Genomic DNA, 198463 nt, shown 5'->3' on the forward strand with positions numbered 1-198463 from the left:
AAACACTTCAACATCATTTTCATGAATATGCAACGTACATTTTTGGAATAATAAAAAACCACCAAAATTCATAAAAGAACTTTGATGGTCGTCTATAAACATGCATTTTTCTTTGATGCTGTTTTTTAATTTTATTGGTCACCGCGGTTAGATCTTAATATGAGCAATAAGAAATAACTAATCATTCCAAAGAGCAGTGTAATGAACAATGCGTGGAATAGAGCAATAATAAGATTTACATTAGTAATGACTGATAAAGCACCGGTAACGACTTGCAGAATAATAAAAATAAAGCTTGCAGTATAACCGTATGTGATTGTACGAATGTTAGGATAATTTTTCACTGCATGGATGTAAACAAACATAACAGTCATAAATGCAATGAATGCTAAGATGCGATGCGCTAATTGCACCCAGTCATGCATATCATGTGGGACTAAATCATTGAATGGTAATGGCCATGCCCCATAAGCTAAGCTAGAGTCGGTATGCCGAACTAAGGCACCTGTGTAAATGGCTACATATATCACACCCGCCATTAACCACGTTAAACGTTGCAGCGGTTTACGAATATGCACAATATTCGCTTCATACTTTTGATCTAAATTAAAAATAATTAACGTTAACACAAATACCGATGAGAAACTGATCAAAGATATTCCAAAATGTAGTGCTAATATATAATCATTTTGTTGCCACATCACTGCGGCAGCCCCGATTAATGCTTGTATTAATAAGAAACCAACACTAATTTTACATAATGGTTTTACTTCTTTTATATGCCCGATATGCTTCCAAGATGTAATCACAAGCCAAAGAACGATGAGTAGTGAGAGTCCAGACACAGCGCGATGACTCAGCTCAATAATCGTTTCTATCGGGAGGTTTTCAGGTAAAAAAGCACCGTGACAAAGTGGCCAGTCTGAACCGCAACCATCAGCAGAACCGGTTTTTGTAACAAGTGCACCACCAAGCTGAACCCATACCATCATTAAAGTAGCTAAGACCGAAAGCCACTTTAGGTTTCGCTTTCTAAACACTGCTCAACACCCCGTTATTCATAAAGTTGTAAAAAATGACGTAAATTTTACATTTAGGTTTATTATATCAAAAAACACACTTATAAATGTGACTTAATCATGACTTTCAAAGAATGTCGATAAAGTGTCACATTTTTTTTGTGATTCATCTAGTAAAGTATTTCACTTTAATATATCATTGTATTATATGAAATTTTTAAGGGGGGTAAATGATGTCTAAATCCGAGTTAACCGTTCAATCTAAAGGACGAGTAACTTTACAAGAATTAAAGCAGATTATCAAGTTAGGCCTTGTTCAAGGTAACCTGATACCTGCGTTTGCTGGGGCTTGGCTCGCCATTATATTTACGCACCATGCTTTTTTAGCATCCATTCCACAAATTGTTACAATGATGCTTGGTTCGACGTTGGTTATGGGTGGCGCATGTGCACTTAATAATTATTACGATCAAGATATCGACCGTATCATGCCTAGTAAACAAAATCGTCCTACTGTCAACGATCGGATTTCTAATCATCATCTTTTAATTTTAAGTTTAGGAATGATTGTGGTAGGAGAAATCCTACTTTTCATGCTTAACATTCCGTCAGGTGTGATTGGTTTAGCTGGTGTCATCGGCTACGTTTCATTCTATTCGATTTGGTCAAAGCGTCATACGACATGGAATACAGTGATTGGAAGTTTTCCTGGAGCTGTACCACCATTAATCGGGTGGGCTGCTATAGATGGCCAGCTCTCCATATTAGCGTGGGCGTTATTTTTAGTTGTTTTTTGTTGGCAACCGATTCACTTTTATGCATTAGCAATTAAGAGGAAAGATGAATATGCAATGGCCAATATTCCGATGTTACCTTCAGTGAAAGGGTTTCAACGCACACGTTTAGGAATGTTTATGTGGCTAGTTGGATTATTGCCAATTCCTTTTTTAATGATGCAACTTGGCATAGTGTTTGTTGTTCTTGCCACTCTATTAAATATAGGATGGATTTATTTAGGATTAACTAGTTTTAAAGCGACTGCTGTTGAAAACAAATGGGCAACAAAAATGTTTATTTATTCGTTAAACTATTTAGTTGTATTTTTTGCATTAGTCGTTGTGATGACTTTAATCAATATGATTTAAATGAAAAACGAGTGAGGGTTAATGATGAGCATACCAATTTTACCTACGATTAGTACTATGTGTATTGTAATTAGCGCAATCTTTGTCGCTATTGGTTGGAGATTGATTTGGAAAAAAGAAATTGAAAAACATAAAAAAGCGATGTTATTCGCCGCAATCTTTGCTGTTGTATTCTTTACAATTTATGCAAGTCGCACAATTTTTATAGGTAATACAGCGTTTGGTGGACCTGATTCAATTAAAGTGTACTATACGATATTTTTATTCTGTCACATCACATTAGCGACAGTTGGTGCAGTACTTGGTCTCATTCAAATTATTACAGGTTTAAAAGATAAATATCATGTGCATCGTAAAATTGGACCATCAGCTTCTTTAGTATGGTTCTTCACAGCGATTACAGGTGTCGCAGTGTACATCTTATTATATGTTTTATATCCTGGTGGCGAAACGACGTCATTAATAAAAGCGACATTTGGTCTATAATTATGTTAGGTTGTAACTGATGGTACGATATCACGTTACAACCCTTTTTTATATGAATTATTTTGACTTTTGTAGAAAAAATGGGAAAATATTGTAAAATCACATGCGTTGAAGGAGGTGCCTATGAAAAGTATCGTGTTCAAAGTGATAGGTGTTATGTTACTTATCGCATTTTTAGTTTATTTATTTTACTCACCGAAACTTGAGTTCGACGTTTTAGAAAACCCTAATCAGTCTAAAGATGTGGTTAAACGTAGCAATACGCCTAAACCTAAATCAAATGAAGGAGAAAATCCTAAGTTAAAGAGTGGGGTAGGTACGCTCGTAGGCACAACAATGGATAAAGTAACAAAAAAATATGGGCAAGCGGATCGTACGTACTCATTTGATCATGATTTTAAAAATTATATTTTTCACAGAAAACATATGTATCTTATCATTACAGCGAAAAATAATAAGGTGAAATCTGTATATGTCACAGGCGAAGGTTCTAAATCTCAAACAGGACCGATTGACATTCATTCACGTGCTGACCATTTATATAACAACTTCTCATTTAATACGGAACCTCAATTTAGTCTCAATGGACGCCAATATCACTATGAACTTTCTGATAAAGATATTAAAACACAAGCATTAATTCAATTTGGTGATATTTATGCGCAAGTATTTATAGATCAACAAACAAATCGTGTGATTGGGTTGCGTTTTTTAGACAAAGAAGCATTGGTCGCGATGAACCCATATAAGCAAAATGAGACAGATGTTTTAACAGAGGATGAAGTGAATCAAAAAGAAGCGCATAAAAATCCGGACCAAGATGTTAACCAACGTTTAACTTTGTATGAATTAACGAATGAGATGCGCCAGTTATATCATCAAAAGCCATTGAAAGTTGAAGGTAAGCTTGAAAGTGTAGCGAATGTTAATTTGTTTAACACATTATCCACAGACAATCGCTCATTTACAGAATCGAGTTTAATGAATGTATTAGATCAGACGGATTTACATTATCATAGTGTTTCACAAAATGTGGCGTACAATTTCAATGATATTCCGACGCTTACACATAGTTGGATGAATTCAGATGCCCATCGTTCGAGAATGCTAAATGAAAAATATACGACAATGGGCGGCGAAATCGATCGTCAATATTTCATACTCATTTTTCTAGAGGAGGATGATGCGCATGTTTAACGACGCATTGATGACAATTTTAGATCGCACGGATGAACTTGGTGATATGATTAGAGACTCTGAGTTGGCACATCAATATCAGTTGGCGCATCAATGTTTAAAAGATGATGAAGCTGCACAACGCTTGTATCAATCATTTTTAGTGGAACGTCAAAGGTACAATGAGGTACAACGTTTTGGACGTTATCATCCAGATTATCAAAGTGTGATGGTATGTACGAGACAGGCTAAAAGAGCTTATGAAATGCATCCAACTGTTATTGCTTTTAAAAAAGCGGAGACAGCGTTACAGCAATTAATTGATGAAGTTATAACGATTTTAGCTACGAGTATTTCAGAACATGTCAAAGTGGACGCGGGTACGCCGTTGTTTGATAAGCTTGCTCATGGTTGTGCCACTGGTGATGCTTGTCGATGTCAATCGCAGTAAAATGAAAAGCGCCTTTCAAAGCACAAGTTAATGTGTCATTTGAAAGGCGTTTTTACATAGTCAAAAAGACTTGATGATTGCATATGAATCTTCTTTTATTAATGTAAGTTAATTAGAAGTATCATTTTTTCGTATAAAAAACTGATGTGCTATTGTAGGGCGGTCGGTAACGATGGTATGCACACCTTTTTCAACTAATTCATCCATTAAATCCAATCGATTCACCCCATAATAACCTGGAAAAATATTTTTAGAATTTAACCAATTGATTAATTTAACAGAAATAAGTGAAATTCCTCGATGGGACAAGGGCATTTGAAAAGTGTGCGCTTGCCCTTTATATAAATAAGGGAATCCTAAAAATAGCTTTATGATTCCCTCGGTCACTTCAGCTTGACTTGCTCCAGTCGCAATTTTATTATGATGAAGTTGGTTAAAACGTTCAATTTGTTTTTTATGAAAACTTGTAACTAAAACGCGTTGTTGTGCATGGTGCTCCATAATCACTTCATAAAGGCGTTCCGCTGCAATTTGGCCTACAAATGACTTTGGATCATCTTTAATATCAATATTAATTAATTGGTTGGGGTACTGTTTTAATAACTTAGCCAAAGTTATAATTTTAGCTTTAGGATGACCCTTATAAGGTTTGGTGCCATCCATATCTTTAAAATGATACCCCGCATCTAGTCTTAAAAGTTCTTCGAGTGTGTGTTGACATACAAGACCAGACCCATTGGTTGTACGATCAACATCCGGGTCATGAAATACGACAACATGCTCGTCTTTAGTGAGCCGGATATCAATTTCAAAACCAGTGAGCCCTAATTGCTGACTATGGTCAAAAGCAAGTTGTGTATGTTCTGGACGTTCATACATACCGCCTCTATGGCTTAACAGATATGGAGGATTGTGTTGGAAATAAGGGGCAATCTTATAAGGGGAACACGCATTATTGAGTATGACTTCTTGTTTATCCTTCTTTATAAAGTATCTTACGTGATTGATGGCTTTTATGAATGAACGCGTCGTTTTTGTCATAGCTCACTTCTCCTTATAAGAAATTTATCTTTTCGTTTTGAATACAGACATGGTACGATATAAGCGTGAAAGTGCGAGGTGATAATATGGAAATCGTACAACGTGAAAAATTAATCATTTACTTAAAAAATATGAAACACGAGCGACACATTAGAAAATACGGACATATCGTAGCGACAAGTAAAACACATAAGTATGTTGCTATGTATGTTGATCAAAAACAAGTGGATGTCGTCATTCAAAAATTAATGAAACTCAAATATGTCACTGACATCATGGGTTCACCTTATAAAACGATAAAAAAAGTGTATGAAAAGGAAAAGTATGAATTCTAGTTATTCCAATGGGGGTAACCAATGCTGTAATCTTAAAACACTTTTTAGATAATTAAAATAAAGCTCAAGTTCTGGATACGCTTCAGGTTCATGTACATCTACGCCAACCATCTCTATTTGATAAGGTTCAATGAATGATTGAATAAGTTCGAATTTGCGATTAGATTCAGGATATGGATAGTTTAACGCGTTTAACATGATATATATACCTTGAAAGTATCTGCCTTCTGTAGGCTTCATAATCATTGCGACCGAAGAGCGTTTAGCTTCAGATTTCGGTGTATGAAAAAAGACAATGCGTTCAATTCTAGGGTGATTATAAGCGATTAAGGTTTTAAATTCGTATAAGTCAGTGAGTCCATTCCCAAGGACTATAAATGATTGTTTCATGATGTTCCTCCTTTATGGGCATTATATTAAAAATGAAAAAAGATTGGAAGTGTCAAATGATGCGTGTCATTGCAGGGAAACATAAAAGTAAACAACTCAATACGCTTGAAGGGCGTAATACGCGACCAACCATGGATAAAGTGAAAGAGGGTATATTTAACAGTTTGCACGATGTTCAAGGTATAGGGTTAGATTTGTTTGCTGGAAGTGGTGGCTTAGGAATTGAGGCACTTTCACGTGGTATGGATAAAATGATTTTCGTCGATCAAAATTATGGTGCGATTAAAATTATTCGTCAAAATATTAGTAAGTTACATTTAGAATCACAAACGGAAGTTTATAAAAATAATGCTGACCGTGCATTAAAAGCATTAAGTAAACGTGACATCCAATTTGATATCATTTTCCTAGATCCACCTTATGAAAAAGGGTTAATTGATAAAGCTTTAGAGCGTATAAAGGCATTTGATTTATTAAAAAATAATGGTATTATCGTGTGTGAGTTTAGTCATCGTGAATCTATAAAAATAGACGGCTTCAAAGAAATCAAACGATATCACTATGGTTTAACAGATACTTGTTTATTAGAAAAAGGAGACAGTCATGGCTAATACAAAAGCAGTTATACCCGGGAGTTTCGACCCTATCACGTACGGACACATCGATATAATTGAGCGTAGTGCAGAACGTTTTGAGGAATTACATATTTGTGTGCTGCGCAATAGTAATAAACAAGGAACATTCACCTCTGAGGAACGTATTGCACTGATTGAAGCATCTGTATCACATTTAGATAACGTCTATGTCCATTCATATGGCGGTTTGCTTGTAGACTTTTGTGATGCGATTGGTGCGACGACAATTATACGTGGTTTACGTGCAGTGAGTGATTTTGAATATGAGTTGCGTTTAACGTCAATGAATCGTAAATTAAATCCAAAAGTTGAAACGTTATATATGATGACGTCAACTGATTATTCATTTATTAGTTCAAGTGTTGTTAAAGAAGTGGCACAATATGATGCGAATATTTCAGAATTTGTACCAAAACCAGTTGAAGAAGCATTAATAAAAAAGTTTCAACATCATCACAATTAAATATTGAAATGTTATCACATACAATGGTAAAGCGCTGAGATGTCATCAGCGCTTTTGTAATGTCAATATTTTCAAAGTGATTAAATTATGTGTGGTATATCGTGACGGGAGTGTTGAAATCCGTACATTGTTGGTTTGTGAGAAGGTTGTATATTTCAGTGGCTTTGATCTCTTGCTTGAAATAATGTGCATTCTTTTTATTAACATTCGTGACAATGTGTTTATCTGGATGTTGTTGTTTTAATTGTTTTAAATATGCTTGACCTTTAAGTGTCATCCCTAAAACTCTGATTGCGTTTACAGAGGTATCGACATCTGCACGTGTAACGTTTAATAATACATTCATTAATATGCGTTGAATATGAGTATACGTATAACGTTTAGTTTTTAATCGAGACATTAAAGCGTCATAATTGTCCACTTGTCGGATTTCTCGTTTAAGTCGATGTTCGAAACCTTCGCTCATGGTGTAAATTGAGGCGAGTGTATTGGTATCATGTTGAAGAATGGCAAATTTTATCAATTGAAAAAGCATGGTTGTATCCGTATAGGGATGCTGAAACAAGTTGAGATTCGATTCAGGCACACATGTCTTCCACTTGGTACTTTGATTCATTAATTCTCGGCGTATCGCTGAGCCACTCGCAAACGTACCATGATGAATATGATTTTGATGATGACTGGCATGCATACGTGGTATCGTATAAGGTCGGATAGTACTTTGCTGGATTGAAAGTTGCTTTAAATACGACAATGCAAGGATATTGTTAGGACTGTCGAGTGTCGAATCATTTAAAAGTTCGCGCACGATTCTAGGATAACTTTTACCTTGTTTAATTTGATGCGTAAATAATGGGTTTTCTTCTAATTGAAGCAATTTGTCACACAGCGTTTGCAATGTGTCAATGTCGCCACTTTCACTCCCAAATGATAAGGCGTTAACATTTAAATACTTTGCAATTTTAATTCCCATTTCTGCAAAGCGATCACTTGAGGATAAACTGCCTATCAAAGGTAATTCAACTACAAGGTCAACGCCATGCAAAGCCATCTTTGTGCGTGTAAACTTTGAAAACATTGAAGGCATTCCACGCATCATGAAATGACCACTCATGATTGCAATCGAAACGTCAGCATTTGTTATCTTTTTAGATTGTTGCGCATGATAAAGATGGCCGTTATGAAAGGGATTATACTCTGTAATGAAGGCAACACTTTTCATTTGCTTTCTTTCCTTTCGTGTCTCATTATGAGTATTGTAACAGAACTAAAGATGTTAAGAAAAAATCTTGACAACTTTAGCGTCAAAAGTTAAAATAAATTTTGTGCTTGTTAGAGGTGAAGCCATATGAAATGGTCAATAACACAATTAAGAAAATACCAAGGACAACCTTTTAAATTTAATCAAACTGTTGAATTTAACGATTTAGCTGGAACTTTAGATATAATTGATATCTCGCCAGTTCACATTGAAGGTGAATTAATCGTAAAGTCAAATGAAGTCGTTGCTACGATGCATTTAACGGGTACGTATACGATGGCATGTGCTCGTACACTTAAGCCTGTAGAGGTTCCATTTGATACGACGTCGACGGAAGTGTTTGATTTAGATGGTTTATACGAAGATGAGGACGATGAACATTATCATCTTGCGACGGATGGCATCATCAATCTTCGTGCAATCGCGGAAGAGATTGTGATGTTAGAAAAACCTATGCGTGTCGTTGCTGATGACAGTGAGGACATGTTAACAGGTGGCCAAGGTTGGGAAGTTGTTGACGAAACACAAATTTTGGATAACGACCCTTCACAAGATGAGTCGCATAAGAAAGTCGATCCAAGGCTTCAAAAATTACAACAGTTCTACGATGATAGTGATCGCGCACACTAACATCCATGCGTCATATGTAATGAATAAAAGGGAGGATTAATCATGGCAGTACCAAAAAGAAGAACTTCTAAAACAAGAAAAAACAAACGCCGTACGCATTTTAAATTAGCAGTACCAGGTATGCAAGAATGCCCAAACTGTGGTGAATTAAAATTATCACACCGTGTATGTCCAGCATGTGGTTCATACAAAGGTGAAGAAGTCGTTTCTAAATAATCGAAATGATGTGTATCGCTTTGACATATTGGTCGAAGCGATTTTTTTATGTCTTATCAGTACGTGACAGTATGATCGAAGTAGGATGCGTTAATGAACCTATGATAAAATGAAGACAAAAGATGAAGAGTTGAGGAATGAATATGGAGCAAATTACGTCCAATCAAAATGCAAAAGTGAAACTATTTCAAAAACTGAAGAAAAAGCGCGAACGCGATAAACAAGGGTTAGCAGTATTAGAAGGCTATCATTTAGTAGAAGAAGCGATTCAAAATAACATTAAAATTGAACATCTATTTGTTTTAGACGTACAACGTGTTGATGAGACGATAATTCATGCGAGTACGCACGTTTATGAAATTAATATGAAAGTTGCTGAGACGCTTGCGGGTACTGTCACTCCTCAAGGTATTTTTGCGATTATTAAAAAACCTGAGTCTCAAATCAAAGATGCACGACAAGTGTTGATTCTTGATCGCTTACAAGACCCTGGGAATGTAGGGACGCTAATTCGAACTGCTGATGCAGCGGGCCTAGATGCTGTTATTCTTTCTAAGGGCACTGCAGATGTATATTCGGATAAAGTATTACGTGCAAGTCAAGGGAGTGTCTTTCATATTCCAGTGATGGTTGTAGATGACGTAGTAGCATTTATTCATCAATTTAATGGACCTGTTTATGGAACAGCTCTAGTTGATGCGGTCTCTTATCACAGTTTAGAGAAGCAACAAAATACTTTTGCACTGGTTTTGGGTAACGAAGGTGAAGGTATAAGTGATGAAATTCTAAAAGCTACGACACAAAACGTTACTATACCCATCTATGGGCGTGCAGAAAGTTTAAACGTAGCGATCGCAGCCGGGATTTTAATGTTTCATTTAAAGGGTTGACCCTAAAAATACTCCTGTATATAATTGAAGTATTGAAATGAATATTTTGCTTACAAAAAGACGGAAACGATACGGGGCAATTGTATAGGGAAGGTTGACATTAACTGAAAGTCACCTCAATTGTGTAACGTTTTTTTCACCTTTTTAGCTACTTAAAGAAATTTAAGTCGGGCTTATGACCCGTTACCCACATAAATTCAGAGTGTATGTAGAAGACTACATAAAACTGGGTGGTACCACGGAAAGACTTCGTCCCAAGTATAGGACGGGGTCTTTTTATTTTTTAAGGAGGATTATTATGTCACACACAGATGAAATGGTGCAAATCAAAACCGAAGCACTTGGAGCGATACAACATGCCGATAGTGAAAAAGTGTTACAAGATGTGAAGGTCAAATATTTAGGTAAAAAGGGTCTTGTTACAGGATTAATGAAAAATATGAAGGATTTACCTAAAGAAGAAAAGCCAGCATATGGACAACAGGTTAATGATGTGCGTCAAGCTATTACTCAGGCTATTGACGAAAGACAAGCTTATTTAGCTGAAGAAAGTTTAAATCAACAACTTGCTGAAGAATCAATAGACGTTACATTACCAGGTCGCCAAATTGCGAATGGAGCAACACATCCGCTGACGCGTACGATTGAAGAAATTGAAGATTTGTTTTTAGGGTTAGGTTATGAAATCGTCACTGGTTATGAAGTAGAACAAGATTATTATAATTTTGAAGCATTGAACTTGCCTAAATCACATCCAGCACGCGACATGCAAGATAGTTTTTACATTACAGAAGACATATTAATGCGTACACATACCTCACCTGTGCAAGCACGTACGATGGAAAAAAGAAAAGGTAAAGGGCCAGTCAAAATTATTTGTCCGGGTAAAGTGTATCGTCGTGATTCTGATGATGCTACACATAGTCATCAATTCACACAAATTGAAGGACTTGTTGTGGATGAAAACATTAAGATGAGTGATTTAAAAGGAACATTAGAACTATTAGCTAAATCCTTATTTGGTGCAGATCGTGAAATTCGATTACGTCCAAGTTATTTCCCATTTACTGAACCATCTGTTGAAGTTGACGTATCATGTTTTAAATGTAAAGGAAAAGGTTGTAATGTTTGTAAACAAACAGGTTGGATTGAAATTTTAGGTGCAGGTATGGTTCATCCTAACGTACTTGAAATGGCAGGTTTTGATTCAAAACGTTACTCAGGATTTGCCTTTGGTATGGGACCAGACCGTATCGCTATGTTGAAATATGGCATCGAAGATATTCGTCATTTCTACACAAATGACGTACGTTTCTTAGACCAATTTAAAGCAGTGGAAGATAGAGGTGAAACAACATGTTAATTTCAAAAGAGTGGTTAGAATCCTATGTAGATGTTGATGTATCGATTGAAGATTTAGCTGAACGCATTACACGTTCTGGTATTGAGGTTGATGATATAGTAGATTTCACTGCAAATATTAAAAATTTAGTAGTAGGCTATGTCGAAGCAATACAAAAGCATCCTGATGCTGATAAATTAAATGTATGTCAAGTGAATATCGGCGAAACAGAACCTGTTCAAATCGTTTGTGGTGCGCCTAACGTTGGTGCTGGACAAACAGTCATTGTGGCTAAAGTGGGTGGTCGACTACCAGGTGGCGTGAAAATTAAACGCGCGAAATTACGTGGTCAAGTATCTGAAGGGATGATTTGTTCGTTACAAGAAATTGGCCTAGCGAGCAATGTTGTGCCTAAGGCTTTTGAAGAAGGAATTTATAACTTTTCTACTCAAGTTGAACCTGGAACGGATGCGTTAAAAGCCCTTTATTTAGATGACCAATTAATGGAATTTGACCTTACACCTAACCGTTCTGATGCATTAAGTATGATTGGAACCGCATATGAAGTGGGCGCTTTATATCATCAACCAGTTCAAAAACCAGATACGTCAATCAAGGTAGAAACAGGTCATGCACAAGATGAATTGACAGTTAAAATCCTTAATGATGATAAAGTTCCGTATTATAGTGCACGTATTGTTAAAAACGTTCGAATTGCGCCTTCTCCAGAATGGATGCAAGCGCGTTTAATGAAAGCAGGCATTCGACCAATTAATAACGTTGTAGATATTTCAAATTATGTGTTACTTGAATATGGTCAACCATTGCATATGTTTGATCAAGACCAAATTGGTTCAAATGAAATTGTAGTACGTCAAGCGCGTGAAGGCGAAACAATGACTACTTTAGATGATCAAGAACGTCAATTACAGGAAAATGACATTGTAATCACCAATGGTGAACAGCCGATTGCATTAGGTGGTGTTATGGGTGGCGATTTCTCGGAAGTGACAGACCAAACTACAAATGTTGTAGTAGAAGGGGCTTTATTTGATCCTGTAGCGATACGTCATACGTCACGCCGTTTAAATTTAAGAAGTGAATCTTCAAGCCGCTTTGAAAAAGGATTGGCAACAGAATTTGTCAATGAAGCTGTAGACCGTGCCTGTCATCTTTTAGAAGTATTAGCTGGTGGATCAGTGATGCAAGGCCGTGTATCTCAAGGATACTTAGGTTCCTTTACGCATACTATTGACATTACTGTAGAAAAAGTCAACCGTACAATTGGTTTTAACGTTTCAGAATCAGAAATGATTGAAGCGTTAGAACAACTCGGATTTAAAACATCGGTTGCAAATGACACGCTACAAGTGATTGTGCCATCTCGCCGTCCTGATATCAAAATTGAAGCAGACATCATTGAAGAAATTGCGCGTATTTATGGTTATGATAATTTGCCATCATCACTTCCTGTATTTGAGACAGTGACTAGTGGTGCGTTAACAGACCGTCAACGTAAAACACGTGTTGTACGTCATGTGCTTGAAGGGGCAGGATTATCACAAGCCATTACGTATTCATTAGTAGATGAAAAGCGTGCAACGGCATTTACGACACAATCGCGTGATGTTATTAAATTGTTAATGCCAATGAGTGAAGCACATTCAACGTTACGTCAAAGTCTAATCCCTCACTTAATCGATGCAGCACAGTACAATGTAGCACGTAAAAATCAAAATATCGCATTATATGAAATTGGTAATGTTTTTTTCAGTAATGGCGAGGGTCAATTACCTGATGAAGTTGAATATTTGAGTGGAATAATGACAGGGGATTATGTCGCAAATCCATGGCAGGCTAAAAAAGAAGTGGTCGATTTTTATCTCGTTAAAGGTGTTGTAGACCGAGTGGCAGATAAATTGGCACTTTCATTTGACTATGAAACGGCCAAAATTGATGGGTTGCATCCAGGTCGAACAGCAAAAGTATTATGTCAAGGTGAGGTCATTGGCTTCATTGGTGAGTTACACCCATCTGTAGCTAAAACTTATGATTTAGGACGTACGTATGTATTTGAATTAAATTACGAAAAAATAATGACATTTAACGTAGGTTATATTAATTATAGCCAAATTCCTAAATTTCCTGGAGTAACACGTGATATCGCACTTGTTGTAGATACAGAGGTACGTGTATCATCACTTATTGATACAATTGAAAATACAGGAGGCCGTTTATTAAAACAAGCGTCTGTATTTGATGTATATGAGGGTGAACACATGGAAGCGGGCAAAAAGTCAGTAGCCATTCGTCTTGAATATTTAGATACTGAAAATACATTAACAGAGGCACAAGTTGCAGAGGTACATGAAGGAATCTTAAGAGCGTTAGAACACCAAGGTGCTACTTTGAGAGGATAAATTTTAAAACATGAAAGCAAGCGATGAAACATGCTTTAAAGCTGTTTCATCGCTTTTATGTGCGCTTTATTTAAAAGCTAGTGAATGTAATCTTCTGAATACTTTATGGGAATTGGAATAACAATCCTGTATATCCAACCAGCCAACAAATCATATTTAAAGATGAACTTTGTTCACTGTTATGCCTCTTTATTGATAGAAGTATAAGGAATTAAAACTTTACTTTGAATGTTTGGATTCAATTAATTTGAGTGCTTTATTTCTATTACTAAAATGTTTTTTTGTAATGAGGTCTAATTGATTTAATCCATGTTTCTCAATGAGACGAGCAGCAAGAAGATCAACTTTACTACTTGCACCCTTTAAAATCGTTTGATGCATTTGTTGAGATAAATGATCCATATGTTTGACAAATGCATACCGTGAAATAATACTGGCAGCTGCAATTGCAAGAGATTTTGATTCACCCTTAGTTTCAAAATGTGTCCGTTCATCTAGTGGTATCGTTCCTAATGCATAGCGTTTATAAACACTAGGTTCTGCAAATTGGTCAATGACAATAGCATCTACTGCGTCATTATCAACTTTTTTGAGCACATTTTTAATACATTCATTATGTAAAACTGCTTTCATCTTTACTTGAGACCATCCCATCGCTTGACGTTCATTGTACTTAGGGTTGTCTAAAACGAGTAAAGAATGTGGGAGAAAAGTAACGAGTTGCTCGGCGAGTGATACTATCTTTGCATCATTTAATTTTTTAGAATCGTCCACACCAAGTGTTTTCAGTATATCGATCTGCGCTTGACTTACATAACAAGCACATACGGTTAGAGGACCAAAATAGTCACCACTGCCAGCTTCATCGCTACCTATACAATTTTGTTGATTGTATTTGGACATTGATGACGATGAATTTGATTTTTTAGTTGGTAGGGTAATTGCTTCTCCTAATAATGCTGTCGCAACGGCGTCTACATTGTTTCCTTGGAACATAACTTTACGTGATTTATATATACTAATAGTAACACCTTGATATTTCGCTTTAGCAATCATTCCTGGCCCGAGCTTAGAGGTGTCAGTTTTGATTTTTTTCATCAGTTGATCGATTTCTGATTGAGATAATGTTTTTACTAAATTTGCCATAAGAACCCTCTTTTAATTTTATTCATCTATGAACTAAGATATGTATTGTTTACATATATTGCAGTTTCAATCCTATCACAGATTGTAGGCACTGTGTGATGTATTGTGGTCAATCGTAATCCATGATACACAAAACCCACTGTCTCGTGTATAATGAACGATGATGAATAAATTTATTGATAGGGCTAGGTGAAAGGATATGGGTGAGTTTAAAAATAGAATAAACGTAACGATTAATGACCAGCACTATACGATTATTGGTGAGAATGATCCTGAGCATATTCGTTATGTAGCGGATTTAGTTGATGATAAAATTAGAACATTGGGACAGCGTAATGCTGGACTCGATTCCGTACGTAAAGCTGTACTTACAGCCGTTAATGTTACGCATGAATTGGTTTTGTTAGAAGAAGAGAATGCCAAGTTACGCGAAGAAATACAACGTTTAAAACATAGAGGACATTAGGATGTTTATCGTAATAAGCGGTACCATCCTTCTTGTGTATGCCGCTTTGGGCTTTTATCGTGGCTTCCTCGCAAGCTTATTACACTTATGTAGTACAATGTTTTCGATTTGGGTTGGACTGCAATTTTATGGACCCTTAAGTCGATATTTAAAATTATTTGTACCCTTTCCTAAAACGGATGCATTTCATATGCATTACGCGTTACCATTTAAAGAACCTGAAAATGCATTTAATGCAGTTATCAGTTTATTAATCATTATGTTTATTGTGAAAGTTTTGATGCACGTCGTTTTGGATACGTTCTCATCTTTGGCTTATCGTCACCGTAATCTGTTATCTTTACGTATTTTAGGTGTCATAACGAGTTTGATTTCAGGTGTTATTGTACTGCATTTTATAGTATTATTGATGGCACTGTATCCAGATGCGTTGATTCAATCCTCTTTGCAACATGCGACTTTAACAAAATGGTTCATTACACACATTCCTATCCTATCTGAAATAACACTTACTTTAACTTAAATAAACTTAAGAGGCTGGAGCGTACGATGTAAAAATTACTTACCGTTTCATCCTCTTTTTTATGAGGTGAATTGAATGACTAAAAAAGATATCATACGTTTACTTGAGAATATTGCAACTTATATGGAACTTAAAGGTGAAAATGCATTTAAAGTTTCTGCTTATCGTAAGGCAGCACAAAGTCTTGAAATAGATGAACGCACTTTAGATGAAATTGAAGATGTTACAACCTTAAAAAATATAGGTAAGGGTGTCGGTGAAGTCATTGAAACGTATCGAAATACGGGGACATCTCCGACTTTAGAAACTTTACAAAATGAAGTACCTGAAGGATTAATACCATTGCTTAAAATTCAAGGATTGGGCAGTAAAAAAATTGCTAAACTGTATGAATCACTTCATATAACAGATAAAGCTTCATTGCAAGCAGCATGTGAGGCAGGTAAAGTAAGTGAGCTAAAAGGATTTGCGAAAAAAACAGAGCAAAATATTTTAGAAGCTGTCAAAGCGATGGGTGCGAAGAAATCTCATTATCCTATTAACATGATGCGCGGACTCAATGATAAAATCACAACGTACTTAAAAACGATACCTGAAATTGAACGGTTTGAAGTCGCGGGTAGTTTCAGACGTATGAAAGAAATGAGTAAAGATTTAGATTATATTATAAGTACTAGAGCTCCTTTAAAGGTGCAAGCGGCATTAAAAAATATACCTAATAAAGTTAAGGAAGTAGCTGTTGGTGAAACGAAAGTCTCGCTAGAAATGAGTTATGAAGACGAAACGATAGGTGTAGATTTTCGTTTAATTGAGCCAGAAGCTTTCTATCATACATTGCAACATTTTACGGGTTCGAAAGATCATAACATTCGTATTCGTCAACTAGCAAAAGCACAAGGCGAAAAGGTAAGTGAATATGGGATTGAGCGTTCAGACGGACAATTACTTCAATTCAATAGTGAAGCTGAAATATATGCACACTTTAATGTTGAGTGGATTGCACCTAGTTTGCGTGAAGATGGTTCAGAGTTCGATAAAGATCTTTCAGATATTATTACACTTGACGATATTCGTGGTGATATTCATATGCATACGACTGCAAGTGATGGTGCGATGTCTTTACGAGAGATGGTTGAAGCCAATATACAAAAAGGCTATGAATTCATGTGTATTACTGACCATTCCAAAAATTTACGTGTAGCGAATGGTTTAAGTGTGGAAAAATTACTCAAACAAAATGAAGAGATTAAAGCTTTAAATCGGGAATATAATGAAATTGATATTTATTCTGGAACAGAGATGGACATTTTACCAGATGGAACGTTAGATTATGAGGACGATGTTTTAGCACAACTCGACTACGTTATTGCAGCGATACATCAAAGTTTTAATCAGAGTGAAGCGGATATTATGAAACGATTAGAAACAGCCTGTTACAACCCATATGTGCGACATATTGCGCATCCTACAGGGCGTATTATTGGACGTCGAGAGGGTTATAAAGTTAATATAGAGCAACTCGTGCGAATGTGTAGCGAGACGGGAACAGCATTAGAAATCAATGCCAATCCGCAACGTCTCGATTTAAATGCTACAATTTTACGTGCCCATCCACAACTTAAACTGACAATAAATACAGATGCGCATCATACAAATCATTTGGCGTTTATGCATTATGGTGTTGCGACAGCACAAAAAGGATTTGTAAAAAAATCACAAGTCATTAATGCTTATACGCGAGAACAATTTCAAGCATTTATTCGCCAAAGTAAATCAGTAAAATGATTTGAAGTAACGAATCGAAAATTAAATTGATGCATGTTTTAAAGCATTCATTTTAAGGTGATTATCCCGAAATGTGGTGCCTGTTGCAGTTGGGTTTATAATATAGACGTCTCTTGACAATAGAAAAGTAAGAAACGTAATCAAATTAATAATGGTGTACTTAAGAAATTGAGGGATTTTATGAAGCAAAAAACGTTAGAAGTACTTGAATTTAATAAAATTAAGACGACACTTTTAAATGAAGTCATTAGTGATTTAGGAGCAGCAAAAATACATCAACTTTCCCCATCAACAGATTTTGATACTGTTGTGGCTCAAATGGAAGAATTAGATGAAATTGCTCAAATTTATAATCAATATCGTTTACCTAGTTTGAGTGGCTTATCCCAAATATCAGCTTATATCAAACGTGCCCAAATAGGCGGTACATTAAATGTTCAAGAATTGAATGCGATTAAACGGATGATTCAAATTCAAAACCAGTTTAAAACTTTTTACAATCAACTTGTTGATGATGAAGAGACGATCAACTATCCCATGCTGGATAGTCAAATGATGTTATTACCAGTGTTGACACCGCTGTATCAATCTATAAGGGAAAAATGTGATGAAACCGACTTGTTTGATGCTGCAAGTTATGAATTACAATCGATACGTAGTAAAATTTCCAAAATAAACCAACGGATTAAGTCACAATTAGACCGTATTGTAAAATCATCTGGGAATCAAAAAAAGCTTTCTGATGCGATAGTGACAGTGAGAAACGAACGACATGTCATTCCGGTTAAAGCCGAGTACAGACAAGATTTCAGTGGGATAATGCATGATCAGTCTGCATCTGGACAAACAATTTATATTGAACCGTCATCTGTTGTTGAATTGAATAATCAAGTGAGTCGTTTACGTAATGAAGAAAAAGTAGAAATGGAACGCATCTTGGCACAACTTACAGCAAGTGTAGCTGAAGAAAGTGATGCGTTACTTGTGTCGGAAGATGTGATGGGGCATCTGGATTTTCTTATAGCTAAAGCGCGATATGGCGCTAATATTAAAGCAACGAAACCCACATTTACAACGACGAAGTCCATTTATTTGCCTAAAGCGTATCACCCGCTATTAGACCGTGAAACAGTCGTTGCGAATACCATTGCATTTGATGAGGACATCCAAACAGTTATCATTACAGGACCGAACACAGGTGGTAAAACAGTTACACTTAAAACATTAGGGTTAATCGTGATTATGGCGCAGTCGGGGTTACTTGTACCTACGTTAGATGGAAGTCAATTGAGTGTATTTGAAAATGTATTTTGTGATATTGGTGATGAACAATCGATTGAACAATCTTTATCTACATTTTCATCCCACATGAAGACCATTATTTCTATATTAAACGAAGCGAATGAAAATAGTTTAATTTTATTTGACGAATTAGGTGCTGGAACAGATCCAAGTGAAGGTGCAGCACTTGCGATGAGTATATTAGATTACGTTCAAAGTATAGGCGCGCAAGTAATGGCAACGACACATTATCCAGAATTGAAAGCGTATAGTTACAACCGACCAGGCGTCATGAATGCGAGTGTTGAATTCGATGTAAATACGTTAAGTCCAACTTATAAATTGCTTATGGGTGTTCCAGGGCGTTCAAATGCTTTCGACATATCAAAACGTTTAGGATTGAGTTTAAAAATTATAAATCATGCGAAAACGATGGTGGGTCATGATGAAAAAGAAATCAATACGATGATTGCATCATTAGAAGACAATGCGAAACGTGTAGATGACCAACGTATTGAATTGGACCGTTTAGTACGTGAAGCCGAATCCTTACATCAACAATTAAGTCAAAAATATACGCAATATCAAAATTATGAAGCACGACTCATGGAAGAGGCGAAAGAAAAAGCAAATCAGCGTGTGCAATCAGCAACGCAAGAAGCCGATACGATTTTAAAAGAATTACGTGATATGAGGGACCGTAAAGGTGTCGAAGTTAAGGAACATGAACTCATCGAAAAGAAAAAACAACTTGATGATCAATATGAAGCAAAATCGATTAAACAAAACGTTAAGAAACAACGTCATGATGTTATTCAAGTTGGAGATGAAGTGAAAGTACTTTCTTACGGTCAAAAAGGTGAAGTTTTAGAACGTATAGGCAATGATGAAGCTGTCGTTCAAATGGGTATTATTAAAATGAAATTACCTATAGAAGATTTAGAGAAAAAAGAGAAAGTAAAAGAAAAACCATCTAAAATGATTACACGATCCAATCGATCTACAGTTAAGATGGAATTGGACTTACGAGGATATCGGTACGAAGAAGCATTAAGTGCGTTAGATCAATATTTAGATCAGGCTGTATTGAGCAATTATGAAGATGTCTATATTATTCATGGTAAAGGTACAGGTGCGTTACAAAAAGGTGTTCAACAACACCTAAAACAACACAGAAGTGTATCAAGTTATCGAACTGGGATGCCAAGCGAAGGTGGATTCGGCGTTACAGTTGCATCACTAAAATAATGAGCAATTGAAATGAAAATCCGCAATGAATTTGATATACTTTGACTATCAACGAAATCAAGGAGGCAACTTCCTATGGCATTAATCGAAGTAAACGATTCAAATTTTAACGAACAAATTAACAGCGGTGTGAAATTAGTAGACTTTTGGGCAACATGGTGTGGCCCATGTAAAATGATTGCACCTGTTTTAGAAGATTTAGCAAATGATTATGATGGTAAAGCAGATATATTAAAATTAGATGTTGACCAAAACCAAGCTACAGCTGCTAAATATGAAGTGATGAGTATTCCAACTTTAATCGTATTTAAAGATGGAGAACCTGTAGATAAAGTGGTTGGTTTTCAACCTAAAGAAAATTTAGCACAAGTATTAGATAAGCATTTATAATTTTTAAAATTGACAGTGCATACCTCTGTACGTTTAAAGCGACTATTTTTAAATAAGCAAGTGTACACGATTGGGTTAGGATCTTTAATTTGTTCCAACCCTATGATTTACAATCATTTAGGCTGGGCGACGAATCTCTTTTAGATTTCGACCCAGCCTTTTCATGTATAGCGATGTAAGCGGGTGATAAAAAGTGAACGAAGTTAAAACGAAAATCAAACAAAAACTCTCCGTTTTACCGATGGAACCAGGGTGTTATTTAATGAAAGATCGACAAGATCAAGTGATTTATGTGGGCAAAGCAAAACGCCTTAGAAATCGCGTAAGGTCTTATTTTACAGGGGCACATGACTTAAAAACGACACGGCTTGTTCGTGAAATTGTGGATTTCGAATACATTGTAACCTCAAGTGAAACGGAGTCATTATTGCTTGAACTTAATCTTATTAAAAAATACCAACCACGTTATAATGTGTTATTAAAAGATGATAAAAGTTATCCGTTTATTAAAATCACGAAAGAACGTCATCCTAAACTCATTGTGACGCGCACAGTACGAAAAGGGAGTGGCAAATATTTTGGTCCCTATCCTAATGCTTACTCTGCCCATGAAACTAAAAAGTTATTAGATCGTATTTATCCATATCGGAAATGTGATAAAATGCCAGACCGATTGTGCCTCTACTACCATATTGGTCAATGTTTGGGACCATGTGTCTATCCTGTAAAACAAAGTGAATACGATCAAATGACGAAAGAAATCAGTGATTTTCTCAATGGTGAGGATAAAACTATTTTAAAGCAGTTAGAAACACGCATGCATACTGCTAGTGAAAATTTAGATTTTGAACAAGCGAAAGAGTATCGTGATCTAATTGAACACATTCATAACTTAACGAAAAAACAAAAAATCATGTCTGCAGATCAAACCGTTAGGGATGTATTCGGATATCATGTGGAAAAAGGATGGATGTGCATTCAAGTATTTTTTGTGCGACAAGGGAATTTAATTGAAAGAGAAGCGACAATGTTCCCTATACAACAAACTGCCGAGGAGGAATTTTATACATTCATTGGCCAATTTTATCAACTCAATCAGCATTTTATTCCTAGAGAAATACATGTACCTAAAGAACTGGATCATAGCATGATACAGTCTGTAGTTGACACTAAAATATTAACACCACAGCGAGGGCCGAAAAAACAACTGGTCGATTTAGCTAATAAAAATGCTAAAATTTCCCTTGAAAATAAATTTGAGATGATTGCACGTGACGAATCAAGAACGATTAAAGCAATTGAACAATTAGGGGATGCGATGGGGATTCAAACGCCAATTCGTATAGAAGCTTTTGACAACTCAAATATTCAAGGGGTCGATCCGGTATCCGCTATGGTGTCATTTGTAGATGGGAAACCTGATAAAAAAGGATATCGAAAATATAAAATCAAGACGGTTGAAGGTCCTGATGATTATAAATCAATGCAGGAAGCTGTGCGTCGCCGGTATACACGCGTATTAAATGAAGGGTTGCCTTTGCCAGATTTAATCATTGTAGACGGTGGTAAAGGTCATATGTCAAGTGTTATTGACGTGATTCAAAATGAATTAGGGTTAGATATTCCGGTCGCAGGTTTACAAAAAAATGAAAAACATCAAACGTCAGAATTATTATACGGTGAAGAGGCTCAAATCATTCCACTAAAAAAGAATGGTCAAGCTTTCTATTTATTACAACGTATTCAAGATGAAGTGCACCGTTTTGCGATTACATTTCACCGTCAAACACGACAGAAAACAGGGCTACAATCCGTATTAGACCAAGTGGAGGGGATTGGTCCTAAGCGCAAGACAAAGCTATTACGTCACTTTGGATCTATTAAAAAAATGCGCCAAGCATCACTTCAAGAATTGCAAATGTGTGGGTTGCCTGAAAAAACTGCGAAAGCGCTCTATGACACATTGCACGAAGAAAATGGATAAAATTGGGTTGAGAATCATTCTCATACCCAATTTCGTCACATTTAGTGTTACAATGAAGAAAAGTTGATTTCTTTTTTTTAATAAGATGTGCAAACGTTTTCTTAAGGGCAACATTAAAAAAAAGAAGTCAAAAAAATTTAGTATCGCAGGGGGGACTTCCTTTTGGAACAATCGAAGAATCAATTCTACCTTAGAAGATTACATTCGTTGCTTGGCGTGATTCCACTAGGTGCATTTTTAGTAGTTCACTTAACAGTAAACCACCAAGCTACGCAAGGGGTAGACGCATTTAACAAAGCGGCAGGATTTATGGAATCATTACCATTTCTTTACGCGCTAGAATTTATTATGATATACATTCCGATTTTATTCCATGCGCTTTACGGTTTTTATATCGCATTTACAGCAAATCAAAATATCGGACATTATTCATATATGCGTAACTGGATGTTTTTATTCCAACGTTTATCAGGTTTGTTAACATTCTTATTCGTGATGATACATATGTGGCAAACGCGTATCCAAAAGTTATTTGGTGAAGAAGTAAGCTATGATATGGTTCATGAAATCGTATCCAATCCTATTTGGTTAATTTTTTACATCGTATGTATTATCGCCGTTGTATTCCATTTTGCTAATGGTTTATGGTCATTCCTAGTGACTTGGGGAATTTTACAATCTCCTAAATCACAAAAGGTATTTACATGGGTATCATTAGTGGTATTCGTAATCTTATCTTACATTGGCGTGAGTGCAATTTTAGCATTCGTTTAGATGTTGGCAAATTCGTGCATTTCAGAGCTTTAATAAGACAAAAATAAAACACTTGATTGATTAAGAATTGACACAAGCGTTTTTAGTCTTAACGTTTTAATCATTTCAGGGGAGTGACAATGCTATGGCAGAAAAGAAAATTATTGTTGTCGGTGGCGGACTTGCAGGCCTAATGTCAACAATTAAAGCGGCAGAACAAGGGGCTCACGTAGACTTGTTCTCAATTGTTCCAGTTAAACGCTCACATTCCGTATGTGCACAGGGTGGTATTAATGGAGCAGTTAACACGAAAGGTGAAGGTGACTCACCATATTTACATTTTGATGATACTGTATACGGTGGCGATTTCTTAGCAGATCAACCACCAGTAAAAGCTATGACTGAAGCAGCACCTAAAATTATTCATTTACTTGACCGTATGGGTGTGATGTTTAGTCGTACTAAGGAAGGTTTATTAGATTTCCGACGTTTCGGTGGCACACTTTTCCATCGTACAGCATTTGCGGGTGCAACGACGGGACAACAGTTACTTTACGCGTTAGATGAACAAGTACGTAGCTATGAAGTTGATGGCTTAGTAACAAAATATGAAGGTTGGGAATTTTTAGGTGTTGTTAAAGATGATGAAAATAAAGCGAGAGGGATCATCGCTCAAGATATCACAACATCTGAAATTAAATCTTTCGGTTCAGATGCGGTCATTATGGCAACAGGTGGCCCAGGTATCATTTTCGGTAAAACAACAAACTCTATGATTAATACAGGTTCAGCTGCATCGATTGCGTACCAACAAGGGGTACATTATGCAAACGGTGAATTCATTCAAATCCATCCTACGGCGATTCCTGGGGACGATAAATTACGTCTGATGAGTGAATCCGCACGTGGTGAAGGTGGTCGTATATGGACGTATAAAGATGGTAAGCCGTGGTATTTCTTAGAAGAGAAGTACCCTGACTACGGTAATTTAGTACCGCGTGATATTGCGACACGTGAAATTTTCGATGTTTGTGTCAATCAAAAACTAGGTATCAACGGTGAAAACATGGTTTATTTAGATCTTTCTCATAAAGATCCACATGAACTTGATGTAAAACTTGGTGGTATCATCGAAATCTATGAAAAATTCACGGGTGACGATCCACGTAAAGTTCCGATGAAAATTTTCCCAGCTGTTCATTATTCTATGGGTGGTCTCTACGTTGATTACGATCAAATGACGAATATTGAAGGATTATTTGCTGCTGGTGAATGTGACTTCTCTCAACATGGGGGTAACCGTTTAGGCGCGAATTCATTACTATCTGCCATTTACGGTGGTACAGTTGCAGGTCCTAATGCTGTTAAATATGTTGAAAATATAGATAAATCCTATGTCGATTTAGATGAAAGCATTTATCAAAAACGTATCGATGAAGAACAAGCGCGTTTCGATAAACTTCTAAATATGAAGGGAACGGAAAACGCCTACAAATTACATCGTGAACTAGGTGAAATTATGACAGCAAACGTAACGGTTGTGCGTCATAATGATCGCTTACTTGAAACGGATAAGAAAATTGTTGAGTTAATGAAGCGTTTTGAAAACATTGATATGGAAGATACACAAACGTGGAGTAACCAAGCCGTATTCTTTACGCGTCAATTATGGAACATGCTTGTATTGGCACGTGTCATTACGATCGGGGCATATAATCGTAATGAATCACGTGGTGCACATTACAAACCAGAGTTCCCAGAACGTAATGATGAAGAATGGTTAAAACATACAATCGCAACATATAATGGGCCAACTGAAAAACCTACGTTCACTTATAAACCAGTGGATGTAAGTTTAATTGAACCTCGTAAACGTGACTATACTAGTAAGTCAAAAGGGGGTAAAAAATAATGGTTGAAACGAAAGAACAAGTTTCAAATGAAGGACAACAACAGCAAACAACACATCATAATAATAAAACGATTAAATTGATTATTAAACGTCAAGATAATGCAAATTCAAAACCATATGAAGAAGGTTTCGAAATTCCTTATCGTGAAAATTTAAACGTAATCGCTTGTTTAATGGAAATTCGTCGTAACCCTATCAATGATAAGGGTGAAAAAACGACACCTGTTACTTGGGATATGAACTGTCTTGAGGAAGTTTGTGGTGCATGTTCAATGGTTATCAACGGTCGTGCTCGCCAATCTTGTTCAACAATCGTAGACCAATTAGAACAACCGATTCGTATTGAGCCGATGAACACGTTCCCTGTGATCCGAGACTTACAAGTTGATCGCTCACGTATGTTTGATAATTTAAAACGCATGAAAGCATGGATTCCTGTAGATGGCACATACGATTTAGGTCCTGGACCACGTATGCCTGAAAAGAAACGTCAAACAGCTTATGAGTTATCTAAATGTATGACGTGTGGTGTGTGTTTAGAAGTTTGTCCTAACGTGACGCCTTCAAATGACTTTGTGGGTGCACAAGCCATTTCACAAGTACGTTTGTTTAACTTGCATCCAACTGGTGCAATGACAAAAGATGAACGACTTGATGCATTGATGGATCAAGGTGGTTTACAGGCCTGTGGTAACTCACAAAACTGTGTTCAAGCATGTCCGAAAGGCATACCTTTAACAACGTCAATTGCAGCACTTAATCGTGAAACATCATTCCATATGTTCAAGTCATTCTTTGGCTCAGATCATAAAGTAGACTAATACCATTAATTTAGAAGCGGAGGCCATGTGTCTCCGCTTTTATTATATTCAAGTTAAGATTTGGATACATCATTGAGCGATATAATTTCATTCATAGCATGATGATGCGTTAGGAATGTAAAGAATGTGACTTATCAACATATGCGGTGTATGATAAAATGTACAACAAGTATAAAAAGAATAGGATGAAGAAAATGGAGAGACCTATCGGCGTCATAGATTCGGGAGTAGGAGGTCTCACAGTCGCAAAAGAAATCATGCGACAATTGCCAAACGAAACGATTTATTATCTCGGTGATGTGAGCCGTTGTCCTTATGGTCCTAGATCTCAAGAAGAGGTACGTCAATTTACAATTGAAATGGCGAACTATTTAACGCAATATGATATTAAAATGCTTGTTATTGCATGTAATACTGCGACAGCCGTCGCGTTAGAACCCTTACAAAAACAACTCAAAATACCAGTTATAGGTGTAATTGAACCAGGGGCACGTACTGCAATTATGACAACAGAAAATCATAGTGTCCTTGTTTTAGGTACAGAAGGTACAATTAAGTCCGAAGCATACCGTCAACATATTAAGCGCATTAATCCTAATGTTGAAGTACATGGTGTCGCATGTCCTGGCTTTGTGCCGCTAGTTGAAGAACTCAAATATAAAGATCCTACTATTACAAGTATTGTGATTCATCAAACGTTAAAAAGTTGGAGACATATTAAAGCTGATACTGTTATTTTGGGATGTACACACTATCCCTTATTATTCCAACCCATTAATGAGTATTTTAATCGTGCAAAGACAGTCATTTCATCTGGATTGGAAACGGCACGTGAAGTGAGTGCATTACTCACATTTAGTCATGAACATGCCCACTATAACCCTCAACCAAAGCATCGATTTTTTGCGAATGGTCAAACTACGCATATTGAATTTATTATTAAAGAGTGGTTAAAATACAAGCATGTCAAAGTGGAAAAAATTCATTTAGGCTAGGAGGACAAAATTTATGAATGATATTGTAATTGCATCATCAAATAAAGGAAAGATTAATGATTTTAAAGTCATTTTTTCTGAATATAATGTCATCGGTATAAATGAACTGATAGATGATTTTGATGTTGAAGAAACAGGAACAACGTTTGAAGAAAATGCCCGCTTAAAATCAGAAGCTGCAGCAAAAGCATTACATAAAACAGTGATTGCAGATGACAGTGGCTTAGAAGTTAACGCCTTGGATGGTGCACCAGGTGTTTATTCGGCACGTTTTGCGGGTGAAGATAAAGATGATCACGCCAATATCGATAAAGTATTATCATTGTTAGAGGAACAAACAGATCGTTCGGCACGTTTTGTGTGTGTGATTAGTATGACAACTGCTGACGGAGAGACACACACATTTAAAGGTACGGTGAATGGTGAAATTACACTTGCTCGAATCGGTGAGAATGGTTTTGGCTATGATCCAATATTCTATGTTCCTGATAAAAATAAAACGATGGCACAATTATCTGCAGAAGAAAAAGCTCAAATTTCACATCGCCGACGCGCTATCGATCAACTTCAAGTGTACATGGAAGGGACCGAATCGAAATGAAATTGATACTTGTAAGTGATAATCATTCAGAAACAGGTATTTTACATGAAATTTATGATAAACATGATGATGCAGATACATTTATTCATTTAGGAGATTCTGAATTCACCTATCAAGATACAGAATTAAATTTGTATCGACGTGTGAAAGGAAATATGGATTTTTACCCAGAATTTCCAGAGGAAGACACAATCACGATACAAGGGGCGACATTCTTTTTTACACATGGCCATCGTATGGGTGTGAATCAAGGCCGTGACATGTTAGCACAACACGCTAAAGCACAGGGTGCTACATTTGCGTTTTATGGTCATACGCATATTGCTCGTTATGAATATCTTCAAGGGATACATGTGATAAATCCTGGTAGTATTACACATTCACGTAGTACCGAAGAAGAAACATATGCTGAAATAAAACTTGATGATGGAGAAGGGACACTTAATTTCCGTAATCGTCAACATGATATTTTAAGTACTGTACCATTTCAATATTAAAATCGAGCGACCATCATCTATAGTTAAATTATAAAAAGGCTAAGCACAATCAACGTGTTTAGCCTTTTTATATGAATTAATGACGAGTCATATGTTAATTGCGCGTACATCATGCACGTGATAGGTTTTGTTTTACAGCTTGAACCAATGCTTTACCTTCTTGTTTAGATACAAAATCAAAAATATAAGCTTCATCGCTAAACGTCTTTATGACTATACGATAAGGCTTAAATGAGAATCCAAATTTAATAAGTTGAATCTCATTGAATAAAAATTGAGAACGTATTTCTTGATCAGCTAAAAGACCCTTAGCTTTAAAGTAAACACCATCTTCTTTTAAATAAAGTGTACCATGCACATAATTCGCATTAATAATGAGCATTGAAGCAAGAACTTGTAATGGTTCATTTTTTATCTTATTCATTGAGACACCCTCTGTTATCTTTTAAAATAATGGTATCATATTTTTTTAACCTTTTATAAGTAAAACATGATTTTCTTATTAATTGAAAATAACGTACAAGGTAGTTAATACGATCTTAATAAAAAGGAGTACTCAATGTTCACAATTACTGAAATTACCGAGGCATTAAACCAAAAAAGAGTGAAACACATATATCAACGATTTTCTAAATCACTACAATCACATATAAGCTATAGAGCATTTAAAAAACTATTTAAGTATTATTGTAAACATTACGGTAAGAGTGACATTTATCTCGATCGCTTTAATGCGGGTAACGGTGAAGCGGTATGGTACAGTTCCAATCGTGATGCGGGGATTAGCATGACTTTTCATCAATATGAAATTACGTCAATGTTACTTTTACCAATAGATACAGAGCCATCACATGTATTAACAACGTTTAATCAGTACATTATGCCAGTAGAAAATGAATTTTATATTTTTTGGGGCGGTGACAATGCGTTGTTAAATTATCATTATCCTACTGAAACACAACGGTATGCGTATGACTTAGTGATATTAAAAGACGGTCGGTCGTTTCATCACGATGGTAGTCAGTTACGCCATTACTATTGTTTTGGCACACCAGTCATTGCGCCGAGTGAGGGTGAAGTAGTGGCGCTAAATGATGATAGAGAAGACCAACAGCCTGGTGTCGTGGACGCACAAAACCTATTAGGGAATTATGTCATATTGAAGCATCGCGAGAATGAATTTAGCCTTATCGCACATTTAAAGCAACATTCATTAGTCGTAGGTGTAGGAGATAAAGTGAAACAGGGGGAACGGCTTGCTTTATGTGGCAATAGTGGTCATTCAACAGAACCACATATTCATTTTCAAGTGATGACGGATATTAACCATACAAGAGGGAAGTCCATGAAGATACAGTTCATAGATCAACATCAATATGAAAAAGGCGACATTGTATCAGGTTTAGAACAAATGAAATGACAACGCCTTAAAAATAAAATATTGTATTTTGCACCGCATTAATATACACTCATATTAATTGCTGTAAAGGGGGGATTTAAGGAGTAATTCAACTCTAAAAAAGATGAATTTACTTTAAAATTATGGTGAAAATACATATTAAAATTAGAAGAACAACACCGTCAGAATGCATTAAAGGTATCATTGGCATGACTGTAATAATAGGGTACGTGTTAGTGTTAAAGCAACTTTTTACTAAGGAGAATCTATGATGGATAAATTAACGATAATCAAACTACGCACGTTTTTAAACTATTTCATAGGTCTCATCGCGTTAATCATTGCGATATGTACCTTATTTTTATAAAGTACCAAAATGAAAGGCCACCTTGTCACATTTTACGTGATAAGGTGGCTTGTTTTTATTTATTTTTAAGTTGATAGATACGATAAAGAAGAGGATGAGTGACACATATAAAGTCTCCAACCAGTTCTTCGATATACCCGCCAAATCCTTTTTTGAATTGTAGTACACCATAGTCTTCAGCTTTAGGTGAAAAATCACCAGTAATGCCATAAAAATTATAACGGTCTATATGTTGTTGTTTCGCATGTTGAATCATATGCCACTGTAAGACATAACTGCCCATAAACTTGTTGAATTCAGGATCTGATCCACTAAAAAGATAGACCATTTCATCTTTTGTTTCAGCAAAAATTGCCGCAGCTAAATGGAGTGTATTACCATGTTTCGATCGTAATTGATTTGCTACTGTCATATTTTCTTGCAACTTATCATAAATAATTTGTTGTTCTTTTAATTTATTTTGTTTTTTCTTAGATAAAGGTTGCGTTTGATTTTGCAACTGTTTTTTTATCTGTTCATCTATGTCATGTGCTTTAGTTTTTAAAATGTCAATATGTTCATTTAAATGGATATAGGCCAATTGAATCGACGTGATTTCTGGATAGTTCCTTACAAATTGTTCTAAATAAGATTTGGTAAACAGTGAAAAGCCATGTTTGATTTCTGCTTTCTGATAAAGGGCATAAAAAGCATCCATTTCATTTACAGAAAGCGTCTTAACTTTAACGCCCATTTGCATGGCTTTTTTAATACTATGAGCAGTATTGTATTCCATCCCTTTTAATATCGAGGATGGTGCTTTGTCTTTTAAATCTAAAATAGCTAACCATCTTGCTTGGCTTAATTCAGAATAACCTGTTGAAAAACCTTGATGTTGATATTGAAGCGTGTTGAATGTCTCTATTAGTGATGAAATATTAAAATCTTCTACAATATTCCCTTTAAAATCACGTATATGACGTATCACATAAGGGTCTATCAGCATAAAGATAGTACGCCTCTTTTTAAAATACTTTTTAAGCTCATTGAAATAAAATTCAACCAATGTTGTATTTGAATAATCCAACATCGGTCCTCGATGGCTATAAACGTAATTAAAATATTTTAGTAAAGGGGCAGCGGTGAATAATCCTGCTGCAACAATGTTATCGTTATCATCTTTAACCCCTAAAAGGGCCACATGAAGCCCCTTTTCTTTTCGCGCTTGATAATGTTCTATAGATTGTGTGTACTGTTTAAAGTGATGATTGATGTATTGATGATATTCATCTGGTGTAAGTTCTACAAATTTCAAAAAAGATACCCCTTTCTAAGACGCGGTCAATAAATGACTTATGGCGAGATGTCTAAAAATTAATGAAGTACGATTCCCAAAATCATTTATAAAAAACAATTATATTGCTATCACAATAGCATAAACACTATGTGTTTGTCATGTATATGAAAGTTGTGTAATATTTAATATTGAAATATAAGAGGGTATGATAAGGATAGTAAAAATAAAAAAAGAAAAATCTTGTTATGAAATTAACAAAGATTTTTCTTTTGATTTTCCAGTAGTATACCAGTAGTATAAAGGTCAAAAATTTATTTTAATTTAGTAGTTATCAGGGTACATTGTGCGTGCTAACTGATCGTAAAGTCTTTCTAATTCACCTTTTGATTGCGCCATTAGACCATAGTTTTTCTTCTTTAACGCAATTTTAGCTTTGAATTTCGCGGCAGTTAATTCGCGTTTGAAATAATCGGGTTGACTAACAGATGATAAAAGTTTTACATAAATTTTATCGTATAATTCTTTTAGTTCTTTTTCCATTTGTTGGTTATGATAAGTGCTAGCTTCTTGTGTACTTGCTTGTGCGTCTACTGTCCCCAAAGTTGAAAACGCTGAAGTTGCTAACATTGTTGCTGCAAACCCTGTAATAATAAGTGATTTAATGTTCATTCTAGTATATACTCCTTCTGTCTTGGTCATATGATTTTGCTTACGTGATTAGTATAATTGATAAATTTCAATAAAAACATTAATTCCATATTAATTTACCTTTAATAATAATATGTAAAATAACACATTTATGACACGCATGAGCGTCACAAGTTTTATGGAGTTATTCGACTTATTATGTTGTTTTTTAATTTAAATGTTTATAAATGGATTATGAGAGGTAGAGAGTTAAAGCTCAAATAATTACTTTATTCGAGTCGAATTGAAATACTGTAACCTTTAGGTTGCGGTATTTTTTTGTGATTTTACAACAAAAAGGAAATGTAGTATAGTGGTTATCCATTTCATTTTAATGAAGCAATGAATAATAAATTCAAAAATGACATACATATTTATATATATTAAAACGGTGCTATAGTAGAAATGCCAAAGGGTGTAATGGCACATTGATGAATTAGTATTTTTTATAGAGAGGACTGTTGAAAGATGCGTTATTTAAGAAGGTGTAAAAGTGTTTCAGTGGATGTATCACTTCTAAATTAAAATTAAATTTAGAAGTGAGGATAAATAATGAACTACAATAAAATATTTAACAAATCATTTATAATGCTTTTCGTTAGCAATTTCTTCATATTTATTGCTTTTGAAATGCTATTACCGGTTTTACCCGCGTATTTAAATCAAATGCAAGCGAGTCCATTACAAATTGGTTTGATCGTGTCACTCTTTACAATTGGTTCAGTATTGATTAGACCGTTTATTGGATACTATATGATTAATCGTAATGTTAAAATGATCGTTATTTTAATTACAGCGATGCTACTAATTGTCACAATGAGTTACCCATTTTTAGAAATTATTGTGATTTTAATGGCGTTACGTCTATTCCATGGTGTATTGTGGGGTGCCTCAACGACAGTCAACAATACACTAGCCATTGATTATCTTCCTGAAAATAAGTTAGGGGAAGGTATAGGATATTTCTCAATTTCTACGACAGCAGGAGCAATTATCGCACAAAGTTTAGGAATATTTGTCTATAATGCCTATTCATTTAATATTTTAATTGTTTGTGCTACTGCTCTGAATCTATTTGCTTTAGTGATGTTAACGATGCTTGATACGCCAAAAAAGGCGCATGTAGACGTTAAAGGGTTTAAATTTTTAGAATCATTAATGTTGAAAGCGACACGTTTTCAATCTATATTAGTGGTGTTGTCTACGTTTAGTTTTGGATCCATCGTTACATTTCTTGTTATCTTTAGTGAGCAACGTCATATACCGAGCGTCTTTTTGTTCTTCGTAATTAATGCGCTCGTATCAACGCTTATTCGTCCTATTACAGGTCGTTGGTATGATAGGAAAGGACCATGGAGTATTATTATTTTTTCAGCGATCATTGCGTTCATATCCATGATTGTCCTTGCGATGACACACACTTTGCCAATGCTCATCCTATCAGCGACATTATTCGGTGCTGGATATGGAACGTTAATGCCTAGTCTTCAAACATGGGCCGTACAAAGTGTTGATCATGCGAAAAGTAGTTTGGCCAATGCGTCATTCTTTTCAAGCTTTGATTTAGGATTTGGTATGAGCTCATTGTTACTCAGTATCTTATCCAAATGGCTATCAATACAGATGATTTTTTTCATTTCATCTTTAGCGTTTTTACTTGTATTCATTTTGGTCATTCACAATGCCTATCAGTGTCGACGTTCACGTCAATGATGTATTGTAAAAATGTCTATTCAATTTAAGGCAGACCAGAAGTTTAAAAATGATGATGCCAACTTCTATCGTATTTATTGGCTAATTATTAAATTTAAACAAAAAATATTAAAAGTATGTTTAAAATATAAGTAATGTGGATATATAATACTATCTCTTGCTAGAAGTAAGCACTTCTATCTTCCAACCGTAGCCGTTGTGGTTGCGGTTTTTTTATGCACTTAAAAATAAAAAAACAACACGTTACTACTTTGAATGATAAAAGGTTATCCGAAATTATATATCTTGATATAATAGGTTGTGTAACTCTGAAGTGAATGGTACAGTTTATCTTAATGATAGTTTGGTTGGTACCTTGTCACATTTATGAGGATGCATATTGCATAATATTAAGGTTTTAGATTAATGGATAGTGTAAAGAGGGATAAATATGCAAAAGAATAATAATGTTTTGTCAATCATAAATATTGTTACGCAACTCATAGCTACTGCGGTGATTGTTATTCAATTTATTCAAAAAAAGAAGCGCGGAAATCGTACATAATTTGAGAACAATGCATTTTCAAAGTCTCGATGTAGAACTGAAAATACAGAACAATGAGGTTTATTTGTGATTTGTTACTTTTAGGATTGGGATATAAATCGTTAAACGTATGATTGCCCCTTTTTCTAAGCGCCTGACCTCAATATGGATTTTCGGTTTGATGCCTCAGAAATTTTGCCCAAGGGATGAATCACAATTCATACCATGGTCCATCACTAAGGTTAAATTTATCTATTGAGATAGATAATAGCCAATAAAGTTCATGTATAAATGAATTTTTTGGCTTTTTTAATTTACAGAGGTACTATGTCCCAGCCCTTGTTAGAGCGCTTTTTTTGGGAGACAATCACGTAACAATATGAACGTTTCATCTAATATTTATGTATTATGTCTATAGAGGCACGACAGGTAAAGTGACGTTAATTTATGAAAAACTACTGTGGGATAAATTAGAAGTTGTGTAATAAATTAAGGCTAGCCTGTTTTAGTATGTTAAAATATGATGAGAACGGGGTCTAAACCCATCTAATTAAAAGAAGGTGTTGTACTGTCAATAAAGCTAGTGGGTATAAAGTTGGCTAAAAAAGTATTTTGATGTTACGTTGTTGTTTTATTCTCCTTGCTTTTATGACATGTTTAAAGGAATTTATACGTTAACTTTGACATGTGTAATAATATGATTTTTAAGGAGGCTTTATTTTGAAAATCTTTTTGAGTTTTTTATATTTTTTTGTATCTTTTTTTGTAATGTATTCTTTACTTAACTATGTATTTTCAAAAGAATTTAATGTCTTTCTAAATCTGATTGCTACGCTGATATTCGCATTATTTATGACGTTATACGTATTTGTACTCAAAAGGAAGAGACATAAAAAGTAATCGACGCATTAGTTTAAAGAAGATGTATTGATATTAAGTAGAATCGTGTACAAACGTTAATGTTGAATGTTGGCATAGCGCGAGATATATCGTCGGTCATTCGACAAGTTAGGGGTTTATAAGGTTCATTGACGTGTTATCAATGGAGCCACTTTGATTTTCGACATAAGGTGATGTCTATAAATTTAAAACTTTGACTAGATAGGTTAATACATTTTGTGGTACAGAAGGAATTGAGATTTTAAATTCAACTTAATAGCATATTACTCTTAGTTACAGTTAATGTTTAAATTAACTTTTTGGAATGAACTTTTTTTATTATGATATTTAAGGTAACTGTTTCAGCGATTGCCTTTTTCATAAAAGCGTTGAGTGCTGTTTAAATCACAATATAGCGCATAACGACAAACACTCAAATAAATCAAAATGCCGTTATATCAACGTTTATAGTGACGTGATATAACGGCATTTTAACAATATAAGTATTTTAGCGTCCTGGGAGGGATGATTAAAACTCTATAACGACGGGTTTTATAGGCTTTTGGGTCCCTATTGGGTCCCTAAAACTTACATTGCGCTAATTATCTTTGTTGCTTTTTCGTTTTCCTCTTTATATGTTTCTTCAAGTAAATGGGAATAAACTTCAGTAGTAACAGATATATTTTTGTGACCTAATCTTTTGGAAATGTAATATATAGAAATGCCTTTTGCTAATAAATATGAACAATGTGTATGGCGTAGCGCGTGTGAAGTGATTTCTTTGATACCTAGATTGTTGCAATAAGCTTTCAAACGTTTGTTGACTGCGTTGTTTGTAAGTTCACCGAAAATCGAGCCATCCATTGTTCTAGGTATTCGATCAATAGATTTGATAATATGATTCATATCTTTTTGGCTAATAGATACATAACGTGGTGACGAATCAGTTTTATGTTCATCAATGTATATTTCACTTTTAACCTGATTAATATATTCACGCTTTAAATTCAAAGCTCCACTAATCCTGCACCCTGTGCATATCATAATAAACAGCACCAGTGCTGAAGCATTATCTTTAGTAATTAAATGTTGTTTTAATATTTCATAATCTTTTAGGTTGATAAACTTACTATCTTCACTTTTATTAGGGTTACTAGCACGATAACTCACTTTGAAAGTAGGGTTCTTTGCTATAAGTCCTTCATAAACAGCATCGTCTAAAGATGTCCTAATGTAGCCGTTTAACTTTCTAATAGATTCTTTAGAATGCGTTTTTGAAAATTCATTAATAAAATCTTGGTAGTGATACCTAGATAGGTCTTTTAATTTTTTATTTCCGATAGGGTGGTTATTGATATGTTCTATAGCAGAAGCGTAAGACTTATAAGTTTTAGGTGTCACAGTGGACTTCTTAAACGTTTCGCACCATGTTTTGAAATAGTCATAAAGTGTTAAATTAGGCTCGTATTCAATGCCTTGCCTTAACTCATTTAACTTATCTAATCCCGCTGAATTAGCCTCACGTTTAGTCCTAAAACCTTTCTTTCGATATCTTTTACCCTCGTATTTAAACTCATATTGCCACTTTTTTCCGTCATAACATCGTGTTTGCATACTATCCCTCCTCAAAAAGTAAAAAAAAATAATAAGGGTACGTGGGAGTACCCAATATATAGTTTAATGCTATTAAAATTAAACACATTGATAAATACATGTTATAATTAAAGAAAAAAGTAGGTGATATTTTGCAAATTTTACTATTATTAATTACGACAGGAATACCTGGTTTTTATACTTACTTTTCTCTATCAAACAAAAACTTAGTGTATTTCAATAGTGATAACAAAAGAGTTATTCTTAGCTTTTTTTCAATTGTTTCCATTTTTTTATTTTTATTAATTCTCAGTTTGTTTTCAGGTATTAATAATGTGAATGAATTATTTCAAAATTTAACTTTTACAAAATTATTATTATCACTGATAGTCAGCATATTATTAACTATTGTTTTAACAGAATTTGTGTATACAAATGCCATGAAGTTTTACAATCTGTTTAATAATCACAACCGCGAAAATATAGGTTTAAATAGAACGGAAACTTTACCCGTTCATTTATTAAAATACGAAGATAATAGATATAAGATGTTCATAACTGTAAAAGATTTTAATGGAAACATCATTGAAAAAGGGTTCCTCGATAATTATTCAAGAAAGCATAATCGAAACATATTACTTGATACTAGATTTAATGATAATTACCATCACTTTAAACAAATATCTGAATACGAAGACTCATATATAGACTTCGAAAACCAAGTTAAATTAGAGTATTTATATATTGATAAGAAGATATACACTACTACTTCTTCTTAGATTCTTCAATTATTTTCTGAAGTTGTTCCTGGGTCAACTTTAGATCGCTACCTGATTCATCATTCCTGAACTCGCCTTTATTAGATTTATTTTCTGGCATAATATCACCACCTTACAACGTCTACTAAAGTAGGCGTTTTTTAATCCCCTTAACCTCTAAGTTATTCTTCAATACCAATCTTTTTATTATTTCCAGAGAGTAGATTAGAAAATTCTTCTTTTGTCATGTTTTTCAATTCTTCTTCTGTAATTGTTTCAGTAACGCGGGGGAAGCTATTAACTCTTTTTAAAATTTCTACTAAGTCCCAACCTGTTTCTTCAGTAATATCTTTTATATTCATTTTAATCAAACTCCCTTAAGATAATAAGTTAAATTAAGATAAGTAACAAAGGTAGTACAAGTAAAGCTAGTGTTAAAATCACAAATGATAAATCTTCTCCCATATGGTTATCAATACGTTTATACAACTTATACATCTCACTTGTAATATATAAATAATATTGATAAAATATAATTGGTTCTCCTAATTAGCGAAGAACCTAACAGTTATTTTCATTTTGGCCGCTCCCTGTCACATTGGAGCGGTTTTTTCTTGAAGAATAAAAATTAAATTGTTATAATGCAATCAGTTCACTGATGAATAGTGAGCTATCATGAATATTTGTATTTGTTTGCCGCTCCTTTTCCCATGAGGAGCGGTTTTTTGAATCAACTTACACTTTTTTAATACCAAATACCAATAATACTAAAGGTATAGAGAGGAAGATAGGCATTATAATAACTAAAGGTAAAGTCATTATAGCTATAAAAAGAAACGTTTCGTCGATTTTATACTTAATTTTTTTCAAATTTTATTCCTCCAGTTTTTCTATCATTATAATTCACATTAATATAAATGCTAATATTCCTAATAAGGTAATTATTGATAGGAGAATAGTTAAAAGAGTGTAAAAGCCATTGTTATTTTTATCAATCATTAATATCCTCCCACGTTCTACCTAAAAGAAACTTTTTGAATTCTTCTTTAGTCATGTCTTCTAAACTTTTAATAGTGATTTCTTCTGTAACGTATGGAAGACTATTAATCCTTTTTAAAATTTCAATTAAACTCCATCCTGTGTTATCAGTTATTTCTTTTAAGTTCATGTATTAGATCCCCCTTGTTGTTCTAAACTTTATCTAGATATAGTGATTTAAATATGAAGGCTACTATCTTTTATTTTTGGCTCGAAATAAGTATTCCTGTTACTTTTCCATCTGTATTTAAATCAAAAGATGCATAGTAATTTTTGTTTGATTTAGTAGAATAGTATGTTCTTATATTAGATTTATCAATCTTCTTTAATGTTGCATCTTTCTCCATATAGTCGTGGACTTGTTGATCTATAATAGATTTGTCATTTTTAAAATCAAGAGGGTAATGATTAAAACTTCGTTTCACATGGATGATCTCATCATCATTATTTAAAAAATACGTAGTTGTATTATCATTACTTGGATAGGCGATAGACCCTTTTCTTTTAATGTTTTTATCATTTAATTTATTATAAACAATGTTGTTACTTGATCCCCGGACTTTATAGTCAGATTCCAGTTGTTTTTTGCTTTCATTAGAAGAATTATTTTGATTTTTCTCTTCATTTTTACTGCAAGCAGTAAAAATTAAAACACATGCTATAATTAAAGTAATAATAATTTTCATTCTTTGAATCACCTATTTTTTTAAAATTTTATTTTAAGTATTCAGAGTAAATTAGATTTGTTCATTCCTATACTCTTCTTCAACGTATTTTTTCACTAAATATTCTAATATTAAAGGAGTCATGAGTGGATTATTTTCAAATTCTTGACGCAATTCTTTAATCTTTTGAATTAGCTTCTCTTCTGGATTAAGCAAGATTTAATCCATCCTATTTTTTATAAAATCACTTTGCCGACTAATTTAACGCTTTGATTCTCATAAAAATGAAGGTCTTTGTAATTTTTATTTAATGAGATTAAAGTTAATCTGTCATCTTCTACAATCACCTTCTTTAAATACGCCTCTTCTTCAATGATAAATATTCCTATTTGACCATTCTTTATATTATGCGTTTTCTCCACAAATATAATTTCGCCATCTTTAAACATAGGTTCCATAGAGTCACCGTTAACTTTCAATGCTAAATCATGTGGAGGTACTGGAGCCTTAACCATTTCAGTAAATAACGTTTCTTCATGCAGACGTTCTCCCACACCTGCAGAGACGCAACCGTTAACATTAACTTCAATTTTATCTTGTTTATAAGAATTAATATCGACAACATTATCGCCTTTGGAATTCTGTTCTTCTAGTTGATCGTGAGCATAGTTGAGGACGTTTTGTTGGCGAGGGGGAGTGAGTTTTATTAGTGTTGTAATTGATTCAGTGATTACCGAATCGTCTAAATCCATTACATTTTCGGGTTTGATATTTAAACCTTTACAAATTTTTATAATATTTTCTACTTTGGCGTTGAATACACCTCGTTCCAAAATAGAACGAACTGTTGTATAAGCTAACCCTATATCTTCTGAAAAAGCTTTTACTGAACCAGATTTCATTTCCATCAAATGTTTTAAATGCTTTTCTTTATCCATTTTGGTTACCTCATTTCTAAAATATACTTATATAATAACATGCGAAAAATCGTATATCAAGGTAAAGAAAATAAAAAAATACGAAAATTAGTATTGACTAAATACGAAAATTCGTATATAGTGTACTTAAGCACTTCAGCAGTGCTAATTTTTAAAATATGAAATACGAAAATTCGTATAATTGGAGGAGGTACTATGTTGACCAATTTAGAAAAGGTCAGAAAACAGAATAAAGTATCTCTGGTGGATATCGCAGATTTATTGGAAGTTCGATATCAAACAGTATCAGATAAGATTAACGGTATTTCAGATTTCAAATTCGGAGAAGCGTTACTTATTAAAAATACTTTCTTTCCAGAGTATGAAATTGAATATCTGTTTTCAAGAGGCGAAGAAAAACAAAAACAACCAACATAAAGGAGGACTAATGATGAAAGATTTCTACGAAAAATTACAAGAATTATTAGAAAAGGCACAAAACAATGATATAGAGCCAATTGAATGGGCTCAAGTAAATGAAGAGTCGGGTGATGAAACAATCATTACTACAAAATTTAAATATAAAGTCCCTACGCCGAATAAGCATAAGGACTGAAAAAAACTAAAATCTAGGCAAGCTCAGCAGATTATCTGCTTCTGTTCCATTTCCAACTGTGCGAATGTAGGGAGAACGTCCTAAAGGATGAACAGACTCAACATTTGCTCTAGAACTGTAAGAAGTTGTATAGAAATATTCCATTCCACTATCTAAATATCTTACAACTTGAGAAACAGTTTCAGAGTGACCATTATGCAATAATACTTCGCTGATTTTTTCAGTTCCATTATTTGCATTACTAGTTAGCCTAATTCTTTTGATTTCATAAGCCATATATTAATCACCACCAATCTGACGCAATAGCATCAGTAAAATTATAACACATTATATTTTGTAGAACTCAATTCATTAAAAATATACATGTATACAAGTTTTAGAGAAAGGAGCATAAACAATATGCAAGAATTACAAATTTTTAATTTCGAAGAATTACCAGTAAGGACATTAACAGTAGAGGACGAGCCATATTTTGTAGGTAAAGATGTGGCTGAGATTTTGGGTTATTCAAAAGCTCGAAATGCTATTGCTAAACATGTTGATTTTGAAGATAAAAAGGACGCCCCAATTCGAGGCCCCCTTGGCGGCACCCAAAAAATGACAATTATCAACGAATCAGGATTATACAGCTTAATCTTTTCATCGAAATTAGAATCAGCAAAGCGATTCAAACGTTGGGTAACATCAGAAGTTCTACCAGCCATTCGCAAACATGGTATTTACGCAACTGACAATGTGATTGAACAAACGATTCAAAACCCTGATTACATTATTACAGTATTGACTGAGTATAAGAAAGAAAAAGAACAAAACTTACTTTTACAGCAAGAAATCGGAGAGTTAAAACCTAAAGCAGATTATGTAGACGAAATTCTAAAATCTCCAGGAACTATGACAATAACTCAAATAGCTGCTGACTACGGGTTATCTGCACAAAAATTAAACAAGTTACTTCATAAAGCGCGTATCCAACGTCGAGTAGGTAAGCAATGGATTTTATACACAGATCACATGAACAAAGGTTACACAAAATCCGAAACAATTAATATCGTGCGTTCTGATGGTACACCAGACACACAACCACAAACTAAGTGGACACAAAAAGGTAGATTGAAAATTCATGAAATACTAACAGACTTCGGCTATGAAGCAGAAGTAGTCGAAATTTAACCCCACAATCGAACAACCAAATTAAGGAGGGGCAAACAATGCAAGAGGAGAACAAAAAACCTCAAACTACTCATGGCAGTGAGCAGAGTGAGGGTGAAGAATTTAAATTAGGATTAAATATCAACCTTAATCTTTAGATAAGTAACCTTCATTTTGTAATTTCTCTAACGTAGTTAAAAGAACATTATTAGATGCTGCAGTTGAAATTCTCATTATGACAGTAAACAACTTGTTGAAATCTAATTCACCATTTACATCATAAGCATCATTAACTTGTTCTTGTATTTTTTCTGGAGTCAGCATATCGTTTTGAATTTCTTCAACTGATTCAGAAACAATTTTATACATTTCAGACATTATTAACACCTTCTTTCTTATAAGGAGTTAAATAAATTATAACAGAAAGGAGAATGCGAGATTGAACGAAGAGCATAAAAAGGAATTAATGTCGATATTAAATGACAAAAATCATCATTTAACAAAAGCCAAACTATTATTACTCGCTTTAAGAAGAGGGAGTGCAGATTACAATCGTTCAGTCGGCTATTTAATAAAGTGTTTGAACGAGAATAACCGACCGAAAGAAGAGTTTAAAACACAATCGATATTACCAATACTGTTATCGATACTAGCAACGATAGTGTCGATAGTAGCAGTGGTATTGCAAATTTTAAATTAAGGGGGCCAAATAATGTTGGACAAACTGAAAATTAAAAAGTATTTGGAAGTAATTAAAACGCTAACACGCAGAAACTTACTAACAATAAAAGTCAAAGATGTCAATAGCGTACCCGAAGTCATTTATAAAGGTAAAAAGCTCAAGTACAAGAAGAATGTTATTTTCTCTTGGGAGACTGCAAAAGATCATATGTATTCAAATGGCTATGACGTCGAAATCGAGCATTATGTTAAAGGGCCAATACGTCGTCCAGGCAGATGTGAAAAGCTAGGATTTAAAAGTCCTTTTAAAGATTAGGGAGGTGCCCTTATGGTTCAAACAATACAAATAACTGCATCAATTCCTGAAGGATTTGTACTCATTGAAAGTGAAAAGTTTAGAGAATTAGAGGATTTAGCAAATGACCCAGTGTGGGATCTAAAAGACCTAAAAAAGAAATTAAAAATGTCGGCTGATGACACTATCAAAGAGAAATTTTTATTTAATCCTAAATTTGAACAAGAACTCAAGCGACTTGGAATTGCACACTATCCTGACGAGTCATTTAATCGATGGAGATTCAACGCTAGAAAAATGAGTAGATATATTGACGAAAACTTTGCCGAAATTATCAAAGCAAAAGGAGTAGAAACATAGAATGGATAAATTAATGTCATTAATTATTGCGCTAGTCACGACTTTTGTCATTACAACTCCTTTCGCGTTTGAGGCGTACTTCACTACTACAATATTCGTAGCAATACTCACAATGATTACTAGTTACTATGCCTCGAAGTATGTAATTAGTGCATAAAAAAAGACTGAATGTAGGGGAAACCAACAAACAGTCTGGGATTGATATTGTGCGAAATATCTAATTACATTATATCAAGATTCCAAACATTAACAATATACAATGTGTGTTTTTTTGGATGAGATTACACAAAAAAAGACTGAATGCTAGCGGCAACTAGCAAACAGTCGGGGTCGGTCATAAACACTTTAATATCCGACCTCATTATATCAAATAAGGAGGTAAACGCAAATGTATTACGAAATCGGACAAGAATTTTCGAAAACAATCACGATAGATGGTTTCAAATTTTACATGTACGTAGCCAAAACAGAATTCGGCGTCGATGTAACGATTCAAGATCGTGATGACAATACAATAAGTGAAATCACAATAAATGACGTATCTGGTATGGACAGTGCTACTGACCTTTTAACGCAAGATGCGCGTACATGGATTGAACAAAACGTAGATGAATATGACCACATTATGAATCGACTGTTAGGAGGGTTTCGATGAGTAACTTATTCGATCTAAACGAAAGCGAACTTGAGATTCTTGAAATGCTTGAAAATGAAGAGTTGAGTTTTGAGGACGTAAAAGACACTTTGGACTCAATTCGAGAAGAACAAAAACGTAAATACGATTTTATGCAAAAAATGATTCTGTCATTAAAAGGTGATGTTAATACATTGAAAGAGCGTGAAACATCACTAAATAAACGAAGAAAATCCTATGAAAGTAAAATAAAATCACTACAAAATTACATGCTGGACTCAATGAAGTATAAAGGCGAAACAAAATTTAAAACTGAAGAATTTACCTACTTTATAAGAAAATCAGAAACTACACAAATTGAAGACGAGAATGTAATACCTGATAAATATAAAACGCCTCAACTTCCTAAAATAGATAAGACACAAATCAAAAAAGACCTAAAGTCAGGTATCGAAGTGTCGGGTGCTTCACTTATCGAAAATGAAAGTTTAGGGGTGAGATAGATGAATAAATCAGAATCTGTTGTCGAAATCAACAAAGCTATGGTGGCTTTCCGTAAAGAAGTCAAACAACCACTCAAAGATAAAAACAATCCTTTCTTCAAGTCGAAATATGTACCTCTTGAGAACGTTGTAGAAGCCATTGACGAGGCTGCAACACCTCACGGGTTGTCTTACACTCAGTGGGCATTAAATGACGGTGAAGGGCGTGTAGGAGTGGCTACAATGCTCATGCATGAAAGCGGCGAATATATTGAATACGACCCCGTTTTTATGAATGCAGAGAAGAACACGCCACAAGGTGCTGGTTCGTTAATTAGTTACCTCAAACGTTACTCATTATCAGCAATATTCGGAATTACAAGTGATCAAGACGATGACGGTAATGCAGCAAGTGGAAAGAATAACAACCCTAAGCAACAGAATAGAACCCAATGGGCTAGTAGTGAAACGATAGGAACTTTAAAAAAAGAAGTTATAGCATTTACAAACTTGATTAAAGGTACCGATAAAGAAGCACCACAAAATGTAGTAGAACAAAAATTCAACATAAACAACTATAAGTTAACAGAAAAACAAGCAGCAGAAGCTCTTAATAAAATACGAAACAATGCAAAAAATATTACTGGAGGAAATAATAATGCTTAACAGAGCCGTATTAGTAGGACGATTAACAAAAGACCCTGAATTCAGAACGACGCCATCAGGCATAGACGTATCAACATTCACACTTGCGGTAAATCGCAATTTCAAAAGTAAAGATGGAGAACAACAAGCTGATTTTATTAATTGCGTTGTATTCCGCAAGCAAGCAGAAAACGTCAAAAACTATTTAAGTAAAGGAAGTTTAGCAGGCGTTGATGGACGGATGCAATCACGCAGTTACGAAAATAAAGAAGGTCAACGTGTATATGTCACGGAAGTTGTGTGCGACAGTGTGCAATTTTTAGAACCTAAAAATAATGGTCAATCAAACAATCAACCTAAACAACAAGGACAAGCGCAGGATAATCCTTTTGAAAATAGTGATGACGAGTTTTCAGACCTGCCGTTCTGATTGGACGTGGTTATATGCCTTTAATTACAAATTACATCACTCAAGATGACGGCACAACAACTGTTGTTATCTCGGGTGTTGAATTAGGTGATAAGGAAACGCTACTACTCGATAACGGATTCGATGTAGAAGTTGATGTTAACGTCTTAGATCCGTTCCAAATCACTGGTAAACAACGTCGTAAGATATTCGCCTTAGTCAAAGATATAGAAGAGCATACGGGCCAACCTATGGACTATATGAGGCATATGTTCATTGAGTGTGCGAGAACATATCACGGATATGACAATCCGATATCGCTTAGTAATTGCACTCGAACACAAGCTTCACAAATCATCGACATCACATTGGATTGGGTGTTTGAGAACGGAATACCCCTCAGCTACAAAACAAGTGAATTATTAAAAGGGGATAAATCAAAACTCTACTGGTCAACGGTCAATCGGAACTGTGTTATCTGCGGGAAACCTCATTCAGATTTGGCACATTATAAAGCGGTAGGACGTGGGCGTGACAGAACTAAGATAAATCACTATGGCAATCAAGTATTGGCTTTATGCCGTGAACATCACACAGAGCAGCATCAAATAGGTATGGACAGTTTTAACGACAAGTACCATTTGCATGACAGTTGGGTCGATGTGGATGAGCGACTTAATAAAATGTTGAAAGGAGAAAAAATATGAAAAAGCGTGATCACATTATGTATCTATCGTTAATTCTTCTAGAGCTTTTAGCGGCAATAATGGCCCTTGTTTCATTAATTTATTGGTTGTAAATATACCTTTATTTGTGTACAGGCGCAAATAAAATTCTTTAGATATTTTTGAATGTAGTTTAAAGAGAAAGAACCCTTTTTTAGAATTGTAACTTTCCAAATAGATAGGTAATGCGGTGCTATTGTTTCTAATATTTTTCGTTTTAGCTATAAGTGTTTTATTGAAAACTGCTTCTAAATGGATGTCGGAGTTAGCATCATGTAGCTCTATTTTGGTTACTGACACAGGATTTTTAGTTTTATTGATGATATCCAATTCTAAAACGATTCGCGGATATTCAAAGTATAAGTTTTTAAACGAAACATCTATATTTAAAAGGTTTTCTTTATAGTCTACCCAATACTTTCTAATTGTCAAAGAAATAGAAATTATAGAAATTACTAAAGCAATTATTGATATCCAAATCATGATATATCCTCCATTAAATTTATCAATAAATATTATACCAGAAAGGAGAATGTAAATGACTGATCAACCAAGTTACTACTCAATCATTACAGCTAACGTTAGATACGATAACCGCCTTACAGACAGTGAGAAGTTATTATTCGCTGAAATCACATCATTAAGCAATAAATACGGTTACTGCACAGCGAGTAACGGTTACTTTGCAAAATTGTATGAAGTTACGAAACGTACAATATCATCAAGAATAAACAACCTTAAAGACAACGGTTATTTAAAGATAGAGTTTGAATATAAAGGTAATGAAGTTAAGCAAAGAAAAATGTACCCCATGACGCAGACTTCTATACCTATAGAAAAAGATTTCCATAGGGGTATAGAAAGAAATTTCCCACCCCCTATAGAAGCAAACTTCCAGGAGAATAATACAAGTAATAATAATACAAGTATTAATAATATAAATAGAATAGATATATTGTCGGGAGACCCGACATCATATCCTTATCGAGATGTTATAGATTATCTTAACGAACGAACTGGAAAGCAGTATAAATCTACAACAAAAAAGAACCAAACAGTTATACGTGCTAGATCGGATGAAGGATTTAACCTAGATGACTTTAAAAAAGTAATCGATAACAAGGTATCCGAATGGAAAGGTACGGAGATGGAGAAGTACTTACGTCCTGAAACGTTATTTGGCACTAAGTTTGAGGGTTACCTCAACCAACAACAATCTAATGCAGTAGATGAGGACTGGCGAAAGCAGTATGAGGGAGTGTTTTAAATGAATCCCTTTGAAAAGTTAGCTAACAAAGCAGGTTTCAAGAATAAAGTCATAAAACAAGAAATGGGACTACATTGTGATAAATGCGGTAGGGATTATGACTATTATGAATTTGATAATGGTCAAGTCATTAAAGATGGTTGTGATTGTAACATGATAGCACTTGCTAAACAAAAGACAGAGGACTTTAAAAAGAAGCAACAACGTAATAAAGCGAACGCTATATTCAACAAATCAATTATTAACGATGATCTAGCAGACGCAACATTTGATAATTATGTACCGACAAGTCCGACATTAGAAAAAGCAAAAGCGCTGTTAGAACGATACGCTAATAACTTTAGGTTAGATAATAAACAATCAATTCTTTTATATGGTAGTTACGGCACTGGTAAGAGTCATTTATCGATGGCAACTATCAAAAGAGTAAGAGAAAAAGGTCATTCAGTATTGTACATGAACGTACCTCAACTTATTACAACGTATAAAAGCACGTATAACAAAAATACAGCCCTAACCGAAAGAGATTTAGACCAAATTATTGCAGATGTAGATTTGCTTGTACTAGATGATTACGGAACAGCATTAAGTAATTTTGGAATTCAAAAGATGTTTGAAGTGATGGAATCACGTACAGGCAAACACAACATTATAACGACAAATAACAGTAGTAAAGAATTAATACAAAATAAGGATCTAGCCAAGATATTTAGTCGCATGATGAAGAATACAACACCTATAAACATGAATGGCGAAGATTACAGAATGAGAGGTATTAACTTTTGATAGATAAACAATACATCATTAGCCACCTCCATTGTTCAGAAGTATACGCAAATAAGCTCATAGAAAGCGCACAAGGCGATGAAGAATACTTGTATGACCTATTTATACAAAAGTATTCAGAACGCAAGAGACGTAAGGCTATGACGTTATATGAGGTGGATTAATGAAAGAAACTCGAATAGAAATATTTTACACAGATAAAAATAATTTAGATAAACCAATGGGGTCGCCTAGACCTCGATTTAGAAGAGCTGGAGGCTTTGTACAAACTTACATGCCAACAACATATTCGCATCATAAAAATTTTATAGCAGAACAAATGCCGAATCTTCAAAGTGAGAATCAGTTAAAGCTAACTATTGAATTCTACTTTCCACCACTTAAAAGTTGGTCGAAGAAGTTACTTTCTACGATGATAGGAAGTTACAAGAGGACTAAACCTGACTTAGATAATTTATTAAAAACAGTGTTAGACGCAGGCAATGAAAAATTGTGGAAAGATGATAATCAAATTGTAGAAATCAGAACATTCAAAAAATATTCAGATACTGCACGAACAGTATTAGTAATTAATGAACTAGAGGAGAAAGACAATGGCTAAAAAAACAAGAGAGCAACTTTTAATAGAGAAGCGCACATTAAACACGGCTCAAGGTGTGTTTGTATTAAACGATAAAAACGTAGAAGATATAAAGTTTAATAATATGACTTTCAAAACTGTAGCACATAGATTGAATCATAATTGGACTTTAGATGAGGCAACTCAACTACAAAAAACATTTGTGCCTGATCATGAGCATAGAATTGTATTACTACTCAAAAAAGATAATAGTGACGAACAAATACGGGTGCCTTATACAAGAGTCAAAGAAGCTATGGACAAGGGGATAAATCTTCATTCAATAAAAAGAAGGTTTGGCTTGGGGTGGAGTTTAGAAAAGACTTTAACAACACCACCTAGATTATCGGCAGAAGAATTAATGTATGAAGCTATTGCGAATAGTGAAGATAAATTTCAAGACTTGGTGCGCCAAAACAGAATAAGCAAGTTTAAAGATGAAAAATTGAGAGAAGAAAAGCCACACTTATTCAATGGGACACCTCAAAATGTAGGAGGATTAAGAATGGTAAAGATTGATTATAAACACATATGGCAGGATTGGAAAGGAAGGCAGATGAAACTTTTTGTATCGATGTATGCAAACGCTAATCTGAGTGGCAAAAAAGAATTGATAAGAAAGTGTAATTTAAAACGTGCAGAATTAATAGAGATGGACAAATACGATGGCACACAAGAATTCCACAATCTATTACACGATTTAGAAAGGGCGAACGTAAATGACCTTAAACAATAAACTATATATTTTCAAAGCGCGTGTATTACGTGTGATTGATGGGGATACTTTAGAGATGCGCATTGATCTAGGTTTCCATACGCATACGGTACGTAAGGTTAGATTGCTGGGGGTGGATGCGCCAGAACGTGGGCAAGTTAATTACAACGAGGCTAAAGCATTTACTACTCAAACTGTGCTAGGTAAGGACGTGTACGTGCAGACGTATCAAGCCGATGCTTTCGGTAGATATCTAGCTGATGTGTGGTATCAAGATGGCGATAACGAATTTAGACTAAGTCATGAATTGACTGTACGTGGTTTAGTTAAGGAAGGTAGTAAATGGAATGAGGAGGACGAGTAAATGACTGCATGGACGCTTATATTTACTGTTGTTGTTTGTGTGTTAACGGAATATTTCCTTAATCATCGATTCAACAACAAGTATGTAGGTAGGATTTGTAGTTTGGTTTTTATGCTGATTGTGATGGTGCTGTTTATCTCGGTTACTAAATTTGAAGGGGTAAAAGGCTTAGCTTTTGTCACGGCAATTTTTATTGTAAATGTGTTATACGAAATTAGAGTGCTTAATCTCACTAAGGAGGACAAATAAATGAATCAATTAATCGAAAAAGTTGAACAATGGAGCATTGATAAAGGATTACACAATGGAAATCCTGACAGACAAGCGCTGAAAGTGTGGGAGGAATCGGGAGAAATTGCAAAAGCTATGTCACGTAACTGTATAGATGAACTTAAAGACGGCATAGGCGACACAGTGGTTACATTAATAATATTGGCACAACAGCACGGCTGGACATTAGAGGAGTGTTTACAATATGCGTATGACGAGATTAAAGACAGAACAGGCGAAACAAGAAATGGAACATTCATCAAATCCGACGACTTGTAGTAAAGACGTACTACAACGAATCAAGGAGTTACTTAATAAGGAGTGATAGTGTGTTTAAATTACCAGAAAAATATAGAAAAAGTATTAGCGAGTATAAGAATATGTCGCCTGAGGAAAAGGAAGACTTTGAGAACGGGTTTATTGAATACGTAAGAGAAAAAAGTCTGGTACTTCGTAATTCAAGTGATGAAGAATTGAGACGTCACTTTAAAATTCTTTCAAGTCTTGTTGATACTAGTGAGGAGTGATCATATGAAATATTTAAGAGTGGTATTGCACACACTGGTAACGATTCTAATTTACGAGGGTGCAAAGAAATTAACTAACGATATGTTGGGTGGTAAGTAATGCACATATTAATCATAATACTTTCACTGTTGTCAATTGGACTGTTAATACGCAATTACTATTTAACAAGTTATATAGATGAATTGGAATACACAATGATTGTGTTGGCACGTAGGTTTTTTAGCGAAGAAGATATTGAGAAGTTAAAGAAGTAGGAGGACGGACATGAATATCAAAAAGAAAAAACACACAAACGTTGGTGGATTGGTTGATAAACCTAATTTTGATCACATAGAAACAAGTGAACTGGATATTGAAAAGTTTTTAAATAAATTCAAAAAAGAGGGCGATAATATGGTTAAAAGAGCTACGGAGAAACCAAGAGAAGTAGAATATATCGAGTTTAATGGATATGAGAATTTTGAAGAAGTATGTGAATTTGTGGGTTGTCACTATGAAGGAATTTTATTAAAAGTTAATAGATCTGGTAAAGAAGTAATAGACATTCCTAGAAAAGGGTGCTTTCCTGTAGGTACTATTTTTTATAGATATTTAAATCCTGAATATGCGCATCTTTCAAACCACGAAACTGGAGATTATATCTACGATGTAATGCCAAAAGATAAATTCTTTTGTATTTATGAGTAGGAGGTAACGCATTAAATTAGGCAAAGCAGATATACCTAAACTAGAGGAGTTGGATTGATATATGGATAACATATTTAAATTAGACGGTACAAAGAAAGATGATATTAACATAAAGAATCAAATATATGAGCTGAACTCGCAACTACCAATTATTATTGAGATAGCTAAGATGAAATCTGCCTATCAACGTGAAAGGCTTACAACTTTAAGAAAAGAAGGGTTTACAGAAGAACAGGCTTTGGAAATTATAAAGGCAGAACGTACACCTTTTGATCAATAATTTTATGGAGGTAACGAATGTACACACCGTCTGAAGTTAAACAATTGATAATGGATTACCATTGGATGCGTCGACTTATTGACCATCAAGTGTATGAATATGACAGCACATCTATTGGACAGTATGGGATTGAATCCGCTATGCCGAAAGGCCAAGGTGATACTGTAGATAAAGTGTTGGTACGAGTCATACGTAATGATAAGGATAGACGTAAGACGCAAGACTTAATCGATAAAGTAACTTTCATAGATAAGTACGAGCATCTTATAACTAACGATAAGAACTATCACATCTTGCAGCTACTAAAGCAAGGTGAAAGCTTCTCACGTGTGGAAGTATTAATGATGATGAGTCGTAGGAATGTATATAATAGGTTGAATGATATTGTTAATATATATATGAAGCAACAGTAAAGGATTACACAAATTGCACACTTTGCACATTTTGCACAGTATTATGTATATCAACTTATATTTATTATAATAACCGTAGAGGTTATACTCTCAAATAAAATACAAAACATAATCACTAGACACTGTTAACCGCAGTGTCTTTTTATATTGAGGTGCTAAATGGAATTAAATAAGTATCAATCCTTAAAGCAACCAACAGACTACAATAAACATCTACTGTCATTAGTATCTGTGGTAGGTCAGTTAGTAGATAACGATGACAACGACACAGTGACTATGTTACTAGGTGATGCACTAGAACATATTACATGTATGGCATCGCTTAATAATGTAACGCTAGATACTGTGGCAGGACTTAATGTGAATACGTATCAACCCGACTTACACAAGGTTATTAATAAAGGTGATGCAGTGACTTTCAACAAAGACAAGTACATTGTCCATGACATCATCGGTAATCAAGTGTTGATTGCAAACCAAACTAAAGATGTTGTGGTTGACATCAAAGACATAGGAAGGTGATTGAATGGCAGTAATGAGACGATGCAATCATCCAACATGCAATGCACTTATATCATTCAATCAGTCATACTGTGATAAGCATAAACCATATGTAAATGATAAATATAATGATGTAAGAAGACGAAATGACCCTGAATACTTACGATTTTATAAGTCTAGACAGTGGCAGAGAATGCGTGAAATCGTATTGATGGAGAATGATTATATTTGTAGATCATGTGGACGACAAGCACAAATGGTTGACCATATTATCCCGACGAAAGTTGATTGGTCGAAACGGCTGGAAAAAGAAAACTTACAGCCATTGTGTTACGAATGTCACAATCAAAAAACGAAAAGAGAGCAAAAGGAAGTCCCCCACATTAAAGAACGGGGGCAGTGAGGAAGGCGACGAAGAACGAGGCGCACTCTTCTTCTTAAAGATTTCCCTTAATTTTAATACTAGGTACTAAAATGATGATGGAGGTGCTAAAAATGGCAGGTAGACCCCGAAAACTTCTGCATAATTCGAAGAAGAATTACACTAAAGAAGAGATAGTTGAAAAAGAACGCCAAGAAGCGCAATTAAACAAATTTTCAAAAATAGATTCGCATCCACCAGACTTTTTAGATGATATCGCGAAAGAAGAATACTTAAGAATATTGCCATACATGCAAGAATTGCCTATATCAAACTTGGATAAAGCACAACTCTCACAATATTGCAGTTTTTACAGTGATTTTGTAAGAGCAAGTCTGCATTTGGAGGCAACAGGTGGCGTTGTTATTGAAGGAGCGAATGGAGAATCTAAAGTAAATCCTGCTTTTACTGCTAAAGAGAAATCGGGTACAAGAATGCAACAAGTAGCTAACACACTAGGATTAACAATTGATAGCCGATTACGCATTGTTGTGCCTGAAGAAAAAGAGGATGATGACCCATTCAAAGAGTTTGTGAGTGACGATTGATGTTAGATTACACAACAATTTATGCTCAAAAAGTAGTCAAAGGTGAGATTCTTGTAAGTAAGAAGAATTTTAAAGTGGCAGAACGTCATTTGAATGATTTAAAACACCCACCTGAAGGTTGTTATTGGAATGTGGAGAAAGCAAATAAGGCCATCAAATTTATCGAGATGTTACCTGACCCTAAAACGAACGAACCCATGCCATTAATGCTATTCCAAAAGTTTATTGTTGGTAGCATTTACGGTTGGCGTCGCGATGGTGGATTCAGACGCTTTACTAAGGGATATGTAAGTATGGCACGTAAACAGGGTAAATCGTTAGTTGTATCAGGCATGTCACTTAATGAATTGTTATTTGGTCAATATCCAAAGTACAACCGACAAATATATGTATCATCATCAACTTATAAACAAGCTAAAACAATATTTAAGATGGCGAGCCAACAAATTAAGTTGTTGCGCAATAAAAGTGATTTAATACGTAAATCAACAGAAGTACGTAAGACAGACCTTGCCCATATAACGTCAGAGAGCGTGTTTGAGCCACTTTCTAACAATCCAGATGCAGTTGATGGTAAAGACCCAACAGTGGCTATACTGGACGAGCTAGCAAGTATGCCAGACGATGAAATGTATTCAAGATTTAAAACGGGTATGACGTTACAGAAGAATCCTCTTACACTCTTAATTTCTACTGCAGGTGACAACTTGAACAGTCAGATGTATCAAGAGTACAAATACATCTCTAAAATATTATCAGGTGAAGTTAAAGCTGATAATTACTTTGTTTATTGCGCAGAAATGGATTCAGAAGATGAAGTGAATGACGAATCATTGTGGATTAAGGCAATGCCATTACTCGAATCAGACGAACATAGAGACACAATACTGAGAAATATTAAAGCGGATATTCAAGACGAATTAGAAAAAGGTACGTCATTTCATAAGATTTTGATTAAAAACTTTAATCTTTGGCAAGCGAACAAAGAAGATAGCTTAATCAATATTAATGAATGGGAATCCATCGAAGTGAATCGTGATGATTATAGTTTGTACGGCAAAGACGTTTATATCGGTGTCGATTTATCAAGACTTGACGACTTAACTTCTGTAGGGTTTATATTCCCAACAGATGATGGTGATATGTTAATTGACAGCCATTCGTTTATTGGATTAAGGACCACGCTCGAACAGAAGTCAAAACGTGACAAGATTAATTATGAAAAATTAATTAATACAGGAGAGGCGGAAGTGACCACATCGGAAAGTGGCATGATTGATTACAAGCGTGTTATTGAGTATATATTCGACGTTGTGGAAGAGTATCAGTTAAACGTAAAAGCGTTGTGTTATGATCCATGGAATGCACAATCATTTGTGACCACACTAGAATCCATGGTGATTGATTGGCCTCTAATTGAAGTTGGGCAAAGTTTCAGAAGTCTTTCACAGCCTATTAAGCAATTTAGAGTATGGGTTGCTGAAAAGACGATTAAACATTTTGGTAATAACCTATTAACCATTGCCGTAAATAACGCGGTTTTAATATATGACGGCGAAGATAACGTTAAAATTAACAAGAAGATGAATCGACAAAAGATTGACCCTATCATCTCTGTCATAACTGCTTTTAGTGAAGCGAGCATGCATGAATTCGAGGTAGATTGGTCATCAATATATGAAAATGAAGAATTCGGATTTTAAAGGGGGTGCGATGATGAATTTAAATAAAATCTTAATACCGTTAAAACTATTGGTTGTTAACATTGTTAGCATCCTTTTTTTATTGGGATTAATTATTGTAAACACTGCAACATATTTAGGATTTGGTGTTGTAGTCGGTTTGATTAATACAGGTACATTTCTTGTGATAATTGCGTTAATCATTGATAACGAATCACGGGAAAGGAGGTGATTAAGTGGGTATCTTCTTACGAAATGAGAATAGAGATTTACAGTATAACGAAGACGATTTACAAATGATGGTTCAGACGTTACCTGGTTTTCAGGGTACTAATTTAAGGCAGTATACACCTGTGGAAGCTATTAAACACAGTGATATCTTCACTGCAGTCATGATGATTGCATCTGATTTAGCGCGTATGCCGATTAGATTAAATGTGAATGGTCAGATTGATTACAGTAACAAAATTGTTAACTTACTTAATACTAGGCCGAATTCACTGTATAACGGCTATATTTTTAAATTAGTTGTATTTGCGAACGCTTTATTGACGTCACATGGTTATGTTGAAATCTCACATAATAAGTTGGGGAATCCTGTCAGTTTAACATTTCGAAAGACTTCAGAAGTTGAATTAAAATCTGACCGAATGGGGCGCCCTTTTTATTTACATGAACGTACTGATGATAACGGACAATTTATTAGTCGAAATATTAAATACGAAGATATGTTAGACATTAAATTCTATTCATTAGACGGGATTCACGGATTGTCATTACTTGATACATTGAGCAAGACCATTGATTCGGATAACAACGGCAAGGACTTCTTAAACAACTTCTTGCGTAATGGTACGCATGCAGGCGGAATACTTAAGATGAAAGGCGTTTTGAATGATAAGAAAGCTAGAAACCGTGCAAGAGAGGAATTCCATAAAGCGTTCAGTGGTACTAAACAAGCCGGTAAAGTGGTTGTGCTTGATGAATCGATGACATTCGACCAGTTAGAAGTCGACACTGAAGTGTTAAAGCTCATACGTGAGAACAAATCGTCTACACGTGAGATTGCCGGTGTATTTGGCATACCGTTACACAAATTTGGTATCGAAACTACGAATATGAGTATTACTGACGCTAATCTTGACTACCTTTCAACATTAAAGCCATACATTACGTGTGTTTGTGCAGAGCTCAATTTCAAATTTAACGATGAATACACGGATAAAGTTTGTGAATTCAAATTTGACACCACTGAAATACGTGTGGTTGATGAAAAGACACAAGCCGAAATCGATAAAATCAATATCGATTCGGGCAAAACAAATATTGATGAAGTCCGTAAACGTGATGGATTACCGCCTATACCTGGTGGTTACGGCAGTATACATCGTGTTGATCTCAACCACGTTAATATAGCACTTGTTGATGAGTATCAGATGAATAAGTCACGTGGTACTGACAACAAATTGAAAGGTGGTGAGGAAGATGGCAAAGGAAACGAGAATCGGAAATATCACAGAAGTCCGTTCGAATGATGATAATGAAATGGTCATTGAAGGTTACGCTTTGAAATTCGACACATGGTCGGAAAATTTAGGTGGATTCAAAGAAACAATTTCACGTAGTGCTTTAGAGAACACTGATTTGTCTGATGTACGTTGCTTAGTAGATCATGTACCTTCACAAATTATAGGACGAACAAAGTCAGGCACTTTAGAATTAGAAACTGATGATGTCGGATTAAAATACCGTTGTAAATTACCGAATACAACGTTTGCACGTGACTTATATGAAAATATGCGTGTAGGTAACATCAATCAATGCTCATTTGGTTTTATGCTAGATGAACAAGGCGATGAAATGCGTTTTGATGAAAAAGAAAACATCTATAAACGTACTTTAAAAGCCATTCGTGAGCTTACAGATGTCTCTGTGGTGACCTATCCGGCATACAAAGATACGGATGTTAAACCGGCATTACGTAGTATTGAAAACATTGAAAATGAAGAACGCAAAAAAGTGTTAGAGTTAAAACTTAAAAAACATTCAATTACAAATAAGCTTGGTGAAGTTGGACACCATTAACAAATACAACCATTGGACGTGCTAAAAAGCGACGTCTATTTTTTATGTAAAATTTAGGAGGAATATTAATGAATAAAAAAGATATTTTACTTTCCGAAATTTCGGATTTAAAACGTAGTATTGATTTAAAAATCGGATTCGCAACGCGCGCATTAAACAATGACGAGTTAGATAAAGCAGAAACTTTGGAAAAGGAAATCGCAGACTTGCGTTCACAAATTCAAGAAAAAGAAGCAGAGCTAAAGAAATTAAAAGAGAAAGACGATGAATCAGAAAATGCAAATCCACAACCTGTAGTGGTTGAACAAGAGCGTTCTTATCGTCAAGCGCCTAACTTGAATGAATTAGGTATTTCAATTCAGGATACTAAAGTGACATCTCAAGAAGTACGTGAATTTACTAATTATTTAGAAACACGCAAAGACATTCAAGGTGGTTCACTTAAAACTGATTCAGGCTTTGTTTTAATCCCTGAAGAAATTGTGACTGACATTCTTAAATTAAAAGAAGTTGAGTTTAACCTTGATAAATACGTAACTGTTAAACGCGTTACTAATGGTTCAGGTAAATATCCAGTTGTACGTCAGTCAGAGGTTGCAGCACTCGAAAAAGTAGAAGAATTAGAAGAAAATCCTGAGTTAGCAGTTAAACCATTCTTCCAATTAGCATACGACATCAATACACACCGCGGTTACTTCCGCATTTCTCGTGAAGCGATTGAAGATGCGAAAGTTAACGTGTTACAAGAGTTGAAATTATGGATGGCACGTACGATTGCAGCCACTCGTAACAAAGCGATTATTGATGTAATTACTAAAGGTTCTACAGGATCTACTACTTCAGGTTTTGAAAAAGAGGGCGCTAAATTAGAAACTAAGAAAGCGAAATCGTTAGACGACATTAAAGACGCTGTGAACTTAAATGTGAAACCTAATTATGAACATAATGTAGCGATTGTGTCTCAAACTATGTTTGCGAAATTAGACAAAATGAAAGACAAATTAGGTAACTACTTAATCCAACCTGACGTAAAAGAGAAAACACAACAACGTTTATTAGGCGCTAAAGTGGAAATCTTACCTGATGAAATGCTCGGTGAAAAAAGTACTAACAAATTAATCATTGGTAACTTAAAAGACGCCATTGTATTATTTGACCGTTCACAATACCAAGCGTCATGGACTGATTACATGCACTTTGGTGAGTGCTTAATGGTTGCGGTACGTCAAGATTGCCGAATCTTAGACTATAAATCAGCTATTGTTATTGAATATGATGATAGCCAAGCATTAGATTCGGGTCATATGGAAACTCTATAGGAGTGATTGAAAATGGCGAAATATAAAGTGAAAACGGCTTATATTGATAAAGAAATGCGCAAGGTATTGAATGTCGGTGATGAAGTTGAAATGACTGTTAAGCGCGCAAATGAAGTTAATAAAAACGGAACGCCACAAAACGGTATTTTAGAACGTATCGATGTTAAGTAGGTGATAGCAGTGAGTGATTTACAGCTATTAAAGAAGCATTGCAAGATAGACCATAGTTCAGAAGATGATTTACTGGAAATGTATTACGAATGGGCAAAAGAAGATATAGCGAGTGCGGTTACTGATGACATGGCTTGGTTAGAGAAGCAAAGATTATTTAAAACTGCAGTATACCCACTCACTGCTTATTACTTTGAAAATCGTTTAGCATTTAACGAAAGGAATTTGAGCTATGCACCACACATGGTATTAAGTGTCGTGCATAAGCTACGCTCATCATATGAGATTCGATTCGAATAAGCTAAATGAACGAGTAACCTTTTGCCGAGACACCAGTAAATCAATCAATGGTCTACCACAAAAGCCGATTACAGAGGAGCTATACAGTTGCTACGCATGTATTCAAGATGCTAGAGAATCAGATATGCAGACAAGCCTAACCACAAGTTCGCAGTTTATTAAAACAATCATTATACGTGATCCAAGAGGAGACTATAAACCTAACAATAAGCATTATGTAATACATGAAGGTGATAAATACCAAATCAAATACGTCAAAAAGGACTATGAAGATAAATCTTATGTGCGTGTTTATTGTGAGGTGGTGTTTTAATGGGCGCGAAGATTGAAAAAAACGACATAGAACAAGGGTTAGTTAGAAAGCAAATAGAATTCAAAGCGTCACAGAATCGTGTATTAAAAGCTGGCGCAATGGCGCTTACACCTTTATTGAAACGTAATACGCCAGTCAGTGAGAACAAAAGACATGCAAAGGATAATATCGCCGTGTCGAACATTCGAACTGACCGTGATTCAAATGAAAAGTATGTGCTTATAGGATATACGAAAGGCTATTCACACCGTATTCATGCAACTGAATTTGGCACTATGTATCAGCGTCCACAGATGTGGATTACAAAGACAGAGAAAAACGGCAGTAAGTTAGTGTACAAAGCTATGCTTACCGCTATGAAAAGGGTGATGAAATGAATGTAACAGATGTGATTTACAAGCAACTCATCGCCGATAAACGTATCACGGTTGAGGATAATATTTTTAAATACGTAGTTCCTGAAAATTTTCATGAATCGACGAATCAACCTATCGTAAGAATTACCCCGTTACCGTATAATCCTGATGAATATGCGGATAACGAGGAATTCACAAGAGAATTTGACTTCCAAATCGATATTTGGTGGTCATCAGACGAACCACATGCGCAAGCAGAAGCGATCGTTGAGAATCTAAAACAATTAAATTTTAAATCATATTACAGAGAACCGATGTACGAAGTTGAGACTCTAACTTTTAGAGAAATCATACGTGCGTCAGGTTCTCTATTATTTTAGGAGGATTTTAAATGGAAAAATTAAAGTTAAACTTGCAACACTTTGCAGAAACTAAAGGTGTTTCAGGCATTGCTATTGGTGTAACTAATTTTTATTGGGCAGCTATTAAAACAGATGATGGAGAAAAGTTTGAAGTAGAAAGTGGTCACCGCACACGATTCTTAAAAGAAATCGAAGTTGACCGTCCACAAGAGGTTGAAGAAGAATACGGTGACAACATGGTCGCTGCGACTGCAGTATCGAATGGTAAGTTATCCGTTAAAACGACATTTGTGTCAATTCCTGCAGAACAAAAAGCATTCTTAGCAGGTGCTAAAAAAGGTAAAAACGGTTTTAAATATGGCGCAAATGACATTCCGCCTGATGTGGCAGTTGTGTTTGAACGTACAAACCATGACGGGTCATCTGAATGGGTAGGCTTATTCAAAGGTAAGTTCACGCGTCCGAACTTATCAGGTCAAACAAAGCAAGATAAAGTCGAATTCCAAAATGATGAAGTAGAAGGTTCTTTCGTAGATCGTTTATATGATGAATCATCTCATGTAACTGGTTTCGATAAAAAAGGCGCTAACACGGGTCGTGATTACGTATTTACTGAAACTTTCGGTAAAACTTTTGAGGAGTTCATTAAAGACCTTGACCAAGACTTTAAGATGGAAGATGATAAAAAAGCGATGCCGGGAAAGACGAGTAAGGAAGAGGTAACAAGTGTATCTCTTTCTAAAGAATCTACTACGATTAAGCGAGGACAGACAGAACAATTAGTGGCTACGACTGAACCCGAAGGACAACCCGTAACATATAAAGTCACTGAGGGTGAAGAATATATTAGCGTCAGTCCTGAAGGATTAGTGACTGCAAATACAGAAGGCCATGGTGTAGTTACAGTTACAGCTGGCGACCAATCAGACACAATTAATGTAGAAGTAACAAGTAATTTTGAAATGTAATTTGAGGGGGACTAACCCCTCTTTTATTTTTGCGCAAAAATAAAAATGAAAGTAGGAATTTAAAAATGGCAAGAACTTCAATCGAACTTATTACAGGTTATACAAAAACTGGTAAACCACAGACTAAAAAGTATTTGGCTAAACCAAGTTTGTCACTATTTGACACTATTCAAGGCTCAAAATTATCAACACGATTAACAAAAGCGTTCAGACAACCAGACTTTGACGAGTTATCACAAGAACAGTATGAGAAATTAAGTGAAACTGAACAAAAAGAGTACCAAGCTAAGATTGAAGAATACCAAGAACAAGTCGCTCAGCAATTTGATGTACTTGATGAAGTAACGACATTTGTTGCTGAGGGATTCGATAATCAGTTTACATCTGAAGAATTACAAAAAGGTATTCCAGCAGGACCAGAGGGACTGAACACTTTAGTAACAGTGCTAGAAAAGCTCATCGCAGGAGATGTGGACGACACAAAAAAGTTTGTGACCGAGCAGAAGAAATAAATCCTGAGGATTTAACATCTGAAGGTAGATACAACAACTATATGAAAGTTGCGAAGCAGTTAATTGATGAAGGCATGGATCCTGAAAAAGTGGCGAACATGCCGATTCATTTCTTTTTAGAAATTGTTAATTCAAGAGTCGAACACAAGAAGAAAGCGACAAGCTTTGCGCAAGTGTTCGGCTAATTTTTTTGAAGAAAGGAGGAAACTAAATGGCAAATCCTATAGGTAATATGGTCATAAAAGTTGATTTAGACGGTTCGGGATTTAATCGTGGTATTACTGGATTGAACAGACAAATGCGCATGGTCTCACGTGAGATGAGCGCTAACCTTTCAAAGTTTGGGCGTTATGATCAATCACTTGAAAAGTCTAAAGTAAAAGTTGATGGATTAACGAAACGACAACAAATTCAAGCTCAAAAAGTCAGAGAATTGAAAAATAATTATGCCCAGTTATCGAAAGAAACGGGAGAAAATAGTGCTAAAACACAAGCGGCTGCCGCTAAATATAATCAAGCTTATGCAGAGTTGAATAAATATGAGCAAGAGTTGTCGCAAGCTACTAACGAAATGAAAGAGTTGGAGCGACAACAACAAGTTTTAAACACGACTATGGGTAAGATTGGCAATAAATTTAGTGAGTTGGGACCACGCTTGCAAGAAATTGGCAGTAAAATGCAGTCAGTTGGTCGTAACATGAGCATGTATGTAAGTGCGCCAATTGTTGCCGGGTTTGGTGCAGCAGTTAAGAAGAGTATAGACTTCGATGACTCAATGCGTAAAGTTAAAGCAACTTCAGGTGCTACGGGTAGTGAATTCCAACAACTACGTGATAAAGCACTTGAGATGGGTGCTAAAACAAAATTTAGTGCCAGTGAATCCGCCGATGCATTAAACTACATGGCGCTTGCCGGTTGGGATACTAAAGATATGCTAGGCGGTATTGATGGTGTCATGCAGTTAGCGGCAGCATCAGGTGAAGATTTAGGACAAGTGAGTGACATTGTAACGGACAGTTTAACTGCATTTGGAATGAAAGCGAAAGATAGCGGACACTTTGCCGATGTCTTAGCACAGACGAGTTCTAAAGCCAACACTGATGTACGTGGTTTAGGTGAAGCATTTAAATATGCAGCACCCGTCGCCGGTGCGTTAGGATATACGGTGGAAGATACATCAATAGCAATTGGTTTGATGTCTAACGCTGGTATAAAAGGTGAAAAAGCCGGTACTGCATTACGTACAATGTTTACTAACTTATCAAAGCCCACAGGCGACATGAAAAAGAAAATGGATGAGTTAGGTATATCTATTACTGATAGTAACGGGAACATGTTACCAATGCGTGATGTAATGGATCAATTGCGTGGTAAGTTTAAAAACTTGTCTAAAGAGCAACAAGCGAATGCTGCATCCACAATATTTGGTAAAGAAGCCATGAGTGGTGCGTTAGCAATTATTAATGCATCAGATGAAGATTATCAAAAACTAACAAAGTCAATTGACGGTTCTAAAGGTGCTGCGAATCGTATGTCCAAAGAAATGGAAGGCGGTATTGGGGGTTCACTTCGTCAAATGAAATCGGCTATTGAATCGTTAGCGATTAGTATAGGTGATGTAATGGCACCGTACATTAAAAAGTTAGCGGAATGGGTATCACATGCAGCAAGTAAATTAAATGAGATGCCTAAAGGTACGCAAAAGATAGTTGTCGGTCTAGGTTTAGTGGCCGCTGCAATAGGTCCTTTACTTGTAACACTAGGTGTAATGGTGTCCACAATAGGTAGTGCAATGACTGTAATAGGTCCGTTGATGACAAGCATTAAAACGTTAAGTTTTATTACTAAAGGTTGGGCGTTAGCGACTGGATTTCTAAACACTATACTAGGTGTGGCAAAAGGACAAATTGCATTACAAACTGTCTTAACTGGTAAATATTCTTTAGTCACTAAAACTGCTGCTATTGTAACTCGAGGTTTAGGTTTAGCAATACGATTTATGACTGGTCCAATCGGACTTGTAATCACTGCAGTTGGATTATTGGTTGCTGCAATTGTCCATTTGTGGAGGAACAACGAGACGTTCCGTAACGGTGTAATACGCATTTGGAATTCAATAAAAGATGGTTTATTGACTATTTGGAATGGTATTAAAACATTCGGTATAGCAGTATGGAATGGATTGAAAAATGGTGTAATGTTAATTGTTCAGACATGGTGGACGTTAATGAAAGCTTACTTTAATATATGGAAAGCTGTGATAACCACTATATTCAACACAATTAAAAATGTCATCATTGGTGTGTGGAATACCATTAAATCTGTGACGATGTTTATCATTAATGCTTGGAAGACTGGAATTACGGCAATTTTTAACGGGTTACTTATAATCATTAAAGGCATACTAAATTTATACAAAAATGCATTCATTAATACTTGGAATTTGATTAAATTTGCTGTTATGTCTGTAGCACGTGCAATAGCTAATGTAGTAATCAATAGTTGGAATAACATTAAAAATGCAACTATATTTATTTTCAATTTAGTCAAAGGCATTATTACTACAATTTGGAGTTCGATAAAATCAACGATGTACAGATTGGCAAGTGGCGCGTATCAAATTGTCAAAAATATTTGGTATTCATTAAGTCGCACGACACAAAATATTTTTTCGAGTTTACGAGCATGGATTTCTAGTGTGTGGTCCAGTATTAAAAATTCTGTCGTTAGATATGTCAGGATTTTATGGGACGGCGTTAAACGTACTTGGTACAATTTATTCGACGGAACACGCAATATATTTAATCGCGTTAAATCATTCCTAGTTGATAAGTGGGATTCAATTAAACGTGCAGTTACTGGTATAGCAAGTGATTTATGGGGTGCTGTAAAACGTACGTTTAACAATATGAAAAACGGGCTTGCAAATATTATAGATAAAATCAAAGGTCATATTGGTGGAATGGTTAGTGCCATTAAAAAAGGTTTGAATGGATTAATTGACGGTTTAAACTGGGTAGGCTCTAAATTGAGTTTACCTAAAATACCTAAATTATCCACAGGTACACAACGCATTAACCGACATATAAGCACGACATCTGATGGACGCCTTAAACACGGTACTATGGCAGTCGTGGGAGATAAAGGTCCTGGTAACGGCAGAGGTATTGATGGCAGAAGAGAATTAATCCAATACCCAAACGGACGCACGGCATTAACACCTGCCAAAGACACGACTACATTTTTGCCTAAAGGGTCACGTGTAATTAGTGGTAGTATGCGACAACAGATGTTATCTACTGGCACGCTTCCACACTTAAGTCTTGGTACATGGTTTAATAATGCCAAAGATTGGGTCGGCGATAAAGTTAGAGGCGCTGGCGAGTGGCTTACTGATAAAATTGGTGATGTCCTAGATTATATTGATGACCCGGCTAAATTATTTAATAAGTTACTGTTTAACCTAGGCATCAACTTTGATTCCATAACAAAAGGTATGGGATTAGTTGGAGACATCACACGTGCCGCTTTCAATAAAATCAAAAAGGGTGCCATTGACTGGATGCAAAGTGGTTTCGATTCTCTTGGTGGTGAATTAGTCGGTGGTATTTTAGACCCTGACAAAATTAACTATCATTACGGACACACTGCAGCATATACTGCAGCAACAGGTAGACCATTCCATGAAGGTGTCGATTTTCCTTTTGTTTATCAAACTGTACGTACGCCGATGGGTGGAAGGTTGACGCGTATGCCGTTTATGAGTGGGGGTTATGGTAACTATGTAAAAATTACAAGTGGTGCGATAGATATGTTATTTGCTCACTTAAAAGACTTTAGTAAGTCACCACCATCAGGATCAACTGTTAAGCCAGGTGATGTTGTTGGATTGACTGGTAACACTGGATTTAGTACAGGACCACACTTGCACTTTGAAATGCGTCGAAACGGTCGACACTTCGACCCTGAACCATATTTAAGGAAAGCGAAAGCAAATGGTAGATTAAATGTTGGTGGTGGTAAAGGTTATCCATCAGGTAGTGGCGCAACATATGCAAGTCGCATTATTAGACAAGCACAAAATGTGTTAGGTGGTCGTTATAAATCACGATATATTCATGATGCGATGATGAGACTTGCTAAGCGTGAATCTAATTACCAACCAAACGCGGTTAACAATTGGGATATTAATGCACAACGTGGCACACCTTCAAAAGGCTTGTTCCAAATGATTCAACCGACATTTATGGCTAACGCTAAATCGGGTTACACAAATTTTAATAATCCACTGCACCAAGGCATATCTGCATTACAATATATCGTTAGAAGATATGGTTGGGGTGGCTTTAATCGTGCTGCAGCATACGCATATAAAACTGGTGGTCTCGTCCACAATGGCTTATATCATTTAGGTGACGACGGTTATCCTGAATGGATTATCCCTACAGACCCTAGCCGTGCAGATGACGCAGCTAAATTACTTGCTTTGGCTAGTAATGATATTAGTAAGAATAAACGTCCTAAACACTTTAGTAGCCCTAATGTGGGTGGTAATGGCGATAGCTATTTAGAGAAAAAGTTAGACACAATGATTGGTTTACTAATTAAATTGGTTGGGTCTAACGAAGAAATCGCAAATAAGGATTACGAACCAGTGATTGATAACTTCGGTTTAGGTGATTTTATCAACAAAACCGTAGATAAAAGAGAACGTGACACATCACGTAAACAAAGATTTAACGCAGGAGGTGTGTTTGCTTAATGAACGATACAATAATAGTTAATGATAAGACACTTCCGTGGTTGTTTGTGCAAAGAGGGTTTAAAATACCCTCTTTTAATTTTGCCATAAAAACGGAAAAAGTAGATGGCAGACCTGGTAGCGTTTATCAAGGTCGTAGTTTAAATGAATACAATTTCGAATTACCGCTAGTTATCAGTAATGACCGTTTAGCACATAGTGGCATGAAGTCACACGACGACATTTTGAATGAGTTGGTTAAATTCTTTAACTACGATAAGTCAGTTAAATTACAATTTAAATCAAAAGAATGGTACTGGAATGCACACTTTGAAGGTCCTATTGAGTTATTCAGCAAAACTGAAAACCATATTAATATGGTTAATTTAAAAGTGGTTTTAACTGATCCTTACAAGTATTCTGCAAAAGGTACTAAAAATACTGCAATTAGTGATGCAGTAAGTGTTGTTAATACAGGTACTGCAGATACACCAATAGTTGTGGAAGCAAGGGCATTGAAAAATTCCAATTATTTTATGATCACTAAAAAAGATGAAGATTACTTTATGATTGGTGATGATGATGTGGATAATAAAGTTAAAGATTACTCTCCTTTAATTCTAGGTGATGAGTTACGCACATTAAGTGGTTGGAATAAGCAATCTTCTAATAATATAAATGATAATTATACAGGTGGTGCAGTTGGTGGTACATTTGGACAATCCACAAGTAAAGAAAGTGTTTATTTAAACACTGAAAGTATTAATGGCGAGGGTTGGCAAGGTGCAATGTACAAACGTAGCTTTAGTAAGCAAATCAACAACTTCAGTGTGACATTTAAAATTGCAGTGAATCAAAAACGTAAGGGCGCAAATCGAACAACGCAATATTTATATGACACTGATGGACGCGTAATTGCGTCGATTGGATATACTAACCCTAATGCAAATCAAGCAATAGGACGAATAATTATTTGTTTATATAATCAGAGTGGCGAACCTAAAAAGATTTATGACTATAAAAATAATCCTACGATTTATGGTATGGATGAATTTGTTGTATACATGCGCTTAACACGTATTGGCAAGGAATTCACGATTAAGACTTGGAAGTATAGAGAAATACCTTATCCATTACGTAAGATTGCGTTTGATACACATGAAGTTACATTTACTGATAAAGGCGATTTCTATAATCGACCAATAAGTGCAGTTTCGATTTATTCTGCTAAAAACGGGACTAATAACTTTATGCCAGTGTTTTTATTAGGTAGTTACATTCGTGAATTATTAGAAAAGCCACCTGGAGAAAACGATATGATCATAAAAAGTGGTGATGATATTGTGGTAGATATGGCTAATAATTTAGTAATGGTTAACGGCGAACCATTCATTCACGAAAAAACATTTGGAAGTGACTATTTCAATGTAGAAACTGGTCACACAGAATTGATTATTCAACCGCCTAATACGTTTGATACGACAGTAAAATGGCAAGATAGGTGGTATTAATATGCTGCATGTATTGGATTTTGAAGGTAATATTATAGACTTCATTAGTAAAAATGATAAAGCGGTTATTAATATAAAACATGAGCGTAGTATTAAAGACTATACAGAATTACTAGATATTACAATGCTATCAAGTAGGGCGGTTAAATTTAAAGAACGCAACAGAGTAATCTTTTTAGATAGTAGAAACGAACCTCGTGAATTTATTATTAATCGTATAGAACAGGATAGCATAAGCAAATATTCATTGATTGAATGCAATGCATCCTATTTAGAAGATATTGCCACGGGTGTACCATATGGACCGCATAAATTTGAAAAGTACACTACTACACAAGCACTTAGTGATGTTTTGAAAGATACAGGGTGGAAAGTAAGTGACGACACAGAATATAACGGTACACGTACTACCTCGTGGACTAGCTATCAAACAAGGTTTGATGTACTTAAACAATTAACTACCACATATAAGATGGTTATGGACTTCCACATTGATTTGAATAGCCGTAAAGTTAAATCACGATACGTAAGCTTGAAAGAACCAAAACCTTTGTTTAAAGGTAAAGAAATTGTACGTGGTAAAGATTTATTAGGTTTGAAATGTTCTGTTGATGTATCTGAAGTCCGTACTGCTTTAATATGTTTAGGTCCTGAGAAAGAGAATGGTGAACGTATCAAAGTCATTGTTAAAGATGACGAGGCACAAAAACAGTTTGGTCTACCCACACGTTATATTTGGGATATTTATGAACCTGAAACTGAAGATGAAAATATGACGGAACAACGCTTACGCACATTAGGTACTACTCAACTAAACAAAGTTAAAAGTGCAGCAGTAAGTTATGACGTTACATCTTTAGATATTAAAAAAGCGTATCCGCATGAAATTATCCGTTTAGGTGACATAGTGCGTGTAAAAGATAGGGATTTCACCCCTGCATTATATGTAGAGGGTGAAGTTATATCTGAAACATATAATCCTTTAACAAATGTAAGTGTTTATTCATTTGGGAATTATGTTGAGTATAAAGAATCTGATCTACGTGCAGAATTTGCTAAAAAACTTGATGCGATACGTCAAAAGTTAAATGACGGTTTAACTAATGTTAATACTATCGTTGCAGATGTGGTTGAAGGTAAGCTTGAATATTTCGAACGTAAAATAATTAAAGGTGCTGAACCGCCTGAAAATCCCGTGAACGATATGTTGTGGTTAGACACAAGTAATCCTGATGTAGCAGTATTACGACGATACTGGGAGGGGCAATGGATTAATGCGACGGCAGAGAAAGCCGAAGATATTGGTGCAATCACTCGCGAAAAGGCATTATATAGTGAGTTGAATAACACATTCGTTAACCTATCCATTCAACATAGCAAGTTGTTGAATGAAATGCACTATGTCATGAATAGTGAGTATTTAGTGGACTTTGATTTAAAAGATGAATTGAATTCTAAACTTGACGCTACTGTATCAATTTATAACAACATTAAGAATAACATAGATAGCATGACCGATGAGACTGCCACTATAGGTAAGTTAATCGATACACAAACACTGTTTTTAAATTATAGAACAACTTTGCAAGAATTATACACTGTGGTTGAACGTGCAAAGATAGCGATTGATGAACGATTTAAATTGTTACAATCGCAGTATACTGAAGAAAAGTTTAGAGACGCACTTCAAGGAATTGCAGATAAATTTGGATTACAAGTGAACGAACAGAATCAACTTGTAGGCGAACCTAATGTAGTTGAGAAAGCGGTTATTGCAGTGAGAGAAGATACTAAAGAACAACTTAGAGATTACGTTAAATCAGTTGATTACCAAACAAATCAACAAGGTTTAATTGAACGCATGGAATCGGCAGACGCAGAACGTAAGACACTTGCCGGTCAAATCAGTGATAAAGTCACTAAAGCAGAATATCAAAGTGGCTTAGATAGCATTAAAATCGGTGGCGTGAACTTATTTGAAGCGTATGACAGTGCAACACATGGTAATAGCGTACATTCGTCTATAACGTCCACAGAATCGTTTAGAGGCAAGTATTGGGCGACAACTATATATTCTGCTGATTATCTTAAGAAGATACTCACACCTGGCGAAGAATACACATATTCTTATGAATTAGAAATTGTCGGATTATCTGATTATGACGTTCAGTATGCAGCACAACATGGCATTATCTTATATAGTCAATCGGTTTCGAAAGATCGTATCACAACTAGCTATAAATCAATTGAACGGATATTAAATAATAAATTTAAAGTCACTCAAACATTTGTTGCTCCTGAAATTATTGACCACAGATTTATGGCATATTCAGGTTTATATACACCTGATGGACGATTAGGCACGCAACGTGATTCAAACTTAGTAGAAATACGTAATTTAAAACTAGAAAAAGGGAACAAAGCTACTGATTACACTGAAGCACCATCAGATGTGACACGTGGGACTGATAAGAAGTTGTCTGTTGCTAAAACTGAAATACTACAAGACGGCGAACAAATATCGCAATGGGTATCACGTGAAGTATTTAACGCAAGCAGTCAAACGTTGAACCGTGTTGTGTCAGAATTTATCAACAACACCACAGACGGTATGACGTTTACTTATGATGATAATAGTAATATTCAGTCATTTAACGTAGGACCACAAGGCGTCAAAATTAAAGGTGATAAAGTGGATATTAAACTGAACAAAGAATTTAATCTGCTTGTGGGTGATGTTAGTAAAAAGGCTGATGAAACAAATATTATCAATAAAATTAATTTGTCTCGTGAAGGATTAGACATCAATGTAAATAATATAGGCATACGCGGTGGCGATTCCGTAAATTACCTAGAAATTAAAAATAATAGTGTATTGTCACGAGGTAGATTTACTCGAACATGGGCTAATAAAACTGATTCTGCTAATTTAACACTTGGTATCAGAGAAGGATATTTGATGGTGTCCAACGAAGATACAGGTTATAACCTTTATATGACTGAAAAAGGCTTGTCCACAATGATGAATGCGGCTAGTGGTGAAACTGCGGGTACATTAGAATTTCATTATCAAGGTTACAACGAGAATTCACGCGGGGTACGCTTGCATTCCACATATGGAGCGGTTGCTTTAGAATCAGATCAGTCACGGATATATACTGTAGCCAACTTAACTAATAACATTGAATCAAGGCAATATGGGGTATACATTAGACCTTTTAAAGACACACGTGCTGGTTTAAATGAGTTTTACTTTTATGTAAAAGATAATGACAGTGTTAGTGACACTGACGGTGCTATTCTCTACGGAAACATAAGCGACGAAAGAGGAGAGCATGGTTCAGGTATACGTTTTAGTAAATCGCGTACAGATAATATTGTGTATATTACAAATCGTGATGGAGATATTGGAACGGGAGATATATCAGTAAGAAACGCTGAAATACGAGAACATATCCGCACACAAGGCATGTTAGAAATTAGACAGTGGAATGATGCACGGGCATATAACCAAGTTAAAGTTGGAGCCGTTAACACTACTAATAGTGTAGTTATGGCAAGTCATAGTGGTGGTAACGCTTATTATGGTGTAGGTACACAAGAAATGAGGGTTACTGATAACAACGGATATAATGGAGGCAACACAAGGTATAAAAGTGTTCGTGCTGACACATTTTATGGTAAGACTGCCTCAAATTCTTCCGAAAAATATAAAACCAACATAACAAAATGGGAAGTAGATGCGACGCAGTTAATAAAAGACACTGTGTTTTATGAATATAACTATAAATCCGACTTACAAAATGGTAATGAACAAAAAAGTCACGGAATTATTATAGAAAGAGAAATGCCTAAATTTATTACTAGAGATAATGATTCTATCGACTTGTATGAATTTATTTCAACTATAGGTAAAGCACTACAAGAGCAAATAAAACGTAGTGATGAACTAGAATTTAAATACGAAAATATACTACGAATTTTGGAGGAATATTCTAATGAACAAACAAGTTAATCCACAATGGGTTATTGATAACCTAGCAACTTCAAATGCAGAATTACAAAAAGAAAACGCAATTTTGCGGGCATTAATTACACAATTACAAAACAAGGATAATGAAGCGTCTGACGGTGAATAATCGTTAGGCGTTTTTATTATAAATAAATTTATTGGAGGAATTAAAAATGGAAAACAAAGTAACAGAGTATTATTTAGTAGAAGTGGACAAGAGAGGAGAAGAAAGCTGCTTAATGCAAAACTATTCAAACAGTTTTGTGCGTGGTGCTTCGCCTGCTAATGCATATAAGTTTACCGATGAAGAACAAGTCAAACAGGTATGCGCAATGCAGAATATGTTAGCTGGCATTTTTAAAAATGGAGCTAAAACATATTATGTGAAGCAAGACATTACGCGTAATTCGTTTGATGAAAAAGGCGAACCCTATAAGAAAGATAGAGAAGATGAATCTGACTCATTAGAGGTTTAATAAAAAAGTAGGTGACGTAATGTTTGGTTTTATCAAACGACGAGAGCACGAATGGAGAATCATGCGTTTAGAAGAAAATGATAAAGATATGTTTAAAAAGTTGGATAATATTGAACATAGTCTAAGAACGCAAGAAAAAGTCTATGACAAACTCGATCGAACTTTTGAAGAGTTAAAACAAGACAGATTAAAAGAGGAACAGAACAAAAGAGAAAATGCCAAAAATATTAAAGATCTCAAAATGTGGATGCTTGGTGTAATTGGCACGATTGCCAGTACCATCATCATCGCAATTTTACGTACATTATTTGGGATTTAAGGAGGTGAACGCTATGTTATTTGGATACAGCTTCTGGGCATGCTTCTGGTTTGGGAAATGTAAATAAGATTAAAAGTCGGCGCTAATGCGTCGGCTTTTTAAGTTAAGGAGATGAATTGAATGGATATTAAAGTAGTAGCACGTTACATTGTTTTAATCTTAGCTTTGGTCAACCAGTATTTAACAACGAAGGGCATTAACCCTTTGCCAGTTATTAGTGAAGAAGATATATCCTCTTTATTAATGACAATTATGGGCTTGTACATGGCATATAAGAACAACCCTAATACTAAAGAGGCACAATGGGCTAACCAAAAAATGAAGAAGTATAAAGCGGAACAAAAGTATATTAAAGCAACTGGTGCTATGCCTCAAAAAGACATTGTCGAACCAGTTGAAATCGAGGAGAACCTTTAAGGGTTCTCTTTTTTTGAGGTGATTAAATGAGAACTTTAGATGAGGCTATAAAATGGCTTAACAACTCTGTAGGTAAGCAATACGACTTTGATTTGGCTTTTGGCTACCAATGTTACGATTACGCTAACAGTTACTTCAATTATATGACTGGTTTCAGATTAAGTGGAATGTATGCTAAGGATATTCCTACTGACAATGCTAGTTTACTTCGTGATATAGCGACAGTGTACGAAAATACCCCTAACTTTTTACCGCTACCAGGTGACATAGCTATTTTCAATGGAAGGTACGGAGCTGGTTCTGGGCATGTTGCGGTAGTAACTAAAGCAACATTAAATAGTTTTGAAGTTATCGAGCAAAATTGGCAAGGTGGAGGATATGTGAATGGACGTCCAGGTTGGGAAAGTGCTACAAGACGGTGGCACCAATATGACAACCCAATGTGGTTTATTAGATTGAACTACGCTAAGAAGAAGTCTATTACTAGTCTATTACCTAGCAAGACACCTAAACCAGTTAAACTTAAAGTGGCACTTGTACCTGGTCATGGGTACAATGATCCTGGTGCAGTTGGTAATGGGACTAATGAACGTGATTTTATACGTAAGAACATCGTGCCAAATGTCGCCAAGTATCTGCGCACAGCAGGACATGATGTTTATTTGTATGGTGGGTCTAATATGTCGCAAGATATGTATCAAGACACCGCATATGGTCAACGTCTAGGTAATAAAAAAGATTATGGCTTATACTGGCTTAAGCGCAACCAGAATCCTGATGTAGTTGTTGAGTTTCATTTAGATGCAGCGGGGGCAAGTGCAAGTGGTGGACATGTGATTATTTCAAATAAATTTAATGCAGACACAATAGACAATGGCATACAGTCCGTCATTAAGTCTAATTTGGGTCAAATTCGAGGTGTGACGCCACGTAATGACTTGTTGAATGTCAATGTATCAGCAGAGTTAAATGTCAATTATAGGCTTGCTGAACTAGGTTTTATCACTAACAAAAACGACATGGATTACATTAGAGCGAATACCGAGAAATACTGTCGCGACATCGCTGGGGCTATACACGGCAAACCTATCGGTGGTACGTTAGCAGGTAAAACACAAGTTAATCGTATATCTTGGGGGTTAAGTGGAACATTCTATCCAGATAGAGCGATTAAAGTCCGACGTCAAGCGGGGTTGAATGGTGAAGTAGTTGACCAAGCGTCTTGGCTATATAGTAAAGATGACTGGGTTAAGTTTGATCAAGTGATAAAAAAAGATGACTATTGGTGGATAAGATTTAAATATCAAGCGCCAGGCGCAATTAAAGCCTATTTCTATTGTGCAGTATGTAAGATCACTGACAAAGAAGAAAAAATTAAAAATGAAACTTATTGGGGAAATATTAAGTGGCTATGAGTTGCCGTATAAAACATTAGTATGTTATATTAAATTCGTGAGGAAGTAGTGTTCCCTCTCACACTGAGTATATTTTTCGCGTATTGCATACGACGCTTAAAAGTTGTGACGGTCTTAATTGACCGTCTTTTTTATTAATAAAGACAAAAAATATTAAAAAAACTAGGGTGACAAATGAGCCAAAGTATGTTATGGTTTATAAAGAAAATATCCCTTATGTTATAACTATTTACCTCACATTTTGCAGACAATGTGAAAATTGACGGTCTTAATTGATCGTCTTTTTTATTTGTGTTAATATATTATTACATTTCTTTATTTTTTGTGATGTGGAATTACCTTCAGGCTAGCCGTAATGGTTAGCCACTTTTTTATGTTAAAATGTGAGTACATGCTAAAAATAATAATAGTAATTATTACACTTCCTAACCACCTATGCATGTCACTGGGTGGTTTATAATTAATTATAAAACGATACATAAAATCCGTGCTTAATTTTATGATAAATGGTAGCTATATAATTTTTGTCATTATATGTAGTTTAAAAATAACTTAAATATAATCAGTTAATGAATGTTATTGAATATATGTAGTTGATAAATATATTTGCATGTGTTAAGTTGCTTAAAGTATAAGAAATTATGCTTGATGTTTACTAGATTTTTTCATGTATTTGTTAGAGAGGCGGTCATTTAAGACCGCTTTTTATGTTAAAAGGTTCTTTAAAATATCTTTAGTGATTTTCAATTTCAAATCAGTTTGTTATACTATATAAAGAACATACTTTTAGTTTCATTTATATTACACACGCTATTTAAACTTACTTAAAGGTTTTGAACGGTCTCCATTGACCGTCTTATTGATTTATGTTATTTTAAAGACTGATCAATTTGTTTTAAACCTATGTTTGCAGGCTAACCGTAATGGTTGGCCTGTTTTTGTGCTGAAATATAATTTGTGTGAATCAAACAATTGTTAGGTCTATAGACCTATATATTTTTAATTTAAAAATGATATTATTTATTTAAGCGGAAAGGAGGTTTTACTATGTCAGTAAAAGATGTAATAAAACAATCTTGGGAAGATTTAAAAAGTTTGGAATTTAACTTTCAAAATTTATGTATTTTAGCTATTGCGACAATTATAACGAGTACCATCATAAGCCCGTTATTAGGTATTCCTATCGGTTTGTTAGGTAGTGCATACTATATCCAAAGTCGAAAAAGAAATAAGTCTTAATTTATGCTATAATGGTTATATGAAATAGTTGTTCCATGAAACGACTCGGTCACTGGCACAGACCGCTTAAAGTGCCTACATCACATTAACTGAGAATTCACATGTGCGATTGACGAATCGGTTTGCTGTGTCCTCGAATGAGGGTAGGTTAATGTGGTGTGTTTTAATATAATTGTTTAGAAGGTTGCATAATTTTTTTTAAAATGATATGATTATTTTACCCTAATTAGCAACAGTATCTAGATTAGTAAGTGCTTAGCCGTAACTAATAAAAAGTTACGGCTTTTTATCTATAAAAATAAGGTTGTTGATATCAAAATATAGTCTAAAGCAATATGAGGTATCGCTCCACCTAACAATGACTTTGATTTAAACCACATAAATGTAAAAGGGACTCTTATAGCACTTATAACTATTAGACTTTGATAAACATTCCAATCATAAGTTGGTAAATGAATAGCACCAAACACCAGTGAACTAACTAACACTGAAGTAAATATTGCGATTTTTTTAGATGTGTATTTTAAAAGTAAAATTAGAATCGGTAAACAAACTGCAGCAGTAATTAATTCTTCTCCTAATAAGTGAATCCATCCAAGAGCATAAAACATACCCTTTGAGAATAGGTCATTACTATTGGATATTTGTTCAATTCCTTGATTAGCAGATAAATTAGCTATACCTAAAAGTTTTCCTATTAAAACTGTAGAAGCACCTATAAGTATACAAGATAATGCTATTAATGGGGTCCATAAAAGCATATTAGCTTTAGGTAATTTTAATAATTTTTTTACACCCATTTTTCCATATTGAAAATATAACGTTGCAATACCTGCGATTGGTAAAAATAAATAATCAAAGTATCCAAAATTAATCGAATATGTTGTTTTTAGAATAATTAGTACATATAACGTAATCAAAGCGGTGAACCAATGCTTAGTAAGCTTAATCTCATTCACAAACATAAAAACCTCCTTAAAATCAATTCTTTTATATTCAAACTAAATTTAGATTAAATTACTACAATATGATAACATATATTATCATTCTAAAAGTTTGTTTAAGGTATATTTAAATTAGAGTTAATCTTTTCGTTTGAGATGTTTGATGTTCAATAATATTACCTTGACTTAAATATTAACTTGGGTCCCTAAAGGGTCCCTAAAAGTTAGTGTGATATGGTATGTAAATAACAATAAAAATAAAAAGAACCCCGTCGTTATGGGATTCTTAATTTCGAAAAATGTTTAAATTTCTCTTATTAGCGTCCTGGGAGGGATTCGAACCCCCGACCGATGGCTTAGAAGGCCATTGCTCTATCCAGCTGAGCTACCAGGACATTTTTAACACAAGATTAATTATAGCTAATCCATAACGATAAATCAATATGAGCTTTAAAAAATTTATTTTCTTTTGACACCATTCACAAAAAAATTACAACATTATATAAATGTGAGATGGAGGACGATGATCCGCGGACATTAAATGATGAGTACTATAGCAGTAATCGCTATGCTTTTAATATATATAGAAGGAGATAGACAGAGACCAAAAGCATGATGACACCTACAGCAAAAAGGAGAATGACATATTTCTCAATGTGAGGAATATGATCTATTTTCCAAAAAAATTCAAATCCACCTTGCTGATCTAGCGCAATGGCAATAAATAGTAAGATATTAAGCGTGCCTAAAACAGATGTAAGTAATAATAGAAGTAACATGTTTCTCATCCTTTTTGCTGAGTTATTTTATTAAGCATATCATGTTTCAATTTCTTTTAAACTGACTAGTGATATTTTATCAATAATCATATCTTGTTGGTTTAATATAAACGCAAGCGGTGTACTTTTAAGATATAAATCGTCACGATTGTATCGTGTCACAATATTGATCCGTTTTAAATGAGGATGTTGTGCGACAAATGCTTCCACAACAGGAGGTTCATCTACAAAAACAAGTGTGATGTGTGCTGTATCTGACATTTTTGAAAATGTCTTGAATAGGCGTTGGCAAACCGTACACGTCGTACTGACAGCAATCACAACATGACGTCTTTGAGATTTTGAACGTTTATTGTAATTTGGAAATGTTGTTCCGATAGGGAGGCCACTCATTTCTCGGCGTGTTTTGTTAATTTTGTTTAATACAATAAGGTGGCCAATTCCACTCAAAATTATAAATAGTACAATTAGATAACTCATTTGTGTCCTCCTAAATGTTAATATAAATATTATACCTCAATCGTATCTCGTCGTCATATACTAAAAAATATCCACAATTTTCAAACAGTGATATTGAGGTTGATATTCGTTTAAAACCTTTTTTCAAAGTTATCGATGAACGATGTGATGATGAATGGGAAACACGTATATTAACCTATAAACGAAATGCTTAAGTTAAAAAAGCCACCGACTTAGTTAAGGCAGTGGCTGACAACTTTATAAATAAACATGTCCTTTAGCATAATGAAATGTTTCTCGTGTTGGTGTTTGGATAACACTTAAAAGCGTTAATACCCCAATTTTTCCTGCAATCATTGTTAAAATAATGAGTATTTTAGCAACAGAATTGTATTCTGTGGAGATACCTGTAGACAATCCTACAGTACCAAAAGCGGAAACAACTTCAAATGCTAAGTCTTCAAAATTCAAATTAGGTTGAGCAATGGAAATTAATAAAATAATGAGTATGACAAAACTACTCGCAGCAATGGCTATTGCTAAAGCTTTCTCCATTTGTTTTCTAACAATAGTACGATTAAAAATTTGCGTATGTTGATGTCCTTTTAAAATTGTAATAACAAAAGCAATGACTAAAGCAAATGTCGTCACTTTAATACCGCCAGCAGCACTCATTGGCCCAGCTCCTATAAACATTAAAAGAATCATTAATAACATCGTACCAGGTGCTAGGTGCGACATGTCTACAGTATTGAAGCCAGCAGTACGTGTCGTAATAGATTGGAAAAGCGATGCTTGGATTTGTTGCGGTAAGGTCATTGATTTTAAAACACCATTCATTTCTAATATCCAAAAACAAAATGCGCCGACAGTGATTAAAATGAAGGTTAACATGATTGTAATTTTAGAGTGGAATTGTAAGCGCCTACCGCGTTTCAAAGTGACTAAATCTAACAAAACAATATAACCTAGACCACCAAAAATAATTAAAAGTGCAACTGTTAAGTTTACAATCGGGTTCGTAGCATATGAAATTAAATTATCTGAAAAGAGTGCGAAACCAGCGTTATTTAAAGATGATATTGAGGTGAATAGACTAATAAAGATACCTCGATCCCATCCATACTGCGGTACAAATACAAAAGATAAAATAAATGTCCCGATTCCCTCAAAAATCACATTAAATAATAAGATTGATTTCAGAAAAAATGTATAGTTTCGTGCATCTTCAGTATTTAACTCAAGTTGAAATAGTATATTTTCTCGCACTGAAAGCGATTTTTGTGTGAATTTTAATGCCAACATGGACACTGTTACTATCCCCATACCACCTATTTGAATCAATGTCATAATCACGATATCGCCAAGTAGGTTGAATTGCTTTGTTATATCTACAGTAGCCAATCCGGTCACTGTAAAAGCGCTAGTCGCAACATACATAGCATCTAAAAATGATATTGGTTTTTGACCGGACCATGGGAGGTATAATAGTAAACTTCCAATCAACGTCGTAGATAAAAACAATGTCAAATAAATTAATATTGGTTGTTTTTTACTATGCATAATATGCGCCTCGGTTCTTTTTGAAAATATCATAACATGATTATTATGATAAGCAAGTAATATTTAGCTTATTTGTTTATTTTTAAGAAGTAAATAAGGCGGGGATAAATTGCAGTGTGGGGATAGTAAGGAAAGCAATTAAAAACAATATATAAATGAAAAAACCAATGTACCTTTACGATACATTGGTTTTTATAGTGTGCTTATTTTTTAGTAAATGTGTCAACTAAGCCTTTGATTAATTTGATAATGCCAAGAATGATATCAGTCCAGATCATAATGATAACCTCCTCTTATTTAATTACATCTTAAGTATAAATGGCATGACTTCAAAATAGGGCTTCGTTTCCTATAATGACGTTATAGTTGCATAACTGTTTTAAACATCACTTTTTTTAAACGCCTAGGCATTCATAATAAAGCGTAACTGTTTTTCATCCAGCTGTTTTTAGGGGATAATATTTTGTGTAGGGTACATTTCTGAAGTTGTAACTCATCAACAATCAATTCGAATATAAACACTGAGATGGATGTCATTAAGGTTAAAAAAATTTGTATTACCGCATTGTTTATTAAATTACATGTCAGGGATGTAAAGAGATTGTAAAAGCGTAAGACGTATAGGCAACTCAAACGTCTTTAAAAAGATGTGAGTTGGACAGTTAAGTATGAAAATTGGCGTTTTTAGAACTGAGAGACAATTTAATAAAATGTCACGTTATAGTGTGGATAACAAAACAAAGAACGATTCAATCAATCGCTATTTTGTTTTGGAAAATCTATAACTAAAGGAGTGGCGTTTATGTCAGATTTAATTAATGTAATTAAAGATACGATTCAAGCAGGTATGAATCATGATTGGGTATCTATGGGGACTGGTATTGCAGATATTTTAGCAAAAGGTATCAATGTCATCTCTGGTTTAATCGGCGGTTAAGCCATCAAAAAATATAACTTGTTAAATGAAAATATGTTTAAAAATACCCCTTGCTTGGTAAAAAATTTCACCTTGCAAGGGGTATTATAATTAATGTTTATGAATGCTTTGGATCCCATATTAAAATGTCATGCCCATCATCATTTTTGGCGTTCAAATCTTTAAAACCATTATCAATAAAGAATGATTTAGATTCAAAACGTGCAATCGCTTTAATGGGTTCATTAAATGATTTGGCAAATTCAAGTAATTTAGACCCATAGCCTTTTCCCTGATATTTCTTTAAAACTTCTAATTTCCAAACGACTAAATAGTCATCATAATCTGGGAAGTATGTTTCTTCAACTTCCCCTTTACGATAAAGTGCCATACGTGCACCTATCTTTTCACCGACATAAATGCCATAAAACGGTGAGTCTGAGCTTGCATCAATCATTTCCCCATGCAATTCATCGACCATATAGAGGTCTTTATTTCCGAAGTTTCTAAATTCTTCGAAAAGTTCCCCTGTACGATAGTTAATGTCTAGATGTACCACCTTTGTCATCAAAACGACCCCCTTGTATTTTTATTTAATTATAACTTATTTATTTATGTAATGAAAAGTAAAAATCAACAGGCTTAAACGTGAGTCGTTTAAGCCTGTTGATTTGTGAGAGAGAATAGATAGTTGATTATTGATTATTTTTGGATGGGTTGTTTTCCACCTGATGTGAATATTGCGATGATTTGTTTAATTAATTCGATTATGATTCCCATTTGAATCACCTCCACTTATACTTTAACGCTAAGCAGTGGGTATCGGCTTATTTATGCGTGAAATATAAATTGTGATGCTTAGCTGTATTTCTGAAAGATACTGATTACAGTGAAGATGCCTAACTGTAGTAAATATAAGCCGTTAAATTGTCATAATGATTCTTTATGATTATACTGTTAGGGAATACGGTTTAAGGAGACAAAGCATGGATTGTTATAAAGTCATAGTGAATGAAAAGGATCAATTTATATCTCAATATACACAACACGATCATAATTTGATGCAATTTTATGATTTTGATCCTAACAAAGATGAAAGTTTTAAGACACGTATGGCACAATCGAATAATGGCAGAGAGCAGCAGTTAGCAAACGTTATTCGACAATACATGTCTGATCTATCTCTATCAACAGCGCAAGCGCGTGCCCTTGAGCATTTGGCTCAAGGTGCAAAAGTTGTAATTGGTGGTCAGCAAGCAGGGCTATTAAGTGGACCATTATATACGTTTCATAAAGTGTTATCTATCATTGTCAAATCATCGGAGCTATCAACAACGTATCAACAACCCGTTGTTCCTGTATTTTGGATTGCGGGGGAAGATCATGATTTTGATGAGGTCAATCATACGTATGTATATAATGAAGAAAAAGGTCAACTCACAAAAGTGAAGTATCATACCATGACGCCACCAGAGACGTCTGTCTCTCACTTTAAACATGATGATGAAGCACTAATGCATGTCATTGAACACTATTTTAAAGAAATTCCAGAAACATCTTACACAAAGCAGCTCATCCACGATCTAAAAGATATGGTGCGTCTTTCAACTAATTGGTCTGACTTGTTTAAACATCTGATACATCGATGTTTTAAGCACCATGGTATTTTACTAATTGATGCAAGTTATCAACCTTTAAGAGAATTAGAGCGTCCATTCTTAAAAACATTATTAAAACACCATTTGGAAGTGGATCGTGCCTTTAGAGAAGGACAAGATAAAACAGTTGCTCATGGATTACCGCAAATGATTGAAACAGATACCAACGTACATTTGTTTTTAGAAATAGATGGTCAACGCCAATTACTTCGCTACCAAAATAACGCATACGTGACGACTAAACATGACGGGGAGTTTTCAGAAGAAGATTTACAACAGATAATCTCACAAGCACCTGAACGATTTTCTAACAATGTGGTTACACGTCCATTAATGCAAGAGTGGCTATTTAATACAGTCGCTTTTATAGGTGGCCCGAGTGAGATTAAATATTGGGCTGAATTACACGATGCGTTTAAAACATTAGACATTAAGATGCCTATAGTGTTACCGCGAATGAGAATAACATATGTCTCACCTAAAACTAAAAAATTACTCAAACAATATGATTTGAATATAAATGAAGTGATTGAAAAAGGTGCAACAGATGCAAAAAATAGGTTTGTACGCGCACAGGCATCAGAAACGGTATTAAATGATATTACACAAATGATTGCACATCAAAAATCTTTTTATGACAAATTAGCAAGAGAAATGTCAGCAACAGTAGATAATAAAAATTTATTAGAGAAAAATCATAAAATACAACTTCACCAATACGAGTATTTGAAACAACGTTATTTAAGAAATATCGAAAAAGAGAATGACATTAGTATGCGACATTTTAATCAATTAACGTCTGTGCTCCATCCGATGGGTGGGTTACAAGAACGTGTACTCAATCCAATCCAATTTTTAAATATTTTTGGGTGGGATATGTACACGTCCTCCACTTTCCCTCCACTCGATTACACTTTTGAACAAATTGTGATAGAAATATGATTATATCAATGGTTTGAGAGGGGTTCGAAGAAATTCGAACCTCTCTTTTTTGTGTCTAAATTGATAAAATTTGGACATTTTTACAGAATTAGTGGAGGATAGTGGGGAGATGTGGTAAATTATAAATAAGGTGAGGTGAGATAAGATGTTCATGGGTGAATTCGAAAACAAACTTGATACTAAAGGACGTATGATTGTACCGTCCAAGTTTCGTTATGACCTCAATGAGCGTTTTATTATCACGCGAGGCCTTGATAAATGTTTGTTCGGTTACACACTTGAAGAATGGCAAACCATTGAAGAGAAAATGAAAACCTTACCTATGACCAAAAAAGACGCAAGAAAATTCATGCGTATGTTCTTCTCTGGTGCGATTGAAGTGGAAATTGACAAACAAGGTAGAATCAACATCCCTGCTAAATTGCGCGATTACGCAAATCTTGATAAAGACTGTACTGTGATTGGTGTGTCTAACCGTATTGAAATATGGGATCGCCAAACATGGAACGATTTTTATGACGAATCTGAAGACAGTTTTGAAGAAATAGCAGAAGATTTAATTGATTTTGATTTTTAAATAAGAGCTGTGAAATGAAAATGGAGGGTTCGAAGTGTTCCATCACATAAGCGTGTTATTGAAGGAGACAGTAGACCAATTAAATATTAAAGAAGATGGTGTCTACGTTGACTGCACGTTAGGTGGCGCAGGACACTCTGCATATTTACTTAGTCAGTTGTCTGACAGCGGGAAATTAATCGCTATAGACCAAGACATGACAGCAATCAACAACGCAAAAGAGAAACTGAAAAACGAACTTCACAAAGTTACATTTGTGCATAATAACTTTAGAAATTTAGCAGAAGTGTTAAATGACTTACACATTGAAAAAGTGGATGGTATTTTATATGACTTAGGCGTATCAAGTCCACAACTTGATATTCCAGAACGCGGCTTTAGCTATCATCATGATGCTAGGTTAGATATGAGGATGGATCAAACACAGTCACTTTCCGCTTATGAAGTTGTAAATGAGTGGCCATACGAGGATTTGGTTAAAATATTTTTCCGTTATGGAGAGGAGAAGTTTTCTAAGCAAATCGCCCGTAAAATTGAATCTAAACGACAAATTCAACCTATTGAAACAACATTAGAGCTTGTGGAACTTATTAAAGAAGGCATTCCCGCTAAAGCGAGGCGTAAGGGAGGGCATCCTGCTAAGCGCGTATTTCAAGCGATACGTATAGCAGTTAATGATGAATTATCAGCATTTGAAGATTCTCTCGAGCAAGCTATTGAGCATGTAAAAATAAACGGACGCATTTCTGTCATTACCTTTCATTCATTGGAAGATCGTTTATGTAAACAAATGTTTCAAGAGTATGAAAAAGGACCGGATGTTCCAAGAGGATTGCCGGTTGTTCCAGAAGCGTACACACCGAAATTAAAACGTGTGAATCGCAAACCTATTGTCGCTAGTGATTCGGATTTGGAAGAAAATAACCGCGCTAGAAGCGCAAAGCTTAGAGTGGCTGAAATATTGAAATAAAGGGGCGAAACAATTCAATGGCAGTAGAAAGAATATATGAACCATATCACCATGTAGAAGCGCAACCGCAAAGAAGACCTCAACCTCAAACGAGACCACAAACACAAACGCGTCAATCTCAAGTTAAAAAAACGGTCGTCGTTGGTTTGACAAGGTTTGAGAAAATGTTATACATATCGTTGATAACTATCATTGCCGTAATCAGTATCTATATGCTATCGTTAAAAATGGATGCATATGATACGAATGGAAAGATAGCAGATTTAAATCAAAAAATTGAAAAACAAACAAGTCAAAATAGCGCATTAGAAGCAGAAACAAAACAAAACGCATCATATAAACGCATCTATGATAAAGCCCAACAACAGGGTATGAGTCTAAAGAATGACAATGTAAAGGTAGTGCGTAAAAATGCCGAAACGCAAAATTAAGATTAAAAAAAATAAACTAGGAGCAGTCCTCCTTATTAGCTTTTTTGGACTGCTCTTTTTTCTATTGGTTTTGAGATATAGTTTCGTAATGTTAACAGGCCACTCCTCAGGTGAGGATTTAATTGTTAAAGCCAATCATAAATATTTAGCTAAACTCGAAGAACATGCAGAGCGTGGCAAAATCTTTGATCGAAATGGAAAGGTTTTGGCTGAAGATGTTGATCGTTTTCGATTAGCAGCTGTCTTAGATCCTAAAGCGAGTAAAGATTCCAAAAAGCCACGACACGTTAAAGATAAGAAAGAAACAGCGAAAAAATTAGCGAGAGTTATTGATATGTCTGAAAAAGACATTGAAAAAAGACTAGATAATAAAAAAGCTTTCCAAGTAGAGTTTGGAAAAGCGGGTAAAGGTTTAACATACCAAGACAAAGAGAAGATAGAAAAAATGAATTTGCCAGGAATAACCTTATACCCAGAAGTGCAGCGATTTTATCCTAACGGTAATTTTGCGTCACATTTAATTGGTTTGGCGCAAAAAGATCCGGATTCGGGTGAATTGAAAGGTGCGCTTGGTGTAGAAAAAATATTTGACAGTTATTTAACTGGAAAAAAAGGACATTCCTCTTTTACTACTGATATTTGGGGATATATTACTCCGAATTCTAAAAATGAAGTAGCACCTGAACGTGGAGACGATGTTCATTTAACCATTGACTCAAACATTCAAGTTTTTGTTGAGGAAGCGTTAGACAACATGGTTAAACGTTATGAACCTAAAGATTTATTTGCGGTAGTCATGGATGCTAAAACTGGTGAAGTTTTAGCGTTTAGCCAACGCCCAACTTTTAACCCAGAAACAGGCGAAGGTTTCGGGAAAAAATGGGCGAATGATTTGTATCAAAATACTTATGAACCAGGTTCAACGTTTAAGAGTTACGGATTAGCCGCAGCGATTCAAGAGGGTGAATTTGATCCTAAAAAGAAATATGAATCTGGCTATAGAGATATTCAAGGCTCTCGCATTTACGACTGGAATAAAAAAGGTTGGGGAGAAATTAACATGGGTCTTGGTTTCACGTATTCTTCCAACACTTTAATGATGAAACTTCAAGATTTAGTCGGTGCAGACAAAATGAAAACTTGGTATGAAAAATTTGGATTTGGTGAGAAAACTGGCAGTTTGTTTGATGGTGAAGCAAGCGGACATATTGCTTGGGATAATGAACTGATGCAAAAAACGTCTGCATTTGGACAGTCTACAACAGTGACACCAGCTCAAATGCTTCAAGCGCAGTCGGCCTTTTTCAATAAAGGGACAATGTTGCAACCTTATTTCATTCAGTCAATTATGAATCCCGTCGAGGATAAAACATTTTATAAAGGTGAACGCAAGGAAGCTGGAAAACCGATTACGAATGAGACTGCTGAAAAAGTGAAAAAACAACTTGATGAAGTTGTAAATAGTGAAAAAAGTAATGCTAAAAATTACCGCGTTGACGGTTATCGCATCGGTGGTAAAACGGGTACTGCACAAGTTGCTGACGAAAAAAATGGGGGATACGTTAAAGGTGCAAATCCGTATTTTGTGAGTTTTATCGGCCATGCGCCAAGTAAAGATCCTAGAATTGTTGTGTATGCGGGTATGAGTCTTGCCCAAAAACGCGACCAAGAAGCATATGAAATGGGTGTGAGCCGAGCGTTTGTACCAATCATGCAAAATACATTGCAATATTTAAATGTGGGTAACGAAGAAGTGAAAAATAATGGTAAACTGAATGAAGTACCTGACGTCACGAACCAATCTTTACAAAAAGCTGAAGATACGCTTAAAGGGAAATCATTTAACCCTGTCATCATAGGTAATGGCGAAAAAGTTGTAAATCAAAGTCCAGATCGCAATGTGAAGTTACTACCGAACAGTAACGTACTCGTAATGACAGATGGCGATCTAACAATGCCAGATATGACAGGATGGACGAGAGATGATTTAATAGCCTTTGAATCTCTAACCGGTATTAAAGTGAAAGTTACAGGAAGTGGTTTTGTGAAATCACAATCCATCTCACCACATGCTGCTATCAATAAAAAGCAACAAATTGAAGTAGAATTAAAATCGCAATAGTTTTGTACGCGTATCGAACATGACGCGCATAAACAATTGTAGATAACATGTAAACACTTGGGGGTGGAGCAACGAGTTCAAATGAGAGTTTGACTTCTGTTTCACCTCCAATTATATATTATTAATTAAATTAATCATGTTTGAATAAAAAGGAGAACGACTATGAGTTTTTTGATCGCAATTATCGCTTTTATCATTACGGCCGTCCTCGTGCCTGTATTGATTCCGACATTAAAAAGAATGAAATTTGGGCAAAGCATTCGTGAGGAAGGGCCCGAAAGCCATATGAAAAAAAACGGAACACCAACTATGGGTGGACTTACTTTTCTAATTAGCGCCATTGTCACAACTTTAATTGCAAGTTTTTTTGTGGATACCGCTAGCCCATTATTATTACTCGTATTTGTTACGTTAGGATTCGGTTTAATTGGTTTTATAGATGATTATATTATTGTTGTAAAGAAAAATAACCAAGGATTGACAAGTAAACAAAAGTTTTTAGCACAAATTGTTATCGCTGTAGTATTCTTTATTGTTGCTAAAGGAATGAATGCCTTCGACTTTTCAACAAGTATTAACTTACCGTTTACGGATATCTCAATTCCTTTATCGTTTGCATATGTGATCTTTATCATTTTTTGGCAAGTTGGTTTTTCAAATGCAGTTAACTTAACAGATGGATTAGATGGACTTGCAACAGGTTTATCAATCATCGGTTTTTCAATGTATGCCGTGATGAGTTTTATTTTGGCACAACCTGCGATAGGTTTATTTTGTGTGATTATGGTTGCCGCTTTAGCAGGATTTTTACCGTATAATATTAACCCAGCTAAAGTATTCATGGGAGATACAGGTAGTTTAGCGTTAGGTGGTATTTTTGCGACCATCTCAATTATGTTAAACCAAGAATTGTCACTATTATTTATCGGTCTAGTTTTCGTCCTTGAAACACTATCAGTGATGATTCAAGTTACTTCGTACAAATTAACAGGTAAACGCGTATTCAAAATGAGTCCACTTCACCATCATTTTGAGCTTGTTGGGTGGAGTGAATGGAAAGTAGTAGGTGTATTTTGGACAGTCGGTTTAATTTCTGGCCTTATCGGCTTATGGATAGGAGTGAGCTAATTGTTAAACTATACAGGTTTAAAAGGGAAAAAAGTACTCGTCATTGGGTTAGCAAAAAGTGGGTATGAGTGTGCGAAGTTGTTACACCTACTTGGAGCAGACGTTACTGTTAATGATGGTAAAGATTTATCGCACGATGCTCACGCGCATGATTTGGAGACTATGGGCATTAAAGTGGTAAGTGGCGCACATCCGCTTGCGTTGTTAGATGAATCTCCAATCATATTTAAAAATCCTGGTATTCCATATTCTATTTCTATTTTAGAAGAGGCAGAAAAACGAGGCTTGAAAATATTAACTGAAGTTGAATTAAGCTATTTAATTTCTGAAGCACCTATTATTGGTATTACTGGGACGAATGGCAAAACTACGGTGACATCTTTGATAGGAGACATGTTTAGCAAAAGTCGCGAAACAGGTCACCTTGCTGGTAATATTGGATATGTAGCATCAAAAGTGGCACAAGATGTGCGTGCAGATGAATATTTAGTGACTGAGTTATCCTCATTTCAACTTTTAGGCATTGAAAAGTACCGTCCACATATAGCAATCATAACGAATATCTATTCTGCACACCTAGATTATCATGGTGACTTAGAAAATTATCAAAACGCTAAAAAGCGTATATTTGAAAATCAAACAGAGCGCGACTACTTGATTTTTAATTATCATCAAAGACATTTAATTGATACGTCTAAAGTGAAATCAAAAATTATTTACTTTTCCACACAACAACCAGTAGATGGTATATATGTGGAGAATAACTACATCGTGTACAAAGGGATAAACCTTATACATTTAGATGACATTGTTTTGCCGGGTGAACACAACTTAGAAAATATTTTAGCAGCAATGATGGCTGCGATATTAGCTGGTATTTCAATTACCGCAATCATCCAATCTTTAACGACGTTTTCAGGTATTGAACATCGTCTTCAATACATTGGCAACAATAAGACAAACAAATATTACAATGACTCAAAAGCGACCAATACATTAGCGACACAGTTTGCATTGAATTCATTTAAACAACCTATCATTTGGTTGTGTGGTGGTCTTGACAGAGGTAATCAATTTGATGAGCTCATTCCTTATATGACAAATGTGCGTGTTATGATTACATTTGGAGAGACGCAAAACAAATTTGTGAAGTTAGGTGAAAGTCAAGGCAAGTATGTGTTAACTGCAAAAGATGTTGCAGAAGCTGTCGATTTAGTTCAAGGCATTATTGAGCCTAATGATGTTGTATTGCTTTCACCAGCGTGTGCAAGTTGGGATCAATATGACACATTTGAGCAACGTGGTGAAGTGTTTATCAATGCTTTCCGTAAACATTTACCATCACATTAAAGGGTGTGACATGAATGAGTGAACCGGTTAGAAAAATAGATAACGAATATATTAAAGAAAAGCGACGTAAACAATTAAAAAAAAGACGCCGATTTCAACGTAATTTAGTATTAGGTTTAGTAATTATCGTCTTTTGTATTGCGTTATTTATGTTTACACCGATAAGTAAGGTACATGATGCAGAAGTAAATGGCACGCATTTTGTACCTAAAAATGATGTAAAAAAAGAGTTGCAAATCAATCATCAACCTCGTGTGTATGCTTATGATTCAAAAGCAGCTATTGAACGGTTAGAAAAAAATCCACTTATTAAATCTATTGAAATTCACAAAGCATTTCCTAACACCATCATTGTAGATGTCAAAGAACATGATATCGTTGGCATTACACAAGAAAAAGACAAAGTAGTACCTATTATTGAGACCGGAAAAGTGATTAAAGATTTTAAAGGTACCGTCCCAAATGAAGTGCCATTTTTAAATGGATTTAAAGGGTCAGAAAAACGAAAAATGGTTGAAGCATTGCAAAAAATGGATCAAACGACACGCGCTCAAATTTCAGAAATCAATTTTGCACCTGAAAAAGATCAACCGAATCTTATTAGACTCTATATGAGAGATGGTATTGAAGTTTTAGGTAAAACAACGACAATAGCTAAAAAGCTAGAATATTATCCAAGTATGTCTCAAGCATTAGAAAAGGATGAATCAGGTAAATTAAAAAAATCAGGTTATATTGATTTGTCAGTCGGGGCAACATTTATTCCTTATGCAAATGAGAAAAATAATGACAATGGATCAGCGAGTTCACAAGAGCTTCAATCTGGTACTGCGACTGAAGATAAAGCAAAAGATGATTTACAAAAAGCATTAAATAAAATTAAAGAGAACGAAAAAGAATAAAAAGTCAAAAAAGTTTTAAAATCAACGTGTTTATAGTTCACATTGAAAGTGTGTTATTGTAAACTGTTTATAGTGTGAATAAGAATTATGTCAGGAGGTGCCTATCTATGGAAGAGCATTATTATGTGAGCGTAGATATAGGCTCATCAAGCGTTAAGGTAATCGTTGGTGAAAAATTTCATAATGGTATTAATGTGATAGGTACAGGGCAAACCTATACTAGTGGCATTAAAAATGGATTAATAGATGATTTTGATATTGCAAAACAAGCTATTAAAGATACGATTAAAAAGGCATCCATTGCGTCAGGTGTAGATATTAAAGAAGTCTTCCTTAAATTACCGATTGTGGGTACAGAGGTTTTTGATGAATCTAACGCGTTAGAGTTTCATGAAGATACAGAAATCAAAGGGACACATATTGAAAATGTTTTAGAAGGCATCCGTGAGAAAAATGTTGAACCCAACACTGAAGTCATTAACACATTCCCTTTAAAATTCGTTGTTGATGGAAACAATGAAGTGACAGACCCTAAAGAACTTGTTGCAAGACATTCATTAGAAGTAGATGCAGGAGTTATTGCCGTTCCACAAACATTGTTAATCAATATGATTAAATGTGTAGAAGCAAGCGGTGTAGATGTGTTAGATGTCTACTCAGATGCATATAACTATCGCTCTATTTTATCGGCTACGGAAAGAGAATTAGGTGCGTGTGTCATTGACATCGGTGAAGATTTAACACAAATTGCGTTTTATGAACGTGGAGAACTTGTAGATGCTGATGTTGTGACAATGGCTGGTAGACATATCACCGAAGACATTCAACAATTTTTAAATACTACATACGACACTGCTGAAAAAATCAAACAACAATATGGACATGCATTTTATGATTCAGCTTCTGATCAAGATGTGTTTACAGTAGAACAACTTGACAGTGAGACACCAGCACAGTTTACTCAAAAAGAACTCGCAGATGTCATTGAAGCACGTGTAGAAGATATTTTCTTTGAAGTGTTTGATGTATTGCAAGAACTACAACTTACAAAAGTAAATGGTGGTTTTGTAGTAACAGGTGGTTCAGCAAACTTATTAGGTGTTAAAGAATTATTAACAGATATGGTGAGTGAAAAAGTACGTATTCATACCCCTTCACAAATGGGAATTCGCAAACCAGAATTTTCTTCAGCAATTTCCACAATTTCTAGTAGTATTGCTTTTGATGAATTATTGGATTATGTTACAATTAGTAATCATGATGACGAGGAAATTGAAGAAGAAGTTATCGTAGATGAAACACCACGACACGAATCTCGAATGGGTGGTTTTGATGGCTTCTTTAAAAAGAAAAACAAGAAACACTCGGACGACAGAATGGAAACAGAACGAACAAATCATGATGCAGGTTATCATGACAATGAAAGATATGAAAAATATGATGATTATGAACTTGAAACTGAACGAGATGGAAGACATGCAAATGGTGAACCACATCAACAAGAAGAAAGTAAGTTCAAAAAAATTATGAGATCATTATTTGAGTAATTGGCTACAAAGATTAGGAGGAATTGTAAATGTTAGAATTTGAACAAGGATTTAATCATTTGGCGACACTTAAAGTCATCGGTGTCGGTGGTGGCGGTAATAATGCCGTTAACCGAATGATAGATCACGGAATGAATAATGTTGAATTTATTGCAATCAATACAGATGGACAAGCTTTAAACTTATCTAAAGCGGAATCAAAAATTCAAATTGGTGAAAAATTAACGCGTGGTTTAGGTGCGGGTGCTAACCCTGAAATCGGTAAAAAAGCTGCTGAAGAATCACGTGAACAAATTGAAGATGCAATTCAAGGTGCAGACATGGTATTCGTTACTGCTGGTATGGGTGGCGGTACTGGTACAGGTGCAGCACCAGTTGTAGCCAAAATTGCTAAAGAAATGGGTGCACTTACTGTTGGTGTTGTAACACGACCTTTTAGTTTTGAAGGACGTAAACGTCAAACTCAAGCTGCTGCAGGTGTAGAATCTATGAAAGCTGCAGTGGATACATTAATCGTTATCCCTAACGATCGCTTACTTGATATCGTAGATAAATCAACACCTATGATGGAAGCATTTAAGGAAGCTGACAATGTTTTACGTCAAGGTGTTCAAGGTATTTCAGATTTAATTGCTGTATCAGGTGAAGTAAACTTAGACTTTGCTGACGTTAAAACAATTATGTCGAACCAAGGTTCAGCATTAATGGGTATTGGTGTATCTTCAGGCGAAAATAGAGCGGTTGAAGCTGCGAAAAAAGCAATTTCTTCACCATTACTTGAAACGTCAATTGTGGGTGCACAAGGTGTGCTTATGAATATCACAGGTGGCGAATCATTATCATTATTTGAAGCGCAAGAAGCTGCTGATATCGTACAAGATGCGGCAGATGAAGATGTTAACATGATTTTCGGTACTGTAATTAATCCTGAATTACAAGATGAAATTGTGGTTACAGTCATCGCTACTGGTTTTGAAGAAAAACCATCTTCACAAGCGCGTAAGCAACAAAGTACTACTGGATTTGGAAGCAGTGCACAAAGTACACCAAGCAGAGAATCAAACTTTGGTGGTACCCACGCTTCATCACACGACGACAGAGAATTAGAAAATGGTCGTAGTCATAGTACAAATGATGATGATATTCCAAGCTTTATTCGTAATAGAGAAGAGCGCCGTTCAAGAAGAACACGTCGTTAATCCACTACCAATATCATCATAAGAAGATATGACATATAAGAGCATGAGTTGTATTGATGACGTTTAATATATACATGCTCACATAGTAGATAGATGATTGCTAGGGCAAAGGTGACTATTTCATTGTCCTAGCTTTTTATATTTTTATTGCAGTGTGTTCAATCAAGGGGGCGTATCGTATGAAAGCATTTATTCCTGCAGGTCATTATTTAAATTATGCACCTAGCCAAGAGCACGGTGTGTGCATTGGCATGACGACACGTCAAGGTGGTTTAAGTCCATTTCCGTCTCAGGCATTTAACATGGCGCGTTATATTAATGATGATCCGAAACACATTTCTGAACATCAACGTATACTTGCAAATGAAATTGGTTTTCCAACGTCCCAATGGGTGTTCCCAATTCAAACCCATGAAGCGAAAGTAGTCGAAGTGACAGCCAAAGATTGTGGCGCGAATATTTCTGAACTTGATGATACATGCTTATACGGTGTGGATGGTTTATATACGTATGAAAAAGACGTACTCCTAACGATGTGCTACGCTGATTGTGTACCTGTTTATTTTTATAGTCCTAAACATCACTTTATCGGACTTGCACATGCAGGTTGGCGTGGTACAGTGGGATGTATCGTGCATCATATATTAGATGCGTTTCCATATGCTTATGAAGATTTATATATAGTGATGGGGCCATCGACTTCAAATAGTTATGAAATTAATGATGATATTTTACGTCAATTTGAACAATTACCTATTGATATAACGCAATATGTCGAGCATCGTGGTGCCGATAGACATGGTATCGATTTAAAATTAGCAAATCAATTATTATGTGAGCAACGCGGTGTACCTCGAGAGAACATTTATCGCACAACCCATGCCACTTCTGAAAATTTAGAGTTATTTTTCTCATATCGAATCGAGAAAGGGAATACTGGTCGCATGTTAGCTTTTATAGGACAACATTGAGCTGTATTGAGGAAAGGACGAAAACAATGTCAGTTGTAGAAAATTATGATTATATTCAATCAAAAATAAAAAAACATCTTGCTAAAGTTGGTTTGAAGTCGATGCCTCGCGTGATTGCAGTTACAAAATATGTTACAATAGAGCGAGCTAAAGAGGCCTATGATGCTGGTATTCGAGATTTTGGTGAAAATAGAATTGAAGGGTTTTTAGATAAAAAAGCGGCTTTACCAAATGATGTAATGATGCATTTTATTGGATCATTGCAATCACGAAAAGTAAAAGAAGTCATTAATGAGATTGATTATTTACATGCATTGGATCGTGATAGTTTAGCCAAAGAAATCAGCAAACGCGCAACACACACTATTAAATGTTTTGTGCAAGTAAACGTCGCGGGTGAAGCTTCTAAACACGGCCTATCATTAGATCAGGTTGTGCCTTTTATCCAAAATCTTTCAAAATATGAGCACATTGAAGTTGTAGGTCTAATGACAATGGCACCATATATTGATGATGAAGATCAATTGAAAGACATATTTACACAATTAAAATCAAAACGTGATGATATTCAAGCTTTAAAATTAAATTACGCTCCATGTACTGAATTATCAATGGGGATGAGTAACGATTACGCCATTGCCACTGAAGCAGGTGCAACATATGTGCGTATCGGAACAAGCTTAGTAGGAAAAGAGGAGTGAGAGTATTGGCTATTAAAGATTTATTCAATGGCTTTTTCACGATCGAGGAAGAAGAAGACGACTTTATCGAAGAAGAAGAACGCCGTGAACGCGCACGTGAACGAGAACTAGAAAAACAAAGAGAAGTTGATACAAATCAAGGATCAGCTTCAAATCAACGCTATACATCATCGACACATGCAACAGAACGACCAAGAACATTACAATCCGTACCTAAAAAACAGTCATCCAGAATTAAATCTATGCATAATGAACGTAAATATCAAGTTGCGAAAGACCCTGCGACGCAACAAGGGAATGTGGTAAGTATGACACAAACATCAGATTCATTTTCAAATGGTAGCTCTAAAATGTGCTTATTTGAGCCACGCGTGTTTTCTGACACACAAGATATTGCTGATGAATTGAAAAATCGCCGTGCAACGTTAGTCAATTTGCAGCAAATTGATGCTGTATCTGCAAAACGTATCATCGATTTCTTAAGTGGTACAGTATATGCGATAGGTGGCGATATCCAACGCGTAGGCGCTGATATTTTCCTATGTACACCAGACAACGTAGAAGTAGCTGGTAGTATTTCTGAGCACATTGATGCCATTGAAAATCAATATGAATAAGGGAGACATCCATGAGCATACACACATTACAAACCATATTCGAATTTTTAATATTTGTAGTTAGAATCTATTCCTATGGAATGATTGTTTATATTTTCATGTCATGGTTACCTGGTGCACGAGAAAGTGTAGTGGGCCAATTCATGGCTAAAATCTATGAGCCGTATTTAGAGCCATTTAGACGTATCATTCCACCATTAGGGATGATTGATTTATCACCAATCGTCGCGTTTATTGTGCTTAATTTATTCCAAAGAGGTCTTTTTGAGATTTATCGTTTAATTGTGACATACTTATTCTAATTAAAACTATATTTAAGATAAATGTCGTAATTTGCGAACGCTTATTATGAACCTATAAATCAACGCAAAGGGGTAAGGACATCCAAACTGTCCCACCCCTTTTTTTAACTATCACAAGTTCAAAAAGGAGCATCGGTGCTATGGACCTTTATCAACATTTCAGAGCTGAAGAACGTCAAACTATAGATATGTTGACAGATAAAGCGAGACAAGCGGATATGCAGTATAGTCCAATATTAACTGCTTTTTTAGATCCACGTGATCAATATATATTAAAGGTCATTGTAGGGAGTTTCCCATCATTGACTTGTTATTTTTTCGGTGGTCCTCATAGTGAACGTCAGCGTGCGATTATTGCTCCTGACTACTTTGAACCCGAGCCTGATGATTTTGAAGTAAGTTTAATCGACATCGACTATCCGGAAAAATTTGTGACACTTCAACATCAACACGTGTTAGGGACGCTAATGTCATTAGGGATTGAACGTGACCAAATTGGTGACATATTATTAGGAGAGCGAATACAGTTCGTTTTGACAAATCAAATTAAATCTTATATTATGATGGAATTAACACAAATAAAAGGTGCTGCAGTTAAACTTAATGTTGTATCAATTGAAAATATGATAAAATCTAAAGAGCAATGGCAAACACACCAAACAACTGTAAGTGGGATGCGTTTAGATGTGATGTTGAAAGACATGATACGTAAATCACGAACGATTTCTCAAACACTCATTCAACGTAAACGTGTCAAAGTCAATCATACTCTTATCGAAGCCGTAGATTTTCAACTGGAGGAAGGCGATTTACTATCCATCCAAGGTTATGGTAGGGCGAAAGTGATACACATTGGTGAGCGCACGAAAAAAGATAAATTAAGATTAACCTATCAAACGTTATTTAAATAGTGTATGATAAAGGAGGAAATGACATGGCTTTTACCCCAAGTGAAATTAAAAATAAATCTTTTACACGTATCAAAAATGGTTTTGAACCGACAGAAGTTGAACAATATTTGGAACAATTAAGTACTGAAATTGAACGTTTAAAAGAAGATAAAAAACAACTTGAAAAAGTTTTAGAAGAAAGAGATGCACATATCCAATCTTTTAAAGATGTTGAAAAGTCGGTAGGAGAAGCGATTGTAAGTGCACAACGCGCTGCGGATGAAACAAAAGCTGCAGCACAAAAAGAACATGATGCAATCGTTCAAAAAGCACATGCTGAAGCCAATCGTATAGTCAATGATGGTATTGAAAAAGCACGTCGCTTATCATTCCAAACTGAAGATATGAAGCGTCAGTCTAAAATTTTCCGTTCACGTTTCAGAATGCTTGTTGAAGCGCAACTCGATTTACTTAAAAGCGATGACTGGGAGTATTTACTTAACTATGATCTTGACGCACAACAAGTGACTGAAGAAAACTTCCACCATTTACATCAGCAAGACATTACTGCACAAGAGCAACAACAAGCACAAGCAAAACCTGAAGCACAACAATCTACTGAAAATAAAAAACAAAATGATGGAGACGCGCAAGAGAAGTAAGTTTTACCACAGCGAGTTAGGATTGGTGAGAGCCTAACGTAGACCCTTTTCTTGTATCACTCACATTGTTGATGAATATATTTATTATAAGAGAACTCTAAGCTGAGTTAATGAGGGTGGTACCGCGGCATAAGTCGTCCCTTTAATTGAGCTTAGAGTTCTTTTTATATTTAAAGGAGTGTATGAATGATGGATTATAAAGAGACGTTGTTAATGCCTAAAACGAAATTTCCTATGCGTGGTGGATTACCAAATAAAGAACCGCAAATCCAAGCAGAATGGGAAGAAAAACAACTTTATGACAAAATGTTAAAGAAAAATGAGGGGAATACACCTTTCATTTTGCATGATGGACCACCATATGCAAATGGTAATTTACATATGGGACATGCGTTAAATAAAATTTTAAAAGATTTTATTGTACGTTACAAAACGATGCAAGGGTTTTATACACCTTTTGTTCCAGGTTGGGATACTCATGGTTTACCAATCGAACAAGCCTTAACGAAAAAAGGTGTTAAACGTAAAGAAATGTCTACAGCAGACTTCAGAAAAAAATGTGAAGCATTTGCATTAGAACAAATCGAATTGCAGAAAAAAGATTTTAAACGTCTAGGTGTGAATGGTGACTTTAATAATCCATATATTACACTTAAACCTGAATATGAAGCTGCTCAAATTCGTTTGTTTGGTGAAATGGCTGACAGAGGATTAATTTATAAAGGTAAAAAACCGGTATATTGGTCGCCATCAAGTGAGTCATCATTAGCTGAAGCTGAAATTGAATATCACGATAAACGTTCAGCGTCTATTTATGTTGCTTTTGAAGTTAAAGATGCAAAAGGCACTGTAGATGAAGATGCCAAGTTTATTATTTGGACAACGACGCCTTGGACTTTACCTGCCAATGTTGCAATTTCTGTACATCCAGAATTGACTTATGTACAAATGAATGTCGATGGTGAAAAATATGTCATTGCAGAAGCATTAGTCGACAACGTTGCAGAAGCATTAGAATGGAATAAAGAAACGGTTGTTCGTGAAAAAGAATTTAAAGGTTCTGAGCTAGAGTACGTTGAAACAGCACATCCATTTATTGACCGCGTGTCACTTGTTATCAATGGTACACATGTTACGACAGACGCTGGTACAGGTTGTGTCCATACAGCACCTGGTCATGGTGAAGATGACTATATCGTAGGTCAGAAATATGGTTTGGATGTGATTAGTCCAGTTGATGATAAAGGTGTGTTTACTGAAGAAGCAGGTCAATTTGCGGGCATGTTCTATGATAAAGCAAATAAAGACATTACAGAATTGTTAACTGAAAAAGGTGCATTACTCAAATTAAACTTCATTACACATAGTTACCCGCATGATTGGCGTACGAAAAAACCTGTTATTTTCCGTGCAACACCACAATGGTTTGCCTCAATTTCAAAAGTACGTGAAGATATTTTAGATGCAATTGATCACACAATGTTTAAAGTAGATTGGGGTAAGACGCGTATTTACAACATGATTCGTGACCGTGGTGAATGGGTCATTTCGCGTCAACGTGTTTGGGGCGTTCCGCTTCCAGTTTTCTATGCTGAAAATGGTGACACGATTATGACTAAAGAGACAGTAAATCATGTTGCAGATTTATTTGAAAAACACGGCTCTAATATTTGGTTTGAGCGTGATGCAAAAGACTTATTACCAGAAGGGTTTACTCATGAAGGTAGTCCAAATGGTGTATTCACGAAAGAAGAAGACATTATGGACGTGTGGTTTGACTCTGGTTCATCACATCGTGGTGTGTTAGAAGGACGCCCTGAGTTAAGTTATCCAGCAGATATGTATTTAGAAGGTAGTGACCAATATCGTGGTTGGTTTAACTCTTCAATTACGACTTCTGTAGCAACACGAGGTATTTCACCTTATAAGATGTTGTTATCTCACGGTTTTGTTATGGACGGTGAAGGTAAAAAAATGAGTAAATCTTTAGGTAATGTCATCGTTCCAGATACCATTGTTAAACAAAAAGGTGCTGACATAGCACGTTTATGGGTATCATCTGTGGATTATTTAGCAGACGTACGTATTTCTGAAGAGATTTTAAAACAAGTGGCTGATGTATATCGTAAAATTCGTAACACGTTACGCTTCTTACTTGGTAATGTGAGTGATTACAATCCAAATACAGATAGCATTTCAGAAGACCGTTTATTAGAAGTTGATCGTTACGTATTACATCGTTTTAGAGAATTTAAAAACAGCACGTTAGATCATTTTGATCACTTTGATTATCTTGATATCTATCAAGAAGTTCAAAACTTCATCAATGTAGAACTTAGTAACTTCTATTTAGATTATGGTAAAGATATTTTATATATCGAAGCTAAAGATGCGCATAAACGCCGTAGTATGCAAACGGTACTTTATGAAATCTTGATTGATTTAACGAAACTATTAGCACCAATCATTCCACATACTGCTGATGAAGTATGGTCTTATATTGAACAGCAACCAGAAGAAAGTGTTCATTTATCAAATTTACCTGAGCGTCAAGATGTTGATCGTGAATTAATCGAAAAATGGACGACATTTATGAGTTTACGTGATGATGTTAACCGTGCATTAGAACAAGCACGTAATGAAAAAATCATCGGTAAATCATTACAAGCGAAAGTGAAGATTGGAAATAGTACTTCATTTGACACAACGTCATTCTTAAGTCAATTTGAAGATTTACATCAACTCTTTATTGTGTCACAAGTAGAAGTTGTTGAGTCACCGAATGGTCAAGATTACCAATATGCGAACATCGCGATTGAACATGCTGAAGGAGAGCAATGTGCGCGTTGTTGGAACTATTCAAATGATTTAGGATCAGTAGGTGAAATGACTGCATTATGTCCGCGCTGTCAAGAAGTTGTTAAAACATTAAAATAATACATGCGTGAGATATAAACCTATACTTTCAATGTTAATAAAATTTAGTTTGGTGTTTTGCCTCCAAGTTCATCTCGTTATGAATTTGGGGGCTTTATTTCATTCCACACTGTATTCAAAAAAATGCTTATTTTAATATGTATTGACATCTAAATGATTAATATGAGTGCGTTTATGTCATCATCATTGCCAATTTGCTTAACAAAAGAGGTTATGCCTAGTGATATGAAAGCGGTGATACAATGCGGTTGATATACGTGTGCTTTTATGTAAAAAGAAACGTAAATACACTTTAGAATTATGTCTACATAAAATTTAAGGTAAAATTAATGTAATATAATATATTATTTAGTATTTTTAGTCTCTATTTGTGTTACGCTTTTATCGTTAATCAACGTCAACTATCAAAATCTTTAAATAATGGTTTTATATTAAGGGAGTGACACAATGGGGAAATATTTTATTTGCGGACTGATATTTGCTATGGTCGTATTTTTAGCGGAAACGGTGAAACACTTAACATTTAATCAAATTTATTATGGTAATATGTTAGGATTTTCAAATTTTCTAGACGTTTTAGTTACAACAGTTTTAGGTTATGCATTTGGAGTATTAATGGCAATGTTATTATATATTAAAAAATCGAGAAGATAATGGTAAGTGTGTTTATAAATGCAATCATATTCAAGAATAAGTGATTACAATTAAAGTATATGATTGGAAATGACATTTTCATGGTATAATGATGGAATGTAAGTAGAAAGGATTTTAAACGATGAAGAAAAAATACTTTTTAGGTTTATCCATCTTCACAGTAATTATAGTCTTAATTGCTGACCAATTGACAAAATGGCTAATAGTCGCACAAATGACAGTTGGGGAATCGTTTACTGTTATACCAAATGTTTTAGCGATAACATCACATCGCAACAATGGTGCTGCTTGGGGTATTCTAAGTGGCCATATGCCATTTTTCTATATCATAACGGTCGTTATTTTAATCGCACTCATTTATTTCTATGTTAAAGAAGCGCAAGGTCACTTACTCATGCAATTTTCAATTAGTTTATTAATTGCTGGAGCTTTAGGAAATTTTATAGATCGTGTATTGAATGGTGAAGTTGTAGATTTTATCGATACGAAGATTTTTGGATATGATTTTCCGATTTTTAATATTGCAGATTCGAGCTTAACAATCGGCGTTATTTTACTAATTATCGTGTTGGTATTTTCGACACAACGTGAAAAAGGATAGGTGAGTACCATGCAAAAACATGAATTTAAAATTGAAGATGCATCTTTAGCGTTACAACGTATTGATAAAGTATTACCTCAATTCAATCAAGAGTGGTCTCGCAGTCAAATTCAGGATTGGATTAAGGAAGGTCAAGTTAAGGTAAACGATAAAGTTGTAAAATCAAATTATAAAGTGAAATTGAATGATAGCATTGAAGTGACAGAAGCAGAACTCATTGAAGCGGATATTAAACCAGAAAATTTAAATTTAGACATTTATTATGAAGATGAAGATGTCGCGATTGTATACAAACCCAAAGGCATGGTTGTGCATCCATCTGCGGGTCATTACTCCGGTACTTTAGTCAACGGATTAATGTATCAAATAAAAGATTTATCTGGAATTAATGGCGAAATTCGCCCGGGCATTGTGCATCGTATCGATAAGGATACGTCAGGATTATTAATGGTTGCAAAAAATGATGTGGCACACCGTCACCTTGTTGAGCAATTAATGGCGAAAACCGTGACGCGAAAATATACCGCACTTGTTCATGGTCACATCCCACATGAATTCGGTACTATCGAGGCTCCCATTGGTCGTAATCAGAATGATCGTCAATCCATGGATGTGGTTGATAATGGTAAAGAAGCCATTACGCATTTTAATGTGATCGAAAACTTTAAAAGTTATACACTGGTAGAATGTCAGCTTGAAACTGGACGCACACACCAAATTCGTGTGCACATGAAATATATTGGTTTTCCACTTGTTGGGGATCCAAAGTATGGACCGAAAAAAACACGAGATATTGGTGGACAAGCGTTGCATGCTGGGTTAATTGGATTTACACACCCACGTACAGGTGAGTATATTGAACGTAGTGCACCGCTTCCTGAAGCGTTTGAAGCACTTATTGAAGAAATACGTCAAGAAGATGTAACTTAAAACGTAAAATGTTACGATTCTCACTTTGACAATTGCGTCTAAAAACGTTATGATGGTTTACAGTAAATAAATGAAGTCTTTAAATATGAGTCCCGTGAGGCTTGAAAGACATGAAACGTATACATTAATGTAGGCGCGTTTTGTTTTGTTCTGTGAAGCAAAATAAAATGAGTCGTTACTTTAACATATTCACTCATGTCTTATTACAGACATGAGTTTTTTTATGTCTCAATCATAGCTCATTAATATGAAATCAAATCAATCATGCCTTTCGAAAGGAATGTGAACAATGGCAGAACGTATTATTTTAGATGAATCAGCAATTAACCGTACATTGACACGCATTGCACATGAAATTCTGGAATATAATAAGGGTTCTGAAAATTTGGCTTTGTTAGGGATTAAGACACGTGGTGAATTTTTGGCAAAGCGTATCCAACAAAAGATACAACAAATAGAAAATGTTTCTGTACCAACGGGAACAATTGACATTACCCAATTTCGTGATGATGTCGAAATGCGCGATGTGGCGTTAGCGCAATCTTTCGACATAGATATAGATTTAAATGATCGTATCGTCATTATTGTTGACGATGTACTGTACACTGGACGCACAGTACGTGCATCATTAGATGCTATTTTATTACATCGACGTCCCAAAAAAATAGGTCTCGCAACACTCGTGGATCGTGGTCACCGAGAGTTACCCATCCGCGCAGATTTTGTAGGTAAAAATATACCGACATCACATGAAGAATCTGTTGAAGTGTTCTTGTCCGAAGTAGATGATCGTAACGCCGTCATAATTCAATAACCACCTTTTAATTCAGTACGAGAGACTGACAAAGGTACCCTCAAAATGATTCATAGGATGCATGTAGCTACACCTTCATCGGCATCACTATATCATTTTGATTACCCATGTCTCTTAACTGAATAAAGTTAAGAGATTTTTTTTTATAAAAGGAGATATCAAAATGCAAAATGAAGAAATGTTTAAACGTACAGTACAACCCGTTTTAGATGTACATAAAAAACCAAAACCAGCACAATGGGCTTTTTTAAGCATACAGCATTTATTTGCGATGTTTGGTGCGACAGTACTCGTGCCTTTCTTAACAGGGCTACCAGTATCCTCGGCGTTACTCGCATCGGGGGTGGGAACGCTCCTTTATATCTTAATTACTAAAGGGAAAATACCCGCGTATTTAGGATCAAGCTTTGCCTTTATCACACCCATCATTACTGGTTTGAGTACAAATAGTTTAGGCGATATGTTAGTTGCTTTATTTATGAGTGGGGTCATGTATGTCATTATCGGTATTGCTATTAAATTAAGCGGTACGAACTGGCTCATGAACATCTTACCACCTGTCGTTGTCGGTCCTGTCATTATGGTTATTGGATTAAGTCTTGCACCTACTGCAGTGAATATGGCAATGTTTGAAAACTCAGGGGATATGAAAGGATATAACTTAACGTATGTCGCTGTAGCAGCAATTACATTATTTGTCACATTGATTGTACAAGGCTTTGCAAAAGGATTTTTCTCACTTATCCCGGTGCTTATCGGTATCATTGTTGGCTACATTGCAGCAATTATTTTCGGCATAGTGGATTTTAGCAAAGTTCAAGACGCAGCATGGTTACAATTTCCGGATATTTACATACCGTTTGCAGATTATCAACCTTCTATACACCTCGGCTTAATAGCAGTGATGTTACCCATTGTATTCGTCACTGTAAGTGAGCATATTGGGCATCAAATGGTGATTAACAAAATAGTAGGTCGTAATTTCTTTGAAGATCCAGGTTTACATCGGTCAATCATCGGTGACGGGGTGTCCACAATGTTTTCGAGCATCATTGGTGGACCACCAAGTACGACGTATGGTGAAAACATTGGGGTACTAGCAATTACAAAAATCTATAGCATTTATGTAATCGCAGGGGCTGCTGTGATTGCCATCATGCTTGGATTTGTTGGAAAATTTACAGCATTGATTTCATCTATCCCAACACCTGTTATGGGTGGTGTATCCATTCTGCTTTTCGGAACAATTGCAGCGAGTGGCTTACGAATGATTGTTGAAAGTCAGGTGGATTTTGCGCAAAACCGAAATTTAGTCATTGCGTCAGTCATTTTAGTGATTGGTATTGGTAATATGATGCTTAACTTATCAGATTTAGGTGTTAAGTTGACAATCGAAGGTATGGCATTATCAGCAACAGCAGGAATCGTTTTAAATCTCTTACTACCAAAACGTTAGACACATTCAAAGGAGGACATATGATGCAACATTTAGTTTCAATGGAAAAGTTATCAACTGAAGACATTAAACACCTTATAGAAGTCGCTTCACAATATAAACATGGAGAAGTCAGACCAAGTTTAAAAGGGAAATATATTGCTAATTTGTTTTTCGAGAATTCAACACGTACAAAATGCAGTTTTGAAATGGCAGAACATCGTCTAGAGATGAAACAAATCAATTTTGAAATAGCGACGTCATCTGTGCAAAAAGGAGAATCCCTATATGATACATGTCGAACGTTACAAAGTATAGGGTGTGACGCGCTCGTTATCCGTCATCATGAGAACAACTATTATGACGAATTGTTACATATGGGTATACCGATTATTAACGCTGGTGATGGTAGTGGACAACATCCGACGCAAAGCTTACTGGATTTAATGACGATTTACGAAGCGTTTGGACGTTTTGAAGCGCTTAATATCGTCATTTGTGGTGACATTAAAAACTCACGGGTTGCACGTAGTAATTATCAAAGTTTAACAGCTTTAGGGGCAAACGTTGTGTTTTCAAGTCCTGACATTTGGCAAGATGAGACGATGGGAGGAACGTATGTAGATTTAGATGATGTGATTGATAAGGTCGATATTGTCATGTTGCTCCGTGTACAACATGAACGTCATGATGAAGGCGACATCACGTTTGATGCAAAAGCATATCACGCGCAATACGGCTTGAATGAAGCACGATACAACAGGTTAAAAGAGGATGCTATTATAATGCATCCCGCGCCAGTTAATCGCAATGTAGAGATTGCTGATGCGTTAGTAGAAGCGCCAAAGTCTAGAATTTTTAAGCAAATGCAAAACGGTGTGTATTTAAGAATGGCCGTATTAACGGAAACGATTCGATAAGGGAGAGATTGAAATGATCTTAATTCAAAATGCAAAGATGTTAGAAGCAGGGACATTAAAACGTGTTGATGTATTAGTTGAAGCAGGAAAAATTAAAGCCATCGCAGATAAAATTGAACCTCAAGCTGAAATGGACCAGATTGACGCTCAGGGGCATTTCTTATCAGCTGGTTTTATTGATGTGCATGTGCATTTAAGAGAGCCAGGTGGTGAGCATAAAGAAACAATTGAGACAGGCACACTTGCTGCAGCGCGTGGTGGATTTACGACAATTTGTCCTATGCCAAACACAAAACCTGTTCCAGATTCAGTAGAACATATGCAAAGGTTACATCACTTAATTGATGAAAATGCCCACGTACGTGTATTACCTTATGCGGCCATTACAGAGCGTCAGGCAGGTAAAACGCATGTTGATTTTAAGGCGTTAGCCAATGAAGGGACATTTGCATTTACAGATGATGGTGTCGGTGTTCAAGAAGCGGCTAAAATGTATGAAGCGATGCAACAAGCACAAGCTGTGAATAAAGCCATTGTCGCACATTGTGAAGATAATAGTTTGATTTATGGTGGCGCGATGCATGAGGGTGAACGTAGTAAAGCATTGGGTATTCCTGGAATTCCTAGCATTTGTGAGGCAGTACAAATTGCACGTGATGTACTCTTAAGTGAAGCAACAGGTTGCCATTATCACGTCTGTCACGTATCAACTAAAGAAAGTGTACGCGTGATACGCGATGCCAAAAAAGCAGGTATACCAGTGACAGCTGAAGTTACACCACATCATTTATTATTATCAGAAGACGATGTGCCTGGAGATAACGCCATTTATAAAATGAATCCGCCTCTAAGAAGTACCGAAGATCGCCAAGCACTGATTGATGGTTTATTAGATGGCACAATTGACATCATTGCGACTGATCATGCACCGCATGCTGCTGATGAAAAAGATCAACCGATGACGCGTGCACCTTTTGGAATTGTAGGAAGTGAAACGGCTTTCCCACTTCTATATACACACTTTGTTAAAACAGGGAAATGGTCATTACAACAATTAGTAGACTATATCACAATTAAACCTGCTAAATTATTTGACTTACCGTTTGGCAAACTTGAAGAAGGCGCGCCTGCAGACTTAACACTCATTGATTTAGATGTAGCATATGACATTAAAGCGGAAGACTTTTTATCTAAATCTTCTAACACACCATTTTTAGGAGAGCGTGTGTATGGTAAAACTTTATTCACGATGGTTGATGGAGAGATTCGTTATAAGGGGGAAAAATAATGTTTGAGAAACGTTATCTGGTACTTGAAGATGGAACGGTATATACAGGTTTTAAATTAGGTTCTGATGCATTAACAAGAGGGGAAATTGTTTTCAATACAGCGATGACAGGCTATCAAGAAACGATTTCTGATCCTTCTTATACAGGTCAAATCATAACATTTACGTATCCATTAATTGGAAATTACGGCATTAATCGTGAGGATTTTGAATCGTTAGTACCGACACTTAATGGTGTTGTAGTTAAAGAAGCATGTTCAACACCTAGTAATTTCCGTGCTCAAAAATCTTTAGATGAAGTATTAAAAACATTCAATATTCCAGGAATCAGCGGTGTAGATACACGCAGTATTACGAAAAAAATTCGTCAACATGGCGTACTTAAAGCTGCATTTGTTAATCATAAAAATGACATAGATACGACGATACAAACATTAAAAACAATTGAATTTCCACGTACTGAAGTGCCAACAGTTTCAACGAAAACACCATATGTCTCTACGGGATTCAACTTACATGTTGTCCTTGTAGACTTTGGTAAAAAACAAAATATTGTGCGTGAACTCAATGCTCGCGGATGTGAAGTCACGGTTGTCCCTTATGATACAAGTGCAGAAGCGATTTTAAACATGTCTCCTGATGGTGTCATGCTATCAAATGGGCCTGGAGATCCTGAAGATGTACATGTTGCGATTGAGATGATTCAAGGCATACTAGGGAAAATTCCATTTTTTGGCATTTGCTTAGGACATCAACTGTTTGCACTCTCTCAAGGTGCAACATCTTTCAAAATGAAATTTGGACATCGTGGTGCCAATCATCCTGTTAAAGATTTACGCACTGGAAAAATCGCGTTGACGAGTCAAAACCATGGATATGCGATTGATGCTGCATCGATTAAAGCTACCGATTTAGAAGTGACCCATATTGCGCTAAATGATGGTACTGTGGAAGGATTACGTCATAAGACAGCGCCAGCATTTTCAGTGCAGTACCATCCTGAAGCATGTCCAGGTCCTACAGATTCTAACTATTTATTTGATCAATTTATCACGTTAATGCTAGACCATCAAAAAGAAGGGGTGCGTTCATAATGCCAAAAAGAAATGATATTCAATCCATCTTAGTCATTGGTTCAGGACCAATCATTATTGGGCAAGCAGCAGAATTTGATTATGCCGGAACTCAGGCGTGTCTGGCTCTAAAAGAAGAAGGGTACCGTGTTATTTTAGTCAATTCGAATCCAGCGACGATTATGACTGATAAAGAAATTGCCGATAAAGTTTATATTGAACCACTTACGCATGATTTTATCGCACGCATCATTCGTAAAGAACAACCTGACGCATTATTGCCAACTTTAGGTGGACAAACAGGTTTGAATATGGCGATTGAACTTCACAATAGTGGCGTACTCGCTTCCAATAATGTGAAGTTACTTGGGACAGAACTCGATTCAATAGAACGCGCTGAAGACCGTGAACGTTTTCGTACTTTAATGAATGAATTAGATGTTCCTGTACCTGAAAGTGATATTGTCAATACGTTAGAACAAGCCTTTCAATTTAAGGAACAAGTAGGTTATCCATTAATCGTAAGACCAGCTTTTACGATGGGCGGTACAGGTGGTGGTATTTGCCACAATGATGATGAGCTCAAAGAAGTTGTGTCTAACGGATTAAAATACAGTCCGGCTACACAATGTTTAATTGAAAAATCAATAGCTGGATATAAAGAGATTGAGTATGAAGTGATGCGCGACAAAAATGATAATGCGATTGTCGTATGTAATATGGAAAACATTGATCCTGTTGGTATCCATACAGGGGATTCAGTTGTCGTAGCACCGAGTCAAACATTATCCGATGTTGAATATCAAATGTTGCGTGACGTCTCGTTAAAAGTCATCCGTGCTTTAGGTATTGAAGGGGGATGTAACGTCCAACTTGCGCTAGATCCTCACTCGATGAAATACTACATCATTGAAGTGAACCCACGCGTGTCACGTTCATCGGCATTGGCCTCAAAAGCTACGGGTTATCCTATAGCTAAATTGGCTGCCAAAATTGCGATCGGTCTAACTTTAGATGAAATGAAAAACCCTGTTACTGGCACATCGTATGCTGCATTTGAACCTGCTTTGGACTATGTTGTTTCTAAAATTCCGCGATTTCCATTTGATAAATTTGAGAAAGGTGAACGCGAATTAGGTACGCAAATGAAAGCAACTGGTGAAGTGATGTCGATTGGTCGTACGTATGAAGAATCATTGCTTAAAGCAATTCGCTCTTTGGAGTATGGCGTACACCATTTAGGGTTGCCAAATGGAGAATCCTTTGACTTAGATTACATTAAAGCGCGCATTCAAGCACAAGATGACGAACGTTTATTCTTTATCGGTGAAGCAATTCGACGTGGGACTTCTTTAGAAGAGATTCATGAGATGACAAAAATCGACTACTTCTTCTTAAATAAATTTAAAAACATTATCGACATGGAACACGCATTAAAAGCAAATAAAGGGGATATTGATTACCTGAAATTTGCGAAACGCTTCGGATTTAGCGATCGTGTGATTGCGCATCGTTTTGAAATGACAGAGCAAGAAGTTTATCAATTAAGACAACAACACAACATCTACCCAGTATACAAAATGGTAGATACGTGTGCAGCTGAATTTGAATCTGCAACACCTTACTTTTATGGCACTTATGAAGAGGAAAATGAGTCTATCGTCAGCGATAAAGAAAAAATTATCGTCTTAGGCTCAGGTCCAATTCGGATTGGGCAAGGGGTTGAATTTGATTATGCGACGGTTCATGCCGTATGGGCGATTCAAAATGCAGGTTACGAAGCAATCATTGTCAATAACAACCCTGAAACCGTATCAACTGACTTCTCTATCTCAGATAAATTGTATTTTGAACCACTCACTGAAGAAGATGTGATGAACATCATTAACCTAGAACAGCCTAAAGGGGTCGTTGTTCAATTTGGTGGACAAACTGCGATTAATCTTGCAGATAAACTTGTTAAACATGGTGTTCACATCCTAGGAACGACGCTTGAAGATTTAAACCGTGCGGAAGACCGAAAAGAATTTGAGGCATTATTAAATCAAATTAATGTCCCTCAACCTAAAGGAAAAACAGCAACATCAGCAACAGAAGCACTGGATAATGCACGAGACATCGGTTATCCCGTTGTTGTACGCCCATCCTATGTCTTAGGGGGACGTGCGATGGAAATTGTATATAATGACGCTGAGCTTGAAAATTATATGAATGAAGCGGTTAAAGCAAGTCCAGAACATCCAGTATTAGTCGATCGTTATCTCACTGGTAAAGAAATCGAAGTCGATGCGATTTGTGATGGTGAAACGGTGATTATTCCTGGCATCATGGAACATATCGAACGAGCAGGGGTACATTCAGGAGATTCAATCGCAGTGTATCCACCACAAACATTAAGCCAAGAAGACATCGATACTTTAGAAGCATACACAGTTAAGCTTGCGAAAGGCTTAAATGTTATCGGGTTGATTAATATCCAGTTCGTGTTAGCACATGATGGGGTATACGTGTTAGAAGTTAACCCACGTTCGAGTCGTACGGTACCATTTTTAAGTAAAATAACAGAAATACAGATGGCGCAACTTGCCATGCGTGCAATTATGGGAGAAAAATTAACAGACATGGGCTTTAAGCAAGGGATTCAACCATATAAAGAAGGCGTATTTGTGAAAGCACCGGTGTTTAGTTTTAACAAATTAAAAAATGTTGATATTACACTTGGACCTGAAATGAAATCAACAGGTGAAGTCATGGGACGTGACCTTACATTAGAAAAGGCACTATTCAAAGGATTAACAGCAGCTGGGATGGAAGTCAAAGATTATGGAACGGTTTTAATAACTGTGAGTGATAAAGATAAACAAGAGATGGTCAAAATCGCAACACGTTTAAATGAAGTAGGTTACAAAATCATTGCGACGAAGGGGACAGCTCAAATACTAGCTGACCATGGTATTCAAGTGGAAACGGTAGGTAAAATAGGCGGTCATGACGATTTACTTCACAAGATTCAAGATGGCGACGTACAACTTGTCATTAATACAATGACGAAAGGTAAAACGATAGAGCGTGATGGATTCCAAATTAGACGCACATCTGTTGAAAATGGGGTGCCATGTTTAACATCTTTAGACACAGCAAATGCATTAACAAACGTGATTGAAAGTATGACATTTTCAATGCGAAACATGTAGGGGGCGTTGTAGTGGATAAATTAACAGTACTTTCTAATGAAGCAATTGCAGATCGCATTTATGAATTAAAAGTGAGTGGTCCAAGTGTTTCTAAATTAAAACAACCTGGTCAATTTGTGCATATTAAAACAGGTCAAGGATCACTACACATGTTGAGAAGACCTATTTCCATTTGTAACATTGACAGCCAAAAAAACACGTTTACGATGTTGTTTAGAGCTGAAGGGGAAGGGACGCAAAAAATTGCGGCATTAAAGGCCGGCGATCCTATCGATATCATTGCGCCGTTAGGAAATGGTTTTCCAGTTGAAAAAGCAAAAAAGAAAGCTTTACTAGTAGGGGGCGGTATCGGGGTGCCCCCGTTATATGAGCTTTCAAAACAACTCAATCTGAAGGGAATTGAAACGGTTCATGTATTAGGATTTCGCTCAAAAAAAGATGTGTTTTACCAATCACAATTTGAAGCACTCGGTGAAACGCATATCGTTACTGAAGATGGTAGCTTAGGTAAAAAGGGTTTTGTTACCAATGTGATTGATACGTTACCAGTTGATTATGATATTTACTACACGTGTGGCCCTAAACCGATGTTAAAGGCTTTAACGGAGTTGTACACTCTTAAAGATGTTCCAGGATATATTTCTCTAGAAGAACGCATGGGATGTGGCATCGGTGCATGTTTTGCTTGTGTATGCCACGTGCCCGATAGCGCCACTGACTATGTAAAAGTGTGTACGGACGGGCCAGTTTTTGAAAAAGGAGCGGTAGTTTTATGAGCCGATTAACAGTTGAGATACCTGGAGTAACTTTAAAAAATCCTGTCATGCCAGCAAGTGGATGTTTCGCATTTGGCGCAGAGTACAGTCAGTTTTATTCTCTATCAGATCTCGGTGCCATTATGATTAAAGCGGCTACGAAAGAAGCACGCTTTGGCAATGAAACGCCACGTGTTGCTGAAACAGATAGTGGAATGATTAATGCAATAGGGCTACAAAATCCAGGTGTACACCATATTTTAGAGCATGAATTAAAAGCATTAGAAGCGTATGATGTACCAATTATCGCAAATGTCGCGGGTTCTACTGAAGAAGATTATGTATATGTAGCAAGTCATATTTCTAAAGCACCGAATGTCAAAGCACTTGAATTAAATATTTCGTGTCCAAATGTTAAAGAAGGCGGTATGCAGTTTGGCGTTGATCCTGAAGTAGCTGCTTCATTAACTCGAAAAGTAAAAGCGGTGTCAGAAGTGCCCGTGTATGTTAAATTATCTCCTAATGTGACGAATATTGTAGATATGGCAAAAGCGATTGGTCAATATGCAGACGGCTTAACAATGATTAACACGCTCGTAGGCTTACGCATTGATCATAAAACAGGGCGTCCGATTATTAGTAATGTTATTGGTGGCTTGAGTGGTCCAGCAATTAAGCCTGTTGCCTTACGTATGGTGTATGAGGTTCGTAAAGCTATGCCAACGATTCCTATTATAGCGATGGGTGGCATTCAAAATGCGCAAGACGTGATTGACTATATTTCAGTCGGTGCGGATGCCATTGCTGTAGGAACAGCTAACTTCCAAAATCCATGTGTTTGTAAAGAAATTATAGATGCCTTACCAAATTTATTAGATGACCTTGGTGTGCATCATATTCATGAACTGAAAGGACGTACGCAGAAAGGGTTGTAAAATAATGAAGAATACTCCAATTATTGCACTTGATTTTGCATCACATACAGAAGTCATTCAATTTTTAAAACAATTTAATGAGCCACTGTTTGTCAAAGTTGGAATGGAATTGTTTTATCAAACAGGACCTTCATTGATTAAAGATATTAAGCAATTAGGACATGATATTTTTTTAGATTTAAAACTCCATGATATTCCAAATACAGTTGGCAAAGCGATGGCAGGGCTTGCGAAATTAGAGGTAGACCTTGTCAATGTGCATGCTGCTGGAGGCACTGAAATGATGACACGTGCAGTAGAAGGATTAAAAACGCATAATCCTAACATTAAAATCATTGCAGTCACACAACTAACTTCTACAACTGAAGAGATGTTGCATCATGAACAAAATATTCATACAACGATGGAAGAAGCAGTGCTTAACTATGCTAAACTGGCGCAACGTTCAGGTTTAGATGGCGTCGTGTGCTCTCCACTTGAAACGGCGTTGATTAAAGCGCACTGTGGTGACAATTTCTTAAAAGTCACACCTGGTATACGTCCGAAACATAGTGATATGAACGATCAAAAACGTGTGACGACACCTGAAGAAGCTAAACACCTTGGTGCTACACATATCGTTGTCGGACGTCCAATCACAAAAAGCACAGATCCTGTCAAAGCATATCATCAAATTAAAGAAAGTTGGTTAAACTAATGGCGAAACACATTGCACAAGCATTACTTGATATAGAAGCAGTTTCCTTATCACCTAATGACATGTTTACATGGAGTTCTGGAATTCAATCACCAATTTATTGTGATAACCGTGTCACGTTAGGTTATCCAAATGTACGTGAAGCGATTCGAGATGGCTTAATCGAGTTAATTCAAAACCATTTTGAAAAAGTAGATATCATTTCTGGTACAGCTACAGCTGGTATCCCACATGCAGCATTTATTTCAGATAAAATGAATTTACCAATGAGCTACGTACGATCAAAGAGTAAAAGTCATGGAAAACAAAATCAAATTGAAGGCGCATTAAGTGAAGGTAAAAAAGTAGTTGTGATAGAAGATTTGATTTCGACAGGTGGCTCATCCATTACTGCAGTAGAAGCATTACGTGAAGCGGGGGCCGACGTTTTAGGCGTCGTTGCTATATTTACCTATGGCTTACGTAAAGCGGATGAACAATTTAAACAAGCACAAGTTCCTTTCTACACTTTAAGTCATTTTGATGAACTTGTAGACGTAGCAGTTGAGCGTGGCAAGATTTCTAAACAAGATGTAGAGGGTTTAATTCAGTGGCGTAACACGTTGTAATGAGGAAATAACTAGATTATGGATGCTTCACATCATCTATTAAAAATCGCGGGAGCATTTCTTAAGTAATAAGCAAACCCCTTTCAAATTCATCCTTAAGTAGCATTTGAAGGGGTAATCATCGTATAAACATAAGGGTGACGAAAGGACGTCACCCTTTCTATTGAAAAATATTTTATCCTACCGTATACAGGTGCACATCAATGACATACCTTTGATGTGCATTTTTAGGTTATAGTGCATATAAGTCAATTTTACGCATCGCTTTTACCCATAAACTTTATCTTAAGAACCAACGTGCAAAAGCATAACCTATAAGCATAATAACTAAAAGGACAAGAATAGGTATCACTAAATTTATACTTATCATCTTGATTTTCCTCCATTCATGATTTAATTCCATTGTAACGGGTTATATACATAAGTGAAAGTTAAAAAGAATCTGGATATGGGCGCACGGTGCCTCGTTTCACATTGTGCGTCTACTCATATTATAATTTGGTGGCATGTGACATAAGTCTCAACCACATCAAGGAGGACTTACGTAATGAAAATACCTAAAATTACGACGTTTTTAATGTTTAATGGTGATGCTGAAGAAGCAGTACATTTGTATACGTCTTTGTTTGACGATAGTGAAATTATCACGATGGTGAAATATGATGAAACCACACCTGATTACGCTGGTAAAGTGCAACACACGATTTTTAAACTTAATGGTCAAGTCTTTATGGCTATAGATAATATGAATGGAACAGATATTGAAATGAATCCGGCGATGTCATTGTTTGTTACTGTTAAAGATCAATATCAAATGGATGTACTTTACAATGGTTTGAAAGATGGCGGTGCAATATTGATGCCAAAAACGGAAATGCAACCTCAATACCGTGAATTTGCCTGGATTCAAGATAAATTTGGCGTCAATTTCCAACTCGCATTACCTGAATCAAAGAAATAAAATTTAAAATTCTAACACGTCTCTAAAGAACCACCTAGCTGTGGTGGTCACATTATAGAATAATTAAATCAATTAATTTCATCATATAATAGGTTTGGGACATAGATCATTAAACCTATGATTGTCCCTAACGCCTCGCTTTTCTAGGCGCCTTACCTCAAAATGGATTTTCGGTTGCGGCTCAATGCCTCAGAAGTCTCGGCTAAAGGATCAATCACAATGCATCATAGTGTCCATCACTAAGACAAAATCGATTTATATAAATAATAGCTAACAAAGTTCATGTATAAATGAATTTTGTTAGCTTATTTTTAATTAACAGGTCTGATATGCGCAGCCCTTTTAATCATGTATTAATTTTTATGATTCTCGTGTTTTTTCAAAGCTGTAATTTTATCAAAGTCGGGCGTTGCAAATAATGTTTTTTGATTATCATACGTGACAAACCCAGGTTTAGCACCACTTGGCTTATGGACGTGACGAATTTCAGTATAATCCACTGGAATTTGCCCAGATTGCCCAGCTTTAGAGAAATAAGCTGCAATCATTGCTGCTTCTTCGATGGTTTGATTTGAGGGCTCATCTGCCAGTATAACGACATGACTACCTGGAATGTCTTTTGTATGAAACCAAAGATGAGACTTTTTCGCTAATTTATTTGTTAGATAGTCATTTTGTTTATTATTTTTCCCAACCTGTATCGTGTCACCATCAGATGAAATATATGTTTGTAAGGTTATTTGTTTGCTTTTTTTAGTTTTCTTTTGTTTGCGTTGCTTTACAAACCCTTGTTCAGCTAATTCTTCACGAATATCATCAATTTCATCCACAGTAATATGCGCAAGTTGTTGTTCAATGTTTTCAAAATAAGCAATGTTTGATTTTGTAAGATCAATTTGGTGTTTTAATTCGCGCTCACGTGTTTTAAGGCGATTGTATTGTTTGTAATAAAACTGTGCATTTTCAGCTGGAGATTTCATTGGATTTAGTGAAATGGTAACTTCTTCACCGGTATAATAATTAATCGTCGTTAGAGACGTATCGCCCGGTTTTAATTGATAAATATTCGCTGTAATCAATTCACCATAAAGTTGTTGTTCATCTTTATTTAATGTTCCTTCTAATTCGTCAACGAGCTTACTGAGTTTATTTGAATTTTTCTGTAACAGTTGGTGAACGAGTTTGACTAAGTCATTCGCACGTTGTTTGACACGTTCGCGTTCACCTCGAGCATCATAAAATCGATCTAACAATTCGTGTAAAGAATCAAAGACGACTTGGTCATCATAAAACTGCGTTAATGTCATAAAATAAAAGTCTTCTTTACCAGTTTCATGGTTTTTATGAAATACAGGTGTAAGAGTGTGATCGATGTCTTTAAGTACTTCATCAAATGCTACGGGCAATGTTTGAGGTGTCATAAACTGCCTGCGACTTGTAATTTCTTTCGTAATTAACGGAGAAAATCCTTCGAAAGTGTGTAAAAGCTGACGGTCAATTTTCCCAGCATTGAAATCGATAAAACGTAATACTTCTTCACCTTTAAACGTAAACGGATTCTGTTTATTTTGTGATGGTGGTGCTTCATAAGCGAATCCAGGCATTACAGTACGATATTGATTTGTATTGGGTGTTAAATGTTTAAACCCTTCAATAATTTTTCGTTCTTCGTTCACGAGGATGAGGTTACTATGTTTTCCCATTATTTCCAAAATGACTGTGCGATAAATGGTATCGCCTATTTCATCTTTACTCATAATATCGATTTCTATGCGTCTATCATTGCCAATTTGGCGGATGGATTGAATAATGCCACCTTCAAGATGTTTACGGAAAACACGCGCAAACATCGGTGGTTCAAAAGGATTATTATATTTCTTTTCCGTTAAATGTATACGTGCAAAATTAGGGTGAATGGATAACAACAATTGATGGTTTTGACGATGTTGTCGTACGACCATAATAATCGTGTCATTTTCGGGTTGGTTAATTTTATGAATACGTCCAGAGACTAAAAATTGAAGAGATTCAACCATTTTACGTGTAAAAAGTCCATCAAATGCCATAATTATGTGCCACCTTTACTAAAATTCATTGATTCATTATAACATGCACATGCGTGTAATGCAGATTAAACATTTCTGTAGGTAAGCTCTATACAATAGAATTATAATTATGGTAAGATATGTTAATAACTATAGAATAGCGAAGGAAAGGTCGTAAGGAATGGATACTGAAAAAGGCTTACTTATAGTACTCTCAGGCCCTTCTGGTGTAGGAAAGGGCACAGTTCGAAAGCGGATTTTTGATGATCCAACGACATCTTATAAATATTCAATTTCAATGACAACACGTGAGATGCGTGTAGGTGAAGTAGATGGCGTGGATTATTTTTTCAAAACAAGGGATGAGTTTGAAAAATTAATAGAAGACGATGCATTTATCGAATATGCTGAATATGTAGGGAACTACTACGGAACGCCAGTTCAATATGTAAGAGATACGATGAATGCCGGTCATGATGTCTTTTTAGAAATTGAAGTTGAAGGGGCAAAACAAGTGCGCAAAAAGTTTCCGGATGCTTTATTTATCTTCTTAGCACCGCCAAGTCTTGACCATTTAAGAGAACGATTAGTTGGACGTGGAACGGAATCAGAAGAAAAAATTCAAAGTCGCGTCAATGAGGCACGTAAAGAAGTTGAAATGATGAATCTTTATGATTATGTCGTAGTGAATGATGAGGTTGACCTTGCGAAAGACCGAATTCAAGCTATTGTAGAAGCGGAACACTTAAAACGGGAACGTATCGAAGCAAAATATCGAAAAATGTTATTGGAGGCCAAAAAATAATGTTATATCCACCTATTCATCAATTACAAGATAAGATTAGCTCTAAATATTTAATTGCAACGACAGCTGCAAAGCGTGCACGTGAAATTCAAGCGGATCCAGAACATTTATTATTAAATGACTATACGAGCAAAAAAACAGTTGGACGTGCTTTAGAAGAAATCGCTGCTAATAAAGTACATCCATATGTTGACCCTAAAAACTTCTAAGCTACTCGATTGCTATGTATCTAGCAACTGAAGTTGAAATATATGATTTCACCTTTACGGATAACCTTCAAAATTCATGGAATATGAACTTTGAAGGTTTTTTAAAATCCAAAAAAGCACGTGATAAAGTAATGATATGCATCATGTATGGCAACATCATGCGTAGATGAGTGTGTAAATGCGCTACAACCATGATTAGAATGTGTTGTGAATGACAAACAAGTGAAATCATTAGTAACCTATATTATAATCAAATCAAGTGTTTTTACGGGAGTGGAAGAAATGAAAAATATATTACTCGCAGTTACAGGTGGTATTGCTGCGTATAAGGCTATTGATTTAACAAGTAAATTAACACAAGCGGGCTATGTTGTTCGTGTCATGATGACTGCACATGCACAAGAATTTGTGACCCCTTTATCGTTTCAAGTGATTAGTCGACAACCTGTCTATACGAATACGTTCATTGAAGAAAATCCAGAAGAGATTCAACATATCGCATTAGGTGATTGGGCAGATTTAATTGTTGTTGCGCCTGCAACGGCGAATACGATTTCTAAACTTGCACATGGTTTGGCAGATGATATTGTCACATCGACGTTACTTGCTACTACCACACCGAAATGGATTGCGCCAGCAATGAATGTCAATATGTATCAAAATCCACGTATCCAACATAATATGAAAATTTTATCAGAAGATGGTTACCATTTTATTGAGCCTGGTGAAGGGTTTTTAGCGTGTGGCTATGTGGCTAAAGGTCGAATGGCAGAACCTATTGATATTGTGGAAATGATTCAACAGACTCCCCATTTTGAACCTATGCCATCTGAACCGATCAATGACACGGTATCTTACTTTACCAATCAACATGTTTTAATTACTGCAGGACCTACTGTGGAAGTTATTGACCCAGTGCGTTTCGTTTCGAATCGTGCCTCTGGAAAGATGGGTTACGCAATCGCTGAAGCACTAGTGGCACGTGGCGCACACGTGACATTAATTTCAGGACCAACATCTATTGAGCCACCTCAAGGTGTTAAATTCATCCCTGTTCAAAGTGCTCAAAATATGTTTGATGCCGTTTTAGCGCATTATAAAACGCAAGATATTATTTTCAAAACGGCAGCTGTTTCTGATTACACGCCATGCCAACCTTTAGAACATAAAATGAAAAAACAAGATGGTAATGTAAACGTTGAATTTAAACGAACTGTGGATATTTTAAAATTTTTAGGTGAAGAAAAAAACCATCAAAAGCTTGTAGGGTTTGCAGCTGAAACAGAAAATGTCGCTCAATATGCACAAGATAAATTGAAACGCAAACATGCCGATGTCATCATCGCTAATAATGTCGGCGACACGTCCATCGGTTTTAATTCAGATGAGAATGAAGTTACAATGTATTTTAAAGACGGCCATGCTGTACCTATTTCAAAAGGGGCTAAAATCGATATTGCACGCCAAATTTTAGATACTTTAGAAGGTGAGTGGCAATGACGATTGCTCAAGTCATTGTAGATGTTGACGCTAAGCGTGTAGATCGCACGTTTGATTATCGGATACCTCATGATTTACTGTCTGTAGTGCAACCTGGGGTAAGAGTCGTCGTTCCATTTGGACCACGTAAAATTCAAGGCTATGTCATGGCGTGCATTCCTGATGATGAAGCGGAGTATGATTTATCTAAAGTAAAAGCTATTCTTGAAGTAAAAGATATTCAGCCTGAACTCACTGAAGAATTAGTGCATCTAAGTCAATGGTTTAGTCGTTATTTTATATGCAAACGTATATCTATTTTAGAAACAATGTTACCAAGTGCTATTAAAGCGAAGTATCAAAAAGTATTTCAAATCAATGAAGGTACAGAACTTCCTGAAAGCATTTCTAAATATTTTGACCGCAATGGTCAATACACCTATCGCCAAGCACAAGCAGATCAAATGATTCAAACATTGCGACCGTATTTGGAGAATGGACATATTTATGAAGAAACAATATTGCAGCAAGCAACTGCCAAAAAAACACAAAAAGCAGTCAAAGTTTGTGATATTGCACGTGCTGAAGCACGATTAGAGACGTTAAATAAACAACCTAAACAATATGAACTATTGGCTTTTTTACTAGATGAAAGTCACAGAGATGTCTATTTACAAGAATTGTTGGAGATTGGCTTTTCGAATTCATCTATTAATACTTTAGTAAAACATGGTGTCATTGAAAAATATGATGCAACGATAGAACGTGATCCATATAAAGGACGCGTGTTTGAAGCTGAATCAAAGCGTGTATTGACTGCTGAACAACAAACCACATTTGACCAACTAAAGCGTGCCACAGAAAGTCAGACGTCTGAAACGTTTTTACTGCATGGTGTTACAGGTTCCGGGAAAACTGAAATATACCTTCAAATCATTGAAAAAGTGTTAACAGACGGTAAAACTGCAATGATGTTGGTGCCAGAGATTGCATTAACACCTCAAATGGTGAACCGCTTTAAACGTCGATTTGGAGATGAAGTGGCAGTCCTTCATTCCGGATTGTCTAAAGGTGAGCGATACGATGAATGGCGAAAAATTAGAGATGGTCGCGCACGTGTTAGTGTTGGCGCGCGCTCTAGTGTATTTGCGCCCTTTAAAAACTTAGGAATGATTATTATAGACGAAGAGCATGAAGCAACGTATAAACAAGAAGATTACCCGCGATACCATGCGCGCGATATTGCAGTTTGGCGTGCCAAATATCATCAATGTCCGCTCGTTCTAGGCAGTGCTACCCCAAGTCTTGAAAGTTATGCGCGTGCTGAAAAAGGCGTATACCAGCTATTGTCCATGCCATCTCGAGTCAATCAACAGCCTTTACCAAATATCGATATATGTGATATGCGCGAGGAACTTGCGAATGGAAATCGCTCAATGTTTTCAGATAAGTTGAAAACAGCGATTCAAATGAGACTCGATAACAATGAGCAAGTAGTACTGTTTTTAAACCGCCGAGGATATGCATCTTTTATGTTGTGTCGTGATTGCGGTCATGTACCACAATGTCCAAATTGTGATATTTCACTAACCTATCATAAATCATCCGATCAACTAAAATGTCATTATTGTGGGTATCAAACACAAGCGCCGTTTCAATGTCCTAGTTGCGAAAGTGAACACATTCGACAAATGGGGACGGGAACCCAAAAAGTTGAAGAATATTTAAATGAAATGTATCCTGAGGCGCGTATTATCCGAATGGATGTAGATACAACAACACAAAAAGGGAGTCATGAAAAATTACTGAAGCAATTTGGTGAAGGTAAAGGTGATATTTTACTAGGAACACAAATGATAGCGAAGGGTTTAGATTTTCCTAATATCACTTTAGTAGGTGTTTTAAATGCAGACACGCTACTTAATTTACCTGATTTTCGAGCTAGTGAACGCACATTTCAATTGTTAACACAAGTGGCAGGGCGTGCAGGTAGACATGAAAAAACTGGCGAAGTCATTATTCAAACGTATAATCCTGAACATTATGCAATTCAAGATGTCAAAATCGGTGATTATCTGAATTTTTATCAAAAGGAAATGAAGTATCGTCAATTGGGTCAATACCCACCGTATTATTATTTAATCAATTTTACGATTACACATCAAAATATGAAAAAAGTGTTAGAAGCTGCCACACATATTCATCAAATATTAATTCAACATTTATCTGATAAATCCCTCATCCTAGGGCCTTCAGCAGCAGCAATTCCGAGAATAAATAATGAACATCGTTTCCAAGTGTTAGTGAAATATAAAAGTGAACCGTCACTCATACATGCGTTAACCTATTTAGATGATTTTTATCATGAACAATTTGTAAAAGAGAAATTGTCTTTAAAAATCGATATCAATCCTTTTATAATGATGTAAATAAGTGTGAAACTTTTAAAAGTGAAACATTGAAATCTATCCGATTTCTGTTTCACTTTTTTTATGATAGTTTCGCATTTATTAAAAGTGATTCAACATTGTAATACAATCGTTATGTGCATATCGCATGTACGTCATCGCAATTTTATAAAATTTAAGCTATAATATAATGATGAATTTTAATAGGAGATTTGGACATGGCAATTAAAAAAATATTAACGGACACACATCCCTTAATTCGAAAAAAGGCAGCGCCTGTGACGATATTTGATCAAAGTTTGACTCAAATTATTCAAGATATTGAAGATACGATGTATGCAGCAGGTGGCCAAGCGTTGAGCGCACCACAAATAGGTATACCACTTCAAATTGCGATGGTAGATATGGAACAAGACGGACTACTACAATTAATTAACCCTGAAATAGTGCGCGCATCGGATACGACAACTACTGAACTAGAAGGATGTTTAAGTGTGCCAAATCGTTTTGGAGAAGTGACGCGAAGTCAAATGATTACAGTAAAAAGTAAAGATATTTATGGAAGAGAAGTTGAGTTAACGGCGTATGATGATATTGCACGCATGATTTTACATGAAATAGATAATCTTAATGGCGTATTATTTACTGATATTATGGATAGAGAAATTACCGAAAAAGAATTGGAGGCCTACTACGACAATGAGTAAAATTATTTTTATGGGTACACCTGATTTTTCAACATCAATTTTAGAAATGTTAATTGAAACGCATGACGTTATAGCAGTGGTGACACAACCTGATCGCCCAGTGGGTCGAAAACGTATTTTAACACCACCTCCAGTTAAGAAAGTTGCGGCGGCACATGATTTGCTTGTATTACAACCTGAAAAACTTGCACACTCTGAAGAACTTGAGACGTTATTAAATATGGAATGTGACTTAATTGTGACAGCTGCGTTTGGTCAATTATTACCTAAAGAATTATTAACACACCCTAAATATGGTGCTGTAAATGTGCATGCTTCATTATTACCTAAGTACCGTGGTGGGGCGCCTATTCATCAAGCAATCATAGATGGTGAAAAAGAAACAGGTGTCACAATTATGTATATGGTACAACAACTTGATGCCGGGAATATTATTTCACAGCGTGCAATACCTATCGAAGATGAAGATAATGTGGGCACAATGCATGATAAATTAAGCGCATTAGGTACAACACTTTTACAAGAAACATTACCGAGCATTTTAAATGGTACCAACTCAAGCGTACCTCAAGAAGCATCAAAAGTTTCATTTGCATCAAACATCCAACGTGAAGATGAATGGATTGATTGGCAACAAGAGGCACGTCAAATTTTCAATCATATCCGAGGATTATCCCCATGGCCTGTAGCGTCAACATCTTTAGAGGGGAAAACAATGAAACTGTATACAGCAGAACTCGTGCCAAATGTTTCAGGACAACCGGGTAAAATTTTGCAGACAACAAAAAAAGCGATTGTTGTAGGTACCGGGTCTGATGATAGTATTGCGTTAACAGAGATCCAATTAGCTGGTAAAAAACGCATGCCTACTGCTAATTTTTTAAGTGGTTACCAAGATGAATTGGTCGGAAAGGAACTAGGATAAATGACTTCAGTACGTGCATTAAGTCTTGATACAATTGAAGCGGTTTTTAAAGAAGGCGCATATAGTAATTTAAAAATCAATGAAGTCTTAAACCAAGTGCAGTTAAATCCGAGTGATCGCGGTCTTTATACAGCACTCGTTTACGGAACCATTCAACGTAAATTAACATTGGATTACTTTTTAAAGCCATTTTTGAAAACGAAGATTAAGGGATGGGTAAGACGATTGCTATGGATGAGTATCTATCAATTTGTCTATATGGATAAAATACCTACGCATGCCATCATTAACGAGGCGGTTTCGATAGCTAAAAAGCGTGGAGGCCAACAAACAGGTAACACGGTTAATGCGATTTTAAGACGTTTGACAACTGAATCACTGCCCCAATTAAGCACCATTAAGAATGACATAGAGCGCTTATCAATTATGTATAGTATACCGGTTTGGATCATTAAACATTGGAAAACACATTATGGCATAGATACTACAGAAGCCATTGCGCAAGAAATGTTAAAACCAGTTGCGCAAACTGTGCGAGTTAACCAAACATTGATTACCGTTAACGATGCTATGAAAGCACTTGAAAGAGAAGGATTTCATATCGAACAAGATACGGAGTTAAATGAGTGTTTACATGTTTCCAATGGGTCAGTCATACATGCGCAGCTTTTTAAAGATGGTAAAATGAGTATTCAAGATAAAAGTTCAATGTTTGTAAGTGCGATTTTAGCGCCACAACATGGCGATCTTATTTTAGATTGTTGTAGTGCACCAGGTGGTAAAGCATGTCATACTGCAGAAATGTTGAATGGAACTGGACATGTAGAAGCGACAGATATACATCCGCATAAAATTGAGTTAATTCAACATAATATCAATAAACTGAAGTTAAATAACATCTCGACGTATGTTCACGATGCAACAGAACCTTATACAAAACAATATGACAAAATCATTGTAGACGCACCTTGTAGTGGTCTAGGCGTGTTGCGCCACAAGCCTGAGATTAAATATATGATTACAGAACAAGATGTGACATCACTAGTTGATTTACAACTTCAAATATTAGAAAATGTATCGCAACACCTCAAAGTAGGTGGCACATTGGTTTATTCCACATGTACCATAGAACAGATGGAAAATGAGAATGTAATTTATTCTTTTTTAAAGGCACATCCAGAATTTGAATTTGAAGTTTTTGAAAATCCAAAAACGAATGAACGTATTAAAACACTACAATTATTACCGCAAGATTTTAATACAGATGGCTTTTTTATTACTAAAATTAAAAGAAAGGAACATGCGTAATGATCACTGCTGATAAGAAAAAGAAAAACAAGTTTTTACCTGATTTCGAAAAACAATCGATCTATTCTTTACGGTTTGATGAAATGAAACAGTGGCTTCAAGAACACGGTCAACAAAGTTTTCGCGCTAAACAAATCTTTGAATGGCTGTATGGTAAACGTGTAAATACTTTTGAAGAAATGACGAATTTATCTAAAGATTTACGCCAACTACTTGCTGACCACTTTAGTATCACTACGTTAGAAACAGTCGTAAAACAAGAAAGTCGAGATGGCACGATTAAATTTTTGTTCCAATTACAAGATGGTTACACTATTGAAACAGTATTGATGCGCCATGATTACGGAAATTCTGTGTGTGTGACTACACAAGTAGGATGTCGAATCGGTTGTACATTTTGTGCATCTACGTTAGGCGGGCTTAAACGTAATTTGGAAGCTGGGGAAATTGTATCTCAAGTTTTAACAGTGCAAAAAGCACTAGATGAAACAAATGAACGTGTTTCATCAATTGTTATTATGGGAATTGGTGAGCCGTTTGAGAATTACGATGAAATGATGGACTTTCTTAAGATTGTCAATCACGATGAAGGCTTAAATATTGGTGCGCGCCATATTACAGTTTCTACTTCAGGGATTATTCCTAGAATCTATGATTTTGCAGATGAATCATTACAAATTAATTTTGCGGTAAGTTTGCATGCGGCGAATAATGAAATACGTTCTAAACTGATGCCAATTAACCGAGCGTATGATGTCAACAAATTAATGGAAGCGATACAATATTATCAAGAAAAGACGAACCGTCGAATTACGTTCGAATATGGCTTATTCGGTGGAGTTAACGATCAAATTGAACATGCACGCGAACTTGCAGCATTGATTAAACCATTAAATTGCCATGTGAACTTAATTCCAGTAAACCATGTGCCAGAACGAAATTATGTAAAAACACCTAAAGATGATATTTTTAAATTTGAAAAAGAATTAAAACGATTAGGAATCAATGCTACAATAAGACGTGAACAAGGTTCAGATATCGATGCAGCATGTGGTCAATTACGTGCAAAAGAACGTGAAGCAGAAACGAGGTAGAATCGATGTTAAACGCAGAATTATTTTCAGATGCTGGTTTTTACCGAGAACAAAATGAAGACGCAGGTGGAATTTTTTACAATCAAACGGATCAACAATTGCTTGTCATTTGTGATGGTATGGGTGGTCACCAAGCTGGAGAAGTTGCATCACAATTTGTCGTTGATGCACTTCAAAAGCGTTTTGAGGAAGAAAATTATATTGAACAAGAAAACGCGGAACTATGGTTAAAGCAAACTTTACAATCTATTAATCTTGATTTATTTCTTTTGTCAGAGAGAGAACCAGCTTATCGCGGTATGGGGACAACATGTGTATGTGCGTTAATTTATGACCATCATATTGTTGTTGCGAATATTGGTGATTCAAGAGCATATTTGGTAAATGGTCGTTATTTTGATCAAGTGACAATTGATCATACATTTGTGAATCAACTTGTCATGTTAGGTCAAATTACACGAGAAGAAGCTTTACATCACCCTAGACGTAACATTATTACAAAAGTAATGGGAACAGACCGTCGCGTAAGTCCTGATGTTTTTACAAAACGCATTCACTTTTACCAATATTTGTTACTTAATTCTGACGGTTTAACGGATTATGTCCCTTTACAAGCCATACACGATGTACTCAATGAATCTATGACATTGACTGAGACAGGTGAGGCACTTATCGCACTTGCGCAATCTTATGAAGCTAAAGATAATACTTCTTTTGTTTTAGCAGAAATTGCAGGTGATCCTGTATGATTGGACGCATTATAGATGAACGTTATGAATTAAAACATATCTTAGGTGGAGGCGGCATGAGCAATGTTTATGTCGCTTGGGACCGTATTTTAAAACGACAAGTTGCTGTAAAAATGATACACGTTCCGCCAAATGAAAAACATGAGACCATTGCACGTTTTGAGCGTGAAGTTCAAAATACGACATTATTATCACATGAAAATATAGTGAGTGTGCTTGATGTTGGTGAAGAAGATGATTGCTTCTTTTTAGTGATGGAGTATATCGAAGGTCCAACACTTTCAGATTATATTAAATCTCATGGTCAATTAGCGCCTGATAAAGCCATTAAATTTGCTGAACAAATTTTTAAAGGCATTCATCATGCGCATGAAAAAGGGATTGTACATCGAGATATTAAACCACAAAATATCATTATTGATCGTAATCAAACACTTAAGATTGTTGATTTTGGAATTGCAAAAGCATTAAGTGAAACAGCGATGACCCAAACCAATCATGTCGTGGGTACGGTTCAATATTTATCTCCAGAGCAAGCTAAAGTTGAAAAAACGGGTGCACGCTCGGATATTTATTCTTTAGGTATTGTTTTGTATGAAATGCTTATCGGACATCCTCCCTTCAATGGTGAAACACCTGTGAGCATTGCTATTAAGCAAATTCAAGACCCAGTGCCTAATGTATCGGATACACGGCATGATGTGCCACAAGCTTTAAGTAATGTGATATTAAAAGCAACTGAAAAAGACCAATCTAAAAGGTATGGGTCTGTTGCTGAAATGCGCCATGATTTAAGTTCGACGTTATCTGAAGCAAGAGCACATGAAACGTTGTATCAACCTAATGAAAGTGCAACGAAGACCATTACACTCGATAAAAACGCAATTAAAAACGAACCATCTCAACCAAAATCAGTTAAAGAGACAACCCAAATACCTGTAGTAACGACGACACCCCACTCTAAAGCACCAGTGAATGAAGGATATCAAAAACGTTCAAGAGGGAAGAAAATCCTTTTTGGATTGATATTCACTATTTTATTCTTCAGCTTATTTATTTTTGTAGCTGCTGCAATGATGGGTGACAAATATAGTCAGGTGCCTGACCTACGTGGCAAAACAGAGGCTGAAGCTGAGAAAATGCTTAAAGATAATAACCTTAAGGTAGGACGTATTTCACAAGATTATAGCGAGCACTACGCCAAAAACCATGTTATGAAAATACAACCTGACGTCGGTGAGAAAGTTGAACAAGGCACAAAAATTGACCTTGTCATTTCTAAAGGTGAACATATTGAAGTCATGCCAAATCTCATTGGACAATCCAAAGCAGATGCACAAAAGACCTTAGAAGAATTGGGCTTTAAAAATGTGCATTTTACAACTGCGTACACGCAACATGACATACCTAAAGGTAATATTGAAGGACAAAGTATTACGCCTGGTCAAAAAGTTTCAGTTTCTAAAGAACGTGTTGAAATTACAGAGTCTCTCGGTAAACGAAAAGTTTATGTTGACGACTACACAAATAAAAAATTCTCTTCGGTGAAAAAAGAACTAGAAAATAAAGGTCTGACAGTACATGTTGAATCAGAACGTCATGATGATACGGTTAAAGAAGGGGATATCATTAATCATTCGCCACGTAAAACTGAGGTGGATGAAGGTAGTACCATTAACTTTATCGTATCGAAAGGTGATAAATCTAAAGATGATGAATCATCACCTGATAAAACATATTCTGAGTCATTTACGATTCCATATACGGGTAAAAATGATAAACCTCAAAAAGTTGAGATTTTTAAAAAAGACAAAAATAGTAATGGCGCCTCACCACTCCAATCATTCACAATCACAAAAGCTACGACTCAAAGTTTGAGCTTTGTTATCGAAGAGGGTGGCGAAGCGAGTTATATTGTAAAAGTTGATGGTAAAACGGTGAAAGATGAAACAATCGCCTATGATGATATTTGATATCATGATTTTAAAAATGAGATAGTAATAATATGAAAACCTTCAAAATCAACAATGATATTTGGAGGTTTTCATTATTTTAGAGTATTTTAGTGTGTGCGACATTCGGATTAATGTTTCTATTTATAATGAAGAGGATTTATCAAAGAGTAGGATTATTTCTTGTATAATACAACGTTATTTATATATATAATTGAAATGTCCTTAACCCATTGGCAGCCTCTTTTTTATTAGATTATTGAGATTGATTCACGTTATAATGGGGTAGAATGAAAGAAAATGTAATACGGGGGGAAGTAAAGTGGCAAAGCAACTACCAAAAGATCCAGGATTGGATAACACATTTAAAGTTTTAAAAGAGGCATATACATATGTACCGTGCCGCTTAGAAAAATTTAATTCTAAAGCATTTCAAACAACAGGTATGGGCATGAAGCCTATTGCAGTGATTAGTGGGAAAGAGGCTGCAGAGTTATTCTACAATAATGATGTCATGCAACGTGAAAAAACATTGCCTAAACGTGTGGTGAATACTCTGTTTGGTAAAGGTGCCATTCATACGACAAAAGGCAAAGTACACGTGGATCGTAAAGCATTGTTTATGTCTCTAATGACAGAAGAGAATTTAAAGTATTTACGTGAACTTACTCGTAATCATTGGTTTATGCATACAGAACATATGCAAAATCAAAAAGAGGTTAACATTTATAAAGAATCCATCTATGTTCTAACTAAAATTGGTTTTAGATGGGCGGGCATCCATCAAACCGCTGAAGAAGCTGAACAAAATGCAAAAGACATGGATATTATGATCGATTCATTCAAAGGTCTTGGCCAAACTATCGGTGGAGGATATCGTAAAGCTAAAAAAGCACGTGCACGTGTGGAACAATTCTTAGAAAATCAAATCATTGCTGTGCGTAAAGGTAAAATTAATGCTGAACCAGGCACTGCTTTGTATGAATTTGCACATTGGGAAGATTATAAAGGTAACCCTATGGATGCGCGCTTATGTGCGATTGATTTAATGAATGTTGTGCGTCCACTTGCAGCAGTGAACCGATTTGTAAGTTATGCAGTTAAAGCGATGATTGAATATGACCAAGAGCGTATCAAATTACAAGTGTCAGATGATCCTAACTATGCATATAAATTTGCCCAAGAAGTTCGACGTATATTCCCGTTTGTACCGTTCTTACCAGGTAAACTCAAGAAAAATATTGAATTTGATGGGTATCGTATTAAAAAAGGAACTTTCACACTGTTAGATGTTTTTGGTACGACACATGATCCAGAACTTTTTGAAAATCCTTACCAATTTAATCCAGACCGTTTCGAAAATTGGGATGGCAGTCCGTTCGATTTAATTCCTCAAGGCGGAGGCGATTTCTATACAAACCATCGTTGTGCAGGTGAATGGATGACTATTATTGTAATGGAAGAAACGATTAAGTATTTTGCGAATAAAATTGATTTTGAAGCCCCTTCACAAGATTTATCTGTGAAATTAGACCAATTCCCAGGTAAAGTGACAAGTGGTACAATTATTCAAAATGTGCGTCCACGCGTACAACGATAATCTATTATAGCGGCTAGGACTTTGATGTCCGCCGCTTTTTTGTCTTAAAAGCCATCGATGAACGTTGAACGCTTCAATGGGTAGAAATCTTCTTAACAGTATGGTAAATATGTGGCCAAAAGAATAGCAGTTCTTGATTACGCTTTATGGTGCTGATAGCCTATTATAAAATGTTAATTTAACTTAAAATCATCGTAAATGTTATAAATATATGTAAAAAGTTTCTTTCACATGTGCATTCATAAAAACCTTTGCTATAATGAATCTGAAATCATCATTAAACGAGGTGCAAATGTGAAAACAGGACGTATTATAAGATCGATAAGCGGTGTCTACAGAGTTGATGTGGATGGTCAATTATATGATGCAAAACCTAGAGGGCTATTTAGAAAAAAACAAATATCACCAATTGTTGGTGACATTGTTGATATCGATGACGAAACGCATGCATCAGGGTACATTCAGCATATCCACCCACGAGACAATGAGTTAAAACGTCCACCTGTGAGTAATATAGATTTACTCGTAATAGTTATGAGTGCGGTATCGCCTAATTTTTCGACGCAGTTACTTGATCGTTTTTTAGTGATTGGTCACTCTTATGGGTTAAAGCCTCGTATTGTGGTGACAAAAAAGGATTTAGCTTCTGATGATGAGGTGCGGTCGGTTAATGAGGTATTAGAAGTATATAAAAAAATAGGTTATGCGACACAATTTATCGGTAAAACAGATAAAGCAGAGGATATTTTTAATGAATGGGAACCAGGACTTGCTGTTTTAAGTGGACAGTCAGGTGTAGGGAAATCTACGCTATTAAATAAATATCAGCCTACATTCAATATTGAAACTAATGAAATATCAACATCATTGAATCGTGGGAAACATACGACAAGACATGTGGAATTATACCCCCGTCATAATGGATTTATTGCAGATACACCAGGTTTTAGTGCTTTGGACTTTGATCATATCGACAAGGACACTTTGAGAGATAATTTTATCGAAATTAGTCAATACGGTGCATCATGCAAATTTAGAGACTGTTATCATACGAATGAGCCTAAGTGTCATGTTAAAAAAATGGTAGAAGAAGGTGAAATTGAACCTTTTAGATATCAACATTACGTACAATTACTCAATGAAATTTCAAATCGAAAGGTGAAATACTAATGACTAAAATTTTTCCTTCTTTATTATCAGCTGATTTTATGAATCTTGAAAAAGAAATTGAAAAACTAACTGAAGCCGGTGTAGATGGCTTACATTTTGATGTAATGGATGGTCAATTTGTGCCAAACATCTCAATTGGGTTTCCAATTTTAGAGGCGTTACGGGCAAAAACAATATTACCTATAGATGTGCATTTAATGATTGCCAATCCTGAACAATATATAGATACATTTTGCGATAAAGGTGCAGATAAAGTTTCAGTGCATCTAGAAGCGACACCGCATATTCATAGAGCGGTACAAAAAATTAAAGCACATGGTAAAGAAGCCGGTGTAGTGATTAACCCAGGTACACCTGTATCGCAACTCCATAGTATCTTACACGATGTTGACTTTGTTTTAGTAATGTCTGTGAATCCGGGATTTGGCGGTCAAACATTTATTCCGCAAGCTGTAGACAAAATTAAAATGCTCGATGCGTTTAGAACAGAACACCAACTCAATTTTAAAATTGAAGTGGATGGCGGTGTCAATGATCAAACTGCTCAATCCGTTATTGAGGCCGGTGCAGACTGGCTTGTAGCAGGTTCTTACTTTTTTAAGTTTGATGCGTACGATGTAGCTCTAAAACATTTAAAATGTGAGGGATAATTGATGAAAAAACGTGTTCATTTGTTATGTAGTCAACGTAATATACCAAATCGCTTATTACAAAAAAAGGTTAATGAAGATTGGATAGGCGTAGACCGCGGCACACTCGTATTACTACAATCAAAGATACAACCGGTATATGCGGTAGGTGATTTTGATTCAGTTACAATTGAGGAAAAGCAGTGGATAGAAGCACGTATGAACATTGAAACCATGCCAAAAGAAAAGGATGTCACTGATCTCGCGTATGCTGTTCAAAAAGCATTAGAGATGGGATACAAAAAAATTAAAATTTATGGGGCGACAGGTGGTCGATTAGATCATTTTATGGGTGCCATGCAATTATTAAAACATGCAGATTTTAAAGATAAAAAAATACAACTCATTGATCAACGTAATGTCATTGAATTATTAACGCCAGGCACATACACAAAACATGTGAAACGTCGGTACCCATACATTTCATTTATTCCAGCCACTGATTATGCGACCTTATCATTAAAAGCTTTCAAATACGAGCTTGATAACAAACATTTAGAACAAGGTGCAACGTTAACCATTTCAAATGAATTTAAAGACAACGATGCAGAAATCCTTCTACACGAAGGTATGCTGTATCAAATTCGAAGTAAAGACTAAAAAAAATCCCGTGTCTTCCACATAAAGACACGGGATTTACTATATCAAAAATTTCTCAATTGAGAGACGTGCTACTGATAATTACACGCGAGTAACTTTACCAGATTTTAAAGCACGAGCTGAAACCCAAACTTTTTTAGGTTTACCATCAACTAAAATTCTAACTTTTTGTAAGTTAGCATTCCAACGACGTTTAGTTGAGTTTAATGCGTGTGAACGGTGGTTACCCGTTGACGCTTTACGGCCTGTTACGAAACATTGTTTACCCATCATCGTACCTCCTTTAAGAAATACAAATACACTTTGCTACTACATACTAAGGTAATATACCATATTCAAATTTTTAAAGCAATAAAAAATAGATGATATATTAGAAAATACTTTGTGCATGACGTACTTTCTGATATAATCTTAAATTGTGATTAAATATTTGCATGTTTACAAAATCTTTAAATAAGGTAGTTCCTTATGGAAAGGTTTAAATAAATTTAGTAAGATAGATATAAATATGTAAATCGATACTAATGGGAAAGTATGTTAGTGAGACATAAGTGCATTATTTTTAATGTACGTCAACAAAAATAAATGGGTATATAAGGTGTTATGTTTTCTAACTTCCGATAAACGAATTCGAGATCAAACATCTAAGGTCATCCAAGTTATTTCTTGTAACTCCATATATACAAGTGTTGAATAAGGAGGCGTTATTTATGTCATTAGAAATTACAAATGATTACGGCAGCATAGATATTTCAAACGAGGTAATTGCATCAGTAGTAGGTGGCAAAGCAGTGGAATGCTATGGCATCGTTGGAATGGCTTCACGTCAACAAGTTCGTGATGGGTTAGCAGAAATTTTAGGTCATGAGAACTACGCGAAAGGTATTGTAGTTAAAGAAGATAACGGTATTTTGGATGTAGATATGTATATTATAGTCAGCTACGGTGTGAAAATTTCTGAAGTAGCGCAAAATGTACAAGCTACCGTGAAGTATACACTTGAACATACACTAAAATTAAAAGTGAATTCAGTAAATATTTTTGTACAGGGCGTGCGTTTTAATAACGACGGTAATGACAAATAGGAGGACATTCGGATGGTTACGAAAATCAACGGTGATTTATTTGCCGAAATGATTATACAGGGAGCACAAAATTTATCTAATAATGCGGATATGGTAGATGCATTGAATGTATATCCAGTTCCAGACGGGGATACAGGAACGAATATGAATCTTTCAATGACGTCAGGTAGAGAAGAAGTTCAAAACAATCCTACGCACCATATCGGGGAATTAGGTAAGACATTTTCTAAAGGTTTATTGATGGGCGCACGTGGTAATTCAGGTGTTATTCTGTCACAAATTTTTAGAGGATTTTCTAAAGCATTAGAAAATGAAAAAGAAATTGATGCGCAAGGCTTTGTTAAAAGTTTCGAAGCCGGTGTTAACACAGCATATAAAGCAGTCATGAAACCTGTTGAAGGTACTATTTTAACAGTGGCTAAAGATGCTGCGCACGCTGCGACAGAAAAATTAAATGATACAGATAACTGTTTAGAAATTATGGAACATGTCTATGAAGCAGCGTTAAAGTCACTTGAAAATACGCCAAATCTACTCCCGGTTTTAAAAGAAGTTGGCGTTGTTGATAGTGGGGGTAAAGGCTTAACACTTGTTTATGAAGGTTTCTTGATGGCCATGAAAGGCGAAAAAATTGAAAAGAAAGCACCTAGCGTTGATAAAGAAGCATTTTTTAATGATGAACATGACTTCCATGGTGTCATTAATACCGAGGATATCGTTTACGGTTATTGTACTGAAATGATGGTGCGCTTTTTACCAGGAAAAGCAAAATTTGATGAAACTACATTTAGAGATGACATGAGTCAGTTCGGTGATTCTTTACTTGTGATTAGTGACGATGAAATTGTTAAAGTCCACGTTCATACTGAAACACCAGGTGAGGTATTCACGTTCGGTCAAAAGTATGGTGAATTAATTAAAGTTAAAGCTGAAAATATGCGTGAACAACATCGTGAAGTTTTACGTAAAGAAGCTGCTAAAGCTAATGATGCCGAGGCAGAGTCAAATGAACCAGTTGAAACAGCTATTATTACAATTTCAATGGGCGATGGCATTACAAAACTATTCAAATCGATGGGTGCCACGCATGTGATTAGTGGCGGACAAACTATGAATCCTTCTACTGAAGACATTGTGAAAGTTATTGAACAAAGTGGTTGTAAACGTGCAATTATTTTACCTAATAACAAAAATATTCAAATGGCAAGTCAACAAGCTGCTGAAATTGTTGATGTTGAAGCAGTGGTTGTACCTACAAAAACCATTCCACAAGGTATTACGGCGATGTTCAATTACGACAGTACGGTTGATTTAAAACAAAATCAAGACGTAATGACGTCAGCATTAGAAGATGTGAAGTCTGGGTCGATTACGTATGCGGTACGTGATACTAAAATTGACGGTATTACTATCGAAAAAGATGCGTTTATGGGCTTAGTTGAAGATAAGATTGTTGTAAGTGATAAGGATGTTCACGTGACGTTACAGAAAACATTAGACAAAATGTTAGATGAAGATAGCGAAATTTTAACGATTATCGTTGGTGAAGAAGCAACTGAAGCACAAACAGAATGGATTGAATCCTATATGGAGTCGAACTATGAAGATGTGGAAGTTGAAATTCAACAAGGTCAACAACCAATCTATCCTTATTTTTTCTCAGTTGAATAAATTTTTTAAAGTCACAGGATATGGGTATAAACCATTAACCTGTGATTTTTTTGGAATAATATATGCGCATTTGTAATCAATATCACAATATTTCAATACATGAAAATGCTTGTTATAATGTGAATGTCTTGCATTAATTTGCAACTAGGGGGAATGAAATGATGAAATATAAAAGTGTTTTTGACATTATAGGTCCTACGATGGTTGGCCCATCGTCTTCTCATACAGCTGGTGCTGTGCGTATAGGTCTCGTTGCAAGAGATTTATTTGGCAAGCAACCACAGCAAGCAGATATTTATTTATATGGTTCATTTATGGAAACATATCGTGGACACGGTACCGATGTTGCACTTGTTGGTGGACTTTTAGGTTATGATACGGACGATAGTCGTATCGAAAGCAGTCTTGAAACAGCAAAAGCAGAAGGTATGCGTATCAATTTCATTGAAATGGCGGAAGAGCGGGCACACCCGAATACAGCGATTATTGATATGATTGATGGTGACCATCATATATCGGTTGAAGGTGTCTCTATTGGTGGCGGTAAAATTGAAATTGTTGCCATTAACGGTTTTAAATTAGCAATAAGTGGCAATTATCCAACATTACTCGTTTTTCATCAGGATACATTTGGTACGATTGGTAAAGTGGCAAATATCATTGGTGATCATAGTATCAACGTTGGTAGTATGCAAGTGGCACGTAAAGAAAAAGGTGACCAAGCACTGATGACATGTGAACTTGATGAAGATATAAGTGAAGCAATTTTAAATGAAATTCGTCAAGTACCTGGTGTAGTAACAGTCTCCTTAATGGGTGATGCGTAAATGATGGAGGGGATAGCATGTTTAAAAATGTTAAAGAACTAATCGCTAAATGTGAAGCTGAAGATAAAGCGATTTATGAAGTGATGATGGAGCAAGAAATGGCCGTTACGGGTTTAACAAAAGAAGAAGTCTATGCTCATATGAATAAAAACTTAGAAACGATGGAAAATGCTGTTGAAGAAGGTATCAATGGTGTCACTTCAAAAACAGGCTTAACTGGCGGTGACGCAGTATTAATGAAACAGTACATTGAAAGCGGTCGTTCTATCGCTGGAGATACGTTACTTGATGCAGTTAGTAAAGCGGTTGCGACAAATGAAGTCAATGCAGCGATGGGGAAAATATGTGCGACACCAACAGCCGGATCAGCTGGTGTAGTGCCAGGGGTGTTATTTGCATTAAAGGATAAATTACAACTTTCACGTACAGATATGTTAAACTTTTTATTAACATCAGGGGCGTTTGGATTTGTAGTAGCCAACAATGCGTCGATTTCTGGTGCTGCTGGCGGTTGTCAAGCTGAAGTGGGTTCTGCAGCAGCGATGGCAGCTGCCGCAGTAGTTGAAGCTGCGGGCGGTACACCAAGACAATCTGCAGAAGGTTTTGCGATTTGCATGAAAAATATGCTGGGCTTAGTATGTGACCCAGTCGCAGGATTGGTTGAAGTTCCATGTGTTAAACGAAATGCTGCTGGTGCTTCCAATGCTATCGTTTCAGCTGATATGGCGTTAGCCGGTATTGAATCACGTATTCCAACGGATGAAGTCATAGATGCGATGTATCGTATTGGGCAAACGATGCCGTCTGCATTACGTGAAACAGGACGTGGTGGCCTTGCAGGTACGCCTACAGGTCAACGCCTCAAACAACAAATCTTTGGTGATTAATATGACAAAAGTAAACCTCATTGAAAATCCTTATGAGTTAAAGGACATCAAAGGGTTGGGGCCGAAACGGCTTCAAATTCTTAATGAAATGAATATATGGAGTATACAAGACTTAATACTTCATTTGCCAACGCGTTATGAAGATAATTCACTTGTTGATTTAAATGACGCTGATAATGAATCTACAGTGACAGTACAAGGTGAGGTCTATTCCTCGCCAACTGTCGCTTTTTTTGGACGTAATAAATCTAAACTAACAGTACACGTCATGATTAACGGCATTGCAGTGAAAGTTGTGTTTTTTAATCAACCTTATCTTAAAAAGAACATTCAACTACATCAACCTGTCGTGATTAAAGGCAAATGGCTCAAACATAAACAAGAGATTAACGGCACTAAAATGATGTTTGATCTATCTCAAGTAGAAGCGGCACAATTCACTCCTATTTATCGCGTGAAAGAAGGATTGAAACAAAAACCGCTTAACGACATGATTCAGAAAACCTTAAAAGACGTGACGATTCATGAGTGGCTACCTAGCGATTTACGCAAAAAATATAAATTAGAAACATTAAATGATACTATAAATGCTTTGCATCAAGCTAAAGATAAGCAATCATTGCTAAAAGCACGCCGGACATTTGCATTTACTGAATTTTTTATGTTTGAATTACGCATGCAATGGTTAAATCGTCTTGAAAAAGCGTCAGATCAAGCGGTAGAAGTCGATTATAATCTGGATGATGTTAAACGATTTATCGACGGGCTGCCATTTGAATTAACAGAAGGTCAAAAAACAAGTGTCAATGAAATTTTTAGAGACTTAAAAGCGCCTATACGCATGCATCGATTACTACAAGGAGATGTAGGATCTGGTAAAACAGTCGTTGCTGCAATATGTATGTATGCGTTAAAAACAGCTGGCTATCAATCTGCATTGATGGTACCTACAGAAATACTGGCCGAACAACATGCAGAAAGTTTAGCGCAATTGTTTGGTGACAAAATGAACGTTGCATTATTAACAGGTTCCGTTAAAGGTAAAAAGAGACGATTATTACTTGAACAATTGGCACAAGGTGAGATTGATTGCGTTATTGGAACGCATGCACTCATACAAGATGACGTTGTCTTTCATAATGTTGGACTTGTCATTACAGATGAGCAACATCGGTTTGGTGTTGAACAACGACAAAAGTTACGTGAGAAAGGAGCATTAAGCAATGTGCTCTTTATGACGGCTACACCGATTCCAAGAACGTTGGCAATCTCCGTTTTTGGTGAAATGGACGTATCATCTATCAAACATTTACCAAAAGGACGAAAACCCATTCAAACTTATTGGGCTAAACATGAAGCCTATGAACAAGTTTTAAGTCAACTTAACAATGAATTGAAAAAAGGACGTCAAGCCTACGTTATCTCACCACTTATTGAAAGTTCTGAGCATCTTGAAGATGTACAAAATGTGATTGCACTCTATGACGATTTAAAAATACAATTACCTGAAGCGCGAATTGGAATCTTACACGGTAAGATGACTTCAGATGAAAAAGATCAGGTCATGCATCAATTTAGTGCGCATGATATAGATGTACTTGTTGCAACAACTGTTGTAGAAGTAGGAGTAAACGTTCCAAATGCAACTTTTATGATGATATACGACGCAGATAGATTTGGCCTGTCAACATTGCATCAATTACGAGGACGTGTCGGTCGAAGTGAACATCAAAGTTACTGTGTATTGATAGCCTCACCCAAAACTGAGACGGGTATTGAACGTATGCAAATTATGACACAAACGACGGATGGATTCGAATTGAGTGAGCGAGATCTAGAGATGCGTGGTCCGGGAGACTTTTTTGGAGTGAAACAAAGTGGACTTCCAGATTTTCTAGTTGGCAACATCGTTGAGGATTATCGAATGCTTGAAGTGGCAAGAGACGAAGCGGCAGAATTGATTCAAAGCGGTGTGTTTTTTACATCGCAATTTGATAAATTACGTTCGTTTATAGAAGATAATATGTTACATCAACGCTTTGATTAATTTAACATTCTGAGCATTAAGACGTGAGATACCGTACTTAATGCTTTTTTACTATTATCTATAGTTTTCTTTAACAAATGGTCTAAAACAATGGTGATTAAAAGCCTATATTTTCATAATGCATAAGTTATCGAACCGTTAAGGTGTAAAGATATACTGTAAAATTACTGTATTAAATTATTTTGAAGTTCTCTAGATGCATGGTAGAATGGTATTGAGTTCATTAAGACTTGGTACTAAATAGGGGTGGCATAAACATGAAAAGAACGAAAAATGAACGACGGGAAATGATTCAAAAAACAATAGAACAAAACCCCTTTATTACTGACCAAGCATTGAGTGACATGTATGAAGTGAGTATTCAAACCATTCGTCTCGATAGAAGTCAGCTCAACATCCCTGAACTAAGAGAACGTGTTAAACGTGTCGCTAAAGATCAGTATGAAAATATTAGTTCATTAGAGAATCAAGATATTATAGGTGATGTTGTCGCACTCGAAGCAAATCAATATGCCAAGTCAGTATATACGATTACGAAACATGATGTTTTTACGCGCAATCGTGTTGCGAGAGGTCACGTGGTCTTTGCGCAAGCGAATTCTCTTTGTGTGGCATTGATTCAACATGAATCTGTACTGACAAAAGAGAGTCACATTCACTTTGTAAAACCTGTTTATTTAGGTGATGTTGTGATTGCTGAAGCACACGTTGAATATCATGATGATAAATATTATGAAATGACTGTACGCTCGTACGTTCATAATACAAAAGTTTTTGAAGGAATTTTTAAAATGTATTACATAAGTGAGGATGAATAACATGATTAAAATTGCTGTAGATATGATGGGTGGAGACGACGCACCTGATATCGTGTTAGAAGCAGTTGAAAAAGCAGTGAATGACTTTGATGATTTAGAGATTTTATTATTTGGTGATCAAGCACAATGTACGATAAATCATCCACGTGTACATGTGCGTCATACAACAGAAGCTATTTCAATGGAAGATGAGCCCGTTCGAGCGATTAAACGAAAAAAAGATAGTTCTATGGTAAAAATGGCTGAAGCTGTTAAAAATGGAGAAGCAACAGCATGTGTATCTGCTGGGAATACAGGCGCATTGATGTCTGCTGGATTATTTATTGTTGGACGTTTACCTGGCGTATCAAGACCTGCTTTAGTCGTTACGTTACCAACTGTAAAAGGTAATGGCGTAGTCTTCTTAGATGTTGGTGCAAATGCCGATGCAAAAGCAGAACACTTATATCAAAATGCAATCTTAGGTCATATTTATGCGCAAAATGTGCGTAATATTGAACAACCACGTGTCGCTTTACTTAACATTGGTACAGAAGCTCAAAAAGGAAATAGCTTAACGAAACAGGCATACGCATTATTAAAAGATTCTGATACGCTTCATTTTGTAGGGAACATTGAAGCTAAATCTATCTTGGAAGATGATGCAGATGTGATTGTTACAGATGGTTACACTGGTAATATGATTCTGAAAAATTTAGAAGGTATTGCGAAGTCATTTGGCAAAATTATTAAAGGGAGATTAATGTCTAAATTTAAAAATAAAATCGCACTTCTTATTATGAAAAAAGATATTAAAGCCATCGCAAAACAACTTGATTATTCAGAGTATGGTGGTTCTGTACTATTAGGTTTAGATGGTGTTGTTGTAAAAGCACATGGTAGTTCTAACGCAAAAGCGTTCTACTCTGCAATTAGACAAGCTAAAATTGCAAGTGACACCAAAATTGTGGACATTATGCGTGAAAAGGTAGGAGAAAAAGATGAGTAAAACGGTATTTATGTTTCCAGGTCAAGGTGCGCAAAAAGTAGGTATGGCTGCAGATTTATATCAAGCAGATCCACGTGCGACACAGATCTTAGATCAAGCACAAGCAAGTGTCGATTTTGATTTACTCCAAACAATGTTTAAAGATGAACATGGTGTGTTAGGTCAAACTGAAAATACACAGCCCGCACTACTTACGCATAGTATGGCATTATATGAAGCCATGGGACGCCCGCAAGCAGATTTCACCATTGGTCATAGTTTAGGCGAGTACTCAAGCCTTGTTATGAGTGGCGTATTAAAATTTGAGGATGCTGTAAAAATTGTACGTCGTCGTGGTGAATTAATGGCTAAAGCGTTTCCAGATGGTGTTGGAAGTATGGCCGCTGTACTCGGGCTTTCTTACGATGAAGTGAAAGCCATTTGTAATGATCTTTCTACAGAGGAAGCCATTGTTGAACCGGCAAATATTAATTGCCCAGGTCAGATTGTTGTGTCTGGGCATAAATCAAAAATTGATGAATTCGTCGAAAATGGTAAAGCATTAGGCGCAAAACGCGTGATGCCACTTCAAGTTTCAGGGCCTTTTCATTCATCAATGATGAAAGTTATTGAAAAAGATTTCGAAGCCTATACGTCAACGTTTGAATGGTCAGATGCAACGGTTCCTGTCGTTCAAAATGTGCATGCGCAAGGTGAACAAAATGCTGAGACAATTCATCAACATATGATTGAACAGTTGTACTCACCGGTTCAATTTATCGAATCTGTGGAATGGTTGATTGCACAAGGTGCAGATCACTTCGTAGAAATCGGACCGGGTAAAGTTTTATCTGGTTTAGTTAAAAAAATAAACAGAGATATCAAATTAACTTCGATTCAAACGCTCGAAGATGTAAAGGAATGGTTAAAACATGACTAAAGTAGCATTAGTAACAGGCGCGTCAAGAGGTATCGGACGCAGTATCGCATTACAATTAGCTGAAGAAGGATTTAACGTTGCAGTTAACTATGCAGGCAACAAAGAAAAAGCAGAACAAGTCTTAGAGAGCATTAAAGAAAAGGGTGTTGAAGCATTTGCTATTCAAGCGAATGTTGCGAACCCTGATGAAGTTAAAGCAATGATTAAAGAAGTCGTTAGCCAATTTGGTTCAGTCGATGTTTTAGTCAATAATGCAGGAATTACGCGTGACAACCTATTAATGCGTATGAAAGAACAAGAATGGGATGATGTTATTGATACAAACTTAAAAGGTGTGTTTAACTGTATTCAAAAAGTGACACCTCAAATGTTACGCCAAAAAGGTGGACGTATCATTAACTTAACAAGTATCGTCGGTGCAGTAGGTAACCCAGGTCAAATTAATTACGTTGCTTCAAAGGCGGGTGTGATTGGTATGACGAAAACTGCAGCACGTGAACTTGCTTCACGCCATATTACAGTGAATGCTGTTGCACCAGGATTCATCGTTTCTGACATGACAAATGCTTTGAACGATGACTTAAAAGAAGGTATGAAATCACAAATTCCTTTAGGTCATTTCGGTGAAGATACAGATATCGCTCATACTGTTGCCTTTTTAGCATCTGATAAAGCGAAATACATTACAGGCCAAACTATCCATGTGAATGGTGGTATGCACATGGAGTAATTGAGGTTCACTTAAGTTCCGCATCATGTATTTAAGTTTTACGAGAACATTCAATGCATGATGCGCTATGCAACCTCACAGTGATTAACGTACAATCATTCAAAAAAATAAATGCTGAAACCCTCGTAGGTATCATCACTTTTAAATTGATGAAACATCGTTAAAATACAGTAGTTTTTGCATGAGAATGGTTGTATTTATGGAGATAAAATGGCAAAATAAAAAAGTCTAGTATTTCTTGAATTTGTGATACCGTCACGTTATGTGACACACAATTCGATGAAGTACATCGACTTTTTAAAGGAGGTGAAACACTGTGGAAAACTTCGATAAAGTAAAAGATATCATCGTTGACCGTTTAGGCGTTGATGCTGACAAGGTAACTGAAGATGCTTCATTCAAAGATGATTTAGGCGCAGATTCACTTGACATTGCGGAATTAGTAATGGAATTAGAAGATGAATTCGGTACAGAGATTCCTGATGAAGAAGCTGAAAAAATCAACACAGTTGGAGACGCTGTGAATTACATTAATACACTTGAAAAATAATTCTTTTCATCTGAGTCGTGTTCTCGACTCAGATTTTTTACTAATCATTTATAAGGCAATCCAACTACATCAAATCTTTAGTAGAAATGTGAATTAAATGGAGGAAACTGAATGGCGAAATTACGAAAACAAACGCTGATTAAAGCTTTTGAACATAACTTTAAATTAAAAATGAAAGAACTTGATTTACCCTTTCGTAATTTAGATATATATCAACAAGCTTTTTCACATTCGAGTTTTATTAATGACTTCAATATGGAACGCTTAAGTCATAATGAACGTTTGGAATTTTTAGGAGACGCAGTATTAGAATTGACGGTATCACGCTTTTTATATGAGAAATACCCTGATGTTCCTGAGGGTGACCTAACAAAAATGCGTGCAACAATCGTGTGTGAACCATCACTTGTAATATTTGCGAATAAAATTAATCTGAATCAACTCATTCTGTTAGGAAAAGGTGAAGAGAAAACAGGTGGGCGTACGCGACCTTCATTAATTGCAGATGCGTTTGAAGCCTTTGTAGGCGCACTTTATTTAGATCAAGGTCTTGAAGTTGTTGAACGCTTTGCGAATGCCATTATTTTCCCATATGTTGAAGATAATGCATTGAGTGGTGTTGTTGATTTTAAAACACAACTTCAAGAAATGGCACATCAAACGTTGCGAAGTTCAGTATCCTATCGCATGATCAAAGAAGATGGTCCTGCGCATCATCGTCAATTTACGTCAGAAGTACTTTTAGATAATGAAGCTGTGGCGTCTGGTGTGGGGCGTACGAAAAAAGAATCTGAACAAAAAGCAGCAGAAAAAGCGTTACTACAACTGTCAAATAAGGAGTAACATATGGTTTATTTAAAATCTATTGATGTCGTTGGCTTTAAATCTTTTGCAGAACCAACACAAGTTCAATTCGATAAAGGTGTTACTGCAATTGTAGGGCCAAATGGTAGTGGTAAAAGTAATATTACAGATGCAATTAAATGGGTACTCGGTGAACAATCAGCGAAATCTCTACGTGGTAGTAAAATGGAAGATGTCATTTTTTCGGGTGCTAAACATCGTAATGCACAAAATTTTGCAGAAGTTCAATTAAGTTTAGATAATCAAAAAGGTTTACTCAATTATGATGCAGAGCATGTTGTGGTAACGCGCCGTTTATATCGCAGTGGCGAAAGTGCGTTTTTCATTAATAATGAACGTCAAAGATTAAAAGATGTCGTGGAGTTATTTTTAGACTCTGGTTTAGGAAAAGAAGCATTAAGCATCATTTCACAAGGACGTGTAGATGAAGTATTAAATGCGAAGCCAATTGATCGTCGTCAAATTATTGAAGAATCTGCTGGGGTATTAAAATATAAAAAACGGAAAGCAGCTTCCGAAGAGAAATTGGGACAAACTGAAGATAATTTAAATCGGGTAGAAGATATTTTATATGATCTTGAAGGGCGTGTAGAACCTTTAAAAGAAGAAGCAGCAATCGCAAAAGAATATCTTCAATTATCGGAGACATTAAAAGAAAGTGATATAAAAGTCACAGTGTCCGATATTCAGTCTTATCAATCTCAAATTCGTACCCACGACCAAGCATTAAATGACCTACAAAGTGAACAAGCGTCCATTCAATCGAAAAAGTCAGACGTATCAAGAACGATTCAAAAGACGAAAGGTGAACGTCACCAAATAGATCAAAAACTTGAAACGTTAAATCATCACTTAATTCAAGTTACTGAAAGTGTAGAAAAAGTTACAGGTCAATATAAATTGATTGAGGAACGTCAAAAAAATCAATCTCAAACGAATGCACGTATTGAAGAAGAACAAGACAGTTTAAATCATCATCAAAAACAATTGCTTGCACAACGTGATGAAGTGGATAAAACAATAGTGCAATTAAAACAACAAAAACAAACACTTGCTACTGAGATTCATGAACTTGAAGTCGCATTTGAAAAAAGTGATGAAAATCATGAAGAAACGTTAGAAGCTTTAAAAGATGACTACTATGCTTGTATGTCTAAACAATCAGAAGTCAATAATGATATTCGTTTTTTAGAGCGTACGATAGAAGAACATAAATTAAAACAATCACGTTTAGATTCGAGATTAACTGAAGCTTATAAACAATTAAAAGAAGCACAACAACATATTTCTGAAATAGACATTCAAAAGCGCGAAAAAGAAACGCAACTTGAAGCGGTGGCAAAACAAAATAAAGCGCTTGAAGCTCAATTATCAGAAATAAAGGCTGAGCATAAAGCGTCTGAGGATAAATTATATCAAGCCTATCGATACACGGATCAATTAAAATCACGTATAGAAGGTTTACGCATGCGTGATAATGAAATGGCTTTTTATTATCAAGGTGTCAAAGCGATATTAAATACCACCCATCTTGAAGGTATTCATGGCGCGGTGGCACAAAATATTGATGTACCTTCAAATATGACTGTTGCAATTGAAACGGCTTTAGGTGCTACAATGCAACACGTTATTGTGGATGATGAGAAAGTGGCACGTAGCGCGATTCAATTTTTAAAACAAAAGAAAGCCGGCCGTGCAACATTTTTACCATTATCTGTCATTAAACCTAAACACATTGAACCGTCATTAATTAAAGAAGCATCTTCTTTGGAAGGGTTTATAACGGTTGCAAGTGACGCAGTGAAAACGGATAAACAATATCAAAACGTTATTCAAAATTTATTAGGACGCACTATTATTGCTGATACCATTGCACATGCCAATGCGATAGCGAAAGCAATACATTACAAAATACGAATTGTGACATTAGAAGGTGATGTCGTTAACCCAGGTGGATCTATGACTGGTGGGGGTACACAACAAAAGCAATCTATTTTAAGTCAAAAGCAAGACATTCAACGTCTTGAATCACAGTTAGAGACCTATACTACGCAAACTCAAGAACTTGAGACACGTTGCCAAAATTATAAGAAGCAACAAAATGAATTGAGCGATGCATATGTTAAGGTGCAACAGCAACACAATCATTTAAAACATGCGATTCATGATTTATCTTTAGAACAAGACCGTCATCAAGAAATTGAACAACGTCTTAAAGCAGAACATGAAGAATTTGAATTCGAAATGAATGATGGTTATCAAAGAGATAATAGTGAAGCTACACTTCAATCAAAACAAAATGAACACGCGGCGTTAGCTTCAAAACTTGAAGCACTCAACACTCAAATTCAAGCTTTATCCAACCAATCGAAAGAAGATAAGGAAAAACAATCGACGTTACAACAGACGCTGCATCAAAAGCAATCAGACTTAGCGGTGATTAAAGAGCGCTTAAAAGCCCAACTTGGAGAACAAAAAAGATTAGATCAAGAAAATGAAACAGTGACTGCACAACTACAAAAACTCCAAGAACAATATGAACTTATCAATTCTGAAGATGGTAACGACGATGCGACATTGTCAGCGTTAGAGGAAAAAATTAACGCTTTTCAAAATGAGAAGCAATCGTTAAATGAGCAACAAGATCAGTTACGTCAACATCGTTTAGAGACGGAACATTTAATTGAATCAAATGAAAAAGCGTTAGAAGATATTCATCAACAATTGTTAAATATTGAAAATCAATATCAAGATATTAAATCAGCACAATCAAGGTTAGACGTTTTGATTGATCATGCATTAACACACTTAGATGAAAAATATCATATGACGTTCCAATATGCAGAAACGCATTATGCATCTAAAGAGGAAGAGATTTCTGCATTGCGCCAAAAGGTAAAACTCACTCAAATGACGATAGACGAATTAGGACCGGTCAATTTAAATGCGATTGAACAATTTGAAGAAGTTAATGAACGGTATACGTTTTTATCTACGCAACAGAAAGATTTGAGAGAAGCCAAAACGACACTCGAACAGATTATTGCAGAAATGGATGCAGAAGTGACAGAACGTTTCAGTACAACATTTCATGCGGTTCAAAAACATTTTTCAGACGTGTTTAAAGCTTTATTTGGTGGCGGTGAAGCTACATTAAGTTTAACTGATGATGATTATTTAACTGCAGGGGTAGAAATAAAGGTACAACCACCTGGAAAAAAATTACAACATCTTTCATTATTAAGTGGTGGTGAACGTGCGTTAAGTGCAATCGCCTTACTTTTCGCAATTTTAAAGGTGAGATCTGCGCCATTTGTTATACTGGATGAAGTGGAAGCGGCATTAGATGAAGCCAATGTCGTACGTTATGCGCAATTTTTACGGGATTTATCACATGAAACGCAGTTTATTGTCATTACGCACCGTAAAGGAACGATGGAAAAGTGTGACCGACTATATGGTGTGACAATGCAAGAATTAGGTGTTTCAAGACTGGTAAGTGTCAATTTAAATACAATTGATGATGTCATGAAGGAGGAACAAAGCTAAATGAGCTTTTTTAAACGACTCAAAGACAAATTTAGTGGACAAGATATTGAAAAAGATTTTGGGAAAATGGATGATTTTGAATCCGAGCGTAAAAATGAAGGACACGAGGAAGTAGAATGGCGTGATGAGAATCAAGATTTCGAACGTCAAGTGGAAACGCGTCCGAGTCAAACTGAAAATACGCACATGCAAACACATCCTACGCAATCTGAAACTTCAAACCTAAATGAACCATCGCCCAAAAAGAAAAAGTTAAAAGCAAACGAAATTGATTGGAAAGATCAAAGTTGGGATGATGATTTCGAAGATGATGGACTGATGTCTATTGAGGAATTTGAAGAACTTGAAGCTCAAAAAATAGGAGCCAAGTTCCGTGATGGATTAGAGAAATCACGTGAAAATTTCCAAACGCAATTGAACAATTTAATTGCACATTATCGTACCGTAGATGAAGACTTTTTTGAGGCATTAGAAGAAATGCTTATTCAGGCAGACGTTGGTTTCAATACGGTAATGGAACTCGTTGATGAGTTGCGTATGGAAGCCAAACGTCGCAATGTGACAGAGACTGAAGATTTACGTGAAACAATCGTTGAAAAAATGGTAGAAATCTATCATCAAGAAGACGATAAATCTGAAGAAATGAATTTAGAAGATGAACGTTTAAATGTAATTTTAATGGTGGGCGTTAATGGTGTAGGGAAAACAACGACGATTGGTAAACTTGCACACCGTTACCAAGCACAAGGTAAAAAAGTCATGCTTGCTGCTGGCGATACATTCCGTGCTGGAGCTATTGAGCAACTTCAAGTATGGGGAGACCGTGTAGGCGTTGAAGTGATTCGTCAAAAAGAAGGATCTGATCCTGCAGCAGTCATGTATGATGCCATTAATGCGGCTAAAAATAAAGGTGTAGATATTTTAATTTGTGATACAGCAGGTCGTTTACAAAATAAACAAAACTTAATGAATGAGCTTCAGAAAGTGAAACGTGTGATAGGACGCTCGATTCCTGAAGCACCACATGAAGTTTTATTATGCTTAGATGCGACTACAGGTCAAAATGCCTTAGCGCAAGCCAAAGCGTTTAAAGAAGTCACAGACGTCACAGGTATCGTATTAACAAAACTAGACGGAACAGCTAAAGGTGGTATTGTGCTTGCGATTCGAAACGAGTTACACATTCCGGTAAAATATGTCGGTCTAGGTGAGAAGTTAGATGATTTACAACCATTCAACGCGGAAAGTTATGTATATGGCCTGTTTGCTGATATGATTGAAGAAAGTGTAACGACAGATGAAAATGGTGACGTAACGGATGAGCGACAATGATTTAATTAAAACAATTCGTATGAATTACTTATTTGATTTTTATCAATCCTTGCTAACTGAAAAACAGCGCAATTATTTACGCTTATTTTATTTAGAAGATTATGCATTAAGTGAAATCGCAGAAACGTTTGATGTGAGTCGTCAAGCCGTTTATGATAATATAAGAAGAACTGGCGACTTAGTAGAAGATTATGAAACGAAACTAGGGTTATATCGACGTTTCACACGCCGTCAAGAACTCTATCAATTAATGAAACAATCGCTTGAACAACCTGAAACATTAAAGCATTATATTAAAGAATTAGAAGACTTAGAATAAGGAGGGTCACTTTATGGCGTTTGAAGGGTTATCCGATCGACTGCAAGAGACGATGCAGAAAATAAAAGGTAAAGGTAAAGTGACAGAAGCGGACATCAAGTTAATGATGCGAGAAGTACGACTTGCATTACTTGAAGCCGATGTTAACTTCAAAGTAGTTAAAAACTTCGTCAATACTGTATCTGAACGTGCACTTGGTTCTGACGTAATGAAATCATTAACACCAGGACAACAAGTGATTAAAATCGTTCAAGAAGAATTGACAACATTAATGGGTGGCGATAATAGTCGTATTAATATGGCTAAAAAACCTCCAACTGTGATTATGATGGTTGGTTTACAAGGTGCAGGTAAAACAACAACTGCGGGTAAGCTTGCACTACTTATGCGTAAAAAATACAATAAAAAACCGTTACTTGTTGCGGGTGATATTTACCGTCCAGCTGCGATTAATCAATTACAAACGGTAGGTAAACAAATTGACATTCCAGTATATTCTGAAGGTGATCAAGTACCGCCACAACAAATTGTTGAAAATGCATTAAAGCATGCCAAAGAGGAACATCTTGATTTTGTCATTATCGATACTGCAGGTCGTTTACACATTGATGAAGCATTAATGAATGAGCTTCAAGAAGTGAAAGAAATTTCTAAACCTGACGAAATTATGTTAGTCGTTGATGCGATGACAGGTCAAGATGCTGTCAATGTCGCAGATTCTTTTGACAAACAGCTCGATGTCACAGGGGTGACACTTACAAAACTTGATGGGGATACACGTGGTGGGGCTGCACTTTCAATTCGTGCTGTCACACAAAAACCAATTAAGTTTGTAGGTATGAGTGAAAAAATGGATGGCTTAGAATTGTTCCATCCAGAACGTATGGCATCGCGTATTCTAGGTATGGGAGACGTATTAAGCCTGATTGAAAAAGCACAACAAGACGTTGATGAGTCAAAAGCAAAAGATTTAGAAAAGAAAATGCGCGATTCATCATTTACGTTGGAAGATTTCTTAGAACAACTAGATCAAGTGAAAAACTTAGGACCTTTAGATGATATTATGAAAATGATACCTGGCATGAATAAAATGAAAGGTATCAACAATTTAAAAATGAGCGATAAACAAATTGATCACATTAAAGCGATCATTCAATCCATGACACCTGCAGAGCGTGAAAATCCCGCGAAACTCAATATCTCACGCAAACGTCGTATCGCTGCAGGATCAGGGCGTTCATTACAAGAAGTCAACCGCTTATTGAAACAATTTAATGATATGAAAAAGATGATGAAACAATTTACTGGCGGTGCTAAAGGTAAAAAAGGTAAACAAAGTCAAATGCAAAATATGCTAAAAGGTATGAATTTGCCATTTTAGGATGTATAAGGAGTAGTGCTACGGAGAGAGGCCGTAGTGCTATTTCTTTTTATGTCGCTATACGTCGAAAACCATTTGGGCTCGATGAAAAGCATTATGATATCTATTGGCGTAACAAATTTTTTAATTGGTAAAGTATTTTCTCTTTACAAAGTCTCGAAAGCCTGTTATTATAATTTCTTGTAGATAACAAAACTATTGAAAATTTAAAGGAGCGTATTATAAATGGCAGTTAAAATTCGTTTAACACGTTTAGGTTCAAAAAGAAATCCATTCTACCGTATCGTAGTTGCAGATGCTCGTTCACCACGTGATGGTCGTATCATCGAGCAAATCGGTACTTACAACCCAGCAGCAGTGAATGCACCTGAGGTTACAATTAATGAAGAATTAGCACTTAAATGGTTAAAAGACGGTGCTAAACCAACTGATACAGTTCACAACATTCTTTCACGTGAAGGTATCTTAAAAACGTTTGACGAACAAAAGAAAGCAAAATAATTCTAAAGTTCATGAACGTAGGTGAGACGGCGAAATCAAATTGAAGTGTTTGATTTTACGTCTCACTTTTTTTATACATTATTTTGAATGAGGAGGCCCAATCGATGAAAGTAGAAGTGGGTAAAATCGTTAATACTCATGGCATCAAAGGGGAAGTCAAAATTCAATCTAATTCAGATTTTACAGATGTACGTTTTCAGCCAGGTGAAATGCTTGAAGTAAACGATAAAGGTCGAACGGTGTCACTCACTGTTAAAACACATCGTATGCATAAAGGATTGCATATGCTCACATTTGAAGGCTTTAATAATATTAATGATATAGAACATTTAAAAGGACAATCATTATATCAAGAGCGCGATCATGAAGAAATCGAATTAGCAGAACACGAATATTACTACTCAGACATTATTGGTTGCACAGTGTTTGATGGCGCGCGTCCAATAGGTCGTGTCACTGAAATTTTTGAAACGGGTGCCAATGATGTTTGGGTTGTAAAAGGTGATAAAGAACATTTAATTCCTTATATTGCTGATGTTGTAAAAGACATAGATATTGATTCTAAACGTATTGTCATTACACCAATGGAAGGATTGTTAAATGAATGAGAATTGATTATTTAACATTATTTCCGGAAATGTTTGAAGGCGTGTTAAATGCTTCAATTTTAAAGCGTGCACGTGAAAAACAAATATTACAAACACGTACCATAAATTTTAGGGATTATGCGAATAATAAACATAACCAAGTAGATGATTACCCATATGGCGGTGGTCAAGGGATGGTATTAAAACCTGAACCCATCTTTAATGCGATGCGTGATTTAGATACAACTGAGCATACACGTGTGATTTTGATGACGCCACAAGGCCGACGTTTTGATCAACAACAAGCAGAATCACTCGCAAAAGCCGACCACCTCGTATTTATCTGTGGGCATTACGAAGGATATGATGAACGTATTAGAGAGACACTTGTTACGGATGAGTTTTCAGTTGGCGACTTTGTCCTTACAGGTGGAGAATTACCTGCAATGGTAATGACAGACGCTATCGTTCGTCTCATACCAGAGGTGTTAGGAAATCAAGTGTCACATGAAGATGATTCATTCTCAAGTGGATTATTAGAATATCCACAATATACGCGTCCTAGAACATTTGAAGGCCATGATGTACCGGATGTATTACTTTCAGGCAATCATGCCCATATTGAAAAATGGCGTCGAGAACAGTCTTTAATACGAACATTAGAAAAGAGACCGGACTTACTCGAAAAATATCCATTAACGAAAGAAGATAAGAAAATTGTAGAATCACACAAAAGAACATTGAAAATGGAATAAAACTTTGCTACAATATTCTGAGTGTGAAATGCACAAAAATCACTATGATCCGCTGCTATATGATGTCAAGGCAAGAACATAGGTTGAAGGAGAGTATAAAAATGACAAACCACAAATTAATCGAAGCAGTAACGAAATCACAATTACGTGACGATATCCCAACATTCCGCGCTGGTGATACTTTACGTGTACACGTTCGTATCGTCGAAGGTACTCGTGAGCGTATCCAAGTATTCGAAGGTGTTGTAATTAAACGTCGCGGTGGCGGTATTTCTGAAACTTTCACAGTTCGTAAAATTTCATCTGGTGTAGGTGTTGAACGTACGTTCCCATTACACACACCAAAAATTGAAAAAATCGAATTGAAACGTCGTGGTAAAGTACGCCGTGCGAAACTTTACTACTTACGTAGCTTACGTGGTAAAGCAGCACGTATCCAAGAAATTCGCTAATACATGTTTAAAGCTTGAATGTACATCTATTAATGATGGATATTCAGGCTTTTTTATTTTGCCTTCAAATGTCATTACGACTAATGGATGATATTTAATTACGTCTTAATGTGTATGTGATCTAAATGGAAAGAGGATATACTATAAAAAATATACTATAAAGGGGGAAGGTTCATTTCATACGGAGATTTAAAATACAATAGTAAGAAATGAAACTATTTTATTTTAAATTTTGTAAGTTTACACTGAGTGAATAAATGCATACGTATAAATGACCGACAAATATGAAAGTAACTTCAATGGTCAGCAGTTTGATTTTTATTATTATAATGAGCAGTGTGGCATTGCGTTTTGAGCTAACGTATGTATTAGATCACGGCGTATTTAATTGGATGATGGCACATTTTGGGGAGCCACAAATGGTATTCAACCATGGTTTGTTTAATGATTATATGACGTTTGTTGCCACTTATGGTGATGTCCTTACATTTGTTATTTTAACGATAATCGGGGCAGTCATCTTAATGGTAAAAAAGTATTATTTATTCGCATTGTGGATGCTCGCCACTGTCGCAAGTGGTGGCATCATAGGATTTATATTAAAAGCGCTTTTACATCGACTACGTCCTTATGATCATTTATTAAATGATACAGGATTTTCATTTCCAAGTGGACATTCACTATCAAGTACATTATTTATCATGTTAATAGTTTTAGTGTTTATACCAAAAATCAGACAGCAGTTTTTACGATGGAGTTTGGTCGCAGTTGTGATGATATTATGGATGAGCATTCTTTTTTCAAGACTTTATTTCCATGCCCATTTTATTACAGACGTCATAGGTGGCGTTACATTTGGTTTATTCTGGGTGAACATGTCTCTAATGCTATACCAATTAAATAAACAACGATTTGATGTAAGCAAATATATCAAGAATGCCAAAGCATTTCACATCGTTTATCATTAAAACGTTTACAATAGTATAAGCACAATAAATACAAATGTATGCAGTTAAGTTTGGAACTTAACTGTGTTTTTTATGCGAATATATAGATAACTTAAATTACGCTTAAATAGTAAATTTATTAAAAAATGCCCTTATAACTTGTGTTACAATGTTCAAAGTTTGTGATTAATTTTATAAGGTAGGACAGAATTGAAAAAGTTTACAGTTTTAATATCTATTTTTATTTTACTTACACAGCTTTTACCAATGGAAAATGTGCATTAGCACAAGACTTAACCCAGTCCCTTGTCGATGACATTAAAGTCTCGAAACAAGATGGATTAACAGGAGAATTTAGGTATCGTGATAGAGCGAAAATTACCGTAAATTTTTCACAGAAAAATACACAAAAGATTCAATCTGGAGATACAATTTCCATAGAGTTACCTAAAGAACTAGTAGGTTTTCCTACAGATTTTGAATTAAAAGTTCTGATGGCCAAATTCCAGGGGATTGTATTGTTCAAAATGGAAAAATTATTTGACGTTTAGTGATGATGTTAAAAACTTAAATAATATTAAAGGTGATTTCTTCTTCGAGGCAGAAATTAATAAAGCGGAAGAAGGAAGTCATAATGTCAACTTAGTATTTGGAAATACTCATATTACAAAAAACATAGTTGTAAATAATTCTAATGGTGTAGTAGGTGTTTTTAATGAAATGTTTTATAAAACAGGACAAATCCTTACAACTGATGTTGACAATGTACAATGGGCCATTATATTCAATAATAAACAAGACTATTTTAGAGGAAATGATCCGGCTATTATAAAAGATACCCTGGGAGCCGGTATGGAATTAAGTAAAGATCAATTTCAATTTGCCGTTCGCCAGATAAATGAAGATAGACCTCGATTTTATACGAAAAGTGAATTTGAAACTGCAGGCTTTGGAGAAGCCACTATTGAAGGAAACAGCTTCCAAGTTAGAGCTAATAACCCTAATTATAATGAATTAGTTATATATTACTCAGCAAAAATCATTGATCAGAAAATGAAAGATTTTAAAAACCAATTGTCAGTTACATATATTAATAAAAACGGAGAATACATAACAGTAAATTCCAATTCTACAGTTTTAAATATTAATGCTGGTGGAAAAGCAGAAGGCGATTTAGCTAAATATAAAGGGTAAAGTAACCATTGCGAAAACTGGTAAAGATGAGAGCAATGGTACAAGCACGCCATTACCGGGTACAGAATATGAACTTATAAATCTAGAAGGAAAAGTTGTAGCTAAAGGAGCCACTAATGCTCAAGGTGAACTTGTATTTGAAAATATTACAGGTGGTACGCATACGTTAAAAGAAACAAAAATACCTGATGGATATGCGATTGATCAGGCAAATTTTCCTAATCAAATTGTACTAGATTTTGAAAAAAATAAAGAAATTAAAATAGACGTCACAAATATTAAACAACCACCTCTGGAAGACCCTCAACCAGAGGAGCCGACAACACCGGAAGAACCAGCAACACCAGAAGCACCTATCACACCAAGTGAACCTTCTGTGCCAGTGAATCCTTTATTACCGGAACAACCGCAACCAGTTTATCCAAATGGTTCAAGTCAACCAACTCAAAACGCACAACCCAACCAAAGCAATGCGTTACCTAATACTGGTAAAGTTATGCAAAATCATCCATTTGCTTCAACGATGATTATTTTAAGTTTAATTGGTTTAGGTCTCGTACTTATTACATTTAATAGAAGAAAAAAATAATTTCTTCCATAAAAGACGTATCGTGTTTAAGTTCTAAATGAGAAAACCCCTTTAACGTAGGTAAACCTACGCTGAAGGGGTTTATTGTATAATGCACATCATTTATTTACATAGCTTACTTTTAATTAACCATCGTCTATATAAATATGCACCAAAAATACCGATAATCGTTAAAATAAGTAATACTGGCCAATACGGAATTGCATAGTGCACTGTAAGTTTATGTTCTCCTTTATGAACCGGAACGATTGATTGTATGCCGTTTCCTTGGGTGATGGCTCTTTTTTCACCATTTACTTTCGCGTATAAACCTTCTCTATAAGGAATCGGTAACACGAGGTAACTGTCTTTTTTAGGTGACATTGTCACATCTAAGCGATCTCGGTGTCTAGTCACTTGAACGGGATCGACGGCATGTTGAGCATTTCGTAAGGTTTGATAATTCTCACCATAGATGCCGTTGACTTGAAAACGATATGTGCCTTTTTTTAGTTTAATGTGTATTGCATCTTTAACTGGAACTCGTACAGTAACAGGGGTTACAAAACGTCGGTACTGGTAATCTAGATTAGATCGTCTTTGATGAAAATCATTTACATCTAAATAATGTGGTTGATTCGGTTGAAGTAGTTCAACATCTAATTCTATATAATAATCTTTAAATTGTTTTTGTACGGATTCTGGCAACTTAATCGTGACACCACCATCAGTTTCTTTGACATTTAATTGATTGCCTAAAATTTTCGCATCGCGTTCAGTAATCGTAGCTTGCGAAATTAAGTTTGGATTCGTTTTTAAATGTGAATTGGCATTGTGTTGATTACTAACGACCCCTAATAACATTGCATGTTCACGGTCAATAGGTGATTTAAGTGATTTAGGGTCATAGATACGTGACGTTAAATGGGCTGCAGGATAATGAACAGTATTACGCGCATGTTCCCATGTTGTAGCGCCATCTTTTATCGTGTCTTCTACTTTCAAACCGTATGGTAAATTTTGATCTGGCGCTTTTTTAATACGGTCAGTGACACCCCATAGTGCATATAAATTTGCACGATTACCTAACATTCTATAGGTGCTATTACTATCGTATTCCATGTTGATTTGCATCGTTTTATCATAATATTCGAGGATGTTACCATCAAAAATACTTGAATATAAGGAAACACCATTAAATTTATAAATCATCCCAGCATTAACGGCATAACTGTCCATATAATCAATACGGTCTAAATCTTGTTGATATGATGTAATTTGATTTATTTTCTGTTGAAGCGGTTGACTATGGTATTTAGGTGCATCAATATCCTTCATCGTGGATTGATATTTTGCGATATTGTTCGTATGGTAATTCATTAATAAAACAAATTGCTGTAATACAAAGAGTGAAATGACAACAGTCATTAACCATCTGGAATGTGAGTGTGCACGCCATGACATGTATCCTAAAAGGATTAATATCAATACGCCAACAATCATCCACCACATGGCGCCACGTGAAAATAATACTGTGAAAATTGCTAAGATCACTAAAGGTGATAAAGCTTTCACATAATCTTTTAACGTTAATTCAGAAAAATGTTTCAACCAGAGTGCAATCAAACCACTTGTAGTAAGTGCTAATAAATAGACCCAACGTCGTTGTGGAGCTGAAAAGCCATTGAAAAAACTATCGAAGTAGAGCGATAGCGATCCTATGAGAATACACCATGTTAAAATTGCGAACATTTTAAAATAATAATGTCGATACAGTTTAAATGAGCATAATGCAACAATGACAATAAAAGTTAACGTTATGTAAAATCCGTTGGTAAATATATGGTATTTTTGAGAAAAGTCAATAATGGGTGAAATGAAAATTTGATTTAATGTACGGTCATTATTGATAAAAGAGCGTACTCCAGAAACGAACCCGAATGAAGCGATACAAAAACTAAACATGGTGGCCGGAATTAATAAATATAATTTCTGCCAACGTGAAACGATATCCTCAGGATGTTTAAATATAATTCGGTAAGCTAAATAAGCAGTTAAAGCAATGGTTTCATAATAACTAAAATAAAAATTTGAGTACAACGTTAAACTAATGGCAAGGATAAATACACCAATTTTTCGTTGTTTAAAAAAGCGCTCGATGCCCCAAATCGACAACGGTAAGAAAATTAAAATGTCACCGAAAAACGACCAAGTAAAATTAAAATAATATAATACCGATGATGCACTATATAAAAATGCGCCTATAAAGCGATATTTTCCTTTTAAATGAAATTCACGAAACATGCCATATGTGACGAAGAATGTGATCATACATTTAAAGAAACCGGTGAAAATTTGATTTGCGGGCCAAAATGAGATTTCAGATGGATTTAAATGAAATAGCCATTGGCCAATCGCAATCATTATAAAATTGAGGTACATAACTACGGATGTGGAATAGTAATAGGCTAAGTCCATGTAGTAATCTCCACCGAGACCCATTGAAACATCGTATAGAGATGAAAAATGGGTAAAGCGATCATATAGAAATCGTTGGAAAGGCATCATCTGTTTAAAGCCGTCCCCATTACCACTATATATAATCCCATCTACGATAAAGCGATAAATGACAGGGACATATACGACAGCTGCCACACCTAAAGCCATTAAAAAGATTTTAAAACATTTGATCAACTTGTTTTTAAGAGATGCTTTCAATCTGCCTCACTCTTTCGTTTAATATTCTTCTTATAACTGTATTTTGAAAACCAAAATGCGATTAAAATTGAAAGAACTGAAATGATAATCATCGTATAGAAATATGGGGGACGATATGTGATTTCAACGTTTTTCGCATGTTGTTTAACTGGAATCCCTGTCATAAAGTAATTTACTTTTTCAGGTTTTACAGATTGCCCATCTACAGTAGCGCGCATACCATGTCGATAAGGTATATTTATCACCATCATACCTTTATTGTGATTTTTTAAACCTATATTTATCGTAGATCGTGATTCATGATACGTATAGTTTTTTTCTTTAGATGCTTGATGTAACGTTTGATAGTCTTCACCGTATAAACCTAATAGTTTAAATGCATACTTTCCTTTCGGAGACAAACGTATATGGATTTTTCCGTTTTGATCAGGCTGTGTACGATAAAGTAAATCGTATTGTCCAGTACGGTATTTTGAGGCATTAAATAATCGGTTATTATGATATCCATTAATATCGATCACATGATTACTATCAGGCAGACCTCGTTTTACGTGTATGACCAGGTAAAAATCTTTATATTTTGATCGTAATGCTTTCGGTAGCGTTAATGTCGCCCCGCCATACCCTTGATTGACATTAATGTGTGTTTGATCGACACTTTGAGCATTTTGATACTGCAATGTCGTTTGTTTTAATAAGTTAGGTGCAGGCGCAGGATAGGGCTGTCCTTGCCCCTCTAAAACAACACCATCTATCATCGCATGTTCACGATCTATTGCTGTATTTAATTGATTCGCATCATAATACGTATCGGTCACTTTGACAGCTGGAAGGACGTTTTGGTTTTCATAAATTCGGTACTGACCAGAAGTGTCAACTTGTTTAAAATATTGAGGTAAATTTCCTTGATAATCTTTTAACATTTGATAACGGATAGACATTAAACTTGCGATATTGGCACGGCCGCCAGTCGATTGATAGCGACTGACTGACTCTTCTTTAATATTTATCATTAATGCATTGTAATATAAATCGATAAGTTGTTGATCAAAAATACTTGAGTACAAACTCAATCCTTTAAAATGTTGATACATCGGTGTATTGTCTTGTTCATTCACCCGCCAATCTATGCGTTCTTCTGGCGCTTTTTGACGTGTCATTTTATTCACTAACGCTTGTTGGAGTGGTGTATGATAGAGACTTGCATTGACATAAAATGTATTAGCACGTTTTAAATGGTCCGAATGAAAGATTTGAAAATGCGTGAATACACTTGACACAAGTATGGATAAAATAATGATGCTTGATCCATAAACCAAGCGCATTGGATGACGATAATGTTGTTGTTTTATATATAATGTGATGCCACCGATAAACCACACGATGATGAGCCAAGGTATCCATATAACAAATTTTTCATACATTATCGCACTAATGATAACTAAGCTTAACACGAAAGAAGATGTCCACAGATATGTACGTAAATGTATTTTAAAAAAATGCTGCACGTAACATGCGATTAAACCACTCGTTGAAAACGCCAATAAATAATGCCAACGTTTTTGAGGCGCTGAAAAACCATTAAATATACTGTCAACATATGGAATGTACGCTGAGGTAATCGTTAAGATACTCAGTATAGCAAACAATTTAAAATACATATTTCGATACAACTTAAAGGTGAGTAGTGCTTGAATACTTATGATTAATATGACAATAAGATAGTTATCATAAATAATGTTTGTATTTTGATTAAACTTTTCAATGAAAGGAATCGTTGTATCAAATGGAACGCGTTCATTATTTAAAAAGCTACGTGCGCCATGGAAGAAAAAAAGCAAGCTTGAACCTAAACCTAAAATGGCACCAATGGATAATGTGAAAATGGTTTGCTTTCTTGACATTAAATCATCTGGATGACGAATGTATAAGCGTAAAATAAAGTAGAGTAACCCCATTAATAATTGATAATACGCAAAGTAAAAATTATTGATGAATGAGAGGGTGACAATTAGGATAAATAGACCGACTTTACCTGTTTTGAAATATCTTTCTATACTAGCCCACAAAAGTGGTAATAAAATAAATACATCACTAAAAAATGGCCAATATACTGTAAATCTAAAGTATATGGGTGAAAACGCAAAGCCAGTAGCAAATACCCATTTAGATATGGCATTCAGCTTTAAATATGAAGCATAATAATAAGTGGCTGCAAGAATAAGTGCACATTTTATAATGGATATAACAATCGCATTTTGGAACCAAAACATGAGATGATTGGGTTCAACGAGATGCATGATATGTAAGAGTTTCACGATGATCACATTGATAATAAATAAAATGTTAGTCGTGAAGTAATATGATAAATCTGTAAAAAAATCACCGCCGAGACCAAAGTCTGTCGCATAGAAAAAAGTTCCTGACGACCACTTTTGATAAATATACATTTGAATAGGAACCATTTGTTCTATGCCGTCGTTGGGACCCGTAAATAAAATACCGTCTTTAAAAAACTTATATAAGATATAACTATGTGCGACAATCGATAGTAGTAAAAATGAAAGAAAGTATAATAAACGGTGTTTTATTTTATACATGTGATTACCTCTCAATAATTAATCTTTTAATATATACCTTGATAAGATAAATGTAATCGGAATTGTAATAATTAAACCGACGAAAGGTGCAATAAATTCTTTGAAATGAAAATAATGTACAAAAATAAAAATGAATAAAGTTTGTGTGCCCATATTGACGACTTGTGTTAATGGGAAAGCTAAAAACTTTTTCAATGTAGGTTGAACTTTATATACAAAATAACAATTGAGGTAGTAAGAGATAATGAATGAAACAACAAAGCCAATGATGTGACTGATTAAATAGTGAACATGAAAAAGGGATAATAATAGTAAATATATCGCATAATAATTGACAGTATTAATCCCACCGACAATCACAAATCGGATGAGTTCATACATTCTTTCGGTTTTAAACAAATTTATTCCTACTTTCATACGATTCTAGAGATGTGTCAATTAGGATAGCCTTTGACGTTAAAAACAATTATACTAAGGGTTGTAGAAAAAGTATTTAACGAATGATGACACATATTTTATATAGTTAAAAACTAAGATAAATATAACATAAATCATATTTTAGTGTGTAAATGATTCGAGTTAAAGATAGATGAAAGTGAGTGAAACGTGTTGGTAATTCAATGGTACCCGGGCCATATGGCTAAAGCAAAACGAGAAGTAACAGAACAATTAAAAAAAGTTGATGTTGTGTTTGAGCTTGTTGATGCACGTATTCCATATAGTTCACGTAATCCAATGATTGATGAGGTCATTCAACAAAAACCACGTGTGGTGATTTTAAATAAAAAGGATATGGCGAATTTAAACGAACTAACAAAATGGGAAACTTTTTTTAAGGATAAAGGCGCGATACCTGTTATGGTGGATGCAAAACATGGCAAAGGTTTAAAACAAGTCGAAGCGGCTGCAATAACAGCAACGAAAGAAAAAATGGATCGAGAGAAAGCTAAAGGTTTAAAGCCTCGTGCAATCCGTGCGATGATAGTTGGTATTCCTAATGTAGGTAAATCGACGTTGATAAACAAATTGGCGCATCGTGCGATTGCGCAAACGGGTAATAAACCTGGTGTTACAAAGCAACAACAATGGATTAAAGTGGGTAAATCCCTTCAATTGTTAGATACTCCTGGGATTTTATGGCCTAAATTTGAAGATCAAATTGTCGGGAAAAAATTGAGTTTAACAGGGGCAATTAAAGATAGTATTGTTCATTTGGATGATGTGGCTATTTATGGTTTGGAATTTTTAATTGAACATGACTACGAAAATTTAAAAAACCATTATAAAGTCGATGTAGAAAAAACGGCAGAAAATATTGAATGGTTTGATGCAATTGGCCGTAAACGCGGTTTACTACGTCGCGGCAGTGAAATTGACTATGAAGCGGTCATCGAATTAATCGTATATGATATACGTAACGCTAAAATTGGAACATATTGTTTTGATTTATATGATCAATTTAAAACAAGTGCTGATCAACATGACAGTTAAAACGATTAAGGATATTGAAAAAGAGTTGCTTGAAATCATGTCTTTAGAGGAATTAGAAAGGCATCCAAGTTATCATGATTCTCGAAAAGGCGTGCAAAAAGCATTTACGCGCCAACGTAAATATATTCAAAAGCAACTACAGATGCAACAAGATTATGAAGCAATGTGTAAATATGAAAACGAGATATTAACGAATCATCCACATGCAATAATTTGTGGTATCGATGAAGTAGGGCGGGGCCCTCTAGCTGGCCCTGTGATCGCAAGTGCTGTGGTTTTAGAGCACAATCATAATTATATTGGTATCAACGACTCGAAAAAATTAAATAAATTGACGCGTGATGATTTGAATCTCAAATTACAGTCAAATGTGACATCTTGGGCGATTGGTTCTGCTTCACCAGAAGAAATTGATAAATTAAATATTTATGAAGCTACAAAGTTAGCAATGTATCGTGCAATTCAAAATTTAGATGTCGAACCAACACATTATTTAATCGATGCGATGCATTTGGAAGACGTGACCGAACCGCAAACGTCTATTATTAAAGGTGATGCCAAAAGTGTATCCATTGCCGCTGCGAGTATTATCGCTAAAGTATATCGGGATAACTTAATGGAAGATTATCACGACCAGTATCCACATTATGATTTTCACAATAATGCAGGATATGGGACAAAGAAACATCTTGAAGGCTTGAAATACTATGGGGTTACACCGATACATCGTAAGACGTTTGAGCCGATTAAATCGCTATTGAGCTAAAGTAGAAAAATTAAAATATTTGGAAATTTAAGTTGATTTGTTTTAATATGTAAATATGTCCAAAAAGAAAGGAATTAAACATACTTATGGATGAAACATTACAAAAACTTTATACAGTATTAGTCCACTTTGAAGAAACTGATACTGAAATTACTGAAGACGAAAACAAATTAAGAAAAATTAAAGATGAGATTGAAACGAATTTAAATGTTTCTATAGAGAAAGAATCACAATCAGACTTAATTCGTATTTTGAAGGAACATCAGTTTGTTGTTGAATCAACTGAGGATGAACAGAAAATTGTAAGTGTGCCTATGGATGAAGACACACAAATTACTTTCCAAGCTGATAAATAAGAAGGCGTTGTATCACTCGCATACGTGTTTAACATGTATGCGAGTTTTTATGTTAAGCACATCGATATCGTGAGAGGTCTATTTTTACAATAATGAACAAGGTGTTAAGTGATTGAAAGATAGGTAAAAACAAGCGTCTATCTGTTTACAATAGCGCTTACATTTTCTATAATTGAAAATGAACTTAACCTTAAGAAACAGGAGGATGGAGTATGAATATCCATGAGTATCAAGGAAAAGAAATTTTTCGCTCAATGGGCGTAGCAGTACCAGAGGGGCGCGTGGCTTTCTCAGCGAAAGAAGCTGCGGAAAAAGCGAAAGAATTAGACAGTGATGTATATGTAGTGAAAGCGCAAATCCACGCAGGTGGACGTGGTAAAGCAGGCGGTGTTAAAATTGCCAAATCTTTATCAGAAGTTGAAACATATGCGAATGAGTTACTTGGCAAAGTGTTAGTTACACACCAAACTGGGCCTGAAGGTAAAGAAGTGAAACGTCTTTACATTGAAGAAGGCGCAAATATTCAAAAAGAATATTATGTTGGCTTTGTCATTGATCGTGCGACAGATAGAGTGACATTAATGGCATCTGAAGAAGGCGGAACTGAAATTGAAGAAGTTGCAGCATCAAACCCTGAGAAAATCTTCAAAGAAACCATTGATCCGGTTGTAGGTTTAGCGCCATATCAAGCACGTCGCATTGCCTTTAACATTAATATTCCTAAAGAATCAGTCAATAAAGCTGTTAAATTCTTAATTTCTTTATACAATGTGTTCATCGAGAAAGATTGTTCTATCGTAGAAATCAACCCGCTTGTTTTAACAGGTGAAGGTGATGTTTTAGCGCTGGATTCTAAAATTAACTTTGATGACAATGCACTATTCCGTCATAAAGATATTTTAGAATTACGCGACTTAGACGAAGAAGATCCTAAAGAAATCGAAGCTTCTAAATATGATTTATCATATATTGCACTAGACGGTAACATTGGTTGTATGGTCAATGGTGCAGGTTTAGCTATGGCGACAATGGATACGATTAATCATTTTAATGGTACCCCAGCTAACTTCCTTGACGTAGGGGGCGGCGCTACAAAAGAAAAAGTAACGGAAGCATTTAAAATCATCTTAGGTGATAGCAATGTGAAAGGTATTTTTGTAAATATTTTCGGTGGTATTATGCGTTGTGATGTCATCGCTGAAGGTATTGTAGCCGCAGTTAAAGAAGTTGATTTAACATTACCATTAGTTGTACGTCTTGAAGGTACAAATGTTGAGATTGGTAAGCAAATTTTAAAAGATTCAGGTTTAGCAATTGAACCAGCTACAACGATGGCTGAAGGTGCTCAAAAAATTGTTAAGCTTGTAAACGAAGCGTAAGGAAAGGATGGGACAACGAAAATGAGTGTATTTGTTGATAAAAATACAAAAGTAATCGTACAAGGTATTACAGGGTCTACAGCCCTTTTCCATACTAAACAAATGTTAGAATATGGTACACAAATCGTAGCAGGTGTGACACCTGGTAAAGGTGGTCAAGTTGTAGAAGGTGTACCTGTATACAACACAGTAGAAGAAGCGAAAAAAGAAACGGGTGCGAACGTATCAGTGATTTACGTACCTGCACCATTTGCTGCAGATGCCATTTTAGAATGTGCGGATGCAGAATTAGACTTAGCGATTTGTATTACAGAACACATTCCTGTTATTGATATGGTTAAAGTGAAACGTTATTTAGAAGGTAAAAAGACACGTTTAATTGGTCCAAACTGTCCAGGAGTCATCACTTCTGATGAAACAAAAATCGGTATTATGCCAGGATATATCCATAAAAAAGGTCATGTAGGCGTAGTATCTCGTTCTGGTACATTAACGTATGAAGCAGTGCATCAATTAACTGAAGAAGGCATTGGTCAATCAACAGCTGTAGGTATTGGTGGCGACCCTGTAAATGGTACGAACTTTATTGACGTTTTAAAAGCATTCAATGAAGACGATGATACACATGCAGTGGTAATGATTGGTGAAATTGGTGGTACAGCTGAAGAAGAAGCAGCAGAATGGATTAAAGCCAATATGAAAAAACCAGTTGTAGGCTTTATTGGTGGTCAAACAGCACCTCCAGGAAAACGTATGGGTCATGCTGGCGCAATTATTTCTGGTGGTAAAGGTACTGCGGATGAAAAAATCAAAACGCTTAACGCATGTGGTGTTAAGACTGCAGATACACCTTCTGAAATCGGTTCTACATTAATTCAAGCTGCCAAAGATGCAGGCATTTATGAACAATTATTAACGGTAAAAAAATAAGTGTAGAAATATTTAAGGATGGAGCCAAATAGGTTCCATCCTTTTTGTATATTTAGCGCTTTGTTAGAATGATGAATATATTTTTTAAGCCATATCCCTAATCGAACTAATAAATGACTCTATAATCAATTCGGAATTCTAATTTTAATCCTTTTTTTAGACACATTATAGAACATATGAATACGATACAATTGTTTTGAGGTGACACAATTGTGCTATTAGAAAATTTAATTAAATTGCGTTATGCAGGTTTTACGACACAGCAACTTTATCGCATTTTTAAGCGACCTATTGACGTTTTGTCATCAGACATCACACCTATTTTGCATCAATATATTACGAACCAAAGTCCTTCTTCGTTACGATTAAAACTCCAAACATTTCATACATTAAGTGCTTCTAATATTTTACAACAACTCCGTCACGATAACATTTTTCCAATCACTCTATTAGATGAGCAATTCCCAACCCTTTTAAAAGAAATTTACCAACCGCCACTTTTATTATTTTGTAAAGGCGACCTCTCATACGTTACCGCTTCAAAGTACAAACTCGGCATAGTGGGTGCACGTGACTGTACGCTTTATAGCGAAAAAGCTGTCAATTATCTTCTTCAAGAGATGAAACATGCGCCTTTAATCATTGTATCTGGTCTTGCGAAAGGAACAGATGCACTTGCGCATGATTACGCGCTCAAATATTCATTACCTACAATAGGTGTGTTAGGGTTTGGGCATCATTATCATTATCCTTCAGTAACAAAATCACTTCGACACACAATTGAAATGAACGGACGAGGATTAACTATCAGTGAATATCATCCCATGACGCCACCCGCAAAATTCCGTTTTCCTGAACGTAATCGTATCATCAGTGGTCTGAGCCATGGCGTTCTAGTTACAGAAGCAAAAGAGAAAAGTGGTGCACTTATCACGTTAGATCAAGCATTAGAACATAATCGAAATGTGTATGTACTCCCTGGATATATGTTTAATAAACACACAAAAGGTAATATGATGCGTATTAAGGAAGGTGCTGAAATTGTACTTTCAGCAGCAGATATTTTGAAAGATTTGAATACGTCAATTCAGTGAACTTGATCATAATTAAATACAAAAGATTGACAAATATAAAATTTACAGTTTATCATTTATCTTTGTAAACAGAAATCGCAAGGGGGGAACTGCTTTGGCAGATAATCTTGTCATCGTTGAATCGCCTGCAAAAGCTAAAACGATAGAAAAATATTTAGGAAAAAAATACAAAGTTGTTGCATCGATGGGGCATGTGCGTGATTTGCCTCGAAGTCAAATGGGTGTCGATGTTGACGATAACTATGAACCTAAATATATTACCATCCGCGGTAAAGGGCCGGTCGTTAAAGATTTAAAAAGATATGCTAAAAAGGCGAAAAAAGTTTTTCTAGCAAGTGACCCCGATCGTGAAGGTGAAGCGATTGCATGGCATTTAGCTCATATTTTAGAATTAGAAGACAGTAAAGAAAACCGTGTCGTATTTAATGAAATCACTAAAGATGCGGTAAAAGAAAGCTTTAAAAATCCAAGAGGCATTGAAATGGAACTCGTCGATGCGCAACAAGCACGACGTGTATTAGATAGACTCGTAGGTTATAATATCTCTCCAGTATTATGGAAGAAAGTAAAAAAAGGACTTTCAGCTGGACGTGTTCAATCTGTTGCACTTAGATTAGTTATTGATCGAGAAAATGAAATTCGCAATTTTAAACCTGAAGAGTATTGGTCGATTGAAGGTGAGTTTAGACATAAGAAATCTAAATTCACGGCCAAGTTTCTTCATTATAAAGGGAAGCCATTTAAACTTTCGACTAAAGAAGATGTTGATACGATTACGAAAGCGCTAAATGGTAATGAATTTGACATCACTAATGTGACTAAAAAAGAAAAAATAAGAAAACCGGCGAATCCGTTTACAACTTCTACGTTGCAACAAGAAGCAGCACGTAAATTGAATTTTAAGGCACGTAAAACGATGATGGTGGCGCAACAATTATATGAAGGTATTGATTTAAAACGTAAAGGTACGATTGGTTTAATTACGTATATGCGTACAGATTCAACTCGTATTTCTAAAGATGCGCAAGCTGAAGCTAAAACTTTTATTCAATCAGAATATGGCGACGCTTATTTAACGAAGTCTGTATCTAAGGGTAAACAAGGCGATCAAGACGCGCATGAAGCAATCCGTCCTACAAGTACAATGCGTACACCGAACGAAATGAAACCATTTCTTACTCGAGATCAATACCGTTTGTATAAATTGATTTGGGAACGCTTTGTAGCGAGTCAAATGGCTCCAGCAATTCTTGATACGGTAGCTGTAGATTTAACACAAAATGACGTGAAATTTAGAGCGAACGGGCAAACAATAAAATTTAAAGGGTTTATGACACTTTATGTTGAAACGCAAGATGATAAAGAAAAAGAAAAGGAAAATCGTTTGCCTGAACTCAAAGTAGGAGATCAAGCACTCGCAACTAAAATTGATCCAGCTCAGCATTTTACGCAACCACCACCAAGATATACTGAAGCACGTCTCGTTAAAACTTTAGAAGAACTTAAAATTGGTCGACCATCGACGTATGCACCTACCATTGATACAATTCAAAAACGTAATTATGTTAAAAGTGAAAATAAGCGTTTTGTACCAACAGAATTAGGAGAAATCGTTCACGAGCAAGTAAAAGACTATTTCCCAGAGATTATTGATGTTGATTTCACAGTGAATATGGAAACATTGTTGGATAAAATTGCCGATGGTGATATCGCATGGAAAAAAGTAGTAAGCGATTTTTACAACAGCTTTAAACAAGATGTCGCACGTGCAGAATCAGAAATGGAAAAAATCGAAATCAAAGATGAACCTGCGGGTGAAGACTGTGAAAAATGTGGCAGTCCAATGGTAATTAAAATGGGACGTTATGGTAAATTTATGGCGTGTTCGAATTTCCCTGACTGTCGTAATACAAAAGCAATTGTAAAACCTATTGGTGTCACTTGTCCTAAATGTAAGAAAGGTGACGTTGTAGAGCGTAAATCTAAGAAAAACCGCGTGTTTTATGGTTGTAGTGGTTATCCTGAATGTGATTTCGTCACGTGGGATAAACCTGTAGGACGTGATTGTCCTAAATGTAATCATTATTTAGTTGAGTCTAAAAAAGGACGTACTTCACAAGTTGTATGTTCTAATTGCGATTATAAAGAGAAAGTTCAAAAATAAGGAGGAAATCGTATGACGACAGTTAATGTCATCGGTGCAGGATTAGCTGGTTCAGAAGCTGCTTTTCAATTAGCTGAACGAGGCATTCAAGTGAATTTATATGAAATGCGCCCTGTTAAACAAACACCAGCGCATCACACAGATAAATTTGCAGAACTTGTATGTTCAAATTCTTTGAGAGGGAATGCTTTAACGAATGCAGTAGGTGTATTAAAGGAAGAAATGCGACGTTTAAATTCGTTAATTATTGCGGCTGCAGATAATGCGCGTGTACCTGCTGGAGGTGCGTTAGCAGTTGATCGTCACGATTTTGCAGGATATGTTACTGAGACGTTGAAGCAACATCCTAATGTCACAGTAAAAAATGAAGAAATTACTTCTATTCCAGATGGTCCTACAATTATTGCAACCGGTCCTTTAACGACCGAACCACTTGCAAAAGAAATTGTTGCGTTAACTGGAGAAGATCAATTGTATTTTTACGATGCTGCAGCACCGATTATTGAAAAAGATTCTATCGACATGGATAAAGTCTACTTAAAATCAAGATATGATAAAGGTGAAGCGGCCTATTTAAATTGTCCAATGACGGAAGAAGAGTTCAATCGCTTTTATGAAGCAGCATTAGCTGCAGAAGTTGCACCTAGTAAAGACTTCGAGAAAGAAAAATATTTTGAAGGTTGCATGCCTTTTGAAGTCATGGCAAGTAGAGGACCAAAAACATTATTATTTGGCCCTATGAAACCAGTGGGCCTAGAAGATCCTAAAACAGGGAAACGCCCTTATGCAGTTGTTCAATTAAGACAAGATGATGCGGCGGGTACGTTGTATAATATTGTAGGCTTCCAGACACGACTTAAATGGGGTGCGCAAAAAGAAGTGATTCAATTGATACCTGGCCTAGAAAATGTCGATATTGTTCGTTATGGTGTGATGCATCGTAATACGTTCATTAATTCTCCAGAAGTGTTGACAGATACGTATGAATTTAAAAATAGACGAAATTTATTTTTTGCTGGACAAATGACAGGTGTTGAAGGCTATGTTGAAAGTGCAGCTAGTGGCATGGTTGCAGGGATCAACTTAGCGCATCGTCTTCTTGATAAAGGGGATGTCACATTCCCTAGAGAAACAATGATTGGTAGTATGGCGTATTATATTTCTCATGCTAGTAACAACAAAAATTTTCAGCCAATGAATGCTAACTTTGGATTAGTACCGGCGCTTGATACACGCATAAAAGATAAAAAAGAACGCTATGAAACATTAGCAAATCGCGCCTTATCGTATTTGGATAACTTTAAACATACGTTATAAAAACAAAATAATAAATTGGCAAAATAAGCAAAATTTAGATAACTACGACAATTTAATGTTTTATTTATGCAGTTCCCCTTGTCATTATGCTACAATGCTAATGATGGAGGGGTTTTTACTTTGGAACATATCCAGTATCAGTTTTTATATATGTTAAAGCGCGAACGATTTTTTTCTGAACACACGCTTAAAGCTTATGAGGATGATTTAAAACAATTTAATCAGTTTTTACAGCAAGAAGGACTTTCATTACGTGAATTTGAGTATCGTGATGCACGAAATTATCTTGCAATGTTATACAATCAAGGGTTACAGCGCACAACTGTTTCAAGGAAAATTTCAACGTTACGTACATTTTATAATTTTTGGTTAGCACAAGATGCCACAATAACAAATCCATTTGTGCAACTTGTACATCCAAAAAAAGAGACGTACTTACCTTCATTTTTTTACACAGAAGAAATGGAAGCTTTATTTAAAACTGTTGAGGAAGATCCGAAAAAAGGGAGACGTGATCGCGTCATTCTCGAGCTTTTATATGCCACGGGAATACGTGTTTCTGAATTAGTTGATTTAAATATTTCTGATGTTGATGTATCGATGTGTGTATTGAAAGTAATGGGGAAAGGAAGCAAAGAGCGCATAGTTCCTTTCGGTGAGTTTTGTAGACAAAGTATTGAAGACTACCTTGAGCACTTTCAACCTGTTCAAGGTCAAACTCATGGTAAATTAATTGTGAATTTAAAAGGAGAACCGATTACTGCAAGAGGCATCAGGTTTATATTGAATGAAATCGTCAAAAAAACGGCCGGAGTATCGTCAATACATCCACATAAGTTGAGGCATACCTTTGCGACGCATATGCTTGATGCTGGCGCAGATTTAAGAACGGTTCAAAGTTTATTGGGACACGTTAATTTATCAACAACGAGCCGTTATACACATGTATCCAATCAACGTTTGAGAAATGTTTATTTAAATGCACATCCACGTGCTAAAAAAGGAGAGTAGTTTATGAGTTCTTCAATTCATGCGACAACAATTTACGCTGTAAGACATAATGGCAATGCAGCAATGGCGGGTGATGGTCAAGTAACACTTGGTGAACAAGTGATTATGAAACAGACCGCGAAAAAAGTTAGACGTTTATATCAAGGTCGTGTTATTGCTGGTTTTGCAGGAAGTGTTGCAGATGCATTCACATTGTTTGAAAAGTTTGAAGGTAAACTGCAACAATATAGTGGGAACTTAGAACGTGCAGCAGTAGAACTTGCAAAAGAATGGCGTGGGGATAAACAACTACGTCAGTTAGAAGCGATGTTAATAGTCATGGACAAAGATTCCATCTTAGTTGTTAGCGGAACTGGTGAGGTTATTGCACCAGACGATGATTTGATAGCTATTGGTTCCGGCGGAAATTATGCCTTGAGCGCAGGACGTGCTTTAAAACGCCATGCAACACATTTATCAGCTCGTGAAATGGCATACGAGAGTCTTAAAGTAGCTGCTGATATTTGCGTATTTACAAACGATCACATTACAGTGGAAGAATTATAACGGAGGTTCAAACCATATGGATCAAAATGCCATTAAATATACCCCTAAAGAAATTGTAGCAAAATTAAATGAGTATATTATTGGACAAGATGAAGCGAAAAAGAAAGTAGCGATTGCGCTTAGAAACCGTTATCGTAGAAGTCTCTTAGAAGATGAGGTCAAACAAGAAATCGCTCCTAAAAATATATTAATGATGGGACCAACGGGTGTTGGTAAAACCGAAATTGCACGCCGCATGGCTAAAATTGTCGGCGCACCATTTATTAAAGTAGAGGCGACTAAATTTACCGAAGTCGGCTATGTGGGGCGCGATGTGGAAAGCATGGTAAGAGATCTTGTAGATGTTGCAGTCCGACTCGTTAAAGAAGAAAAGAAAAACGCAGTTAAAGACGAAGCAACCGCAAAAGCTAATGAACGTTTAGTGAAATTGTTGGTGCCTAGTAGAAAGAAAAAAGCATCTCAATCGTCTAGTAATCCACTTGAATCTTTGTTTGGAGGCGCGATTCCAAATTTTAGTCAACCTCAAGAAGAGGAAGAAGAGCCACCTACAGAAGAAATTAAAACAAAGCGTTCAGATATTAAAGTGCAACTTAAAAATGGACAACTTGAGAATGAAAAAGTACGTATTAAAGTTGAACAAGATCCTGGTGCATTAGGTATGATGGGGAATCAACAAAATGAGCAAATGCAAGAAATGATGAACCAACTGATGCCTAAGAAAAAAGTTGAAAAAGAAGTTCCTGTAAAAACCGCACGTAAAATTTTAATCGATGAGTACGCTGAAGAGATGATTGATCATGAAACAGCAAACCAAGAGGCATTACAATTGGCTGAACAAATGGGGATTATCTTTATCGATGAAATTGATAAAGTTGCGACAAATAGTCAGTATAGCGGTGGGCAAGACGTTTCAAGACAAGGTGTACAACGAGATATCCTTCCTATCCTTGAAGGTAGCGTGATTCGTACGAAATATGGTACCGTTAGTACGGAACATATGTTATTTATAGGTGCAGGCGCCTTTCATGTATCTAAGCCAAGTGATTTGATTCCAGAACTTCAAGGAAGATTTCCAATTCGCGTAGAACTTCAAAGTTTAACAGTTGAAGATTTTGTCAATATTTTAAAAGAACCAAAACTTTCATTAATTAAACAATATGAAATGTTGCTTCAAACGGAAGAAGTCACTGTTAATTTCACAGACGACGCGATTCATCGTTTAGCTGAAATGGCTTATCACGTGAACCAAGAAACTGATAATATTGGTGCTAGACGATTACACACAATTTTAGAGAAAATGTTAGAAGATTTATCATTTGAAGCACCAAATATGCCACACGCACATGTAGATATTACACCTCAGTACGTAGACGAAAAGTTAAAATCAATTTCTACAAACAAAGATTTAAGTGAATTCATTTTATAAAAAGGAGAAGAGACATGGGTTTATTATCTAAAACGAGAGAACTAAGTAGTTTATTACAAAAACATAAAGGGATTTCAGTTGATTTTAAAGATGTTGCACAAACAATCAGTAAAGTAACTGTAACGAACGTATTTATCGTTTCACGACGAGGTAAGATTTTAGGTTCAAATTTAAATGAATTGCTCAAAAATGAGCGCATTATAAAAATGTTAGAAGAGCGTCACGTGCCAGAGGCATATACAAGTAAATTAATGAACGTACATGAAACATCTTCAAATATTACAATCGACAATGAACTTTCAGTTTTCCCACCTGAAAATGAAGAACTTTTTAAAGATTCTCGTACAACGATTTTCCCAATCATTGGTGGTGGAGAACGCTTAGGTACTTTAGTACTTGGTCGTGTTTCGGACGATTTTGGTGAAAATGACCTTGTTTTAGGTGAATATGCAGCTACAGTTATTGGAATGGAAATCTTACGTGAAAAACATAATGAAATCGAAACAGAAGCGCGTGATAAAGCAGCGATTTCAATGGCTATCAATTCGTTATCGTATTCAGAAAAAGAAGCAATTGATCATATTTTTGAAGAACTTGGTGGTAAGGAAGGTCTGCTTATTGCATCCAAAGTGGCAGATCGTGTCGGTATTACGCGTTCAGTCATTGTGAATGCTTTACGAAAACTGGAAAGTGCCGGTGTCATTGAATCACGTTCATTAGGTATGAAAGGTACATTTATCAAAGTTAAAAAAGTAGCATTTTTAGACGAATTGAAACGTTCAGAGTAATAAATACTAGTTGCATCTAATATCACTTTGTGATATATTTATATGTGGCTATGAGAAAGTCAAAACACACACGTGACGCCAATATACAAAAGGGTGCGACATCACGTCGTTTTTGTATTAGCGCATGTGGAGGATAATAACCAATAGGAGGAATTTTAATCATGGCAGTAATTTCTATGAAACAATTACTTGAAGCTGGTGTTCACTTCGGTCATCAAACACGCCGTTGGAACCCAAAAATGAAAAAGTACATCTTCACTGAAAGAAATGGTATTTATATCATTGACTTACAAAAAACAGTGAAAAAAGTTGAAGAAGCATACAGCTTCATCAAACAAGTATCTGAAGAAGGCGGTAAAGTCTTATTCGTTGGTACTAAAAAACAAGCACAAGAATCAGTAAAAGCTGAAGCAGAACGTGCAGGTCACTACTACGTTAACCAAAGATGGTTAGGTGGTATCTTAACAAACTACAAAACAATTTCTAAACGTGTAAAACGTATTTCTGAAATTGAAAAAATGGAAGAAGACGGTACTTTTGACGTACTTCCTAAAAAAGAAGTTGTAGAACTTAAAAAAGAATATGACCGTTTAATCAAATTCTTAGGCGGTATTCGTGATATGAAATCTATGCCTCAAGCATTATTCGTTGTAGACCCTCGTAAAGAGCGCAACGCAATTGCTGAAGCACGTAAATTAAACATTCCTATCGTAGGTATTGTTGACACTAACTGTGATCCAGATGAAATCGATTACGTTATCCCAGCGAACGACGATGCGATTCGCGCGGTTAAATTATTAACTGGTAAAATGGCTGATGCGATTTTAGAAGGTCAACAAGGTGTTTCTAATGATGAAGTTGCTGCAGAGCAAAACATCGACTTAAATGAAGAAGAAACGTCAACTGAAGAAACAGAATCAACTGTTGAGTCTAAATAAATAGAATCTTAAAATGAGGTCTAAAGATAGTTTTCTTGACCAGGCGGAATCGATATAACTCTTACATCGACAACGCAATTTTAAGTATACAAGCATTTTAAGGGACTAGGACAACAATATGTCCCAGCCCCTTTTTTTAAAATATAATAAGACATGATATTGGAGGAATAGTGATGGCAATTTCAGCTAAACTTGTTAAAGAATTACGTGAAAAAACTGGCGCTGGTATGATGGATTGTAAAAAAGCGCTTCAAGAAACTGATGGGAACATTGATAAAGCAATTGACTACTTACGTGAAAAAGGTATTGCTAAAGCAGCTAAGAAAGCAGACCGTATCGCAGCAGAAGGTATTACACATGTTGAAGTGAAAGGTAACGACGCAGTTATCGTAGAAATCAACTCTGAAACAGACTTCGTTGCACGTAATGAAGGTTTCCAACAACTTGTTAAAGAAATTGCTAACCAAATTCTTGAAACGAAAGCTGAATCTGTTGAAGCTTTAAATGAAACAACACTTCCAAATGGTAAAAAAGTTTCTGAACATATGAACGAAGCGATTTCAACAATCGGTGAAAAATTAAGCTTACGTCGTTTTGAATTACGTACAAAAACTGACAATGATGCATTCGGTGCATATTTACACATGGGTGGACGTATTGGTGTACTTTCAGTTGTTGAAGGTACAACTGATGAAGAAGCAGCTAAAGATGTTGCAATGCACATCGCTGCAATTAATCCAAAATACGTTTCTTCTGACCAAGTAAGTGAAGAAGAAATCAACCACGAAAGAGAAGTATTAAAACAACAAGCACTTAACGAAGGTAAACCAGAAAACATCGTTGAGAAAATGGTTGAAGGACGTTTACGTAAATATTTACAAGAAATTTGTGCAGTTAACCAAGACTTCGTTAAAAATCCAGATCAAACTGTTGAACAATTCCTTAAATCAAAAGGTGGTCAATTAGTAGACTTCGTACGTTACGAAGTGGGTGAAGGTTTAGAAAAACGTGAAGAAAACTTCGCTGATGAAGTTAAAGGACAAATGAAATAATAGACACGGTTTATTATGAGAAAGAAGACACCTTTTGTGTCCTCCTTTGCATGACTTCAATAAAAGCATATTGAAGCCGTGTTAAAGGAAGATACGTCTTGTGTCTTCTTTACTTGTATTGTTTTACATAAAACGAATAGAGAGGTTATTATAATGGCTGAAACTTCAAAATATAAGCGAGTAGTTTTGAAACTAAGTGGTGAAGCACTGGCAGGAGATAAAGGATTTGGTATTAATCCAATCATTATTAAAAGTATTGCACAACAAGTGGCAGAAGTAGCGAAAATGGATACAGAAGTCGCTGTCATTGTTGGTGGTGGCAATATTTGGCGCGGTAAAACAGGTAGTGATTTAGGAATGGATCGCGGAACTGCTGACTATATGGGGATGCTTGCAACAGTAATGAATGCATTGGCATTACAAGATAGCTTAGAACAATTAGATTGTGATACACGTGTGTTAACGTCAATTGAAATGAAACAAGTTGCAGAACCTTATATTCGTCGACGTGCCATTAGACATTTAGAGAAAAAACGTGTCGTCATTTTTGCAGCAGGAATTGGTAATCCTTATTTCTCAACAGACACAACTGCTGCATTGAGAGCAGCTGAAGTAGAAGCAGATGTCATTTTGATGGGTAAAAATAATGTAGACGGTGTATACTCTGCAGACCCAAAAGTAGACCCAAATGCGGTTAAATATGAACGCTTAACATATTTACAATTATTGCAAGAAGGCTTACAAGTAATGGATTCAACAGCCTCTTCATTCTGTATGGATAACAATATTCCGCTTAATGTGTTCTCAATTATGGAAGAAGGAAACATTAAACGTGCTGTTTTAGGTGAAGAAATCGGTACAATTATTACAAAATAATCTAGAGGTGACTTTCTGATGAGTGAAATTATCCAAGATACGAAATCACGTATGAAAAAATCAATCGAAAATTTATCACGTGAACTTGCTCAAATTAATGCAGGGCGTGCAAATTCTAATTTATTAGCAGGTGTTAACGTGAACTACTACGGTGCGCCAACACCTGTGCAACAACTCGCAAGTATCAACGTTCCTGAAGCACGTTTACTTGTAATCTCTCCATATGACAAATCATCGTTAGCTGATATCGAAAAAGCAATTTACGCTGCAAATTTAGGTGTAACACCGACAAGCGATGGTGAAGTCATTCGTATTACGGTACCAGCATTAACTGAAGAACGTCGTAAAGAAATTGTTAAAGAAGTTAAAAAGACTGGTGAAAATGCGAAAGTTTCTGTACGTAATATTCGTCGTGATGCAAATGATACATTGAAAAAACAAGAAAAAGACGGCGATATCACTGAAGATGAATTACGTTCAGGTTCAGATGATGTTCAAAAAGTAACAGACGATTCTATAAAACAAATCGATCAACTTGTTACAGATAAAGAAAAAGACATTATGTCTGTCTAAATCATTTGTGAAACTGTACCGAATCAGACTTTGGTACAGTTTTTTTCTTTGTCATTCAATGAGTGATTTGAGTGTGATAAAATGGTAGATAATTGTACATTTTAAAGATTATAATAATATGAGACGTAATGAGGCTCGGAGGAACACGCATGTTTAAGAAATTTAAAAATATTGAAGATAAAACATCTCAAGTCGACACTTTAGATTTACATAATATACCAGAACACATTGCAATCATCATGGACGGTAATGGACGTTGGGCGAAACAACGAAGAATGCCTAGAATTAAAGGGCACTATCAAGGTATGCAAACGATTAAAACGATTACACGTGCGGCAAATGATTTAAATGTAAAATACTTAACACTGTATGCTTTTTCAACTGAAAATTGGTCACGTCCAGAGGAAGAAGTCAACTACATCATGGGATTACCTGTTAACTTTTTAAATACGTTTTTACCTGAGTTAATTGAAAAAAATGTTAAGGTAGAAACGATTGGCTTTATAGAACAGCTTCCTCAAAAAACGATTCAAGCAATTGAAGAAGCGAAACGTAAAACGGCACAGAATACTGGATTGACGTTAATCTTTGCTATCAATTACGGTGGACGTGCTGAAATTATTTCTGGAATGAAATCATTAATTAAAGACTTAAAAAATGGTAGTGATATTGACGTTGACCATTTAGATGAAAATGTTTTTCAAAAGTATTTAATGACGTCTGATTATCCCGATCCAGAGTTATTAATTCGCACGTCAGGAGAACAACGTATTAGTAACTTTTTAATTTGGCAATTGTCATATAGTGAATTTATTTTTAATCAAAAAATGTGGCCAGATTTTGATGAAGATGAATTAAAATCATGCATAAAAACATATCAATCTCGACAACGACGTTTTGGGGGATTGTAGATAGGAGAAGATTATGAAGGTAAGAACGATTACTACCATAGTTGCGTTAATCGTATTTTTGCCAATTTTATTAATTGGTGGAACGACATGGATGCTTTTTACATCAATTCTTGCTTTAATAGCATTAAAAGAATTATTGAATATGAACCGTATTCAATTACTTTCAGTTCCAGGATTGATTAGTGCAATCGGTTTAATTTTAATTTTACTACCACAAGACTTTTCATGGGTTCCAATTGTGCAACAAAAATCACTGATCGCTTTAAGTTTTATTTTATTAAGCTATACCGTGATGTCAAAAAATAGATTTAGTTTTATGGACTCAGCATTTTGTTTAATGTCAGTGGCATACGTGGGTATCGGTTTTATGTATTTTTATGAAACGCGTGAAGCAGGCTTACATTATATTTTATTCGGTTTACTTATCGTATGGTTAACGGACACGGGTGCATATCTTTTTGGCCGCTCATTCGGAAAACACAAATTATGGCCAGTCATTAGTCCAAATAAAACAATCGAAGGCTTTATCGGTGGACTATTATGTAGTTTACTCGTTCCATTAGCTTTCATGTTTTTTGTGCCTTTCGATTACGGTATGATTTGGGTATTAATCATGACCATCGTATTAAGTGCGTTTGGTCAATTAGGAGACCTTGTCGAATCTGGGTTTAAACGTCATTTTGGTGTGAAAGACTCAGGTCGTTTATTACCAGGTCACGGTGGTATTCTAGATCGATTCGATAGTTTTATGTTTGTATTACCTTTAATGTATCTTTTCTTAATTCAAATGTAAGGTGAAGTGAAAACGATGAAAAATATAGCAGTGTTAGGGGCTTCGGGTTCTATCGGAACACAGGCCATTGATGTCATTGAACGCCATCCAAATGAATTTAATCTCATTGCGTTTACAGTTGGTAAAAATATTGACTATGCAAAAAAAATTATCGAAAAACATCAACCCGAAATGATTTCGGTACAAAATATTGAAGATATTGATGCTTTTTCAGAGTACAATGTCAACATTGTTTCAGGAAAAGAAGGTTTGATTTCTGTTGCGACATATGAAAAAAATGATCTCGTTCTTAACGCCTTACTTGGAAGTGTGGGACTAGAACCTACTATGCGCGCGATTGAAGCTGGAAAAGATATTGCACTTGCGAATAAAGAGACACTTGTTGTTGCAGGTGAACTGGTTATGGCACATGCACGACAATACAATGTGAATATCTTACCTGTAGATTCTGAACATGCGGCCATTTTTCAATGTTTAAATGGTGAAGATATGAAACAAATCAAAAAGGTGACAATCACTGCTAGTGGCGGTTCATTTCGAGATTTATCACGTGAAGCGTTAGAGCATGTGACTGTAGAAGATGCCTTAAATCATCCAAATTGGAGTATGGGACATAAAATTACAATCGATTCTGCGACGATGATGAATAAAGGTTTTGAAGTGATCGAAGCAAAATGGCTCTTTGATTTAGACATTTCTAAAATCGAAACCATTTTACACAAAGAAAGTATTATTCATTCTATGGTAGAATTTGTAGATACAAGTGTGATGGCGCAATTAGGTACACCTGACATGCGCATGCCGATTCAATATGCGTTTACTTATCCAAAACGTATAGAACATCAAGCACCTTCTTTAAATTTGGCAGAGGTTGCACAATTACATTTTAAAGCTATGGATTTTGAACGTTACCGTTGCTTACAATACGCTTATGATGCAATCAAAATTGGTGGCACAATGCCTGTTGTTTTAAATGCAGTGAATGAAGTCGCTGTAGCTAAATTTTTAAATAAAGAAATTCGCTTTTTAGATATCGAACGTATGATTAAAAGAGAAATGGATCGACATGAGGTCATACAGAACCCAACACTTGAACAAATATTAGCGCTTGATGCGCATTACAAAAATAAAGAATACGAGGTGTAGAAATCTGTGTTTATTACCATCATTGCATTTATCTGTGTATTCGGATTACTAGTATCTGTGCATGAATATGGTCATATGCTTTTTGCAAAACGTGCGGGTATTATGTGTCCGGAATTTGCAATTGGAATGGGGCCGAAAATTTTAAGTTTCCGAAAAGATGAAACATTATATACGATTCGTCTGTTACCTGTAGGTGGTTATGTACGTATGGCAGGTGACGGTATGGAAGAAGCACCTGTACAACCAGGCATGCACGTTAAAATCAAATTAAACGATCAAAATGAAATCACTCATATTATTTTAGATGATCAACATAAATTCCAACAAATGGAAGCGATAGAAGTTAAAAAAGCAGACTTTAATCAAGATTTATATATTGAAGGCATCATGGCGCATGACCAAACACGTCATCATTATCCAATTGCCAAAAAAGCTTTTTTCGTTCAAAATGGTAGTCTTATTCAAATTGCGCCAAGAGAGCGTCAATTTGCCTATAAAAAACCGTATCAAAAGTTTTTAACATTATTTGCAGGACCTCTTTTTAATTTTATTTTAGCAGCCGTGTTACTAATTGGCTTAGCATATTGGCAAGGGGCACCAACAAACAAAGTAGACCAAGTTGCACCCAAAACACCTGCAGCTCAAATTGGATTGAAAAAGGGAGATGTGATTACTGAAATAAACGGTCATGCCACGCATAATCTCCGAGACATTCAAAAGGAAATGAAAGCAACAAATGGCGACAAGACCACGTTGAAGTTTGAACGAGACGGTAAAGTGCATACAGAAACATTTTCCCCTAAAAAGTTTATGCAAAATGTTTCCAAAACGAAAAGTGTAACTAAATATCAATTAGGGTTTTTACCTACAAAAGAAGTGAGCCCAATTGAACCCCTCATATTTGGCTTAACACAAACAGTTGAATATGGAAAAATTGTATTTACTGCAGTAGTCGGCTTAATAGGTAGTATATTTACGGGGCATTTTAGTTTTGATATGTTGAATGGTCCAGTTGGCATATATAAAAATGTTGATACTGTTGTTAAAACTGGCATTATTAACTTAATTAATTTCACAGCAATTTTAAGTGTTAACTTAGGAATCATGAACTTATTACCAATTCCGGCACTTGATGGTGGACGTATTTTATTTGTTGCTTACGAAGCGATTTTTAGAAAACCTGCAAATAAAAAAGCAGAAACAGTGATCATTGCGGCAGGTGCGATTTTTGTTGTCATTATCATGATATTAGTGACATGGAATGATATTCAACGTTATTTCTTATAAACAGACATTAAAGGAGGAACATTAAAGGATGAAGCAATCAAAAGTTTTTATACCTACTTTACGAGAAGTTCCAGCTGAAGCTGAAGCAGTCAGTCATCAATTGCTGTTAAAGGCGGGACTTATCAAACAAAATGCAGCAGGTATATATAGTTATTTACCGCTTGCAACACGTGTGCTTCAAAATATTTCTGAAATCATTCGGGAAGAAATGGAGAAAATTGACGCTGTTGAAGTAGTGATGCCCGTGTTACAACAATCAGAGTTATGGAAAGAATCAGGGCGTTGGGAAGCGTATGGTCCTGAACTCATGCGATTAAAAGATCGAAATGAACGCGAATTCGCGTTAGGACCAACACACGAAGAAGTGATTACATCTTTAGTGAGAGATGAATTACGTTCATATAAACAACTTCCTTTAACATTGTTCCAAATTCAAACGAAATTCCGTGATGAGAAGCGTCCAAGATTTGGTTTGTTACGCGGTCGTGAGTTTATTATGAAAGATGCGTATTCCTTCCATACTGACGAAGCATCACTCATGAAAACATATCAAGATATGTATGATGCGTATGGACGCATTTTTAAACGCGTAGGCTTAAATGTGCGTCCAGTGGTTGCAGATTCGGGTGCCATTGGTGGTAATCATACGCATGAATTTCACGCATTGAGCGCGATTGGCGAAGATACCATTGTATATAGTAATGAGAGTGACTATGCAGCAAATATTGAAAAAGCTGAAGTACCATATATCCCTTCAGAAGTGCCAAAAGCGCCAGAAGCAACACTTGAAAAAATTGCAACACCGAATGTGAAAACAGTGAAAGAATTGGCATCATTTTTAAATAAACCACTTGATGAAATTACGAAATCTATGATTTTCAAAGTTGATGGGGAATTTGTGCTTATATTAGTGCGCGGTCATCACGAAATTAATGATGTGAAATTAAAAGATTTCTTCAAAACAGATCAAGTAGAGCTTGCTGATGAACATGACATCCGTAATTTATTGGGTGCAACACCAGGTTCTTTAGGACCAATTACTGATAAATCAATTAAAATCTATGCAGATAACTATATTCAAGATCTTTCAAATTTAGTGGTTGGAGCAAATGACGATGGTTATCACTACATTAATGCGAATGTAGGGCGTGATTTTAAAGTAGAAGCGTATGGTGACTTCAGATTTATTTTAGAAGGTGAACCATTAAGTGATGGCTCAGGCACTGCACAATTTGCTGAAGGTATCGAAGTAGGTCAAGTGTTTGTACTAGGTACAAAGTATTCTGAGACGATGGATGCCACGGTACTTAACAATCAAGGTCGTGAACAAACACTTACGATGGGATGTTACGGTATTGGTGTTTCACGTACATTGAGTGCTATTATTGAACAACACCATGATGAAAATGGAATTATTTGGCCAAAAGCTGTTACACCATACGATATTCACGTGATTTCAGTGAATCCGAAAAAAGATGACCAACGTGAACTGGCGGATGCGCTTTATAGCACATTAAATAAAACTTACAATGTCTTATATGATGATCGTCAAGAACGTGCAGGTGTCAAATTTAATGACGCTGACTTGATTGGTTTACCAATTCGCGTCGTGGTAGGTAAAAATGCGAGTGACGGTATAGTAGAAGTTAAACGACGTGATAATGGAGAAAAAGAAGATATTCATATTGACGATTTAGCGTCCCATATCACAAAACTTTATGAACAAATTCAATAACAGATTGATTTAAAATTTGATATAATGATAGTGGATTAATTCAAATGAATGTGCATGACATTGATTTGAATAGACGTTACTAATAGCAAAGTGAGACGCTAAAATCAGAGGAATAGTTGGTTTTACGTCTCACTTTCTTTTATGAAATATTGAATAAAACGTACATGCATTCATCGTACATAAGGTGGTTTATATATCGTGGCATTACAGAATCATGAAAAATTTAAAATACTGCTTCAACAATTAAATTTAAAAACACAGTTAGATGAACAGATTGTTGAGCAAGGTGAGTTGACTCGTGTTGATGTCTCTGAAAAAAATCGGTCTTGGACGTTTCATATTGTATTACCGTATTTTTTGAAGTACGAAGATTATATGATTTTTATGCATGCCTTATCAGATGCGTTTCAAGATATTGCATCGATACATGCACGCTTTCAAATTAAAGACACGGCACAACAAGATGAGCATTTGCTTAAATATTTTTCAAGTTGTATTGAAAAGACGAAATTATCGCCTAAGGTAAAAGGCCAATTAAAACAAAAGAAAATGGTTATGTCAGGGTCAATTGTGAAAGTGCTTGTTCAAAATGACGTGGAGCGTAATCATTTTGATAAAGCGTGTAATGGCAGTTTACTCGCTGCATTAAAAGATTGTGGTTTTGATGTTTCAAAAGTGATATTTGAAACAGATGACAGTGGCCATGATGATGACTTGGCATCATTAGAAGCTCATATTCAACAAGAAGATGTACAAAGTGCACGTGAAGCTACGTCTAAAATAGAGAAAATGAAAGAAGCACGTGCCAAACAAGAAGAAGCGGGTATTACCGTTGATAAGTGTAAAATCGGTAAAACCATTCAAGTTGAAGCGATTAGACCTATTGAGTCGATTATTGAAGAAGAATTTAAAGTGGCAATTGAAGGTGTCATTTTTGACATCAATATCAAAGAGCTTAAAAGTGGGCGTCATATCGTTGAACTTAAAGTAACGGATTATACGGATTCACTTGTTTTGAAAATGTTTACGCGTAAAAATAAAGATGACTTAGAACATTTTAAAGCATTATCAGAAGGGAAATGGATTCGTGCGCAAGGCCGTATCGAAGAAGACATGTTTATTCGTGATCTTGTCATGATGATGTCAGATGTTGAAGAAGTGAAACGTGCACCTAAGTTAGATAAAGCTGATGAAAAACGTGTGGAATTTCATTTACATACGTCAATGAGTCAAATGGATGGTGTGACTCATATCGGTGACTATGTTGCTCAAGCAGCAAAATGGGGACATGAAGCGATCGCTGTTACTGACCATAATGTGGTACAAGCCTATCCTGATGCACACGCGGCTGCTGAAAAACATGGTATTAAAATGATTTATGGTATGGAAGGTATGCTCGTTGATGATGGCGTCCCAATTGCCTATAAACCTACAGATGTCGAACTCAAAGATGCAACGTATGTCGTGTTTGACGTTGAAACAACAGGACTTTCAAATCAATACGATAAAATTATAGAGCTTGCTGCAGTGAAAGTGAAAAACGGTGAAATTATCGATAAATTTGAGCGTTTTAGTAATCCACATGAAAAGTTAACAGAGACGATAAAGAACTTAACCCACATTACAGATGATATGTTAAAAGATGCACCTGAAATTGAAGAGGTTCTGACAGAATTCAAAACATGGGTGGGCGATGCTATTTTTGTTGCGCATAACGCATCATTTGATATGGGCTTTATCGATACGGGTTATGAACGTCTTGGATTTGGCCCATCGACGAATGGGGTCATCGATACACTTGAACTTTCAAGAACCATTAATACGAGTTATGGTAAGCATGGCTTGAACTTTCTTGCTAAAAAATATGGTGTTGAACTCACCCAACACCATAGAGCGATTTATGATACAGAAGCAACAGCATATATTTTTATTAAAATGCTCGCACAGCTAAAAGAAAAAAATGTGCATAATCATAAAGATATTAATCAATGTCTATCTAATGAAGATGCCTATAAACGCGCACGTCCTCAGCATGTGACATTAATCGTTCAAAATCAAACAGGCCTAAAAAACCTTTTTAAAATTGTAAGTGAATCACTCGTCACATATTATTATCGTACCCCTAGAATACCGCGCTCATTATTAGATGAATATCGTGAGGGGTTACTTGTGGGGACAGCTTGTGATGAAGGTGAAGTATTTACTGCAGTGATGCAGCGTGATCAATCAGAAGTTGAACGTATTGCGAAATATTATGATTATATTGAAATTCAACCACCAGCGTTGTATCAAGATTTATTAGATCGAGAATTAATTAGAGATCATGAAACGTTAGAAGAAATATATGAACGTATATTAAAAGTTGGTGAAACCAATCAAATTCCAGTAATTGCTACAGGGAATGTGCATTACTTACATGAACATGATGGTATTGCACGACAAATATTGATTGCATCCCAACCCGGGAATCCATTGAATCGTACCACGTTACCAGAAGCGCATTTCAGAACGACAGATGAAATGTTAGATGCATTTCATTTCTTAGGTGCAGACCGTGCGAAACAAATTGTGGTAGAAAATACACGTGCACTTGCTGACCGTATTGAAAAAGTGGTCCCAATTAAAGATAAACTCTTCACACCTAATATGGACGGTGCCAATGAAGAAATACGCGAATTAAGTTATAATAACGCTAAAGCATTATACGGTGAAGATTTACCTCAAATCGTTATCGATCGTTTAGAAAAAGAATTAGAAAGTATTATAGGTAACGGATTTGCGGTTATTTATCTCATATCGCAACGCCTCGTAAAAAAATCTTTAAATGATGGTTACTTAGTAGGATCTCGAGGGTCTGTAGGCTCTAGTTTTGTTGCGACCATGACAGAAATAACTGAAGTTAATCCATTACCGCCACATTATATTTGTCCAAAATGTAAGAAGAGTGAGTTCTTTGATGATGGCTCGGTTGGTTCAGGTTTTGACTTGCCAGATAAAACATGTGACTGTGGTGCTGAAATGATTAAAGAAGGCCAAGACATTCCGTTTGAAACGTTCCTTGGATTTAAGGGGGATAAAGTTCCAGATATTGACTTGAACTTTAGTGGTGAGTATCAACCCCATGCGCACAATTATACGAAAGTTTTATTTGGTGAAGATAAAGTCTTCCGCGCAGGGACAATAGGTACAGTAGCAGAGAAAACAGCATTTGGATTTGTGAAGGGCTATTTAAATGATCAAGGCATTCATAAACGTGGTGCTGAAGTGGATCGGTTAGTGAAAGGATGTACCGGCGTAAAACGTACAACGGGTCAACACCCGGGTGGTATCATTGTAGTTCCAGATTATATGGATATTTATGATTTTACACCAATACAATATCCTGCTGATGACCAAGGTGCTTCATGGATGACGACACACTTTGACTTCCATTCGATTCATGATAATGTATTGAAACTTGATATTCTGGGACACGATGATCCAACGATGATTCGTATGTTACAGGACCTGTCTGGTATCGATCCTAAAACGATTCCTGTAGATGATAAAGAAACAATGGGAATCTTTAGTTCCCCTGAGGCACTCGGTGTGACAGAGGAACAAATTTTAGCAAAAACTGGAACGTACGGTGTGCCTGAATTTGGTACAGGTTTTGTGCGTCAAATGTTAGAAGATACGAAGCCAACAACATTCTCAGAACTTGTACAAATCTCAGGCCTTTCTCACGGCACAGATGTATGGCTTGGTAATGCCCAAGAACTTGTGCGTAGTGGTACATGTACATTATCCAGCTGTATCGGTTGTCGTGATGATATCATGGTGTATTTAATGTATGCCGGCTTAGAACCGTCACTTGCCTTCAAAATTATGGAATCTGTGCGTAAAGGTAAAGGATTAAGTGAAGAATGGGAACAAGTGATGATGGACAATGGAGTGCCAGAGTGGTATTTAGATTCATGTAAAAAAATTAAATACATGTTCCCGAAAGCGCACGCCGCGGCTTATGTACTGATGGCCGTGAGAATTGCTTATTTTAAAGTACATCATCCACTTTATTATTATGCAAGTTACTTTACAGTACGTGCATCAGATTTTGATTTATTAACGATGGTCAAAGACAAAGATAGTATTCGAAATACCGTTAAGGACATGTATGCAAAATATATGGATTTAGGTAAAAAAGAGAAAGATGTATTAACGGTGCTAGAAATTGCAAACGAAATGGCCCAACGCGGGTTCCGCATGCAACCTGTAAGTTTGGAAAAAAGTAAAGCATACGAATTTATAATAGAAAATGATACATTAATACCACCGTTTGTTGCAGTTCCGGGACTAGGGGAAAATGTTGCGAAACGGATTGTAGAAGCACGTGAAGATGGACCATTTTTATCAAAAGAAGATTTGAATAAAAAAGCAGGTGTATCGCAAAAAGTCATCGAATATCTCGATGATTTAGGGTCTTTACCGAACATGCCTGACAAAGCGCAATTGTCTATTTTCGATATGTAAAATGAAGACATTTGTAGGAATCACGTGATTATGCTATAATAATTATGCTTATAAATTTGGACTCAAGGAGAAAGAGTGGGTATCACCCGCTCTTTTCTGTTTGTGTACCGCTGATAAGGGGGCTCGTATGAGTAAAGTTACAGAGCAAGTTGAAACATTAATCCAACCTGTCCTTGAAGCATTAAATTATGACTTAGTGGATGTTGAATTTGCGAAAGAAGGTCGTGACCATTATTTACGCATTTCAATTGATAAGCCAGGCGGTGTCGATTTGAACGACTGTACAATCGCATCTGAAAAAATTAGTGAAGTAATGGATGAACATGATCCTATTTCAGAAGCTTATTTTCTAGACGTTGCGTCACCAGGTGCCGAACGCCCGATTAAAAAGGAAAAAGATTTTCAAAACGCAGTGTCTAAACCTGTTTTTGTATCTTTATATGCACCTATTGAAGGCGAAAAAGAATGGTTAGGTATTTTAAAACAAGTGTCAGATACTGATATCACAATTGAAGTTAAAGTGAAAGCGAAATCAAAAGATATCACAATACCACGTGACAAAATCGCAAAAGCACGACATGCAGTGATGTTATAGATGTTAGGAGGAAGTATGTGTGAAAAGTAATGAATTATTATTAGCTACTGAGTATCTTGAAAAGGAAAAAAAGATTCCTAGAGAGGTTTTAGTAGATGCCATTGAAGCAGCTTTAATTACTGCTTACAAAAAAAATTATGATAGTGCGCGTAATGTGCGTGTTGAATTAAATTTAGACAGCGGTACATTCCGTGTCATTTCCCGAAAAGAAGTTGTTGAAGAAGTGTTTGATGATAGAGAAGAAGTTGATCTTTCAACAGCTTTAGTCAAAAACCCAGCTTATGAAGTAGGGGACATTTATGAGGAAGACGTGACACCTAAAGACTTTGGTCGTGTTGGTGCACAAGCTGCAAAACAAGCAGTGATGCAACGTTTACGTGATGCAGAGCGTGAAATTCTTTATGAAGAGTTTATTGATAAAGAAGAAGACATTATGACAGGTGTCATCGATCGTGTGGATCACCGTTATGTATATGTGAATTTAGGACGTACAGAAGCTGTTTTATCTGAAGCAGAACGTAGTCCAAATGAATCTTATGTACCAAATGAACGCATTAAAGTGTTCGTTAATAAAGTGGAACAAACGACAAAAGGCCCACAAATTTATGTGTCACGTAGTCATCCTGGATTACTTAAACGCTTGTTTGAACAAGAAGTCCCTGAAATTTTTGAAGGAACTGTAGAAGTGAAATCAGTTGCACGTGAAGCGGGCGATCGCTCTAAAATCAGTGTGCATTCAGATAACCCAGACATTGATGCTGTCGGCGCATGCGTAGGGGCTAAAGGTGCACGTGTCGAAGCGGTAGTTGAAGAACTCGGTGGCGAGAAAATTGATATCGTTCAATGGAGTGACGATCCAAAAGTGTTTGTGAGCAATGCTTTAAGTCCATCACAAGTTGTGGATGTCATTGTTGATGAAGAAAACCAATCAACGACTGTTATTGTTCCTGATTATCAACTTTCTTTAGCTATTGGTAAGCGTGGTCAAAACGCGCGTTTAGCTGCAAAATTGACTGGATGGAAAATAGACATTAAATCTGAATCTGATGCGAAAGATTTACAACTTGAAGATAAATACCTTTCTAAATCTCAAGAAGATACTGTAAGTACTGATGAAAAAGATTTAGACGATGAACAAGTAATCAAGATTGATGAAGTGCCAGAAACACCATCAGAAAGTCAACTTGAAAACGAATAGGAGGGGTTTTTCTTGAAGAAACGTAAAATTCCTATGCGTAAATGTATTTTATCCAATGAAATGAAACCTAAAAAAGATATGATTCGCGTGGTTCAAAATAAAGAAGGCGAAATTTCTGCAGATGCAACAGGAAAAAAACAAGGTCGTGGTGCATATGTATCAAAAGATGTTGAACTTGTTGAAAAAGCACAAGCGTCTCAGAAATTAGAACATTTTTTTAAAGCATCTCAAGAGGAATTAACACCCGTATATAAAGAAATTATTCGTTTAATATACCGAGAAGAGATTCCTACAAAATGAATCAATCATTATTAAATTTTTTAGGACTCGCAATGCGTGCGGGTAAGGTGAAAAGTGGCGAAAGCGTCATTCTTACAGAAATCAAGAAGCAGCGTTTATATCTTGTAATTATTGCAAGCGACGCATCAAAAAATACAATTAAAACATTAACGAATAAATGTCAAAGCTATCAAATACCCTACCGTATTATTAGTGACCGTTATGCATTGGGTGAAGCGGTAGGTAAAGAAGCACGTGTCAATATCGGCATCACCGATCAGGGTTTCGCAAAGAAATTAATTTCTATGATCGATGAATAAAGTAAGGAGTGGTTCAATGAGTAAACAAAGAATCTATGAATATGCCAAATCATTAAATATAAAAAGTAAAGATGTCATTGACGAATTAAAAAAATCTGGCGTAGAAGTATCCAACCACATGCAAACATTAGAAAATGATCATGTGAAAACATTAGACAAAGCATTTAAAAAAGACAACACATCTAAAGAGCAGTCATCATCTAAAAAAAATCAGACACCACAAGGTGGTCAAAAGAAAGAACAACCGAAGCAAAATCATAAAAAGCAACACAATCCTTCTAAAAATAACGGTAATGCCAAACATAATAAGAATAATAAGCGTAATATTAAAAATAATAAGCAAAACCGTAATCAAAAACAAAAACAAGCAGCACCTACACCAGAACCAAAGGAAATGCCATCTAAAATTACGTATACTGAAGGTATCACAGTTGGTGAATTAGCAGATAAATTAGGTGTTGATTCATCAGAAATTATTAAGAAACTATTCTTATTAGGTATCATGGCAAATATCAACCAATCACTTGATATTGAAGCGTTAGAGCTAGTTGCTTCTGACTATGGTGTTGAATTAGAAGAAGAAGTCGTCGTAGATGATAATGACTTAACGATTTATTTTGAAGATGTGGAAAATGATGCTGATGCATCTGAACGACCAGCTGTCGTTACAATTATGGGTCACGTTGACCATGGTAAAACAACACTCCTTGACTCTATTCGAAATACACGTGTAACTGAAGGAGAAGCAGGCGGTATTACACAACATATCGGTGCTTATCAAATTGAAAACAATGATAAGAAAATCACTTTCCTTGACACACCAGGTCACGCCGCATTTACGACAATGCGTGCACGTGGAGCACAAGTGACAGATATCACGATTTTAGTTGTCGCAGCTGACGATGGTGTGATGCCACAAACGATTGAAGCCATTAACCATGCAAAAGAGGCAGAAGTGCCAATTATTGTTGCTGTAAACAAAATTGATAAACCAACAGCGAACCCAGATCGTGTAATGCAAGAGTTAACAGAATACAACCTCATTCCTGAAGACTGGGGTGGCGACACGATTTTCGTACCACTATCAGCATTAAGTGGCGAAGGTATCGATGACTTACTAGAAATGATTGGACTTGTAGCTGAGGTTCAAGAATTAAAAGCCAATGCTGATAAAGCTGCAGTAGGTACAGTGATTGAAGCAGAATTAGATAAATCACGTGGTCCAGCAGCATCATTACTCGTTCAAAACGGAACACTTCATGTGGGTGATGCGATTGTTGTAGGAAACACACACGGTAAAGTGCGTGCTATGGTGAACGATCTTGGTAAGCGTATAAAAGTTGCAGGTCCATCTACTCCTGTTGAAATTACTGGTTTAAATGATGTGCCGCAAGCAGGTGATCGCTTCGTTGTCTTTAAAGATGAGAAGAAAGCGCGTCGTATTGGTGAAGCGCGTGAACAGCAAAGCATTTTACAACAACGTCAAGAAAGTAAAAATGTATCATTAGATAACTTGTTTGAACAAATGAAACAAGGTGAAATGAAAGATTTAAATGTGATCATTAAAGGTGACGTGCAAGGTTCTGTTGAAGCGCTTGCAGCATCATTAATGAAAATCGATGTTGAAGGTGTCAATGTACGTATTATCCATACGGCGACAGGTGCAATTAACGAATCAGACGTTACTTTAGCGAACGCTTCTAACGGTATCATTATTGGTTTTAATGTACGTCCTGATGCAGGTGCTAAACGTGCGGCTGAAGCTGAAAATGTCGACATGCGTTTACATCGCGTGATTTACAATGTAATTGAAGAAATTGAATCTGCGATGAAAGGTATGCTTGACCCTGAATATGAAGAAAAAGTCATTGGACAAGCTGAAGTACGTCAAACATTTAAAGTTTCTAAAGTAGGTACAATCGCAGGTAGTTATGTCACAGATGGTAAAATCACACGTGATTCTGGCGTGCGTATTATTCGTGATGGTGTTGTCTTATTCGAAGGTGAATTAGACACATTAAAACGTTTCAAAGATGATGCTAAAGAAGTCGCACAAGGATATGAATGTGGTATTACGATTGAAAAATTCAATGATATTAAAGAAGGCGATATTATTGAAGCTTACGTAATGGTTGAAGTTGAGCGATAAAGTTAAAATCTACATGTTTTAGTTTTGAATAAGGAGACGGAGTACACTGGATGTCCGTCCCCTTATTTTACGTTGTAATCCAAGGGCTTAAGTAGAGTGATATAGGGTATAATGGTGATAAATACGATAGTATAAACTAAATATTTGAAAAGAAATATTACAAAATTGACTTTCAATTTCAATCGAGAGGTGCAATGATGTTAATGACAAATATGTGGTTCAATTTAGCTGTCAAAGATTTAAAGAAAAGTATGGCATTTTACAAAGCTATAGGTTTTGAAATCATGCAAAGACCTGAACAGGTGGGCTATATGTTTGGTATCCAAGTAGGTGCGTCCTCTCCTATTATGTTTGTCGAACACCCTACTTTTCGTTCTTATTTACAACAAGAAGTGACCGGTCAAGATGTATTAATCTCGCTTTCCGTCACTAGTGAAAAAGATTTAGATAATTTAATCATTCGTATCACTGAAGCTGGTGGAACACTTGTTCAACCGAAACATGAGCGTGATGGGTTTCTGGGATGTGTATTTCAAGATATCGATCAACATTTTTTCAATGTTCTTGTTTTTAAAGATTGAGTAAGAGAGGATTGCTCATTGACGGAACTTTTCAAAGTCCTTTATAATACGAAAATAAGGAAAGACATCGAACGTGATTCAAAAAGAGGTGAAAAATATGAATATGAGAGCTGAACGTGTTGGCGAACAAATGAAAAAAGAATTAATGGACATCATTAATAATAAATTAAAAGATCCACGCGTAGGATTTTTAACGATTACAGATGTACAACCTACGAATGATTTGTCATTAGCCAAAGTGTATTGTACGGTGCTTGGTAGCGATAAAGAGCGCGAAGATACGTTTAAAGGGTTAGAAAAAGCAAAAGGATTTATTAAATCTGAAATTGGTCAACGTATGCGCCTACGTATCGTCCCGGAGTTGCAATTTGAATATGATGAATCCATTGAATACGGTAATCGAATTGAACAATTAATTCAAGATTTACACAAAAAAGATTAAAGTGTCATACTAGGATACGTTACGGATTTGACGTCGACCGTATCCTAGTTTTTTTATGAGTGAGGTGAATGCGATGTATCACGGTATATTACCAGTATATAAGCCTAGAGGTTTAACGAGTCATGATGTTGTATTTAAATTACGAAAAATATTAAAGACCAAAAAAGTTGGCCATACAGGGACACTTGATCCTGAAGTAGATGGTGTACTTCCAATTTGTATCGGTCAGGCAACAAAAGTAAGCGATTATGTCATGGATATGGGGAAAACTTATATCGCTGAAGTGACTTTAGGTAGTGCGACGTCGACTGAGGATCAAACTGGAGAGATAATTGCGCAACGTGCTGTAGCGCACCACGCTTTGACAAACAATCAAATCGATCATATTTTAGAAAAATTTGTCGGTGAGATAACACAAGTACCTCCGATGTATTCATCAGTGAAAGTAAATGGGAAAAAGCTATATGAGTATGCGCGACAAGGACAAACGGTTGATCGTCCATCCAGAAAGGTTCACATTCAGTATATAAAACGATTGAATGATGTCACTTTTAAAGAAGAATGTGCTACATTTAATATAGAAGTGGCATGTGGTAAAGGAACGTATATTCGAACGCTTGCCACGGATATCGGTAAGTGTTTAAATTATCCAGCGCATATGTCTCGCTTAACTCGGACAGATAGTGGTGGTTTCCATATTGATCAAGCTTTATCACTAGACCGTATAGCTGAAATGCATGAAGATGGTACATTATCAGATGCGTTATTGCCGATGCTATATGGTTTAAAAGCTTTGCCGATTGTAAACGTTTCACAAGAAGATTTGAAATCACGGATACTTAATGGCCAAAAATTTAAAAGGCATTTATTTAATTTTCCACATGATTCACAAATTGTCTTCGTTGATGAATCGACAAATGATGTGTTAGCGATATATGAACTACATCCGTCGAATCACGCTGAAATTAAACCGAAAAAGGTGTTTAACTAAAGGAGCATAGGTATATGGAAGTTATAGAAATTACGCATCCCATTCAACCTGAGCAATATATTCAAGACGATATTGCAATTGCATTAGGATTTTTTGATGGCCTTCATCGTGGACATCAAGCATTAATGAATAAATTGGATGAGGTGGCTAAAGCGCGTCATTTAAAAAAAGCAGTTATGACATTCGACCCACATCCTTCTGTGGTTTTAAATCCTAAACAAAAGCGCACAACATATTTAACCCCTTTAGATGATAAACTTAATCTTTTACGTCAATATGATATTGATTATTGCTTAGTTGTTAATTTTTCTTCACGTTTTGCAGAAGTATCTTCAGAAGCTTTTGTAAAAGATTATTTATTGAAAAATAGAGCACAAGTGATTGTTGCTGGCTTTGATTTTACTTTTGGTAAGTATGGTAAAGGCAATATGGCAATGTTACAAGAATATCGAGATTTATTTGAATGTATCACTGTGGGTAAACAGGATATTGATAATGAAAAGATTTCTACGACTGCGATACGTGAGGCTTTAAAAAAAGGTGATTTGCTAAAAGCCAATGAACAATTAGGATACCGCTATCAAATTAAAGGAACTGTCGTTCAAGGAGAGAAACGTGGACGTACAATTGGTTTTCCAACAGCTAATATACAACCTAGCGATGATTACTTATTACCTACCAAAGGCGTTTATGCAGTGAGTATGAAGATTGGTTCCAGTGATAAGATTTATAGAGGTGTCTGCAATGTAGGAGTGAAACCGACGTTCCATGATGATTTGCCTCAAGTGGTAATCGAAGTCAATATATTTGATTTTGATGAAAATATTTATGGTGAACGTGTGATACTTTATTGGCATCATTATTTGCGTCCTGAATTGAAATTTGACGGCATCGATCCGCTTGTAGCACAAATGAATCAAGATAAAGCACGTGCAAAATATTTATTATCTGTTGATTTTGGTGATGATGTACCTTATAATATATAAGGTCTGTAAGTAAAGACTTACGACCTTAGTCTTGGTAGGTTGAGACTCCGACGCCTCACTCGGATTAAGGCATTTTAAACAAATTAAAGGAGGAAATTGACAAATGGCAATTTCACAAGAACGTAAAAACGAATTAATTCAACAATACCGTACACACGAATCTGACACTGGTTCACCAGAAGTTCAAATCGCTGTGTTAACTGCAGAAATTACTGCATTAAACGAACACTTACGTACACATAAAAAAGACCACCATTCTCGTCGTGGTTTATTAAAAATGGTAGGTCGTCGTCGCCATTTATTAAACTATTTACGTGAAAAAGACATTCAACGTTACCGTGAACTTATTAAGTCATTAGGTATCCGTCGTTAATGTGTTTTACATTGAAAGAAAGAGGCCAGGCTTTGGTTTCTTTCTTTTTTTACTATAAGCGTAAACATCAATAGATTCATAAAGCGTTTGTAACGTGTTTAAATCGTAAGCTATAATAAGATTGAAATATATTAGAAATGTATAGAGAAGTAGGAGAGGAGATAACGCATGTCTCAAGAAAAAAAGGTATTTAAAACGGAGTGGGCCAATCGACCGTTAACAATTGAAACAGGTCAACTCGCAAAGCAAGCGAACGGTGCAGTGCTCGTACGTTATGGAGATACAGTAGTTTTATCTACTGCAACAGCCTCTAAGGAGCCACGCGATGGTGATTTCTTCCCATTAACAGTGAACTATGAAGAAAAAATGTATGCTGCGGGTAAGATTCCTGGTGGATTTAAAAAACGTGAAGGTCGTCCTGCAGATGAAGCCACATTAACTGCACGATTAATTGATCGTCCAATTCGTCCACTTTTCCCAGATGGGTATCGACATGATGTTCAAATTATGAACATGGTATTAAGTGCTGATCCGAATTGTTCACCAGAAATGGCAGCAATGATAGGCTCATCTATGGCACTGAGCGTGTCTGATATTCCATTCCAAGGTCCGATTGCGGGTGTCAATGTAGGATATGTAGATGGTGAATATGTGATAAATCCTAGCTTAGAACAACAAGCCGTCTCACGTTTAGACCTTGAAGTGGCTGGACATAAAGACGCTATTAACATGGTTGAAGCGGGTGCAAGTGAAATCTCAGAAGCGGAAATGTTAGATGCGATTTTATTTGGACATAAAGAAATTCAACGTTTATGTGCGTTCCAAGAAGAAATTATTGCGCATATTCAACCGGAAAAACATGAATTTGTTCCACCAGAAAAAAATGAAACTTTAATTGATTCTGTTAAAGCGAAAGCAGAAGTGCATCAACTTTATCAAGCAATTCAAACTGTTGATAAGCAAGAGCGTGAAGCGAATTTGGATGCAGCTAAAGAAGCAATTATTGCTGAATACCTCAATGAAGAAGATCCTGAAAATGAGGCTTTAATTCAAGAAGTAAACCAAATCGTTAACGCATTAATTAAAGAAGAAGTGCGTCGTCTTATTGCAGATGAAAAAGTAAGACCTGACGGACGAAAACCGGATGAAATTCGACCATTGTCTTCGGAAGTTGGTTTATTACCACGTGCGCACGGTTCAGGACTATTTACACGTGGACAAACACAAGCGCTATCTGTATTAACGCTAGGTTCTATTTCTGAATACCAAATTATCGATGGCCTAGGCGAAGAAGAACATAAGCGCTTTATGCACCACTACAATTTCCCAAACTTTTCAGTTGGCGAAACAGGCCCTGTACGTGCACCGGGACGTCGTGAAATAGGACATGGTGCTTTGGGTGAACGTGCTTTAAAATATATTATTCCAGATGAAAAAACATTCCCTTACACGGTTCGTATTGTGAGTGAAGTTTTAGAATCTAACGGTTCATCATCACAAGCATCAATTTGCGGATCTACACTTGCGTTAATGGATGCAGGTGTACCGATTAAAGCACCTGTCGCTGGTATTGCAATGGGGCTTGTAACACGTGATGAGAGTTATACGATTTTAACAGATATTCAAGGTATGGAAGATGCGTTAGGTGATATGGACTTTAAAGTAGCAGGTACTCAAGAAGGTATCACTGCAATTCAAATGGACATTAAAATTGATGGTCTTACAAAAGAAGTCATTGAAGAAGCGCTTGAACAAGCACGTCAAGGTCGTTTAGCAATCTTAGACCATATGCTTCAAACCATTGAACAACCACGCCCTGAGTTGAGTGCATATGCACCAAAAGTAGAGATTTTGACAATTAAACCAGAAAAAATTAGAGATGTCATTGGACCTGGTGGTAAACAAATTAATGAGATTATCGACGCCACTGGTGTTAAATTAGACATCGAACAAGACGGTACGGTTTATATTGGTTCAACAGAACAAGAGATGATTAACCAAGCACGCGCGTGGATAGAAAGTATTGTACGTGAAGCAGAGGTAGGCCAGGTTTACGATGGTAAAGTAAAACGTATTGAAAAATTTGGAGCCTTTGTAGAACTATTCCCTGGTAAAGATGCTTTAGTTCATATTTCTCAAATTGCAAATGAACGTATTAATAAAGTTGAAGATGTTCTTAAAATCGGAGATACGTTACAAGTTAAAGTAACGGAAATAGACAAGCAAGGCCGTGTGAATGCATCACATAAAGTTTTGTTAAACGCTAAATAAAATCATTAATTAAAGTAAT

At 35.8% G+C, this 198463-nt stretch carries 202 protein-coding genes, 1 tRNA gene and 2 pseudogenes; 176 read left to right on the forward strand and 29 right to left on the reverse strand.

Going from position 1 to position 198463, the window contains the following annotated elements:
- Positions 1-131: 131 nt before the first annotated feature.
- Positions 132-1040, reverse strand: coding sequence for a COX15/CtaA family protein (locus G8Y85_RS01225; protein WP_037566089.1), 909 nt, complete (start codon positions 1038-1040; stop codon positions 132-134).
- Positions 1041-1252: 212 nt separating this feature from the next.
- On the opposite strand from G8Y85_RS01225, the gene cyoE reads away from it, so the two are divergent.
- From cyoE to G8Y85_RS01245, 4 genes are all read left to right on the forward strand, one after another.
- Complete coding sequence (gene cyoE / locus G8Y85_RS01230) at positions 1253-2164, forward strand: heme o synthase (RefSeq protein ID WP_037566091.1); 912 nt, start codon at positions 1253-1255, stop codon at positions 2162-2164.
- 24 nt (positions 2165-2188) lie between these two features.
- Positions 2189-2650: a DUF420 domain-containing protein gene (locus G8Y85_RS01235; protein WP_060550821.1), complete on the forward strand. Its 462-nt coding sequence runs from the start codon at positions 2189-2191 to the stop codon at positions 2648-2650.
- A gap of 123 nt (positions 2651-2773) precedes the next feature.
- Positions 2774-3847 (forward strand): CAP domain-containing protein, encoded by a 1074-nt coding sequence (locus G8Y85_RS01240; RefSeq protein WP_103345133.1) that lies wholly within the window; start codon positions 2774-2776, stop codon positions 3845-3847.
- Positions 3840-4277 carry a YlbF/YmcA family competence regulator gene (locus G8Y85_RS01245; RefSeq protein WP_107401410.1) on the forward strand — a complete coding sequence of 146 codons (438 nt, stop codon included), beginning with the start codon at positions 3840-3842 and terminating at the stop codon, positions 4275-4277. The genes G8Y85_RS01240 and G8Y85_RS01245 overlap by 8 nt, the downstream gene beginning before the upstream one ends.
- A 108-nt stretch (positions 4278-4385) precedes the next feature.
- On the opposite strand, the gene G8Y85_RS01250 is transcribed toward G8Y85_RS01245, so the two are convergent.
- Positions 4386-5318: a glycerophosphodiester phosphodiesterase family protein gene (locus G8Y85_RS01250; RefSeq protein ID WP_107370671.1), complete on the reverse strand. Its 933-nt coding sequence runs from the start codon at positions 5316-5318 to the stop codon at positions 4386-4388.
- 86 nt (positions 5319-5404) lie between these two features.
- On the opposite strand from G8Y85_RS01250, the gene G8Y85_RS01255 reads away from it, so the two are divergent.
- Positions 5405-5653 carry a DUF2129 domain-containing protein gene (locus tag G8Y85_RS01255; protein ID WP_037566099.1) on the forward strand — a complete coding sequence of 83 codons (249 nt, stop codon included), beginning with the start codon at positions 5405-5407 and terminating at the stop codon, positions 5651-5653.
- On the opposite strand, the gene G8Y85_RS01260 is transcribed toward G8Y85_RS01255, so the two are convergent.
- Positions 5654-6043, reverse strand: a complete 390-nt coding sequence (locus G8Y85_RS01260) for a DUF7147 family protein (RefSeq protein WP_037566103.1) — start codon at positions 6041-6043, stop codon at positions 5654-5656.
- A gap of 59 nt (positions 6044-6102) precedes the next feature.
- On the opposite strand from G8Y85_RS01260, the gene rsmD reads away from it, so the two are divergent.
- Together rsmD and coaD are read left to right on the forward strand one after the other, a co-directional pair.
- Positions 6103-6654, forward strand: coding sequence for a 16S rRNA (guanine(966)-N(2))-methyltransferase RsmD (gene rsmD, locus G8Y85_RS01265; RefSeq protein WP_060552467.1), 552 nt, complete (start codon positions 6103-6105; stop codon positions 6652-6654).
- Complete coding sequence (gene coaD, locus G8Y85_RS01270) at positions 6647-7141, forward strand: pantetheine-phosphate adenylyltransferase (RefSeq protein WP_103345130.1); 495 nt, start codon at positions 6647-6649, stop codon at positions 7139-7141. The genes rsmD and coaD overlap by 8 nt, the downstream gene beginning before the upstream one ends.
- Before the next feature lie 85 nt (positions 7142-7226).
- Here coaD and G8Y85_RS01275 read toward each other — a convergent pair whose 3' ends face one another.
- The gene (locus tag G8Y85_RS01275; protein ID WP_103345129.1) at positions 7227-8363 is read right to left on the reverse strand and encodes a nucleotidyltransferase; all 1137 of its coding nucleotides are present in this window, start codon (positions 8361-8363) and stop codon (positions 7227-7229) included.
- A 126-nt stretch (positions 8364-8489) separates the two neighbouring features.
- On the opposite strand from G8Y85_RS01275, the gene G8Y85_RS01280 reads away from it, so the two are divergent.
- The 5 genes from G8Y85_RS01280 (at position 8490) to pheT (ending at position 13900) form a co-directional block, all read left to right on the forward strand.
- A complete protein-coding gene (locus G8Y85_RS01280; protein WP_037566113.1) occupies positions 8490-9032 on the forward strand; it encodes a YceD family protein in 543 nt (180 codons plus the stop codon).
- 42 nt (positions 9033-9074) lie between these two features.
- Entirely contained in the window at positions 9075-9248 is a 174-nt protein-coding gene (gene rpmF / locus G8Y85_RS01285; protein ID WP_037566118.1) for a 50S ribosomal protein L32, read from the forward strand.
- 143 nt (positions 9249-9391) lie between these two features.
- Positions 9392-10138 carry a TrmH family RNA methyltransferase gene (locus tag G8Y85_RS01290; RefSeq protein WP_103345135.1) on the forward strand — a complete coding sequence of 249 codons (747 nt, stop codon included), beginning with the start codon at positions 9392-9394 and terminating at the stop codon, positions 10136-10138.
- Positions 10139-10436: 298 nt separating this feature from the next.
- On the forward strand, positions 10437-11501 hold the full coding sequence (gene pheS, locus G8Y85_RS01295; RefSeq protein ID WP_060550828.1) for a phenylalanine--tRNA ligase subunit alpha: 1065 nt from the start codon (positions 10437-10439) through the stop codon (positions 11499-11501).
- Positions 11495-13900, forward strand: coding sequence for a phenylalanine--tRNA ligase subunit beta (gene pheT, locus G8Y85_RS01300; protein ID WP_165805328.1), 2406 nt, complete (start codon positions 11495-11497; stop codon positions 13898-13900). The genes pheS and pheT overlap by 7 nt, the downstream gene beginning before the upstream one ends.
- Before the next feature lie 219 nt (positions 13901-14119).
- Here the strand turns inward: pheT and rnhC are convergent, their stop codons facing one another.
- Entirely contained in the window at positions 14120-15046 is a 927-nt protein-coding gene (gene rnhC, locus G8Y85_RS01305) for a ribonuclease HIII (protein ID WP_165805329.1), read from the reverse strand.
- Between the two features lie 199 nt (positions 15047-15245).
- On the opposite strand from rnhC, the gene zapA reads away from it, so the two are divergent.
- The 12 genes from zapA (at position 15246) to G8Y85_RS01365 (ending at position 28302) form a co-directional block, all read left to right on the forward strand.
- Positions 15246-15512, forward strand: a complete 267-nt coding sequence (gene zapA, locus G8Y85_RS01310; protein ID WP_037566133.1) for a cell division protein ZapA — start codon at positions 15246-15248, stop codon at positions 15510-15512.
- 1 nt (position 15513) lies between these two features.
- The gene (locus G8Y85_RS01315) at positions 15514-16035 is read left to right on the forward strand and encodes a CvpA family protein (RefSeq protein WP_103345126.1); all 522 of its coding nucleotides are present in this window, start codon (positions 15514-15516) and stop codon (positions 16033-16035) included.
- A gap of 75 nt (positions 16036-16110) precedes the next feature.
- Complete coding sequence (gene polX, locus G8Y85_RS01320) at positions 16111-17820, forward strand: DNA polymerase/3'-5' exonuclease PolX (protein WP_165805330.1); 1710 nt, start codon at positions 16111-16113, stop codon at positions 17818-17820.
- Between the two features lie 180 nt (positions 17821-18000).
- Positions 18001-20349, forward strand: a complete 2349-nt coding sequence (locus G8Y85_RS01325; protein ID WP_165805331.1) for an endonuclease MutS2 — start codon at positions 18001-18003, stop codon at positions 20347-20349.
- 75 nt (positions 20350-20424) lie between these two features.
- Positions 20425-20739 carry a thioredoxin gene (gene trxA / locus G8Y85_RS01330; RefSeq protein WP_037566141.1) on the forward strand — a complete coding sequence of 105 codons (315 nt, stop codon included), beginning with the start codon at positions 20425-20427 and terminating at the stop codon, positions 20737-20739.
- Between the two features lie 193 nt (positions 20740-20932).
- Positions 20933-22723 (forward strand): excinuclease ABC subunit UvrC, encoded by a 1791-nt coding sequence (gene uvrC / locus G8Y85_RS01335; protein WP_165805332.1) that lies wholly within the window; start codon positions 20933-20935, stop codon positions 22721-22723.
- Positions 22724-22885: 162 nt separating this feature from the next.
- Positions 22886-23497 carry a succinate dehydrogenase cytochrome b558 subunit gene (locus G8Y85_RS01340; RefSeq protein WP_037566148.1) on the forward strand — a complete coding sequence of 204 codons (612 nt, stop codon included), beginning with the start codon at positions 22886-22888 and terminating at the stop codon, positions 23495-23497.
- A 124-nt stretch (positions 23498-23621) separates the two neighbouring features.
- The gene (gene sdhA, locus G8Y85_RS01345) at positions 23622-25388 is read left to right on the forward strand and encodes a succinate dehydrogenase flavoprotein subunit (protein ID WP_037566150.1); all 1767 of its coding nucleotides are present in this window, start codon (positions 23622-23624) and stop codon (positions 25386-25388) included.
- The gene (gene sdhB, locus G8Y85_RS01350; RefSeq protein WP_060550836.1) at positions 25388-26209 is read left to right on the forward strand and encodes a succinate dehydrogenase iron-sulfur subunit; all 822 of its coding nucleotides are present in this window, start codon (positions 25388-25390) and stop codon (positions 26207-26209) included. The genes sdhA and sdhB overlap by 1 nt, the downstream gene beginning before the upstream one ends.
- Positions 26210-26403: 194 nt before the next feature.
- On the forward strand, positions 26404-27204 hold the full coding sequence (racE, locus tag G8Y85_RS01355) for a glutamate racemase (RefSeq protein WP_037566154.1): 801 nt from the start codon (positions 26404-26406) through the stop codon (positions 27202-27204).
- Positions 27205-27217: 13 nt separating this feature from the next.
- Entirely contained in the window at positions 27218-27805 is a 588-nt protein-coding gene (locus G8Y85_RS01360) for an XTP/dITP diphosphatase (protein ID WP_060550837.1), read from the forward strand.
- On the forward strand, positions 27802-28302 hold the full coding sequence (locus tag G8Y85_RS01365) for a YfcE family phosphodiesterase (RefSeq protein WP_165805333.1): 501 nt from the start codon (positions 27802-27804) through the stop codon (positions 28300-28302). The genes G8Y85_RS01360 and G8Y85_RS01365 overlap by 4 nt, the downstream gene beginning before the upstream one ends.
- A 109-nt stretch (positions 28303-28411) precedes the next feature.
- Here G8Y85_RS01365 and G8Y85_RS01370 read toward each other — a convergent pair whose 3' ends face one another.
- Positions 28412-28726 (reverse strand): hypothetical protein, encoded by a 315-nt coding sequence (locus G8Y85_RS01370; RefSeq protein WP_105995271.1) that lies wholly within the window; start codon positions 28724-28726, stop codon positions 28412-28414.
- 135 nt (positions 28727-28861) lie between these two features.
- On the opposite strand from G8Y85_RS01370, the gene G8Y85_RS01375 reads away from it, so the two are divergent.
- The gene (locus G8Y85_RS01375) at positions 28862-29722 is read left to right on the forward strand and encodes a M23 family metallopeptidase (RefSeq protein WP_060550840.1); all 861 of its coding nucleotides are present in this window, start codon (positions 28862-28864) and stop codon (positions 29720-29722) included.
- 401 nt (positions 29723-30123) lie between these two features.
- Here the strand turns inward: G8Y85_RS01375 and G8Y85_RS01380 are convergent, their stop codons facing one another.
- On the reverse strand, positions 30124-31362 hold the full coding sequence (locus G8Y85_RS01380) for an aminoacyltransferase (protein WP_107371537.1): 1239 nt from the start codon (positions 31360-31362) through the stop codon (positions 30124-30126).
- A gap of 303 nt (positions 31363-31665) precedes the next feature.
- Positions 31666-32013: a complement inhibitor SCIN family protein gene (locus G8Y85_RS01385; RefSeq protein WP_157950715.1), complete on the reverse strand. Its 348-nt coding sequence runs from the start codon at positions 32011-32013 to the stop codon at positions 31666-31668.
- A 570-nt stretch (positions 32014-32583) separates the two neighbouring features.
- On the opposite strand from G8Y85_RS01385, the gene G8Y85_RS01390 reads away from it, so the two are divergent.
- Positions 32584-33744 carry an MFS transporter gene (locus G8Y85_RS01390; protein ID WP_165805334.1) on the forward strand — a complete coding sequence of 387 codons (1161 nt, stop codon included), beginning with the start codon at positions 32584-32586 and terminating at the stop codon, positions 33742-33744.
- Positions 33745-35734: 1990 nt separating this feature from the next.
- Here G8Y85_RS01390 and G8Y85_RS01400 read toward each other — a convergent pair.
- The 6 genes from G8Y85_RS01400 to G8Y85_RS01425 all read right to left on the reverse strand — a co-directional run bounded on the left by G8Y85_RS01400 (position 35735) and on the right by G8Y85_RS01425 (position 40138).
- Positions 35735-36760, reverse strand: coding sequence for a tyrosine-type recombinase/integrase (locus G8Y85_RS01400; protein WP_165805335.1), 1026 nt, complete (start codon positions 36758-36760; stop codon positions 35735-35737).
- 919 nt (positions 36761-37679) lie between these two features.
- Positions 37680-37859, reverse strand: a complete 180-nt coding sequence (locus G8Y85_RS01405; RefSeq protein WP_107365676.1) for a hypothetical protein — start codon at positions 37857-37859, stop codon at positions 37680-37682.
- Positions 37860-38488: 629 nt separating this feature from the next.
- A complete protein-coding gene (locus G8Y85_RS01410) occupies positions 38489-38665 on the reverse strand; it encodes a hypothetical protein (protein WP_157950565.1) in 177 nt (58 codons plus the stop codon).
- A gap of 70 nt (positions 38666-38735) precedes the next feature.
- A complete protein-coding gene (locus tag G8Y85_RS01415; protein ID WP_105989105.1) occupies positions 38736-39221 on the reverse strand; it encodes a hypothetical protein in 486 nt (161 codons plus the stop codon).
- A 51-nt stretch (positions 39222-39272) separates the two neighbouring features.
- Positions 39273-39416 (reverse strand): hypothetical protein, encoded by a 144-nt coding sequence (locus G8Y85_RS01420; protein WP_157950627.1) that lies wholly within the window; start codon positions 39414-39416, stop codon positions 39273-39275.
- A gap of 20 nt (positions 39417-39436) precedes the next feature.
- Positions 39437-40138 carry a helix-turn-helix domain-containing protein gene (locus G8Y85_RS01425; protein WP_037566183.1) on the reverse strand — a complete coding sequence of 234 codons (702 nt, stop codon included), beginning with the start codon at positions 40136-40138 and terminating at the stop codon, positions 39437-39439.
- Positions 40139-40333: 195 nt separating this feature from the next.
- On the opposite strand from G8Y85_RS01425, the gene G8Y85_RS01430 reads away from it, so the two are divergent.
- On the forward strand, positions 40334-40555 hold the full coding sequence (locus G8Y85_RS01430) for a transcriptional regulator (RefSeq protein WP_105965177.1): 222 nt from the start codon (positions 40334-40336) through the stop codon (positions 40553-40555).
- A gap of 13 nt (positions 40556-40568) precedes the next feature.
- Complete coding sequence (locus G8Y85_RS01435) at positions 40569-40733, forward strand: hypothetical protein (RefSeq protein WP_165805336.1); 165 nt, start codon at positions 40569-40571, stop codon at positions 40731-40733.
- Between the two features lie 6 nt (positions 40734-40739).
- On the opposite strand, the gene G8Y85_RS01440 is transcribed toward G8Y85_RS01435, so the two are convergent.
- The gene (locus G8Y85_RS01440; protein WP_105985969.1) at positions 40740-41009 is read right to left on the reverse strand and encodes a DUF3892 domain-containing protein; all 270 of its coding nucleotides are present in this window, start codon (positions 41007-41009) and stop codon (positions 40740-40742) included.
- A gap of 123 nt (positions 41010-41132) precedes the next feature.
- Between G8Y85_RS01440 and G8Y85_RS01445 the strand changes: the two genes are divergently transcribed.
- Positions 41133-41903, forward strand: a complete 771-nt coding sequence (locus G8Y85_RS01445) for a phage antirepressor (protein ID WP_105985970.1) — start codon at positions 41133-41135, stop codon at positions 41901-41903.
- 126 nt (positions 41904-42029) lie between these two features.
- Here the strand turns inward: G8Y85_RS01445 and G8Y85_RS01450 are convergent, their stop codons facing one another.
- Entirely contained in the window at positions 42030-42260 is a 231-nt protein-coding gene (locus tag G8Y85_RS01450; protein ID WP_107371517.1) for a hypothetical protein, read from the reverse strand.
- Between the two features lie 61 nt (positions 42261-42321).
- Between G8Y85_RS01450 and G8Y85_RS01455 the strand changes: the two genes are divergently transcribed.
- The 9 genes from G8Y85_RS01455 (at position 42322) to G8Y85_RS01495 (ending at position 46095) form a co-directional block, all read left to right on the forward strand.
- Entirely contained in the window at positions 42322-42582 is a 261-nt protein-coding gene (locus tag G8Y85_RS01455) for a hypothetical protein (RefSeq protein WP_107371516.1), read from the forward strand.
- A gap of 12 nt (positions 42583-42594) precedes the next feature.
- Complete coding sequence (locus G8Y85_RS01460) at positions 42595-42879, forward strand: hypothetical protein (RefSeq protein ID WP_107371515.1); 285 nt, start codon at positions 42595-42597, stop codon at positions 42877-42879.
- Positions 42880-42891: 12 nt separating this feature from the next.
- On the forward strand, positions 42892-43218 hold the full coding sequence (locus G8Y85_RS01465; RefSeq protein ID WP_037566193.1) for a DUF771 domain-containing protein: 327 nt from the start codon (positions 42892-42894) through the stop codon (positions 43216-43218).
- A 1-nt stretch (position 43219) separates the two neighbouring features.
- On the forward strand, positions 43220-43375 hold the full coding sequence (locus G8Y85_RS01470; RefSeq protein WP_165805337.1) for a hypothetical protein: 156 nt from the start codon (positions 43220-43222) through the stop codon (positions 43373-43375).
- A gap of 231 nt (positions 43376-43606) precedes the next feature.
- A complete protein-coding gene (locus G8Y85_RS01475; protein ID WP_107633291.1) occupies positions 43607-43873 on the forward strand; it encodes a DUF1108 family protein in 267 nt (88 codons plus the stop codon).
- Positions 43870-44355, forward strand: a complete 486-nt coding sequence (locus tag G8Y85_RS01480; RefSeq protein WP_107633292.1) for a siphovirus Gp157 family protein — start codon at positions 43870-43872, stop codon at positions 44353-44355. Before G8Y85_RS01475 ends, G8Y85_RS01480 begins: the two co-directional genes overlap by 4 nt.
- Positions 44356-45000, forward strand: coding sequence for an ERF family protein (locus tag G8Y85_RS01485; RefSeq protein ID WP_165805338.1), 645 nt, complete (start codon positions 44356-44358; stop codon positions 44998-45000). It begins immediately after the preceding gene.
- Positions 44993-45409 (forward strand): single-stranded DNA-binding protein, encoded by a 417-nt coding sequence (locus G8Y85_RS01490; RefSeq protein WP_165805339.1) that lies wholly within the window; start codon positions 44993-44995, stop codon positions 45407-45409. The genes G8Y85_RS01485 and G8Y85_RS01490 overlap by 8 nt, the downstream gene beginning before the upstream one ends.
- Before the next feature lie 14 nt (positions 45410-45423).
- Positions 45424-46095 (forward strand): putative HNHc nuclease, encoded by a 672-nt coding sequence (locus tag G8Y85_RS01495; RefSeq protein WP_165805340.1) that lies wholly within the window; start codon positions 45424-45426, stop codon positions 46093-46095.
- Between the two features lie 15 nt (positions 46096-46110).
- Here G8Y85_RS01495 and G8Y85_RS01500 read toward each other — a convergent pair whose 3' ends face one another.
- On the reverse strand, positions 46111-46596 hold the full coding sequence (locus tag G8Y85_RS01500) for a hypothetical protein (protein WP_165805341.1): 486 nt from the start codon (positions 46594-46596) through the stop codon (positions 46111-46113).
- Positions 46597-46651: 55 nt separating this feature from the next.
- Between G8Y85_RS01500 and G8Y85_RS01505 the strand changes: the two genes are divergently transcribed.
- From G8Y85_RS01505 to G8Y85_RS01680, 36 genes and pseudogenes are all read left to right on the forward strand, one after another.
- Positions 46652-47380, forward strand: a complete 729-nt coding sequence (locus tag G8Y85_RS01505; protein ID WP_107371097.1) for a conserved phage C-terminal domain-containing protein — start codon at positions 46652-46654, stop codon at positions 47378-47380.
- The gene (locus tag G8Y85_RS01510; protein WP_107371098.1) at positions 47381-48166 is read left to right on the forward strand and encodes an ATP-binding protein; all 786 of its coding nucleotides are present in this window, start codon (positions 47381-47383) and stop codon (positions 48164-48166) included.
- A 163-nt stretch (positions 48167-48329) separates the two neighbouring features.
- Entirely contained in the window at positions 48330-48767 is a 438-nt protein-coding gene (locus G8Y85_RS01515; protein ID WP_107371099.1) for a RusA family crossover junction endodeoxyribonuclease, read from the forward strand.
- Complete coding sequence (locus G8Y85_RS01520; protein ID WP_165805342.1) at positions 48760-49521, forward strand: hypothetical protein; 762 nt, start codon at positions 48760-48762, stop codon at positions 49519-49521. The genes G8Y85_RS01515 and G8Y85_RS01520 overlap by 8 nt, the downstream gene beginning before the upstream one ends.
- Entirely contained in the window at positions 49505-49864 is a 360-nt protein-coding gene (locus G8Y85_RS01525; RefSeq protein WP_165805343.1) for a thermonuclease family protein, read from the forward strand. Before G8Y85_RS01520 ends, G8Y85_RS01525 begins: the two co-directional genes overlap by 17 nt.
- Positions 49865-50113, forward strand: coding sequence for a hypothetical protein (locus G8Y85_RS01530; RefSeq protein ID WP_107368734.1), 249 nt, complete (start codon positions 49865-49867; stop codon positions 50111-50113). It abuts the gene before it with no gap.
- A complete protein-coding gene (locus tag G8Y85_RS01535; RefSeq protein ID WP_107371100.1) occupies positions 50114-50413 on the forward strand; it encodes a MazG-like family protein in 300 nt (99 codons plus the stop codon). It abuts the gene before it with no gap.
- Positions 50414-50463: 50 nt separating this feature from the next.
- Positions 50464-50661, forward strand: a complete 198-nt coding sequence (locus G8Y85_RS01540; protein WP_103345702.1) for a DUF7366 family protein — start codon at positions 50464-50466, stop codon at positions 50659-50661.
- Positions 50662-50926: 265 nt separating this feature from the next.
- A complete protein-coding gene (locus tag G8Y85_RS01545; RefSeq protein WP_037567943.1) occupies positions 50927-51349 on the forward strand; it encodes a hypothetical protein in 423 nt (140 codons plus the stop codon).
- Positions 51350-51410: 61 nt separating this feature from the next.
- Positions 51411-51629 (forward strand): hypothetical protein, encoded by a 219-nt coding sequence (locus G8Y85_RS01550; RefSeq protein WP_037567942.1) that lies wholly within the window; start codon positions 51411-51413, stop codon positions 51627-51629.
- A gap of 17 nt (positions 51630-51646) precedes the next feature.
- Positions 51647-52042: a hypothetical protein gene (locus tag G8Y85_RS01555; RefSeq protein ID WP_037567941.1), complete on the forward strand. Its 396-nt coding sequence runs from the start codon at positions 51647-51649 to the stop codon at positions 52040-52042.
- 159 nt (positions 52043-52201) lie between these two features.
- Entirely contained in the window at positions 52202-52564 is a 363-nt protein-coding gene (locus G8Y85_RS01560) for a hypothetical protein (RefSeq protein ID WP_165805344.1), read from the forward strand.
- A 4-nt stretch (positions 52565-52568) separates the two neighbouring features.
- Positions 52569-52946 carry an HNH endonuclease gene (locus tag G8Y85_RS01565; RefSeq protein WP_165805345.1) on the forward strand — a complete coding sequence of 126 codons (378 nt, stop codon included), beginning with the start codon at positions 52569-52571 and terminating at the stop codon, positions 52944-52946.
- A 92-nt stretch (positions 52947-53038) separates the two neighbouring features.
- Positions 53039-53512: a phage terminase small subunit P27 family gene (locus tag G8Y85_RS01570; RefSeq protein ID WP_107400321.1), complete on the forward strand. Its 474-nt coding sequence runs from the start codon at positions 53039-53041 to the stop codon at positions 53510-53512.
- Positions 53512-55215, forward strand: a complete 1704-nt coding sequence (locus tag G8Y85_RS01575) for a terminase large subunit (RefSeq protein WP_103345697.1) — start codon at positions 53512-53514, stop codon at positions 55213-55215. Before G8Y85_RS01570 ends, G8Y85_RS01575 begins: the two co-directional genes overlap by 1 nt.
- Positions 55196-55426 carry a hypothetical protein gene (locus tag G8Y85_RS01580; RefSeq protein ID WP_246864153.1) on the forward strand — a complete coding sequence of 77 codons (231 nt, stop codon included), beginning with the start codon at positions 55196-55198 and terminating at the stop codon, positions 55424-55426. The genes G8Y85_RS01575 and G8Y85_RS01580 overlap by 20 nt, the downstream gene beginning before the upstream one ends.
- A 4-nt stretch (positions 55427-55430) precedes the next feature.
- Positions 55431-56729 (forward strand): phage portal protein, encoded by a 1299-nt coding sequence (locus G8Y85_RS01585; protein WP_198649270.1) that lies wholly within the window; start codon positions 55431-55433, stop codon positions 56727-56729.
- Positions 56680-57279: an HK97 family phage prohead protease gene (locus G8Y85_RS01590; protein WP_165805346.1), complete on the forward strand. Its 600-nt coding sequence runs from the start codon at positions 56680-56682 to the stop codon at positions 57277-57279. Before G8Y85_RS01585 ends, G8Y85_RS01590 begins: the two co-directional genes overlap by 50 nt.
- 68 nt (positions 57280-57347) lie before the next feature.
- Positions 57348-58598 (forward strand): phage major capsid protein, encoded by a 1251-nt coding sequence (locus G8Y85_RS01595; RefSeq protein WP_103345694.1) that lies wholly within the window; start codon positions 57348-57350, stop codon positions 58596-58598.
- Between the two features lie 12 nt (positions 58599-58610).
- Positions 58611-58769 carry a hypothetical protein gene (locus G8Y85_RS01600; protein WP_165805347.1) on the forward strand — a complete coding sequence of 53 codons (159 nt, stop codon included), beginning with the start codon at positions 58611-58613 and terminating at the stop codon, positions 58767-58769.
- A gap of 9 nt (positions 58770-58778) precedes the next feature.
- Positions 58779-59069, forward strand: coding sequence for a head-tail connector protein (locus tag G8Y85_RS01605; RefSeq protein ID WP_103345693.1), 291 nt, complete (start codon positions 58779-58781; stop codon positions 59067-59069).
- Positions 59050-59382, forward strand: coding sequence for a phage head completion protein (locus tag G8Y85_RS01610; protein ID WP_103345692.1), 333 nt, complete (start codon positions 59050-59052; stop codon positions 59380-59382). Before G8Y85_RS01605 ends, G8Y85_RS01610 begins: the two co-directional genes overlap by 20 nt.
- Positions 59382-59759 (forward strand): HK97-gp10 family putative phage morphogenesis protein, encoded by a 378-nt coding sequence (locus tag G8Y85_RS01615; protein WP_107371109.1) that lies wholly within the window; start codon positions 59382-59384, stop codon positions 59757-59759. The genes G8Y85_RS01610 and G8Y85_RS01615 overlap by 1 nt, the downstream gene beginning before the upstream one ends.
- The gene (locus tag G8Y85_RS01620; RefSeq protein ID WP_107360637.1) at positions 59756-60118 is read left to right on the forward strand and encodes a DUF806 family protein; all 363 of its coding nucleotides are present in this window, start codon (positions 59756-59758) and stop codon (positions 60116-60118) included. The genes G8Y85_RS01615 and G8Y85_RS01620 overlap by 4 nt, the downstream gene beginning before the upstream one ends.
- An 11-nt stretch (positions 60119-60129) precedes the next feature.
- Entirely contained in the window at positions 60130-61068 is a 939-nt protein-coding gene (locus G8Y85_RS01625; protein ID WP_107400325.1) for a major tail protein, read from the forward strand.
- A gap of 65 nt (positions 61069-61133) precedes the next feature.
- The gene (gene gpG, locus G8Y85_RS01630; protein WP_103345688.1) at positions 61134-61580 is read left to right on the forward strand and encodes a phage tail assembly chaperone G; all 447 of its coding nucleotides are present in this window, start codon (positions 61134-61136) and stop codon (positions 61578-61580) included.
- Positions 61581-61621: 41 nt separating this feature from the next.
- On the forward strand, positions 61622-61765 hold the full coding sequence (gpGT, locus tag G8Y85_RS01635; RefSeq protein ID WP_164671807.1) for a phage tail assembly chaperone GT: 144 nt from the start codon (positions 61622-61624) through the stop codon (positions 61763-61765).
- A 26-nt stretch (positions 61766-61791) separates the two neighbouring features.
- Positions 61792-66342, forward strand: coding sequence for a phage tail tape measure protein (locus G8Y85_RS01640; protein WP_165805348.1), 4551 nt, complete (start codon positions 61792-61794; stop codon positions 66340-66342).
- Positions 66342-67832, forward strand: a complete 1491-nt coding sequence (locus G8Y85_RS01645) for a phage distal tail protein (RefSeq protein ID WP_107633756.1) — start codon at positions 66342-66344, stop codon at positions 67830-67832. The genes G8Y85_RS01640 and G8Y85_RS01645 overlap by 1 nt, the downstream gene beginning before the upstream one ends.
- 1 nt (position 67833) lies before the next feature.
- A pseudogene (locus tag G8Y85_RS12505) lies at positions 67834-69789 on the forward strand (phage tail spike protein); the annotation flags it as partial.
- 2041 nt (positions 69790-71830) lie between these two features.
- Entirely contained in the window at positions 71831-71971 is a 141-nt protein-coding gene (locus G8Y85_RS01655) for a hypothetical protein (RefSeq protein WP_157950547.1), read from the forward strand.
- A 46-nt stretch (positions 71972-72017) separates the two neighbouring features.
- Positions 72018-72320, forward strand: a complete 303-nt coding sequence (locus tag G8Y85_RS01660; protein WP_103346026.1) for a hypothetical protein — start codon at positions 72018-72020, stop codon at positions 72318-72320.
- A gap of 19 nt (positions 72321-72339) precedes the next feature.
- A complete protein-coding gene (locus G8Y85_RS01665) occupies positions 72340-72639 on the forward strand; it encodes a DUF2951 family protein (protein ID WP_103346027.1) in 300 nt (99 codons plus the stop codon).
- A 120-nt stretch (positions 72640-72759) separates the two neighbouring features.
- On the forward strand, positions 72760-73056 hold the full coding sequence (locus G8Y85_RS01670) for a phage holin (protein WP_103346028.1): 297 nt from the start codon (positions 72760-72762) through the stop codon (positions 73054-73056).
- A gap of 26 nt (positions 73057-73082) precedes the next feature.
- Positions 73083-74471, forward strand: a complete 1389-nt coding sequence (locus G8Y85_RS01675) for an N-acetylmuramoyl-L-alanine amidase (protein WP_107400329.1) — start codon at positions 73083-73085, stop codon at positions 74469-74471.
- 1047 nt (positions 74472-75518) lie between these two features.
- Positions 75519-75710 (forward strand): VraH family peptide resistance protein, encoded by a 192-nt coding sequence (locus G8Y85_RS01680; RefSeq protein ID WP_037564850.1) that lies wholly within the window; start codon positions 75519-75521, stop codon positions 75708-75710.
- A gap of 290 nt (positions 75711-76000) precedes the next feature.
- Here G8Y85_RS01680 and G8Y85_RS01685 read toward each other — a convergent pair whose 3' ends face one another.
- From G8Y85_RS01685 to G8Y85_RS12510, 6 genes are all read right to left on the reverse strand, one after another.
- Positions 76001-76675, reverse strand: a complete 675-nt coding sequence (locus G8Y85_RS01685; protein ID WP_037564847.1) for a CPBP family glutamic-type intramembrane protease — start codon at positions 76673-76675, stop codon at positions 76001-76003.
- 300 nt (positions 76676-76975) lie between these two features.
- Positions 76976-77049 (reverse strand) — tRNA-Arg (locus G8Y85_RS01690).
- Positions 77050-77220: 171 nt separating this feature from the next.
- Positions 77221-77433, reverse strand: coding sequence for a hypothetical protein (locus tag G8Y85_RS01695; protein ID WP_103346120.1), 213 nt, complete (start codon positions 77431-77433; stop codon positions 77221-77223).
- Between the two features lie 39 nt (positions 77434-77472).
- Complete coding sequence (locus G8Y85_RS01700; RefSeq protein WP_060550845.1) at positions 77473-77913, reverse strand: hypothetical protein; 441 nt, start codon at positions 77911-77913, stop codon at positions 77473-77475.
- A 237-nt stretch (positions 77914-78150) separates the two neighbouring features.
- The gene (locus G8Y85_RS01705) at positions 78151-79455 is read right to left on the reverse strand and encodes a TrkH family potassium uptake protein (protein ID WP_060550846.1); all 1305 of its coding nucleotides are present in this window, start codon (positions 79453-79455) and stop codon (positions 78151-78153) included.
- 203 nt (positions 79456-79658) lie between these two features.
- Positions 79659-79733 carry an alpha-1/alpha-2 family phenol-soluble modulin gene (locus G8Y85_RS12510; protein ID WP_103346173.1) on the reverse strand — a complete coding sequence of 25 codons (75 nt, stop codon included), beginning with the start codon at positions 79731-79733 and terminating at the stop codon, positions 79659-79661.
- Positions 79734-80257: 524 nt separating this feature from the next.
- Here G8Y85_RS12510 and G8Y85_RS01715 point away from each other — a divergent pair.
- Positions 80258-80392 carry a beta-class phenol-soluble modulin gene (locus G8Y85_RS01715; RefSeq protein WP_037564837.1) on the forward strand — a complete coding sequence of 45 codons (135 nt, stop codon included), beginning with the start codon at positions 80258-80260 and terminating at the stop codon, positions 80390-80392.
- Positions 80393-80489: 97 nt separating this feature from the next.
- Here the strand turns inward: G8Y85_RS01715 and G8Y85_RS01720 are convergent, their stop codons facing one another.
- Positions 80490-80939 carry an N-acetyltransferase gene (locus G8Y85_RS01720; RefSeq protein WP_165805350.1) on the reverse strand — a complete coding sequence of 150 codons (450 nt, stop codon included), beginning with the start codon at positions 80937-80939 and terminating at the stop codon, positions 80490-80492.
- A 418-nt stretch (positions 80940-81357) separates the two neighbouring features.
- Between G8Y85_RS01720 and bshC the strand changes: the two genes are divergently transcribed.
- The 31 genes from bshC (at position 81358) to G8Y85_RS01875 (ending at position 115142) form a co-directional block, all read left to right on the forward strand.
- Positions 81358-82971, forward strand: a complete 1614-nt coding sequence (bshC, locus tag G8Y85_RS01725; RefSeq protein ID WP_103346121.1) for a bacillithiol biosynthesis cysteine-adding enzyme BshC — start codon at positions 81358-81360, stop codon at positions 82969-82971.
- Between the two features lie 145 nt (positions 82972-83116).
- Positions 83117-83548 (forward strand): division/cell wall cluster transcriptional repressor MraZ, encoded by a 432-nt coding sequence (gene mraZ / locus G8Y85_RS01730; RefSeq protein WP_103346122.1) that lies wholly within the window; start codon positions 83117-83119, stop codon positions 83546-83548.
- Between the two features lie 34 nt (positions 83549-83582).
- Positions 83583-84518, forward strand: coding sequence for a 16S rRNA (cytosine(1402)-N(4))-methyltransferase RsmH (gene rsmH / locus G8Y85_RS01735; RefSeq protein ID WP_037564832.1), 936 nt, complete (start codon positions 83583-83585; stop codon positions 84516-84518).
- A gap of 17 nt (positions 84519-84535) precedes the next feature.
- A complete protein-coding gene (gene ftsL / locus G8Y85_RS01740; protein ID WP_103346123.1) occupies positions 84536-84949 on the forward strand; it encodes a cell division protein FtsL in 414 nt (137 codons plus the stop codon).
- On the forward strand, positions 84930-87071 hold the full coding sequence (locus G8Y85_RS01745; protein ID WP_060550851.1) for a penicillin-binding protein: 2142 nt from the start codon (positions 84930-84932) through the stop codon (positions 87069-87071). Before ftsL ends, G8Y85_RS01745 begins: the two co-directional genes overlap by 20 nt.
- A gap of 162 nt (positions 87072-87233) precedes the next feature.
- Positions 87234-88199 (forward strand): phospho-N-acetylmuramoyl-pentapeptide-transferase, encoded by a 966-nt coding sequence (gene mraY, locus G8Y85_RS01750; protein WP_060550852.1) that lies wholly within the window; start codon positions 87234-87236, stop codon positions 88197-88199.
- Complete coding sequence (gene murD / locus G8Y85_RS01755) at positions 88200-89549, forward strand: UDP-N-acetylmuramoyl-L-alanine--D-glutamate ligase (RefSeq protein ID WP_060550853.1); 1350 nt, start codon at positions 88200-88202, stop codon at positions 89547-89549.
- Between the two features lie 14 nt (positions 89550-89563).
- Positions 89564-90451, forward strand: coding sequence for a cell division protein FtsQ/DivIB (locus G8Y85_RS01760; protein WP_105995204.1), 888 nt, complete (start codon positions 89564-89566; stop codon positions 90449-90451).
- Positions 90452-90558: 107 nt separating this feature from the next.
- Positions 90559-91998: a cell division protein FtsA gene (gene ftsA / locus G8Y85_RS01765; RefSeq protein ID WP_060550855.1), complete on the forward strand. Its 1440-nt coding sequence runs from the start codon at positions 90559-90561 to the stop codon at positions 91996-91998.
- A gap of 29 nt (positions 91999-92027) precedes the next feature.
- Entirely contained in the window at positions 92028-93197 is a 1170-nt protein-coding gene (gene ftsZ, locus G8Y85_RS01770) for a cell division protein FtsZ (protein WP_165805351.1), read from the forward strand.
- A gap of 179 nt (positions 93198-93376) precedes the next feature.
- Positions 93377-94168 carry a peptidoglycan editing factor PgeF gene (gene pgeF, locus G8Y85_RS01775; RefSeq protein ID WP_103346125.1) on the forward strand — a complete coding sequence of 264 codons (792 nt, stop codon included), beginning with the start codon at positions 93377-93379 and terminating at the stop codon, positions 94166-94168.
- A 26-nt stretch (positions 94169-94194) separates the two neighbouring features.
- Positions 94195-94869 (forward strand): YggS family pyridoxal phosphate-dependent enzyme, encoded by a 675-nt coding sequence (locus G8Y85_RS01780; RefSeq protein ID WP_165805352.1) that lies wholly within the window; start codon positions 94195-94197, stop codon positions 94867-94869.
- Between the two features lie 5 nt (positions 94870-94874).
- The gene (locus G8Y85_RS12320) at positions 94875-95486 is read left to right on the forward strand and encodes a cell division protein SepF (protein WP_085622292.1); all 612 of its coding nucleotides are present in this window, start codon (positions 94875-94877) and stop codon (positions 95484-95486) included.
- An 11-nt stretch (positions 95487-95497) separates the two neighbouring features.
- A complete protein-coding gene (locus tag G8Y85_RS01790; RefSeq protein ID WP_060550858.1) occupies positions 95498-95788 on the forward strand; it encodes a YggT family protein in 291 nt (96 codons plus the stop codon).
- A gap of 140 nt (positions 95789-95928) precedes the next feature.
- Positions 95929-96699, forward strand: a complete 771-nt coding sequence (locus tag G8Y85_RS01795) for a YlmH family RNA-binding protein (RefSeq protein ID WP_165805353.1) — start codon at positions 95929-95931, stop codon at positions 96697-96699.
- Positions 96700-96722: 23 nt separating this feature from the next.
- Positions 96723-97340, forward strand: a complete 618-nt coding sequence (locus G8Y85_RS01800) for a DivIVA domain-containing protein (protein ID WP_060550860.1) — start codon at positions 96723-96725, stop codon at positions 97338-97340.
- A 189-nt stretch (positions 97341-97529) separates the two neighbouring features.
- The gene (gene ileS / locus G8Y85_RS01805) at positions 97530-100277 is read left to right on the forward strand and encodes an isoleucine--tRNA ligase (RefSeq protein ID WP_103346129.1); all 2748 of its coding nucleotides are present in this window, start codon (positions 97530-97532) and stop codon (positions 100275-100277) included.
- A gap of 447 nt (positions 100278-100724) precedes the next feature.
- Positions 100725-100931 carry a hypothetical protein gene (locus tag G8Y85_RS01810; RefSeq protein ID WP_037564806.1) on the forward strand — a complete coding sequence of 69 codons (207 nt, stop codon included), beginning with the start codon at positions 100725-100727 and terminating at the stop codon, positions 100929-100931.
- 121 nt (positions 100932-101052) lie between these two features.
- The gene (gene lspA, locus G8Y85_RS01815; protein ID WP_037564804.1) at positions 101053-101532 is read left to right on the forward strand and encodes a signal peptidase II; all 480 of its coding nucleotides are present in this window, start codon (positions 101053-101055) and stop codon (positions 101530-101532) included.
- Positions 101533-101541: 9 nt separating this feature from the next.
- The gene (locus tag G8Y85_RS01820) at positions 101542-102462 is read left to right on the forward strand and encodes an RluA family pseudouridine synthase (RefSeq protein ID WP_165805354.1); all 921 of its coding nucleotides are present in this window, start codon (positions 101542-101544) and stop codon (positions 102460-102462) included.
- A 289-nt stretch (positions 102463-102751) separates the two neighbouring features.
- Positions 102752-103276, forward strand: coding sequence for a bifunctional pyr operon transcriptional regulator/uracil phosphoribosyltransferase PyrR (pyrR, locus tag G8Y85_RS01825; RefSeq protein ID WP_037564802.1), 525 nt, complete (start codon positions 102752-102754; stop codon positions 103274-103276).
- 163 nt (positions 103277-103439) lie between these two features.
- Positions 103440-104732 carry a uracil-xanthine permease family protein gene (locus tag G8Y85_RS01830; protein WP_165805355.1) on the forward strand — a complete coding sequence of 431 codons (1293 nt, stop codon included), beginning with the start codon at positions 103440-103442 and terminating at the stop codon, positions 104730-104732.
- Between the two features lie 23 nt (positions 104733-104755).
- Entirely contained in the window at positions 104756-105631 is an 876-nt protein-coding gene (locus G8Y85_RS01835) for an aspartate carbamoyltransferase catalytic subunit (protein ID WP_060550863.1), read from the forward strand.
- A gap of 13 nt (positions 105632-105644) precedes the next feature.
- Positions 105645-106919 carry a dihydroorotase gene (locus G8Y85_RS01840; protein WP_060550864.1) on the forward strand — a complete coding sequence of 425 codons (1275 nt, stop codon included), beginning with the start codon at positions 105645-105647 and terminating at the stop codon, positions 106917-106919.
- Positions 106919-108013: a carbamoyl phosphate synthase small subunit gene (locus G8Y85_RS01845; RefSeq protein WP_107401105.1), complete on the forward strand. Its 1095-nt coding sequence runs from the start codon at positions 106919-106921 to the stop codon at positions 108011-108013. The genes G8Y85_RS01840 and G8Y85_RS01845 overlap by 1 nt, the downstream gene beginning before the upstream one ends.
- The gene (carB, locus tag G8Y85_RS01850; RefSeq protein WP_143564665.1) at positions 108013-111186 is read left to right on the forward strand and encodes a carbamoyl-phosphate synthase large subunit; all 3174 of its coding nucleotides are present in this window, start codon (positions 108013-108015) and stop codon (positions 111184-111186) included. The genes G8Y85_RS01845 and carB overlap by 1 nt, the downstream gene beginning before the upstream one ends.
- A gap of 11 nt (positions 111187-111197) precedes the next feature.
- Complete coding sequence (locus tag G8Y85_RS01855) at positions 111198-111962, forward strand: dihydroorotate dehydrogenase electron transfer subunit (protein WP_060550867.1); 765 nt, start codon at positions 111198-111200, stop codon at positions 111960-111962.
- Positions 111959-112876, forward strand: a complete 918-nt coding sequence (locus tag G8Y85_RS01860) for a dihydroorotate dehydrogenase (RefSeq protein ID WP_165805356.1) — start codon at positions 111959-111961, stop codon at positions 112874-112876. Before G8Y85_RS01855 ends, G8Y85_RS01860 begins: the two co-directional genes overlap by 4 nt.
- 4 nt (positions 112877-112880) lie before the next feature.
- Complete coding sequence (gene pyrF, locus G8Y85_RS01865; RefSeq protein ID WP_107401107.1) at positions 112881-113573, forward strand: orotidine-5'-phosphate decarboxylase; 693 nt, start codon at positions 112881-112883, stop codon at positions 113571-113573.
- Positions 113573-114181, forward strand: a complete 609-nt coding sequence (gene pyrE / locus G8Y85_RS01870; RefSeq protein ID WP_103346135.1) for an orotate phosphoribosyltransferase — start codon at positions 113573-113575, stop codon at positions 114179-114181. The genes pyrF and pyrE overlap by 1 nt, the downstream gene beginning before the upstream one ends.
- 547 nt (positions 114182-114728) lie before the next feature.
- Complete coding sequence (locus G8Y85_RS01875) at positions 114729-115142, forward strand: VOC family protein (RefSeq protein ID WP_037564779.1); 414 nt, start codon at positions 114729-114731, stop codon at positions 115140-115142.
- A 353-nt stretch (positions 115143-115495) separates the two neighbouring features.
- Here G8Y85_RS01875 and G8Y85_RS01880 read toward each other — a convergent pair whose 3' ends face one another.
- On the reverse strand, positions 115496-117208 hold the full coding sequence (locus tag G8Y85_RS01880; protein WP_107370613.1) for an Rqc2 family fibronectin-binding protein: 1713 nt from the start codon (positions 117206-117208) through the stop codon (positions 115496-115498).
- A gap of 160 nt (positions 117209-117368) precedes the next feature.
- Here G8Y85_RS01880 and gmk point away from each other — a divergent pair, with 160 nt between their 5' ends.
- The 14 genes from gmk to G8Y85_RS01950 all read left to right on the forward strand — a co-directional run bounded on the left by gmk (position 117369) and on the right by G8Y85_RS01950 (position 132882).
- The gene (gene gmk / locus G8Y85_RS01885) at positions 117369-117992 is read left to right on the forward strand and encodes a guanylate kinase (RefSeq protein WP_037564775.1); all 624 of its coding nucleotides are present in this window, start codon (positions 117369-117371) and stop codon (positions 117990-117992) included.
- Entirely contained in the window at positions 117992-118201 is a 210-nt protein-coding gene (gene rpoZ, locus G8Y85_RS01890; RefSeq protein WP_037564773.1) for a DNA-directed RNA polymerase subunit omega, read from the forward strand. Before gmk ends, rpoZ begins: the two co-directional genes overlap by 1 nt.
- A 282-nt stretch (positions 118202-118483) precedes the next feature.
- Complete coding sequence (gene coaBC / locus G8Y85_RS01895) at positions 118484-119701, forward strand: bifunctional phosphopantothenoylcysteine decarboxylase/phosphopantothenate--cysteine ligase CoaBC (protein ID WP_165805357.1); 1218 nt, start codon at positions 118484-118486, stop codon at positions 119699-119701.
- Positions 119698-122109: a primosomal protein N' gene (priA, locus tag G8Y85_RS01900; RefSeq protein WP_165805358.1), complete on the forward strand. Its 2412-nt coding sequence runs from the start codon at positions 119698-119700 to the stop codon at positions 122107-122109. The genes coaBC and priA overlap by 4 nt, the downstream gene beginning before the upstream one ends.
- Before the next feature lie 197 nt (positions 122110-122306).
- On the forward strand, positions 122307-122795 hold the full coding sequence (def, locus tag G8Y85_RS01905) for a peptide deformylase (RefSeq protein ID WP_165805359.1): 489 nt from the start codon (positions 122307-122309) through the stop codon (positions 122793-122795).
- The gene (gene fmt / locus G8Y85_RS01910) at positions 122788-123720 is read left to right on the forward strand and encodes a methionyl-tRNA formyltransferase (protein WP_060550875.1); all 933 of its coding nucleotides are present in this window, start codon (positions 122788-122790) and stop codon (positions 123718-123720) included. Before def ends, fmt begins: the two co-directional genes overlap by 8 nt.
- Positions 123721-125028, forward strand: coding sequence for a 16S rRNA (cytosine(967)-C(5))-methyltransferase RsmB (gene rsmB / locus G8Y85_RS01915; protein WP_107401112.1), 1308 nt, complete (start codon positions 123721-123723; stop codon positions 125026-125028).
- Complete coding sequence (gene rlmN, locus G8Y85_RS01920) at positions 125028-126122, forward strand: dual-specificity RNA methyltransferase RlmN (RefSeq protein WP_037564763.1); 1095 nt, start codon at positions 125028-125030, stop codon at positions 126120-126122. Before rsmB ends, rlmN begins: the two co-directional genes overlap by 1 nt.
- A 5-nt stretch (positions 126123-126127) precedes the next feature.
- A complete protein-coding gene (locus G8Y85_RS01925; protein ID WP_103346142.1) occupies positions 126128-126871 on the forward strand; it encodes a Stp1/IreP family PP2C-type Ser/Thr phosphatase in 744 nt (247 codons plus the stop codon).
- Positions 126868-128844, forward strand: a complete 1977-nt coding sequence (pknB, locus tag G8Y85_RS01930; protein ID WP_165805360.1) for a Stk1 family PASTA domain-containing Ser/Thr kinase — start codon at positions 126868-126870, stop codon at positions 128842-128844. Before G8Y85_RS01925 ends, pknB begins: the two co-directional genes overlap by 4 nt.
- A 301-nt stretch (positions 128845-129145) precedes the next feature.
- A complete protein-coding gene (locus G8Y85_RS01935; RefSeq protein WP_165805361.1) occupies positions 129146-130423 on the forward strand; it encodes a cytochrome P450 in 1278 nt (425 codons plus the stop codon).
- A 294-nt stretch (positions 130424-130717) separates the two neighbouring features.
- The gene (gene rsgA / locus G8Y85_RS01940; protein WP_165805362.1) at positions 130718-131593 is read left to right on the forward strand and encodes a ribosome small subunit-dependent GTPase A; all 876 of its coding nucleotides are present in this window, start codon (positions 130718-130720) and stop codon (positions 131591-131593) included.
- On the forward strand, positions 131593-132243 hold the full coding sequence (gene rpe / locus G8Y85_RS01945) for a ribulose-phosphate 3-epimerase (protein ID WP_103346145.1): 651 nt from the start codon (positions 131593-131595) through the stop codon (positions 132241-132243). Before rsgA ends, rpe begins: the two co-directional genes overlap by 1 nt.
- A gap of 3 nt (positions 132244-132246) precedes the next feature.
- Positions 132247-132882 (forward strand): thiamine diphosphokinase, encoded by a 636-nt coding sequence (locus G8Y85_RS01950; RefSeq protein WP_209104233.1) that lies wholly within the window; start codon positions 132247-132249, stop codon positions 132880-132882.
- An 81-nt stretch (positions 132883-132963) separates the two neighbouring features.
- Here the strand turns inward: G8Y85_RS01950 and rpmB are convergent, their stop codons facing one another.
- Complete coding sequence (gene rpmB / locus G8Y85_RS01955) at positions 132964-133152, reverse strand: 50S ribosomal protein L28 (protein WP_037564748.1); 189 nt, start codon at positions 133150-133152, stop codon at positions 132964-132966.
- A 440-nt stretch (positions 133153-133592) separates the two neighbouring features.
- Here rpmB and G8Y85_RS01960 point away from each other — a divergent pair, with 440 nt between their 5' ends.
- The 23 genes and pseudogenes from G8Y85_RS01960 to G8Y85_RS12325 all read left to right on the forward strand — a co-directional run bounded on the left by G8Y85_RS01960 (position 133593) and on the right by G8Y85_RS12325 (position 155874).
- Positions 133593-133967, forward strand: coding sequence for an Asp23/Gls24 family envelope stress response protein (locus G8Y85_RS01960; protein WP_037564745.1), 375 nt, complete (start codon positions 133593-133595; stop codon positions 133965-133967).
- 12 nt (positions 133968-133979) lie between these two features.
- Complete coding sequence (fakA, locus tag G8Y85_RS01965; protein ID WP_037564742.1) at positions 133980-135638, forward strand: fatty acid kinase catalytic subunit FakA; 1659 nt, start codon at positions 133980-133982, stop codon at positions 135636-135638.
- Between the two features lie 161 nt (positions 135639-135799).
- The gene (gene sdaAB / locus G8Y85_RS01970; RefSeq protein WP_060552470.1) at positions 135800-136465 is read left to right on the forward strand and encodes an L-serine ammonia-lyase, iron-sulfur-dependent subunit beta; all 666 of its coding nucleotides are present in this window, start codon (positions 135800-135802) and stop codon (positions 136463-136465) included.
- A gap of 17 nt (positions 136466-136482) precedes the next feature.
- Positions 136483-137352, forward strand: a complete 870-nt coding sequence (gene sdaAA / locus G8Y85_RS01975) for an L-serine ammonia-lyase, iron-sulfur-dependent, subunit alpha (protein ID WP_085622305.1) — start codon at positions 136483-136485, stop codon at positions 137350-137352.
- Between the two features lies 1 nt (position 137353).
- Positions 137354-139399, forward strand: a complete 2046-nt coding sequence (gene recG, locus G8Y85_RS01980) for an ATP-dependent DNA helicase RecG (RefSeq protein WP_105988958.1) — start codon at positions 137354-137356, stop codon at positions 139397-139399.
- A gap of 257 nt (positions 139400-139656) precedes the next feature.
- Entirely contained in the window at positions 139657-140217 is a 561-nt protein-coding gene (gene fapR / locus G8Y85_RS01985; RefSeq protein WP_060550885.1) for a transcription factor FapR, read from the forward strand.
- A gap of 1 nt (position 140218) precedes the next feature.
- Entirely contained in the window at positions 140219-141205 is a 987-nt protein-coding gene (plsX, locus tag G8Y85_RS01990) for a phosphate acyltransferase PlsX (RefSeq protein WP_165805364.1), read from the forward strand.
- Positions 141198-142124: an ACP S-malonyltransferase gene (fabD, locus tag G8Y85_RS01995; RefSeq protein WP_103346150.1), complete on the forward strand. Its 927-nt coding sequence runs from the start codon at positions 141198-141200 to the stop codon at positions 142122-142124. Before plsX ends, fabD begins: the two co-directional genes overlap by 8 nt.
- Complete coding sequence (fabG, locus tag G8Y85_RS02000; protein ID WP_165805365.1) at positions 142117-142854, forward strand: 3-oxoacyl-[acyl-carrier-protein] reductase; 738 nt, start codon at positions 142117-142119, stop codon at positions 142852-142854. Before fabD ends, fabG begins: the two co-directional genes overlap by 8 nt.
- A 316-nt stretch (positions 142855-143170) precedes the next feature.
- Positions 143171-143404 (forward strand): acyl carrier protein, encoded by a 234-nt coding sequence (locus tag G8Y85_RS02005; protein ID WP_019165520.1) that lies wholly within the window; start codon positions 143171-143173, stop codon positions 143402-143404.
- A 111-nt stretch (positions 143405-143515) separates the two neighbouring features.
- Entirely contained in the window at positions 143516-144247 is a 732-nt protein-coding gene (gene rnc / locus G8Y85_RS02010; protein WP_060550889.1) for a ribonuclease III, read from the forward strand.
- Positions 144248-144250: 3 nt separating this feature from the next.
- Positions 144251-147817 (forward strand): chromosome segregation protein SMC, encoded by a 3567-nt coding sequence (gene smc / locus G8Y85_RS02015; protein WP_165805366.1) that lies wholly within the window; start codon positions 144251-144253, stop codon positions 147815-147817.
- Positions 147818-149149 (forward strand): signal recognition particle-docking protein FtsY, encoded by a 1332-nt coding sequence (gene ftsY, locus G8Y85_RS02020; RefSeq protein WP_103346152.1) that lies wholly within the window; start codon positions 147818-147820, stop codon positions 149147-149149.
- On the forward strand, positions 149136-149468 hold the full coding sequence (locus G8Y85_RS02025) for a putative DNA-binding protein (RefSeq protein ID WP_037564722.1): 333 nt from the start codon (positions 149136-149138) through the stop codon (positions 149466-149468). Before ftsY ends, G8Y85_RS02025 begins: the two co-directional genes overlap by 14 nt.
- 13 nt (positions 149469-149481) lie before the next feature.
- On the forward strand, positions 149482-150849 hold the full coding sequence (gene ffh / locus G8Y85_RS02030; RefSeq protein ID WP_103346153.1) for a signal recognition particle protein: 1368 nt from the start codon (positions 149482-149484) through the stop codon (positions 150847-150849).
- Between the two features lie 225 nt (positions 150850-151074).
- The gene (gene rpsP / locus G8Y85_RS02035; protein ID WP_037564718.1) at positions 151075-151350 is read left to right on the forward strand and encodes a 30S ribosomal protein S16; all 276 of its coding nucleotides are present in this window, start codon (positions 151075-151077) and stop codon (positions 151348-151350) included.
- A gap of 104 nt (positions 151351-151454) precedes the next feature.
- Positions 151455-151958 (forward strand): ribosome maturation factor RimM, encoded by a 504-nt coding sequence (gene rimM, locus G8Y85_RS02040; RefSeq protein WP_103346154.1) that lies wholly within the window; start codon positions 151455-151457, stop codon positions 151956-151958.
- Complete coding sequence (gene trmD, locus G8Y85_RS02045) at positions 151955-152692, forward strand: tRNA (guanosine(37)-N1)-methyltransferase TrmD (protein ID WP_103346155.1); 738 nt, start codon at positions 151955-151957, stop codon at positions 152690-152692. Before rimM ends, trmD begins: the two co-directional genes overlap by 4 nt.
- A gap of 101 nt (positions 152693-152793) precedes the next feature.
- A complete protein-coding gene (rplS, locus tag G8Y85_RS02050; protein WP_037564712.1) occupies positions 152794-153144 on the forward strand; it encodes a 50S ribosomal protein L19 in 351 nt (116 codons plus the stop codon).
- A gap of 284 nt (positions 153145-153428) precedes the next feature.
- A complete protein-coding gene (locus tag G8Y85_RS02055; protein ID WP_165805367.1) occupies positions 153429-154112 on the forward strand; it encodes a phosphatase PAP2 family protein in 684 nt (227 codons plus the stop codon).
- Between the two features lie 519 nt (positions 154113-154631).
- The gene (locus G8Y85_RS02060) at positions 154632-155285 is read left to right on the forward strand and encodes a collagen binding domain-containing protein (protein ID WP_103346157.1); all 654 of its coding nucleotides are present in this window, start codon (positions 154632-154634) and stop codon (positions 155283-155285) included.
- A gap of 7 nt (positions 155286-155292) precedes the next feature.
- Positions 155293-155550 (forward strand): annotated as a pseudogene (locus tag G8Y85_RS12515) (prealbumin-like fold domain-containing protein); the annotation flags it as partial.
- 111 nt (positions 155551-155661) lie between these two features.
- On the forward strand, positions 155662-155874 hold the full coding sequence (locus G8Y85_RS12325) for an LPXTG cell wall anchor domain-containing protein (RefSeq protein WP_103346158.1): 213 nt from the start codon (positions 155662-155664) through the stop codon (positions 155872-155874).
- A gap of 102 nt (positions 155875-155976) precedes the next feature.
- On the opposite strand, the gene G8Y85_RS02070 is transcribed toward G8Y85_RS12325, so the two are convergent.
- The 3 genes from G8Y85_RS02070 to G8Y85_RS02080 are packed head-to-tail and all read right to left on the reverse strand — an operon-like array spanning position 155977 to position 161588.
- On the reverse strand, positions 155977-158571 hold the full coding sequence (locus tag G8Y85_RS02070; protein WP_245203072.1) for a YfhO family protein: 2595 nt from the start codon (positions 158569-158571) through the stop codon (positions 155977-155979).
- Positions 158568-161162 carry a YfhO family protein gene (locus G8Y85_RS02075; RefSeq protein ID WP_425338443.1) on the reverse strand — a complete coding sequence of 865 codons (2595 nt, stop codon included), beginning with the start codon at positions 161160-161162 and terminating at the stop codon, positions 158568-158570. Before G8Y85_RS02075 ends, G8Y85_RS02070 begins: the two co-directional genes overlap by 4 nt.
- Before the next feature lie 27 nt (positions 161163-161189).
- Positions 161190-161588, reverse strand: a complete 399-nt coding sequence (locus G8Y85_RS02080) for a GtrA family protein (protein ID WP_246864154.1) — start codon at positions 161586-161588, stop codon at positions 161190-161192.
- A 192-nt stretch (positions 161589-161780) separates the two neighbouring features.
- On the opposite strand from G8Y85_RS02080, the gene ylqF reads away from it, so the two are divergent.
- From ylqF to pnp, 33 genes are all read left to right on the forward strand, one after another.
- Positions 161781-162662, forward strand: coding sequence for a ribosome biogenesis GTPase YlqF (gene ylqF / locus G8Y85_RS02085; RefSeq protein WP_103346175.1), 882 nt, complete (start codon positions 161781-161783; stop codon positions 162660-162662).
- Positions 162652-163428 carry a ribonuclease HII gene (locus G8Y85_RS02090; protein WP_060550900.1) on the forward strand — a complete coding sequence of 259 codons (777 nt, stop codon included), beginning with the start codon at positions 162652-162654 and terminating at the stop codon, positions 163426-163428. Before ylqF ends, G8Y85_RS02090 begins: the two co-directional genes overlap by 11 nt.
- A gap of 86 nt (positions 163429-163514) precedes the next feature.
- Positions 163515-163784, forward strand: a complete 270-nt coding sequence (locus G8Y85_RS02095) for a hypothetical protein (RefSeq protein ID WP_037564707.1) — start codon at positions 163515-163517, stop codon at positions 163782-163784.
- Between the two features lie 212 nt (positions 163785-163996).
- Positions 163997-165163, forward strand: a complete 1167-nt coding sequence (gene sucC / locus G8Y85_RS02100) for an ADP-forming succinate--CoA ligase subunit beta (RefSeq protein ID WP_165805369.1) — start codon at positions 163997-163999, stop codon at positions 165161-165163.
- Between the two features lie 21 nt (positions 165164-165184).
- Positions 165185-166093 carry a succinate--CoA ligase subunit alpha gene (gene sucD / locus G8Y85_RS02105; protein ID WP_037564699.1) on the forward strand — a complete coding sequence of 303 codons (909 nt, stop codon included), beginning with the start codon at positions 165185-165187 and terminating at the stop codon, positions 166091-166093.
- A 212-nt stretch (positions 166094-166305) separates the two neighbouring features.
- Positions 166306-167187: a DNA-processing protein DprA gene (dprA, locus tag G8Y85_RS02110; protein WP_165805370.1), complete on the forward strand. Its 882-nt coding sequence runs from the start codon at positions 166306-166308 to the stop codon at positions 167185-167187.
- A gap of 94 nt (positions 167188-167281) precedes the next feature.
- On the forward strand, positions 167282-169351 hold the full coding sequence (topA, locus tag G8Y85_RS02115) for a type I DNA topoisomerase (protein ID WP_060550903.1): 2070 nt from the start codon (positions 167282-167284) through the stop codon (positions 169349-169351).
- Between the two features lie 12 nt (positions 169352-169363).
- Positions 169364-170668 (forward strand): FADH(2)-oxidizing methylenetetrahydrofolate--tRNA-(uracil(54)-C(5))-methyltransferase TrmFO, encoded by a 1305-nt coding sequence (trmFO, locus tag G8Y85_RS02120; RefSeq protein WP_060550904.1) that lies wholly within the window; start codon positions 169364-169366, stop codon positions 170666-170668.
- 120 nt (positions 170669-170788) lie between these two features.
- Complete coding sequence (gene xerC / locus G8Y85_RS02125; RefSeq protein ID WP_060550905.1) at positions 170789-171679, forward strand: tyrosine recombinase XerC; 891 nt, start codon at positions 170789-170791, stop codon at positions 171677-171679.
- Positions 171680-171682: 3 nt separating this feature from the next.
- A complete protein-coding gene (hslV, locus tag G8Y85_RS02130; protein WP_060550906.1) occupies positions 171683-172225 on the forward strand; it encodes an ATP-dependent protease subunit HslV in 543 nt (180 codons plus the stop codon).
- A gap of 16 nt (positions 172226-172241) precedes the next feature.
- Positions 172242-173651 (forward strand): ATP-dependent protease ATPase subunit HslU, encoded by a 1410-nt coding sequence (hslU, locus tag G8Y85_RS02135; RefSeq protein ID WP_107371076.1) that lies wholly within the window; start codon positions 172242-172244, stop codon positions 173649-173651.
- A 14-nt stretch (positions 173652-173665) separates the two neighbouring features.
- Positions 173666-174439, forward strand: a complete 774-nt coding sequence (codY, locus tag G8Y85_RS02140) for a GTP-sensing pleiotropic transcriptional regulator CodY (protein ID WP_103346163.1) — start codon at positions 173666-173668, stop codon at positions 174437-174439.
- A gap of 161 nt (positions 174440-174600) precedes the next feature.
- Positions 174601-175377, forward strand: a complete 777-nt coding sequence (gene rpsB, locus G8Y85_RS02145) for a 30S ribosomal protein S2 (RefSeq protein WP_037564683.1) — start codon at positions 174601-174603, stop codon at positions 175375-175377.
- Positions 175378-175547: 170 nt separating this feature from the next.
- Entirely contained in the window at positions 175548-176429 is an 882-nt protein-coding gene (gene tsf, locus G8Y85_RS02150) for a translation elongation factor Ts (RefSeq protein WP_171509145.1), read from the forward strand.
- A 153-nt stretch (positions 176430-176582) separates the two neighbouring features.
- Complete coding sequence (gene pyrH, locus G8Y85_RS02155) at positions 176583-177305, forward strand: UMP kinase (protein WP_037564679.1); 723 nt, start codon at positions 176583-176585, stop codon at positions 177303-177305.
- 18 nt (positions 177306-177323) lie between these two features.
- Positions 177324-177878, forward strand: coding sequence for a ribosome recycling factor (frr, locus tag G8Y85_RS02160; protein ID WP_037564677.1), 555 nt, complete (start codon positions 177324-177326; stop codon positions 177876-177878).
- A gap of 149 nt (positions 177879-178027) precedes the next feature.
- Entirely contained in the window at positions 178028-178789 is a 762-nt protein-coding gene (locus tag G8Y85_RS02165; RefSeq protein ID WP_037564674.1) for an isoprenyl transferase, read from the forward strand.
- Positions 178790-178802: 13 nt separating this feature from the next.
- Positions 178803-179582: a phosphatidate cytidylyltransferase gene (locus G8Y85_RS02170; RefSeq protein ID WP_037564673.1), complete on the forward strand. Its 780-nt coding sequence runs from the start codon at positions 178803-178805 to the stop codon at positions 179580-179582.
- Positions 179583-179597: 15 nt separating this feature from the next.
- Positions 179598-180728: a 1-deoxy-D-xylulose-5-phosphate reductoisomerase gene (locus tag G8Y85_RS02175; protein WP_107371020.1), complete on the forward strand. Its 1131-nt coding sequence runs from the start codon at positions 179598-179600 to the stop codon at positions 180726-180728.
- Between the two features lie 6 nt (positions 180729-180734).
- Positions 180735-182015 (forward strand): RIP metalloprotease RseP, encoded by a 1281-nt coding sequence (rseP, locus tag G8Y85_RS02180; RefSeq protein WP_060550911.1) that lies wholly within the window; start codon positions 180735-180737, stop codon positions 182013-182015.
- Positions 182016-182043: 28 nt separating this feature from the next.
- Positions 182044-183750, forward strand: coding sequence for a proline--tRNA ligase (locus G8Y85_RS02185; RefSeq protein ID WP_107401395.1), 1707 nt, complete (start codon positions 182044-182046; stop codon positions 183748-183750).
- Positions 183751-183948: 198 nt separating this feature from the next.
- Positions 183949-188259, forward strand: a complete 4311-nt coding sequence (locus tag G8Y85_RS02190; protein WP_165805371.1) for a PolC-type DNA polymerase III — start codon at positions 183949-183951, stop codon at positions 188257-188259.
- Positions 188260-188386: 127 nt separating this feature from the next.
- Complete coding sequence (gene rimP, locus G8Y85_RS02195) at positions 188387-188854, forward strand: ribosome maturation factor RimP (RefSeq protein ID WP_060550914.1); 468 nt, start codon at positions 188387-188389, stop codon at positions 188852-188854.
- A gap of 19 nt (positions 188855-188873) precedes the next feature.
- Positions 188874-190052: a transcription termination factor NusA gene (nusA, locus tag G8Y85_RS02200; protein WP_103346167.1), complete on the forward strand. Its 1179-nt coding sequence runs from the start codon at positions 188874-188876 to the stop codon at positions 190050-190052.
- Between the two features lie 12 nt (positions 190053-190064).
- Positions 190065-190352 (forward strand): RNase P modulator RnpM, encoded by a 288-nt coding sequence (gene rnpM, locus G8Y85_RS02205; RefSeq protein WP_103346168.1) that lies wholly within the window; start codon positions 190065-190067, stop codon positions 190350-190352.
- The gene (locus G8Y85_RS02210) at positions 190349-190651 is read left to right on the forward strand and encodes a YlxQ family RNA-binding protein (protein WP_060550915.1); all 303 of its coding nucleotides are present in this window, start codon (positions 190349-190351) and stop codon (positions 190649-190651) included. The genes rnpM and G8Y85_RS02210 overlap by 4 nt, the downstream gene beginning before the upstream one ends.
- 16 nt (positions 190652-190667) lie before the next feature.
- Complete coding sequence (infB, locus tag G8Y85_RS02215; RefSeq protein WP_165805372.1) at positions 190668-192800, forward strand: translation initiation factor IF-2; 2133 nt, start codon at positions 190668-190670, stop codon at positions 192798-192800.
- Positions 192801-192997: 197 nt separating this feature from the next.
- Positions 192998-193381: a VOC family protein gene (locus G8Y85_RS02220; protein WP_165805373.1), complete on the forward strand. Its 384-nt coding sequence runs from the start codon at positions 192998-193000 to the stop codon at positions 193379-193381.
- Between the two features lie 97 nt (positions 193382-193478).
- Positions 193479-193823 (forward strand): 30S ribosome-binding factor RbfA, encoded by a 345-nt coding sequence (gene rbfA, locus G8Y85_RS02225; protein ID WP_037564645.1) that lies wholly within the window; start codon positions 193479-193481, stop codon positions 193821-193823.
- 73 nt (positions 193824-193896) lie between these two features.
- On the forward strand, positions 193897-194814 hold the full coding sequence (gene truB / locus G8Y85_RS02230; protein WP_103346171.1) for a tRNA pseudouridine(55) synthase TruB: 918 nt from the start codon (positions 193897-193899) through the stop codon (positions 194812-194814).
- Between the two features lie 14 nt (positions 194815-194828).
- Complete coding sequence (locus G8Y85_RS02235) at positions 194829-195800, forward strand: bifunctional riboflavin kinase/FAD synthetase (protein WP_060550919.1); 972 nt, start codon at positions 194829-194831, stop codon at positions 195798-195800.
- A 103-nt stretch (positions 195801-195903) separates the two neighbouring features.
- Positions 195904-196173, forward strand: a complete 270-nt coding sequence (gene rpsO / locus G8Y85_RS02240) for a 30S ribosomal protein S15 (protein ID WP_037564639.1) — start codon at positions 195904-195906, stop codon at positions 196171-196173.
- 168 nt (positions 196174-196341) lie between these two features.
- Complete coding sequence (gene pnp / locus G8Y85_RS02245; protein WP_103346172.1) at positions 196342-198444, forward strand: polyribonucleotide nucleotidyltransferase; 2103 nt, start codon at positions 196342-196344, stop codon at positions 198442-198444.
- Positions 198445-198463: the final 19 nt, after the last annotated feature.

The organism is Staphylococcus sp. 11007852, assembly GCF_011394325.1.
GTDB lineage: Bacteria > Bacillota > Bacilli > Staphylococcales > Staphylococcaceae > Staphylococcus > Staphylococcus agnetis.

Coding starts and splice junctions, on each gene's coding strand:
- cyoE (WP_037566091.1), top strand. CDS start 1,253: ATGTCTAAATCCGAGTTAACCGTTCAATCTAAAGGACGAGTAACTTTA.
- G8Y85_RS01235 (WP_060550821.1), top strand. CDS start 2,189: ATGAGCATACCAATTTTACCTACGATTAGTACTATGTGTATTGTAATT.
- G8Y85_RS01240 (WP_103345133.1), top strand. CDS start 2,774: ATGAAAAGTATCGTGTTCAAAGTGATAGGTGTTATGTTACTTATCGCA.
- G8Y85_RS01245 (WP_107401410.1), top strand. CDS start 3,840: ATGTTTAACGACGCATTGATGACAATTTTAGATCGCACGGATGAACTT.
- G8Y85_RS01250 (WP_107370671.1), bottom strand. CDS start 5,318: ATGACAAAAACGACGCGTTCATTCATAAAAGCCATCAATCACGTAAGA.
- G8Y85_RS01255 (WP_037566099.1), top strand. CDS start 5,405: ATGGAAATCGTACAACGTGAAAAATTAATCATTTACTTAAAAAATATG.
- G8Y85_RS01260 (WP_037566103.1), bottom strand. CDS start 6,043: ATGAAACAATCATTTATAGTCCTTGGGAATGGACTCACTGACTTATAC.
- rsmD (WP_060552467.1), top strand. CDS start 6,103: ATGCGTGTCATTGCAGGGAAACATAAAAGTAAACAACTCAATACGCTT.
- coaD (WP_103345130.1), top strand. CDS start 6,647: ATGGCTAATACAAAAGCAGTTATACCCGGGAGTTTCGACCCTATCACG.
- G8Y85_RS01275 (WP_103345129.1), bottom strand. CDS start 8,363: ATGAAAAGTGTTGCCTTCATTACAGAGTATAATCCCTTTCATAACGGC.
- G8Y85_RS01280 (WP_037566113.1), top strand. CDS start 8,490: ATGAAATGGTCAATAACACAATTAAGAAAATACCAAGGACAACCTTTT.
- rpmF (WP_037566118.1), top strand. CDS start 9,075: ATGGCAGTACCAAAAAGAAGAACTTCTAAAACAAGAAAAAACAAACGC.
- G8Y85_RS01290 (WP_103345135.1), top strand. CDS start 9,392: ATGGAGCAAATTACGTCCAATCAAAATGCAAAAGTGAAACTATTTCAA.
- pheS (WP_060550828.1), top strand. CDS start 10,437: ATGTCACACACAGATGAAATGGTGCAAATCAAAACCGAAGCACTTGGA.
- pheT (WP_165805328.1), top strand. CDS start 11,495: ATGTTAATTTCAAAAGAGTGGTTAGAATCCTATGTAGATGTTGATGTA.
- rnhC (WP_165805329.1), bottom strand. CDS start 15,046: ATGGCAAATTTAGTAAAAACATTATCTCAATCAGAAATCGATCAACTG.
- zapA (WP_037566133.1), top strand. CDS start 15,246: ATGGGTGAGTTTAAAAATAGAATAAACGTAACGATTAATGACCAGCAC.
- G8Y85_RS01315 (WP_103345126.1), top strand. CDS start 15,514: ATGTTTATCGTAATAAGCGGTACCATCCTTCTTGTGTATGCCGCTTTG.
- polX (WP_165805330.1), top strand. CDS start 16,111: ATGACTAAAAAAGATATCATACGTTTACTTGAGAATATTGCAACTTAT.
- G8Y85_RS01325 (WP_165805331.1), top strand. CDS start 18,001: ATGAAGCAAAAAACGTTAGAAGTACTTGAATTTAATAAAATTAAGACG.
- trxA (WP_037566141.1), top strand. CDS start 20,425: ATGGCATTAATCGAAGTAAACGATTCAAATTTTAACGAACAAATTAAC.
- sdhA (WP_037566150.1), top strand. CDS start 23,622: ATGGCAGAAAAGAAAATTATTGTTGTCGGTGGCGGACTTGCAGGCCTA.
- sdhB (WP_060550836.1), top strand. CDS start 25,388: ATGGTTGAAACGAAAGAACAAGTTTCAAATGAAGGACAACAACAGCAA.
- racE (WP_037566154.1), top strand. CDS start 26,404: ATGGAGAGACCTATCGGCGTCATAGATTCGGGAGTAGGAGGTCTCACA.
- G8Y85_RS01360 (WP_060550837.1), top strand. CDS start 27,218: ATGAATGATATTGTAATTGCATCATCAAATAAAGGAAAGATTAATGAT.
- G8Y85_RS01365 (WP_165805333.1), top strand. CDS start 27,802: ATGAAATTGATACTTGTAAGTGATAATCATTCAGAAACAGGTATTTTA.
- G8Y85_RS01370 (WP_105995271.1), bottom strand. CDS start 28,726: ATGAATAAGATAAAAAATGAACCATTACAAGTTCTTGCTTCAATGCTC.
- G8Y85_RS01375 (WP_060550840.1), top strand. CDS start 28,862: ATGTTCACAATTACTGAAATTACCGAGGCATTAAACCAAAAAAGAGTG.
- G8Y85_RS01385 (WP_157950715.1), bottom strand. CDS start 32,013: ATGAACATTAAATCACTTATTATTACAGGGTTTGCAGCAACAATGTTA.
- G8Y85_RS01390 (WP_165805334.1), top strand. CDS start 32,584: ATGAACTACAATAAAATATTTAACAAATCATTTATAATGCTTTTCGTT.
- G8Y85_RS01400 (WP_165805335.1), bottom strand. CDS start 36,760: ATGCAAACACGATGTTATGACGGAAAAAAGTGGCAATATGAGTTTAAA.
- G8Y85_RS01405 (WP_107365676.1), bottom strand. CDS start 37,859: ATGAATATAAAAGATATTACTGAAGAAACAGGTTGGGACTTAGTAGAA.
- G8Y85_RS01410 (WP_157950565.1), bottom strand. CDS start 38,665: ATGAACTTAAAAGAAATAACTGATAACACAGGATGGAGTTTAATTGAA.
- G8Y85_RS01415 (WP_105989105.1), bottom strand. CDS start 39,221: ATGAAAATTATTATTACTTTAATTATAGCATGTGTTTTAATTTTTACT.
- G8Y85_RS01425 (WP_037566183.1), bottom strand. CDS start 40,138: ATGGATAAAGAAAAGCATTTAAAACATTTGATGGAAATGAAATCTGGT.
- G8Y85_RS01430 (WP_105965177.1), top strand. CDS start 40,334: ATGTTGACCAATTTAGAAAAGGTCAGAAAACAGAATAAAGTATCTCTG.
- G8Y85_RS01435 (WP_165805336.1), top strand. CDS start 40,569: ATGAAAGATTTCTACGAAAAATTACAAGAATTATTAGAAAAGGCACAA.
- G8Y85_RS01440 (WP_105985969.1), bottom strand. CDS start 41,009: ATGGCTTATGAAATCAAAAGAATTAGGCTAACTAGTAATGCAAATAAT.
- G8Y85_RS01445 (WP_105985970.1), top strand. CDS start 41,133: ATGCAAGAATTACAAATTTTTAATTTCGAAGAATTACCAGTAAGGACA.
- G8Y85_RS01450 (WP_107371517.1), bottom strand. CDS start 42,260: ATGTCTGAAATGTATAAAATTGTTTCTGAATCAGTTGAAGAAATTCAA.
- G8Y85_RS01460 (WP_107371515.1), top strand. CDS start 42,595: ATGTTGGACAAACTGAAAATTAAAAAGTATTTGGAAGTAATTAAAACG.
- G8Y85_RS01465 (WP_037566193.1), top strand. CDS start 42,892: ATGGTTCAAACAATACAAATAACTGCATCAATTCCTGAAGGATTTGTA.
- G8Y85_RS01470 (WP_165805337.1), top strand. CDS start 43,220: ATGGATAAATTAATGTCATTAATTATTGCGCTAGTCACGACTTTTGTC.
- G8Y85_RS01475 (WP_107633291.1), top strand. CDS start 43,607: ATGTATTACGAAATCGGACAAGAATTTTCGAAAACAATCACGATAGAT.
- G8Y85_RS01480 (WP_107633292.1), top strand. CDS start 43,870: ATGAGTAACTTATTCGATCTAAACGAAAGCGAACTTGAGATTCTTGAA.
- G8Y85_RS01485 (WP_165805338.1), top strand. CDS start 44,356: ATGAATAAATCAGAATCTGTTGTCGAAATCAACAAAGCTATGGTGGCT.
- G8Y85_RS01490 (WP_165805339.1), top strand. CDS start 44,993: ATGCTTAACAGAGCCGTATTAGTAGGACGATTAACAAAAGACCCTGAA.
- G8Y85_RS01495 (WP_165805340.1), top strand. CDS start 45,424: ATGCCTTTAATTACAAATTACATCACTCAAGATGACGGCACAACAACT.
- G8Y85_RS01500 (WP_165805341.1), bottom strand. CDS start 46,596: ATGATTTGGATATCAATAATTGCTTTAGTAATTTCTATAATTTCTATT.
- G8Y85_RS01505 (WP_107371097.1), top strand. CDS start 46,652: ATGACTGATCAACCAAGTTACTACTCAATCATTACAGCTAACGTTAGA.
- G8Y85_RS01510 (WP_107371098.1), top strand. CDS start 47,381: ATGAATCCCTTTGAAAAGTTAGCTAACAAAGCAGGTTTCAAGAATAAA.
- G8Y85_RS01515 (WP_107371099.1), top strand. CDS start 48,330: ATGAAAGAAACTCGAATAGAAATATTTTACACAGATAAAAATAATTTA.
- G8Y85_RS01520 (WP_165805342.1), top strand. CDS start 48,760: ATGGCTAAAAAAACAAGAGAGCAACTTTTAATAGAGAAGCGCACATTA.
- G8Y85_RS01525 (WP_165805343.1), top strand. CDS start 49,505: ATGACCTTAAACAATAAACTATATATTTTCAAAGCGCGTGTATTACGT.
- G8Y85_RS01530 (WP_107368734.1), top strand. CDS start 49,865: ATGACTGCATGGACGCTTATATTTACTGTTGTTGTTTGTGTGTTAACG.
- G8Y85_RS01535 (WP_107371100.1), top strand. CDS start 50,114: ATGAATCAATTAATCGAAAAAGTTGAACAATGGAGCATTGATAAAGGA.
- G8Y85_RS01545 (WP_037567943.1), top strand. CDS start 50,927: ATGAATATCAAAAAGAAAAAACACACAAACGTTGGTGGATTGGTTGAT.
- G8Y85_RS01550 (WP_037567942.1), top strand. CDS start 51,411: ATGGATAACATATTTAAATTAGACGGTACAAAGAAAGATGATATTAAC.
- G8Y85_RS01555 (WP_037567941.1), top strand. CDS start 51,647: ATGTACACACCGTCTGAAGTTAAACAATTGATAATGGATTACCATTGG.
- G8Y85_RS01560 (WP_165805344.1), top strand. CDS start 52,202: ATGGAATTAAATAAGTATCAATCCTTAAAGCAACCAACAGACTACAAT.
- G8Y85_RS01565 (WP_165805345.1), top strand. CDS start 52,569: ATGGCAGTAATGAGACGATGCAATCATCCAACATGCAATGCACTTATA.
- G8Y85_RS01570 (WP_107400321.1), top strand. CDS start 53,039: ATGGCAGGTAGACCCCGAAAACTTCTGCATAATTCGAAGAAGAATTAC.
- G8Y85_RS01575 (WP_103345697.1), top strand. CDS start 53,512: ATGTTAGATTACACAACAATTTATGCTCAAAAAGTAGTCAAAGGTGAG.
- G8Y85_RS01580 (WP_246864153.1), top strand. CDS start 55,196: ATGAAGAATTCGGATTTTAAAGGGGGTGCGATGATGAATTTAAATAAA.
- G8Y85_RS01590 (WP_165805346.1), top strand. CDS start 56,680: ATGGCAAAGGAAACGAGAATCGGAAATATCACAGAAGTCCGTTCGAAT.
- G8Y85_RS01595 (WP_103345694.1), top strand. CDS start 57,348: ATGAATAAAAAAGATATTTTACTTTCCGAAATTTCGGATTTAAAACGT.
- G8Y85_RS01600 (WP_165805347.1), top strand. CDS start 58,611: ATGGCGAAATATAAAGTGAAAACGGCTTATATTGATAAAGAAATGCGC.
- G8Y85_RS01610 (WP_103345692.1), top strand. CDS start 59,050: ATGAGATTCGATTCGAATAAGCTAAATGAACGAGTAACCTTTTGCCGA.
- G8Y85_RS01615 (WP_107371109.1), top strand. CDS start 59,382: ATGGGCGCGAAGATTGAAAAAAACGACATAGAACAAGGGTTAGTTAGA.
- G8Y85_RS01620 (WP_107360637.1), top strand. CDS start 59,756: ATGAATGTAACAGATGTGATTTACAAGCAACTCATCGCCGATAAACGT.
- G8Y85_RS01625 (WP_107400325.1), top strand. CDS start 60,130: ATGGAAAAATTAAAGTTAAACTTGCAACACTTTGCAGAAACTAAAGGT.
- gpG (WP_103345688.1), top strand. CDS start 61,134: ATGGCAAGAACTTCAATCGAACTTATTACAGGTTATACAAAAACTGGT.
- gpGT (WP_164671807.1), top strand. CDS start 61,622: ATGAAAGTTGCGAAGCAGTTAATTGATGAAGGCATGGATCCTGAAAAA.
- G8Y85_RS01640 (WP_165805348.1), top strand. CDS start 61,792: ATGGCAAATCCTATAGGTAATATGGTCATAAAAGTTGATTTAGACGGT.
- G8Y85_RS01645 (WP_107633756.1), top strand. CDS start 66,342: ATGAACGATACAATAATAGTTAATGATAAGACACTTCCGTGGTTGTTT.
- G8Y85_RS01655 (WP_157950547.1), top strand. CDS start 71,831: ATGAACAAACAAGTTAATCCACAATGGGTTATTGATAACCTAGCAACT.
- G8Y85_RS01660 (WP_103346026.1), top strand. CDS start 72,018: ATGGAAAACAAAGTAACAGAGTATTATTTAGTAGAAGTGGACAAGAGA.
- G8Y85_RS01665 (WP_103346027.1), top strand. CDS start 72,340: ATGTTTGGTTTTATCAAACGACGAGAGCACGAATGGAGAATCATGCGT.
- G8Y85_RS01670 (WP_103346028.1), top strand. CDS start 72,760: ATGGATATTAAAGTAGTAGCACGTTACATTGTTTTAATCTTAGCTTTG.
- G8Y85_RS01675 (WP_107400329.1), top strand. CDS start 73,083: ATGAGAACTTTAGATGAGGCTATAAAATGGCTTAACAACTCTGTAGGT.
- G8Y85_RS01680 (WP_037564850.1), top strand. CDS start 75,519: ATGTCAGTAAAAGATGTAATAAAACAATCTTGGGAAGATTTAAAAAGT.
- G8Y85_RS01685 (WP_037564847.1), bottom strand. CDS start 76,675: ATGTTTGTGAATGAGATTAAGCTTACTAAGCATTGGTTCACCGCTTTG.
- G8Y85_RS01695 (WP_103346120.1), bottom strand. CDS start 77,433: ATGTTACTTCTATTATTACTTACATCTGTTTTAGGCACGCTTAATATC.
- G8Y85_RS01700 (WP_060550845.1), bottom strand. CDS start 77,913: ATGAGTTATCTAATTGTACTATTTATAATTTTGAGTGGAATTGGCCAC.
- G8Y85_RS01705 (WP_060550846.1), bottom strand. CDS start 79,455: ATGCATAGTAAAAAACAACCAATATTAATTTATTTGACATTGTTTTTA.
- G8Y85_RS01715 (WP_037564837.1), top strand. CDS start 80,258: ATGTCAGATTTAATTAATGTAATTAAAGATACGATTCAAGCAGGTATG.
- G8Y85_RS01720 (WP_165805350.1), bottom strand. CDS start 80,939: ATGACAAAGGTGGTACATCTAGACATTAACTATCGTACAGGGGAACTT.
- bshC (WP_103346121.1), top strand. CDS start 81,358: ATGGATTGTTATAAAGTCATAGTGAATGAAAAGGATCAATTTATATCT.
- mraZ (WP_103346122.1), top strand. CDS start 83,117: ATGTTCATGGGTGAATTCGAAAACAAACTTGATACTAAAGGACGTATG.
- ftsL (WP_103346123.1), top strand. CDS start 84,536: ATGGCAGTAGAAAGAATATATGAACCATATCACCATGTAGAAGCGCAA.
- G8Y85_RS01745 (WP_060550851.1), top strand. CDS start 84,930: ATGCCGAAACGCAAAATTAAGATTAAAAAAAATAAACTAGGAGCAGTC.
- mraY (WP_060550852.1), top strand. CDS start 87,234: ATGAGTTTTTTGATCGCAATTATCGCTTTTATCATTACGGCCGTCCTC.
- G8Y85_RS01760 (WP_105995204.1), top strand. CDS start 89,564: ATGAGTGAACCGGTTAGAAAAATAGATAACGAATATATTAAAGAAAAG.
- ftsA (WP_060550855.1), top strand. CDS start 90,559: ATGGAAGAGCATTATTATGTGAGCGTAGATATAGGCTCATCAAGCGTT.
- ftsZ (WP_165805351.1), top strand. CDS start 92,028: ATGTTAGAATTTGAACAAGGATTTAATCATTTGGCGACACTTAAAGTC.
- pgeF (WP_103346125.1), top strand. CDS start 93,377: ATGAAAGCATTTATTCCTGCAGGTCATTATTTAAATTATGCACCTAGC.
- G8Y85_RS01780 (WP_165805352.1), top strand. CDS start 94,195: ATGTCAGTTGTAGAAAATTATGATTATATTCAATCAAAAATAAAAAAA.
- G8Y85_RS01790 (WP_060550858.1), top strand. CDS start 95,498: ATGAGCATACACACATTACAAACCATATTCGAATTTTTAATATTTGTA.
- G8Y85_RS01795 (WP_165805353.1), top strand. CDS start 95,929: ATGGACCTTTATCAACATTTCAGAGCTGAAGAACGTCAAACTATAGAT.
- G8Y85_RS01800 (WP_060550860.1), top strand. CDS start 96,723: ATGGCTTTTACCCCAAGTGAAATTAAAAATAAATCTTTTACACGTATC.
- ileS (WP_103346129.1), top strand. CDS start 97,530: ATGGATTATAAAGAGACGTTGTTAATGCCTAAAACGAAATTTCCTATG.
- G8Y85_RS01810 (WP_037564806.1), top strand. CDS start 100,725: ATGGGGAAATATTTTATTTGCGGACTGATATTTGCTATGGTCGTATTT.
- lspA (WP_037564804.1), top strand. CDS start 101,053: ATGAAGAAAAAATACTTTTTAGGTTTATCCATCTTCACAGTAATTATA.
- G8Y85_RS01820 (WP_165805354.1), top strand. CDS start 101,542: ATGCAAAAACATGAATTTAAAATTGAAGATGCATCTTTAGCGTTACAA.
- pyrR (WP_037564802.1), top strand. CDS start 102,752: ATGGCAGAACGTATTATTTTAGATGAATCAGCAATTAACCGTACATTG.
- G8Y85_RS01830 (WP_165805355.1), top strand. CDS start 103,440: ATGCAAAATGAAGAAATGTTTAAACGTACAGTACAACCCGTTTTAGAT.
- G8Y85_RS01835 (WP_060550863.1), top strand. CDS start 104,756: ATGCAACATTTAGTTTCAATGGAAAAGTTATCAACTGAAGACATTAAA.
- G8Y85_RS01840 (WP_060550864.1), top strand. CDS start 105,645: ATGATCTTAATTCAAAATGCAAAGATGTTAGAAGCAGGGACATTAAAA.
- G8Y85_RS01845 (WP_107401105.1), top strand. CDS start 106,919: ATGTTTGAGAAACGTTATCTGGTACTTGAAGATGGAACGGTATATACA.
- carB (WP_143564665.1), top strand. CDS start 108,013: ATGCCAAAAAGAAATGATATTCAATCCATCTTAGTCATTGGTTCAGGA.
- G8Y85_RS01860 (WP_165805356.1), top strand. CDS start 111,959: ATGAGCCGATTAACAGTTGAGATACCTGGAGTAACTTTAAAAAATCCT.
- pyrF (WP_107401107.1), top strand. CDS start 112,881: ATGAAGAATACTCCAATTATTGCACTTGATTTTGCATCACATACAGAA.
- pyrE (WP_103346135.1), top strand. CDS start 113,573: ATGGCGAAACACATTGCACAAGCATTACTTGATATAGAAGCAGTTTCC.
- G8Y85_RS01875 (WP_037564779.1), top strand. CDS start 114,729: ATGAAAATACCTAAAATTACGACGTTTTTAATGTTTAATGGTGATGCT.
- G8Y85_RS01880 (WP_107370613.1), bottom strand. CDS start 117,208: ATGGCATTTGATGGACTTTTTACACGTAAAATGGTTGAATCTCTTCAA.
- gmk (WP_037564775.1), top strand. CDS start 117,369: ATGGATACTGAAAAAGGCTTACTTATAGTACTCTCAGGCCCTTCTGGT.
- rpoZ (WP_037564773.1), top strand. CDS start 117,992: ATGTTATATCCACCTATTCATCAATTACAAGATAAGATTAGCTCTAAA.
- coaBC (WP_165805357.1), top strand. CDS start 118,484: ATGAAAAATATATTACTCGCAGTTACAGGTGGTATTGCTGCGTATAAG.
- priA (WP_165805358.1), top strand. CDS start 119,698: ATGACGATTGCTCAAGTCATTGTAGATGTTGACGCTAAGCGTGTAGAT.
- def (WP_165805359.1), top strand. CDS start 122,307: ATGGCAATTAAAAAAATATTAACGGACACACATCCCTTAATTCGAAAA.
- fmt (WP_060550875.1), top strand. CDS start 122,788: ATGAGTAAAATTATTTTTATGGGTACACCTGATTTTTCAACATCAATT.
- rsmB (WP_107401112.1), top strand. CDS start 123,721: ATGACTTCAGTACGTGCATTAAGTCTTGATACAATTGAAGCGGTTTTT.
- rlmN (WP_037564763.1), top strand. CDS start 125,028: ATGATCACTGCTGATAAGAAAAAGAAAAACAAGTTTTTACCTGATTTC.
- G8Y85_RS01925 (WP_103346142.1), top strand. CDS start 126,128: ATGTTAAACGCAGAATTATTTTCAGATGCTGGTTTTTACCGAGAACAA.
- pknB (WP_165805360.1), top strand. CDS start 126,868: ATGATTGGACGCATTATAGATGAACGTTATGAATTAAAACATATCTTA.
- rpe (WP_103346145.1), top strand. CDS start 131,593: ATGACTAAAATTTTTCCTTCTTTATTATCAGCTGATTTTATGAATCTT.
- G8Y85_RS01950 (WP_209104233.1), top strand. CDS start 132,247: ATGAAAAAACGTGTTCATTTGTTATGTAGTCAACGTAATATACCAAAT.
- rpmB (WP_037564748.1), bottom strand. CDS start 133,152: ATGGGTAAACAATGTTTCGTAACAGGCCGTAAAGCGTCAACGGGTAAC.
- G8Y85_RS01960 (WP_037564745.1), top strand. CDS start 133,593: ATGTCATTAGAAATTACAAATGATTACGGCAGCATAGATATTTCAAAC.
- fakA (WP_037564742.1), top strand. CDS start 133,980: ATGGTTACGAAAATCAACGGTGATTTATTTGCCGAAATGATTATACAG.
- sdaAB (WP_060552470.1), top strand. CDS start 135,800: ATGAAATATAAAAGTGTTTTTGACATTATAGGTCCTACGATGGTTGGC.
- sdaAA (WP_085622305.1), top strand. CDS start 136,483: ATGTTTAAAAATGTTAAAGAACTAATCGCTAAATGTGAAGCTGAAGAT.
- recG (WP_105988958.1), top strand. CDS start 137,354: ATGACAAAAGTAAACCTCATTGAAAATCCTTATGAGTTAAAGGACATC.
- fapR (WP_060550885.1), top strand. CDS start 139,657: ATGAAAAGAACGAAAAATGAACGACGGGAAATGATTCAAAAAACAATA.
- plsX (WP_165805364.1), top strand. CDS start 140,219: ATGATTAAAATTGCTGTAGATATGATGGGTGGAGACGACGCACCTGAT.
- fabD (WP_103346150.1), top strand. CDS start 141,198: ATGAGTAAAACGGTATTTATGTTTCCAGGTCAAGGTGCGCAAAAAGTA.
- fabG (WP_165805365.1), top strand. CDS start 142,117: ATGACTAAAGTAGCATTAGTAACAGGCGCGTCAAGAGGTATCGGACGC.
- rnc (WP_060550889.1), top strand. CDS start 143,516: ATGGCGAAATTACGAAAACAAACGCTGATTAAAGCTTTTGAACATAAC.
- smc (WP_165805366.1), top strand. CDS start 144,251: ATGGTTTATTTAAAATCTATTGATGTCGTTGGCTTTAAATCTTTTGCA.
- ftsY (WP_103346152.1), top strand. CDS start 147,818: ATGAGCTTTTTTAAACGACTCAAAGACAAATTTAGTGGACAAGATATT.
- G8Y85_RS02025 (WP_037564722.1), top strand. CDS start 149,136: ATGAGCGACAATGATTTAATTAAAACAATTCGTATGAATTACTTATTT.
- ffh (WP_103346153.1), top strand. CDS start 149,482: ATGGCGTTTGAAGGGTTATCCGATCGACTGCAAGAGACGATGCAGAAA.
- rpsP (WP_037564718.1), top strand. CDS start 151,075: ATGGCAGTTAAAATTCGTTTAACACGTTTAGGTTCAAAAAGAAATCCA.
- rimM (WP_103346154.1), top strand. CDS start 151,455: ATGAAAGTAGAAGTGGGTAAAATCGTTAATACTCATGGCATCAAAGGG.
- trmD (WP_103346155.1), top strand. CDS start 151,955: ATGAGAATTGATTATTTAACATTATTTCCGGAAATGTTTGAAGGCGTG.
- rplS (WP_037564712.1), top strand. CDS start 152,794: ATGACAAACCACAAATTAATCGAAGCAGTAACGAAATCACAATTACGT.
- G8Y85_RS02055 (WP_165805367.1), top strand. CDS start 153,429: ATGAAAGTAACTTCAATGGTCAGCAGTTTGATTTTTATTATTATAATG.
- G8Y85_RS02080 (WP_246864154.1), bottom strand. CDS start 161,588: ATGAAAGTAGGAATAAATTTGTTTAAAACCGAAAGAATGTATGAACTC.
- G8Y85_RS02090 (WP_060550900.1), top strand. CDS start 162,652: ATGACAGTTAAAACGATTAAGGATATTGAAAAAGAGTTGCTTGAAATC.
- G8Y85_RS02095 (WP_037564707.1), top strand. CDS start 163,515: ATGGATGAAACATTACAAAAACTTTATACAGTATTAGTCCACTTTGAA.
- sucC (WP_165805369.1), top strand. CDS start 163,997: ATGAATATCCATGAGTATCAAGGAAAAGAAATTTTTCGCTCAATGGGC.
- sucD (WP_037564699.1), top strand. CDS start 165,185: ATGAGTGTATTTGTTGATAAAAATACAAAAGTAATCGTACAAGGTATT.
- trmFO (WP_060550904.1), top strand. CDS start 169,364: ATGACGACAGTTAATGTCATCGGTGCAGGATTAGCTGGTTCAGAAGCT.
- hslV (WP_060550906.1), top strand. CDS start 171,683: ATGAGTTCTTCAATTCATGCGACAACAATTTACGCTGTAAGACATAAT.
- hslU (WP_107371076.1), top strand. CDS start 172,242: ATGGATCAAAATGCCATTAAATATACCCCTAAAGAAATTGTAGCAAAA.
- codY (WP_103346163.1), top strand. CDS start 173,666: ATGGGTTTATTATCTAAAACGAGAGAACTAAGTAGTTTATTACAAAAA.
- rpsB (WP_037564683.1), top strand. CDS start 174,601: ATGGCAGTAATTTCTATGAAACAATTACTTGAAGCTGGTGTTCACTTC.
- pyrH (WP_037564679.1), top strand. CDS start 176,583: ATGGCTGAAACTTCAAAATATAAGCGAGTAGTTTTGAAACTAAGTGGT.
- frr (WP_037564677.1), top strand. CDS start 177,324: ATGAGTGAAATTATCCAAGATACGAAATCACGTATGAAAAAATCAATC.
- G8Y85_RS02165 (WP_037564674.1), top strand. CDS start 178,028: ATGTTTAAGAAATTTAAAAATATTGAAGATAAAACATCTCAAGTCGAC.
- G8Y85_RS02170 (WP_037564673.1), top strand. CDS start 178,803: ATGAAGGTAAGAACGATTACTACCATAGTTGCGTTAATCGTATTTTTG.
- G8Y85_RS02175 (WP_107371020.1), top strand. CDS start 179,598: ATGAAAAATATAGCAGTGTTAGGGGCTTCGGGTTCTATCGGAACACAG.
- G8Y85_RS02185 (WP_107401395.1), top strand. CDS start 182,044: ATGAAGCAATCAAAAGTTTTTATACCTACTTTACGAGAAGTTCCAGCT.
- rimP (WP_060550914.1), top strand. CDS start 188,387: ATGAGTAAAGTTACAGAGCAAGTTGAAACATTAATCCAACCTGTCCTT.
- G8Y85_RS02210 (WP_060550915.1), top strand. CDS start 190,349: ATGAATCAATCATTATTAAATTTTTTAGGACTCGCAATGCGTGCGGGT.
- infB (WP_165805372.1), top strand. CDS start 190,668: ATGAGTAAACAAAGAATCTATGAATATGCCAAATCATTAAATATAAAA.
- G8Y85_RS02220 (WP_165805373.1), top strand. CDS start 192,998: ATGTTAATGACAAATATGTGGTTCAATTTAGCTGTCAAAGATTTAAAG.
- rbfA (WP_037564645.1), top strand. CDS start 193,479: ATGAATATGAGAGCTGAACGTGTTGGCGAACAAATGAAAAAAGAATTA.
- truB (WP_103346171.1), top strand. CDS start 193,897: ATGTATCACGGTATATTACCAGTATATAAGCCTAGAGGTTTAACGAGT.
- G8Y85_RS02235 (WP_060550919.1), top strand. CDS start 194,829: ATGGAAGTTATAGAAATTACGCATCCCATTCAACCTGAGCAATATATT.
- rpsO (WP_037564639.1), top strand. CDS start 195,904: ATGGCAATTTCACAAGAACGTAAAAACGAATTAATTCAACAATACCGT.
- pnp (WP_103346172.1), top strand. CDS start 196,342: ATGTCTCAAGAAAAAAAGGTATTTAAAACGGAGTGGGCCAATCGACCG.